We start from the raw sequence: 228,682 nt of genomic DNA on the forward strand, positions 1-228,682 counted from the left end.
GGCGCGGGCGCGCGCGTGGACAACACGGTCGCGGATTCCGCGGAGATCGGGGAGTCGGCGTCGGTCGGTCCGTACGCCTATCTCCGTCCGGGTACGAGGCTGGGCCTGAAGGCCAAGGCCGGTACATACGTGGAGATGAAGAACGCGACGATCGGCGAGGGCACGAAGGTGCCGCATCTGTCGTACGTCGGCGACGCGACGATCGGCGAGTACACGAACATCGGCGCGGCGAGCGTCTTCGTGAACTACGACGGCGAGGCGAAGCACCACACCACGATCGGCTCGCACTGCAAGACCGGTTCGGACAACATGTTTGTGGCTCCCGTCACGGTCGGGGACGGCGCGTACACCGCGGCCGGCTCGGTCATCACCAAGGACGTGCCCGCGGGTTCGCTGGCTGTCGCCCGCGGCCAGCAGCGGAATATCGAGGGCTGGGTCGCTCGTAAGCGCCCGGGAAGCGCTGCCGCCCAGGCAGCCGTGGTGGCAACGGAACAGGTCGCCGAAGGGAACTGACCGGAAACAGGTGCGTCGGACTCGGCGTACCGTGATACGTGCACACAAATTCGGCTGGTTCGCGTTGAGTGCTGCCGCGGCCAGAGAAACCCTCTGAGGAGACAGTGCTGTGACCGGGATCAAGACGACCGGCGAGAAGAAGCTGATGCTCTTCTCCGGCCGCGCCCACCCCGAGCTGGCCGAGGAGGTCGCGCACCAGTTGGGTGTCGGCCTGGTGCCGACGAAGGCCTTCGACTTCGCGAACGGCGAGATCTACGTCCGTTTCCAGGAGTCGGCCCGTGGCGCGGACTGCTTCCTGATGCAGAGCCACACCGCCCCCATCAACAAGTGGATCATGGAGCAGCTGATCATGATCGATGCTCTGAAGCGGGCTTCCGCCCGGAGCATCACCGTGATCGTCCCGTCGTACGGCTATGCCCGTCAGGACAAGAAGCACCGCGGCCGTGAGCCGATCTCGGCCCGGCTGATCGCGGATCTGCTGAAGACCGCGGGCGCGGACCGCATCCTCACGGTCGACCTGCACACGGACCAGATCCAGGGTTTCTTCGACGGCCCCGTCGATCATCTGTCCGCGCTGCCGGTGCTCGCCGACTATGTCGGCGCGAAGGTGGACAGCGCGAAGCTGACGGTGGTCTCGCCGGACGCCGGCCGTGTCCGGGTCGCGGACCGCTGGTGCGACCGGCTGGACGCGCCGCTGGCGATCGTCCACAAGCGCCGTGACAAGGACGTCGCGAACCAGGTGACGGTGCACGAGGTCGTCGGTGAGGTCGAGGGCCGGGTGTGTGTCCTGGTCGACGACATGATCGACACCGGCGGCACGATCTGCGCCGCGGCGGACGCGCTCTTCGCGCACGGTGCGGAGGATGTCATCGTGACGGCCACGCACGGCATCCTGTCCGGCCCGGCGGCCGACCGTCTGAAGAACTCGAAGGTCAGTGAGTTCGTCTTCACGAACACGCTGCCGGACCCGTCGGATCTGGAGCTGGACAAGATCACGGTGCTGTCGATCGCGCCGACGATCGCGCGGGCGGTGCGTGAGGTGTTCGAGGACGGCTCGGTGACGAGCCTCTTCGAGGAGTCGGCGTAGGGATCACGGTGGCCGACGGCCGCTGGTGATCGATTTCTGAGGCGGCCTCCCCGCCGGGTAGACTCATCGAGTTGCTCGGCGAGGGAGGCCGCACTTCTGTGCGGCGGTCCGTTATCGACGCGCTCTTCGTAGCAGGCCTGTCGTGGCCGGGTGACCGCCACCAGAGTTCTTTCTGCAATACGAGGAGTGCACATGTCCGAGGTGAAGCTCGCCACCGAGATCCGTTCCGAGTTCGGCAAGGGCGCTGCCCGTCGCGTCCGCCGCAACAACCGGGTCCCCGGTGTTCTGTACGGTCACGGTGCCGACCCGGTCCACATCACGCTTCCGGGTCACGAGCTGCTGCTCGCCCTGCGTACCTCTAACGTCCTGATCTCCCTGGACATCGAGGGCAAGACCGAGCTGGCGATCCCGAAGGCCGTGCAGCGCGACGCCATCAAGGGCTACATCGAGCACGTCGACCTGCTGATCGTGAAGCGCGGCGAGAAGGTCAACGTCGAGATCCCGGTCCACACCGAGGGCGAGCTGGCCCCGGGTGCGTACCTGGTCGAGCACGTGCTGAACGCGCTGCCGGTCGAGGCCGAGGCCACGCACATCCCGGAGTCCGTGACGGTTTCCATCGCGGGCCTGGCGGCCGGCGACTCGATCCTGGCGAAGAATGTCCCGCTGCCGTCCGGCACGACGCTGGCCGTCGAGGACGACACCGTGGTCCTGCAGGTTCTGGCCGCGCAGGCGGAGGAGCCGGCGGCCGAGGGTGAGGGCGCCGAGGGCGAGGAGCCCGCGGAGGCCTGAGCCGTAAGCTCTGCCTGAGCTTGGCTTGACGGGGTGGCGGGCTGCGGCCCGCCACCCCGTTTCCCTGTCTGTACGCACCCGCACGCGAGGAGACGCAGTCCAGATGTCCGACGACGCGAACGCCCCATGGCTCGTCGTGGGTCTCGGCAACCCCGGGCCCGAGTACGCCGCGAACCGGCACAACGTCGGGTTCATGGTCGCCGACCTGCTCGCGGAGCGCATCGGCGGGAAGTTCAAGCGTGCGCAGAAGGCGCAGGCGCAGGTCGTCGAGGGCCGGATCGGGTCTCCCGGTCCGTCGAACCGGCGCGTGATCCTCGCCAAGCCCATGTCGTACATGAATCTGTCCGGCGGTCCGGTGACGTCGCTGCGGGACTTCTACAAGGTGCCGACGGCGAACATCGTCGCCATCCACGACGAGCTGGACATCGACTACGGCATGCTGCGGCTCAAGCTCGGCGGCGGCGACAACGGCCACAACGGCCTGAAGTCCATGACCAAGGCGATGGGCCCCGACTACCACCGGCTGCGCTTCGGGATCGGCCGCCCGCCGGGCCGGATGCAGGTCGCGGACTTCGTCCTGAAGGACTTCTCGTCGGCCGAGCGCAAGGAGCTGGACTACATGGTGGACCGCTCGGCGGACGCGGTGGAGTGTCTGGTGACGGAGGGCCTGGAGCGGGCCCAAAGTGCGTATAACTCCTGATAAGGCCAGGCCATAGGTTGACCGAGCGCGGTCGTATGGCCAAGGATCGCGCACCATGCAGCTGAACCGGACCCGGATGCTCCTCAACGGCCAGCGGGCCGCGATGGCGCTTGTCGCCCTCGTACTGCTCGCGGCCGGATTCTGGTCGTCGTGGGAGACGGCGCAGCACGTACTGCTCTCCAAGGGCCGGGAACACGGCACGATCGCGGTCACCGGCTGCGGCACGGACACCTGCACGGGCCCCTTCGACCCCGAGGGCACACCCGCGCCGCGCACCGGAATGAAGATCGAGAAGTCGGTCGCGGTGAAGAAGGGCGCGACGCTCGCGGTGGTCGTGAAGCCGGGCACGAAGGAGGTCGTCCGAACGGGCCCGGCGGGCGCGCTGCACGCCTGGCTGCCCATGGGCGGCGCACTGATCCTCGCCTCGCTGGTCATCGGCGGCGGGCTGCGGCTGACGCGTACGGCGTGGGCGATCGGAGCGGCGGGCGGGGCACTGCTGCTCGGAGCGTTCTTCGCGCTCTGAGCAGAGCTGCCGGCACCTCCGGCCAGTACTTCCGAGGCTCAATCGCCTTACCGGAAGGGCGTATTCACCTGATCGTTATACGGGACTATTGGGGCAATCATCGACTCTTGGTGCGGATGCGACATCAAGTGTCTTGACCGGCGCTCTAGTTCACAGGACGCTGAGCCGCCCCCCATGGCCACCGTCCTCACTCTCACGTTGGATTGCCCATGCGCACGCTCACTTCCACCGGCGTACTGATGACTGCGGCGGCGCTCTCGCTGCTGGCCGCACCCGCCGCGTATGCCACCCCGCCCGGCGACAACGGCACCGTGAAGATTCACGACGCCAAGACCGGCGAGGAACTCCGCAAGAACGAGCCGCACGTCTGCTCCTTCTACCTCGACGCCTTCGGGTTCGACGGCGAGCAGAAGGTCGACTGGAAGATCGTCGAGATGCCGCCCACCGGCACCAAGGGCGAGCTGGCGGACAGTGGTTCGCTGACGCTGGACGGCGAGGGTCACGGCCGTACGGACGACAAGACCCTGCCCGACGGGCACTACAAGCTCATCTGGAACTTCGACGGCGAGCACGGCGAGGCCAAGCACAAGGTCTTCTGGACCGACTGCGAGGACGACGACAAGCCGAGCGAGAAGCCTTCGGACAAGCCGTCCGACAAGCCCTCGGACAAGCCGACGGACGAGCCCAGCCCCTCGACGTCCGACTCCACGGCGCCGACGTCCGCGCCGTCCCCGTCGCCGAACGGCGACGGTGACCTCGCGGAGACCGGCAACGGCGCGCCCGTCGGCGTGCTGGCGGCCGTCGCGGCCGCGCTGGTCGCCGGTGGCGGCTACCTGGTGGCCCGCCGCCGCACGGCACGCCAGCACTGAGGCGTGTAAAGACACAAAGAGAAGCGGCCCCCTCCCCGGACGGGAAGGGGGCCGCTTCTCGTATGTCCTGGCGGAGTGCCGTCAGCCCGTGTTCCGCAGGCCCGCCGCGACGCCGTTCACCGTCAGCAGCAGCGCCCGCGACAGCAGCGGGTCCGCGTCCTCGCCGCGTTCCGCCGCCTGTCGCTGCCGCGCGAGCAGCGAGACCTGCAGATAGGAGATCGGGTCCAGGTACGCGTCCCGGATCGCGAACGTCTGCTGGAGCACCGGGTTCGAGTCGAGCAGCCGCTCGCCGCCGGTGACCTTCAGGACCTCGCTGACCGTCAGCGCGTGCTCGGCCTCGATCACCGCGTAGACATGCTTGAGGTCCTCGGGCACGAGCGTGTCGACATAGTGACGGGCGATCCGCAGATCCGTCTTCGCCAGCGTCATCTCGACGTTGGCGACGAAGTTGCGGAAGAAGTGCCACTGCTCGTGCATCTCGTCCAGGACCGTGTCCAGGCCCGATTCACGCAGCGCCTTCAGGCCCGAGCCGACGCCGAACCAGCCCGGCACGATCTGCCGTGACTGCGTCCAGCCGAACACCCACGGGATCGCCCGCAGTCCGTCGAGGCCGGCCCCGCTGTCCGGCCGGCGGGACGGCCGCGAGCCGAGGTGCAGGTCCGCCAGCTGGTCGACCGGCGTGGAGGCGAAGAAGTACGCGGGCAGGTCCGGGTCCTCGACCAGCCGGCGGTAGGCCGCGTGGGCCGCGTCGGAGACCGTGTCCATGGCCGCGTCCCAGCGGGCCAGCGCCTCGTCGGACTGGCGGGGCGCGGTGTGCAGGGCGGACGCCTGGAGCGTGGCGGCGACCGTGAGCTCCAGGTTCTCCCTGGCCAGGGAGGGGATCAGATACTTGTCGGAGATGACCTCGCCCTGCTCGGTCACCTTGATCTCGCCTTCGAGCGTGCCCCACGGCTGCGCGAGGATCGCGTCGTGCGAGGGGCCGCCGCCGCGGCCGACGGTGCCGCCACGGCCGTGGAAGAGCCGCAGCCGTACGCCATGGCGATGGGCGACGTCACGGAGCCTGCGCTGGGCCCGGTGGATCTCCCACTGCGAGGTGGTGATGCCGCCAAACTTCGACGAGTCCGAGTAGCCGAGCATGACCTCCTGGACGTCGCCGCGGAGCGAGACGAGCCGGCGGTACGAGGGGTCGGCGAGCATCCCCTCGAGGATCACGTCCGCGGCCTTCAGCTCGTCCGTGGTCTCCAGCAGCGGCACGATGCCGATCTTCGCCCAGCCGCCGTGCAGATCGATCAGACCGGCCTCGCGCGCCAGCACAGCCGCCGCGAAGACGTCGTCCGCGCCCTGGCACATGGAGATGATGTACGACTCGATGACCTCGGGCCCGAAGCGCTCGAAGGCTTCCTTGACGGTGTGGAACACACCGAGGGTCTTCTCCCCGGCGGCGTCGAGCGGCGCGGGCGTCGGGGCGAGCGGCCTGCGCGACCTGAGTTCCTTGGCGAGCAGCTTCTGCCGGTAGTCGCGCGGCATGTCCGCGTACCGCCAGGACTCCTCGCCGAGCCGGTCGAAGAGCTGCCCGAGCGCATGGTGGTGCGCGTCGGCGTGCTCGCGTACGTCCATCGTCGCCAGCTGGAGGCCGAAGGCGGCGAGCGTGCGGATCGTACGGTCCAGGCGGCCGTCGGCGAAGAGCCCGCCGCGGTGTGCGCGCAGCGAGGTCTGGATCAAGGTGAGGTCGTGCACCAGCTGCGCGGTGCCGAGGTAGTCGCGGCCGGGGTCGTGCGGAGTGCCCTTGGCGAGGCGCTCGCGGGTGTTGGCGAGCTTCTGCCGGATGCAGGTGGCCTTGAGGCGGTACGGCTCTTCGGCGTTGAGCCGCTTGTAGCGGGGGCTGATCTCGGGCAGCCGCTCCAGGTCGGTCTGGAGCGAGGTGAGCAGCTCTTCGGTCGCGCCGGTGTAGCGGATGGAGTTGGAGAGCAGTCCGCGCAGGCCGTCGATGGCCTCGAGCGCGTCGGTGATGCCGTGCTCGTGCTGGAGGATCAGGACTTCCCAGGTCACGGCGGGGGTGACATTCGGGTTGCCGTCGCGGTCGCCGCCGATCCAGGTGCCGAAGGTCAACGGGCGGGTGCCGGCGGGCAGTTCGACTCCGACGCGCTCCAGTTCGGCGGCCAGGTCCTCCAGGACGTCGCCGACGGCGCCGGCGTGGAGTTCGTCGAGGTAGTAGATCGCGTTGCGGGCCTCGTCGGCGGGCTCGGGCCGGACGACCCGCAGTTCGTCGGTCTGCCAGATGAGGTCGATGCTCTCGGCGAGCCGCAGATCGTGCCGGCGCCGGTCGGCGGGGCTGACCGGCGACTCCAGCAGTGCGGCGATGCGGCGCAGCTTGTTCAGTACGGAACGGCGCGCGGCCTCGGTCGGGTGCGCGGTGAACACGGGCCGTACGTTCAGGTTCTTGACGGTCTCGCGCAGATGCTCGGGGTCGGCGTCCTTGAGCCGGTCCGCCGTGCGGGCAAGCAGCCCGCCCTCGGCGGCCCGCCGCTCGCGCATCTCGTGGCCGCGGTGCACCTGCTCGGTGACGTTCGCCAGATGGAAGTAGGTGGAGAACGCGCGTACCAACTTGGCGGCGGTCTCCAGGTCGGTGTCGCCGAGCAGCTCGGCTGCGGCCTCACCGTCGCTGCGCGTCAGGCGGCGGACCCGCTCGACGAGGTCCAGAAGCTCGGGGCCTTCCTGGCGGACGAGCGTCTCGCCCAGCAGGTCGCCCAGTCGGCGGATGTCGGCCCGCAATTCGGCGCTGGCGGTGGAGGTCTGGTCGGCACTGCTCACAGGTGCGGCTCCTTGCAGTGTTTGAGCACGTCTGGAGGGGTACTGGAGGCTTGCGGACCGCGCTGTCCGACGACACCCAGGATAGGTGTCCATTTCCCTGACGTTATCCACAGGTCTCTTGCCGCGAGGCCAGGCACTGCCATACTTACGATGCCGTAGGTTACGCATGCGTAACGCGGTCACCGGTATCTCTCACCCCACAGGGGACCCCCAATGACGACAAGCCCCGATCTGCTCGACGACGCCCCCGAGACGCCCTCGGCCGAGCTCCCCTATGCCACTCTCAGCGGGGACAGCAAGCGGTCGGTCGAGCAGATCGCCCTGCTGCTGTTCATCACGGTGCCCTTCGTCGCCCTGCTCGCGGCCGTGCCGCTGGCCTGGGGCTGGGGGGTGAGCTGGCTCGATCTGGGCCTGCTCGTGGCGATGTACTACATCGGCTGCCACGGCATCACGATCGGCTTCCACCGCCACTTCACGCACGGCTCCTTCAAGGCGAAGCGCCCGCTGAAGATCGCGCTCGCCGTCGCGGGCTCGCTCGCGGTCGAGGGCCCGCTGGTGCGCTGGGTGGCCGACCACCGCAAGCACCACAAGTTCTCCGACGCCGAGGGCGACCCGCACTCGCCGTGGCGCTTCGGCGAGAGTGTGCCCGCGCTGATGAAGGGCCTGTGGTGGGCGCACATCGGCTGGATGTTCGACGAGGAGCGCACGCCGCAGCACAAGTACGCACCGGATCTGATCAAGGACCCGGCGCTGCGCCGGATCTCCCGCGACTTCATCTACTGGACGATGCTCTCGCTCGCCATTCCGCCGCTGGTCGGCGGCCTGGTCACGATGTCGTGGTGGGGCGCGTTCACCGCCTTCTTCTGGGGCTCGCTGGTCCGTGTGGCGCTGCTGCACCATGTCACCTGGTCGATCAACTCGATCTGCCACGCGGTGGGCAAGCGGCCGTTCAAGTCGCGTGACCGCTCGGGCAACGTGTGGTGGCTCGCGGTGCTCTCCTGCGGCGAGTCCTGGCACAACCTCCACCACGCCGACCCGACGAGCGCCCGGCACGGCGTGCTGCGCGGCCAGGTCGACTCCAGCGCCCGGATCATCCGCTGGTTCGAGATGCTCGGCTGGGCCCATGACGTGCGCTGGCCCGACTCCGAGCGGATCGAAGCCCGGCGCAAGAGCGAGGCCGCCGAAGCGGCATGATTGATGACGTGGCGATCGACGGCAGTACCAGCAGCGACAAGCCCAGGCGCGGGCGCAGAGTCCGGATGACCGGGGCGGAACGCCGCCAGCAACTGCTCGACATCGGTCGCACGCTCTTCGCGGAGAAGGGTTTCGAAGGGACGTCGGTCGAGGAGATCGCGGCCAAGGCCGGGGTCTCCAAGCCGGTGGTGTACGAGCACTTCGGCGGCAAGGAGGGGCTCTACGCCGTCGTGGTGGACCGCGAGATGCGCCAGCTGCTCGACATGGTGACCAGCGCGCTGACCGCCGGACATCCGCGTGAGCTGCTGGAGCAGGCGGCTTTCGCGCTGCTCGACTACATCGAGACCTACCGCGACGGTTTCCGCATTCTCGTCCGGGACTCCCCCGTGGCCCAGTCGACGGGTACGTTCGCCTCGCTGATCAGCGACATCGCCACGCAGGTCGAGGACATCCTCGGCATGGAGTTCAAGAACCGCGGCTTCGACCCGAAGCTGGCGCCGCTGTACGCGCAGGCGCTGGTCGGCATGGTCGCGCTGACGGGCCAGTGGTGGCTGGACGCCCGCCGCCCGAAGAAGGCCGAGGTCGCCGCGCATCTGGTGAATCTGGCGTGGCACGGCCTGGACGGTCTCGAGCAGAAGCCGCGGCTGATAGGGCACCGGAAAAACTGACCGCTGCACTCTGCATTTAGTCTCTTCCGGCTCCGAATCGACGGCTGTAGAGTTCTGCCTATTCCGGGGATCGGTTCGCACTCAGATCGACTCAGATCGAGCAACTGCGAACGTCTTCAACCCGGTTCCACCATTTTCCCCAGGGGGGGACCTTTGTCTTCAGTGGAACCCGGCCGCTTCAGCGCGCCCTTCAGACGTGCGCGCAGAATTGCGGCCTGCACGGCGCTGGCCGTCTCGGCCGGCATGCTGCTCGCCGTCCCGGCCGCGGCGGACGACACCCCGCCGGCGCCGGTCGAGCAGACCAAGCCGGTCTTTCAGCACCCGACTCTGACGCTGCCCAAGTCCGCGCCGAAGGCCACCGGGACCGGCGACAGCCGGGTCACGGTGGAGGCGCAGGACGACGTACCGGTCGCGAAGCCGCGCGCGGACATCGACGGCGACGGCTACAGCGAGCTCATCTACCGCGGGATCGACAACCAGATCTGGGTGACGCCGTCCAACGGCGATCCGGACTACGTGTACAACTTCGCGTCCAGCGAGGCGGAGAACGAGCGCTACAAGGACGTCTTCACGGTCGCAGGGCTCGAGGCCACCGGCCCCGTCCACTTCACCCTGCTGTCGAGCGGCCGCCTCGCCGCGCACCGCAACGGCTCCGGCGGCCTGAACATCTGGTTCGGCACCGGCTGGCAGATCTACAACAAGGTGTTCTCGCCCGGCGATCTGACCGGTGACGGCAGCGGCGACATCCTGGCGCGTACGCCGACGGGCGATCTGTACCTCTACCCGACGACGCCCGGTGCAGCCGCGCCCATGGGTCCGCGGATCAAGATCGGCTCCGGCTGGCAGGGCTACGACCAGCTCATCGGCGTGAACGACGTCAACGGCGACGCCATCGCCGACCTGTTCGCCCGCAACCCTGCGGGTGAGCTGTACTTCTACTCCGGCAACCCCGACGTCAGCAGCCCGTTCAAGGGCCGCGTCAAGGTCGGCAACGGCTGGAACGGCTACAACCAGATCTTCGGCATCGACGATCTGAACGGCGACGGGTACGCGGAGGTCCTCGCGCGTACGCCGGCCGGCGTGCTCTACAGCTACATCTCCACCGGAACGGGCGCGTTCGAGGCCCGTCAGCAGGGCGGCTCGGGCTGGAACGCGGCGTCCCAGTTCGTCGGGGCGGGCAACAACCCGCACTTCGGGAAGAACGAGCTCGTCGGCATCGACACCAAGGGCACGCTCTGGGCGTACTACGCCATGAACAACGGCCTGCTGAGCGCGCGCAATCAGGCCAGCGACATCGGCGGGTTCCAGGGAGCGAAGATCACCTTCAGCTCCGCGCTGGACGCCGACGGCTTCGGCGAGCTGCTCGAGCTCTACAACGGCTCGCTGTACAACCTGAGCCACTACACCCAGTCGGCCTGGCACATCGGCAGCGGCTGGGGCATCTACACCCACCTCGTCGGCGTCGGCGACCTGAGCGGCGACGGCAAGGGCGACCTGCTGGCGCGCGACAGTTCCGGTGTGCTGTGGCTGTACCGCGGCGACGGCTCCGGCACGACGTTCTCGCCCCGCATCAGGCTCGGCTCCGGCTGGAACGCGTTCAACAAGCTGCTCGGCGCCGGTGATGTCAACGGCGACGGCCGCGCGGATCTGATCGCCCGCGGCACCGACGGCAAGCTCTACCTGTACGCCGGTACGGGCTCGGCCACCGCGCCCTTCAAGGCGCGCACGCTGATCGGCTCCGGCTGGAACACCTACAACAAGCTGGCGGCCCCCGGCGATCTGACCGGCGACGGTCTCGCGGACATCGTCGGCGTCAACGCCGCCGGCGAGCTGTACCGCTACGACGCCAACGGTTTCGGCGCCTTCAAGGCGAAGGCCAAGGTCGGCAACGGCTGGAACACGTACGCCACCCTGCACTGAGCAACGGCCTACGGACAGCGCCCCGTCACCGGTCACCCGGCGGCGGGGCGCTGCCGTTGCTCACGGCGCCAGCCCTTCAATCCGCCGGTTCCAGGAACTCCAGCCGGTTGCCCACCGGGTCCTGCGAGTAGAAGCGCCGATGGCCGGGAAGTTCGCCGTCCCATGTCACCTTCGCGCCGCGGGCCGCGAGGGCCGGGGGCTTGGGGATCTCCGTCATGCCCAGGACGTCCGTGTAATAGGCGCGCAGCGCGTCCTCCGATCCGGGAGGCGCGGCAAGCTGGACGTGGTGGACGGCTAAGAGCATCAGAACGCCTTTCGGGCGACGGCAAATATTCGGCGGAAGGGAAACACCGTGCCGTGCGGGCCCGGTGGATATGCCTTGCGGAGCAGATCGCGGTACTGGGCCAAAAATTCGTGCGCGACGTCCGGATCGTCGGCGAGTTCGGTGAGGACCGGGCGCAGTGCCGTGCCCTTCACCCAGTCCAGTACCGGGTCTTCGCCGGTGAGGAGTTGGAGATATGTGGTCTCCCATGCGTCCGTCTCGCAGCCGAGGTCCGCGAGCCGGATGAGATAGTCCGCCGGTTCCAGGATGTGGATGAACCGGCGTCCTTGGTCGCCGAGGCGGGTGCGCCACTGCGGGGTGTCGCAGAGTTCGCCGAGGAGCGCGTGGCTGGGCGAGGTGAAATTGCCGGGGACCTGGAAAGCCAGGGTGCCGCCGGGGTTGAGGCCGTCGACCCAGTGCGGGAACGACTCGGGATGGTTGGGCACCCACTGCAGCGCGGCGTTGGAGACGATCAGGTCGTACGGTTCGTCGGGTGTCCAGTGCGCGGCGTCGCCCGGCCTGAAGTCCAGCCAGCCGCCGCCCGATGTGGTCCCGGCGTAGTCCTTCTCGGCGAGCGTGAGCATCTCGGGCGAGAGATCGAAACCGGTGATATGTGCGTCGGGCCATCGGTCGGCGAGCAGTTTGGTGACATTGCCGGGACCACAGCCGATGTCCGCGATCCGGGCGGGCCTGCCGCCTCGCCCGGGCAGTTCCGGAATGCGCGCGAGAAGATCGAGAAACGGGCGGGTGCGATGCCCGGCGTGGCGCAGATACTGGTGTGGATCCCAGGTTGGCGCGGAATGCATGTTCGAGCCCCCTTTGCTGGAACGGTGTGCCGAAACGGAACGAGGTTCCGGCCCGACCATGCCCAATCGTCCGGCAGAATATATCTCGACGTCAAGAGACTTCATGTCGAGGGATCATCTAGACTGATCGACATGGAGGACGAGGTCGATCGACTGGTCGCAGCATGGCGCCGGGAGCGCCCTGACCTCGACGTGGAACCGCTCGAGGTGCTCAGCCGCGTCTCTCGGCTCGCCCGGCATCTCGACCGGGCACGCCGGATCGCGTTCTCCGAGCACAATCTTGAGCCGTGGGAATTCGACGTACTGACGTCGCTGCGGCGCGCCGGCGCCCCGTATCAGCTCTCACCGGGCCAGTTGCTCACCCAGACCCTGGTCACGTCCGGCACGATGACCAACCGCATCGACAGGCTCGCCAAGAAGGACCTGGTCGAGCGGCTGCCCGACCCCAGCGACCGGCGCGGCGTGCTGGTGCGGCTGACCCCGGAGGGCCGAGACCGCGCGGACCAGGCGCTGGCCGGACTGCTCGCTCAGGAGCGCGCGATCCTCGCCGAGCTGTCGCGGGCCCAGCGGGGGGAACTGGCGGCGCTGCTACGCCAGTTGACCGCCCCGTTCGACAACATCCCCGGCTAGGTCGACCGGGCCGACGCCGGCCCGGCGGGCGAGAGCGACCGCGGCGAGCGTGGAGTGCACTCCAAGTTTTCCCAGCACATTCTGCATATGCGTACGGACGGTGTGCGGTGAAAGGAACAGGCGCTCGGCCACGGCTTTGCGCCCCAGGCCCGCGACCATGCAGCGCAGTACCTCCCGCTCGCGCGGCGTGAGCGACTCCACGAGCCGCTCGCTTTCGGTGCGGTGCTTGCGGGCCGCGGTCAACTCGCGCAGGACGCCGGTGAGCAGCGCCGGCGGCAGATGGGTCTCGTCCCTGAGCACTCCGCGGATCACCGCGAGCAGCCGCTGCAACGAGCAGTCCTTGGCGACCCAGCCGGACGCGCCGGCCTGGAGGGCGAGGGCCGCGCGGCGCGGGTCGTCCTTCTCGGCGAGCACGACCGTACGGACCGACGGCTGGCCGGTGCGGACGCCGACGACCAGCGAAATACCGTCGACGAGGCCGTCCTCGCCGTCGTCCGGGACCGCTCTGGCGACCATCGCGCGGGCGCCGTTCGCCACGCCGTTCGCGCCGGGCACCACGCATGTGCCGAGGTCGGCGTCGACGAGCATGACATCGAATCTGCGCCCCTCGGCCGCCGCCCGCTCCAGGCAGCGCAGCGCTGCGGGGCCGCTGCCGGCCGCGGCGACATCGACATCGGGCTCGGCCGCGAGGGCGGCAGCGAGTGACTCGGCGAAGATTCGGTGGTCGTCCACCACCAGGACCCGGATACGAACCACAGACACCCCCACAGTGTCGGAGGACGGGCCGTCGCGGGTACGGCGCCCGGAGAGAAGGGAGTTCAGCGGTCGCTACGGCCGCCGCCGTGCTGTGACTGATACCCCACCCCGGGCGTCGTACCCGACTGTCTCGCCCCCTGATCGACACCGGCCCCCACCGGTGCTGAGCATCAGCGTACGGCTGGGGGACGGCAGCGGAAGGCTATTTGCAGAACTGATTGTCCAGGCTGTGCACGGTGTGCCAGAAGTTTCGTATTGAGGCGGAAGTCGACAAAGATACGCGCCGGTTGTGCTCAGGAGAGCCGGGTCGCGCCGGGTGCCGGAGTCGCCGAGAAGATCCGCGGGACGCGGTAGGACGCGGCGGCAAAGGCTTCCAGGACGGACTTCGTCACCGTCGGTTTCGTCGACACGTCGGTGAGGACGATCGCCGATCCGCCGAAGCCGCCGCCGGTCATCCGCGCTCCCAGCGCGCCCGCCGCCAGCGAGGAGTCCACCACCAGGTCCAGTTCGGGGCAGGAGATACGGAAGTCGTCCCGCAGGGAGGCGTGGCCCTCGTTGAGGATCGGGCCGATCGCGTGGACCTCGCCCGACTCCAGGTGGGACACCACGCGTTCGACCCGGTGGTTCTCCGTCACGATGTGCTTGGCCAGGGCCCGGATCTCCGGGTCGGTGAGGCGCCCGAGTGCTTGTGGCAGTGCCTCGTACGAGATGTCCCGCAGCGCTGCGACGCCGAGTTGTGCCGCCGCGGCCTCGCAGCCCGCGCGGCGCTTGCCGTACTCGCCGTCGCTGTGGGCGTGTTTGACGCGGGTGTCGACCACCAGCAGTTCGAGGCCGAGTGCCGCCAGGTCGAACGGGATCTGGCGCTGGGACAGGTCCCGGGTGTCCAGGTGCAGCGCGTGGCCCGCGGTGCAGCAGGCCGAGGCCGTCTGGTCCATGATCCCGGTGGGCGCGCCGACGTAGACGTTCTCGGCGCGCTGGCACAGCCGGGCCATCCGCCATCGCTCCAGGCCCAGTTCGTACAGGTCGTTCAGGGCCAGCGCGGTGACGACCTCCAGCGCGGCGGAGGACGAGAGCCCCGCGCCCGTCGGCACGGTCGACTCGAAGTGGAAGTCCGCGCCGCCCACTTCGTGGCCCGCGTCCCGCAGCGCCCAGACCACCCCGGCGGGATAGTCGGTCCAGCTGCGCGTGCCGTGGCCCGGCGTCAGGTCGGCGACGCGCAGTTCGACGGCGCCGCCCCCGACGCTCGCCGAGTGCAGCCGCAGCAGGCCGTCGTCCCGGCGGGCCGCGGTGGCGACCGTGGTGTGCGGCAGCGCGAAAGGCATCACGAAACCGTCGTTGTAGTCGGTGTGTTCACCGATCAGATTCACCCTGCCGGGCGCCGCCCACACGCCTTCGCTCATGCCTCGGTCTCCCTCATGCCGTGTTCTCCCTCGCCCGGGCGAAAGCCCAGGCGTCCGCCACGATTCCCGCCAGGTCGGCACGGCTCGGCCGCCAGCCGAGCCGGTCCCGCGCCGCCTCGGCCGAGGCCACCAGCACCGCCGGGTCGCCGCCGCGGCGCGCGGCCACGATCTCCGGCACCGGATGTCCGGTGACCTGGCGCACGGTCTCGATGACCTCGCGCACCGAAAAGCCGTTGCCGTTGCCGAGGTTGCAGATCAGATGCTCGCCGGCGCTCGCCGCGTCCAGCGCGAGCAGATGCGCCTCGGCGAGGTCGGCGACATGGATGTAGTCGCGTACGCAGGTGCCGTCGGGCGTCGGGTAGTCGTCGCCGAACACCGAGATCGACTCGCGCCTGCCGAGCGCGACCTGGAGCACCAGCGGGATGAGATGGGACTCGGGTTCGTGGCGCTCGCCGCAGGATCCGTACGCCCCGGCCACGTTGAAGTAGCGGAGGGAGACGGCCGCGAGCCCGTGCGCCGCGGCCTCGCCGGTGATCATGTGGTCGACGGCCAGCTTGGACGCACCGTACGGACTGGTCGGCGCGGTCGGGTCGGACTCGGTGATCGGCGTCGAGACGGGCTCGCCGTACGTCGCCGCGGTCGACGAGAACACGAGCTTACGGACGCGGGCGGCGCGCATGGCGGCGAGCAGTTCCATCGTCCCGCCGACGTTGTTGGCCCAGTACTTCTCGGGCTTCACCACGGATTCGCCGACCTGCGAGAAGGCGGCGAAATGCAGCACCGCGTCGTAGGAAGGGTCCAGCCACTTGGCGGCGTCGCGGATGTCGCCCTCGATGAAGGCCGCGCCCGCGGGCACGCCTTCGCGGAAGCCGGTGGAGAGGTTGTCGAGGACGGTCACCTCGTACCCGGCCTCCAGCAGGTGCTGCGCCACCACGCTGCCGACGTATCCGGCTCCGCCCGTCACCAGGTACTTGTTCACTGGGTCGCTACCTCTCGCAGTCGCTCGGCCGCGGTTTCCGGCGGCACATCGTTGATGAACACGCTCATACCGGACTCGGAACCCGCGAGGAACTTCAGCTTGCCGGAAGTGCGGCGGATGGTGAAAAGCTCGAGATGGAGCCCGAAGTCACTTTGGACCGCACGGAACGGCGCCTGGTGCCAGGCCGCGATGTACGGCGTGGGCGGTTCGCCGTCGCCGAAGATCCGGTCGAAGCGTCTCAAGAGTTCCAGATAGATCTGTGGGAACTCTGTGCGCGCCGCGTCGCCGAGCGCCCGCAGGTCCGCCACGCGCCGCCGCGGATAGAGGTGCACCTCGTACGGCCAGTGCGCGGCGTACGGCACAAAGGCGACCCAGTGCTCGCCGGAGAGGACCACGCGCTCGCCGTCGGACAGCTCGCGCTCGACAAGATCGTCGAAGAGGTTGCGGCCGGTGCGCTCCCGGTGCTCGGCGGCGGAGCGCAGCATCAGCTCGGTGCGCGGGGTGACGAAGGGATACGCGTAGATCTGGCCGTGCGGATGCCCGAGCGTCACACCGATCTCGGCACCCCGGTTCTCGAAGCAGAAGACCTGCTCCACCTGCGGCAGTTCGGCGAGCTCGGCGGTCCTGTCGGTCCAGGCGTCCAGCACCAGAGCGGCCCGCTCCTCGCCGAGGCCGGCGAAGGAGGCGTCGTGGTCGGAGGTGAAGCAGACGACCTCGCAGCGGCCAGAGTCACCGGCCAGGGAGGGAAAACGGTTCTCGAAGACGACGACGTCGTAGTCCGCGGCAGGGATCTCGCTGAGGCGGCCGTCGCGGGACGGGCAGAGCGGGCATTCGTCGGCCGGCGGGTGGTAGGTACGGCCCTGGCGGTGCGAGGCGATGGCAACCGAGTCGCCGAGCAGCACATCGCGGCGAACCTCGGAGGTCGTGGAGATGGGATCGAGCGGGCGCCGGTCGACAGCGTCGCGTACGGCGTCGTCGCGGGAGTCGTAGTAGAGCAGTTCACGACCGTCGGCGAGCCGGGTCGACGTCTTCTTCACTATGGGGCTCCTCAGCCTCCCAACAAACAGAACCGAACACAACAAACCACAAGCCAACAGTCCAGTCAATGGATGCGCACGGGCGCGGACACCTTCAGATGAATGAGCACATCGGAGACCGTGCCGACCGCCAGGAACATGGAGCACCGCAGGCGTCGCGGGCACACGGAAGATGCCGATCACAACGCATCAGGCGGGATCGGGCGGCATCGGGAGCAAGATCCCGGCACAAGATCCGGGCGCGAGACCGGGCTCGAGTCCTCGGAGGACTGAGCTACTGCCGAGGACTGAACTACTGCCCGGGCACCGGGCCGGGTATCAGCGGCGACTGCGGCAGCGGCGAGACGGTCGCCGCCCGGTCCAGCAATCCGGTGCGCGCCGCCAGCGCGGCCGCCTCCAGCCGCGACCCCACGCCCAGCTTCATCAGCACCCGCTGCACATGCGTACGCGCCGTGCTCGGCGCGATGCCCATGCCGGCGGCGATCAGCCGGGTGTCCTCGCCCTCCGCGACCCTGACCAGCACCTCGACCTCGCGCGGAGTGAGCAGCTGAAGCAGCCGCTGTCCCTCGTCGTCCGGCTGCGCGGCCGGATTGAGCAGCTCGGCGAACGCGCCCTGCAGCAACTGCGGCGCCACCACGGCCTCGCCGGCCCGGGCCTTGATCATGGCGCGCTCGACGCCCTCGATGCGCTCGTCGTGACGTACGTATCCGGACGCGCCGGCCGCGAAGGCCGCGGCGATCCCGCGCGGCGAAGGCACCGGCCCGAGCACCACCACGGCGACCTGGGGCCGCTCCCGCTTGATCTTCACGATCGGGTCGAACGCGCCGGGTTCGGCAGGCGTCGCCGTGCCCAGCAGACACACCTCCGGCGCCCTGCTGACCACCAGCTCGGCCGCACCGGCAGCAGGCGCCGCCGCGGCGAGCACCCGATGCCCCCGCAGTTTCAAGGCCGAGGCGAGTGCCTCGGCGAGCAGTCGGTGATCGTCGACCACCATGAGCCGCACGCTCATCGAGCAACCCCCATCCCCCGCTGCCGCCGGCCCCCCGGCCTCTGACCCGGCAAGCTACACGCTTGTTCGACTTTGCGCGCCCCTAACTCTGCAGAAGCCCCACAGAGTGCCGAATTCTTCGCCAAACAGGGCTACTTATGACCGTGGCCCGGCACATCGCTTCTGCGATGTGCCGGGCCCGTGAACGAGTCGGTGATTCAGATGAGTCGGGCCAATCAGTCGCCCGTGCTGAAGGCGATGGCCAGATACTTCTTTCCGAAAGACGACGAGGTCGAAGACGGCTTGCTCAACAGCACCGCGCCGATATACAGCCGCCCGTTCGTGTAGCGGAACTCGGCGTAGTCCGAGGTGAAGCTGCCCTCCGCGTCACGCACCGCCTTGTCGGCCGGATTCTCCATCAGCACCGTGGGCTTGAAAGTGGCGCCGTCGATGCTGACGACCTGACCGCCCTTGTCGTACGGCGGCGACTTGTACGCGATGAGGTTTCCGCCGTCCATGCGCACCGGGAACATCGAGTACTTGTCGCCCGCGTCGGCCCGGTCGCTGGTGGGCTTTCCGGTGGCGAGGTCGAAGGAGACGATCTCGTTGGTGTCGCCGTACTCCCCGGTGCCCTCGTGGTCCTCGGTCGGCAGATAGATCTTGCCGTTGCCGACGACGACCTTCTGGCAGCTCTCGACCTCGGTCGAACCGCAGCGCGCCTGGAACTTGTCGACCGCCGGGATCTTGGCCTTCAGCGTGCCCTTCTCGTCGAGCGAGAAGAAGTCCGAGATGCCGAACGTGCCGGTGTCACCGACGTCGGCGGCCACGACCAGCGGCTTGCTGGAGACGATGCTCGAATACTCGACGCCGGCCGGCATCTTGTACGTGAACAGGGGCGCGCCGCTGGCCGGGTTGACGGCCTGGATGAGGACCTGCGGGTTGTCGTACGTACCGCACTTGCGGACCGCGACGAGCGCCGGTCCGCCGCCGTAGCCCATGTCGTAGCAGCCCTCGGCGTTGGTCGTCGGCTTCCAGCGGACCGCGCCGCTGTTGAGGTCGAAGGCCGCGCCGCCGTCGGTGCCGCCCGCGGCGACCGTGGTGCCGCTCTGGGTGACCTCGGTGAACTTGGCCTTGCCGTCACCGCTGGTGCCACCCGTGATGGACTTGCTCCACAGCAGCTTGCCGGAGTTGAGGTCGACGACGCCGACCTCGGTGCACGGCTGGTAGTTCTTCGGCGGAACGCGCTTGGCCGCCTCGAAGACGATCGCGGCCTTGTTGTCCTCCGACACATGGCGCGACGCGGCGCAGACCTGGCCCGGCAGCGGCAGCGTCCACAGCGGGCTGCCCTTGGACGCGTCGTAGCCGACCACCGAGTTGATGCCCGGCTTGACGTACGCCTTGTCGGTGACCCAGGAGCCCTTGACGCTCGTCACGTCGGTGCGCGTGGGCTCCGGGAGCTGGAAGGCGACCTTGGAGTTGACGTCGGACGGCGCCTTCTCCTTGCCGGGGCCGTCGGCGGCGTTGCCGCCCGTGCCGCCGCCGTCGGAGCCCTTGGACGTGCCGCCCGAGCTGTTCTTGGCCTCTTCCTTCTTGCCTCCGTCGTCACCCTTCGACGAGGAGTACCAGATGCCGCCGCCGACGATCAGCACCACGGCGAGGGACGCCGCGATGATGATCTGCATCTGGGTGCTGAGCTTCTTGCCGCTGCCGCCGGGCTGCGGCGGCTGCGGCATGTACTGCTGCGTCGGGGGCTGTCCCGGGTAGCCGTAGCCGGGCTGGGCCGGCGGCTGTCCCGGGTAGCCGTAACCGGGCTGGGCCGGCTGCTGCTGCTGCTGCGGATAGCCGTAGCCGGGCGGGGCCTGCGGCGGCTGCGCGGGCGGCGGGGTCCCCGGGGCGGTTCCCGGAGCCTGCGGATAGCCGTACGACGGGTCCTGCGGGGGCGGCGTCGGTGCTCCGAAGCCTCCCGGTGGAGGGTCCTGGGGCGCGCCGAAACCGCCCCCCTGCGGGGGCTGGTTCGGCGGCGGCGGAGGCGGCTGCGTCATGGCGTACTTACCTCGGTTGAGAAAAGAGTTGGGTTCGAAGGACTCAGAGGCGATCGGGACGCGGTCACTTGCCGAAGGCCATCATCGTCTTCGTCTCCTTCTCCTCGGTGTCGTTCGAGGCGCTCACACGGCCGCTGGCGATGAAGAACCGCCCGTCCGCGTAGACCGTCTCCGCCGAGTAGAAGGAGTTCTCGATCTCCGCGGTGGAGGCCGGGTGCTGGAGCAGCACCTTCGGCGCGCCACCGGTCGGCGCGATCGTGGCGACCGAACCGCCCGCGTCGTATCGCGCGGCCGTGTAGACGAGGACGTTGCCGCCCTCCATGCGCAGCGGCGTCATCTTGCCCTCGCCACCCGCCTTGGAACGCCACTTCTCCTTGCCGGTGTCGAGGCTGAAGGCCACGACCTCGTTGGGAGTTCCGTACGCCGTCTCGGTCGACATGTAGAACGTGGACGCGTCGGCGGCCATGCCGGTGCAGCCCTCGAGGTTCTCACCGAAGACCACGAAGGCGCCGCCGCAGCGCGGCGCGTACTTGTCCTTGCCGCCGTCGATCGTCGAACGCGGCGTGCCGTTGTCCCTGAGCGCGATGATCGACCACTTCTTCGGCTCGCGCTGTGTCACGGAAATGACCAGCGGGCTGGCGGAGTAGACCTTGTCGATCTCCCAGCCGACGGGCGCGCTGTACGTCCACTTCGCCTTGCCGGTGGCCGGGTCGACCTCGCTCAGCTGCTGCTTCGGCTTGTTGTAGTCCGAGACCGGGCAGCTGGAGGCGGCGAGGAGCTTGGGGCCGCCGGCGTACGCGAACGGCTTGCAGCCGCTGGACGGGCCCTTGAAGAGCTGGCTGCCGTCGGCCATCGAGAAGCCGTACGAGGATCCGGTGCCGGCGACCGCGAGCGTGTTGCCGCTGATGGCCAGCGTGAAGTCGGAGAGCGCGAAGAAGCCCGTGGACTTCGGGATCGGCTTCTTCCAGCCGGCCTTGCCGGTCTTGAGGTCGATCTGCTGGAGCTCCATGCACTTGGCCTTCTCGGTGAGGCCGTCCTTGACGCCGATGACGATCTTGCCGTCGGCCGACGTCTGCGCCGGGGCCGAGCACACCTCGGTGTTGAGCGGCAGGGTCCACTTCTTCGAGCCGTCGGCGACCGAGTAGCCCACGACCGACTTGTACATGGCCTTGACGATGGTGTCGCCCGCGACCCACGGGCCGAAGACCTCGGCGCCGTTGCGCGGCAGGTCGACGTCGTTCTTCGTCAGGAACAGGACCTTGGCCTCGCCGTCCTTGCGCCCGGCGTTGAGGTCGTCGCCGTCCTCACGGCCGGTGCCGCTGCCGTCGCCCTGGTCGACGGACTCGGAGCCGGTCGGCGTCGGCTCCTTGCTCTTGCTGATGTTCTTGCCGTCCTTCTTGTCCTCGCCACCGCTCAGGGCGAGGTAGGTGCCGCCGCCGATCACCAGCAGCGCGGCGACGGCCGCCCCGATGATGACTCCGGGCTTGCCCTTGAAGAAGTTGCCACCACCGCCACCGGGCGGCGTCGGCGCGCCCGGGTACTGCGGCTGGGTCGGGTAGCCGGTGTAGGGCCCCGGCTGCTGGCCGTACGGACCGGGCTGCTGGCCGTAGGGGCCCGCCGGCTGGCTGTACGGGCCGGGCTGGCCGGGCGGCTGCTGCGGATAGCCGTAACCGGGCTGGGCCGGGGGCTGCTGCGGATAGCCGTAGCCAGGCGCGCCGGCAGGCGGCGTGGGCGGCATCTGCGGCGGCTGCGCGGGCGGTTGGGGAGGCGACTGAGGGACCCCCTGGGCCCCCTGCTGCGGGTCCTGAGGAGCCCCGAAGCCTCCCGGCGGTTGCTGGCTGGGCGGCTGACTCATCAGCGCTTCCCCCTTCATACGGTCCGATGCCCGACCGGCCTCCCCCGCTTTTCCGCCGCGCGTACGGACAGCTACGCGCGGCGGAAAGGAGCGTTTCGGACATGGATCCCGCGGTTTTGCGACAGTCGAGCGGGGCTTCTTTCTATCACCCGGGCACGCTCAAACTAGGGTCCGGTGCACCCCTGTTCCCAAGGGAGGACCACGCCGTGATGCCCTCGTTACGAGACCTGCACGCGCTCTCTACGCGTACCAGCCGGCGACCGGCCGGGAGGCCGTGCGAAGGGTAGGAACTACGCCTCTTCGGCGAGCTCGAGCCAGCGCAGCTCCAACTCGTCGCGCTCGCCGATCAGTTCCCGCAGCTCCACGTCCAGTTTCGCCACCTTCCCGAAGTCCGTGGCGTTTTCGGCGATTTCGGCGTGCAGATTGCGCTCCCGGTCGGAGATCTTGTCGAGCCGCCGCTCGATCCGCTGCAACTCCTTCTTCGTGGCACGGGAGTCACCCGCCGTCTTCTCCTTGCCGACCGGCGCCGGCGGCGCGACCGGAGCGGCCGCCTCGATCATCCGCGCCCGCCGCTCCAGGTATTCGTCGATGCCGCGCGGCAACATTCGCAGCGTCGCGTCGCCGAGCAGCGCGAACGTCCGGTCCGTCGTCCGCTCGATGAAGAACCGGTCGTGCGAGATGACGACCATCGAGCCGGGCCAGCCGTCGAGCAGGTCCTCCAGCTGGGTCAGCGTCTCGATGTCGAGGTCGTTGGTGGGCTCGTCGAGGAAGAGAACGTTCGGCTCGTCCATCAGCAGCCGCAGGATCTGGAGCCGGCGGCGCTCACCGCCGGACAGGTCGCCGACGGGCGTCCACTGCTTCTCCTTGGAGAAGCCGAACTGCTCGCACAGCTGGCCCGCGGTCATCTCCCGGCCCTTGCCGAGGTCGACCCGGTCCCGTACCTGCTGCACGGCCTCCAACACCCGCAGGGCGGGGTTGAGTTCGCCGACCTCCTGGGAGAGGTACGCCAGCTTCACCGTCCGGCCGACGACGATCTTCCCGGCCGCGGGCTGCTGCTCGCCCTGCGTACGGGCGGCCTCGGAGAGTGCCCTCAGCAGCGAGGTCTTGCCCGCGCCGTTCACCCCGACCAGGCCGATCCGGTCGCCGGGGCCGAGCTGCCAGGTCAGATGCTTCAGCAGCACCTTGGGCCCGGCCTGCACGGTCACGTCCTCCAGCTCGAAGACGGTCTTGCCGAGCCGGGCGTTGGCGAACTTCATCAGCTCGCTGGTGTCACGCGGCGGCGGCACATCGGCGATGAGCTCGTTGGCGGCCTCGATGCGGTAACGCGGCTTGGACGTACGGGCGGGTGCTCCGCGCCGCAGCCAGGCCAGCTCCTTGCGCATCAGGTTCTGCCGCTTGGTCTCCTCGGTGGCGGCGATCCGCTCCCGCTCGGCCCGGGCGAACACATAGTCGCTGTAGCCGCCCTCGTACTCGTACACCGAACCGCGCTGCACGTCCCACATGCGGGTGCAGACCTGGTCGAGGAACCAGCGGTCGTGCGTGACGCAGACGAGCGCCGAACGGCGCGCCTGAAGATGCTTCGCCAGCCAGGCGATGCCCTCGACGTCGAGGTGGTTGGTGGGCTCGTCGAGAACGATCAGGTCCTGCTCGGCGATGAGCAGTTTGGCGAGCGCGATCCGCCGCCGCTCACCGCCGGAGAGCGGCCCGATGACGGTGTCGAGGCCCTGCTCGAACCCCGGCAGATGCAGATCCCCGAAAAGTCCGGTGAGAATGTCCCGGACCCGTGCGTCCCCGGCCCACTCGTGGTCGGCCATGTCGCCGATGACCTCGTGCCGCACGGTCGCGGCGGGATCGAGCGAGTCGTGCTGCGTGAGCACCCCGAGCCGCAGCCCACCGCTCTGGGTGACGCGCCCGGTGTCAGGGTCCTCCAGCTTGGCGAGGAGGCGGATGAGGGTGGTCTTTCCATCGCCGTTCCGCCCGACGACACCGATGCGGTCCCCCTCGGAAACGCCGAGGGAGACTCCGTCGAGCAGGGCACGTGTTCCGTACACCTTGCTGACTGCCTCGACATTGACCAGGTTGACGGCCATTAACACTCCAGATGAGGGGATCGATCGGCTTACCAGCCTAGTCGGCCCGGGGGGTGCGATAGCTTCCGGTGATCGATCAGGCGACGGGGGCGGAGCATGGCGGGCTCGGTGTGGGCGCGGTTCGCACGGCATCGGTGGCTGCCGCAGGTGACCGGCACCGCGCTGGCCGTGGCACTGTTCGCGGGATTCATCCTCGTATGGAACGAATGGCGCGACGACGACAATGCCGAGGTGCTGACGAGTGCGTGCGGCGGTGCGCTGCCCGCGGGCGCGGTACGGAGCGTGCTGCCCGAGAACGAGTGGTGGCAGCTGACCGCCGATTTCGACACCATCGGCCGGCCGGGCGCACGGCCGCTCGTGTCCTGCGCGATCGGCTGGGACGACGAGGACCACGTCGGCTTCGAACTGACCGCTGTGCCGGTGCTGGACGCGCCGCTCAAGGGCGTTCAGCTCGGCGACGTTCTGGCCGGCGACCCGTATGAGGATGCCCCGGAGTGGGCCGCCGATCACGAAGAGGCCGACACACAGGTCCTGGTCCCGTGTCCCGAAGGGCTGCCCGGCTATCCGAGGCCGGTGACCGGCTTCCGCGTCCACGCCTCGCTGCACAGCGGTGACGACGATGCCGAGGGTCCGCTCGGGGAGGCAGTGGCGGCGGTCGCGAACCGGATTCGGGAGAAGAGCGGCTGCGGCGGGCCGGACGTGAAGCCCGCGGACGCCGAGCGGGTGCCCGAGCGCGAGGACGATGAGAGCTCCGACGAGGACTCGGACGAGGTCCCCGCGGCCTGCCGGTGGTTCCGCCCGTCGGACCTCGGCAAGGGCTGGCGCCCGGCCGGGAACGGCATGTCGAGCGGCAGCGTGCCGTGGGCCCGTGCGTGCTCCGTCCGCCTCCAGCAGCCCGATCCGGCCGGCGAACAGGACCGGTCCGCGGCCGTCACGGCAGCCGGCTGGTGGGGTGTGGTGCTGCCCGAGCTGCGGATCGAGTACGGGGCCGAGCTCGCCGCGCTGACCGGCGACGGCGGACAGCCGCCGAAGAATCCGTACAGCCGCGTGGCAGCGGACAGTTACACGATGGCCGTCTGGGCCGAGGGGATCTGCGCGGACGGGAAGGCGATGCACCGTCTTTCGGTGAGCACCCCGTCGCGCGAGCTGACCGAGAGCCGCCTCGACAAGCTGCTCGACAACTACCTCGACTCCGCCGGGTGCAAGGACGCCCAGGTCCTCGGGAAGGTGTGGCTGTGAGCGCGGTCGGCGCCCTCAAGGGCTTCTGGCGTCGGCGCAAGGTGCGCCTGACCGTCATCTGGACAGCGGCGGCCGTCATAGTCGCGGGCGGGTTCTTCTGGCTGTCCGGTGGCTACGACGCCTGGCGCAACGACATGGCGCTGGACACCGTCTGCGACGGTGATCTGGCCGCGGACCGCGTTCGGGCCCTGTTCCCGGACATCGAGCTGGAGTCCTCCGACAGTGCGCAGGAGGACCGCACGTACTGCTATGTCGATGCCGCCGACGAGGACGGGACCGCCGAACTCACGCTGAGCTTCCGGCCCGTGACCGACTCCGCCACTGTCTTCGGTCCCGGCGAGTGGTCGGCCCCGTTCGGCGGCGGCTGGACCGGGTCGTTCAGCTTCGATCCGGACTCAAGAGGAAATGACCGCGAAGAGGCCAGGGCGAGCCTGCTGCTGGACTGCGGCAAACAGCCGGACGACGGGCTGATGGCGACAGTCAACGCCCGGCTCGGGCGGGGCACCTTCGAAGACCCGGCGGCCCGGACCCGGCTCACCGCCGTGCTCACGGAGACGGCGACGGCGTACGCGCGGCGCACCGGTTGCGAGACGTGGCCGGGCAAGCCGGTGAAGGACGTCGGAGTCTCGACGACCACCTGGGACTACAAGCCGGTGTCCGCGGCGTCCGGGACGTGCGCGGGAGTCCTCGACCCGACTGCCGCACGCCGGTGGGGAGTTCGTACGGCGGTCGAGACGGCGGCCGCGCCCGCGCCGATCGAAAGCTGCACGCTCGGCGGCTACCAGGCGGTGCCGCTGTATGAATTCAGCGCGCGCTACGGCCCGTTCGGGATCCGGGCGAGCAGGGAGTCCGACTACGACGAGCGTGGGAACGGCGACTCTCCCAGCGGCGCGTACTCGCTGATCGCGGAGTGCCCCGGCGGGCAGAGCACCGGGGCGTATCAGGTGCGGACGCTCCCGAAGGGAGACCGGAGCCGCTTCGGCGCGATGACGCTGGACCACAAGGGTCTGCGGGCGGCGCTCCAGCGGTTCGCGGACCGTTCGGCCGCGCGGCACGGCTGCGAGAAGCCGCAGGCCTGACCCCAGGCCTAGGCGCGGCGGCCCGCGCGTTCGACCAGGAGCCAGCCCGCCAGGGCCATCGCCACCGCGGCCGGGGCGGTGACGCGGATCGCGATCAGCATCGCGGAACGACCCTCCAGTAGCCCGCCGAAGCCGACCATCGACAACCCGAGGACGCCGAGCAGGCAGAGCGTGATCCCGAGCGCCGCGGCCGGTCCTCCCGTGCCGGAGCCGGGGGCAGCGGGTGCGGGGCGTTCGAAGGTGCGGAAGGCGGCGACCAGGAGCGCCGTGAGGACGAGGGCGGCCGCGACGCGGAGCGGGACCTGGGTCCACCAGGCGGCGGTGGCGGGAGCCGGCAGGCGTACGTCGAGGGCGAGCAGCGCGCCGTAGACGCCGAGCATGGCGGTGAGGTGCCAGAGGAAGGCGGTCATCGCGATGCCGTTGGCGGCGACGACGCCGCGCCACACACGCTCGCGCCGGACGAAGCGGGTGCCCGCGGTCCTGAGCAGTTCCACCGCTCCCACCAGCCACAGCCCGTGGCAGAGGAGGGCGAGCGTGGGCGGGGCCATGTTGGAGACCTTCTCGCCGGGCATGCCGACCATGGAGAGGGGATACGGGCCGTACGCGACGAGGGCGACGGCGCCCGCGAGGCCGGCGGCGGCGAGCACCGCGGGGCGAGGTATGCGGCCGTCGGCGCGCAGGAAGCCGAGCTGGTGCACGGCGAGCCAGACGAACGCGAAGTTGAGGAACTCGACGAACGGCACGCCGAACGCGAACCGTGCCACATCCACGGCGACCGCCGCGGCCACGAGTCCGCCGAACGCGCCCCAGCCGTACCGCTCGTGCAGCTTCAGCAGCGGCGGCGTGAACGCGACCATCGCCAGATAGATCCCGATGAACCACAGCGGCTGCGCCACCAGCCTGAGCGCGACGCCGGTCAATCCGCCGCCTCCGCCCAGCAGTTGCACGATGAGCGCGGCGACGCCCCAGACCAGGATGAACACCATGGTCGGCCGCAGCAGCCGTTGCAGACGGGCCCGCAGGAAGGCGGAGTAGACGGAGCCTTCGGGGTGCTTGCGGCGCAGGGAGCGGTAGGAGAGCGCGTGCGAGAAGCCGCCGACGAAGAAGAACACCGGCATGATCTGCAGTACCCAGGTGAGCAGTTGCAGCTCGGGCACGACGGCGAGCAGATTGCCGACGCCGTCGGCGGTGACGACGGCCATCAGCCAGTGCCCGAGGACGACGGTCCCGAGCGAGGCGACCCTGAGGAGGTCGACATACCGGTCCCGCGTCCCCGGAGTGGCGGCGACGAGCTCACGAACGCTTGATCCCATAGGAGTACGGTGCCGTCGCGGCCGGCCCCGGGGTGAGCGCGTTCGTACTCAACTCGGTCTGAGTACGTCCTCCACCCAAGGGCCCGCCTCAGCCCGCCTTCAGTATCTGCGCGACCACCGGCCCGGCCGCGTCGCCGCCGTGGCCGCCGGACTGGACGACCGCCGCTGCCGCCAGGTCGTCGGCGAAGCCGGTGAACCAGCTGTTGGACTTGCCCTGGCCGTCGACCTCCGCCGAACCCGTCTTCGCGCCCTTGTCGCCGCCGACGCCGGACATCGCGGACTGGCCGGTTCCGTAAGCGGCGGTCGCGCGCATCATCTCGCGAAGCGCCTGCGCGATGGAGCCCGGCAGCCGCTGTGCGGTGGCCAGTTCGCGGTCGTCGAGGCCTTGCGGGACGATCACCGGCTGCTTGAAGCCGCCGCTCTTGGCGGTGGCGGTGATGGACGCCATGTTGAGCACGTTCATCGTGATCTTGCCCTGGCCGATGTACGAGGCGGCGGTCTCCGCGCCCGACGACTCGGGCACACTGCCGTCGACGCTGACGATGCCGGTCTGCCAGTCGAGGCCTATGCCGAAGTACTTGCGGGCCGTCTCGCCGAGCGCCGTGCCGGCGGTCTTCTTCTTGTTCAACGGCGTGATCGCCTTGATGAAGGCCGTGTTGCAGGAGCGGCGGAAGCTGTCCTTGAACGTGCCGTTCTTGATCTCGAACTTCTCGAGGTTCTGGAACGGGACGCCGTCCCACATCACCGTCGACGGGCACTCCACCTTCGCGCCGGGCCCGTGCACGACACCGTTGTCCATCATCATCGCGGCGGTCACGATCTTCATCGTGGAGCCGGGCGCCTGGGCGCCCATCATCGCCGTGTTGTAGCCGTCGGCCGGGCTGTTGGCGACGGCCCGGATCTCGCCCGTACTGGGCTTGATCGCCACCACCGACGCCTGCCCGTACTTCTTCACGGCCGTCTCGGCCGCGGCCTGGACGTCGGCGTCCAGCGTGGTGTCCAGCCGGCCCTCCTCGCCCTTGCTCAGGGTCAGCAGGGTCTGGTCGGCGGCGGCCTGGTCGCCGGCCTGGTCGGTGGCGGCGACGACGAGTTCGACACCGGCCGTGCCGCCCGCGTCCTCGCCGTACTTCTTGCGCAGCGAATCCAGGATGGGCCCGAGTGAGGGGTACTTCTCCTTCGTCAGCTCGCGCCCCTTGCGGTCCACCGCCTTGATCGGCGGCGCGGACGCCTGGTCGGTCTTGAGCATGGTGTTCTTCGTCAGCTTCGGGTGCACGACGGCGGGCATCCAGTCCACCAGCGCCCGGCCGGTGGAAAGCCCGCGTACGACGGTCAGTTCGGAGGTGTACGACCAGGGCTTGGCCTGTCCCTCGTACGACACGGTCGCCTTGACGGTGAACGGCACCTTCGCGCCTACGGCGGTGCCGGGCGTGATCACGGCCTCGGAGACATGCGCCTGGTCGCGGTACCCGGCGAGCAACGGCTCGGCCTCCGCGGCGTTGTTGGTGAGCTGCGCGGCTTCCGCGGCCTTGCCGTTCGCCCAGGCGGCGAGGAAGTCCTTGGCGGCCTGGTCGATCTCGTCGGCGCTCGGCGGCCCGGACTTCTTGGTCGCGGCACCGGACTTGGTGCCGGTGCCGGTGCCGCTGCCGGTCAGCCCGTTGTACAAGTTGTATCCGCCGTAGCCCACGCCACTGGCGACCACGACAAAGACGCCGCCGACGATGGCGACCTTTGCTCCACTGCGCATCGGTGCAGTCCCCTCCCCAGGAGCACTACTCCTTGAACGTGTTCAAGGAGATGCATCGCGTGCACTCTACGGGACAGCAGTGACGGAAGGGTTGGTCGTTATCGGACCGCGACGATCAGGCACCATCAGGCACACCACCAGAATCGCTCACGACCGCACACGCAGCCTGCGCGGTTCGATGCGTTCCTCGACCGCAGTGTCGCCCTCGCGCACGACCGCATACGCGCCCTTCCCCGGCACCTCCGCCACCGCCTCCACCAGCTCCGTACCGCGGTAGACCAGGCCCACCCCGTCGTCCGTGCAGTGCGTCTGCGGCAACGTGCCGTCCGCGACGAGCCGGTGGACCAGTGGGCGCCGGCCGGCGTCGGAGTCGTAGTGCACTCCGTTGCCGTACGGGAGGAAGCCGAGCGCATTGGTCAGCGGCCGCAGCTCGGGGCCGAAGGAGTCGGTGGTGCCTCCCCGGAACCAGCAGATCGATCCGGCGCTGACCCCGCTGAGCACGACACCCGCCTCCCAGGCCCGGCGGAAGACGCCGTCGAGCCCGTGGACCCGCCACACGGCCAGCAGATTGGCGACCGAGCCGCCCATCACCCACACGACGTCCTGCTCGAGAACGGTGCCCTCCACGTCGTCGAGGTTGGGCATGGGAAAGAGATGGAGCGGAGTGAGGTCGAAGCCGGCCACCCGGGCGGCCTCGGTCATGCGCGCGGTGAAGTGCTCGGCATCGCCTATCGCCGTGCCGACGTACATGATCCGTGGCCTGCGGCCCTGCACCCCTGACAGCTCGACCGCGTGATGCACCAGGGCGTCGAACGCCACCATGGTGCGGCCGCCCACCCGGTGTCCGCCGGAAGTGGCGAGGATGGTGGGCTCCGAGGCGGTCATGGCACAGGACCCTAGTGCAGGGCTCCACCGGCTCAGCAGGGCCCGGCGTCAACGGGTGTTCGCCAGAAGGCTTTCGGAGAGGGTCCACAGGCGCTGCGCACCCTCCGGGTCGAACGCGAAGGGGGCGACTCCACGGAAATAGGTGAGGCGGTCGACGGTCTCCGCCTCCTTGCAGTCGTCGAAGTAGCGGCCGCCGATTCCGTCGAGCAGCGGTGAGGTGGCGAGCAGTACGGAGTTCGCCGCTCCCTGTTCCACCGACTTGATCACTTCGGCGGGGACCGTGTCCATGCTGCCGTCGTCCAGGTGGCGCTGGAGGTTGGTCTGGATGACGCCAGGCGTGAGGGCGTTGGCGGTGATGTTGTCGTCCGCCCAGCGGCGGGTCGCTTCGACCGCGAAGAGCACGTTCGCCGTCTTGGACTGGCCGTAGGCGAGCCACGGGTCGTACGCGCGGAAGGCGAAGTTGACGTCGTCGAAGACGACGGGCGAGAGCTGGTGGCCGGTGGAGCTGACGACCACGATCCGGGCGGCTCCGTCGGCGGCCAGCGCGTCGTGCAGGCCGTTGGCGAGAGCGAAGTGGCCGAGGTGGTTGGTGGCGAACTGCAGCTCCCAGCCCTGTGCGGTGTACTGCTCGGGACAGGCCATCACTCCGGCGTTGTTCACCAGCACGTGCAGCGGACCCTGCCAGCCGGCCGCGAAGTCCGCGACGGACGCCGGGTCCGTCAGGTCCAGGTGGACGACGTGCAGCGCCTGGTTGCCGGTGGTCGCGGCGATGTCCTTGGCGGTGCGCTCGCCCGCGGCGATGTCGCGTACCGCCAGGGTGACTTCGGCGCCGGTTCCTGCCAGGGCCCGTGCGGTCTCCACGCCGATGCCGGAGGAGGCGCCGGTGACGACGGCACGGCGGCCGGTGAGGTCGATGCCCGAGGCCACTTCGGCGGCGGTGCTGGCGAAGCCGAAGTCGGTCGTGATGGCAGTCATGCGGAACTCCTTGCTGAGGTGGTCAGGGGGTGAGCAGCTGGTCCTGCTCGGTGGGCGGCGTTCCGTCGTGCCAGGGCAGGACCTTGCCGAAGCGGACGAGTTCGCCGTACTGGGCCGGGTCGACGCCCTCGGACAGGACCAGGTCGATGACCGGCCGGGCCGCGTCGGAAGGTGACCGGGCGTGGCTGTAGTCGCTGAACCAGGGGCGGGAGGTCGCGGTGTCGACCATGCCGGGGCAGACGGAGGCAATCAGCGTGCCGGTGGCGAGGTCGCGGTCGCGGCGTTCCGCGGCGACCGCGCGCACGGCCGCGACCTGGGCCACCTTGGAGGGCACATTGAGCCAGCGCGGCCAGCCCGACTCCTCCGCCGTCCTGGAATGGATGGCGCTGCGCCAGGACTCGACGGCGTACTCGACCTGGTCCAGCGTCGCGCCGTCGAAGAGAGGGTGCAGCCGCGGGTCGAGGTGGCCGAGGGTGCCCAGAGTGCTGGCGACGACGATCAGCCGGCCGCCGGGATTCAGCACCGGGCCGAAGGAGCGCAGGACCGAGTGCGTGGCCACGTTGGAAACGTCGATGGCCTCGTCCGCCTGCTCGGACTGCGGCAGGTCCGGGCTGAGCCGGGCGACGGCGTTGGAGATCACGATGTCCACCCCGCCGTGGCGCTGGGCGAGTTCACGGGCCAGCGCGGCCACGGCGTCGGCGTCGGCGACATCGAGGACCCGGCCTTCCACCCGGCTGCGGGTGCCGGGCGCCTGTGCCGTCCGGGCGGCGGCGCCCATGACCCGCCGGGCGTTGCGGCCGGTGAGCAGAACCAGGTCGTCCGGGCCCATCCGGGCCGCCAGGCCCTCGACGAGCGCCCGCCCGAGTCCCTGGTTCGCCCCGGTGACGAGGGCGATGCGCGGGGCGGCACGTGAACCACTGTGCGGTGTGTTCATGCCTGCCACGCTAGGAACACAACGAGCATGCGTCCAACGAAAGTTACGCACACCTGGTATGCGTAATCCTCATGGACTTCACCGATGTCTCGCTCACCGCGCTGCGGGTCTTCCGTACGGTCGCCGAGCAGCGCACCTTCACCGCCGCCGCGACCGCGCTGGGCTACACGCAGTCGGCGGTGTCACGGCAGATCGCCTCCATCGAGCGGGCGGCGGGTGCGGAGCTGCTGGAGCGGCGTCGCGACGGCGTACGGCTGACGGCCGCCGGCCGGGTCGTGCTGCGCCGGGCCACCGTCGTGCTCGACCAGATCGACGCCACCGCACGGGAGTTGTCCGGCCTGCCCGCCCAGGGCGCGACGGTACGGGTGGGCTGGGTCCCCAGCGCGGGCCCCGTGCTGCTGCCGCGGGCGCTTGCCGCACTGGCCCGCACGGACCCCGCCATCACGGTCGTCACACGCGAAGGCGGCACTCCGTCTCTGGTCCGGGCCCTGCGGGCGGGCAGCGTGGACCTGGCGCTCCTGGGGTCGGCGCCGCCGTTCCGGTCGCCGGACGACGAGTCGCCGCCGCTGGCCGTGCAGACGCTCACCGAACGCGCTCTGCGCCTCGCGGTGCCCGCCGCCCATCCGCTCGCCCGCGGTGATTTCGTCGACGTCGCCGATCTGCGCGGCCGGCGCTGGATCGCCGGTCCCATGTCCGGTGAGGACCGGCTGATGGGCGTGTGGCCCGGCCTGGACGAGCGGCCCGAGATCGCGCACACCGCGCGCGACTGGCTGGCCAAACTCCATCTCGTCGCCGCGGGCTGCGGCATCACCACCGTGGCCGCCTCACTCGCCCCCGCCGCACCTCCCGGCGTACGCATCCTGCCGGTGCGCGGCGGCCCGCAGGAGCAGCGGCGGCTGCTCCTCGCCCGGCTCCCGGCCCCGCCGACCGAGCCCGTCGCCCGGGTCGCCGACGCCCTGCGGGTCGCGGCGATCGACACGGACACACCGCTGTAGGGCCTTTCGCCTGATCCAGACGAAAGGCTCTAGACCCAGGTGTCCAGCCACATCCTGTTCCGCCAGTCGTCCAGCGGGATCACCGCTCCCGTGTACAGCGGATAGAAGTAGATGAAGTTCCAGATGATCAGCAGGACCAGCACACCCGCGCCGATCGCCCCGATCGCTCTCCGCCGTTCGTCCGAGCCCGGTGGCCCCAGGATCGCGCCGATCATCATCGCCACCGCCAGGCACAGGAACGGCACGAACACGACCGCGTAGAACAGGAAGATCGTGCGTTCCTGGTAGAAGAACCACGGCACCCAGCCCGCCGCGATCGCGCAGGCGATCGCGCCCGCGCGCCAGTCGCGGCGGAAGGCCCAGCGCCACAGGATGTAGCAGATCGCGAAGACGGCCGCCCACCAGAGCATCGGGGTGCCCAGCGCCAGCACCTCGCTCGCGCACTTGTCGCCCGCGTCCGCGGGGCAGCCGCCGGTGCCCGCCTTCGGGTCCTCGTAGTAGTACGAGACCGGGCGGCCCAGGACGATCCAGCTCCAGGGGTTGGACTGGTAGGTGTGGCCGGAGGTCAGATTGACGTGGAACTCGTAGACCTCGGTCTCGTAGTGCCAAAGGCTCCGCAGCCAGTCGGGCAGCCAGGTGAAGCTGCCGCCTTCGCCGGCCGTGGTGGCCCAGTTCCTGAAGTAGCCCTTGTCCGTGACGATCCAGCCGGTCCAGGAGGCGATGTAGGTGGCGATCGCGACCGGGACGGTGGAGACGAAGGCCGGTACGACGTCCTTCTTCAAGGCCGCCTTGTACGGCTGGACCGCGCCGGCCGTGCGGCGGGCGCCGACGTCCCAGAGCACGGTCAGCAGACCGAAGGCGACCAACACGTAGAGGCCGTTCCATTTCGTGCCTGCCGCCAGGCCCAGCATCACGCCCGCCGTCAGCCGCCACGGCCGCCAGCCCAGGCGCACCGTTTCCGCGACCGTCGCGTCCGGCCGGAGCACGCCGTCCGCGTCCTCCGGCAGCGCCGCCGCGAGTCTGCGCCTGGCCCAGTCCCGGTCGATGAGCAGCGCGCCGAACGCGGCCAGCACGAAGAACATCAGCACCTGGTCGAGCAGCGCCGTGCGGCTCATCACGAAGTGCAGGCCGTCCACCGCGAGCAGGGCGCCCGCCAGGCAGCCCAGGAACGTCGAGCGGAACAGCCGGCGGCCGATCCGGCAGAGCATCAGCACCGACAGCGTGCCGAGCACAAAGACCATGAAGCGCCAGCCGAACGGCGTGAAGCCGAAGAGCTGCTCGCCGAGGCCGATGACCCACTTGCCGACCGGCGGATGCACCACATAGCCGGGGTCGGTCGGGATCGGGACGGACGACGGATCCTTCAGGATCTGCTTGTCGATGTCCTTGGGCCAGCTGCCCTCGTACCCCTGGTTGATCAGCGCCCAGGCGTCCTTGGCGTAGTACGTCTCGTCGAATATCACCGCATCCGGCTTGCCCAGATTCACGAACCGGAGCACGCCCGCGACCAGCGCGACCAGCAGCGGACCGCCCCAGGAGGCCGCCCGCAGCAGCGGGTTCACGATGGTCGGCGGGATGCCGAACACCGGCCAGATCCGTTCGGACGGCCGGGTGTAGGGCGGCACCAGGCGTTCGCGCAGCCCGATCACGGGCCGGGGCACGTAGCCGAATCTGCGCAGCCGCTGCTGCCAGCCGGGCGGCTGCTGATCGGCGTCCTTGCCCTGCAAGGTCTGAGGCGCGGTACTGGTCACCGCGCCATCGTAGGGAACGCGACTGTGCGAGTCGTGCGTGCGGGTCCTGCGAGGATGGTGTGTGTGACAGGAACGCTGGTACTCGCAGGGACCCCCATCGGCGATACGGCGGACGCGCCGCCCCGGCTCGCCGCCGAACTGGAGGGCGCCGACATCGTGGCCGCCGAGGACACCCGGCGGCTGCGCCGGCTCACCCAGGCGCTCGGTGTGCAGACCCGCGGGCGCGTCGTGTCGTACTTCGAGGGCAACGAGGCGGCCCGTACGCCGGAGCTGGTCGAGGCGCTGGCGGGCGGTGCGCGGGTGCTGCTGGTCACCGACGCCGGGATGCCGTCCGTCTCCGACCCCGGCTACCGCCTCGTCGCCGCGGCCGTCGAGAAGGACATCAAGGTCACGGCCGTGCCGGGGCCGTCCGCCGTGCTCACCGCGCTCGCGCTGTCGGGCCTGCCGGTGGACCGCTTCTGCTTCGAGGGCTTTCTGCCGCGCAAGGCGGGCGAACGGCTCTCCCGGCTCCGCGAGGTCGCGGCCGAGCGCCGCACGCTCGTCTACTTCGAGGCGCCGCACCGGCTCGACGACACCCTCACCGCAATGGCCGAAGTTTTTGGACCGATGCGGCGCGCCGCGGTGTGCCGTGAGCTGACCAAGACATACGAGGAGGTCAAGCGCGGCGGTCTCGGCGAACTGGCGGCCTGGGCCGCCGAGGGCGTACGCGGCGAGATCACCGTCGTCGTGGAGGGAGCGCCGGAGTCCGGTCCCGCCGATCTGGACGCCGCTGAGCTGGTGCGCAGGGTGCAGGTGCGCGAGGAGGCGGGCGAGCGCCGCAAGGAGGCCATCGCCGCGGTGGCCACCGAGGCCGGCCTGCCCAAACGCGAGGTCTTCGATGCCGTGGTGGCGGCAAAGAATGCGGCTCGAACGGTCCCTGCGGACGGTAAAGGTCTATCGTGAAAAGCAAAGCGCAGACCGTGTCCTGGCCGTTTGTGCATGGGTAGGCCAAAGACCGAACCAATACTCGACAGGCGCTGATGCGCTCCCGCCGGAATGGGCGTCCACTGGGTCAGTGGAAAGGAGCTGGCATGAGTGAGATCACAGGCACCGCCAAGGTCCACGAGGCATACGCCTTCGCCTGCATGCGCTGCGGACACGGCTGGGAGCAGTCGTACGACATCGAGCACCACCACGACGCTTCGGGGCAGGAATTCATCGTCTACAAGACCGACGGCGTGCGGGTGCCTTCGCCGCTGTCGAGCCCGACGTGTCAGAACTGCGAAAGCCATGTCGTACGGATCATGCGGGCCGGCCAGGTGTCCTCGGTGCACGAGCACAACCTGATGGAGCCGTATGTGAAGCCGGCGACGGCCGCCGGACTGGTGGAGAGCGGGCCGCCGGAGGGGTCGCCCGCGCAGACCTCGCAGACCTCGCAGACCTCGCAGCCCGAATCGGCCGAGCCGCGGCACTGGCATCTCTCGGACCTCTTCCACCGCAAGTGAGGCCGTGGGCGCGGGCCTCGTAGGATCGCGCCCATGAGTTCGAAGTCCGCGCCGCCGCCACTGCCAGAACCGCTCAGGGTGGCGGTCGCCGATTCGCACACCCACCTGGACATGCAGGAGGGCACCGTCGAGGAGGCCCTGGCCAGGGCGGCCGCGGTGGGTGTGGAAACCGTGGTGCAGGTGGGCTGCGACATCAAGGGTTCGCGCTGGGCGGCGGAGACGGCCGCGGCGCACGGGAGTGTGCACGCCGCCGTGGCGCTGCATCCGAACGAGGCTCCGCGCATCGTGCTCGGCGACCCTGACGGCTGGTCGCGGCAGGGTGCGCGCGAGGCCGGGGGCGACAGCGCTCTCGACGACGCGCTCGGCGAGATCGACCGGCTGGCCGCGCTCGGCCAGGTGAAGGCCGTCGGCGAGACCGGCCTGGACTACTTCCGTACGGGACCGGACGGGATCGCCGCCCAGGAACGCTCCTTCCGCGCCCACATCGAGATCGCCAAGCGGCACGGCAAGGCGCTCGTCATCCACGATCGCGAGGCGCACGCCGATGTGCTGCGGATTCTCGCCGAGGAAGGCGCGCCCGAGCGGACCGTCTTCCACTGCTATTCCGGTGACGCTGAAATGGCTCAAGTGTGCGCGGCCAACGGCTACTTCATGTCCTTCGCGGGCAATGTGACCTTCAAGAACGCGCAGCCGCTGCGCGACGCACTCGCCGTCGCTCCGCGCGAACTGGTGCTCGTCGAGACCGACGCGCCCTTTCTCACGCCCGCGCCGTACCGCGGACGGCCTAATGCGCCGTATCTCATTCCGGTCACGCTGCGGGCGATGGCCCAGGTGCTGGGGCTCGACGAGGACACGCTGGCCGCGGCGATCTCGGCGAACACCGCCGCCGCCTTTGATTACTGAGGGATAACGAGCGGCGACGGCGCGCACGACCGGCGCCACAACTCCGTGTAGCCGAATGGCTTTGGAGAGTGACCGACGCTCCGCTATCGTCCCGGCCCGCAGCGCCATCGCAACGCCATCGGGCGGACCGGAACCGGACCTTACGGAGCGTCGTGAGCAATTCGCAGGGCAGTCACCGAGCCGGACGCAGCGCCCGCCGCGCCGCCACCAGGACACCGGAGCCGCCCGATCCGGCGGCCGACGCCGATTCCTCGTACGACGCATGGCCCACCGCCGCCGCACCCACCGTGCCCGCGCTGCCGCGTCAGGCACCGCCGCCCTCCGCTTCCGTCCCACGCTCCGAGGCACGCCGGGCCGGCCGCCGCCGCAAGAGCGCCGAGAAGCCCGACACACTGCGCCGGCTCGTCCCGCAGGCCCTGGTCGTCGCCTTCCTCGCCGGCGGCACATCGGCGTTCGTCGCCAGCGACAAGGCCGTCCGCCTCACCGTCGACGGAGTGCCGCGCACCATGCACACCTTCGCCGACGACGTGGCGGAGCTGCTGGAGGACGAAGGGCTCGGCGTCGGCGCGCACGACATCATCGCCCCGGCTCCCGGCGCCGCCCTTGCCGACGGGGACGACGTCGTCGTCCGCTACGGCCGGCCCGTGACACTCACGCTCGACGGGCAGCGACGCCGCGTGTGGACCACCGCGCGCACCGTCGACGAAGCGCTGCGCCAGCTCGGCGTGCGGGCCGAGGGCGCGTTCCTGTCCGCGTCCCGCTCGTCGGTGATCTCGCGCACGGGCCTCGCGCTCGACGTGCGGACCGAGCGGACGGTGACCTTCATGGCCGACGGGCGCGCGCGGACCATCCGCACGAACGCGGCGACCGTGCACGAGGCGCTGGCCGAGGCGGGCATCGCGCTCAGCGGCCAGGACACCACGTCGGTGCCGCAGGAGAGCTTTCCGCGCGACGGCCAGACCGTCACCGTCATGCGGATCACCGGCAGCAAGCAGGTCCGCGAGGAGCCGATCGGCTTCGACGTCGTGAGGACCGAGGATCCGTCGCTGTTCGCGGGCACGGAGGTCGTCGTACGGCAGGGGCGGCCGGGCGCGCGCCGGGTCACCTACCAGCTGCGGACGGTTAACGGCGTACGGCAGAAGCCGCGGAAGATCGCCGAGGAGGTGGTGCGCGCGCCGGTCACCCAGCGGGTGAAGGTGGGCACCAAGCCGCTGCCGCACTCCGTGGCGGGTGCGGACGGGCTGGACTGGGGCGCGCTCGCGCACTGCGAGTCCGGCGGCCGGGTGGGCGCGGTCGACCCGTCGGGGACGTACGGCGGTCTCTATCAGTTCGACACCGGGACCTGGCGCGCGCTCGGCGGCAGCGGGCGCCCGCAGGACGCGCCCGCCTCGGAGCAGACGTACCGGGCGAAGAAGCTCTACGTGCAGCGGGGGGCGAGTCCGTGGCCGCACTGCGGCCGTAGGCTGTATCGGTGAGCACCACTGAGCCCGACGCACTCCTCGGCCCCGCCGACATCCGTGAACTGGCCGCAGCGCTGGGCGTACGCCCCACCAAGCAGCGCGGCCAGAACTTCGTCATCGACGCCAACACCGTCCGGCGGATCGTCCGCACCGCCGAAGTGCGCGAGGACGATGTCGTCGTCGAGGTCGGCCCCGGGCTCGGTTCGCTGACCCTCGCGCTGCTGGAGGCCGCCGACCGGGTCGTCGCCGTCGAGATCGACGATGTGCTGGCGGGCGCGTTGCCGTCGACGATCGTGGCGCGGATGCCGAAGCGCGCGATGCGCTTCTCGCTGGTCCACTCCGACGCGATGCTCGTCGACGAGCTGCCGGGCGTGGAGCCGACCGCGCTCGTCGCGAACCTTCCGTACAACGTCGCCGTGCCGGTGCTCCTCCATATGCTGGACCGCTTCCCGACGATCGAGCGGACGCTGGTGATGGTCCAGGCGGAGGTCGCCGACCGGCTCGCGGCCTCGCCGGGCAACAAGGTCTACGGCGTCCCGTCGGTGAAGGCGAACTGGTACGCCGAGGTGAAGCGCGCCGGATCGATCGGCCGCAATGTCTTCTGGCCCGCACCCAACGTGGACAGCGGCCTGGTGTCCCTGGTGCGCCGGTCCAGGCCCGTGGACACCACCGCCACCAAGGCGGAGGTCTTCGCGGTGGTCGACGCGGCCTTCGCGCAACGGCGCAAGACGCTGCGCGCGGCGCTGGCGGGCTGGGCCGGTTCGCCGGCGGCGGCCGAGAAGGCGCTGGTGGCGGCCGGGATTTCGCCGCAGGCCCGCGGAGAGGCTCTGACGGTCGAGGAGTTCGCACGGATCGCGGAGGCGAAGGCGTGAGCGTCACGGTACGAGTCCCCGCCAAGGTCAATGTCCGGCTGGCGGTGGGCGGCGCCCGGCCGGACGGCTTCCACGACCTGGCCAATGTCTTTCTCGCCGTGTCCCTGTACGACGAGGTGACCGTGCGCCCCGCGGCGTCGCTGACGATCACCTGCGAGGGTCCGGACGCGCACCAAGTGCCCCTGGACCGTACGAACCTGGCGGCGCGCGCGGCCGAACTGCTCGCGGCCCGCCATGGACTGTCGCCCGACGTCCATATCCATATCGCCAAGGACATCCCGGTCGCGGGCGGCATGGCCGGCGGCAGCGCGGACGGCGCGGGAGCGCTGCTGGCGTGCGACGCACTGTGGGACCTCGGCTCGTCCCGCTCCGAACTGCTCGCCATCTGCGCGGAGTTGGGCAGCGATGTGCCGTTCAGCCTGGTGGGCGGGGCGGCGCTGGGCACCGGGCGCGGTGAGCGGCTGACCGAGCTGGCGGTCGGCGGCGAGTTCCACTGGGTGTTCGCGGTGGCGGACGGCGGTCTGTCGACGCCGGCGGTGTACGGCGAGTTCGACCGCCTCAACGAAGGCGTCGAGGTCCCGGACCCTGCCGCCTCGCCGGAGCTGCTCGACGCCCTGCGTACGGGCGACGCGACGGCCCTCGCGGGCGCGGTCGCCAACGACCTCCAGCCCGCGGCCCTTTCGCTGCGACCGTCCCTCGCGCAGACGCTCGCGGCGGGCACGGCGGCGGGCGCGCTCGCGGCGCTGGTCTCGGGCTCCGGCCCGACGACGGCCTTCCTGACGAAGGACGCGGACGCGGCGGAGGAGGTCGCCGAGGTGCTGCGGTCCTCGTCGGTGTGCAGGACGGCGAGGGTGGCCACGTCTCCGGCGGCCGGCGCGACGGTTCTGTAACCGGCCAGGCCGTGTGAAAGCCGCTCGCGTGGCCCGTACAGCTACCGCTAGCGTGCCGTGCATGAGCACTCACGACACCGACGCCCATCCCCGCTTCGCGGCGGCGCTGCGTGAACTGGGCCTCGAAGTCCCGGTCCGCCGCTTCCCGGACGCCACCCGTACCGCCGCCGAAGCGGCTGCCGCGATCGGCTGCGACGTCAGCGAGATCGTCAAGTCGCTGATCTTCGAGGCGGACGGGGAGCCGGTGCTCGTGCTGATGGACGGTTCGTCGCGGGTCGACGTGGAGCGCGTACGGCAGGAGCTCGGCGCCGCGTCCGTGAAGCGCGCGAACGCCGATCTGGTCCGGGAGACCACCGGCTACGCGATCGGCGGTGTCCCGCCCTTCGGCCACGCAACCAGGACCCGGGTGCTGGCCGACCGTGCGCTGCTGGACCACGCCGTGGTGTGGGCGGCGGCCGGGACCCCGCACACGGTCTTTCCGCTCGACCCGAAGACGCTGATCGCGCACGCGGGCGGCACGCTGGTGGACGTCCGCGAGCGCACCGCGTGACCGTACTGGTCGCGGCGGCGGTGCTGATCGCCGCGGTCACGCACGCCAGTTGGAACGCGCTCGCACACACCATCAAGGACCAGCTGGTCGCCTTCACCCTGATCGTCGGCGGCGCGGCCGTGATCGGCGCGGTGGCAGCGTGTTTCGCGCCGCTGCCCAAGGCCGGGGCGTGGCCGTATCTGGTCGCGTCCGCGCTGCTGCACGTCGGCTACCAGGCGCTGCTGATGCGGTCCTTCAGCCTCGGCGACTTCGGTCAGATGTATCCGATCGCGCGCGGCACGGCGCCGATGGTGGTGACCGCGCTGGCGGCGGTGTTCGTCGGCGAGACGCTCAACCGCTGGCAGCTGGCGGGCGTCGCGCTGGCCTCGGTGGGTCTCGTCGGCGTGGCGCTGTGGGGCATCAGGGGCTCGGGCTCGGTGCCGCACTGGCCCGCGCTGCTGGCGGCGCTGGCGACCGGACTGTCGATCGCCGCGTACACGGTCGTGGACGGCGTCGGCGTACGCGCCTCCGGCACGCCGGTCGGCTATATCGCCTGGCTGATGGTCCTGGAGGGGATCCTGGTGCCGTGGTACGCGTTCCGTGTGCACCGCGGCGAGCTGCTGCGGAAGCTGCGGCCGTACGCGGCACGGGGCGCGGTCGGCGCGGTGCTGTCGATCTCGGCGTACGGGCTGATCCTGTGGGCGCAGACCCGCGCGCCGCTGGCGCCGGTCGCGGCGCTGCGCGAGTCGTCGATCATCGTGGGCGCGGCGATCGGGGCGCTGTTCTTCAAGGAAAGGTTCGGCGGACCGCGGATCGCGGCGGCGGGACTGATGGTGGTGGGCATCGGGCTGATGCTGCGCGCGAGTTGAGGCGCGGGCCCTTCTGGTCCGGCCTCGTCCCGAACCCTTGATCGAACCGATGGCCGCCTTCTGACGTCCTTCCCGTCATGGTGACGATCACGCACTGGACTCATCAGCTGCTCCGCTTCGGCTGGCTGCAGGCCCGCAGCTGCGCCTTCGCGTTCGCGCTCGTCGGCGGCATCGCGGCCTCGCGTCTGCTGCCCGAGCTGCCGGTCGCGCGCTACGACCTGGTGCTGCTGTACGGGATCGGCCTGGCGGTACTGGCCAGGAGGCTCGGCTGGGACAGTGCGCGGGACACCTGGGTGATCGCCGGATGCCATCTCATCGGGCTGCTCTTCGAGCTGGTCAAGGTGCGGATGGGATCGTGGAGCTATCCCGAGGACGCGCTGACGAAGGTCGCGGGCGTGCCGCTGTACGGCGGCTTTCTCTATGCGGCGGTGGGCAGTTATGTGTGCCGGGCCTGGCACCTCTTCGACCTGCGGGTGTACGGGTACCGGCCGCGGATCATGGCGGTGCTGGCGGCCGGGGTCTATCTGAACTTCTTCACCCACCACTGGCTGCCGGACCTGCGCTGGGTGCTCGCCGCGGCGCTGGTGTGCGCGACCGCCGGCACGTGGGTGCGCTTCCGCGTCGGCGCGCGTGAGCACCGGATGCCGCTCGCGCTGGCCTTTGTGCTCATCGGCTTCTTCCTCTGGGTCGCGGAGAACATCGCGACGTACGCCGGGGCCTGGAGCTATCCCGACCAACTCGGCGGCTGGCAGCCGGTGTCGGTGGCGAAGTTCGGTGCGTGGGCGCTGCTGATCACCGTGACGTTTGTGCTGGCGGCCCGGCAGCGGCCGGACTGTCAGAGGCGGGCGATGGCGTCGACGCCATGACGCCTGGCATCCCTGCGGCGTTCCTCCGCCATGACCGCTTCGAACGCCCCGTTCACCGCCAGCAGTCCTCCGTCCACCCGCAGCGTCGTGCCCGTGATCCAGGCCGCGTCCAACGACGCGAGGAACGCCACCGCCGCCGCGATGTCCGCCGGCTCGCCGACCCGGCCGAGCGGGTAGACGTCGCTCACGGCCTCCAGACTCTTCTCGCGGCCCGACCAGGTGGGCGTGCAGACCGTGCCCGGGTTGATCTGGTTGACACGGACGCCGCGCGGGGCCCCGTCGCCCGCCAGCGTGCGGGTGAGCTAGGGCCTGTCTGTTAGGTCAGGCCCGCCTTGGCCGCGCTGTAGACACCTCAGGCAGTCAACGCGTCAAGCTGCGGCCCTCAGCCCGCTGTGTAGCCTGTCGATCTGTTCGAACGGGATGAGGGTGAGACGTGGAGACGCTGGTGGAGGGGGCCGTCAAGGAGGCGCTTCGCGACGGGCGCGGCGAAGCGGTCCGCCTGTATGTCGCCGCCTGTGCGGAACGCATGGCGCCCCTGTTCGTCGGCCTGCGGGCGGGCGTACCGGGGCGGGAAGCCGACCTGGACCTCTATGTGGAGTCCGTGAGCGGTCTTTGGCTTGCCGACAAGCCACTCGCCGACGCCGCCGAGCGAGTGCGCTGGCTGGAGCGGTTTCCGGAGCTCCAGCCGGACGACGAGGGGGTCACCGGTGTCGCCGACACCTACGCGTTCTTCGCCGCCCTCTGCCTGCGCTATGCCCTGCTGGCCCACAACTCGGGCAACGCTGATGACGCGGTGTCCTGCGGCCATGCGGCACTCACCGCGATGGGCATGCTGGACCAGAATGTGGCAGGTGCCAGCCTTCTGGCCGACGAACAACGGCTCCAGTCCCTCTCGCTGAGCGGTGACGCCGCAGGTCTGTGGGACGCGAGCGTCACGGCAGGGCGAGAGAGGCTCCGTGCCGTGGTGGGTCGCCTGCCCCGATAGGCGTCCTCCTGATCGCTGCACGTGCGATGTGGCCTCTGATTACGCGGCCGCTGTGACCACTTCGTCGGGTGGAGCTGGGAAGGCCAATGCCTCGTCATATCGCTGACTCTGCTGGAGGCAGTGGTAGAGCTGGCCGAGCATGCGGTTGAAGAGGTTGCGCTGTGCGGCGGCGTGCCAGTCGCCGTGGTCGTCGCGGCGACGCCGGTAGTGGGTCTTGGCGCCGGGTGACGCGGTGATGGAGGCGAAGGCCCAGAGGTAGCCGGCGTGGTTGAGCCGGTCGTTCTTCACCCACCGCCGGGTGATGCTGGACTTCTTGCCGGAGGCCCTGGTGATGGGCGAGGCACCGGCGTATGCCTTCAGACCGCGGGCGTCCGCGAAGCGGGCCTTGTCGTCTCCGATCTCGGCGAGCACCCGGGCGCCGAGCTGGACGCCGAGGCCGGGGAAGCTGAGGATGATCTCAGCGTCCGGGTGCTGAGGGAAAGCCTCTTCGACCGCCTCGGCGAGGTCGTCGGCGGCGGTGCAGGCGGCCTCCAACTGGACCAGGAGGGCGAGCATTTGCTTGCCCAGTGCGTCCTCGACCAGCGGCGGCTGGTGAGCGTAGTCGTGGCGGAACATGTCCCGGAGCCGCTCGGCCTCGGCCGCGATGCCCCGCTTGCGGCCGGCCCGCTTGAGCGCGGCCTCCAGCTGCGTACGGGTCAACCGCGCGGCCCGGGTCGGCGTCGGGGCCGCCTTCAGAAGCTCCCTGGCCTCCGGCCGACACAGACCGTTGCGCCAGGGCTCGAAGGCTGCCAAGGCGGCCGGGTAGTACTCCCGCAGCAGCGAACGAAGCTGGTTGGACAGCTGCTGCCGGTTCCAGAGCGAGTCCTGCTGAGCACGGGCCAGGACGGAGACTGCCCGGCCGAGGTCGCTGTCGTTGGGCAGTGGCCGGTGGGCGTGCATGTCGGTGCGCAGGATGTTCGCGAGCACCAGGGCGTCGCCAGGGTCGGACTTCTTGCGCGAGACCGAGTGCCGGTCGCGATAGCGGGCGGCGGCCATCGGGTTGATCGCGAACACCTGCCGCTTGCCCGTCCGCAGCACCGCGACAAGCAGGCCGCGGGAGGTTTCGATTGCGACAGGGATCGGGCTCTCCTCGCTGTCGCCGTGCTCGACGAGCAGATCCAGCAGGATTTTGTAGCCCGCCGCGTCGTCGGTGATGTGCCGTTTGGCCAGTAACTGGCCGCTGCCGTCGACCAGGGCGACGTCATGTGTGCGCTCGGCCCAGTCGATGCCGCAGTAGATCAAGGTGTTCCTCCCCATCGGGCTGTTTGCGCTGGTCACGAGCTCGTGCGGAACCACGCGGCGACCTAATCCCAGGACTCGGCACGAGGGCCGGTCCGCCACCTCAGTAGCCGTTCGTGGCACCAGCTCACCCCACGGGCCTCGGTCTATGCGGGAGCTCAGACGGCTCGGGCTTCACAAGAGGTCACCGTGTAGTGGGCTCGCACCACCAACACCAACGAGTGATCAAGGTGCGAGTGTTGACGCTCGACGGCCCTGGGCAGCGCCGCTCTGCGCTGAGGCACCAGAGCCCGGATCGCAACAGGCATCCGCCCAGTGCCGACGAACATCAACATCGGCATTGTGGTGACGGCTCAGGCGGCGCCGAACGCCGCGCGGTCTACAGCGAGGCGTCGAAGCCCGGCGTGATTCAGGCATCCGCTCGGCACCTGCCAGGCCGTCACCACAAGCAGCAGGACTGTCCGCCGCTCTGTGGAGAGACATCGCGTGTCCGGAAGTCAGAAGGCATGGCGGCCCTGCTGTTCGAACAGTCCGGGGTTCTGCACTGGCCCGTTCCGTCCGTACATGGGGATTAGGCGTGGTTCCCGAAGTCCTGCTCGGCGTTGACGGAGCCGATGTTGACGATCGCGCCCCGGCCCGAGGCTTCCAGGTGCGGCATGGCGGCGCGGGCGCAGCGGAACGCGCCTGTGAGTGTGATGTCCAGGTCACGCAGCCAGGCGTCGTCCGGCAGGTCCTCCACGAGCGGTGTGTCGGGGGTGCACGAGGAGGCGCTGTTGACCAGGACGTCCAGCGCCCCGACGCGTTCGACGGCGTACGCCACTGCCGCATGGACCGACGTGCGGTCGGCCACGTCGCAGCGGAACGAGTCCGCGCCCGGTATGTCCGCCGCGGTCAGCGCGGCTTGCTCGCCGTCCACGTCGGTGATGAGGACGGGAGCGCCTTCCGAGGCGAGCCGTCGCGCGGTCGCCTCGCCGATGCCGCGGGCCGCGCCCGTGATCAGTACGCCGTATCCCTCGAAACGTCCAAGACCGTTTGTCATACGGCCGAACGCACCGCCCTGATCAGCGCCTGGGCGCGGGGATCCGCCGTAACTCCCTTGCGCAGCCCGTTGGTCACATAGCCGAGCGCGATGCCCGACTCGGGATCGGCGAAGCCGAGCGAGCCGCCGCGGCCGGGGTGGCCGAAGGAGCCGGGGCCGAGGAGCGGGGCCGCGGGGCCGTGCAGCATGTAGCCGAGGCCGAAGCGGGTGTTCACGACCAGCACACGGTCCGGGCCCGCCGACTCCTCGGTGCGGGCCAGCGTGACCGTGGCCGGCGCGAACAGCCGGGTGCCGCCGTCGACGTCGCCGATCGTCGCCGCGTAGAAGCGGGCGAGCGCGCGGGCAGTGGAGATGCCGCCGGATGCGGGGAGTTCGGCGGCGCGGTAGGTGGGGTCGTTCTCGTCGGGTGCCGGGTCGATCACGCGGAAGGCGCGGCGGGTGAGGGACTCGGGGTCGTGGTAGGCGTCGGAGACGGCGCGCTTGGGCCGCAGTTTGAGCCCTCCTCCGGCGGCCGTCGCCGGTTCGTCGACGGGCCCGATCCGGCCGACCCGGTGAGCTTCCTCCGGCGGCAGCCCTATCCAGAAGTCCAGGCCGAGCGGGCGGGCGATCTCCTCGGCGACCCAGCGGCCGATGGTCCGGCCGGTGACCCGGCGCACCAGTTCGGCGATCAGCCAGCTGTAGGTCATCGCGTGGTAGCCGTGGTCGGTGCCGGGCTCCCAGGCCGGGCGCTGCGCGGCGAGCGCCGCCGGGCCGCTGATGCCGTCGGCCGCCTGGGCCGGACTGAGGGGCCGGTCGAGCACCGGCAGCCCGGCGCGGTGCGAGAGCAGCTGCCGTACGGCGATCCGGTCCTTGCCCGCCGCCTTGAACTCCGGCCAGTACGTGCCCACCGGCGCGTCCAGGTCGATCTGGCCGCGCTGGTGCAGCAGCAGGACGACGGCCGCGGCGACGCCCTTGGTCACCGAGCGGACGATCTGCGCGGTGTCCACGGCCCACGGCTCGGGTCCGTCGACGTCCCGGGTGCCTGCCCACAGGTCGACGACCTTGCGCCCGTCCCGGTAGACGGCCACGGCCGCGCCCCGCTCGCCACGCTGCTCGAAGTTGCGGACAAAGGCATCGTGGACCGGCTCGAAGCCGTCCGCGACCGTGCCCCTGACGTCCACTGCGCCTGTTCTCCCCGTTCCGCTCATCCCTCCATGGTGCCTGGGGTTCAGAGAGACACGGTCTTCGGGTCGAAGCCGAACGGCAGCTCCAGCCGGTGCGCCCGCATCAGCTCCTCGTCGCCGAGCAGGTCCTGCGTACGTCCGTCCGCCGCGATCACGCCCTCGCTGAGGATCACCGCGCGGGGGCACAGTTCGAGCGCGTACGGCAGGTCGTGCGTGACCATGAGCACGGTGACGTCCAACGACCGCAGGATGTCGGCGAGTTCACGCCGCGAGGCAGGGTCGAGATTGGACGACGGCTCGTCGAGCACCAGGATCTCCGGCTCCATCGCGAGCACGGTGGCGACCGCGACCCGCCGTCGCTGTCCGAAGGAGAGATGGTGCGGCGGCCGGTCCGCGTAGCTCTCCATGCCGACCTGGGTCAGCGCCGCAACGACGCGTGCTTCGAGCTCGGCGCCGCGCAGCCCGGCGGCCGCGGGCCCGAAGGCCACGTCCTCGCGGACGGTGGGCATGAACAGCTGGTCGTCCGGGTCCTGGAAGACGATGCCGACGCGACGGCGGATCTCCGCGAGATGCCGCCTGGCGACCGGCAGGCCCGCGACCGACACGGAGCCCGCGCCGCCGGCGAGGATGCCGTTGAGGTGCAGGACGAGAGTGGTCTTGCCCGCGCCGTTGGGGCCGAGCAGCGCGACCCGTTCGCCGCGTGCCACGGTGAGGTCGACGCCGAAGAGGGCCTGGTGGCCGTCCGGGTAGGCGTAGGCCAGGCCCTTCACCTCGAGAGAAGCAGTCATAGGGTCCATCCCAGCAGACAGACGGCGAGCGCCGTCACCGGGAGGGCAGCGGCGTACGACCACTGGGCCCGGGACGCGGTCACCTCGTCGATCACCGGCATGGAGCCGGTGTAGCCGCGGCTCACCATCGCGAGATGCACCCGCTCACCGCGTTCGTAGGAGCGGATGAAGAGCGCGCCGGCGGACTTGGCGAGCACGCCCCAGTGCCGTACGCCCTTCGCCTCGAAGCCGCGGGAGCGGCGGGCGATCGACATCCGGCGCATCTCGTCGGTGATCACATCGCCGTAGCGGATCATGAAGGAGGCGATCTGCACCAGCAGCGGCGGCAGCCTGAGGCGCTGAAGTCCGAGCAGCAGCGAGCGCAGCTCGGTCGTCGAGGCGAGGATCACGGACGCGGCGACGCCGAGCGTCCCCTTGGCCAGGATGTTCCAAGCGCCCCACAGGCCCGGCACGCTCAGCGAGATGCCGAGGACGGACACCTGCTCACCGGGCACGACGAACGGCATCAGCAGCGCGAAGGCCACGAACGGGATCTCGATGAGGAGCCTGCGCAGCAGAAACGCGGCGGGGATACGGGCCACGGCCGCGACAGCCACAAGCAGCGCCGCGTAGAGGCCGAAGGCCCACACGGCCTCGCGCGGCGTGGAGACCACGACGAGGACGAAGCAGAAGACGGCGACGAGCTTGCAGTGCGGCGGCAGGTCGTGGACGGGCGAGTGACCGTGCCGGTAGAGCTTGTGACTGTGGCCCGCGCCCATGTCAGACGGACTCCGGGACGCGGGTGGCCTCGTCGGCGGCCGGGCGACGGCGGCGGACGACCAGGAAGACCCCGCTGCCCACGACGACGGTCGCGCCGACGCCGATGACGCCCGCGAGGCCGCCGGAGATGCGCGCGTTCGAGACGTCCTTGACGCCGTAGTCGGCGAGCGGGGAGTCGGCGGCGGCGTGCTCCTCGACGTTCTTGTCGATGCCCTTGTCGGCGGCCACCTTCTCCAGGCCGTCCGGGCTGGCGGAGGCGTAGAAGGAGACGACGCCCGCGAGGACGAGCGGGATGGCGAGGCCGGTCAGCCAGACCTTGCGCGGCGAGACGCCGGTCGCCGCGGGGGCCGCGACCGGCTCGGCGTCGACCAGCTCGCCGCCGATGCGCAGCTTGAGCGGCGCGGACAGTCCGCGGGCGCCGTATACGAGGTCGGGCCGGACGGCGAGGACCGCGCCGACCGTGAGCATGGTGATCACGGCCTCGCCGATGCCGATGAGGACATGGACGCCGACCATCGCGGTGAGGACCTTGCCGATCGGCACGTCGGTGGTGCCGCCGACGGAGTAGATCAGCGTGAAGGCACCGGCGGCGGCCGGGACGGAGACCAGCGCGGCGACGAAGGAGGCGGCGGTGACCGAGCGGCGGCCGCGCGGCAGCACGGTGACCAGCAGACGGAAGAGGCCGTACGCCACGACGACCGTGACCACGCCCATGACGGTGATGTTCACGCCGAGCGCGGTGAGGCCGCCGTCCGCGAAGAGGACTCCCTGCATCAGCAGGACGACCGCGATGCACAGCACGCCGGTGTACGGACCGACGAGGATCGCGGCGAGCGCACCGCCCAGCAGATGTCCGCTTGTTCCGGCCGCGACGGGGAAGTTGAGCATCTGTACGGCAAAAATGAAGGCGGCGACGAGTCCGGCGAGCGGCGCGGTGCGCTCCGCGCCGACCAGCCCGACCGGCGAGCCGCCCAGTTCGCGGCGGGCTCCCCGCAGGCTGACGGCCACAGCACCGGCGGCCGCGACTCCGGCGGCCACCGATATCGGTGCGTTGATGAATCCGTCGGGGACGTGCATGGAGGGCTCCGCTTCGGACAGGTGGATAACTGTTCCATGATTGCCTTCTTGCAAACGAGTTGCAAGAGCGCATCTGTCACAGAAGGGAATCGAGCTTTCCGCGCGAAATATGGGACATTAGATGACAAAGAGTGCAAAAAGTGAGGAGCGGCCGATGTCCCCCACCCTGGAAGAGCATGCATGGGCACGGATCGTCACCGATGCTCCTCAGTACCGACCGGTACGCGTAGCCCTCTTCTACGAACCCTCGGATCCGCAGGACGTTCGCTTCGCCTTCCCCAGCGGCCGCGAATGGACCTTCCCGCGCGAGCTGCTGGAGACGGGGCTGCGCGCCCCGGCCCGCAGCGGCGACGTCGAGGTCTGGCCCTGCGGCCGGGTCCAGATGGTGGTGGAGTTCCATACCCAGGACGGCGTGGCGGTGGTGCAGTTCGACTCAAAGGTAGTCATGCGCTTCCTGCGCCACACATACGCAGCGGCCGCACCCGCCACCCAGGGATCCACCCAGAACTGACGAGTACGGCCGCCTTCGGCGCGCGCCCCGATCAGGCGCGCGCCGGGATCAGACGCGTACCAACTTCCGCTCCTCGTCCGGGTCTTCCGGACTGACGCCCTCGGGAGCAGCGGTCAGCTGCTTGTGCAGTTTCTCGCCCTCCACGTCCACATTGGGCAGCAGCCGGTCCAGCCAGCGCGGCAGCCACCACGCCTTGTGGCCGAGCAGCGCGAGCACCGCGGGCACGATCGCCATCCGGACCACGAAGGCGTCGAAGAACACCGCGATCGCGAGACCGAAGCCGATCATTTTGATCATCTGCTCGCTGGAGCCGATGAAGCCCGAGAACACCGCGATCATGATCACCGCCGCGGCCGCGACCACCCGGGCTCCGTGGTTGAAGCCGGTGACGATCGCCGCGCCCGGCCGCTCGCCGTGGACATACGCCTCACGCATCCGCGTGACCAGGAAGACCTCGTAGTCCATCGCCAGGCCGAAGACCACGCCCACCATGAAGATCGGCATCATCGACATGATCGGGCCGGTCTGTTCCACGCCGAACAGCGAGCCCAGCCAGCCCCACTGGAAGACGGCGACGACCGCGCCGAGCGCCGCGACGACGGAGAGCAGGAAGCCGAGCGCCGCCTTCAGCGGCACCAGGATCGAGCGGAAGACGAGCATCAGCAGCAGGAAGGCGAGTCCGACGACCAGCGCGAGATAGGGCAGCAGCGCGTCGTTCATCTTCTGCGAGAAGTCGATGTTCATCGCGGTCGCGCCGGTGACCAGCACGTCGTCGCCGCTGCCGTCCCGGATGGAGTGGACCAGGTTCTCCGTCTCGGCGGACGAGGGCCGGTCCTTCGGGATGACCGTGATCGTCGAGGTGTCGCCCGCCTTGTTGAGGGTCGGCGGGGTCACGGCGGCCACGCCGTCCAGGCCCTTGATGTCCTCGACCGTGCGGTCGGCGGCGCTCTTGTCGCCGTCGACGACCACCAACAGCGGACCGTTGAAGCCGGCGCCGAAGCCGTCGGACAGCAGGTCGTACGCCTTGCGCTGGGTGGTGCTCACCGGCTGCGAACCGTCGTCGGGCAGGCCCATCTCCAGCGACGAGGCCGGGATGGCGATGGCGCCGAGGCCTATGACGCCGGCGAGCAGCACGGTGACCGGGCGGCGCAGCACGAAGCGGGACCAGCGGGTGCCCATGTTCGGCTTGTCGCTCACGTCCTTGCCCTTGCGGACCTTGCGGCCGAGCACGCGATTGCCGGCGAAGCCGAGAAGTGCCGGGATGAGCGTGAGCGCGATGAGGACCGCGATCACGACCGTGCCTGCCGCGGCGAAGCCCATCTTGGTGAGCATCGGGATGTTGACCACGGCGAGGCCGACGAGCGCGATGACCACGGTCAGGCCGGCGAAGACGACCGCGGAGCCCGCGGTGCCGACGGCCCGGCCGGCCGCCTCCTCCTGCTCTCGGCCCTCGGCGAGTTCGGCGCGGTAGCGCGAGACGATGAAGAGGGCGTAGTCGATGCCGACGGCGAGGCCGATCATCATCGCCAGCGTGGAGGTCGTCGAGCCGAGGTCGAGCACGTTCGCGAGCGCGGTGATCGTCGAGATGCCGATGCCGACGCCAATGATCGCGGTGAGCAGCGGAAGTCCGGCGGCGACCAGCGAGCCGAAGGTGATGACCAGCACGACCGCGGCGATCGCGACGCCGATGATCTCCCCGGCCCCGGTCTCCGGGACGGCCTGCAGCGCGTCTCCGCCGATCTCCACCGTCAGCCCGGCGTCCTTGGCCTGGGTGCCGGTCTCCTCCAGCGCCTCACGGGTCTCGTCGGTCAGCTCCATCGAGTTGACCTTGTACGAGACGGACACGTACGCCGTCCCGCCGTCCTTGGACACGGCGTTGGCGGTGTACGGGTCGGAGACGGAGGCGATCTGGTCGGAGCCCTCCTTGAGCGCGGTGACCGCCTTGTTCACCTCGGCCTTGTTGGCCGGCTCGGTCATCTTGCGGCCCTCGGGGGCCTTGAAGACGACCCGGGCGGTCGCGCCGTCGGCGCTGCCGCCGGGGAAGCGCTCCTCGAGCAGGTCGAAGGCCTTCTGGGCCTCGGTGCCGGGGATGGAGAAGGACGACGATGTGGCGGGTGCCGCGGTGGCCGCGCCGAATCCGGCGACGGCCAGGAGCGCCACCCAGAGGAGGGCGACAAGTCGGCGTCGGCGGAAGGCGAACCGCCCGAGTTTGTAGAGATACGTGGCCACGAGGGCGTACTCCCGTAAGTGAGGTGAACAGGGCATGGGGAGCCGGCCCGACGACGAGAGCGGCGCGCGTCAGGTAGTGCAGTACGGCTTCGGGGAGATGGTGCGGGGAGGTCAGACGCCGAGGGCGGGGAGCACCACGGCGTCCAGGTACTGGGTGAGGAAGTCCCGGTCGGGGTCCCGGTCGTCGATCAGCTGGCGGGAGACGAACGCGCCGACCACCATGTGCAGGACGAACTTCAGCGCGGGGTTGTCCGCACTGATCTCACCCCGCTCCACCGCCCGCCGCAGCAGCGTGTTCATCCCGGTCTTCTCGGGCTCGATCAGCAGCTCGCGCAGCGCCTGGTGGAGATCGGGATTGGTATGGATGGCCTGGGCCAGACCCCGCATCAGCGCGGAGTCCCGCTCCATCTGACAGTTGTCGGTGCGCAGCAGCATCGCGTGGAAGTCGCCGCGCAACGTGCCGGTGTCGATGTCTCCGACATCGACCGGCTTGTCGTGCCTGAGCGCTCTGGCCACCAGCTCCGGCTTGCTCCGCCACTGGCGGTAGAGCGTGGCCTTGCTCGATCGGGTCCGGGCGGCGACGGCGTCCATGGTCAGGGCGTCGTAGCCGACTTCGCGCAGCAGATCGAGCACGGCTTCGTACAGCTCTGCCTCACGCTCGGCGGTGAGCCGGCTGCGGGACATGATCGGCCTCCCATCGCCAACCGAACGAAACGGTTTCGTACACATAGACCGTAACCCGGCTCGCAACGAAACGAAACCGTTTCGCTTGTGGTCTGGGTCACGGACGGAATCGCGGACGGAATCACCGCGGCGGCGATCGCGGACGGGGCCACGGTCCGGGGCACGAACACGATTCCCCCTGCCCCACAAGTTGCCGCGCCTCCTGGGCACGGAAAGCATTGGGGGGTGAGCGACGACGTGGCGTATCTCCGTTACCCGCACCTCCACAACGACTTGCTGTGCTTCGCCGCCGAGGACGATCTCTGGATCGCTCCTCTCGTCCCGGCAGGCCACCGGCCCGGCCGGGCCTGGCGGCTCACCGTCGACCGGACGCGGGTCGGTCATCCGCGCTTCTCGCCCGACGGCCACCACATCGCATACACGACCTGGCGCAGCCTCGACCCCGAGATCCATCTTGTGCCGGTCGAGGGCGGACCCGCGCGCCGGCTCAGCTACTGGGGCTCCACCGACACCCGGGTCTGCGGCTGGGCCCCGGACGGCCACATCCTCGCCGTCTCCTCGCACGGCCAGCCGTTCTCGTACTTCTCCTGGGCCTACAAGGTCGGCACCGACGGCTCCCCGGGCCGGCGCCTGCCCTGGGGCCCTGCCTCCGACATCCAGGTCATCGATGTCGAGGACGAGCACCGCACGCTGCTGCTGACCGGCAAGCCACCGCACGAGCCGGCCGCCTGGAAGCGGTACCGGGGCGGGGCGACGGGCCGGCTGTGGCTGCACGGCGAGCGGCTGCTCGCCGATCTGAACGGGCATCTGGAGTGCCCGATGTTCGTCTCCGGACGGATCGCGTTCCTCTCCGACCACGAAGGCATCGGCAATCTCTACTCCTGTCTGCCCGACGGGACAGATCTCCGGCGGCACACCGATCATGACGACTTCTATGCCCGGCACGCCTCGAGCGACGGTCGCAGGGTCGTGTACCAGTGCGCCGGCGATCTGTGGATCGTCGACGACCTCGCCGCCGCGGACGCGCGGGCGCGCAAGCTCGAGGTGCAGCTCGGCGGGCCGCGCGCCGGACGCCGTACGTACCAGGTGCCGGCGGCCAGCCATGTGGACTCCATCTCGGTCGACGCGACCGGCCGGGCCAGCGCCGTCTCCGTACGCGGCAGCCTGTACTGGCTCACGCACCGCGACGGGCCCGCGCGGACGATCGCGGACACCCCGGGTGTACGGGTCCGGCTTCCGGAGATGCTCGGAACCGGCGGCCAGGTCGCCTATGTCACGGACGCGGAGGGCGAGGACGCCGTCGAGATCGCGTATCTGCCGCGCGCGAGCGGCGACCGGGAACCGCGGCGGCTGGCCTCGGGCGAGCTGGGCCGGGTGCTGGAGCTGGTCTCGGACCCGGACGGCGAGCGCCTCGCCATCGCGTCGAACGACGGGCGGCTGCTGCTGATCGATTCGACGGAGGAGTCCAACGGGGCGGTGACGGAGCTGATCCGGTCCATCAACGGGCCCGTGCGCGACCTCTCGTTCTCGCCGGACGGGCACTGGCTGACCTGGTCGCAGCCGGGCATCGGCCGTTCGCTGCGGCAGATCAAGATGGCCCGGATCATGGACCGTACGATCGTCGACGTCACCAACGGCCGTTTCGAGGACGAGAATCCGGTCTTCACCAGCGACGGCCGCTATCTCGCGTTCCTGTCCTGGCGCGGCTTCGACCCGGTGTACGACGTGCACACCGGAGACCTGTCCTTCCCGCTCGGCTGCCGGCCCTATCTCGTGCCGCTCTCCTCCGCGACGCCCTCGCCCTTCGCTCTCCTGCCGGACGGGCGGCCCGCGGCGGGCGGGCTCGACCCGCTGGAGGAGTCCGGCACGGCGCGGGACGAGGCCGCCGGCGCCAGTACGGGTGCGGGCACGGTGACGGTGGAGATCGAGGGTCTGGAGAGCCGGGTGACGCCGTTCCCGGTGTCGGCCTCCAAGTACTCGGCGCTGCATCCCGTCAGCGGCGGCGGACTGGTCTGGCTGCGCTGGCCGATCTCCGGCGCGCTCGGCGAGACCTTCGCCAATCCGTCCGACACCTCCGGCCGGCCCACGCTGGAGCACTTCGACATCACCAAGGCCCGCAAGACCGAACTGGTCGGTCATCTCGACTGGTTCGCGGTCAGCGGCGACGGTACGCGGCTGGTCGTCGTGGACGACGGCGAGCTGCGCGCGGTGCCCGCGACGGAGACCGGCGACAGCGATTCGACGGTCTATCTCGATCTGCGGCGGATCCTGCACGAGGTGGACCCGGCCTCCGAATGGCGCCAGGCGTACGGCGAGGCGGGCCGCCTCACCAGCGCGTACTTCTGGGAGCCGGGCATGTGCGGCATCGACTGGGACGCGGTGCTCGACCAGTACCGTCCGCTGGTCGAACGGGTCGCGTCGCCGGACGAGTTCGCGGACCTGCTGCGGGAGGTGCTCGGGGAGCTGGGCACCTCGCACGCGTATGTCTCGCCCGCGCGGCGCAACGAAGGGCCGCCGCACTACCAGCGGGCGATGGGGCTGCTGGGCGCGAACCTGGTCTGCCGGGACGGGAAGTGGATGGTCAAGCGCATCCTGCCCGGCGACTCCTCGGACTCCAAGGCGCGTTCGCCGCTGGCGGGCACGGGTATCCGGGAGGGCGCGATCCTCACGCACGTCGACGGACGGCCGGTGGATCCGGTGACGGGCCCGTACCCGATGCTGGCGGCGGCGGGCGGCACGACGGTGGAGCTGACGTTCCAGCCGGCGGAGGGTGAGGGGCGCTCGCGCCGGGTGGCGATCGTGCCGCTGGTGGACGAACGGCCGCTGCGGTACCAGGACTGGGTGGCCAAACGCCGCGAGGTCGTACGGGAGTTGAGCGGCGACAAGTGCGGGTACCTGCACATCCCGGACATGGGCGGCTCGGGCTGGGCCCAGTTCAACCGCGATCTGCGGAAGGAGATGGCCCGTCCCGCGCTGATCGTGGACGTACGGGGCAACGCGGGCGGCCACATCAGCGAGCTGGTCGTGGAGAAGCTGACCCGCAAGATCCTCGGCTGGGACCTGACGCGCAACGCCCAGCCGGTCTCGTACGCCTCGAACGCGCCGCGGGGCCCGGTGGTCGCGCTGGCCGACGAAGCGACGTCCTCGGACGGCGACATGATCACGGCGGCGTTCAAACTCCTGGGCCTGGGCCCGGTGGTGGGCAGCCGCACCTGGGGCGGGGTGGTGGGCATGACGGGCCGCCACCGCCTCGGCGACGGCACGGTGATCACGGTCCCGATGAACGCGGCGTGGTTCGACGCGTATCGCTGGGGTATCGAAAACCACGGCGTGGACCCGGACCTGGACGCCCTGCGCACTCCGCTGGACTGGGCGGAGGGCCGCAACGTCCAACTCGACGACGCGGTCCGACTGGCACTCGACCTGCTGGCGAAACACCCGTCGGCGGAACCACCGGGCTACGCCGACGTCCCGGACCGCCGCCGCCCGAAGTTGCCGCCACGGCAGCTCGGTTGAGGCGGTCTCGCCCTCCTCTGGCCCCGCCGCGGGAGCCGGGGGTTTACTCCCCACCCGCGGACGCGCGTTGAGGCGCACCCGGCGTCCCGGGTGCGCCTCATGCAAGGTCGCGCGCTGCGCAAGCCTCAGGCGTCGAAGTCCTGGTTGAGCCTGTCCTCGTCCTGCCTGGACTGGCGCGAGGAGTGCTCCTCAGGACGCTGCTGCGGCTGACGGCGCTCCTGCGGCTGACGGCGCTCCTGGGGCGGGCGGCCGCGCTGCGGCGGCTCTTCCTTCCGCGAGCCGCTCGCTGCCTTCTGCGCCTGCGACTTGAGCTCCTGCGCCTTTTCCTTGAACTGGTCTTGCATGCCCATGAGGGTTCACTCCTAAGAAGGGTGTGAGGGGATCGGGGGCGTGCCGCCCCCTGGGCCTCGACCAGCGTGGCATGCGCGGACACAGCGCGCATTTCGATCAACTACGCTCCGTACGCACCGCCTCGTCAGCCGCTCCCCCGGCCCCCACAAGACCCTTCCTGACCTCACCGAGCCGCGGCTCGAACCGCCGCATCTCGCGCTGCCCGACGATCCCGATCGGCGACGGCAGATATCCCCGCACCGACTGCATCCCCCGCAGCCACCACTGCGCGTACACATGCGCCGACCGCCGTTCGATCCCCGCCACGATGCGGTCGACCGCCGGACCCAGCGGATACGTCCGGTTCATCGGCCACGGCAGCCGCTGCCGAAGTTCCCGCATCACATCGTCCTGGTCCGCCCCGCGCACCAAATCCGTGTCCGTCCAGGACAGATAGCCGACGCCGACCCGCACTCCGCGGTATCCGACCTCCGCCCGCAGACTGTGCGCGAACGCCTCGACGCCCGACTTCGAGGCGCAGTACGCCGTCATCATCGGCGCGGGCGTGATCGCCGCCAGCGACGCGATCTGCAGGAAGTACCCGCGGCTCTCCACCAGCAGCGGCAGAAACGCCCGGCCCGTGACCGCGCTGCCGATCAGGTTGACCTCGATGACCCGCCGCCACGCGACCGGGTCCGAGTCCATGAAGGGACCGCCCGCCGCCACGCCCGCGTTCGCGATGACGATGTCGACCTTGCCGAACCGGTCCTTGACCTCCTGCGCGACCTGCGCCATCGCCTCGTGGTCGGTGACGTCCGCGTACCAGTGCTCGCTCTCGGTGTGCAGGCGCTCCGAGACCTTCTTCAGTTCGTCCGGCTCCAGGCCCACCAGCGCCACCTTCGCGCCGCGCGCCGAGAGCTTGCGGGCCAGCAGCTCGCCGACGCCGCGTGCCGCGCCGGTGACGACCGCGACCTGTCCTTCCAGGCTTGTCCTGCTCATGCGGCCTGCTCCTTCGCGTCGAGATAAGTCGTGGCCAGCTCACGGATCTTGGCGGTGACGGCCTCCGGGGCCTCCACCGGTGTCATATGGCCCGCCCCGGTGAGCTCCACCAGCTCTTGGCACTGGGGCAGTGCGGCGGCGAGTCGTCGCGCATGGGCGACGGGCGTGAGCCGGTCCACCGTGCCCGCCACCACGACCGAGGGCACGCTCAACGCCCGTACACCCGCGTCGAGATCGAGCTCGGCGAGCACCTTCGACCAGGCCACCCGGGAGCGCCGTGGGCAGGCGTGCACGATGCGCGCGCACTCCGCGACCTGCTCCGGCGCCGAAACCGGCCCCATCGTCCCGTACTTGAGGATGCGCCTGGACAGTGGTGTCACCGGCCCGAGCGGCGCGCGCGAGCCGAGTACCAGCCGGGTGAGCCGGGTCCGCAGCCGTCCGGCGCGCATCGGCAGCAAGGTCGACTCGGCGACCAGCCGCGAACTGCCCGTACTGCACAGCAGCACGGCGGCCGCGTGCTCCGCGAAGGCGGCCCGGCCGGACGCGGCCATCAGCGTCATCCCGCCCATGGAGTGCCCGGCGAGCACGGCCTTCTCGCCGGGAGCGAGCGCGGCCCCGAGCACCGCTTCGAGGTCGTCGGCGAGCACATCGACTCCGACCGGGCCTACGGGAGTGCGGCCGTGGCCGCGCTGGTCGTACACGACGACCCGGTGGTCGGTCGCCAACTCCCGCACCTGCGCGGCCCAGAAGTGCGTGGAGCAGGTCCAGCCGTGGGCCAGTACGACGGCGGGCGCGCCGTCCGGCCCGTACACCTCGATGTGGATCCGCGATCCGTCGGCGGAGACTGCGGTGAGCTCCTTCACTTCCTTCACTTCGCGGCCTCCGCTCGTGCGACACCCTTCGCGGGTTCGTTCGCGGCGTCCTTCGCGGGATCGTTCGCGGGCGCCCGTACGACCTCGTACTCCGCGAGGTCCACCTCACGCGTCGCGACCCGGAACTCCCGTGTCGTACCGGGCCAGATCGTGGTGTTGCGGCCGCTCGCGTCCAGATACCAGCTGGTGCAGCCGCCGGTGTTCCACACGGTCCGCTTCATCCGCTCCTGCACGCGCCGGTTCCACGCGGCGACGGCGGACGGCCGGGCCGCCAGCGCCGCACGCCCGCCGAGGACGTTCAGCTGCCGCAGGTAGTCGGCCATGTAGTTCAGCTGGGACTCGATCATCAGGATCATCGAGGAGTTACCGAGCCCGGTGTTCGGGCCGATGATCGTCATCCAGTTGGGGAAGCCGGCGGCGGTGGCGCCGCGCAGCGACTGCATGCCGTCCTTCCATGCCTGCGCGAGCGTGCTGCCGTCCGCGCCGATCACCCGCTCGGCGATCGGCAGGTCGGTGACATGGAATCCCGTGCCGAAGACGATCACGTCGGCCTCGGTCTCGGTGCCGTCGGCCGCGACGAGTGTCGAGCCGCGCACCTCCGCGAGCCCGGAGGCGACCAGATCCACATTGGGCTGCGCGAGCGCCGGGTAGTACTCGCTGGACAGCAGGATGCGCTTGCAGCCGATGCGGTACGAAGGCGTCAGTTTGGCCCGCAGCTCCGTGTCCTTGATGGAACGGGCGATATTCGCCTTGGCGAGCGACTCGATGAGGCCGAGCTCGTTCGGCCGCTTGGTGAAGGCCTGGACCTGCAACTCCCTGATGCCCCACAGCAATCCGCGCCGCGCGGCCCCGGTGAACGGCAGCTGCCGGTGCAGCCAGCGTTCGGCCCCGGTGATCCGCCGGTCCATCCGCTGCATCACCCACGGCGGGGTCCGCTGGAACAGTGTCAGCTGCCCGACCTGGGGCTGGATCGCGGGCACGATCTGGATCGCGGACGCGCCCGTTCCGATCATCGCGACGCGCTTGCCGCGCAGGTCGTGGTCGTGGTCCCAGCGGGCGGAGTGGAAGACCTTGCCGGGGAACTCGGCGAGCCCGGGGATCTCGGGGACCTTCGGGTCGGACAGCGGCCCGGTCGCGGAGACGACGACATCGGCGGTGTAGGTGCCCCGGGAGGTCTCGATCTCCCAGCGCAGCTCGTCGTTGTCCCAGGTCATCAGCTCCACCTCGGTGTCGAGGCGGATATGGGGACGGAGCCGGAAGGTGTCCGTCACATGCTCCAGGTACGCCCGGATGTGTTCCTGACCGGAGAAGGTGCGCGGCCAGTCGGGGTTGGGCGCGAAGGAGAACGAGTAGAGGTGCGAGGGCACGTCGCAGGCGCACCCGGGATAGCTGTTGTCCCGCCAGGTCCCGCCGACCGAGTCCGCGCGCTCCAGGACGACGAAGTCGGTGATGCCTTCCCGGCGCAGCCGGACGGCGGCGCCGAGTCCCCCGAATCCGGATCCGATCACCGCGACCCGTACGTGCCCGTGCCGCACCTGCTCCCGCTGGCCCATGCCGCCGCCTCTCGCTGGACATCATCCCGAACGCCGAACCGCGCCAGTAATCACTGGCACGGTTGGGAGACTAGAGCAGTGTCTTACCGAGCGGTAGGGGTACGACCCGACAAGTTACCGGCGGTACAACATAGGCTTCCCCTGTGGCAGAAGAACGCGAGTACCGCATGGAGGAGCTGGCCGAAGAGGCCGGCATCACGGTGCGCACCCTGCGCTTCTACCGCGAGCGGGGACTGATCCCGCCACCGCGCCGCGAGGGCCGCATCGCCTGGTACGACGAGCACCACCTGGCCCGGCTGCGCACCATCGCCGCACTGCTGGAACGCGGGCACACACTGAACGGCATCGCCGACCTCGCCACCGCCTTCGAGAGCGGACGGGACGTCGGCGAAGTGCTCGGCCTCGGCGAACCCACCGAGGAGACCCCGGTCCGGCTCAGCCCGGAGGAACTCGCCGACTACTTCGAGGGCGAGGTGACCCCGGAGAACCTCGCGACCGCGCTGGAGCTCGGCTATCTCGCGACGGACGGCGACGAGATCGTCCACATCAGCCGACGGCTGCTGGACGTCTCGGCGGCGCTCGTACGCCAGGGCGTGCCGCTCTCGGCGGTCCTGGACACGGGCCGCCGGGTGCGCACCCATGCGGAGGCGCTGGCGGACCTCTTCGTGGAGGTGCTGCGCGAGCACGCGGCGGAGGGCGAGTTGGACAAGCTCCGCCCGCTGGCCAAGAGCGTGGTGGAGGCGGAGCTGTCGATGGCGCTGGACCGCCGACTGCGGAAGGCGCCCGATTCCGGCCCGCATTGATCACTTCTGATCAAAGTCCGTTACTGCAACGGGAGTTCATGACCGGTACGGGCATCCATGGCTAAGGTGCGATGGACCACGCTCGTGCCGAGCAGGATCAGGCCTGCAAGCGCAGGATCAGGCCCTGCAGGACCGGGCCTTGCAGGATGCGGAGGATGCCGCGTGCCACAGGGGGAACCGGTGTCGCGGGAAGAAGCGGTCAGGACGGCGTGGCAGGTGCACGCCGCGCTGGGCGAGTGGACCCGGAGCGTCGACGCCAAGGCGTCGTTCGCGCTGGCGATGGAGTCGGCCGCGCTGGCCGGGGTCGCGGCGCTGTCGGGGTCCGGCCGCAGACTGAGCACGGTGTCCGGGCCGGCGGCCGAGATCTGCCTGTGGGCCGGCGTACTGCTGCTGGGACTCTCCGCGGCGCTCGCGGTACTCGTCGTACTCCCCCGCCACACCCGGGCGGGCCGGTCCGCGCCCGGTCCCGGGCATTTCATCTTCTACGGGCATCTGCGCCACTGGACGCCCGAGCAGCTCACCGAACAGCTCACCCGGCACGACCCCCTGCCCGCACTGACACATCAGCTGGTCGCCATGAGCGAGATCCTGTGGACCAAGCAGCGCAGGGTGCAGCAGTCGCTCGCCTGCGCCCTGTCGGGCGGTGCCCTGGTCGCCGTGGTCGGCGCGTTCGGCTGACACCCGGACCTGGAGGAGCGGCATATGAACCGGCACCGGTCGAACCGGGTTCCGTTCTGGTCCCTGCTCGACGACGCCGCCCGGCTCGAGCTGCGCCGCACCGGCCATCTCGAGACGTTCGCGCCCAAGGAACAACTGCTCCAGGAGAACGAGCTCACCGACCATCTGCTGGTGGTCCGTCGGGGCTGTGTGAAGGTCACCGCGCTGTCCGCCGACGGCTATCAGGCGGTCCTCGCCATACGGAACGCGGGCGATCTGCTCGGCGAACAGGCCGGTCTCGACGGCGGACCGCGCTCCGCCACCCTCACCGCCCTGACCACCGTGGAGGCGCTGATCATGCCCGCGAGCGGCTTCAGACGGGCGGCCGGCGACCATCCGGGCATCGCCGCGGCGATGCAGCAGATGCTCTCCGCGCGGCTGCGGGACGCCGACAGCCAGCGCACCGCGACCGGCGGCGAGGCGATCCAGGCCCGCCTCGCGGCGCTGCTGCTGGAACTCGGCGAGAGATACGGCAGACGCAGCGACTCCGGCGCGCTGCTGATCGCCCTCCCGCTCTCCCAGGACGACTTCGCGGGCCTTGTGCTCGGCTCCCGCCGTACGGTCAGCCGCATCCTCGAACAGTGGCGCGCGAACGGCTGGGTGACGACCGGGCGCAACCGCCTGGTCGTCGAGAACCCGGACGCACTGAAACAGCAGTGCGGCGAGGGGTCCTGAGGTCCGGACCGGACCCCGGCCCGGACGGACCTGGACTCGGACTCGGACTCGGACTCGGACTCGGACTCGGACTCGGACAAGGATCCGGCGCGCGGTCACACCTCGTCCCAGGACAGCGTCTGCAATCCGTACTCCTCGGCCAGTGGGTTCCACGCCCCGACGAAGTCCTGCTTGGCGCGCGTCGCCGCCACATTGGCGCGCTCCGCGTCCGCCCATGCCTGAGAGGACGTCACCCGGCTCGTCGTGCATCCGTCGGCCATGTCGTCGGCCAGCCGCGAGTACGCCCTGTCCGCCTCGGCCGAACTCTCCCAGCCGGCCCGCAGATCCGCGGTCAGTCCGTCCGGCAACTGGTCGAGCTCCGACTCCTCCAAGACCCCGACCAGCCGGTCGCGATTGTCGGCCGCGTCGTCGAAGACCACTTTGGCCGCGCTCAGTTTGCTGCCGCCCGGGCAGCCCATCACGGTCGACACGGACTGCGAGACACTGCCGCGAGTGCCGTGGTTGTCCGTCAGCAGGCTCTCCAGTTTCTGCGCCTGTTCCTCACGCGTCTGCGGGGCCGAGGACGAGGAGCCGGAGTCCTGCGACGTCGCCCATTCCTGGATCGCGGTCATCGCCTCGTCGACCTTGTCGCGGAAGGCGAGGCCCGCGACGATCAGCAGCACGAAGAAGATGACGCAGCCGTAGTTCTTCTTGCGCGGCGGCGGCGCGGGTGACCGGGGCCGCGACGCGGCAGGAGTGCCGGACGAGGTCGCCTTCACGGTGGTCACCGGCGGCGTCACCGGAGTGGTGGTCCGCACGGTCCGCGTCGGCGTGGGACGGTTCACGACCGTCGGAGTCGGAGTCGGCTTCGGAGTCGGTTTCGGAGTCTGCTTCGGAGTCGGTTTCTGGTACGTGATCTTGGTCGGAGTCGCAGTCTGGGTCGTGGTGGTGGACTGGGCCTGCGCGGGCCGGGTCAGCGTCGCCGGAGCCGTGCCGACCGCGCTCGCAAGAGGGCCGAGCCACTCCGAGAGCGCGGGCCGCTGCGCCGGCAGGCCGGCCAGACTCCGTTGCGCCAGCCGCCCGACCGCGGCGTCGGCCGACTTCAGGATCCCCACGTCGGATCCGTGCTGTTCGCCGATGAACAACCGGGCGGCCAGCAGAGCGAACTTGTACGCGTCGCCCTGCGGGGTCGTCGGCTGCTCCGACCCCGGCAGACGCCATCCCGGGGTCTGCACCGGCTTGAGCGCCCACTCGCCGCCCAGCACCATCGCGTCGCAGTCGATGAGAAAGCAACTGGGCGAGCCCTGCAGCGAGAACAGCAGGTTCTTCGGCGACAGGTCCCCCACGACCACACCGAGACGGTGGAGCCGGCTGAGCTTCTCCGCCAGATCCAGCAACAGCTGGAACCGCTGGCGTGGCGTGAACGAGATCCCGACGACATTGCCAATGTAGGTGTCCGTGTTCAGCAGATACTCGAAGCCCGCCGTCCTCTTCTCCGGCGCGGTCTTCAGCACCCGGAAGTACTGGTCCGGGATCTGCCGCATCAGGAACCCGTGGACGTTGTTCCCCTGCGTGACCAACGCGGCCGGCCAGGCCGTGTGCTCGCCGAGCCAGCGGGGAGTCCCGCCCGACTGCGCGGGCAGGAAGGCGACCATCCGCTCCAGTACGCCGGATCGCAGCTCGGCCCTGCTCTTGTTGTCGTACTCCTTGAACGCGACCGGCCATTCGCCGTTGATCAGCCGCTTCTCCACGGCCCAGACAGTGCCCTGGCCGCCCTTGCCGAGCTGAGCTCCCTTGACGACGGAGGTCAGTTGGACGCGGGCGGCGGCGGCGCTCATGGCGTCCCTTCGGCGAGGAGTTGCCGCGGCCAGACGGCGAGCAGCGTGCGGTCGTCGTCGAAGGTCTCCCGGGAGAAGTCCAGCAGATGCGCGAGTGTTCTGGGCTCGCGCGGCGGACGGGCCAGCTCCTGGTTCATCAAGTCGCCGACCAGGCCCGTGCCGTCGCCCAGCGGCACTCCGAAGCCGTCGGTGCCCACCAGCAGCGCGCCCTGCGAAGACAGCCGGTACGACCTGGGACGCAGCGTCGGAGGCAGCCGCGGCAGCGCCAGTACCGCGGACGTGGAGATGTCGTCGTCACCTTCCACATCCAGCAACGGGTAGTAGCGCCCGTCGGCCAGATGCCAGGCCGCCGTGTCCCCGACATGGACCAGGTCGGCCTGGAGGCCGCCGTCGGACAGCGCGAAGACCCGGCCCGCCACCAGGGTGGTCGCGAGCTGGGCAAGGGCCTCCTTGCGGTGCTCGTCGGTGGGCTCGCCGGACCGGGCGATCCGCATCAGCAGCTGATAGGCAGCGGCCTGCACGACACGTGTCCAGTCCGGCTTCGCCCGGTCCTCGTCGAGCTGTCCGAGTACATCGCTGACGGCGGTACGGCAGGCCAGGGCCGCGCCGATGTGCGACAGCGGGGCCGCGGACACCCCGTCCGCCACCGCGAAGACGACGGTGTCGGTGCGCTCGTGCCAGGCGACCGCGATGTCGTCCTGCCGCGGGCGTCCGCTGCACCGGTGCTCGTCGCCGCGTACGGAAGCGAGCCTCACCGTGAGGCTCGGCGTCGACCACCCGTCGAAGACGGTGTCCGGGCGGTACGGGTCCGTGGGCGGCGGCTTCGGTTCCGGCACGGCCGCGGCCCGGCCGAGCACGATCCGGTCCCACCGGTCGGGCCCCGGCCGCCGCGGCCCGGGAGCGCGCTGCGGTACCGGGGCATGCTGAGGCACCAGAGCATGCTGAGGTACCGGAGCGTGCCGCGGTCCGTGGTGCGGTTCCGGAGTGCGCGGCCGTGTCGCGGGCGGTTGCTGCGGCGGGGCCTCCTGCCTGCGCTGCTGCGGAGGCTGCGCGTACCCCTGTCCCGCTTCCCCGTACTGAGGCTGCGCGTACCCCGGCTCCAGATACTGCGGCTGCACATAGCCGCCGCCCGCCTGCCGCGGGCGCGGCGGCGGGGGCGGGGGCGGCGCGGGCGGAGTGGGCCCGGGCGGCGGCACAGACGCCGGAGGTGCCGATGACTCGGAGGGCGCGGACTCCTTCTGGTCCTCCGCGCGCTCCTTCTTTCTGCCGAACACCACCGTCACACCTCGTCGATCGCGAGCCGGAAACCCTCGGGCTTCTCCACGACCAGCTCCGCCTGCCCCGACGCCATCGCATTGCCGGACTCCACGACGCTCTTGGTGAGCGCGGTGAAGAACTTGGCGATGGAGTCCCCGAGTTGCGACCCGGGCAGGGACATGAAGGCGAAATCCGACTGCGTGGCAACATTGAGGATGGCTCCGGCCTCCGCCTCACCGATGCCGAAGGCGATGACATTGGGCGCCGCGCTCGTGATCGAGCGGTCGGTGAGTCTGCGGTGCACCTCCATCCAGTTCTCACCCGGATTGGGCTGTCCGTCGCTGAGGAAGAAGACCGCGGGACGGTGCACCCGGTAGCCCTGGCTCTTCAGGCTGCGCACATCCTGCGGCACCCGCTGGAGCAGTGCGCTGAAGGCCGCCTCGTAGCTGGTCCCGCCGCCTGCCGACAGCCGGGGCAGCTCGCTCTCGCCCCTCAGGTCCGCGAGAATCAGGTGTTCCGTGACCTTGTTGGAGAATCCCAGCACGGAGAACCGCACTTTGGCCGCTGCCATCGGCTCTCCGAGCAAGGCCATGTGCAGTGATTTCATGCCGTCGTTGAGGTCGCCGACATGAGAGGCCATGGAATAGGACTCGTCCGCCAGCACATACACCGGCAGCAGCTGCCCGAGCGTCTCGGCCATGGGTGTTTCCTTTCTACGATGCGTTCTTGACGGGAATCAGGCCCTGCGGACAGTCCAGGCGAAGCTCCATCCCGCCCGCCAGCGCACTCCGTCCGAGATGCAGCACGGTGTTCTGCAGCAGCACGGAGAACTGCACCGCCGACTGCGCGAGATCCGCCCCGGGAACCGCCACGACGCCCAGCTCCGGCCGGCTCGCCAGTCGTTCGACGGTGCGGTCGCCGACCCCGCCGATGCCGCACGCCACCAGGTGCGGGTGGTACTTGTGCTGCATCAGCTCCGCCCGCACATCACCCCATTGGGGCGTGTCCTCGGCGTCCCCCACGGCGAGGAGGAAGACCACCGGCCGCAGCACCCGCGCCACCTGCTGCTTGAGCCGCTCCGTCTCCAGCGGCACCAGGTCCAGCAGCTTCCGGAACGCCGGCGAGTACCGGCAGCCGGGCCCGCCGCGGAGATCCGGGATGCCCGTCTGCCAGGTCACCTCGGTGAGCGGCAGGAGCACCTCGGCGGTGTCCGCGTACGAGAGCACAGAGAGCCGTACGGCGGCGGACACGTCCGGGCTGTTGGCCAGCAGGGTCTGCAACGACCGCAGAGCGTTGCCCAGTTCGGTCGCGCAGCCCGACGCGGCCGCCGAGGCGTCGAGCACCACATAGACCGGGACCAGGCCGGTGGCCGGCGCGGACGGGGCGGGCTGTGCGCCGGGAACGTTCCACATACGGACGGGGGCCTGCCCGGGCTGCGGACTCACCGCCGCCGCCTGATGACCGGGCGCCGGCACCGCATGCCCGGGCCCGATCGCGGGCGCGGGGCCCGCCGCGGCCGCCCGCCCCGACTGCGGCAGCGCACCCGCCATCCCCGGGCCGCTCGCGCCCAGCACTCCGTTGCGTACGCCCGGCAGATCGACGTCCCTGACCACGCCCTTGTCGATCAGGTACTTGACCATCTCCACATGGCGCTGTTCCTGGATCTCCGCCTGGCCGAGCCGGGACTCCTCAAGACGCATCAAAAGACCCATGGCCTCATGGGTGTCGTTCGGGTGCTTGGTCAGGTGTTCTCGGACCAGACCCGCGAAGTCGAGCTGGACGCCGGCCAGCACCTTGCGTTCCCGCTCCTCGCGGGCGAGCCGCGCCTGGTGCTTGATGTCCTCGACCGATTCGGCGCCCCACGCCTGTCCTTCGGCAAGGACGATCGACTGCTCGGCCAGCTTGCGCTGCCGTTCCGCCTCCCGCAGCCGGCGGATGAACTCGCGCGATGCGGTGTCCGGTTCCAGCTGCACGGTGCAGTGGTAGATGGTGATGCCCTCGGCAAGATGAATGTCCTGGGCGAAGGCCTGGTTCATCCTTGTCTGAGCGGCCGGCGCTTCGGTGATGGGGAACCCTGCCGCGATCAGGCGCATCTGGTGGGTCAGATGGCCGTAGACCACGGACTGCGCGTCCTGGACGTTGCCGCGCACCAGCCGCACCGGGTCATGGGCCCGGAATCCGACGTCGATCCTCGCCTCGAAGCGATGCCCACCGTCGTCGCACGTCAGCGGGGTTTCGGAGAGCTTCGCGATACGCCGGTGGTCGCTGAGGTCGACGGCGTAGCAGGACCGGTTCTTGCCCAGCCAGCGCTGCGTGCGCGTACGGATGGTCTCGACCTCCCACGGAGCGCCTTCGACCGGATAGACGATCGCCACACTCGGCGGCAGGTTCGGCAGCTCGCCCACCTGGCTGCGTGGGATCGGGCGTTCATTGAGAATCAGCGAGACGGTCACAACACCTTCTCCACATCGAGCTGGGCATGAACGGTGGCGGCCGCCAGCGGCAGCGGCGTCAGGTTGTCCGGGTGCGTCCACTCGTCCGCACACCGGCGCAGGATCCGGCCCGAGCGCTCGTCCCCGTAAGCGATCGCGCCGATCATCAGACGGAACATCTCGCGCAGCTCCGGGTCGCGCTCGGCGAGCGCCGCCCAGATCCGCATCACCTGCGCCGCCTCCTCGTCGAAGAAGGCCTGGTTCAAGGCCGCGCGCCAGAGCCGGATGAACGGCTCCTGCAACTCGGGCTTCCGGTGGGCCAGATACAGCAGCGCCGGCCGGTCGGGCGACTGCCCGGCCGTGCCGCGTTCCTCGGTGTCGATGACGAGCTGGGCAGCGAGGATCAGGAAGGACAGCAGTGCGGTGGGCCTGGCGCGGTAGTCGTCCGACTGCTGGTGGAGCATGTACAGCACGGACGCCGTGAGGTCGAAGTCGTCCGCCAGCAGGTCGGCCAGGCTGCACCCGACCGCCACCGCGACGGTCACGTTGTCGACGACGGCCAGCCGCCCGATCTCCTCCACCGCACGGTCGGTCACCGCGCCGAGACCGTGCACGCGTGCGGCCGTCGCCTGGCCCAGCGGGCGGCTGCGGTCGCCGAGCCAGGACTCGACCATGGCTTCGGCCTGTTCCCGGATCCATGGGTCGCGGCAGCCGACGGACAGTGCGTACGCCACGGCCGCTCGGCGGTACGCGCTCTCGCTGTGCGCCCAGGGCTGGAGAATCCGCGCCGACACATGGCCGAAAGCGTCGGCGGCGAGAACGCCGAGACCGGCGGCCGCGTACACCCGCACCTCTTCGGACGCGTCCATCACCAACTCGCCCAGCCAGTCGAGCAGTTCCTCCTGGATCTCGTACTGCGTCCAGGCGTGCCGGATCACCATCCGCGGATAGTCCGGGTCCTTGTACTCCAGCGCCTCGCCCGGCTCACCGTCGGACTTGGTCACCACACGGGCCCGCAGCCGGGTGAGCTGTCTGCGTCTCGGCACCGCGAACAGCTCCCGGGGCTGCGGGTACCGGCCGTCGGGCCCCGCAGCCCTGATGTACGGGGAGTCGTCCTCGAGCCGGTCGCGCAGGGCGCGCGCCGCCCGCGCGACGTTCTCCTGCGGCAGGCCGTTCAGCACGGCGAGCGCCAGCGCGAAACTGCGGGCCGCCGTGTCAGGCAGGTTCTCCGCCCAGATCTCGAAGTCCTCGGCCTCCACACGCGCCCGGCGCTCCCTGAGCCGGTCCGCGCTGACCTCCCCCGACTCGTACTCCTCGCAGAGCGCCGCGGCGAGTTCACCGGCCTGCTGGCACGCGGGGTCGCCCGCGAGCAGCTCCGCGAGCAGGTCGTACACATCGGGCCTGGCCAGCAGCCGGTCCCCGACGCGCTCGCCGAGCCGCCAGCGGACATGGGCGCGGACGACGGCGTGCTGGTCGGGTTCCTCGCCCACATCCAGTACGCCGCTGAGCAGTTCACTGTCGGACACTTCGGTGCTGGACACGGTCAGCACCATCCAGGCACCGGCCTGGGACAGCGCCCCCTGGACCTTCTCGAAGACCTCCCGGTCCAGATTGCCGATGTCGGCCGGCTGGTCGAGCAGAAAGCCGACGCCGCGCTCGATCCCGCCGTTGCCGCTCTCCAGCTGGTCCGCGAGCGAGGCGAAGTCCACATCGCTGTCGAGGTGGTACACGCGGCCGCCCGGGCAGGCGCCCATCAGCAGGCGTACGGCCATGGCCGACTTGCCGTACCCGGGAGCGCCGCGCAGGATCAGCAGGTTCTGTTTGCGCAGTGCCTCACCCGCGGCGGTGAAGCACAACGGCTGGTAGTACGCGAACCGCACCCGCTCCTCGATCAGCGGCGACAGCGTGCGCAGCTGCTTCTTCCGGCCACCCAGGAGCAGTACGTACTTGTCGCCGCCGACGATGTCGCCCTCGACGTTCGCGACCGCGTTCTGCAGATGGCCGTGGCGCTGCGAGCCCTGACCCATCCGCCCGGTCGCCTCGAACGACTCCGCTCCGGGGCCCGACTTCGGCGCTTCCTCCTTGGCCGCCGCACCGTCCGGGCCCTGTTCACCGGACGCGGGTCTGCCCGCGGCGTCGCCCCCGTGGACCGGAGCGGGCGGCACGGCGCTGTCCGGCGCCCCGCCCGCTCCCGGCCCCCCTGAACCGGCCGCCGGCGGGCTCCCCCCTGCGGCGCCGGCGGCCGGGGCTCCTGGTGCTGGTACGGTCACGGCCGCACCGGCCCGTCGGTGTTCACATGGACGGTCTTGTTGCCGGCGAACTGATCACCCTTGACGGTCCCGGTGTTGAAGGTGACCGAACCCGCGGGCGCCTGAGGTCCGAGTGACGCCACCCCACCGGCTGCGCCCTGCTCCTTCGCACCGTCCTCCGTGCCGTCCTCCGTGCCGCCGTCCTCACCGGCCGGCGGAAGGCCGGGCGGCGCCGGACAACCGGGCACGGTGATCCAGCTGTGGACGACCTCGCCGTGCTTGGTGGCGAACCGCATCGGCAGATAGGCGGCCGGGTCGATTCCGCGGTGGCCGTGCCTGATCACGCCGCGGTAGGTCTCGTCCGAGACGATGAACACCATGCGGGCGGAGGGAGCGGCGACCAGCACATCGCGCAGCGGCTGCGCGTCCACCAGCCGGCAGGCGGTGTTGACCGCGTCACCGGACCAGCCCTCCGCGTCCCGCGCGACGAGCCCCTGATGCAGCGAAACGCGGAACCGCAGGGCATGCGCCTTGCTGAACATCGCGCCTTTCTGGGCGAGTTCGTCGTCCAGCTCGCGAATGAAGGGCCCGGCGAGCAGCAGCGGCGAAACCGTGCCGGGCACGATCATCAGAACGCCGTCGCCACGGTCCTCGTACACAATGTCGCCGACCGGCAGCCCTGACCGCTCCATCGCGCCTTTGAGGGTCTCGTACATCGCGGCGCGCACCGACCGCTGAACCGGATCGGTCCGCACACTGAAGTTCTCGATGTCCAGGACCACGATCCAGCGATGTGTGGCGTGACCAGCCATGTGACGTACCTCCCGAGGCTGCTGTCGATCAGCTGTCTCAGTAGTACGACATCGCCGCAGCACGGGTATACGCCAGTTGACTCATAGCAGAAATTGACCGAGTGGGATCGGGATTCTTGCGGCAATGAACGCCTGCCGATCACTCAAGTCCACTGGCTATTCGGTTGAGTTGAACAAATGTCCCGGGATCGATTGGCTGCGCCAATATGGTGCCGTGACCGCTACAGCTCGTAGACCGCCGTCACCGGCGCATGGTCGCTCCAGCGCTCCTCGTGCGTCGCCGCCCGCTCCACCCATGCCTTCACCGCGCGGTCCGCCAGACCGGGCGTCGCGATTTGGTAGTCGATGCGCCATCCCGAGTCATTGTCGAAGGCCCGCCCGCGGTACGACCACCAGGTGTACGGCCCCTCCTCGTCCGGGTGCAGCGCCCGCGTCACGTCCACGTACGCCGCCTCGTCCGCGTCGAGGACGCGGGACAGCCACTCGCGCTCCTCCGGCAGAAAGCCGGAGTTCTTCTTGTTGCCCTTCCAGTTCTTGAGGTCCGCCTCGCGGTGCGCGATGTTCCAGTCGCCGCACACCACGACCTCGCGTCCGTCCGCCGCCGCCCGCGTCTTCAGTTCGCGCAGATACTCCAGGAATTCCTTCATGAACCGGGTCTTCTCGTCCTGGCGCTCCGTGCCCACCTCGCCGGACGGCAGGTACAGGCTGGCGACCGTGACACCCGGCAGATCCGCCTCGATGTACCGGCCGCTGAGGTCGAACTCGCTCGATCCGAAGCCGATGCGCACCGCGTCCGGCTCACGCCGCGTGTAGAGGGAGACACCCGCGCGGCCCTTCGCGCCTGCCGGTGCGTGTGCCGTGAACCAGCCGTCGGGCTCGCGCACCTCGTCCGGGAGCTGGTGCGGTTCGGCCCGTACTTCCTGGAGGCAGATCGCGTCGGCGGCGGTACCGGCCAGCCACTCCACGAAACCCTTCTTGGCCGCGGCGCGGAGACCGTTCACATTCACTGTCGTCACGGTGAGCATCCCGGCACCCTACCGACCGCCCACGGGCCGGGTGCCCATGGGCCGGGTGCCGACCGGCCACCGGCCGGATGTATTCGCATGCATGTACCCTCGGCGGCGTGATGTTCCGCGCCGTCGCCTTCGACCACCCCGATGCCGTCAAGCTCAATGACGAGGTTCAGCTCGAATACGCCGAGCGTTATGGGGACGGGGGCGATGTCACGCCCCTCGACACCTCGATGTTCCTGCCGCCGCACGGGCGGTATCTGATCGCGTACGACAAGCAGGGCCGTCCCGTCGCGACCGGCGGCTGGCGTTCGCACGAGCGGAACGACGAGGGTTACGAGGACGGCGACGCCGAGCTCAAGCGCATGTATGTGATCCCGGAGGCCCGGGGTCTGGGGCTCGCTCGCCGGATGCTCGCCGCCCTGGAGGACGACGCCCGGGCCGCGGGCCGTACGCGCATGGTGCTGGAGACCGGCACCGCGCAGCCCGAGGCCATCGAGCTCTACACCTCCAGCGGCTACACGCCGGCTACGAAGAAATTCGGCCACTACCGCGAGTACGAGAACAGCCGCTGCTTCACCAAGCTGTTGTCGCGACCCTGACATTTCTGCGTTTCCCGTGGCACTCTGCCTCACGCACGCCGATCCGCACCGCCTCATCCCCCACCCTGCCCGCGCGACACCACGCGCGGGCACGGCAGAAGGAGACATGCGTGAGACGCCATCGCACCGCCGCCGGGATTCTGCTCGCCGTCGGCACCTTAATCACCGGCGCACTGTCGGCCACCACCGCAAGCGCCGCTCCCTCACCGGCACCCACGACGAACGCCTTCGAGCAGCAGCAGACGAAGGGCTTCTGGACCGCGGAACGGATGCACGGCGCCACCCCGCTCGATCTGCTCCCGCTCGACCGGGCGGGACTGGGAGCCCTCAAGTCCCCCGCCTCCGGCGGCACTCCGACGCTGATACCGCCGACTCTCATACCGGGAACGGCGGCGTCACCGATGGCCTTCCCGCAGGCCGGCGGCCCGTGGACGGGCGGCGGCGCCGTGGTCAACACCTCCGGCCGGGTCTTCTTCAGCTTCCAGGGCCGTACGGCATCGTGCTCCGGCAACTCGGTCACCAGCCAGAACGGCAGCACGGTCATCACCGCGGGCCACTGCGTGAAGTACCAGGGCAGCTGGCACACCAACTGGGTCTTCGTGCCCGCGTACAACAACGGCCAGGCGCCGCACGGCCAGTGGTCGGCCACCAAGACCTTCGCGACCGACCAGTGGGCGGCGAGCGAGAACATCAACTACGACGTCGGCGCGGCCGTCGTCGCGCCGCTGGGCGGCAAGAAGCTCGCCGACACGGTCGGCGCACAGGGCCTGTCCTTCAACGGCGGCTACAACAAGCCGATGTACGCCTTCGGGTTCCCGGCGGCCTCTCCGTACGACGGCACCAAGCTGATCTACTGCAGCGGGAACTCCTCCAAGGACTGGCTCTTCTCGCAGGACCACAGCCTCGGCTGCAACATGACGGGCGGGTCCAGCGGCGGCCCCTGGTTCACCTCGTTCAGCGAGGCCACCGGCACCGGGCTGCAGGCGTCGGTGAACAGCTTCGGCTACACCTTCCTGCCGAACCGGATGTTCGGCCCGTACTTCGGCAATGAGGCGAAGGCGGTGTACGACAAGGCCCAGGTCTCCTGAGCCAACCGGACCGGCAGGGGCGGCGGTTCAGCCCTTGCCGGTCCCGGTCACGGTCCCAGCCTCGCGTTCGCCCTCGGTGTCCACGTGCGGCAGGATCTTGTCCAGCCAACGCGGCAGCCACCAGGCGGACTTGCCGAGCAGCGTCATCACCGCCGGGACCAGCAGCAGCCGCACCACGGTCGCGTCGATCAGCACGCTCACCGCGAGCCCGAGGCCCAGCATCTTCACCACGATGTTGTCGCTGATGATGAAGGCGGCGAAGACGCTCACCATGATCAGCGCGGCACAGGTGATCACACGTGCGGTGATCTCCAGCGCGTGCGCGACGCTCGCCTTCGCGTCGCCGGTGCGCAGCCAGGCCTCGTGCACGCGCGTCAGCAGGAAGATCTCGTAGTCCATGCTCAGGCCGAAGACGATCGCGAACATCATCATCGGCACATAGCTCTCGATGGGCACGTCGCCCGACACTCCGAGTGCCGGGCCGCCCCAGCCCCACTGGAAGACGGCGACGACCACGCCGTACGAGGCCGCGATGGACAGCACGTTGAGCACCGCCGCCTTGACCGCGACCAGCAGTCCGCGGAAGACGATGAGGATGATGAGGAAGGCGAGGGCGACCACCACGAGGATGATCAGCGGCAGTCGGCTGGAGACGATGTCGAGGAAGTCGACCTGTGCGGCGGTCGTGCCGGTCACATAGCCCTTAGCCGCGGTGCCGGAGACGGCCTCGGGCAGCACGTCGTCCACGAGCCGGTTGACCAGTTGGGTCGTGTCCTCGTCTTGCGGCGCCTGGGTCGAATACGCGGTCGCGACGAGGACATCGCCGTCCTGGGTGGGCTGCAGCGGAGTGATCACGGCCGCGCCGGGCACATTGGTGAGCGCCTTCTGCGCCTGGGAGGCGAGCGCCGAGCGGTCGGCGCTCGGTACCGAGGTCTGGTCGACGACCAGCGTCAGCGGCCCGTTGGAGCCGGGCCCGAAGGCGTCCGACATGAGGTCGTATGCGCGCCGGTCGGTGAAGGACGTGGGGTCCGCGCCGTCGCCGATGTGGCCGAGCTGGATGGAGAACAGCGGGATGGCCAGCACCGCGATGACCGCAACGCCGCCGGTCAGGAACTGCCACGGGCGGCGCTCGACGCGCTGCGCATACCGGTGCCAGGTCCCGTGCGCCTCCTCGCCGGGCTCGGCGTCCGTCTCGGCGATCGGCTTGCGCACGTGGTACTTGTCGATCCGCTTGCCGATGAGGCCCAGCAGCGCGGGCAGCAGGGTGAGCGCGCCGAGCACCGCGGAGACGACGGTGACCGCGGCCGCGACGCCGAGTTTGGAGATGAAGCTGACGCCGGAGACCGACAGACCGGCCAGCGCGATGATGACCGTGCATCCGGAGACGAGCACGGCGCGACCGCTGGTGGACACCGCCCGGCCGGCGGCCGCCACGGGATCGTTGCCGTCCATCAGGTTCTGCCGGTGCCGGGTGATCAGGAACAGCGCGTAGTCGATGCCGACGCCGAGACCGATCATGGTGGCGAGCGTCGGTGAGACGGTGGCGAAGGTGGTCGCGGCGGCGAGCAGCGCGAGACAGGCGAGCCCGCAGATCACGCTGATCAGCGCGGTCACCAGCGGCAGACCGGCGGCGATCACGCTGCCGAAGCCGATCAGCAGGACCACGATCGCCACGGCGAAGCCGATCAGCTCGCTGACCCGGTCGTCGGCGGCGGGTCTGGCCAGCTCGCCGAGCGATCCTCCGTACTCCACTTGCGCACCGGCGTCGCGCAGCGGCTCGACGGCGGTGTCCACGCCGTCGAGGTACGAGTCCTCCAGCGTGGAGGGCTGCACATCGAAGCGGACTGTGATGTAGGCGGTTGCGCCGTCCGTGGACAGCGGGCCGACATCCGGCCCCGACGGTGTCGGCGGCGGGGTCCCCGGAGGCGGCAGCGGATTCTGCACGGACAGCACATGCGGCAGCTTCTGGAGGTTGCCGATCACCGTGGACATCTGGGAACTCAGGTCGGTGAGCGGCTTGGCCGTGTCGTGCAGGACGATCTGGCTGCTGTAGCCGCCGGCGGCCGGGTCATGCTCCTCGAGTACGTCCAGTCCCTTCTGCGACTGGGCGTCGGGCAGCGAGAAGTTGTCGGAGTAGTCGCCGCCGTAGGTGCGGTGCAGGACCTGGAGTCCGGCGAGTGCGACCAGCCAGGCGACGATGACGAGGACGGCGTGCCGTGCGCACCATTCGCCGAGCCGGCGCAGCACGCCTTTGCGGGCCGCGGACTCCGGGGTACGGGAGGCCTGAGGCGGCTGAGCCATCGACATGTGTTCTCCCGACGGGACCGGAGCCAGACATTCAGCATTAAAAGCCCCAATCGCTCGGACGGCATGCGCACGCAGGCATCAGAGAGCCCCTGCCGGACCTCCCGGCAGGGGCTCTCTGACGGTCCGACCTCGGATCAGGCGACCGCGCCCTCACCCTGTGCCAGCGGCCACTCCCGGTGCAGCGCGCCCAGCGGGATGCGGTGCTGGAAGACGGGCGTACCGAAGATCGACAGCTGGAGCTGCAGATGGCCCGTCAGATCGACGCCGCCGTAGAGCTTCCAGGCCCCGACGACGGACTCCGGCGTGGCGGTGGCCGAGACTTCGCCTCGCAGGTAAGGAGCGAGATCGGCGGTGACGCCGACCGCGCCGTACAGCCCGACCGTGGCCTCGGCCCCGAGCGCGGCCTTCACCTGACCGGCCGCGGTCACCTTGGCGCGTACCGGCGTGCTGGTCATGTCGGAGGTGCTGACCGGCTGCCAGCCGCCGGCCTTCGTGTAGCTGCCGCCGACGCGGAAGTCGCCCTTGAGGTCCTGCTTGACCTCGACGGTGACGGTGCCGTCGCCCGCGACCTGGACATACGCGGTGAGGTCGAGGTTCACCACGACCGGCACGGGCCCGACCTGGATCACCGGATCGGCATGCAGCTTGGCGAACGGAATCCGCACCGGCTTGCCGCCCGCCGACACCTTGCCCTTCAGCTCCCACTGCGAGGTCCAGTCGCCGCTCAGCCCGAGGAACGCGGAGTCGGGAGTGAGCGCGGAGGACCCGTCGTACGAGAACTCGACCTCGGGCACGAGCTGAACGAAGCCCGCGACCGACGCCGCACCGGACACCGGAGCGCCTTCACCGACCGGCAGCGGGACCGAGGCCCCGACATCGATCCGCAGGCTGCCGAGCGGCAGCTTCGCGCCCTGCGGTCCGACGTGGATGTTCCCGGTCTTCGCCCAGGAGACCTTCACGCCCTGGACCAGCGGCTCGACATCGACGGTCGACGGGTCGACCGGCACGGTCCCCTCGGCCTTGTCGTCGCCGAGCAGCGCCCCGAGCGTCGCGGGCTCGGTCCTGACCTCGGTGCCCTTCTCGGTCTTCCGGGCCACGTCGGTGACCTTGGCGAGCAGCCCGTCGGGAGCACCGGGCGCGGGCCCGCTCGCGATGACGTCGCCGACGGCAGGTGCCTCGGCGGCCGGGGCCTGTGAAGCCGAACCCACCTTCTTCGCCCCGGATATGACGGCACGTCGGCTGGTCCGGTCGTACGAAGCCACCTTCAGCGGCGACTTCTTGGCTTTCCCGTCGTCGCCGGCCCGCGCGACGGCGGTCGGCTCCCCTTTGGGCACTCCCGCGACGGCAAGCTGCCGCCCGGGGCCGGAATCGGGGCTGACGGTACTGGTGGGCAGCGGCGCTTCGGCACCGGCCGCGGCCGGGTTCGGCGCACCGGCCTCGGCCGAACACCCGGCGGTGAGCAGGGAAACGGTGGCCAGAGCCGCTAACAGGGCATGCCTGGCGGGGAGCTTACGCACGTGGGAATCCTCGGAGCGTGTGTTTGGGGGATACGCGCAACAGGAAGGGACTCGCGAATACCAGCGAGTAACAACCGGCCTGACGATCCCACAGGCACCATGAATCCCGTGGAGAATCTGTGGAACCCCGGGGATGACCTACGTCACAAGGGGCGCTGTACTGCGCCGCGTACGTGCTGTGCTTCGCGGCCGCACGTGCTGTACTTCGCCGCCGCAAGAATGCCGAAGAGCCCCTACCGGGTCTCCCCGGTAGGGGCTCTCAGCTGCGGTGAGGTGTTCACGAGTGAGCCTGAGCCGGGTTCGGCGACGTCCGTCGATTTTCTGCCGAGCCAGGCACCGAGGCGGGCAAGGTGGGCCATGGGGTTGCAGCCGGGTCGCGGCGATTCCTCAGTAGCGGGATCTGCGCAAACCGAAGACCCCGACGCCTCGGGAGATGGCGCCCTCGATCCCGGCACGCGTCCATAGCGTTGTCGCCATTTGCCGGTGTCCCACCTCGCCGCCCGCTGAAGGATTTCGTGCTCTGCCCTACGGGAGGAACATGAGGCAGCGGCTGTGCCGGCAGGGTGCAGTTGGCTCGTATCGTGCGCGGTCGCTGTCTCGCGGGGAGACGGGGGGAACGGAGTGCCCCCTGCGACTGTGCGTGGCATCCCAGACGTCACTCCCGGACCATTGCGAACGTGAAGCCGTCGTGGACGGATTGTGAAGGCGCCGCAGCGGCGCCCATTCCCCGGGACGGGGCATGGCCGGGTGAATAGTGGCTCCTGCGGCTACGCTCACAACAGCCCCTCGAATGAGACAACTTGCTGGGGCGAATTTGCGGGAAGTTCATCCACATGGGGGGTATGCGTGACGTTCGACGAGGAGTGGGCCGCCGTGCGGTCCGCCGCGGCGGGGCAGCAGGAGACGCGTATGCGGCTCAACCAGCTCCCGGCGGACGGCGGCGGCGGATCGAGGAAACGCCTCCACGTGGACTCGGACGAACTGCGCGGAAGAGCCGGCAAGGCGGACACCGTTCGCACGGACTTCGTCAAGGCCGACAACGCCGCGAGCAAGGAGACCGGGGAGGTCGGGGCCGGTCTGAAGGGCTTCCGCTCGGCGCCCGCGTTCAAGACCTTTTCCAGGCGCTGGGACGCGCAGATGAAGTACGTCGAGGGGCTGATGCAGAACGCCGTGGCAGGAGGACTCCGGGAATCCGCCGCCGAGTTCGACGCCCGCGAGCGGACCGAGAAGGAACGGCAGCGCAAGGGTGGCGACAAGGCCGGCAACGGCTCCGACCGTAATCTCGCCTGAGCGATCGAGGGGACCCAGGATCCATGCTTGACTACAAGACTGTCCTCGACGCCAATCTCACACCGCTCTCCGAGGCGGTCGCGAAGTGGGCAAAGCTCCCCGAGGAGTTCCGCAAGGTCGGCAAGCTGTACGACAACACAGTCGAGAAGGGCCTTGCCGAGTCCGACTGGAAGGGCGAGGCGGCTGAGGCGGCGATGGACAACGTCTCGCTGGTCGGCAAGCAGATCCGCGCCGCCAATGACGAGGCCGCGGACGTGCACCGCCTGCTGAGCGACGCGTACGACGTCTTCTCCCAGGCGCAGTCGAAGCTGAAGACGATCAGGAGCGACATCGAGAAGGACAAGTACCTCTCGATCAAGCCCGACGGCGAGGTCTGGTTCGACCCGCCGGCGGACACGCCGAACGAGCACCTGGCGTCCCTGAACAAGGGCTACCAGGAGTCGATCCAGGCGTACCGCACCAGCATCAGCAACCAGGTCACGGCGGCCCAGGAGGCCGACGACATCCTGTACTGGGCGCTGACCCAGGACTACAACGGGCACAACAAGGGCTTCGACTCGAACACGTACGACAGCCTCAAGGGTGCGAAGGCGGGCAAGGAGCAGGCCGACAAGGACCGCGACGCCCTCACCGAGCTGGCAGGGGTCAAGCGTCCATACACCCTGGACGAGGTCAAGCGGATCAACAGCCTTCTCTCGAAGCACGAGGGCGATCCGTACTTCGCCGAGCAGTTCGCCACGGGTCTCGGCCCGAAGAAGACCGCCGAGTTCTGGACGAGGATCGCCGACCGTACGCAGTACGGGGACGAGATGACCAAGGAGTCGGCGAAGATCCAGAAGAGCCTCGGCTACACCCTGGCCACTGCCTCGCACTCCACCAGCCCCGCGATGGAGAGCTGGAAGAAGGAGATGATCGAGCTCGGCGGCAAGCGGGTCGACATGGTCGACATGAACATGGGGACGATGACCAAGGGTCCGTACGGATACCAGGTCATGAGCAGCCTCATGCGGTACGGCGACTATGAGAAGGACTTCCTCGACGACTACGGCAAGAGCCTGCTCGCCTTCGAGAAGTCCCACAAGGGAACGGACCCGAAGGAGCTCTGGCAGCCGGACGGCTACGAGACGTACCTGAACTTCGGGGCGGGGACGGACCACGGCCTGGACCCGATGGCGGGGTACATGGAGGCGCTGGGGCACAACCCGGAGGCGGCGAAGGAGCTGTTCCACTCGGGGAGTTGGGCTACGTCAGACAAGGAGACTGCCAACCTGGATCCGGACCTCAAGTACCTGCTTGAGGACCGCAAGTGGCCCGAGATGCCCAACAACACAAAGGGCAGCGAGGACTACGACGAGCTCGGACACGCCATTGAGGCGGCGACGCTGGGGGTCCCGTACGACCAGCCGGAACTGGGGCTCCGCCGGGACAACATGACGGCCAATGTCGCTGAGCAGGTCATGGTGTACGTCGGTGACCAGCCCAAGTACTTGGATGATCACAAGGGGATGGGCGACAGTCTGGCCAAGATGGGCGCGGGCTACATCGACGACCTCAACTGGGCCTCGTCGAACTTCGGCAACGCCTTCACTGGACAGGATCTACGGGACGACGCATTCGGCCACAAGGGGCCTGGCCACGTCGGGCTGTCGCACGGGACAGCAGCATCGTTCCTCGCCGTGGCCGGCGGCGACGAGGACGGCTACAAGATTCTGTCGATGGCCCAGCAGGAGTACACGGCCAGTGGCCTGAGGGCACACCCCGAGCCGAATGGAGAGGTCGCTCAGATCATCGAGACGGGCGCGAAGATGCAGGGCATGTTCGACCAAGCGCGATCCAACGATATCCACGCGCACTTCGGAGAGGCGACCAAGGAGGCGGAGCGGAAGCTCGCCGAGGCCGCCGAGTGGAAGAAGTTCGGTGTCGGAGCCGGCGTGGCGGTGGGAGTCGGTGCCGTGGCGCTTCCCTTCGCGGGTGCCGCCGCCGGTGGCGCCGCGGTGGCGGCCTTCGCGGTTCCCCAGGTGGCGGGTGCGCTCGCCGGCGCTGGCATGACGCAGTTCGGCATCGATCTCAATCGAGAGCTGGAGAAGAACGGCCCGGACTTCTCGGTGCAGGAACACATGAAGCTGGAGGAGTTCACGAGTCAGGGCCAGGCGCGTGCGGTGACGCCTATGGATGCGTATATCGCGGTCAACAACCTCGAGGGCACAGAGTGGGCGAGGAAGACCCACAGTGGCGTAGAGGGCAAGTACAACGATGGCGCCAGTGCGATCACGGGGGTCACCCCGAATCCGAAGGGATGACGATGAGGTGGCAAGCGCGAAGGCGCCGCGGCTCGGTGCTCGCGGGTGGGCTGGTGCTCGGGCTGACGCTCGCGGCATGCGGCGGCGACAAGGACGACACGGACAAGAAAACGGTGCCGGCGACGGAGGTGTGCGGCGGCTTGTCACCCAAGGCCGCGCAGGCGTTGGAGCAGGTCTCGGAGACGAAGCGATTCGAGTATCGCTCCCACACAACGGCGAAGACGCTGAAGGATCTCCTGCACGATCCCGACCGGCGAGGTGGGAGCGAGCTGACCGAATGCGTGATTGAGCCGGACGTGGCCGACCCCGACGAGAGCCCGTCGGAAATGACCGTGATGTTCGAAGAGGTCGAGAAACTTCCGCTGCCTCAGCCCGAGGAAGTCGCACTGGCACGCCTTCCGGTCGGGCTGCGGGCGTACGGCGACACCGGCAGTGCCGAGCTGTGGTTCGCCTGCGAGGTGCCGGGAGTCGGAAAGCCGATCGTCTACGCGCACCTCGTCTATGGGCCCCGTCCACGCGAGAAGAGCCCCAAAGAGGCGAACATCAGGGTCCTCCAGGACCTCTCACGGCGGTACGCCCTCGCCATGGGCTGCCCCAACGCGGGGGGCATCCCGAGTGTCTGACGTGAGTCGGGCCGCCCTGCCATGACCGGCGTCATCGTCACCTTCTTCGTCCTCGCGGCCCTCATGTCCGCCTTCGGCCTCGCCCGCCAGCGCCGCCTCCACCGGTGGCTCACAGCCTGGCGCCACCGCGACCCGGCGGCCAACGAGCCCTCGGACGCGGCTTTCAGGGTCGGTCGTGTCATGGCGTTCGTCATGGCCGGATTTTTCGCCTTCTCGGGGTGCCGGGCGATGGACTTCGCCGACGGGTCGTCCTGGGATCTCCACCAGGTGCGATCGGTTGCCGTGGCGGCAGCCTCCTCCCTGGGAGAGGGGGCGTCCGCGGGCCGCGAGGTGACGCGGTCGGAGCTCGACGAAGCGGTGCAGGAGGCGGCCGAAGGGATCGGCCCCTTCCACGAACTCGAAGTGAAGCCCTCGGGCGACGACAACTTTCAGCTGGCCACCGTCAAGGGCGAGTACCCGTTCTGCCTCGCCGTGACGTCGTCGCGAACCGGCGGCTTCGCGGTACCGGGAGCGGACGGGTCGACCACAATCCTGCCGGAGTACGGCCGATCGGTCACCGTCGAACCCGGGGAGTGCCAGGCCGGCTCGGACGCGTAGGGGGATCGCTGAGTCGCCACCGGCCGGCCGATCGTTTCCCGATTGGCCGACGATCGCTTCCCGTCACTCTTTGTCACCCCGCCCTCAGACGCCTGACATGGGTGCCCCTTGAGCCCTCGTGCTGATGATCGCTCAGTAGCTCGCTGAAGCACGGGGCGGCTTCGACCTGTTCCTCGGGCACTCCCGTCAGGTGCGCCTTGACTGATCCGAGGAGCAGGCAGGGGGCGATCAACAGCATCCCGGACGTGTGACTGAGTCGTTTACTGAACAGGCTCCGGCACAGCCGGATCGCGGTAACCATGAAGGTGTACACCCACATCCCTTCCGAGGCCACGCGCAAGGCGCTTCGGAAGTTGGGCAAGCACCTGGGCGGGGAAGATCAGATGTAGTTGCTGTACTTCGCTGATGTACGACGCCAAAGAGCCCCTGCCGGACTTCTCCGACAGGGGCTCTCAGCTGCGGTGGACCTGTGGGGATTTGAACCCCAGACCCCCTCGATGCGAACGAGGTGCGCTACCAGACTGCGCCACAGGCCCTTGCAACGAGAGAAACTCTAGCATCCCCGTCGGGGTGCTTGGAAATCCGTTCCTTCGCTGGTCACGCGCTGGTCACACGGTCACTCGTTGGCGGCGCGCGGCCGGTCCTCGTCCGCGTACTGGTCGAAGAGCGGGGTCCGGCTGCGGTCGCGGGCGCGGCGCGGCGGAGGTGTCTGCCGGGCCGGTGGCGGGTCGGCGGCCGGGGTCGGTTCCGCCGTCGACGAGCGGGCCGAGCTCCAGGTCTCCGGGTCGTTCATGTCCACGCCACCCGTGGCCCGCGGCGCGACCGGCGCGGTGACATAGGTCGGCAGCGGCACCGGGACCGGCTCCCAGCTGTCGCCGGTCGACGGGCCGCGGTCGCGCTGCTGGTCCACCCACTCCGCGTGGTCGGTCTGCTCGACCAGCGCACGGCGGCCCGCCTCCTGCGGCGAGAGCTTGGCCGGCCCGGGCTCGGGTCGCGCTTCGGGATCTTCGTCCGGGTCGGCCGCGGGGGCCGGGGCCTGGTGCCGGCGCGAGCGACTCTCGCGCAGGCGCTGGGCCGCCACCTCGGCCCGGCGGCGGTCCATGGTGACCACGAAGCGCCGCCGCTCCTGGTTGCGCAGATGCACGATGTATGCGCTGAGAAGGACCGCGGGCACACCCGGCGCCCACAGGAAGCCGAGTCCGCCGACCGCGGCCACGATCGCGCCGAGCGTGAAGGCCAGGAAGAGGACGACGGTGGTACGTCTGCGGCGGGCCAGGACCTTGCTGCGCCGGGCGCGCTCGGCCGCGGCGCCGTTCGGGCGCGGGCGCCGGGCGGCGGGCACGGGCACCCGGGCCGAAGCGGAGGCCGGAGCCGAAACCTTGGCAGGGACCGGCGCCTTGGACTGAGCCTTCGACTGCGCCTTGGGCTGGGCCTTGGCCTGCGGTGGGGCCGGAGGGCTCAGCCGGGCTTCGGTCCTGGGCGCGGCGAAGGCCCGGACGTCCACGGAACTCAGAGGGTCCGTGGCGGCATCCGGGTCCCCGTCGGGCGCGGCCTGCTCCGCGGTGCGTTCCCGCAGCTCCTTGGCGTACCGGCGCTCCATTGCACCCCGTCCGGACAGCAGCCGGATGGCGGTGGAGAAGCGTTCCGTCGGACGGGCTTCATTCAGCTCGTCCTGCCTGCGGAGCCACATCGGCACCAAGTAGGCGGCCCAGGCCCCGACGATGACTGCGTAGATGAGGCCGCTGCTGCTCACGCATCACACCGTAGAGGGATTTCCGCAAGGGCATCCGCCAATTGGCCCGGTGTGTCGCACGATCTGGCTCATAACACTGACTTTTTTTGGGATTGTTCAGATCACCGCATGGTCAACAGCGATCAATTTCGAACGTTTATTTTATTTCTCGTGGCGTTCCCGGTCGTGCCTGGTGCCAGCGGCGGAGCAATCCTTCGGGAACCTCTTCGGCCGTGAGAGCGAAGACCAGATGGTCCCGCCAAGCACCGTCGATGTGGAGATATCGCGGGCGCAGTCCCTCTTCCCGGAATCCGAGTTTCTCCACGACCCGGCGGCTCGGGCCGTTCTCGGGGCGAATACAGACTTCCATCCGGTGCAGTCCGACCGTACGGAAGCAGTGGTCGACGGCGAGCGCGACCGCGGTCGGCATCACCCCGCGGCCCGCCACATCCCGGTCGACCCAGTAGCCGACATGGCCCGAGCACATCGAGCCCCAGGTGATCCCGGCGACCGTCAACTGGCCCACGAGACGGCCCCGGTACTCGATGACGAACGGGAGCATCCGGCCCGAGTTCGCCTCGGCGCGCAGATGGCGGACCATCTGCCGGTACGTGGGCCGCCGCGCGACCGGGCCGCCGGGCGAGGGCGGCGGAATCGTCGCCTCCCACGGCCGCAGCCAGTCCCGGTTGCGCCGGTTGACCTCGCGCCACATCCGCTGGTCGCGCAGCTTTATCGGACGGAGGACGATGTCGCCGTCCGCCAGGACCACCGGCCAGGGGGCGTTCAGCTCGGGCTCCCCGCGGGTCTTGGGTGGTCTCCGCCCCGGATCTGGTCCACGGCGTGCACCAGCATCAGCTCCAGTACGGCCAGGCCGTCGCGCACACCGCCGGTGGAGCCGGGCAGATTGACGATCAGCGTGCGGCCTGCGACTCCGGCGAGCCCGCGGGACAGCGCGGCGGTCGGCACCTTCTCGCGGCCGTACGCGCGGATCGCCTCCGGGATGCCGGGGATCTCGTAGTCGAGTACGGCCCCGGTGACGTCCGGGGTGCGGTCGGTCGGCGAGATGCCCGTGCCGCCGGTGGTGAGGATCACGTCGTACCCGGCGGCCACGCCGTCCCGCAGCGCCTGCCCGACCGGATCGCCGTCCGGGACCACGCGCGGTCCGTCGACCCGGAAGCCCAGCGCGGTCAGGCCCTCGGCGAGCACCGGCCCGCCCTTGTCCTCGTACACACCGGCCGCAGCGCGGTTGGACGCGGTGACGACCAGCGCCCGGCGCGCATCCGCTTCTGGCCCGTGGCTGTGGCTGTAGACCTCACCTGCGCGGGGGCTCATGACCGGCTCCAGTCGCCGGACTTGCCGCCCGTCTTCTCCTCGACCCTGATGTCGGTGATCACGGCCGCCTTGTCGACGGCCTTGACCATGTCCACGACGGTCAGCGCGGCGACCGAGACGGCGGTCAGCGCCTCCATCTCGACGCCCGTGCGGTCGGTGGTCTTCACCGTGGCGAGGATCTCCACCGCGTCGTCCGTGACCGACAGATCGAGCTTCACGCCGGAGACCGCGAGCGGATGGCACAGCGGGATCAGGTCCGGAGTGCGCTTGGCACCCATGATCCCGGCGATGCGGGCCGTCGCGAGAGCGTCGCCCTTGGGTACGCCCTCACCCCGCAGCAGCTCCACGACCTGCGGTGACACCAGGACCCGGCCACTGGCGCGGGCTGTGCGTGCGGTGACGTCCTTCTCCGAGACGTCGACCATGCGGGCCGCCCCGGCCTCGTCGATGTGCGTCAGCCTGCCTTGGCTACTCATTTGCTGTGGCGCTCCCGGTCAGGGCCCTTGGGGCCTGTGTGGGCAGACACGGTACAGCCACGGTAAGCAGGTCAGCCGAGGAGGACCACTTCCACCTCGCTGCCCGGCTCGACGGAGGAGTCCGCCTCCGGGACCACGATCAGGCAGTCCGCCTGTGCGAGGGCCGCGATCAGGTGGGAGCCGGAACCCCCCACGGGAGTGACGGTGCCCGAGCCGGAGTCGTACGCACCGCGCAGGAACTGCCGCTTTCCGGACGGTGACGAGAGCGTCTTGTCGGCCTTGAGCACGGCGCGGGCGGTCGGCCGGTGGACGTCCGGCAGGCCCATCAGCGCCCGGATCGCGGGCCGGACGAACAGCTCGAAGGAGACGTACGACGAGACCGGATTGCCCGGCAGCGCCAGCAGCGGTGTGTGCTCGGGTCCGATCGTGCCGAACCCCTGCGGTTTGCCCGGCTGCATCGCGAGCTTGCGGAAGTCGATCCCGCTGCCCGGCACGTCCTCGTCGCCGACCGAGGACAGCGCCTCCTTCACCACGTCGTACGCGCCGACGCTCACGCCGCCCGTGGTGACCAGCAGATCGGCGCGGATCAGCTGGTCCTCGATGGTGGCGCGCAGCGTCTCGGCGTCGTCGGTGACCGCGCCGACGCGGTAGGAGAGCGCGCCCGCGTCGCGTGCGGCGGCGGCCAGCGCGAAGCTGTTGGAGTCGTAGATCTGGCCCTCGCCCAACTCCTCGCCGGGCTGTACCAGTTCGCTGCCGGTGGAGAGCACGACGACCCGCGGGCGCGGCCGTACGCGCACGGTGCCGCGGCCGATCGCGGCGAGCAGGCCGATCTGCGGCGGGCCGAGCACGGTGCCCCGCGTGAGCGCCAGGTCGCCGGCCTGGACGTCGCTGCCGCGCGAGCGCACATGCGCGCCGGCCTCGGCGGGCCGGTGGACGCGGACCTCGCCGCTCGCGCCCTCCGGTGCCTCGCCCGCAGGCCGCATGGTGGCGGCCGCTCCGCCGCCCGTGCCGCCGTCGGTCCACTCGACCGGGACGACGGCCTCGGCGCCGGGCGGCAGCGGTGCGCCGGTCATGATCCGCGCGGCCTCGCCGGGACCCACGGTCGGCAGTCCGCCGCTGCCCGCGGCCACGTCGCCGATCACCGTGAGGACGGCCGGGAACTCCTCGGTGGCGCCGGCCACATCGGCCGTACGGACCGCGTATCCGTCCATCGAGCTGTTGTCGAACGGCGGCAGCGCGACCGGGACGGTGACGTCCTCGACGAGGACACAGCCCTGGGCGTCCGGCAGTTGCAGTTCGATCGGGTCGAGCGGGCGGATCGCCGCGAGGATGTCCTCCAGGTGGTCGTCCACCGACCAGATCGTGCCCACGGTGCCCACTCCGTCTCGCCTCGTCTCGCTCAGTCCTGCCGGGGTCCGGGGGTTACCCCTCGGAGGAGTGCAGCATCTCCTCGGTCACATAGCTGCGAAGCCAGGTCCGGAACTCCGGGCCCAGGTCTTCACGTTCGCATGCGAGTCTGACAATGGCGCGCAGATAGTCACCGCGGTCTCCGGTGTCGTACCGGCGGCCCTTGAAGACGACGCCGTGCACCGGGCCGCCCACCGTCTCGTCCTCGACGAGCTTCTCGAGGGCGTCGGTGAGCTGGATCTCGTTGCCGCGGCCCGGCTGGGTCTCGCGAAGTATGTCGAAGACGGCGGGGTTGAGGACATAACGGCCGATGATGGCGAGGTTGCTGGGGGCCTCGGACGCGTCGGGCTTCTCGACCAGCTCGGTCACCTTGACGACGTCGGACTCCCCGGTGGCCTCCACGGCGGCGCAGCCGTACAGGTGGATCTGCGCCGGGTCCACCTCCATCAGCGCGATGACGCTGCCGCCCTCACGCTCCTGGATCTCGACCATCCGCGCCAGCAGCGGGTCGCGCGGGTCGATCAGGTCGTCGCCGAGGAGGACCGCGAAGGGCTGGTTGCCCACATGCGGAGCGGCGCACAGCACCGCGTGGCCGAGGCCGCGCGGGTCGCCCTGGCGCACATAGTGCATGGTGGCGAGATCGCTCGACTCCTGGACCTTCTTGAGCCGGCCGGCGTCGCCCTTGCGGGTCAGCGCCTCCTCCAGCTCGTAGTTGCGGTCGAAGTGGTCCTCGAGCGGGCGCTTGTTGCGGCCCGTGATCATGAGCACATCGGAGAGACCGGCCGAGACCGCCTCCTCGACGACGTACTGGATCGCGGGCTTGTCGACGACAGGCAGCATCTCTTTGGGAGTGGCTTTCGTGGCAGGCAGGAAGCGGGTTCCGAGGCCTGCGGCGGGGATGACAGCCTTGCTGATCCTGGGGTGCGACTGAGTCATGCGGGCACCTTAACCGGTGAGTATGGGCTGAAGATGAGGCTCCGGTTAACTTCCGTCTCATAAAGACGTATACGAGAGGTTTGTGAAGTCCTAATGAGCGGTGACTTGTCCGGAAAGAGAGCGGTACGACGCGAACTCCTCGACGCCCGCGGCCTCATGTCCTCTGAGGACGCCGCGCGGGCCGCCGCGGTTCTCGCGCGACAGGCCCTGAATCTGCCGGAATTGACCGAAGCGACCACGGTCGCCGCTTATGTCTCCGTGGGGCGCGAACCGGGCACGCGAGCGCTGCTCGACGCGCTGCACGAGCGGGGTGTACGCGTCCTGCTGCCGGTTCTGCTGGCGGACAACGATCTGGACTGGGGCGTGTACCGGGGTGCGGAACACTTGGCGCCCGCCCCGCGCGGGCTGCTGGAGCCCGATGGGGAGCGGCTCGGCGTGGATGCCGTACTGAACGCTGATGCCGTGCTCCTTCCCGGACTCGCTGTGGACGCCCGCGGCATGCGACTGGGCCGCGGCGGCGGTTCCTACGACCGGGTTCTCGCCCGGCTCGCGGCTGCCGGTGCGGCCCCCGCGCTGGTGGTGCTGTTGTACGCGAACGAAGTGGTCGAGCGCCTCCCGGAGGAGCCGCACGACCGTCCCGTTCACGCCGTGGTCACGCCCGAGACCGTACGCCGCTTCACGGCGTGAGCTTGAGGGTGTCGGAGGTCGTCGCCGACACCGCCTGCTCGCTGAAGGCCCAGTCGAGCAGCTCGCCGTGGGCCCACTTGTCGGTCTGGTCGGTGTAGTGCGCGTTGTACGCGTGCCCGGACGCACCGGTCAGATTGATCCAGCGCGACTTGTCCCAGTCGCCGACGTTCACGACCATCCGCATCGACGGCACCCAGATCACTCCGTAGCCGCCCGCCGCGTTCCAGCCGGTGGCGTTCACCGTGGCCTCGCCGCCGCCCAGTTTCCACGGGCCCCGGTTGAGCACGAACTGCAGGAAGCCGGGTCCCTCGGTACCGAGGGTCTGGTTCTTCAGCGTCAGCTGGTGCAGCCGGCCCCAGCTCCAGGTCGAGACGTCCTTGCCGAGCTCGGCCGTCAGCTCCCAGCGCGCGTCCTCCATGGCACGGGCGAGCAGCTCGTCACGGGTGGTGGTGGCCGGGTCCGTACGGCTGGCCGGGGACTGCCACCACTCGTTGTCCTCGTCCTCGAGTATCCGGCGCACCAACTCGAACCAGCGGTCGCCGCCGTCCGGCTGCGCCGACTCCGTGTCGCGCTGGCCGCACTCGCGCACCCGCTCGCTGAGCTGGTCGTCGGGCGCCGTGCTGTCCGCCGGGCGGACGCTCAGGCACTCGCCCTCGACGCGCAGCTCCTTGGGCAGCTTGTTGCCGAAGGCGAGCTTGAGGACATTGCGCCAGACCCCGTTGAAGTAGGCGGCCGCGCCGGAGTCGGACTCCTGGGTGTAGTCCCAGCCCTCCAGCAGCTTCTGCGCCTCACGGACGTACTTGTCCGAGACGTCGATCTTCAGCAGCTTCGGCGTCAGCAGCTTGGCGATCTCGCTGCTGTTGTCCATCTGCATGGTGCGCATGTCTTCGGTGGAGATCTTGCCGCCGCCCTGGAGCTTCGACTCGATGAGGTCGTTGATCCGCTGGCTGCGGGCTCCGTAGCCGTAGTCGGCGGTCAGCTTGTGCCGGTACTTCGAGGCGTCGATGACGGCCTGGTTGGCGGTGACGATGTAGCCGCGGTCGGGGTTCTCCTCGTACGGCAGCTCGTCGAAGGGGATGTAGCCCTTCCACTTGTACGCCGGGTCCCAGCCGGGGGCCGGAACCGAGCCGTCGCCCTTGGCGCGGACCGGGATCTTGCCGGGGGCCTGGTAGCCGATATTGCCCTGGGCGTCGGCGTAGACCAGGTTCTGGGACGGGACCTCGAAGTCCTTGACCGCCGCCCGGAAGGACTTGAAGTCCTTGGCGCGGTTCAGGTCGAAGATGGCGTCCATGGACTTGCCGGGCTGCAGCGCGGTCCACTGCAGGGCGACGGCGTATCCGGAGGCGCGGTCCGGCGCGGAGTTGGAGACCGTGGCCTTCTGGCCGGCCTTCTCCAGCTCGGTGCTGCGGTCCGAGACCAGCGGGCCGTGGCCGGTGGAGCGGACCGTGATCGTCTTGCTCGCGCCGCCGGCGACCCTGATCACCTCCCTGCGGGTGACCAGCTCCTTCTGCCCGTTGCCCACCTGGTAGCTGTCGCCGGAGAGCTTCTCGAGATAGAGGTCGGTGACGTCCGCGCCGAGGTTGGTGAAGCCCCAGGCGATGTTCTGGTTGTGACCGATGATCACGCCCGGGGTGCCGGAGAAGGTGTATCCGGCGGTGTCGTACTGGCAGGTGGCCGAGACCGTACGGCAGTGCAGGCCCATCTGGTACCAGAGCGAGGGCAGCTGCGGCGCGAGGTGCGGGTCGTTGGCCAGCATCGGCTTGCCGGTCGTGGTGTTCTCGCCGGCGACGACCCAGGAGTTGGATCCGATGCCGTTACCGCTCGGACCGAGCAGCGCGGGCACTGCGTCGAGGGTCTTGGAGAGCGAGGCGAGCTGGGAGTTGAGGCCGGAGACCGCACCTGCAGGGCTGGCACCGCCGCCACTGCCGGAGTCACCGGAATCGCCCGCGTCGCCGGACGGCTCGGCGTCCGGGTCGAACTTCCCGGTGGCCGGATCGATGCCGCCCTTGTCGAGAATCGGCTGGTTCCTGCCGTACGGATACGGCGGGTACAGGTCCTTGATCTTCTTCGCGTCGAGCCTGCTGGTGAGGAGCGAGCGGTCTATCTCTTCCTGCATGTTGCCGCGCAGGTCCCAGGCCATCGCCTTGAGCCAGGCCACCGAGTCGACCGGCGTCCAGGGCTCCGGCTTGTACTCGTTGGCGAAGGAGAGCGCCGCGTACTCGACGGAGAGTTCCTTGCCGTCCTTGCCGTCGAGGTAGGCGTTGACACCGTCCGCGTACGCCTGGAGGTACTTCTTCGTCTCGGGCGACAGGACCTTGTCGTACTCCTGCTGCGCGACCTGACGCCAGCCGAGCGTGCGCAGGAAGGCGTCCGTGTCGACCTGTCCCGAGCCGAACATCTCGGAGAGCCGGCCGGCCGTCATGTGGCGGCGGACGTCCATCTCCCAGAAGCGGTCCTGCGCCTGGACGAAGCCCTGCGCGCGGAACAGGTCCTCGTCACTGTCCGCGTAGATCTGCGGGATGCCGAAGCCGTCGCGCTTGACCTCGACCTGGCCGCGCAGGCCCTCGAGTTGGAGCGTCCCGGTGGTCTGCGGGTAAGAGGCGCGCACCGTGCTGATGCTCCAGTACGCGCCGTATCCGACACCCGCGACAAGCGCCAGCACCAGGACGAACACGAGCAGGCGCAGGCGTCGCCCCTTCTTCTTCTTCGGGGAAGAGGCGGTTGTGTTGGCGGGCATCGCTGTCCTTCGAGGCGCAGGCTGGTCCTGGAGTGCTGGAGCAACCATAGGCGCAGCGTCAGACCGGTCAGGACGCGGTATCCGTAAGCAGGCCATCGGACGCTCCGGCGACCCAAATGATCTACCGCGTCAAGGAAATGTTAAAGATTAGGTAAGGTAACGAAGTGTCGCCTGCCGGAGGAACGATCCGGCATGTACGCGCGACGCGAGGGGAAGGATCGGCCACTGACTGTCCACGAGCTCAACGAACTCCTGCTCATCTGCTCGCTCGTCCTGCTCATCGCCGTCGCGGCGGTCCGCATCTCGTCCCGCAGCGGCCTCCCCAGCCTGCTGCTGTACCTCGGGATCGGCATCGCGATCGGCCAGGACGGCATCTTCGGCGTCACGTTCGACAACGCCGCACTCACGCAGGTGATCGGCTATGCCGCACTGGTGGTGATCCTGGCCGAAGGTGGCCTGGGCACCAAGTGGAAGGAGATCAAACCCGCGTTGCCCGCGGCGGTCATGCTGTCGACCGTCGGCATCGCGGTGAGCGTGGGCATCACGGCGGCCGGAGCGCACTATCTGGTCGGCCTGGAGTGGCGGCAGGCGCTGATCATCGGCGCAGTGGTGTCCTCGACGGACGCCGCGGCGGTCTTCTCCGTACTGCGCAAGGTGCCGCTGCCGTCCCGGGTGACCGGTGTGCTGGAGGCCGAGTCGGGCTTCAACGACGCTCCCGTGGTGATCCTGGTGATCGCCTTCTCGACGGCCGGGCCGATCGACGACTGGTACGTACTGGTCGGGAAGATCACGCTGGAGCTGGCGATCGGCGCGGGCATCGGCCTGGCGGTGGGCTGGCTGGGCGCGTTCGGACTACGGCATGTGGCGCTGCCCGCCTCGGGTCTGTATCCGATCGCCGTGATGGCCATCGCGGTGGTCGCGTACGCGGCCGGCGCCATGGCGCACGGCAGTGGCTTCCTCGCCGTCTATCTGGCCTCGATGGTGCTCGGGAACTCCCGGCTGCCGCACGCGCCCGCCAACCGCGGCTTCGCCGAGGGCCTCGGCTGGATCGCACAGATCGGCATGTTCGTCCTGCTCGGCCTGCTGGTGACCCCGCACGAGCTGGTCGACGACTTCTGGCCCGCGGTGGTCGTGGGCCTGGTTCTGACGATGGTGGCGCGGCCGGTGCAGGTGACGGTCAGCCTGCTGCCGTTCAGCATCCCGTTCCGCGAACAGGTGCTGATGTCCTGGGCCGGGCTGCGCGGCGCCGTGCCCATCATCATCGCCACCATCCCGCTGGTCTCCGACATCGAGGGCAGCGACCGCATCTTCAACGTCGTCTTCGTGCTGGTCGTCGTCTACACCCTGGTGCAGGGGCCGACCCTGCCGTGGCTGGCGAAGGCCCTGCACCTCGGCGACGCTTCGGAGGCCGCCGACCTGGGCATCGAGTCGGCGCCGCTGGAGCGGCTGCGCGGGCATCTGCTGTCGGTGGAGATCCCCGAGGGGTCGAAGATGCACGGCGTGGAGGTCGCGGAGCTGCGGATGCCGGCGGGGGCCGCGGTCACGCTGGTCGTACGCGACGGGAAGAGCTTCGTGCCGCTGCCGACGACGGTGCTGCGGTGGGGCGACGAGCTGCTGGTGGTGGCGACGGATCCGGTGCGGGACGCGGCGGAGCGGCGGCTGCGGGCGGTCGGGCAGGGCGGAAAGCTGGCGGACTGGCTGGGGCCGGAGGGCCGGACGCGGGGCTGAGGGCCGGCCCGGGGTGCGGACGTCGGGTGCGGGCGCCGGGCTGACCGGATGACGTACGTCCGGTTAATCACAGGCGGACATCCGAGTACGTGACCCTTTTCGCAGGCACAACCCCACAATCCCCTGTATCGTGAAGGCACACTTGATCGAACCAACTCTGCCTGACGCAGAGCTGGCGCGACCGTATGGCGGCCGAGACTCTCCTCGCAGCAGAGCACCGGTATCTACCGCAGTTCAGCGCAAGAGGACAGCTCTCGGCAGCTCCCGCACACCCAAGGGAGCGCTACCAGGCAGCAGAAAGGCAAGGACCGTGGCATCCACGGTCACTACCGACAAGCGCCCCGGATACGGGCAGCTGCTGCGCACACCCGGCGCCTGGACCTTCCTGCTCCCGGGCTTCGCCGCCCGGCAGCCCTTCGCGATGCTGACCATCGGCATCGTCCTTCTGGTGCAGCACACCACCGGTTCGTACGGCAGCGCCGGAGTCGTCGCCGCCGTCACCGGTGTATCCATGGCGCTGTTCGCCCCGCAGAGCGGCAAGCTGGCGGACCGCTTCGGACAGCGCGCCGTCCTGCTGCCCGGCGTGCTGGTGCACACCGCGTCCGTCTCCGCGCTCACCGCCCTCGCGCTGGCGGACGCGCCCCTGTGGGCGCTGTTCATCGCCGCCGTGCCGACCGGCGCCTCCGTGCCGCAGATCGGACCGATGGTGCGCGCCCGCTGGGCCGCCAAGCTGGAGGGCTCGCCGCTGATGTCGACCGCGGCGGCCTTCGAATCCGTCACCGACGAGTTCACCTTCGTCGTCGGACCGGTCCTCGCCACCGCTCTGTGCACCGGCGTCCACCCGGCGGCCGGACTGATCGCCGAGGCGGGACTGACGCTGGCGGGCGGTCTGTTCTTCGCCGCCCAGCGCCGTACGCAGCCGGCCGTACGCCGCACCACGGCCGCCGCCGGACCGCACACATCCGCGCTGTCCATTCCTGGCGTCCGCGTGCTGGCCGTCGCCTTCCTCGGCATCGGCTCGGTCTTCGGCGGAATGCAGGTTTCGCTGACCGCCTTCTCAGAGGAGATCGGCAATCCCGGTGCGAACGGTCTGCTGTACGGGATCTTCGCCGCCGGCAACATGCTGGCGGGCATCGCCTGCGGCGCCATCGCCTGGAAGAGCGGGCCGCGACGGCGGCTGGTGCTCGGCTACGCCGGGCTGACGATCGCCGCCTCCTTGCTGTGGTCGGTGCACTCGGTGCCGCTGCTCGCCGGACTCGGCCTGCTGGTCGGCCTCTGCATCGCTCCGGCCCTGATCAGCGGCTACACGCTGGTCGAGTCGCTGGTGCCCGCCGGCGCCCGCACCGAGGCCTTCACCTGGCTGACGGGCGCGGTGGCGCTCGGCCAGGCGGCGGCCGTGACAGTGGCCGGACGGCTGGCCGACGCGAACGGCGCGAGCGCCGGATTCCTGGTCCCTCTGGTGGGCACGGTTCTGGCCCTGGCGACGCTGCTCGCGCTGCGCTCGCGGCTCTCCGCGCGGGCGTCCGGGATGGCGTCCGGGCGGATCGCGGCGCGTGGGATGGGTCACCGAGTGCCGGTGACGGTGGACTGATCCAGCGGAATACGTCACTATGGACCGTCGTTAGCACTCATTGAGTGAGAGTGCCAGGAGGAAGACAAGTGCCGACCTACCAGTACCAGTGCACCGAATGCGGCGAGGGCCTCGAGGCGGTGCAGAAGTTCACCGATGACGCTCTGACCGTGTGCCCGAACTGCGACGGACGCCTCAAGAAGGTGTTCTCCGCGGTTGGCATTGTCTTCAAGGGCTCCGGCTTCTACCGCAACGACAGCCGCGGCTCGTCGTCGAGCAGCGCGCCTGCGTCGACGTCGTCGTCCACGGCGGCGAAGTCCTCGGACTCGAAGTCGTCGGACTCGAAGTCGAAGTCGTCGTCGGACTCCAAGGCTTCCGCGCCGGCGTCCTCGACGAGCAGCTCGAGCGGCAGCTCGGCCGCCTGACAGGCGCTTTTGACAGCTTTCCGGGACCCCGCCGTTTCGCACGGCGGGGTCCTCGGCGTTTTCGCGTACGGATACTGTGACCGCCATGGCGACCAACGCGACGAACGCGCTTGCAGAGATCGGTGTGATCGGCGGCTCGGGCTTCTACTCCTTCCTGGAGGACGTGACCGAGGTACCGGTGGAGACCCCGTACGGCAGCCCCAGCGACTCGCTGTTCCTCGGCGAGATCGCCGGGCGACGGGTCGCCTTCCTGCCACGGCACGGACGCGGTCACCATCTGCCGCCGAACCGCATCAACTACCGCGCCAACCTCTGGGCGCTGCGCTCGGTGGGCGTACGCCAGGTGCTGGGACCGTGCGCGGTCGGCGGACTGCAGCCGCAGTACGGGCCGGGGACGCTGCTCGTGCCGGATCAGTTCGTGGACCGCACGCAGGGACGTGTGCAGACCTTCTACGACGGATATCCGCTGCCGGACGGGTCCGTGCCGAACGTGGTGCATGTGTCGACGGCCGATCCGTACTGCCCCGAGGGACGCAAGGCAGCCCTGGCGGCGGCCCGCGGGCAGGACTGGGAGCCCGTGGACGGCGGGGCGCTGGTCGTGGTCGAGGGGCCGCGCTTCTCCACCCGCGCCGAGTCGGTGTGGTACCGGTCGATGGGCTGGTCGGTGATCGGCATGACCGGTCACCCGGAAGCGGTCCTGGCGCGTGAACTGGCGCTCTGCTACACGTCGATGACGCTGGTGACGGACTTGGACGCGGGCGCGGAGACGGGCGAGGGCGTCTCGCACGAAGAGGTGCTGAAGGTGTTCGCCGCGAATGTGGGCCGGCTGCGGGATGTGCTGTTCGACGCCGTGGCGGGGCTGCAGGCGGACGGCGAGCGGAAGTGCCTGTGCACGCGGGCGCTGGACGGCGTGGATACGGGGATCACGCTGCCGTAATCGCCCACGAGGGTGAGGCAGTTGTCCACAGCGCGGGGGCTGTCCACAGGCTTCAGCGGGATGAGCGCGGAGAGTGGATCGTGAGGAGTGGTTCGGGCCGGACGGTCCGAACCACTCCTCACGATCACGACAGGCGGTACGCGTCATGCCTCTCTCTCCAACTCCCCTTCCCCTGCCTGCTTTGACTCTTCCTCTGCCTGCTCTGCCTCCGCTGCCTCCTTCTCCGGCGCCGGAGCCGCTGGGTGTGCCCGAGTTCGCTCCGCTGCGGGTGCGCGGCGGAGCACATCGGCTGCGGCGGGCGATGCGGCGACGACGGCGCGCGCTGGCGGCCGCTCTCGCCATGGCGGCGGCGGCACTTGCGGCATCGGGCGCCCGTGGGGCGGACGGACCCGAGCTGGTGTCCGCGCCGGTACGTATCGCGGACGCGGCGACGGTTCGGCTGCTGCGCCCAGGAGACCGGGTGGATGTGGTCGCCACCGCCAACTCGGCTGCGCGCGTGGTGGCATCAGGAGTCCGGGTGGCCGAAGTTCCGCGAGGTCCTGCCACGGACGGCGGCGCGCTGGTGGTCCTGGCAGTTCCGCGCGCCACCGCGGCCGATCTGGCCGGGGCTGGTGCGGAGTCCCGATTGGCGGTGACCTTGTGCTGACCGGGACTTGGGGCCGCGCCCGTACTGACGTGCCGTCAAGTCGCCGATTCGCATGGACGGACTGGACAGCGCGGCCGGGCGTTGACGTAGGTTTCGGAACGTTTGGCTCCGTGTCCCGCACATGCGAAGAGAGGCTCAGCGGTGAGCGAGAAGAAGGTCAGCGTCCTGGACGGCTTCAAGGCTTTCCTGATGCGCGGCAATGTCATCGACCTGGCGGTCGCCGTCGTCATCGGCGCGGCGTTCACCCAAGTCGTGAACGCCGTGGTGAAGGGCGTGATCAACCCTGTGGTCGGCGCGTTCGGCACCAAGGAACTCGACTCCTACAGCTCCTGCCTCAAGGGCACCTGCAAGGTGGTGAACGGCGAGGTCGACGGAATCCAGATCCTGTGGGGCTCGGTGCTCGGCGCCACGCTCACCTTCCTGATCACCGCGGCCGTCGTCTACTTCCTGATGGTGCTGCCCATGGCCAAGTACCTGGCTCGGAAGGCGGCCCGGGACGCGGCGAAGGAAGGCGCGAAGGAAGTGGTCGAGCTGACCGAGCTCGAGGTCCTGAAGGAGATCCGCGACGCGGTAGTGGCACAGCGGGGCACGGGACACGACAGGGAGTAGCGGAAGACCGGGCTCAGAGGTGGTGGGGCGGCTTCTCGTCGAGGAAGCGCGCCAGATCGTCGGCGCTGTCCCCGCTGCCGCCCGGAGCCCGCTCGCCCCACCCACGGTCCGTATCGTCCGAGGACTGCTGGTCCAGCGGATCGTCGAAGATGAGCTTCGGCTTCGGGTTCTGCGGCCGGGGCTGCTTCGCATCTCGCGGTCCGGGGGCGGGGGCGGTGCTCATACGTCCAGGGTACGGCGATGTCGGCGCGCTGTGTCCCGCAAGCCGTCGTGCGCGTCCCGGCGCGCTGTGTCCCGCAAGCCGTCGTGCGCGTCCCGGGGCGCACCTGGCGGACCCTCTGGTGTGCTGGGGGCATGACGTCCTCTTCCGCCTCCACCACCGGCGACGGCAGGCCGCCGCTGCGTCCGATGACCGCCCGCAGCCGCGACGAGGCGCACCGTGCGGCCACGCCGCTGGAGCTGTTCTTCGATCTGTGTTTCGTCGTCGCGGTCGCCCAGGCAGGCATGCAGCTGGTGCATGCCGTGGCCGAGGACCACGCGGCGACCGGCGTGGTCGACTTCGCCATGGTGTTCTTCGCCATCTGGTGGGCCTGGATGAACTTCACCTGGTTCGCCTCGGCGTACGACACCGACGACGTGCCGTACCGCGTCGTGACGCTGATCCAGATCGCGGGCGTGCTGATCCTCGCCGCCGGTGTCCCGCGCGCCTTCCAGGACCACGACTTCGGCGTCGTCTTTCTCGGCTATTTCGTGATGCGGGTCGCGCTCGTCACGCAGTGGCTGCGGGCGGCCAGATCGACACAGGGCGCCGAGCGGGCGACGGCCCTGAGGTACGCCGCCGGGGTCGCGATCTGCCAGGTCGGCTGGCTGGGGCTGCTGTTCCTGCCCGAGGACGTGCGCCCGTGGGTCTTCCTGGTGATGGCGATCGCCGAGATGGCCGTGCCGCTGATCGCCGAGCGCTCGATGGCCACCAGCTGGCACGCGCACCACATCGCCGAGCGGTACGGACTGTTCACCATCATCGTGCTCGGCGAGACGATCCTGGCCGCCACGGTCGCCATGCAGTCGGCGATCGACGAGTCCGACGAGCTCACGAAGCTGATCCCGATCGCCGCGGGCGGACTGCTGATCGTCTTCGCCGCCTGGTGGATCTACTTCGCGGTGCCGGCCCACGACCGGCTCGTCGGCAACAGGGAGGCGTTCCTCTGGGGTTACGGCCACTATCTGATCTATGCGTCGGGTGCGGCGATCGGCGCGGGCCTCGAAGTGGCGGTCGAGCAGGCCGTCGACGAGGCGCACATCTCCACCACGGCGGCCTCCGCCGCCGTGACCGTGCCGGCCGCGCTGTTCCTGATGACCGTGTGGCTGCTGCACTCGCGCCACTTCAAGCACGGCATGGCCCAGCAGCTGACGCTGCCGGTATCGGCTCTGGCGATCCTCGGCTGCACGTTCGCCGGTGGGTACGCGGTCCTGCTCGCCGGTCTTGTCGCGGCGGCGACGGTCGCGGTCGGCGTGACGCTCGCGAACCGGCCTCAGAAGCCGCAGCCGGCGTGATACGCAGGTGACATGACCAAGAACGACGCTCTCACGGACGTGACCGGGCTGCGGGTCGGCCATGCTCGGGTGCCCGGCGACCGCGCGCTCAGCGGCACCACCGTCGTCCTCGCACCGGAGGGCGGAGCGATCGCGGCCGTGGATGTACGGGGCGGAGGGCCCGGCACCCGTGAGACCGACGCGCTCGACCCGCGCAATCTCGTCCAGCGGATCGAGGCCGTCGTCCTGACCGGCGGCAGTGCGTACGGCCTGGACTCGGCCGCGGGCGTCATGGCGTGGCTGGAGGAGCAGGGTCGCGGCGTGCCGGTGGGCGGCCCGGGCAGGGTCGTGCCCGTGGTGCCAGCGGCTTGTGTCTTCGACCTGGGCCGGGGCGGCGACTGGACCGCCAGGCCGGATGCGTGCACCGGGCGGGCGGCGGTCGAGGAGGCGGCCGCCGCCGGGCTCGGGGCTCCGGTCGGGGCCGGTGACGTGGGCGCGGGCACCGGCGCGGTGGTCGGCGGCCTCAAGGGCGGCGTCGGCACGGCGAGCAAGGTCCTCGAATCAGGGGTCACCGTGGCCGCGCTGGTGGTGGCGAACGCGGCGGGTTCGGCGGTCGATCCGCTGACGGGCGTGCTGTACGGGAAGTACTTCGAGGGGCCCGTCCAGTACCCGGCCACCGAGGTCCATGCCGCGGCGCTGCAACGGCTGGAGGAGACGCGCAGGGCGAGCGGTCCGCCGCCGCTGAACACCACGCTCGCCGTCGTCGCCACCGACGCCGGACTCACCCGCGCACAGGCGCAGAAGCTCGCGGGCACGGCGCACGACGGGATCGCCCGCGCCGTGCGCCCGGTGCATCTCCTCAACGACGGGGACACCGTCTTCGCGCTCGCCACCGGCGGCGTGCCGCTGGACGCCGCGAATCCGCTCGCGCTCAACGAGGTGCTGGCGGCGGGCGCGGACGTGGTGACACGGGCCATCGTGAAGGCGGTGCTCGCGGCCGGCGGCGTCGACGGGGCGGGCGGGGTGTTCCCGTCGTACCGGGAGCTGTACGACATCGACTGACCTACAGGACAAGACGGTTGGGGAGTACGGAGGGTCGAGTGCGGGGAACTTCACACGGGGCCCCTTCGTTTTTCCGAACCCCGGACACGTTGTCAGACCCAGGGGCTACGTTTAGCAATCACCAAGTGACTTGCGGCGACGGCCTGGAGACCCACCTTGAACGATCCGTACGAGACACCCGAGACGCACCTCGAGCGACTCCTGGGTCGGGCGCTCAACTCTTTCGATCTGCCCGACACCACGGTCGAGAGACTCGAATCGGCGCTGGCTCACGCGAGTTCGCTGCACTCCTCGCACCACAGCGCGGCCCTGGACCGCGCGACGTACCGCCACGCGTATCTGCTCAGTGACGGCAGTTCGCTCGTCCTGTGGGAGCTGGTGCACAGCACCGGCAAGGACGGCGCCAAGCAGCACGAGCTGTACGCCGAGGAGTCGGAGGTCCGGCTCGCCGCCTCCCGGCTGCCCGCAGGTTTCCCGGGCTTCGCCGCGCCCGACCCCGCCGGGCCGGGCGCCGACGTGCTCAGCGAGGCCGACCTGGAGGCGGATCTCGACGCCGATCTGGAGCTCCTCGCGGGCCTGATGGCCGCGCCGCCCGCCCCGCTCCCCCGGATGTACGTGCCGGACAACTCCGCGGACCACGCGCGCCGTGTGCTGCGCCGCGCGGAGAACGGCGACCGGCCGGGCGAGGAGACGGCCCAGCTGCTGCGTGCCGCGTTCGCGCACCACATCACGCAGGTCTTCGGCCGCCAGTACCGGGTGGACGGCAAGGACGCGGGCTTCACGCTGTACGAGCACGCGTTCCTGCTGCTCGACGGCACGGAGACCAGCCTGTGGGAGGTGGAGCACACGGCCACTCCGGACGGCCGCCACATGTGCGAGGTGTACGGCGCGGAGCACACCGCGCGCGAAGCGATGGAGCTCCGCGCGCGGGTGCGCTGACCGCTTCTCTTCGAGTTCTCTTCGAGACGCTTCGAGGCGCTTCTGGGCGCTCGGGCCGCTCAGGCCGCGGCGAGCACCTTCGGCTCCTGCTCGGCGCCGGCCGGGACCTGCTCCGGCTGCGCCTTGCGTGCGCCCTTGAGCAGTACGACCAGCGCGGTGCTGACCAGCGTGCCGGCCACGATCGCGAGGAGATAGAGGAACGGGTTGCCGATCAGCGGCACCACGAAGATGCCGCCGTGCGGGGCGCGCAGCGTGCAGTCGAAGGCCATCGACAGAGCACCGGTGACCGCACCGCCCGCCATCGCCGCCGGAATCACCCGGAGCGGGTCGGCCGCGGCGAACGGGATCGCGCCCTCGGTGATGAACGAGGCGCCGAGAACCCAGGCAGCCTTGCCGTTCTCGCGCTCGGTCTTCGTGAACAGCCGCTTGCGTACAACGGTGGCCAGCGCCATCGCCAGCGGCGGGACCATGCCGGCGGCCATCACCGCGGCCATGACCTTGAGCGAGCCGTCGTTCGGGTTGGCGAGTCCGCCGACCGCGAAGGTGTACGCGACCTTGTTGAGCGGGCCGCCGAGGTCGAAGCACATCATCAGGCCGAGGACGATGCCGAGGATCACCGCGTTGGCTCCGGAGAGGCCGGCCAGCCAGTCGGTGAGTGCCTTCTGGAGCTCGGCGATCGGCTTTCCGACGACCAGGAACATCAGGAAACCGACGACCGCCGATGAGATCAGCGGGATCACGACCACCGGCATGATGCCGCGAAGTGGCTTGGGCACCTTGAGGCGTTGGATCGCCATGACGGTGGCGCCGGCGAGGAGACCGGCGATCAGGCCGCCGAGGAATCCGGCGTTGATCGTGAGCGCGATCGCGCCGCCGACGAAGCCCGGGACGAGACCTGGGCGGTCGGCCATTCCGTAGGCGATGTACCCGGCGAGCACCGGCACCAGGAAGCTGAAGGCCAGCCCGCCGACCTGGAAGAGAAGCGCGGCCCAGCTGGTGTGGTCGGCCCAGACGAAGTGCTCGGCGACGGACTTGGCGTCGGAGATCTCGTAGCCGCCGATGGCGAAGCCGAGGGCGATGAGGAGACCGCCGGCGGCGACGAACGGGACCATGTAACTGACGCCGGACATCAGCCACTTGCGGAGCCGGGTGCCGTAGCCGTCCCCGGGGTCACCGGCCGCGTCGGCGGGCGCGGCGGCCTTGGCCGTCGAAGTGACCTCACCGCGCTCGGCCTTGCCGCGCACCTCGTCGATGAGCGCGGCGGGCCGGTTGATCCCGGCCTTGACGCCGACATCGACGGTCGGCTTCCCGGCGAACCGGGCCTTGTCCCTGACGGGCACGTCATGAGCGAAGATCACGCCGTCGGCGGCGTCGATCTCGGCAGGGTCGAGCCGGGTGAACCCGGCGGAGCCCTGGGTCTCGACGGCGATGTGGATGCCTTGGGCTTCGGCTGCCTTTTCGAGGGACTCGGCGGCCATATAGGTATGGGCGATACCGGTGGGGCAGGAGGTGACGGCCACGATCCTGAAGGGGCCGTCACCTTCAGCACCGGCGGCGGCATCAGCGTCGGCGAGGCCGACGCCCTGCACGCCGTCCGCCGAAGCAGCCGGACCGTTCTCGGACCCGCCCTCGCCGTCAACTGCCGCACGGGACGCGGGCACTGCGCCGGCAGCGGCCCCGGCGTCGACACCGCGCGAAGCCGCCGCGGCCCCTCCGCCTGCGGCCCCCGGCAAGACGCCCGCGCCCGGCGAAGCCGAGGCTTCCGTGTCGGTGGAGCTGACAACCGGCTGCGCCGAGGTCGCCGGGTCCTCGCCCCGCAGCAGGGACGCCGCCGCGCCCGCGTCCTGCGTCGTGCGCAGCGCCGTCGTGAACTCCGTGTCCATCAGGCGGCGCGCAAGGGACGACAGGATGGTCAGGTGGGCGTCGTCCGCGCCCGTGGGCGCGGCTATCAGGAAGATCAGGTCCGCCGGGCCGTCCGGAGCGCCGAAGTCGATGCCCCGGGAGGAGCGGCCGAAGGCGAGCGTCGGCTCCACTACATGTTCGCTGCGGCAGTGCGGGATGCCGATGCCGCCGTCCAGGCCCGTCGGCATCTGGGCCTCGCGGGCCGCCACGTCCGCGAGGAAGCCCTCGATGTCGGTGACGCGGCCGAGGGCCGTCATCCGTTCGGCCAGCGACCTGGCCGCCGCCTCCTTGGTCGTCGCGGCCAGGTCGAGGTCGACCAGGTCCGCGGTGATCATGTCGCTCATCGCGGGCTCCCTTGCTCGGTGAGTGCTCGGTCCAGTGGGATGTCCGTCGTCACGGTGACGGCGGACACGTCGAGGTCCGCGGGTGTCGGCATCACGCTGCCCGGCAGCTGTACCGCCGCCGCGCCGTGTGCGACCGCCGCGGTCAGCGCGTCCGGGCCGTCGCCGCCGGCCGCGAGGAAGCCGGCCAGTGACGCGTCTCCCGCGCCGACGTTGCTGCGGAGGGTGGAAACGGCCGCGGTGCCGAACCAGGTGCCGGTGGACGAGACCAGCAACTGGCCGTCCGCGCCCAGGCTCGCCAGTACCGCATGCGCGCCCAGCTCCCGTACCTCCTCCGCCGCCTTGACCGCGTCGCCGACCGTGGCGAGCGGGCGGCCGACGGCGGCGGCGAGTTCGTCGGCGTTCGGCTTGACGACATCGGGCCCGGAGCGCAGGGCGGCGAGCAGTGACGGGCCCGAGGTGTCGAGGGCGACCCGGGCCCCGGCCTGGTGCGCCCGTGTCACCAACTCGGCGTACCACTCGGGTGCGAGGCCCCTCGGCAGGCTGCCGCAGCAGGCGATCCAGGCCGCGGACGCGGAGTGCTCCCGGACGGTGGACAGCAGCAACTCCGATTCCGCGGCGGTCAGTTCGGGGCCGGGTGCGTTGATCTTCGTCAGCGTGCCGTCGGGCTCGGCGAGCGCGATGTTGGAGCGTGTCGCGCCCGCCACCGGCACTGGCGCGACCTCGATGCCCTGGCCTGCGAGCAGCTGCTCGACCAGCGCGCCGGGCGCGCCGCCGAGCGGCATGACGGCCACGGTGCGGTGACCGGCGGCCGCGACGGCCCGCGAGACGTTGACGCCCTTGCCGCCGGGATCCATCCGTTCGGCCGAGGCGCGCAGAACCTCGCCGCGGTCCAGCGCCGGGACCTCGTACGTACGGTCCAGCGATGGGTTCGGGGTGACGGTGAGGATCATGCGCGTACGACTTCCGTTCCGGCGGACTCGATCGCCGCGGCGTCCTTCGGGGCGAGCCCGCTGTCGGTGATGAGCAGGTCGACTTCGGCGAGGTCGCCGAAGCGGGCGAAGTGCTCCTCGCCGTGCTTGGCGGAGTCGGCGAGCAGCACCACGCGCCGCGCGGCGGAGACGATCGCGCGTTTGACGGCGGCCTCGGCGAGGTCGGGCGTGGTGAGTCCGTGTTCGGCGGAGAAGCCGTTGGCGCCGAGGAAGACGACATCGGCGCGGATCTCTCCGTACGCCCGCAGCGCCCAGGCGTCGACCGCCGCGCGCGTCCGGTGCCGGACCCGTCCGCCCACCAGGTGGAGGTCGATGCCGGGATGGTCGGCGAGGCGGGCCGCGACGGGCAGGGCATGCGTGACGACTGTGAGCGCGCACTCGAGCGGGAACGCCGCGGCGAGACGGGAGACCGTGGACCCGGCGTCGAGGATCACGCTGCCGTCCGCGGGCAGTTCGGCGAGGGCGGCGCGCGCGATGCGGTCCTTCTCGTCGGCCGCGGTGGATTCGCGTTCGGAGAGGTCGGGCTCGAGCCGGCCGGCCGGGATGGCCCCGCCGTGCACCCGGCGGACGAGTCCGGCCCGGTCCAGGGCCTTGAGGTCGCGCCGGATCGTCTCGGCGGTGACCTGGAACTCCTCGGCGAGCGACAGGACATCGACGCGGCCGCCGTCGCGGGCGAGCCGCAGGATCTCCTGCTGGCGTTCCGGTGCGTACATGTGGTTTTACATCCGTTCCATGCCCGAACCTGTGGTTTCGGTTGCAGGCTACGCCCGGATTTCCGGAAAGTAAACACATCCGGGCATGGAACAGACACAAGTGGGCCGGACGCAGAGAGGCCCGGCCCGGGAACACCTCCCGGACCGGGCCCACCTCACCCGTCTCACCCGCATCAGCGCGTGAGCGCGGGCTCCATCTCGTCGTCCGAAGTCGCGAGGACCTCAGCGCCCTCCATGTGCTGCTTCGGCCGCGCCGGCAGCGCGTACATCACCACGAAGATCACGGCCAGCACGGCCACCACCCACCACAGCGAGTTCTGGAACGCGTCCTTGAACGCCTCACCGACCGCGCTCGGCGCGATCCGGTCGCCGCCCAGCTCGTCGATCGAGCTGAAGAAGACCACCGACACCAGCGCGAGCCCCAGCGCATTGCCCATCTGCATCGTCGTGTTGATCAGGCCCGACGCCGAGCCCGCATGCTCCCGCGGCACGTCGGAGAGCACCGCGTCCGTCAGCGGCGCCACGATCAGGCCCATGCCGACGCCCATCACCACCAGCGGCAGCGCCATCTGCCAGGGCGCGATCTGCATGCCGTACCGACCGGCCTCCCAGATGTAGATCAGCAGCCCCGCCGCCATCGTCAGCGCGCCCGCCTGCAGCACCTTCCGCCCGAACCGCGGCACCAGCTTCTGTACGGAGATCCCGGCCGCCGCGGACACCGCGATCGAGAACGGGACGCCGGTCACGCCAGCCCGCAGCGGGCTCCAGCCGAGCCCTATCTGCATGTACAGCGTCCACACCAGGAAGAAGATGCCGCACACGATGCCGAACGTGAGCTGCACGGCGATGCCCGCGGCAAAGCTCTTCACCTTGAACAGCGACAGCTCGACGAGCGGCGAACCGTCCTTGCGCGTCTTGTACTTCTCGTACGCGACCAGCGCGGCGAACACGACCAGGCTGCCGGCCATGCACAGATGACCCCACAGCGGCCAGCCCAGCTCACGCCCGCGCGTCAGCGGGTAGATCAGCATCAGCAGTCCGGTGGTGACGAGCACGACGCCGATCAGGTCGAGCTTGAGCGCCTTCGGCGCGCGGGACTCGGTAATGAACTTCCGGCCCAGGATCAGCCCGGCGATGCCGACGGGCAGATTGATCAGGAAGATCGGCCGCCACCCCAGGCCGAAGAGGTTCCACTGGGTCAGCAGCGCGCCGAGCAGCGGACCGGACACCGCGCCGAGGCCGATGACCGCGCCGAACATTCCGAAGACCTTGCCGCGTTCGTGCGCCGGGAAGGTGGCGTGGATGATCGCCAGGACCTGCGGCACCATCAGCGCCGCGGTCGCGCCCTGGAGCAGGCGGGAGGCGACCAGCATCTCCTCGTTCGCGGCGAATCCGCAGAGCGCGGAGGCGAGCGTGAAGCCGGTGATGCCGATCAGGAAGAGCCGCTTGCGGCCGTAGATGTCGCCGAGACGCCCGCCGGTGATCAGGCCGGCGGCGAAGGCGAGCGCATATCCGGCGGTGATCCACTGGATCGCGCCGAACGACGCCCCCAGGTCCCGCTCGATGCTCGGGATCGCGATGTTGACGATGGTGACGTCGACCAGATCCATGAAGGCCGCGGTCATGACGATGGCGAGCGCGATCCAGCGACGACGGTCCGACGCGGTGTCCAGGGCGGTGTCCGGTGCCGTATCCGTTACGGCGGGCTGTGAACTCATGAGAGGAACCTAGGGGTCATCTAGGTCAGGCCATGTCCTAGATGACAGGCATCCTGGAAAACATGACGGACACTCCGGCACGACTCCTGAATCTGCTCTCCCTTCTCCAGACCCCGCGCGAGTGGCCCGGCAGCGAGCTGGCCGAGCGCCTCGAAGTCAGTCCGCGCACGATCCGCCGTGACATCGACCGGCTCCGCGACCTCGGCTATCCGGTCGAGGCGACGAAGGGCGCGGTCGGCGGCTACCGCCTGGTCGCCGGTGCGGCGATGCCACCGCTGCTCCTGGACGACGAGGAGGCCGTCGCCATCGCGGTGGGCCTGCGCGCCGGGGCGGGCCATGCGATCGAGGGCATCGAGGAGGCGTCCGTACGTGCGCTGGCCAAGTTGGAACAGGTCCTGCCGTCCCGGCTGCGGCACCGGGTCACCACGCTCCAGGCCGCGACGATTCCGCTGACCCGCGGCGACGGCGCGACGATCGACCCGCAGACCCTGACGGTCATCGCCGGTGCGGCGAGCGGGCGGGAGCGGATGCGCTTCGGCTACCGGGCGGGCGACGGGACGGAGACCAAGCGGCAGGTCGAGCCGTACCGGCTGGTCTCGACGGGCCGCCGCTGGTACCTCGTCGCGTACGACCTGGGGCGGGAGGACTGGCGTACGTTCCGGGTCGACCGGGTCTCGGAGCCGTTCGCGACGGGCGCGCGGTTCACCCCGCGGGAACTGCCCACGGACAGCGCGGCGGAGCTGCTGGGCCACTCGATGTCGCGCCAGCCGGAGCACGAGGTGGATGTGAGCTTCGAGGCGCCGGCGTCGTTCGTGACGGCGCGGCTGCCGGACACGCTGGGCGCGCCGGTGGCGACGGGCGAGCACACCTGCCGGCTGCGGTCGAAGTCGATGGACTCGCTGGAGTGGCTGGCGCTGCGACTGGCCCTGGTGGACTGCGAGTTCACGGTTCACGGCCCCAGGCCGCTGGCGGAGTACCTGACGGATCTGGGCGCGCGGCTGACGCGAGCGACAGCCGACTGACCCTGGACGCCGACTGACCGTGGAAAAAGAGGACCCCGGCACCGGGGGGGAGGGTGCCGAGGTCCGTATATGGGGCGGCGGGTTACGCCGCCGCGTCGAAGCCCACGTCGCGGGCCATCTTCTTCAGTTCGAGCAGCGCGTGCTTCTCGATCTGGCGGATCCGTTCACGCGTCAGGCCGTGCTCCTTGCCGACCTCCGTGAGCGTCCGCTCGCGGCCGTCCACAATTCCGTACCGCATCCGGATGATCGATGCCGTGCGGTGGTCGAGCTTGCCGATCAGGTCCTCGAGCTCCTCGCTGCGCAGCAGCGTCATCACCGACTGCTCCGGCGAGACCGCCGAGGTGTCCTCCAGCAGATCGCCGAACTGCGTCTCGCCCGCGTCGTCGACCGCCATGTTCAGACTGACCGGGTCACGCGCCCAGTCGAGCACGTCCGTGACGCGCTCCGGGGTCGAGTCCAGCTCCTTCGCGACCTCCGCGGCCTCCGGCTCACGGCCGTGCTCACGGTTGAACTCCCGCTGCACACGGCGGATTCGGCCGAGCTCCTCCACCAGGTGGACGGGCAGCCGGATCGTGCGGGACTGGTCGGCTATGGAGCGGGTGATCGCCTGGCGGATCCACCACGTCGCATACGTCGAGAACTTGAAGCCCTTCGCGTAGTCGAACTTCTCGACCGCGCGCACCAGACCCGCGTTGCCCTCCTGGATCAGGTCGAGCAGCGGCAGTCCACTGCGCGGATAGCGGCGGGCGACCGCCACCACCAGCCGGAGGTTCGACTTGATGAAAATGTCCTTCGCGCGCTCGCCCTCGGCCACCAGGGCCTCGAGCTCCTCGCGGGTCGCGCCACCGGCGTCGCTGTCGACCTCGGAGTCGAGGATCTGGCGTGCGTACACACCGGCCTCGATCGTCTGGGACAGCTCGACCTCCTTGGCGGCGTCGAGCAGTGGCGTGCGCGCGATCTCGTCGAGGTACATGCCGACCAGGTCGCGGTCGGCGATCTCCCCACCGCCTGCGCGAACGCTGCTTGCCCGGACGGTCCCACCTGAGGCGGACTGACGACGGGCGACGGCACGGGTTGCCATGCGAGCTCCCTTACTGAGTAGGTCGCGACACCCTTCCGGGTGCCCTGCATCCGAAGGAAACAACGACTGGAATCCGGACAGAATTCCCATGCCGCGCTTCGATTTCCGTGATCTTGCAGTACCCTGTCCGGCCACCAAGGGAGAGCGGATGCCCCAAGAACGTACAGAGGTGCAGGTCAGGCCGGGCACAGAGGCCGATCTAGAAGCCCTCACGGAGCTTTACAACCACTTCATCCGTGAGACGGCCATCACATTCGACACGACCCCCTTCACTCCCGAGCAGCGCCGCCCTTGGCTGCACTCTCACCCTGAAGACGGCCCGTACCGCCTTCTGGTTGCTCGGGATGTCCGAAATGTCGAAGGCTCCGCCGACGGCGAAATTCTGGGCTACGCGACGAGCAGCCCCTTCCGCCCCAAGCCCGCGTACTCGACCTCCGTCGAAGTCAGCGTCTACCTGACGCCCGAAGCCGCGGGGCGCGGCATCGGCACGCTCCTCTACAAAACGCTCTTCGAGGCGCTCGCCGACGAGGACCTGCACCGCGCCTACGCGGGAATCGCCCAGCCGAACGAGGCATCGGCCAGGCTGCACGAGCGGTTCGGCTTCCGGCACATCGGCACGTACCGCGAAGTGGGCCGGAAGTTCGGCCGGTACTGGGACGTGGCCTGGTACGAGAAGGACCTCGGCGCCACCTAGCGGACCGGACCGAGGGCTGGGGCAGGGCCTAGCCGAACTGGACCGAGCGCTTGGCCAGGCCCATCCAGAAGCCGTCGATCACACTCCGCCCGCTCTCGAGCTCGTCCTGGGACGCTCCCAGGGTGACGAAGAGCGGAGCGAAGTGCTCGGTGCGCGGATGCGCCAGCCGGCCCGCCGGGGACTTGTGCTCGAAGTCCAGCAGCGCGTCCACATCGGCCTCCGCGAGCGCCCGCCTGCCCCAGTCGTCGAACTCCACCGACCAGCTCGGTGTCCCGCCGCCCCGCAGCGCCGCCAGATTGTGGGTGAAGAACCCGCTGCCGACGATCAGCACGCCCTCGTCCCGCAGCGGCGCGAGCCTGCGGCCGATCTCCATCAGCCGCTGCGGGTCGAGCGTGGGCATGGAGATCTGGAGTACGGGGATGTCCGCGGCCGGGAACATCTCGACCAGCGGGACATACGCGCCGTGATCGAGGCCGCGGTCCGGGATGTCCTGCACGGGCGCACCGGGGGCACGCAGCAACTTGCGTACGGAATCGGCGAGTTCGGGTGCGCCAGGCGCGTCGTACCGCACGCGGTAGTAGTGCTCGGGGAAGCCCCAGAAGTCGTGGACCAGCGGCACGGTCTCGGTCGCGCCGAGCGCGAGCGGGGCCTCCTCCCAGTGGGCGGAGACCATCAGGATCGCCTTGGGGTGCGGCAGATCCGCGGACCAGGCGGCGAGCTGGCCGGTCCAGAGGGGGTCGTCGGCAAGAGGCGGGGCGCCATGGGAAAGATAGAGGGCGGGCATGCGCTCCGCGGCAGAGGTGGCATTCATCGTCGGCTCCCGTCTGCTTGAACTTTCAAGCTACATCCAGAAACCTTAGCTCCAAGTAGTTCAATGTTCAAGAACCAGTCGTAGAGTGGGATACATGAACACGGCATCCAATGGCGGGGGCCCCGGCGGGAGCGCGCCCGCGCCGCGGTGGCTCACCGATGAAGAGCAACGCGTCTGGCGCGCCTATCTGCACGCCACCACTCTCTTCGAGGACCATCTCGACCGCCAGCTGCAACGCGACGCGGGCATGCCGCACATCTACTACGGCCTGCTCGTGCAGCTCTCCCAGGCCCCGCGCCGCCGCAAGCGGATGACCGAGCTGGCCATCGACGCCAAGATCACCCGCTCCCGCCTCTCGCACGCCGTGGCACGTCTGGAGAAGCACGGCTGGGTGCTGCGCGAGGACTGCCCCTCCGACAAGCGCGGGCAGAACGCCGTGCTGACGGACGCCGGATTCAAGGTCCTGGAGCAGGCCGCACCCGGCCATGTCGAGGCCGTGCGCCAGGCGATGTTCGACCGGCTCTCGCCCGAGCAGGTCGCCCAGCTCGGCGAGATCATGAAGATCGTGGCGGAGGGCCTCCAGCCGCAGGACTCCGGCGCGGACCTGCCCTGGCTGAGGTGAACGCGGCGTACGGGAGCGCGAAGCCCCGCCCCTGAGCTTGCTCGACGCAGTGCGAAGGGCCCCGCCCGGGTGCATCACCCGGGCGGGGCCCTTCTCCGTATGACCTCTCAGCGCACGTCATGACCTCTCAGCGCACGTCGGTGCGGGTCAGTGCGCGACGACGGGGATCTTCACCTCGTCCTCGACACCGTCACCCGAGCCCGCGGCGATCGAACCGGTGTCCGGACGCCCGGTGTTGATGAACGTGAACGCGATGGCCGCGGCAGCCGCCAGGATGCCGACCGCCCACCAGATGGCGTTCGCGTAACCGTGCACCATGCCCTGCAGCTGAAGCAGCTGCTGGTTGCTCGCGCCCGCGGCGTGCGAGGCGATGTACGACGTCGTGGCCGAGGCCGCGATCGTGTTCAGCAGCGCCGTGCCGATCGCGCCGCCGACCTGCTGCGAGGTGTTGACCATCGCGGAGGCGACACCGGCGTCCTCGGGCCGGACACCGTGCGTGGCCAGCGACATCGCCGGCATGAACGCGGTACCCATGCCCAGGCCGAGCAGGATCTGCGCCGGCAGGATCAGACCGGCGTACGAGCTGCCGATCTCCAGCTGCGTCAGCATCAGCATGCCGATCGCGGCGACCACGAAGCCCGGGCCCATGAGCAGCCGCGGCGGAACGCGGGTCATCAGCCGCGCGCCGATCTGGGTCGAGCCCGCGATCATGCCCGCGATCATCGGCAGGAAGGCGAAGCCGGTCATGACCGGCGAGTAGTCCTTCACGACCTGGAGGTAGAAGGTCAGGAAGAGGAAGAGCCCGAACATCGCGATGATGGCGAGGCCCAGCGAGAGATAGACACCGCCGCGGTTGCGCTCGGTCAGCACACGCAGGGGCAGCAGCGGGGCCTTGACCTTGGCCTCGGTCACCACGAAGGCGGCGAGCAGCACCGCGGAAGCGATGAACATGCCCACGGTCAGGCTGTCGGACCAGCCGGCCGACTCGGCGCGGGTGAAGCCGTAGACCAGCGCCACCAGACCCAGCGTGGACAGGACCACGCCCGGGACGTCGAGCGAGGAGCGGTTGCGCGACTCGACCGGCTCACGGATCACAAAGTACGCGCCGACGGCGGCGACGATCGCGAACGGGATGTTGACGAAGAAGGTCCAGCGCCAGTTCAGGTACTCGGTGAGCACACCGCCCAGGATCAGGCCGACCGCGCCACCGCCACCGGCGATGGCTCCGTAGATGCCGAACGCCTTGGCGCGCTCCTTGGCATCGGTGAACATCACGGCGAGCAGCGAGAGCGCGGCGGGCGCGAGCAGCGCACCGAACGCACCCTGCAGGGCGCGGGAGCCGAACATCATGGCCCCGGTGGTGGCAGCACCACCGAGTGCGGATGCCGCGGCGAAGCCGATGAGACCGACGACAAAGGTGCGCTTACGGCCCCAGAGGTCGGCGATCCGGCCGCCGAAGAGCAGCAGTCCACCGAAGGCGAGGGCGTAGGCGGTGATGACCCACTGCCGGTTGCCGTCGGAAATGCCGAGGTCCTGCTGGGCGGTGGGCAGCGCGATGTTCACGATCGTCGCGTCGAGCACCACCATCAGCTGGGCCACGGCGATGAACACCAACGCTTTCCAGCGGTTGGGGTCCCCAAGTGAGATGTCGGGTGTTTTTGGCATGGGAGTAGCCACCTAAGGGTGCGAGGAGGTCATAACGGACGTGCTGCACGTCGTCGTTGACGTGATGGCGTCAGTGGTTGGCGTCAGTAGTCGGCGTCAGTGGTTCAGTGGTTCAGGGGTTCATTGCTTCGTCACTGCGTCACGGAGTGGGGCGCAGAGCCTCCAAAGTCGCCGCCTCACCGGGCAGTTCGGAGCGCGCGGGCGCCTCGAAACCGTCCAGGAGCAGCTGCAGATGACGGTGGACGAACCGGTCGGCGTTCAGGCACTGGATGCCCGGCAGCGGTCGGGTGAGCTGGGAGAGCGCGAGCAGCAGATCGAGGACGGTGACGTCGGACCGCATCCGGCCCGCCGACTGCGCCCGCTCCACGAGGTCCAGTACGGCCGCGTCGAGCCGTTCGCGTCCGGCGGTCAGATCGGGATGATCCTTGTCGAAGTCGCCGGAGAGCATCATGCACAGAGCGCCGATCCGCTCGTCGGCCGCCGCGTGCACGAAGCGGCGTACGGCGTCGAAGGAGTCGGCCTCCTCGGCCGCCGCCCGTTCCGCCTGTTCGCAGGTGCGGGCGATGACGGACACGACCACCTCGTGGACGAGTCCGGCACGGTCGGGGAAGTGGCGGTAGAGCGTGGCATTGCCGACGCCTGCGCGGCGGGCGATCTCGTCGAGCGGGACGTCGTTCCCGGACTCCACGAACACCTCGCGCGCGGCCGTCACGATCCGCTCCCGGTTCCGCAGGGCGTCTGCCCGCGGCCGGGCGGCGCGGGGCGCTTCGGTCTCGGCGGCGGTGGTCACACTGCCACTCCCTTTCTGGCCTCTGTCGATCGCTGTCGATCGCTGTCGCTGTCATGTCTTTGCCACAAGCGGGGATCGTTTCCCCGTTTCGCGCGGACACAGGTTCAAACGGGGAAACGATCCCCGGTTATTTCCCGGCCACGATGTGACCTGCGTCACATATTTCCGCCCCAGGAGTCCACGATCGGCCCACCCGACGCGCGACCCACCACCACCCGTCACAGGCTGATCACACTGAGCAGCAAGGACCCGGCCTGCTGCCGCGGACCCGAAGGCGATTGCATGCAGCACCCCCGCCCCCGGATACGCAGGACCGGCAGATCCCGCCGTCTCGGCACCCTCGCCGCACTCGCGGCCCTCGCGCTCGCCGCTCTCACGACGGCGAGCGCCACGCTCCCCGCACCCGCCCCGGCCTCGGCCGGACCGGTGGCCGCCGCTGACGAGACCGGCCTCGGGCCGTGCCGGATCGCCGCCACCACCGGCATCCAGATGTCGGAGGGCATGCCCACTCCGCCCGGCTACTCCCGCTCCACCGGCGAGATCCGCGCGCTCAACCTGATGATCGACTTCGCGGACGCGGTGGGCGAAGGGCGGGCGCAGGACCGGCTCGCGGAGTTCTTCCCGCAGACCTCGGACTGGTTCAGAACCAGTTCGTACGGACGGCTCAGCTACCGGCCGCACGCGCCGGTCACGGACTGGCTGCGGATGCCGATACCGTTCGCGGGTTACGGAATAGAGCGCGGCTCGCCGTACGAACCCGGCTACCGCAAGCTCGTCGAGGACATCGTCTCCGCCGCCGACGCCAAGGTGGACTTCAGCGCCTACGACCTGGTCAACATCCTGGTGACGCCCAATGCCGGGCCGTCCGCGCTGGACACCGTGCTCTCGGTGACCTTCTCGGGCAACACCGACGCCCCGATCGCCGACGGCGTTCCGCTGGCCAACACGTCCTTCGTCTACAGCAGGCAGGACGACGGCTCCGGCTCGTACACCGATACCGGCTACCGCGTGCTGCCCCACGAGAACGGCCATGTCTTCGGCCTGCCCGACCTCTACACCTCCGAGGGCGGCGGCGCGGTCGGCCACTGGGACATCATGTCCGAGGACTGGGGGGCCAACAACGACCTGCTGGGCTGGCACAAGTGGAAGCTGGGCTGGCTGGACGCCGACCAGATCAGCTGCGCGTCCGCACCCGGCACCACCGAGTACGCGCTGACGCCGCTGGCCACCGCCGGCGGCGCAAAGATGGCCATCGTGCCGCTCAGCAAGGACACGGGTTACGCGGTGGAGGTGCGCACGCGGGCCGGGAACGACGAGGCCGTGTGCGAGCCGGGCGTGCTGATCTACCGGGTGAAGTCCGATGTGGACACCGGGCAGGGTCCCGTGACGATCTCGGACAGCAAACGCGACAGCGGCGGCTGCACCCGGCGGCCCAATGTCCACGCGGAGCTCTCGGACGCGACGTACCGTCCCGGCCAGGCCTTCGTCGACAAGCAGAACGGCGTCCGGATCTCGGTGATCCGCGAGGACAAGGGCGGCGGCTACCGGGTGCGCGTCACGCGTTCTTGAACCACAGCGTCTTTGACCTCAGCTCCCGAACAGCTGCTCGTTCACCGGTCCGCGCAGCTCCCGCTTGAGGATCTTCCCCGTCGGATTGCGCGGCATCGGCTCGTCCCGCAGCAGGACATGCGCAGGCACCTTGAACGCGGCGAGCACCTTGCCGACGTGCGTCTTCAGCTCGTCTGCCGTGGCCGTGGCTCCCGGGCGCAGCTGGACGACGGCCGCGACCTCCTCGCCCAGCACGGGATGCGCAACACCGAGCACCGCGGCGTCGGCGACGTCCGGATGGTCGTGCAGGACCGCCTCGACCTCGACGCAGTAGACGTTCTCGCCGCCGCGGATGACGACGTCCTTGAGCCGGTCGACGATCGAGACCCGTCCTTCGTGCACGGTCGCAAGGTCGCCGGTCCTGAACCAGCCGTCCTGGAAGGCGGCCGTGGTCGCCTCGTCGTCGCGCCAGTAACCGCGTACGAGCGACTGACTGCGCAGCCACAGCTCGCCGACCTCGCCGTCGGGCAGCGCCTCGCCAGCCGGACCGGCGATCCGCACCTCGGTGGCGGGCGACGGGCGGCCAACGCTGCCGGGGTGCTGCCGGTACGCCTCGCCGAAGTTCGCCAGTACTCCTCCGCTGGTCTCGGTCAGCCCGTAACCGTTGCGCGGATCGATCCGGCGGCCGTGGCGGGCCGTCAGCCGCGCGACGAGGTCCGGCGGCGCGGCGGCGCCTCCGGTGTTGAGGTTGGTGAGCGTCTCCAGACCGGACCCGGCGGCCTCCGCCGCGTCGAGCAGTTGGAGCGCGGTGGTCGGCACGCCGGAGTAGTGCGTGACGCGGTGCCGCTCGATGAGGACGAGGGCCTGCTCGGCGTTCCACTTCCGCATCAGTACGAGTGTGCCGCCGGCCGCCATCATCGCGTACACCGTGGTGAACGCGGCCACATGGAAGAACGGGAACGTCATCAGCGTCACCGGCGACCGTCCCTGTCCCGGCAGGACTCCGCGCGCCAGAGCGGCGGCGGCAGCGTGGTACCGCGGATGGACCGCGGCGCCCGCCTGGGCGAGCTGGGTGGCCACCGCGCCCTTGGGCCGGCCGGTGGTGCCGGAGGTGTAGATGATGGTGGCGTCGTCCTCGGCGCGCACGTCGACGAGGGGCGGCGCGAGCGCGAAGTCGTGCACCGGCTCGTACGTCTGGAAGCCCGCTTCCGCCGCACCGTGGAAGACGATGCCGGGCACCTGGTGCTTCAGCGCCCAGGCCCGGACCCGCGGCAGCCGCTCCCCGTCCACCAGGAGCAGCTCGGGCATGCAGTCGTCGAGTGCGTACGCGAGCTCGTCCTCGGTCCACCAGGCATTGAGCGGTACGGCGACGAGACCGGCCAACTCGGCCGCCCAGAACGCGACTTGCCACTCGGGGTGATTCCGCATCGCTATCGCGGCCCGGTCGCCGGGGCGCAGGCCGTACGTGTCGACGAACCGGCTCGCGAGCGCGCACGCCTCGGCGAAGAACTCCGCGTACGTCAGGCTCCGGCTCTCGGCGACGAGGAACGGCCGGTCCCCGTACGCCCAGGTGGCTTCGACGAACTCCCGCAGGGTGCGCGGCCCGTCGGCGTACAGCAGCCCGCCGTCCTCGCCCCGTACGACGGCGAAGGGAGCGCCGGGGGCGGTGAGTTGGGCTTCGTAGCGGCTGTACTGATCCTGGTCCGGCATGCCTGCTCCCTTACGCCTGTCCGGTCACGTTTGCCGTCAGCCGCCGCAGCAGCCTCATGGCTTCCTCATGCTCGCCCGGCGTCAGCCCCATCGCGTCGCCGATCGCGGCCGGGACCTTGCGGGCCTGCTCGCGCAGGGCGAGCCCCTCGTCGGTCGGACTGACCAGGACGAGCCGCTCGTCCTCCCGGTGGCGCTCGCGCCGGAGCAGGCCGTTCGCCTCCAGGCGCTTGAGCAGCGGCGTCAGCGTGCCGTAGTCCAGTTGCAGGGACGCGCCCAGATCCTTGACCGGCACCGAGCCGTGCTCCCACAGCACCAGCATCACCAGGTACTGGGGATAGGTGAGTCCGAGCTCTTCGAGCAGCGGGCGGTAGCGGCCGGTGACCGCGCGAGAGGCCGCGTACAGGGCGAAGCAGAGCTGGTCGTCGAGGAGCAGGGAGGGATCGAGCCGGGGCTCGGCGGACGGCGTGGACTGGCTGGACTTCGTGGACTTGGCGGCGCTCATCCGGGTCTCCCTTCTTCGTGGGTGGCAGGGAGATCAGCGTACCTTCCCCTTTCCCCCAAGCAACTTTTGGACACTTAACTTGTGCACGAGGGAATCGTGCACTAGGTTTCTCGCCATCGAAGCTTCTCCACGACCAAGGAGTGCGACATGAGCGAGAACACGGTCCGACCCGTCCGGCCCGTCCGTCCCGTACTCGAACCGGCCGCCGCGGCGTTCGCCGAGGCCACCGCAAAGCCGCCGTTCCTCTTCGACCTCCCGCCCGCCGAGGGCCGCAAGGCCGTCGACGAGGTGCAGTCGGGCGAGATAGCCAAGCCCGCCGTCGACGAGGAGTGGATCACGGTCGACGGCGGCCCGACCGGCTCGGTCCGCGCCCGGATCGTCAAGCCAGCCGGGGCCACTGGCCTCCTGCCCGTGATCGTCTACATCCACGGCGCGGGCTGGGTGTTCGGCAACGCCCGCACCCACGACCGGCTGGTGCGTGAGCTGGCGGTCGGGGCCGGTGCGGCCGTCGTGTTCCCGGAGTACGACCTCTCACCCGAGGCCCGCTACCCGGTCGCGACGGAGCAGAACTACGCCGTCGCCCAGTGGGTCGTTTCCCAGGGAGCCTCGAAGGGACTCGACGGCTCGCGCCTTGCCGTCGCCGGTGACTCGGTGGGCGGGAACATGGCCGCCGCGCTGACGCTGATGGCCAAGGAACGCGGCGATGTGCGCCTGGTCCAGCAGGTGCTGTTCTACCCGGTAACCGACGCGAACTTCGACACCGGCTCGTACCAGCAGTTCGCCGAGGGCTACTTCCTGCGCCGCGACGGCATGCAGTGGTTCTGGGACCAGTACACGACCGATCCCGCGCAGCGCGCCGAGATCACCGCCTCACCGCTGCGGGCCACCACCGAGCAGCTTCGCGACCTGCCGCCGGCGCTGGTGATCACCGCCGAGGCCGACGTCCTGCGTGACGAGGGCGAGGCGTACGCCAACAAGCTGCGTGAGGCGGGCGTTCCCGTCACCTCCGTCCGCTACCAGGGCATCATCCACGACTTCGTGATGCTCAACGCCCTGCGCGAGACCCATGCGGCCGAGGCCGCCATCGCCCAGGCCGTCGCCACGCTGCACACCGCTCTGCACACCACCCTGCACACCACTCGCTGACTCAAGGACATGACTGAGATGACTGACATGACTGACACCGAGCCGAAGCCGACCGTGGTGCTGGTGCACGGCGCGTTCGCGGACGCCTCCAGCTGGAACGGCGTCATCAAGAACCTGAAGCGGCAGGGCTATCCGGTCATCGCGCCCGCCAACCCGCTGCGCGGCCTCGGCAGCGACGCCGACTATGTCGCCGGTGTGCTGAAGACGGTCGAGGGCCCGATCGTGCTCGCCGGCCACTCCTACGGCGGCAGCGTGATCAGCGGGGCGGCGGCCGGAAACCCGAACGTCAAGGCGCTGGTGTACGTGGCGGCGTTCATACCCGACAAGGGAGAGAGCGCGCTGGAGCTGTCGGGCAGGTTCCCCGGCTCGACGCTGGGTGGGGCCACGGTTCCGGCCGAGTACCCCTTGCCCGGTGGCGGCTCCGGCGTCGAACTCACCATCCAGCAGGACAAGTTCCACCAGCAGTTCGCGGCGGACGTCACCCGGCAGACCGCCGAGCTGATGGCCGTGACACAGCGGCCGGTCGCGGTCGCGGCGCTGGAGGAGGGAGCGACCTCGACGGCGTGGCGGACGATTCCGTCGTACGCGCTGATCACGACGGGCGACAAGAACATTCCGGCGGAGGCGCTGCGGTTCATGGCGCAGCGGGCGGGTGCGAAGTCGGTCGAGTCGGACGCGTCGCACGCGGTGACGGTGTCCCGGCCGGAGCAGGTGGCCGACCTCATCACGACGGCGGCACGGCTGACGGCGGGCTGAGGAGTGGGTCTCCCTTCCAAGTAGAGGAGCGGTCCCGCCTGGAGTCCAGGCGGGACCGCTCCGTACAGCGCCGTGCGTCGTTACTCTGCCTTCTCCCCCGTGCTCTTCAAGTCCTGCAACCAGGCGACCAGCGACTGGTCCAGGGCTGCCAGCAGCCCGTCCGGATCGGCGTCGACCGGCGGACCCGCCCAGGATTCCTCGGTGACGACCAGGGTCTCTCCGTCACCGCACCGTTCGAAGGTCCAGTGGTGGACTCCGTCGATGCCGGCGGCCGGGCCGCCCCAGGCGATGTGCTTGTACGGCTCCAGGGCCGCCACCGTGGACGTGATGTCGAGGCCGTGAGTGAGCCAGCGGAAGGACGCGCCGACCTTCAACTCGCCGTCGAGCACGGCCATGTCGATGCCGCTGTTCCAGGTGGGCCAGGCGGCGATGTCGGTGTGCAGCCGCCAGACCGTCTCTACGGGGGCGGCGATCCTGATTTCGTGACGGGTGGTCATCATGCTGCACTCTCCTGGGTGTTGATGCTTCCGTTGCTGATGCCGGTGTCGGTGTCGGTCTCGGACTCGGACTCGGTGTCGGTGTCGGTGTCGGGGATCCAGGAGCCGTGGATGCCGGCCGGCACCCGGCGCGGCAGCTCGACCGTCGCCACGGGCCGCGCGCTCGGCGCGGACGCGTCGAGGATCAGCAGCTGCGAGGCGTCATGGTCCAGATCGCTGATCACGGTGAGCAGATAACCGTCGTCCTCGCGGGTGCCGCCCTCGGCCGGTACGAACACGGCCTCGCCGGGCATCCGGCCACGGCCCATCGGCACCAACTCCCGTGTCCCGGTGCTGTGGTCGTGCTTGGCGATGGCGTACTCACTCAGACCCGGGCCCGGGAAGGCCACCGAGTAGCTGAAGCGGTTCGGCAGCCCGGTCAGGTCCTCGTTGATGGTCGGGAACTCGGTCACCAGGTCGTCGACGGCCTCCTCGCTCGCGGCGCCGGTCGCCGGGTCCAGGATCCAGCGGTGGCCGGTCGCGCCGACCATCGGCTGCGGCGCGTAGCCGGGCGCGCCGATCCACCACTTCCAGGTCTGCTCCCAGGCGCCGCGGTCGTAGCGCGGTCCGGTCAGCACGATCCTGCCGCGCTCGTCCTCGTACGCGTTGGAGACGTGCAGCAACGCGCCCGGCTCGACGTCGAACCACTGCACCTTTGCGGGCCCGGTGCGCGGCATCACGCCGATCCGCGGGGCGTATGAGTCGCTCCAGCGGTACGGGATGCCGGACTGCTCGGCCGGGTTGAAGACCACCGGCAGGTCCAGCCAGATGACATGGCGTGCCGTGATGCCGAAGTCGTGCATCAGCGACGGTCCCGCGCCGTCGACGACCTCCGAGCGCACGATGTCGCCCTTGGCGTCGGCGACGTAGTACGTCAGGTGGGGCGGGAAGGGCCCGTAGCCGAAGAAGTGCAGCTCACCGGTGACCGGGTCGGTCTTGGGGTGGGCGGTCATCGCGGTCTTCAGCCTGCCGCCGAAGTCGAAGGCGCCGACGGTGTCGAGCTCGGGGGACATCTCGTACGGCAGGTTCACCTCCTGGAGCGCCAGGATGCGGCCCGCGTGCTCGATGACATGGGTGGCGGCGTCGCTGGCCCTGAGGTTCGGTATGCCGTCGGCGCCCATGTACGGGACACCCTCCAGCGCCGGGGTGTGCACCCAGCGGTTGCGGTACCACTCGGCACGCCCGCCCTGCAGCCGCAGCCCGTGGATCATGCCGCTGCCCTTGAACCAGTGGCTCGGGGTGTGGCCCGGCTTGGGGTTGTGTCCGTTACGGAAGTAACGGCCGCTCAGCTCGGGCGGGATGGTGCCGGTGACGGTCAGCTCGTGTGCGGTGATCTCGTCGACGACGGGCGTGTAGTGCCCGGAGACATAGGGCTTGGCGGTCATGACTGGTTCCTCCTGGCGAAGGTGAAGGTGAAGGTGGAGGTCAGGGCGGTGCAGGTGGTGAGCGCGGCGAGGACCGCCGCGGTGACGAAGGCTGAGCTGTGGCCGGCCGCGGTCGGGGCGACGGCCGTCATCAGGGCGAGGCCGAGTGCCCCGCCGAGCTGACGGGTGGTGTTGATCAGCCCGCCGGCGAGACCGGAGTCGGCGGGCCGTACGCCTTCGGTGGACAGTGCGGTGAGCCGTACGAAGGCGGCTCCCAGGCCCGCGCCGATCAGGAGCGAGGGGCCGAGCAGATGGACGACGAACGATGCGTCGTCGGGAGCGAGGGCCAGCCATGCCAGCCCGAAGGTGAGTACGGCGAGGGCGGCGGGCGTCCCGGCGCGGGCGGGCAGCCGGGGTGCGAGCACGGATCCGGCGACGACGCTCAGCGCGAGCGGGAGTTGGGTGAGGCCCGCGGCCAACGGCCCGTATCCGAGGATCTGTTGCTGATAGAGCGGCAGGAAGTAGAACAGGCCGACCCAGACCGCGCCGAGCAGCGTCATCGCGATGTTGGCGACGGCGACCTTGCCGGTACGCAGCAGCCGCGGCGGCACGAGGGGGGTCTTCGCTCTGCTTTGCCGCAGAGCGAAGACTCCGAGGAGCAGGAGGCCCGCTGCGCCCGCCACGAGGTTCTTGGCGGTGAGCGCGTAGACGAGGGCGGTGAGCCCGGTGGTCGAGGTGACCGCGCCGAGGATGTCGACCCCGCCGCCGGCCGGTCTGTCGGCCGGGACGAGGAGGAGCGTCGCGACGAGGGACACCGCCGTGACCGGCACGGACACGAGGAACACCGCGGGCCAGCCGTACAACTCGGTGAGCACCCCACTGAGCAGCACCCCGGCCGCCCCGCCCGCACCGGAGACCGCGCCCCACACGCCGAGCGCCCTTCCGCGGCCGGGGCCCGGCGGGAAGACGGTCAGCACGAGAGCGAGCGCGGCGGGCGCGAGGAGAGCGGCTCCCGCGCCCTGGACGGCGCGGGCCGCGATGAGGACGGGCGCCGACGGCGCGAGACCGGAGGCGAGCGAGGCGACCGCGAAGACGACCATGCCCGCGGTGAACACCCGCCGCCGGCCGAGCAGATCGGCGAGCCGTCCGCCGAGCAGCAGCAGGGCGCCGAAAGCGAGGACGTAGGCGTTGACGACCCAGGACAGCTGGGCGGGTGACATGGCGAGCCCGTCCGCGAGGGCCGGGAGCGCGACGTTCACGATCGAGGTGCTGAGCACGACGAGGAATTGCGCGGTGGCGAGAGCGGCGAGAGCGGGGCCCTGTCGTACACCCGGTGGCCGTTCCGTCATCGTTGCCATCTCTCCTCCTCAAGAAAGAGTGGTCGATCACTCACTGTCTACCTCAAAAGAAGGGCCGCGGTTCGCGGCGACGTCTTTCTCGTGCGCTTCAGAGCTTGTTTCAGAACTGACTTCCGAACTGAGTTCAGAACTGAGTTCAGGGCTGGCTTCAGGGCTGGCTTCAGCGCTGAAGTCAGAAGTGCCGGATGCCTGCGAGCAGGGTCCTGGTCCAGGGTGCGTCCACTTCCGTCGCGCCGATCGATACCGCCACATTGCACAGAAAGCCACGGGCGAAGAACTCCTGAACGAGCTCGTCCTGCGCACCCGATGCGGACCGTACGTACTCGACGAGCCGTGCGTACATGGTCTGCACCGCCGCCCGGATCGCCGGCTCGCTCGCAGCGCAATTCGCATGCATCAGCATCCTGAGCAGGTCGTCCCGGTCCGCGATGAGATGCGCGTACGCAACGGCCATCGCATCGAGCACGGCGGCCGGCTCGGCACTGGCCACCTGGACGACGGACTCGGCGAACCGCTCCCGGATCTGCCGCCCGGCGTCCTCGACGACGGCTACGAACAGCGCTTCCTTGTCGGGGAAGAGCCGGTACAGATACGACTGCGAGATCCCGGCACCTTTGGCGACCTCGGTGGTGGAGGTGCCGTAGTAGCCCCGCGCCGAGAAAACCCGGGCCGCGGTGGCCAGGACCTCGCCGCGGCGGGCGTCGGCGGTGGAGAGCTGTCGCGTCTTGGCTGTACTCATGTGAGTAATAGACCACTCACACCTGTGGAGTGTCAACCCCGGACCTCCGTCGGCTCCCGATCAGCCTGAGACATGCCCATGGGGCGACGGTCGCCGGGACGAGGGCGGCGGCAGTCGGCGCAGCCGCCCTCGCACCCGGCGCGCCATCCACGTTCCGCAGGCGTGGAAGAGCCCCTCATGTCACAGAGAGGGCCTCGGCGTGCACGCCTTTGATCATCCATGCGCCGACTCCTGATCACCCCGGCAGTGCCCCATGCCCGTCCGCTACGCTGTCCCAGGTACCTCTCCCTCCCACGTAGGTGGAGGGCCGGGACTACACGTCCGCCTCCGTAGCTCAGGGGATAGAGCACCGCTCTCCTAAAGCGGGTGTCGCAGGTTCGAATCCTGCCGGGGGCACCAGGTCAAAGGCCGAGCACCTACCAATTTTGGTAGGTGCTCGGCCTTTGACGGCACTGGTTGACGGCAGTCGCGTCTCAGGCGGCCGGCAGACGGCGCTTGAGCAGGCGATCCATGTGGCTGATGGCCTCTCGCTGAGTGTCATGCACGACGTGCGTGTACACGTCCATCGTGATGCTGATCTGGCTGTGCCCCAGGATCTCCATGATGACCCGTGGCGCGACGCCAGCCGCCGTCAGCAGCGTGGCGCAACCGTGCCGCGCGTCGTGCAGCCGGACCACCCGCAGCTCCGCGTCAGCCGCAACCCGCGTGAACGACCGGTAGACGTTCCGGGGCTCCACCGGCCGACCATTTCGCGTGGCGAAGACGTAGCCGGACTCGGACCAGGCGACGCCCGTGCGCGCGAACGTCTCCCGCTGCCGCAGCCGGTGCCATCGCAGCGGTGCAATGCACAGCGCGGGCATCGGCACCACGCGGATGCGGCGGCTCTTTGGATCGTCGTCGTACAGCGTTCCCCTGCGGCGCTGCGTCTGTTGACGGACGTGCACGACGCGGTTGTCCAGGTCCACATCCGACCACCGCAGGCCCCCCAGCTCGCCGCGCCGCAACCCCATCGCCACGGCCAGAACAAACGCCGCGTACAGCGGATCGCTGCGCGCGGCTTCAAGGAAGGCCAGCGTCTCCTCCAGCGACCGGGGACGGATCTCCCGCTGTTTGACGCGCGGCGGCTCCACCAGCGACGCCACGTTCCGTGTGATCAATTCCTCGCGCACGGCAGCCGTGAGGGCCGTGCGCAGCACCCGGTGCGCCTCCTTCGCGGTTGCGGCTGTCTGGGCGTTCTGCACTCGGGTGATGAAGCGGCGCACGTCCGCCACGCTCAGCGACTCCAGATGCCTTGTGCCCAGCAGGGGCAGGAGATAGAGCCGCACCTGCACTTCGTACTTGTCGTAGGTGCTGAGCTTGCGGCGCGGTTCGACGTAGTGCGTCAGCCAGTACGGAAGCCACTCGGAGAGTTTGGCGGAGCGAGTGGGGGTCGGAATGCCTTGTCGGTCGCGGAGCACCAGCTCCTGACGCTTGGTGTCGCACTCCTCCCACGTGGTGCCGTACACGGTCTTGCGCTTGCGGGTGCCGTCGGGCTGAGGGACGTAGACGCGCGCTTCGAAGCGGGGCCATTTCGTGCAACGCACCGAGAACATGCTGAGGCTGTTCGCGGTGTTGTCGGCCACCGCCAAGCACGGCATTCGCTTGAGCGCGCCGAGCCGATCGCTCAGCGCGCCTTTCGGACTGGACGGAGGAGGAGTTGCTGCCGCTGTGCAGCCAGCCGACGAGCGGCTGGCTGCACAGCTCGGTAATGGGCAGCCGAGTGATTCCTCGGCGACCTACGGACCAATGGCGCGGCAGACCGGTCTGTACCGTCCAGTCACCATTCCACGGCCGCGAGGGCAGTTGCCCAGCATCTGGTCTTGGCTCAGGCTCCCACTACCAAGGCCAGTAGCCCCAGCCCACCAGCCCGAACAGGAGGGATACACCCGCCGCGATCACCGGCGAGACGTACACGGCCAAGACGGTGCGCCCGCCGATCTGAACGTGCACGCCCTCACGCGGCACGACCGAGTGCGCTCCGGCCGGAACGTACGGGATCAGACCGTTGGCAGCCGGATTCCCGGGGGATGACTCCCCACTGGAAGGTGTGCCATGGTAGGCGGTCACGAGATGTCCCTTCTTCGAAGCGCAGCCACCGGCTCCCCGGCCTAGGAACCTGAAGACGGCGGCGCGCGACACTCGAGTCCCCCCGGATCCGGGGGGACGCAAAAAGGGCCCCACCATTGGCATGGTGGGGCCCTCATTGCTGCGATGACGCTATCGGAGGTGGTGGGCAAGAGCAAGTTCGGCTTCCGCGTATGTCGATCCGTCACATCTCCGCGCTGAACGGCCGGTTGGCCCCAGCAAGGATCATCTGGGGAACCCCTGAACCGTCGCATCGTTCGTGATCAACCTCGGCCCTGGAGCAGAAACGACATCAGCGCGCCGGCCACGTCGGGGCCGAAGCCGTGGCTACGCGCCTCGGGGATGAGAAGAACGTCGATGCCGTTGCGAGCAGTTCTACTCCCGGACCGACCTCGTCGATGGCCGCTGTGCCGAGCACGGCAGCGAGCCTCGGGTCGTCGCCGAGCAGAACTGGTTCTTCCGCTTGTCCCGCTATGCCCACATCCTGCATGAGCTGATCTCCAGCGGAACCCTGCGGATCGAACCGGCTGCCCGTCGCAACGAAGTCCTCAGCCTCATTGCCGGCGGACTGCACGACTTCTGAATCTCCCGCTCCCACACCCGGGCCCGCGGCTGCGGAATCCCCGTCCCGGACGATGCCAGTCAGGTCGTCTACGTCTGGTGGGCCGCGCGGAAACTACGTCACCAGCCTCGGTTACGGCACCAACGATGAGACCTACGATCGCTGGTGGGTGCAGAGCGAGCGCCGCACCCACCTGGTCGGCAAAGGGGTGGTTCGCTTCCACGCCGTCTACTGGCCGGCCATGCTGCTTTCGGCAGGACTGCCTCTGCCCACCGACATCCTGGTTCACGACTACCTCACCGTCGACGGACGCAAGATCAGCAAGTCCAGCGGCACCACGGTCGACCCGGAGGATCTCGTCGCCGAGTTCGGCACTGATGCGGTGCGCTGGCGGCTCCTCCGGGAAGTCCCCCGGGTCGGTGACGCCGACTTCACACGCGGGCGGCTCATCGCTGTGCCAACGCCGACCTGGCAGGCGGCCTGGGCAACCTCGTCAACCGGGTCGTGACCATGGTCCACCGTTACCGGCACGGCACCGTGCCCGTTGCCGGCGCCAGCACGCCGGACACCGAACAGTTGGCCGCGACCTGCCGCAGCGTCTCGGCTCATGTTGATGCGGCACTGTCCGAATTCGACCTCCGCCGAGCCGCCGCTGCGGTGTGGAAGATCGTGGAGGAAGCGAACCGCTGCATCGACTACACCCGTCCCTGGGAACTGGCCAAGGCGGAGCAGGGCGGGGACCTGCAGGCCAGGGAACATATCGATGCAGCCCTGGCTGCGCTTGTTCGGGCATGCCGCACGCTGGCAGACCACTTGCAACCGTTCATCCCGGATGCCACTTCCCGCGTCGCAAATCAGTGCGCGGCGGTCAAGGGGATCCTTCCCCCGGCGAATTCGTTGTTTCCCCGGATCAGCGAGGACCCGCTGCAGGAGCCGACACCTGGGGCAACCCAGGTCAGCGGGAAGCGGATGCGTGTCAGCGCCAGCCGACGCGCATCCGCCGCCGTGAAGTAGCAGGCCTATAGGGCTGACTGCCTTGGGTCAGGGATCATGGAAAGTAGGCGCAGGCCCCAGGAGTAGTTTGTCCGACGTGCCCAGCGGCTATGCGCTCCAGTTGTCGCTCGGGCCGTTGGACTCCCTCGTCGACTCCATGCGGCTGGCCCGCGCCCACAAGTACGCCCTCATTCTCAAGATGGTGCAACGCCTGCACGAGGCCGGCCGCGGGGAGGGCTGGCCGCTTGGTCAGCACTTCCCCGCTCGGCTCATGGTCGGCCCGCACATGCCCACCGACAGGACCGCAATCCTCGACGATGCCGTGAAGGCGTTGGTGCAGGCGTGCTGTCGCTGGAGACCGGAGTCTGGATGCAGGAAGCGGGATACCCCATCCCCGAGGTACAGGAAGAGGTGCATCGGGTCCTGGCCAGGGTCAGTGACGCGCAGCTTCCGGAAGTTCGGCCGTAGCGCGCTTGCGGCGACGGAGAAGTGTCAGGGCTGCTACCGCCGCGAGGGTCATCCACGCCTTGCCGAGGATCTGTCCCGGCAGGTACTCGAAGGAGTCGAACGCGAGCTTGAGGAACAGCAAGCTGTCCGAGAGCAAGCCGACCGCATTTGAGGCGAGCATCGCGATCAGCAGGCCACGTTCCCGCAGAGGCTCATAGACGGCGAAGTCCATGCTCTCGGCGACCGCGAAGGCCGCTGCTGACGCCATCGCGAGCGCGGGGTCGGCAAGGAAGTACGACAAGACGGTGCCGATGGCCATTGCCGCGAGGACCGCCCTGCGGCCAACTGCCTCCCGCGCAAGGTCACGGAGGACGAGGGCGAGTCCGACCATGTAGACCCCGGCTGGGGCCGCGTAGCCGAAGCCCACTGGGACGGCTCCGAAGTGTGTGACAGCAAGGTTGGCTGCGGGGATGGTGGCGACGTAGGCGACGAGCGTCGCGATACCGGCAGGAGCGGGGACGTTCACGGTCTTCTCTCTGTCTGGTGAAGCAGGAGTTGCGCCAGGTCCCATCCGTGAGCGGACGGCGGGGCAGGCGCCCAGACAGTACAGCCCATGCCACTGACAACAGGAGTGAGTCCGGCCCCCAGGACTCTGGCCAGGAATCGCTCCCACGCCGAGGTCGCACACAGACTGTGTAGGCCGCCGGCTCGACCTCCTGCAGAAGACGGTCGGTGGCAAGACTGATGAAACGCTGCAGTTCACCCAGCTCTCGCTATCTCGCTGCGGCGACCGGCCAGAACGGCCGCCGGAATCTGACGACCCCTGCACCTGGCCCACCCGGCTCTATCGCAGGTGTTCTTTCGGCCGTCTTCGATCGCCGCCCACGACTTCAGACAAGATCAGGCGTGCCGCGTTTTGCCCGACATTGTCCCTGTACTTCACGCGAGCGGTAGCTCCGAGGAGCCCCTTCCCGCACCCATTTCGAATGTCTATACGAATGCCGCTATTAGTCCGTTGACCCTGTTGTCAGTGGTTCCCCCTAAGCTCATCGACGTTGGTATACGAGCAGGTGGGGGCGAGAAGAAGGATGTCTTCAGGCTTCGCGATAGGGCACCTCGTCGAATTCACAGCGGCTCCGGGGGTTGGCCGAGTAGGAGCCATAGACGGCGACATGCTGCGCATCGACTTCTTCGAATCAGTAGCGGAGGAGGTCGTCCACTCCCAGCATGTGCCAGCCAAGAGCTGCTGGCGCGCCCAGCTCGAACCCGAGACACGGGTCTACTGGCGCGAACCGAGCACCGGAGACTGGCTGGCGGGCCGGGTGACGGGAGAACACCTCCCGGAATACTTCATCCAAGTTCCCAACAAGATGTGGAACGAGCGGGCGAGCGAGCGCGACCTCCGGGTGCGCTGGGACCGCCCCGTCCGCGACCCCCTCCAAGTCCTTACGGGCGGCGGCAACGAGTCGGGGTACTTTCGCGACGCTCGGCTGCCCTTCCTGCAAGATCTCGTAGCCCAACGAGCCGCCTGCGCGAACATGGCAGCGCTGCTGTCCTCAGCTGCCGAGATTTTTCCGCATCAGGTCCGGGCAGCCACGACCGTGCTCTCCGATCCGGTACAGCGATACCTCATCGCCGATGAGGTCGGCCTGGGGAAGACCATCGAGGCCGGCTTCGTCATCCGCCAGACGCTTCTCGATGATCCGCAGGCACAGGTCACCGTCATCGCCCCTGAACCGCTTCGACGCCAGTGGGACAAGGAACTCCGCAATAAGTTCTTCATCGACGACTTTCCGTCAGCCCGGATCGTAATCACGTCGCACGAGACGCCGGAGAAGTGGTCCGCCTACCACGACAGTGCCCTTGTCGTCGTGGACGAGGCGCATGCGCTGGTCCAGGACAGCGGCGAAAACTTCACGCCCTACCGTGAACTGGCCGCCTTGGCGCACGCTACTCCAAGACTTCTACTGCTGTCCGCGACCCCTGTGACTTCTCGCTACACCACTCACCTCGGGCTGCTGCACTTGCTCGACCCAAACCTCTACAGCTGGGACGATCGCGAAGCCTTCGAACACCGCTACGCCCTGCGCGCCGAGTTGGCGGACAGCGTCTATGCCCTGGACGCCACCTTCACCTTCCTGCTGAGGTCTACGCTTGACGACATCCGACGGCTCCTCCCCCAGGACCCCGGATTCGAGAATCTTGCAGCTCGGGTCGTCGAGTGCCTCACCGAGGACGATGACCTCCGTGACGGAGTGGAAGCCGACGGTCTCTCCCTGCGCGTAGAGGAGCTACGAGGGCACATCAGTGAGACGTACCGCCTGCATCGCCGGGTGATCCGGCACCGGCGCGACCAAGTGGCGCTTCCAGACGACGAAGACGAAGAGAGCGAGCCCTACGCCGTCCGCGGCCGGGAACGCCCGCAAGTTCTCACCCTGCCCCACACCTTCGACGCCGTCGAAACCGCCCTCGTGGAGTGGCGCACCGGCGTGTCGGATCACTTGCTCGATGCCAGCCTCGAAGGCGAGACCACCGCCTACGGACGCATCCTCAGCGTCCTCGCCTCCCGAGCAGGCGGGCCCTTCGATGACTTCGCCGACACTTTGCGCTGGCGTGTAAACGGAGACGCTCAAGCGGCACAACGAGCCGGTCTCAGTCCTCAAGAACGAGCCATGCTCGCCGCCCCCACCCTCATTTCTGCAGAGGGGCAAGCACTCCTCGAACTTGAAAGGCAACTCAACGACACAGAAGGAAACCAGCGGGTGAAGGCGACGGCCAGCGCCCTCATCCCGACGCTGAATCGCGGTGGGCGGATCGTCGTCTTCTGCGGTCCGGGGGCACTGGCGCACCAACTCGCAGCGCGCCTAAGCGGTTTGTCCCGGACCGCGCAGGTTGAGGAGCACACCCGCCGGATCGGCGCAGCAGCTTCCGAGGACGCGGTCACGAAATGGCGCACAGCGGCGGGCACGTCGGTCCTCGTCGTCGACGACACAGCCGAAGACGGACTGAACCTTCAGGTCGCGAATGCCATCGTCCATGTGCGCCTGCCGTGGCACCCAAACCAGCTTGAGCAACGAATCGGACGAGTAGACCGCTATCGCAGCGCCGAGTCCGTCAGCCAGTCTGATGCCGCCAGCCAGTACGTGCTCAGCGCAAGCGCCGAGCACGAAGCTCTCGGCACAGCGTGGCTGGACCTGCTGCTCGACGGCTACGACATCTTCTCGAAGTCGGCGTCGACACTGCAGGACGCCATCGCACAAGGCCTCGACGCCGTCTGGGCCGACGCACTGCAAAACGGCCCTGCCGGGCTCGCATCCGCACAGCAGCGCGTACAGGATCAGCTCCTCGAAGCACGCCAGCAGATCGAGAAGATGGACATGCTCGAGGCCATCTACCTCGACGCCGATGGCCAGGACAACACGGCCAAGGCCATCAGAGACGTGGAAGTGAACTGGAAGGACATCCAACGCGCTGCCTTCCAGTACACGAGCGAAGGATCCGGCGGCATCAACATCCGACGCTCCGATCACAACGTCGGCGAAACCGTCTTCGACCTCGTGGAGTCCCGGCCACATGTGCCACCGCGTCTGTACCTGGCACAGACTGCCGCGCTGACTCCGGCGGTGACGCGGGGGACGTTCAACCGGTCAAAGGCTCTGCGCTCCCCAGGCACTCGGCTGTTCCGTATCGGCAACCCCTTCATCGACATGCTCTCCTCGCTGAGCGCCATCGACGAACGCGGCCAAGCCACAGCCTTCCAGCGCATTGACCCCAGCCACACGGGGGATCCAGAACCCTACTTCGGCTTCGACTTCCTTGTTGAGGCGGATATTTCGGCAGCAGCAGAGACGATGACCAACCCGGAAGAGGTGAGCCGGGCGTTGCAGCGACAGGCTGACCTTCTTCTTCCACCGTTCACTCGCAGAGTGTGGGTGCGGGCAGGGAGCACCGAGGCGTTGACGCTCGCCACGGCGCTCGAGTGGCTGAACAGTCCTTACGACAACCGGAAGTGCCGGAACTTCAACAACCAGCGGGTTCGTGAGCTTGTCGGCATCTTCGGCGGCTGGTCGGAGTTCCAGCAGTCTGCTCAAACCGCCGAGAAGGTCGCGCGCAACGAACTCTTCCGCGTCACCGACCTGGTGGCGCTCTGCACCGAAGCCCAGGAACGGGCTCGCCGGCGACTCGCCGTGACCCGAGCCCAGGCAGAGGCACGGAGGGCTGCTGGGCGACTCTTGCGCGATACCGAGAGCCAACTGGCCGACGTGAACACCGCCAGTCTGCTCAGCGACGGACTCACGCAGCCGAACGTACAGCTCATGTCCGCTACGTGCGTTGTCCGCAGCGGAAAGGGAGCCCAGCGTCATGCGTGACAGTTGGACCGGGGCTCAAGAACTCTTTGACACCTGGCCGTTGGTTCCCCCGATGTCCGAGGACACGGAATACCGCGGAACTCTGCGACGGCTCAAGGACACCCTCGAAGGGCTAATGGAACGCCGGTCGTCATGGCGTGACGTGGCAGCACTGACACGACAGATCCTTCTTGAAGCCCAAGCACACGGAAACAACTCTGGCCTCGAAGTCCCGCTCGGCGCACCGCTGCCCACACGGCTGCAGTGGGAACAACTCCACTGCCACGCCCTCCCAGCTGGTCGTCGCGTCCTGGTGACAGCCCGGCCATGGCACCCCGACGTATCAGGCCAGAAGGCCACCGAGGCCGCTGAGCACGACTTCCAGCAGATTCACCTCGGAGAGAGTCTCCATCAGCATCTTGCGTTGGAGCCCTGCCCAGCCGACCCCTTCTGGATCCAGGCTCTCGGCGAGGACTACGCCGAGTACAAGTCGATCGGCCAGCGCCAGGCAGCACGTGCCGTAGCACTCGCAGAACCCGGCAGCACTCTGATCGCCTGCCTGCCGACCGGACACGGAAAGACTGCACTCGTACAGGCTCCCGCGCTCCTCTCAAGCAAGCGCAGCGGCGTGACCCTGGTCGTCGTGCCCACGGTTGTGCTCGCCCTGGACATGGAACGCCGCGCCCAAGAGCTGCTGAGCGCCCGCGGCCGGCAAAGCCCTACTGGCCGCTACGCCTACATCGGCAACCTGGACGAGAACGTCAAGCAGCAGTTGCGGGAGGACATCCGGTCTGGCAGCCAGCGGCTGGTCTTTACGAATCCTGAATCACTCGTGTCCGGCCTGAAGTCCGCTCTCGAAGACGCTGCCGAGGCAGGCCACCTGCAGTACTTCGTCGTCGACGAGGCGCATCTTGTCGAGCAGTGGGGCGAGGGATTCCGGCCTGAGTTCCAAACCATGTCCGTCCACCGTCGCACCTGGTTGAGCACCGCCCCTGCAGGGCGTGAACCCGTCACCGTCTGTATGAGCGCGACACTGACCGAACAGCAAGTGACCACGCTCGAGAAACTCTTCGCAGGGCCCAAAGCCGCTGAGATCGTTTGGGGCGCCCAATTGCGCCACGAGCCTAGCTACTACATCGACGACTTTGCCGAAGAAGAGGAACGCACGGCGGCAGTCCTTCGTGCCGTCGACCGTCTGCCGAAGCCACTGGCTCTGTACGTGACAGAGCGGAAAGACGCCCGGGCATGGGCAGACCGCCTACGCACTGCTGGCTACCGTCGAGTCGCTGATGTCGCCGGCTATTCGCGCCCCGACGAGCGTCGACAGACCGTAGAAGGATGGGGCGGCCGTTCCGCCTTGGGGCCTATCCCCACCCAGTACGACATCGTCGTGGGAACCTCAGCCTTCGGCTTGGGTGTCGACCTCCCCGACGTCCGCAGCGTGGTGCACGCATGCCTGCCGGAAACCGTCGACCGCTACTACCAAGAGGTGGGACGGACCGGCCGAGACGGATGCCCGTCCGTGGCCTACCTGGCGTCGGCCCCCCGAGACCTGCCCGTCGCCGAGGGCATCAACCGACAGGCGATTATTAGAGCCGACACTGCCTGGTCAAGATGGCGGTGGATGTGGGACGTCCGGGATAAGACGTATGCGCGTCCGAGGCACTACCTGGTCAACCTCGACTCGATCCCGGACAACGTCCATGACATCTCGGAGGCCAACCGGGACTGGAACATTCGCACACTGAACCTCATGCTGCGCGCAGGGCTCATCGAACTCCATGTCCCTGAACCACCCAAGCGGAACGAAGGCGAACCGCGTGCCGTCTTCCAGGAACGTCTCAGCCAGTTCTACGAGTTGGCATCCACGCACGTCGACGTCTCCATCGCGGACACGCAGACTAACGACGAGCAACACTTCCAGGCTCGCTTCGAAGCCGAGCGCCGGCGCTCGGTCACTGCGCAGAGGAACGCACTTACTGATCTCCGAACCTTGCTGCGCGGCGATCGGTGCACAGGCGAGGTACTCAGCACCTACTACCGGGTGCAACGAGGCGCCGCCCCGCTACTGTCGGGTATCAACTGCCGCGGTTGCCCTAGCTGCAGATCTACAGGTCTTCCTACAGATAACGGCTTTTACAGGCTGGCGGGAGACCCTCATCCGCTGGTTCCTGCCCCTCCGAGGGCCAATCGCGATCCCCTCGGGACCTTGCGCGGCACCGCTTCTTGCCTCAGTTTGTGGTGGGGCACCGACACCGAGTGCCAGGTTAATGTGCCCCGGCTTCTGGAGATGTTGGCTCTTCGCGGTATGAACGTGATCGGCGGGCCGGGCATCACCTCCCGCCAAGCCGAGTCTCTCCAGGAGGATGTGGCGCCCCGCCCGATCATCTGTGACACCGACGCGGACCTGCTGCGTTTTTACGATGGCCCCATCGTGTGGGTTCTGGACGAAGATCCGTCGTCCGTGGACAGCGTGCTCAGGTCACGACTTGGTTCACCGGACGTGACGTACCTGATCCACCCACGGGGCATGCCGCATCCAGAGCGGCCCGACCTGCTCTTCACCGCTCGTCATCTTCAAAACTTCCCCGTCCGGAATGCGTTGGAGTCGTTCTGATGGCCCTGATCAACGTGGATGCTTCGCGCCCTGACCCCATGTGGGCAGTCGTCCGTCTACTGGCCCACTCGAAGAAGCCTGTATCGCTCAACAGCGCACGCGCTCTGTTGAGTCCGCCGACGCTAGCTTCCCGGGAGAAGGACGATGCGTCGGAGATGTTCAGCAAGGCCATCAAGACGCTGCGGGAACTCGGGTTGCTTCACCTTCACGACTCCACCAGTGAACTGAAGCTTGTCGGACCCGCCGCACTTCTCGACGGCCGCGACTGGGATGCCTTCTCCGCCGCTCTGCGCACTGCCGTGCTCGCGCCGGAACGCAACAGCGGTTTGGGAGACAACGAGGAGCAGAAGGAATCCCGCGATCTCACTCGGGCCCTGGCCTGGTTTCTCACCCTGGATCCTATGGAGGCTCCGGTGGCTTGGGAGCAAGCGCAGAAGCTCAGGCAGAACGCTTTGAAGCCGGAGGCCGGCCCTGCCATCGTTAACGCTGAGCGTTGGCGGCCGTTTGGAGACTGGGCGCCCGCGTTGGGGCTTGCTGCCCGCCCCCTCCTCTCCGGTGAAGGCAGTAGTCCGTTGACTCCGGACTGCACCGCCGCCGTCAGGTATGTCGTTCAGAGCCTGTGGGAGCCTGGCCAGCAGATTAACGCCGTAGCAGTTGTCCGAAGCATCCGTGAGAACTTGCCAGTGCTGCCGGGCGGCGAATACTCGCGGGCTCTGCAACTCGACAATCCCGGAGACCGTGTGGCGGGCGCTGCCCTCTCCTTTGCACTGCTGCGTGGTAGCGACGAGAAGTGGCTGCGTCTGGAGCTCGATTCCGATGCCCCTCTTGTACTCCAGGTAGCCGACCCAGAGCAGCCTTCGAGCCCGCGCTACGTAAGCGACATCACGATGCAGGAGGTCCCTAGTGCCTGACTTCCGTGGACAGGTCTGTTGGGTCCCCGCGACTGCTGCGAACACCATCGGCGTCGAGGCCATCTCTCCTTCACCTGCCGTCTTCCGGGCCACGCACGCTCCCCTGCGGATCCAGCGAGCGCGGCTCGACGGCCGCCAACTTGTGCTCGAGGGGCAGCCGGTCGATGAGCGGGCGGTCCTTCATGACTTCCTGAATCATGAGTCCAACACCGGCGCGCTGCTCATGCCCATCGTCGGCGAGTCTGGCTCTGGAAAGTCGCACCTCGTCCGGTGGGTGCGCGAGCATCTTGATCTGGTCGACGATCAGCCTGAATCTCGTGAGGTCATCTACCTTGAGAAGCATAGGACGAGCCTCAAGGCAGTAGTTCAAAGCCTGATCGCCCAAGCTGACAGCGATGAACTGAAGCAGTTGAAGGCGGAGATCGACAAGTTCACCGCTGACATCGACGCATCCGTTCTCGCTCGGCGCCTCATCCATTCCCTCAACGAGACCCTTGTAGCCGAGACAGGGCGCGGGGTTTCAGGGCCGGCGCGGCAGCTCTTCGGCCCTCAGGGACTCGGAGCACTCCTTGACGATCCGCACGTCAGTGAATTCATGCTCAGGCCAGAGAAGTTTGTTCCACAACTGGCCACCTATCTCCTGCGGGACCGTACCAAGGGAGAAGGGGATCGCCCTCCGAAGTTCACCGTTCATGACCTCCCGCTGGACATCACAGGCGTCAGTAAGGCATCAGCCCTAGCCAAGAGGTGGGTTCAGGTCCTCAGTTCCAAGGCCGAGCTTCAGGAGATCGCGATCGACCTCCTGAACGAGCACTTGGAGACTGCGATTAACCGGAGCTTCAACCTGGGCATGGGGCGCCTGCTAGAAGCTATGACCCTTGTGCGGGAGGAGTACCACCGCCAGGGCAAAGAGATCATTCTTCTCATCGAGGACTTTGCCCTCATCCAGGGCGTTCAAAAGGATCTACTCGACGCCATCGTCGAAGCGGCCCACCGCGAAGGCTCAACCCGCCTGGCCCCCATCCGCACCCTCATGGCGGTAACCACTGGTTACTTCCGTGACCTGCCGGAAACAGCCCTCACACGCGTACGCGCGAATCTTGGCTACGCCTACGACCTAGACGTGCCGTTCAGCCAGGAAGACACCGGTGAAGAGGCGATCGCCGCATTCGTCGGCCGCTACCTCAACGCCGCGCGTGTCGGCAAGGATCGACTGGAGCAAGAAGGAGACGCAGAGCCGACGAACGCATGCGACGAGTGCCCCCTGCAGGCTCGTTGCCATGATGCGTTCGGGGCATCCGCTGACGGCTACGGGCTGTACCCCTTCAACAGGTCGGCCCTGACCCGCGCGGTCCACTCGACTGCTTCGAAGGACGAGCCGTGGGCGTTCGTTCCTCGAACCGTTCTGGGAAGCGTGGTACGGCCAGTCCTTATTCAGCACGCTAGCTCGCTGCGGAACGGAGAGTTCCCGGACTCTTCCTTCTCCGAGGCTTTCCCCACTGCTGAGATCGATCAGCCCCTCAGCACAGCCGTGCAGCAACTCGTCGAACGCAGCGATCCTGTTGCCGCCGACCGGCGCAAGCGGGTACTTGAGTTCTGGGAAGATGCAGCCGCTCAGGGCATTGAAATCGACCCCACGGTGCTGGAGGCGTTCGCCCTCAGCCCCATGGCGGCCGAGACTTCAATCCTCCCTGAGCAGCCGCGACGTGCTGCAGAGCCCTCCCGGCAGTCCAGCACCTCGTCAAGCTCCGCCAAGACGGAGGACAAGCCCTATCCACCGTCGGTGCAGCGGAGCCTTCAGAACATCGAGGAATGGGTAACCCGCGGCGACGACCTCAAGCAGGATCACGCTCGGACGATCCGCACGGTCGTTGCCACTGCGGTGGCCCAGCGGTACCGGTGGAATGCACCGCTCATGCAGCCGCAAGCCAGTGTGAAGGACAAGGGTTGGCCGAACAATGCCACCGTCGTCAGCGTCGAAGGCTCCGCGGTCGCAGGCATCAGCGGTGCTGACAGCGCCCCCATCCAGTTCAAGCGGAGCGCGACGAACAGTCGGTTCTTCCAAAGCCTGATCCGTGCGCAGTACGGGCTGGATCAGGTCCGTGGGGAGGACGTCCGGAGGCTGGCTACGGTCGCCGAAGAGCACTCCAAAGCGTTGGCAACCAGAGTTCAGCGCCACTTGGAGGTCACAGACGACGACCTCGTGCTCGGCCTGCGCGCCTCCCTTCTGGGGGCAGTTCTTGCGGGTCGCGGCTGGCCTGGCATGAGCATCGAGGAGTTGCTGGCCGCTGCAGTCGACGACGGCGAGAGCTGGAAGAGCGCCGGCACTATGTCGAGGCCTGAGCGTTGGACCGTCGCACTCAACCAGCACCTCGCTGCGCGCAGCGCCCTGGTTAAGCGCATCCGTACCGGGGTCGGCATCTCGCAGGGCAGCAGAGGAGCCGTGGGCATGATCGATGCTGCCCGGGCAGTCCCTCTGCTGGAGCAGGCAGCCGCCAACTGGTCATGGGAAACACCAGTGAGCACCGTCCCAGAATGGATCAAGCCTGCAGTCAAACCGTTCGTGTCATGGCCCGCCCTGATCGACGGACAGATCACAATGCTCAACGAGCTGCTCCGCGACATCCGACTGCGGCAACCGCGCAGTACCCCGGGGAAGAACACTCTCACCAGCATCAAGTCAGCCGTTGACCGGGCCAGGGAGGTCAGCTTGTCGCTGTCTACTCAGCGAGCACGCGATCTTGATTCGCTCCTTGAGCAGGCAAGCGCCGTGGAGTGGTCCACGATCTCCGCGCTGGAGGATGAGCTGGGGCGTTGCCACGACGACGACCGTCCAGAGGCGTCCCTTCTCACTGCACGCATCCGCACAGCCGCCCAGGACCGGGGATCCTCCATCGAGGTCGTTCGGAACCTGCTGTATGTGGCTGATGAGTGGCTCGACGAAGCCCTGAAGGGTGCTGAGATGCGGGCAAGTTCTTCGGCCGCCAAGAGCGCAGCCGATGGCGTACAGGAACTCGTTGCCGAATGGCGCTCTCTGGTAGCCGAAGGGGTTGATGGCCAGTGACCCAGATGTCCGTGTACGAGAAGGCAAAGCTGCTTGAAGATCACGCCTCCCGCATCGCGGATGGCGAAGAGTCCCAGCGTCAGGCCACCCGGGTTTCAACTCGGTTGATGGAACTTCGGTCCCAACTCAACCAACTGCGCTCCCAGTTGGCCGTCACTCGAGCTCTCCAGGCCCGTGACGCGGGCCTCGACATCGACCTGTCCAGCATCGATGACGGGAGAGCGGGCTTTGAGCGCAGCTTGGGGCTCAGCGGTCTGCCCTCCAATCAGGCGTTCAACACCGCGAAGAAGAAAGCACAGGTAGTTGCTGATCGTCTTGGGGAAGCCAATCAAGCCGCTTGGTCCGTATGGACGGGACAGCTACTCGAGGAGCTGCCCGTAGCGCGGATCTCGATGCTTCTGGATCCAGGGGCCGAGAAGCAGGCATCTGCCCGCCATGCCGAGCTTGAGCGCGTGGCAAGGGGCAAGGCGTCCCAAGACTCCATCACTAACTTCGCCGTCACACATGCTGGCTTGGCTGAACTACTTCAGGACGCTCAAGACCCGCCGCAGGCACTAGCCGTTCTGCTGGATCGACTGCGCGAGCAGTCCGGTCTCACGCTACGCGACGTCACCGACGAAGAGATCGCGCTCATCCGTGAATACGGGATGGATGCCCACATCAGCCTGAAGAGGAAGGGCTCGTGAACCAGCGCAGCATGGACCAGGACTTCACCAATGAACTCCTCAACCGCTTGGAAGACCTTGAGCTGCCACTGCTCTCGTGGGGCGTGACGGAGGGTGCGCTCTCTGAAGACGACGTGGTCGAATGTATCGAGTCTGTTCTCAGCGACCATCCGAAAGCCCCGGAGAATGTCTCACCTCATGACGTACTCCAGGAGATGCGCGGCCTCGCCCTGGTCTGGAAGGTGCCCTGGCCGAATGACGGGCCGGCGCGCTATCGCACGCGATTCGCCGAGTCGCTCCGCCTCACAGCCGGACTTCGCCAGCTCTTCCGGCCTCGGGGCGACTGGGCAGAGGAGGCACCAAGTGGATGGTGGCGTCAAGGAAGGCGTCTTGTTGCCGATTACCGGCTGCACACGCGCTATCGGCGCTACCCCAAGCGTGACATCTCTGCCTCAGAGGCGCTCAAGCAGTTGGGGACTTCGCCTAGTTGGGGAGGCCTCCAGGACGGTGTAGCCAAGGCCTATCTGGGCGGAAAGAGCCTGGCGGGCTTCCAGTTGGAAGCGACCCAGGCCGTCTATGAATCACTTGCCCACCAGGACAAGTCCAGCGGAATCATTGTCGGGGCCGGCACCGGTAGCGGCAAGACTCTCTCGTTCTACCTGCCCGCGTTCGCCGCAATGGCGGCACACGCTCCGGGCAGCGTCCACACTCTGGCCCTCTACCCGCGTACTGAGTTGTTGCGCGACCAACTCAAGGACGCCGTCACCGAGGCCAGCAAGGTTGAACAGGCGCTTGCGCAACAAGGGAGACGCTACCTTCGTATCGGCGCTCTCTACGGAAGCACTCCGAACGACTCCAACGATCCGCGGCGGCTAGCTGCCGGTAGAGGATCAGGCCGTTGGAAGCAGTTCCAAGACGGATACATCTGCCCCTTCCTTCCGTGCCCCAACGACGAATGCGAGAACGGTGAGTTGGTGTGGTCCGATCAGGACCGCGCGGCCGACATCGAGCGGCTCGTCTGCTGGCGCTGCCAGCATGAGGTGCCGGACGGGCGGCTTGCCCTCACTCGTAAATCCCTGCGGAGCAGTCCACCCGATCTGCTGTTCACGACGACCGAAATGCTGAACAACTGCAGCGCGGACAGCTTCCTCGAAGGCCTTCTAGGCTGGAGAGGCGGGCAGGTTCCTTCGCTGATGCTCCTCGACGAGGTTCACACCTATTCCGGCGTGCATGGTGCCCAAGTCGCCTACCTGCTTCGCAGGTGGCGTGAGGCAACCCGCAAACCCGTCACGTTCGTTGGCCTGAGTGCGACGCTTCGCGACGCCAAAGAGTTCTTCGCCCAACTCGTCGGCCTACGCGACGCCGACATCGACTCCATCGCTCCGTCCGAGGACAGCATGGTGGAGGAGGGCCGCGAGTACGCGCTGGCCCTGCGCGGCGATCCGGTGGCAGGGGCCAGTCTGCTGTCGACGTCTATCCAGACCGCGATGCTCTTCGGCCGAGTGCTCGATCCAAGTGACGAGACCTTTCTGTACGGATCTACCGGCTTCCTGTTCACCGACGACCTGGACGTCACCAACCGCTTCTACAAGTACCTACGCGACGCAGAAGGCGACCAGGACCACTTCGGTCGCATGGGCCGACGTGGTGAGGTACTTGCCGGACTCCGCTCACGCGCACGGCCTGAGCCCGAGGCCCGGTACAACGAGGGCCAGTCATGGGATCTCGTGGAGAAGATTGGGAACGAACTCGCTCCCGATCTGCGCATGCACCACTTGATCATTGGTCGCACGTCTTCGCAGGACGCCGGCGTTAACCACAACGCCAGGCTGACTATCGCCACCGCCTCCCTGGAGGTGGGGTTCAACGACCCCCGAGTTGGCTTCGTGCTTCAGCACAAGGCACCTCGCAATGCCGCCTCCTTCATCCAGCGCCGCGGGCGTGCTGGTCGTGCTCGGGGGACGCGGCCAGTGACCGTCGTGACCCTCTCTGACTACGGTCGTGATCGCCTCGCCTACCAGGGCTACGAGACGCTCTTCGCACCAGAGGTCGCGGCGATCAAACTGCCTCTGCGGAACCGGTATGTCCTCAAGATCCAAGGAGCCCAGGCCCTTCTCGACTGGGCAGGGCGCCGACTGCGCAGCAAAAGTGTCCGGAATGCAGACCCGCGCAAACTCCTGAAAGCACCGGCGGCGGGAGCCGTGAATCCCCGCTATGAGGCAGAGCACAAGGCCCTCATCCAGGTTTTCGATGAGTTGCTGAACGACAGCCGTGTCCAGGACCAGTTCGCAAAGCACCTCACCAGGGCGCTGCAACTCCCTGCCGACGAAGCGCAGGCCGTGTTGTGGGAACAGCCACGGTCGCTGCTACTAGCCGTGGCGCCCACCGCACTACGACGGCTCAACTCCGGTTGGAAGCCACTGGTGACTGACGCTGGCGCCGTGAACGGCGCCATGCTGCCCGAGTACATCACTCGAGCTCTGTTTGAGCCCTTGAATCTTCCAGAGGTCGATCTGGAACTCCCCTTTGACGACGGAGATGGAGCCGTCGAGCCGATGCCGATTGGGAGAGCCCTGACGGAGGCTGTCCCGGGCCGAGTCAGCCGACGATTCGGGTATTTGAGCGATGACCACCGCACGTGGCTCCCTCTCCCTTCCGAAGGCAGTGACGTTCTGAATCTCACCCAGTTCGTGAGGGATGGGATGCCTGAGGGCCCTTGGCGGCCCCATGAGCACGGCGGGGCGGAATTCGAGGTCGTCAGGCCGAAGCGGATAGGGCTGGTCGAGCCAGAGAGCGACATCATTGACCAGTCGCAGGGCGTCCCTGTGTGGGGTACACAGGTTGTTGTCCCTGACGATGTTCCGTTCGACGAAGGGATGGTTCCGAAACCGTCCCCATGGCAGCGACGGATCGACGCCGTCAGCTTCGCGACACACGCCGCTGGTAACCCCGTCGAGGTGCGGCGCATGACGATCGGTGCCGAGTGCACGGTCCGCCGTGAACGCCAGGACAGCGAGAACCAGTCCGTCCGCTACGAACTCCGGGGTAAGCCAGCTGCCCTCGGTTTCCGCCTCGGCGTCGATGCTGCCTGCTTCAGGTTGCATCCCTTGAACGTCGAAGACCTGGCGGTCAAGCAGTACCTGGCCCAGCCGCAATGGCGGGCCCTTGCGTTCTCACACGCGGTTCAAGAAGATCCAGAACTCGCCGATATCTCGAACTTCTTCCAGCGGGAGCGACTCGCTCAGATCTACCTCACGGCGTTCGCGTTGGCTGGTCTGGCTTCCGAACGCACGAACGAGGAGATCCGCACGCTCCTCGCGAGTGGTGGCTGGAGCAGGGACCTGGCAAGAATCTTCCAGGTGCTCTATCGCGACGCCGACTTGTCCGAGGAGCACATAGACAATGACCGCCTTGTTGCGGAACTGAGCACACTGGTCACCCACGGCACGGTCATCGCGGCTCTTAACCGAGCAGCTAACCTCCTTGTGATCGAGGACGTGTCCGCCAACACGGCTGACTTGGCGCGGCGGGCCTACCGCGACACCATGGCCGCCGGGATCCGGGCTGCCGCCCAGCGTGCTTGCCCGAACGCGCAAGACGGCGACCTCATAGTCGATGTACTGCCAGCCGACGAACCGGACGGGCTGACGACCATCTGGCTCAGCGAGACCTCCGTCGGGGGCCTCGGCGTGATCGAGCAGTTGATCGACTACTACTCGGCGGATCCTCGACGGTTCTGGGGACTTGTGACGAACAGCCTCGCGCCCAGTGAATTTGAGTATGTGGATGCCACCTTGACGCGTCTCCTCGAGCACGTCACTGAGGAACCAGACGGTGCCGCCGCACGTGCCATGGCGACACTTCGCGCTAACGTGCCGGCGCAGCAAGCCCAGGACGCACTCGGTGATCTGCGGGAGGCATGGGCTCGAATGGACGGCCCGCCTCGGCATGCGGCAGTCGCGGCCTTGTCCACACGCTTGCTGCGCCCGGGCTCCGGGCCCGACATCGACGCCGCGGCTCTCGCTCTCGTAAGAGCCTGGGCTGCACTCGAAGAGCGTCTGGGGATTGAAGTCGACGCACGCGTCGTGGCCTACGCCGTGGGATCGAAGCAACTCGAACTGCCCGGAGTCCGTTCGCTCAGCGCCGACCAGGTCTTCAGCCTCCTGTGGCCTCGGGGTCACCAGGCTCGTACCCAGGACTTGAAGCACTACCAGCCGTACGCCAAGGTCCCAGTACTGGAACGGCTTCTGGTCCAGGCCGCCCACGATGACCGGCTGCCCGAGGTCGATGTGACGCAGCCTGCCTGGGTTGAGTCCTACTGCAAGCGTCTCGCAGAGACCTCTGCCGTCGATCTGATCTGCCCGGCTGGCAAGGAGCAGTCAATGGCGCAAGCCTTGAAGCAGATTCCTGTCACCCACATTGACCGGGACGTACTGCGCGTCTACGGAGAGGTTTGCGGAATCCTCCGTCAGCAGCACGAACTCCGGGTCCGCATCGAGTTGCGGGAGGCCTCGCAGTGAAGTCCCAGGAACGCACGATCCGCACCGGGCTACACACCAATGTGCGCGTTGACACCATGCTGACCTCGGCTTTGATCGCGGAGTTTATTGCTCCTAGCGATCACTTGTGGCTGGTGTCGCCGTGGATCACCGATGTCCAGGTCCTCGACAACAGCCACGGTTCGTACGATGCGCTGTTCGGCGATGTTCCACCGCAGAGTTGTCGCCTATCCGATGCCATCGCCCGCATTGCACACGGTGGCGCGAAGGTCCACGTCGTTACCCGCCCTGACGCGCACAACGACGACTTTCTGCGCCGCATCACGAAGGCGGCAGCGCCGGAGCGTGTCCACTTGGCTCAGGATCCGAACATCCACGAGAAGACCTTGTGCGGCAACGACTGGATGCTCAGCGGCTCGATGAACTTCACCATTCGCGGCATGGCGAAGAACGACGAGAGAGTGACCTACACGGCAGGTAGTGACGCCGCTGCCCAGGCACGCCTGGACCTGGCCGAGCGGTGGGGAGATGGCGCATGACTCAGCCCAAACACTGGACGTCGGAACGTATCCAGACCTTCCTCAGCGCATTCTTTGGAGCAGGCAACGACGCCTGGCCCAACATGCGTCCGGACTACGCCCACAAGGAGCGTACCGAGCCCTTCGTCAAGGTTCTGCTGAACGGCGGCGATGCACCTATCGTCCTGCCACGGTGGGACGCCGACAGTCAACAATTCGCCATGTACGCCATCGCACGCGACCAGGCTGACGTGACGAAGACAGCTGAGTTGATCGAAGCCTTCGCAGGGCCGACTTATATCTACTGCGACATGGAGCGTGGCGGGCTGCGCCCAGCCCGGCTCAACCCGGATGACCCGGTAGAACACGCCATCTTGGACTTCGCTGGCGAGCGGGTGACCTTCAGGCTGACAACCGCGCAGCCCTCGCGTTACCGACAGAGCCTCACCGACTCATTGCTCTTGATGCAGAAGACCTACACAAGCCGCCCACCTCGCCTGTGGCGTGCAGTCAAACCCATCGGTCGGCTCATCGCGGAGTTCGATGCTGCTCTCGCGGCAGGCGGTGAAGCAGCTTCCCAAGATCTACTGGAGCAGTTGGCGGCGGCTGGTGGACTCACTGCCACGAACCTGGCGCATCTCAGGCTCAAGCGCCTGGATCGCCTCGGAGTGAGTAACAAGGTTCTCGCATTTCCGAACCTGCCGGACATCGTGCACCAGGATCCACCCGCTGCGGTGAAGGCCGCCATTCTCAACGCTGTTTACACGGTGGCCCTCGAGGAGCCTCTCGCTGCGCGAGACCTCGACGCGGCTAAAGAGGGCCTCATCGCCAACGGGAGGGTGGTCCCTGAACTGCTTGGCGGCGACCCCCGGTCGTATGGTCCTCAGGCGATGAACGTCGTCTTGCTTGCGGCCGTGATTCTCGATGATGTGACAGTTGCTCGCCGGGCATTGGCGGCCGTCGAGGAACTGGATCAGGCGCCCCAGATCGCGGCACTCGTTCTGAGTGAGGCCGAGCGTCTGGCGGCTATGCCGGTTCCTGATGCGGTGGACGAAGCTTCCTCGAAGGTATCCCCTGACGCTGATGCAAGCGTGCCCGTCGAGTCTTGGCCAGAGTTGTTCTCTGCGCTCGCTCATGGAAGTCCGACTGGCAAGCAGGCCGTCGAAGACGAAGTGTGGGCGCTGTGGCCCTCTCCGGCGCAGAACGATGACGTTCTGGCGGAGTTCTTGGACGGGTTGAGCGATGGCGCGGCGGGTGAACTGTGGCGTGCTGTCGGTTCGTTCCTCGATGCCGTGGGTTACGACGAGCCGGCGCCGAAGAGCGCGCATGCCTTCATCCGTAATGCCGTGGCCTTCGGCCGCTACGGTCCGGGTGATCTGGCTGTGCTGCAAGCTCTGATGGACATCGCTCTTCGGGCCTCGCCCGCCGCCGACACCTACGGAGAGATCCTCAAGGACGTTAGCTCGGAGTGCAGTCGGTGGATCGCTCCCGAACGGGCCTCGGCCGCCTTGGACTTCGTTGACCGCCTATTCCTTGCTGCGTGTCCTGACGTAGACGCCCGTGAGAGATTGTGTGTCGATCTCCTCGCGCCGTTGTCCATTCACCGGCACCGCCTTGCGGAAGCTGACCTGGCCTTCGCGCAGCGGCTCACTCATGAACTTGGCCTGGACGGTCTCGATTGGGCCGTCCCCGAAGAGGAAGGTGTGCAGAATGACCCCCTGGCGTCGATGCAGCCTTCGACGCTGCTCCTGTACTCCCTAGACGAGGCGGTACTTACCCGGTGCCGGGAGGAGTTGCAGAAGATCGCTCCTGCTGTGAAGGTCGCGACTGCCTATGACCACGTTGGCACACCGCAGTTGCGAGAGAAGGCGCGCAGGGCGGACGTGGTCGTTCTAGCGACGCGTTGCGCCAAGCACGCCGCCACCGGCTTCATCACTCAGCACACCAGCAATGACGTGCCGATCGAGTACGCGAACGGCAGTGGCTCAGCGTCTCTCCTGCGCGCAGCAGAGCGAGGTCTACGGCGCACGATCGCCGAGAGCATCTGACGCACTGGTGGTCTCCCCGATCTACTCGGGGAGACCACCAGATGATGCCGCAGAGCTTTGACTACTTGCTGACTAGGGCCTGCAGGTGGGTGCTGAGCAGCCGCACGTCGTTGGCCGTGTTCTGGAGACCGTTCCAGCTACGTTCCTGGCCATCCGAGAACTTCCACGTGCCGGAAGTCCAGGCCACGTGCTTCTCGAGTCGGCGCAGGGTGATGCGGGTCTTATCCCAGTTGACCTTGTCGAAGGGGACGTCTGTGGTGAGTCGGTCCATGACATAGCCCATGGCCTGGATGCCCACACCATGGGTCAACCTCGACTCCCTGGGAGGCTTGTTCCACGCATCCTCGAAGAGGTTCTCCACTGCCGTCCAGAAGGACAGAAGGTGCGCCAGCATCGCGTCCTCGTCCCCGGTACCGTCCTCAGCGTTCCGGTACTGGTACAAGGAGCCCTCGTAGATGCTGTGCTCCAGCATCCTCAGAATGCTGTTGTCCTTGATGTTGCCGGTAGGCGACGTGGGGCTGCTGATCCTTCCGCAGAAAGGACCGTCCCCCATATTCAGAAGGACCATGAGCTTCGCGGCGAGTTGACGGCGCGCGTACGAGCGCGGCAACTTGGCGGTGGTCTCCGGCAGGAGTTCATACACGAGCCCCTTGGGCAGTGGCTTGGTCGAGTTGACCAAGATGAATTGCGACCGCTGCTCTTCCTGAGACGCAATGAAGCCCACGGCTGCGACGGGGAACTCTGCGAGGTCAGCGTCTCTGATGGCCGCGCTGCGCTGCTGACCGTCCACGAGCCAGGCCGGCTTCTCTTCATCAGACAGTGATTCGTCGACCGGGATGATCAGTTCGCCGGGGATGGAGTAGCTCACGCCACTGCCGCGGACCGCGGGTTCGAACGTGACACGATCATCGAAACCGAGAACCAAGGCGTTGGGAAGCATCGCCCCCTCAGATTCAAGGTAGCGGCGGATCGAGCGGATGTGGCTTTGGACCTCGGGCCGCTGGTACCCCTGCAGCTTCTTCTGGCTGTCGCGGCGGATGCGCGAGACGGCGGCAAAGTCTTCCAATTTCTTGCCGTCGACAGCGAAGCAGTAGATCTCCTTGTCGCCTTGGAGCACTTTGAGGGCGGGAACCTTCAGTACGTAGCGGTCGGCCACATCATCTCCTGTTTAAGTTGCTTTGTGTGCTATGCGCGTTCTGGACGATTATGTGAGCGGCAGCTTGCGCATCTTGGCTTCGAGTACCGTCATGTTATGGAATCCGCGGCGCTTATTTCGCTCTGTTCCACGAAAGATGACCATGTCGATCTTGTGCTTCCTGCAGAGTTCACATCGACAGTGATCCCAAGGGCGGTCGACAAGAGTTTCCCTGTAGTCGCCAACCTTCTTCAGCTTCTTGGCGTCACCGATGAGAGATTGATAGGCGCGCAAGGCGTCCATGACCTCTAGCACTTCAAAGTTCTCGTCGGCTTCATACTGGCGCAGCAATTTGAGGCATTCACGTTCGGCCTTAATGGCTGCCGACTGCGACACCACGCCTGCCAAAATCAGCTTCTTCAGGGTAGGGTTCCCGTCGACCTGGGGAACTCTGATCGCCAGGTATGAGCGGTCGGCGGTGTGGTAGTTATTTCGCTCATCCATGAACGCTTGCCGGAATGCTGATGTACTGTCGAAGCTGGTGACGTGATATTTAACGAAGCGTTCCATGCTGGCGATACGGGTGATTCCGAGAAGATGGAACCCGACCCCACTCTTGCGAACCTCAGAGATTTCTTCAAGGCAAGCAAGGATTTCCGGCGTTTTCAGCGGAACCATGCCACCTAGGGCGATTCGCTTGTAGCCCATTTTCTGGAGTTGGACGACACTGTCCGCATAGCTGGCCGGACTCCATCCCTGCGCCGCGCCAACCGGTTCCAACTGCTGATTGCTATCAGTGACCAGGCGATTGTGACTCTTGGTAGCTTTGATGAACTTTGCCGCCAAGTCGAGCGAAATCTCACGACGCTTTACCCATGCCGGATCAACGTCCTTGTCAGGGGCATCAGGCCGGTAACCGAAGATCACATGGTCGATACTGATTCCTGAGTTGAATCGGCACTCCGTGTAGTAGTGGAGAACGTCCTCAACTCTGTACGGAGGGTACTCTTCATTGATGTAGTTGAAGGATCCGCAGTCACCGAGGCTTTCCATCGCGTCAGGTAGCCCAAAAAAGGTCTTCACTCCGTCTCGGTAGAGCCGGTCCCTCTGAGGGGCGCTATACTTCCCGGCTCCCTTAACCGACCCATCCACGATGGCCTTGCTGACCAGTATCCCGTCGTAGGGCGCGGGCTTTACTGCCTGATGGGCATACAAGTCGTCCCGCTGCCGAACTCGCTCGTCCGGGTACTCATCGTTGATGAAGTCATACCTGGGATAGATCTGATCTTGACTATCAGGGAAGTAGAACTTCACGAAGCACCCATCCTTGAATCGCGATAAACGCGAATCAGAAAGTTTGACAGGATACTGATATGGCGGGGAGTGTTTTGCAACTCGTTCCAAGGGGTGTTGATTTCAGGCCAGCGCCCCTTGGTCCAATGACAGTGCGGCTTAATGAGCGCCAGTTCAGCCATGACCCTGTCGCTAATATCCGGCGAGTCAATATCGGCATCAAACAGAACTCGCTCCATGACCCGGTCCATGAGACGGCCCAGCGACCTGATTCCGACACCATGCATAAGGCGACTCTTGGCTGGAGGGAGCCCCCAGGCTTCAGGAAAAGTGTCCTTCACTGCGGTCCAGTAGACCACGAGAATCTTCCGAATGGCCGCGGTGTCAGTGGTTCCGTTGGACAGGTTTTTGTACGAGAAGAGGACACCGGAAGGTGACAGTGATTCAGTGATCGCAGTGATGAGGCTGTTGTCCTTGACGACGGTGTCTGACTTCTTATCGGGAGTCGTTGACGCCTGCTTCACGAGCCCCTTGAAAGGCGAGTCACTGTCCTGGTTGAGCGCGTTAACGAGGATCGCGGGAAGCTTTCGGGCGGACAGCCTGGTCGGCAGTTGGGTGTTCACTTCTGGGAGGAGTTCGGATACCAAATTGCTCGGAAGTGGAGACACCGTGTTGACGCGCAGGAACTGATCGCGCTGGATGTCTAGATTTTCGGCCACGAATCCCGCCACTGTGATCGGCAGGGTGGATCGCCGAGTGAGTGCAAGTGCGCGGCTTCGCTGCTGACCATCAACGATCAGAGCCGGACGAGGCGCGTCCCGCGACTCCGGTAGCGGAATCTCGAGGGTTCCGATGGTTGCCAGTCCGTCGCTTGGGTTGGGGCCGCGACTACCTTTAAACCGGACCGTGGTGGGCAGGGCAAGGATGAGCCCATTCGGGAACAGCACATCTTCACCGTCGAGGTATTCCAAAATTTGCTTAACGTGCTGCTTCTTTTCGGGGCGTTGATAGCCGAAGAGCTTGCCCGCCTCATCCCGGGAGATCCGTGCAACATCGGCTACGAGATCGACCTCTCGCGCTTCCAGGGCGAACAGATACAGGGGAATGTTCGGGTTCTGCTCAATGCGCAAGGCTCTGCGCTTGATGAGGTTCTCTGTCACAGTTCCCCCATAGTTCGGATGTACAAGTTGGCGAACCTGCTCTGCTCGCATGCCTGGTTGCCGTCACGCAGAACACGCAGGAGTCGCGACCGCGAGATGCCCGGATGTGACGCGCTCTCTCTCTTGATGAACGCCATGACGTCCTCGTCGGACATCGGCTTCCGGTTGTACCGCTCAGGCTCGGCTACGCCGGAAGCCCACTGCTGCCACGAGTCACTGGTGGCAGTCGAGGTCAGCCTGCCGTCCTCACAGTGCTCAAGCCATGAGGCGGCCATGCGCACGTTCAGGCTCGTCAGAGTGCCGCCGAGCGTGCGACGCAGACCCGCGTTGGAGGCCACTCTCTGGATGCCTGGGATCTCCTCGACGCCTCCAACCAGCAGGACCTCACCCCCAACGCTGGCCAGCGCGTGGATCTCGGCCTTCATGGCGTTTGCGTACACCTCGGACAGGACCATGAGGACCGGGCCCTGTCGGCCCAACTCCTCCAGGGTCTTGTGGCCAGTTCCTTCTTGAAGGTGCCCCCACCACTGGGCGCTGTCATCCGAAGAGGTGGTGACGGAGTCGGCGTGTCGCGTACTGAAGGTCGCCGCGTAGGCAGGCGCCGCCGCCGATACTGACCGGAGGCCGAGGCCGGCCGACGCCACCCACAGTTCCGCTTCAAATCCGACCTTCTCGGCCGCTGCAGTTAGCCGACGGGACTGTGTCCAGTGATCGCCCCGGTAGAGCTCGCTCAGAGGCTTCGTGTTCGAAGCCGCCTCGACGCGTTCTGCCCACGCTGCGGAGCGTTCCTTCACGCTGCCGGTCGGTAGCGATCTTGCATGGAGCGCGGCCTCCGGCACAGCGGCCTTACGGTCCGTGCAAGTGACCACCAACGATAGTTGCCTCACGCAGCTCGACTCCCGACGGCCTTAACTAGTAACTGATCGCGGTTACTCTACCCGTCAGTTATCGCGCTAGGGTGCACCAGTACACGCAGAGCTAACTAGGGAGCAAGGCATGGGACGTCCCGCGATCGTTCTACTGAGCGGCGGCCTGGACTCGACGACAGTTCTGGCCATCGCCAAGGACCAGGGCTACACGCCGTACGCGCTCAGCTTCCGGTACGGCCAGCGGCACAGTGTGGAATTGGAAGCCGCCAAGCGCGTGGCAGAGACTCAGGGCGTAGCCCACCACGTCATCGCAGACATCGACCTGCGAGTTTTCGGTGGCTCCGCCCTTACTGCTGATATCGACGTCCCGAAGCACGACTCGCTCGACGACGCCAGCAACAGTGACGCAGACAGCAGCGTGCCCATCACCTACGTGCCGGCACGTAACACGATCTTCCTGTCATTCGCCCTGGCCTACGCGGAGACCGTTGGCGCGAGCGACATCTTCACCGGCGTGACCGCCGTCGACTACAGCGGCTACCCCGACTGCCGTCCTGAGTACATGGACGCCTACGCCAAGATGGCGAACCTTGCGACCAGGGCTGGCCTTGAGGGAACTCAGGAGCTCAAGCTCCATTCCCCACTCATTGCGATGTCCAAGGCCGACATCGTTCGCGAGGGCCTGCGCCTGGGCGTCGACTACTCCCAGACGTCCAGCTGCTACGACCCGGACGAGCAGGGTCGGGCCTGCGGCCGTTGCGAGACCTGCCTGCTCCGCCTGAAGGGCTTCGCTGAGGCTGGTACCACCGACCCCGTGCAGTACCAGGGCGTCTGAGAATGACCTATCTGGTCAAAGAGATCTTCTACACCTTGCAGGGCGAAGGGAGTCACGCGGGCCGACCCGCTGTCTTCTGCCGCTTCTCGCGGTGCAATCTCTGGACAGGTCTTGAGAAGGATCGGCATCGGGCGATCTGCCAGTTCTGCGATACCGATTTCGTTGGAACTGACGGCGAAGGTGGCGGCCGGTTCGCGTCCCCTGATGACCTCGCCCAAGCAGTCGAGCAGGCGTGGCCTTCAACCTCCGCGGAACACCGCTTTGTGGTGTGCACCGGGGGTGAGCCGCTTCTGCAGCTTGATGAAGCAGCCATCGAAGCTCTGCACGCCAGGGGCTTCGAGGTTGCGGTGGAGACGAACGGCACCCGCGTACCGCCGCAGGGCATCGACTGGCTCTGTGTCAGCCCGAAGATCGGGTCTGACCTGGTCGTCACAAGCGGCGACGAGTTGAAGCTTGTCTATCCGCAGTTGGGCGGAGACCCGGGCCAGTTCGAGCACCTCGACTTCCAATTCTTCCGCCTCCAGCCCATGGACGGACCCGACGCAGAAGCCAACACCCGGGCCACCGTCGACTACTGCATGAAGAACCCGCGCTGGATCCTCTCTCTCCAGACGCACAAGTATCTGGGAATTCAGTAATGGAAATCTTTCGCGAGTTCACGTTCGAAGCAGCGCACCGCCTGCCCAGGGTTCCAGAGGGCCACAAGTGCGCGCGCCTGCACGGCCACTCTTACAAGGTCATCGTCCATGTAGAGGCTCCCGTTGACCCCGAGGCTGGTTGGGTCATGGACTTCGGGGACGTCAAGCGAGCCTTCAAGCCGCTCGAAGCTCAACTGGACCACTACTACCTCAACGAGATCGGGGGCCTCGAGAACCCCACCAGCGAGGTCCTCGCCCGCTGGATCTGGGAGCGGCTGCAACCGAAACTGCCCGCGCTCTCAGCCCTCACTGTCCGCGAGACGTGCACATCCGGTTGCACCTATCGGGGCGAGTGAGCATGCACGACATTCAGAATGAGACTGACTCTCGCGGCATCGAGCTCGATCAGGTCGGCATCAGTGGCCTTCGCTATCCCGTGTACTTCGAGGACGGTTACCTCCGTCAGGACGGCATCGCGGACATCGCAATCACCGTGCGGCTCCAACACGACCGCCGTGGCACGCACATGAGCCGCATGGTCGCCCTCGCGCACGACCACCTTCAGAGATTCGACCCCCGGCAGTTGCCGCAGGTCCTCAAGGCCGGAGCGGATCTGCTGGATGCGCCCGCAGTCACTGTGACGGTGTCCATGCCTATCAGCACGACCGTTGTAGCGCCGGCCAGCGGCCGTGAGTCGAAACAGGTTCACGACGTCCGTATCGAAGGGCACTGGGACAACGGTGACGTGACAGTAGCAACGGCAGTGACCAGTGAGGTCACCAGCCTCTGTCCATGTTCGAAGGCAATCTCCGACTACGGTGCGCACAATCAGCGCAGCCGGATCACACTCAGCGTGACGGGCCAGGGAGACACCCCGTACCCCCTGCCGGTCCAGAGCGCCGTGCGGTTGTTGACGTCCTCCGCTTCGGCGCCTGTAGTGCCTTTGGTCAAGCGCGCAGACGAGCGTGTCCTCACCATGCAGGCGTACGACCACCCTGTATTCGTCGAGGACATGGCTCGCGACGTCAGCATTGCGTGCCGGGATCGAGGCCTTCGCCACTCGGTGCGCATCCGCAACCTCGAAAGCATCCATAGCCACGATGCTGTCGCATACGTCGCTGGATAAGACCGGCAGCAACTTTCGAAGCTTGATCGCTACTCGTGTAACTGGCCCAGCCCAGGACCTCGCGTTCGGGTTGGGCCAGCTTCGGGCCCCTCCTGGTGCGAGCTCAAGCCTCCACGGGGAACTTTGACCGCAGGAAACTGGCAACGTACGACTGCACGTACTGCACCAGGGCCCTTCTGCCGTGGCCGCCGCCGCGCCGCTGGTTTTTGGACGGTGGCCACATCACCGCGCCCAACCCGCTGTGGCTTCGTCGGTGCCGACGCCGGCGGGCCTTCAGACATGGCTTTCCATCCACCACTGCTCGTCGGGAACTGCGAGAGCGGACGGGGAGCGCGGCAGGACTACAAGGGGGAGGTGCCGTTGCGGAGGTAACGTGAGCCCCTACAGCCTCGGCAGTCACCGCGAGGGCCAGAGTGTCAGCGATGCCCGCGGCGAGCTTGGTGATCGTGTTGAACGTTGCCGGTGCGACAACGACCGCGTCTGCCTGCGGTAGGGCCACCGGGTCATCCGGGTCGAAGTCCCAGCGCACCGCCTGCCCAGAGCACTGTTTGACACGGTCAATGTCCAGGAACCGACGCCCTACCGGGCTGGGGACGATGCACGGATCCCATCCAGCCGCCCGCAGCGCGGACGCGAAGTCGGGGAGATCCTCGGTAGGGCGTGTTCCACAACCCACAAGATGCACCACTGGATGCATACGAAACCTCTCCCTGTCGGCGTTGATCTTGCCATCAGGGCCGCTTGCTCAAATTCCGGATCGGGGAGCATTACAGCGGCCTAGGGTGTCTGGCATTTGACGCGTACATGTATCACTGCGATACGAGAAAGGAGGCCTTCGTGCCGGAGACCAACGAGACGCTGCACGACCGTTTCATAGAACTGTCCGGGCCTCCGGAACGGGGCCGGGTGGTTGACCTGCGGTGTGGCGCTGGCCCGGCCTTGACAGCCTTCGCGAGACGCTTTCCGCGGGCGCACCTCATGGGTTTCGACCGCTCTGAGGAGGCGTTGGACACGGCGCGCGAGCGGCTGCAACACCACTCAGGCATTGTGGAGTTGGCCTCTGTGGATCTGCGTGAGCAGCTGCCGCTTGCCGAGGCGAGCGTGGACGCGGTGATCTCGTCCAACCTTCTGGAATGCCTGCCCGACCCGGCGCAGTTGCTGAAAGAAATCTGGCGAGTGCTGCTGCCGGGCGGTGCTGTCCCATTCAGACTTCGACGCGATCGTGATCTCCGGTGTCCCTGTCGACCTGGACCGCCGGGTCGGCCACGCCTTCGCCGACGAGGCTCCACCGTGGATGGATAGCTCTGACGGCAGGATCGCTCGCAAGTTGCCCGGGCAGCCGGACGCCTCGTCTGGGCGTCGGCGGCACTTCCCGGCTCGGCACACGACCTGACTGCTGCGCGAACCCACGGCATCATCGCCGCGTTGACCAACGCTGACGTGATGACCTTCGCGGACAAGGCGTATCAAAGCGCCGGCGGTTCCGTGCGTATCCCGTTCAAGCGGCACCGCTACCGGCCGAAGCTCTCGCGCCGGCAGAAGGCCGTGAACAAGGCCCACGCCCGGATCCGCTGCCGCGGCGAACGCGCCGTCGCCACCCTCAAGACCTGCAAAATCCTGACCAAGCTGCGCTGCAGCCCCTCCCGGACGACCGCAATGGTGCAGGCCAGCCTCGTTCTCCACCACGTCGAAAACCCGACCTACCAAGGATGAGAAACGCTCAGCCGTGCCGACCGACCCTGGTGATGAGTTTTCGCGCCCGCACCCGTCACACCTACGACGGGACACGACGAGGCGGAAGGATGACGTGATGAGTGCGGACACGCGGCTGGAGGAGCTGGGAGTGAGCGGGCTGGGCGAGGTCGACGAGCCGGCGTTCTCGGGGCTGGCGGAGCGGCACCGGCGGGAGCTGCATGTGCACTGCTACCGGATGCTCGGGTCGTTCGAGGACGCCGAGGACACCGTGCAGGAGACGTTCCTCCGTGCCTGGCGGCGGCGGGAGACCTTCGAGGGGCGGTCGACGTTCCGGGCCTGGCTGTACCGGATCGCCACCAACGCCTGCCTTGACCTGCTCGCCAAGCGCCGGCCGGAGCCTGCGACCGGCGGCGAGGTGCTGTGGCTGCAGCCCTATCCGGACCGGCTGCTCGACGAGCTGCCCGCGGGCGACGCGGACGAGCCGGAGACCGTCGCCGTCGCGCGGGAGACGATCGAGCTGGCGTATCTGGTCGCGGTCCAGCACCTCGCGCCGCGCCCGCGGGCCGTGCTGATCCTGCGGGACGTACTCGGCTGGCCGGCGAAGGAAGTCGCGGAGCTCCTCGGGGGCTCCGTCAACTCCGTGAACAGCGCGCTGCAGCGGGCCCGTGCCGGCATGCGGGAGCACCTGCCCGCCGAGCGGCAGGACTGGACCGGCGGCGAGGAGGACGCAGGCACGCGCGAGCTGGTGCGCCGCTTTACCGAGGCGAGCGTGGCGACGGACGTTGACGTGCTCGCTGCCATGCTGCGGGACAACGTCCGCTGCTCGATGCCGCCCACGCCGGGCCTGTACGTCGGCCGCGACGCGGTGGTGAACAGCTGGGTCGAGGATGGATTCGTGGGCATGAAAGGCCTGCGCGGCGTCCTCACCTCCGTGAACCGGCAGCCCGCCGTCGCCTTCTACTTGTGGCAGAAGCACGAGAACGCGTACCTGCCACTGACGATCGACGTCCTGCGCATTACCGGCGGGGCGATCACCGAGATCGTCACGTTCCACGACGACCAGTTCCCGCGGCTCGGGCTGCCGGAGCGCCTGCCGGCGGACGGCGCGGAGTAGTCCCGGTGTGGACGCTCGCGCTGCGCGGTGGCGCGCGTGTCGCGGTGGTCGCGGCGGAGTGGTGCGACGCGTTCGGCGTCGTCACCCGCGGGCGGGTGCAGCTGGAGCTGCGCGACGGCGAGCCCGGGCCGGTCCTCGGACGCGACGCCGGGTTCTGGCTCCGCGGCACCGGCGTCCGCGCCCTGCGGAACCCCGGCCGTCGCACGGCGAGGGTGCGCATCGTCACCCCCAGGGCCAGGACCGTCACATGCCAGTCGAAACACCCCGTACGTCAGTTTCCGAGATGGAGGAACGACATGAACAGCATGAATGACGCCGGGGTCGGCGCAGTCCCGACATCGGGCCGGACCAGCCACACCCACCGACTCCGCGGGCTCGCCGGCACCGGCTTCATTGCCACGCTCGTAGCGATGGTGGCCACCGCCCTCGCCGCTGCGCTTGCCCGGGCCGTTGGCGTCGACTTCGAGGTCCCCGATGGTGGCGAGACGATCCCGTTGTCCGGGTTCGCCGTGGTGACCGGCTTCTTCTCGGTCGTTGGCATCGTCATTGCCGTCGCGCTACTTCGTTGGAGCGCTCGCCCCGCCGAGCGATTCGTGTGGACGGCAGTGTCGCTGACCGCGATCTCGTTGGTCCCGCCCCTCCTCTCCGGGGCAAACACCGCCACCACCACCGCCCTCCTCGGGCTACACCTCGTCGCAGCGTCGGTGATGATCCCCACCCTGGCGCGGAGCCTCCGCGCCCGGACCGATTGACGATCCCGCAACGGGACAACGCGCGCGCAAGGGCGTGCGCATTCCAGGGCACCTTGCGGGATGAAGGCCAAACGCCGTCCGCTTCGGTCGGGGCGCACCGGCTGGAGCGGGGACTCACGGGAAGCGGCGGCTGCCAGCAGGGCTCATGTGCCGCAGCCACCGAACCCAGCGTTAACTCGGGCCGGCCCGGCGTGCTCTCCAGCCGTAGGCGACGTGAGGCCCATCACCGCCGGTTCGTACCGGGTGCCGCGTCCTGAGGGAGTATCTGAGGGAGTAGCGCCACGAGCGTGAGCGCGGACCTTCCTACTTGTCGTGCTGTCGGCGCACCATCTCGGTGATCCAGGTGGGCGCGAACGGAGACGTGCAGCCCGGGGACGTCGGGTAGTCCTTGAGCACCTCCAGGCGCTCACCGATGTCCATTGCACGGGTGCGGTGCTCGGCGTGCTCGATCCCGATCTGAGCCAGGCAGTGGTTCATCGCCCACTGCAGGCGATCCGGGGCGTCTTTCATCTCCGCCTCGATGACGTCGAGCAGTCCCGCGAGGTCGAGGCCCTCGGGCTTCTTCGCCACGCGTTCGGTGGTCAGCGCCCAGCCGGCGCTCGCGACCACTGGATCCGGATCGGCGAACCAGGCCAGGCGCAGTTCCTCGGAGTGCGGGTTCTTCTTCACCACGTAGCTCACGAGCCAGTCGTGCACCTTGGGCGTGCGCGCCTCGCGCAGCATGGCGTCCAACTCGTCACGCTCGAACCCTTTCGGGCGGCAGATCAGGATCGCCAGCAGTCTCGCCGCGGTGTCGTCCGTCTCCCAGAGCCGGCGCGCGAGTTCCTGCTGCGTCTTCAGCCGCTTCGCGAGCGCGCGCAGCTTGCTGAGGTTCACACCGTGATCGTCACCGTGTTTCTCGTTCACCGCGCGCGCTTTCGGGTCCTCCAGTTCGGCCAGCTCGGCCATCACCTCGGCCACCGTCGTCTCGGTCAGCGTCGTCTCGGCCACCTCAGCCTCCCTCCATCACGTGCGGGATTCAGCCTACGACGGAGATCGGCCACCTCTCGTCCACGCGGCTCCCGCACCTGGGCAAGACGCGGCCACACACCCGTACTCAGGGTCCGCGGCCGCTCCCAACGCCGCTCCTCCATCGCGGCCTTGCGCTGGTACAAGCCCGGTGAACGCTCCCGACCGATCTACCGCGCCAAACGGCACACCGGCCACGGACAAGACGGCGCCCGGGCCCCCGCTGCCTGAGGCGAACGAGTGGCACGTGCGCCCGTTCGGCTCGCCCGTGTTGCTGCACCCCGAGGGGGCTTCTGAGATGGGGGTCGGGGCGCTCCTGACGCCCTGTGGACTCGATCCCTTGGAGGTACCAGTGATACTCCGTCGATGGTGTGCCGGTGTGGCCGCGACGGCCGGCCTTGCCGGTTCACTTCTGCTCAGTGCTCCCCCGTCCGCTGCCATGGACGCGGGGACGTCCACCGCACTTCGCCCGCTGACAGGGGAGGATGGCCCCAAGCCGCCGCCGCATAAGCAGGCAGCAGCGGAGGGCGGGCAGCAGCAACAGGGCAGCTGGCCCGGAGCGGACGGCCGGCCCGGAACCGACAGCCGACCCGGAACCGACAGCCGACCCGGAACAGACAGCCCGCCCGGAACCGACAGCCGACCCGGAACAGACAGCCCGCCCGGAACCGACAGCCGACCCGGAACCGACAGCCCGCCCGGAACCGACAGCCGACCCGGAACCGACAGCCCGCCCGGAACAGACAGCCGACCCGGAACAGACAGCCGACCCGGAACCGACAGCCGACCCGGAACAGACAGCCGACCCGGAACAGACGGCAAGAAGCCGGAGTGCCTGGGGCTGGTTCCGTCGCCCTACCCCTACGCGAACACGGAATTCGAGTGCAACGACTGGCGGTTCGGCCCGGCCAAGCTGCCGCGCACCGGGGTCCTCGGCAACATCCTCCGCGGCTACGAGCGGTTCGGCACGCTCACCCCGGTGGAGTTCCTCAACAAATGGTGGAACCCGAACGCCAACTCCCAGCTGGGCGACTGGAGGTACGCCCTGATTCCGGACAACGGCTTCGCCCATGACAGCAATGGGAATGTCATCGCGGCCGAGATCACCCTCAAGCCCGGCCAGCTGCTGGACCGCTTCGGCAACGAGTTCGGCAGGTACCTCGCACCGGCCGGTGCCAAGTACGGTGAACGCTCGATTCCGCCGTCCGGGCTCAACACCCAGGACCCGCGGTACCCCTACGACTACCACCTGTACCGGGTGAAGGAGGAAATCGTCGTGTGCACCGGGCCCGTCGCCCCGGCGTTCGAGCAACCTGGCCTGGGCGTGCAGTACGTCACCTCGGTCGTTGTCAACCAGACTCGGTACTGCCCGAACGTGAAGACCGGCGCGACGGTGTTCGACCTGGTGGACAGCGGCAAGCTGGTACGGGCGAACTGAAGCTGAAGGGCCACGGGCAGGATTGGTACATGGACCGTCACCAGCTGTGCGAGGCACTGAGCGCGGCAGGGGTCCCGGCAGGGCTGTACGAGATCGCCGACTACCCCGGCCCTCCTGGCGTCCCCCGACCTGAGGACCGTCTCTACCTGGAGAAACAAGCGGGTGAGTGGGTGGTGGGCGTTCAGCAGCGAGGCGTGCGCACCGTGCTGGAGCGCTTCCCCGACGAGGACCAGGCGTGCCGCAGCCTCTATGCCAAGCTGACCGACAGGGGCCCACCCATCTCGCCGCTCACGCCCGAGGAGACCGAGGAGTTGCTGCACGACAGCGAGGGCATTCAGCGCCGTGCCCGCGAGCAGTTGGCGCGGGCGCTTGATGCCGCCCGAGAGCCGCCGAAGGGCGATACCGGACAGTAAGCCCGAGGTGATCAAGGCCGCTGACCGCACGACGAGGGCCGCAGCCCGTTCATGGCTGCGGCCCTCGTCACGCGGACCGGCGTCGCGGAGCCACTGCGGTGTCTCGGCCGGCGGCCACGGCCGTCCCGTCAGTGGAACTGGCCCGGCCGGTAGTCGCCGGCCGGCTGCTGGACGATGACGTTTCCGCGGTTGAAGGTGTTGATGAGCGCGATGGTGCACACCAGGGCCGCGAGCTGGTCCTCGTCGTAGTGCTTGGCGGCGTTCGCCCAGGCCTCGTCCGTGACGCCACCGGCCGCGTCGGCGATGCGGGTGCCCTGCTCCGTCAGCTCCAGCGCGGCGCGTTCGGCGTCGGTGAACACCTTGGCCTCCCGCCAGGCCGCGACCAGGTTGAGGCGCAGTGAGGTCTCCCCGGCGTGGGCGGCGTCCTTGGTGTGCATGTCGGTGCAGAAACCGCAGCCGTTGATCTGGCTGGCGCGGAGCTTGACCAGCTCCTGCGTCGTGGCCGGCAGCGTCGAGTCCGCGAGCACCCGGCCCGCAGCGACGAGCTGCTTCCCGAACTTTGCTGCGACCGGGCTGGCCATGAGGTTCAACCGAGCTTCCATGGTGCGCTCCTGTGTCGTTGTTGGTGGATACACCTCTTGGACGGAACAGCTCGTCCCGCTGTGACATGGACGGATGTGACGCCCGTCTCCCTGTCGCCCCGAGGCGCGGTCCACGCGTTGACCGCACAGGTTCGCCGGGACGCCGGGACGCCGGGACGCCCGCGATGCCTTGCCGCTACGGGCCCCGGCGCCTCGGCGCCTTCGCGTCGCCGGCACGGCAACTAGAGTGAAACGGTGACCTCTCCGCCAGAAGACCGGCCATCACGCGTCAGCGAGGACGACCGCGACACGGCCGTGCAACGCCTGCAGGAGGCGTACTCCGAAGGTCACATCTCGTACGAGGAGATGGACGAACACCTCCACCAGGTGCTCACCGCCACGACCCACAGCGAGATCGTGTCGGCTCTGACCTCGCTCCCGGAGGAGAATCCGGGCACCACGTCCACGATCGGCGCCGTCAGCGGACGGATCCTGCGCCGCGGTGCATGGCCGGTACCTCGGTTCCTCAAGGTCGAGTCCGCATTCGGAAGGGTTCACCTGGACCTGTCCCGCGCGGTCATCGAGCATCCGGTGGTCGACATCGAGTTGCAGCTCGGCACCGGCAGGGCCACGATCACGGTGCCTCGCGACGCGGTCGTCGACGTCGACGACCTGCACACCGGGTGGAAGGACTTGCGCTACAAGACCCGGCGGCCCTCCCGACCCGGCGGGCCGAGGATCCGGATCTCCGGGGCCATGGGGTACGGACGGTTGAAGATCCGCCACGCGAGGCGTTGAGGCCCCGTCCGGCACCACGACCGCCTGTCCGGCACGTCGAGCCACCGCCGCCAGCCCCGCCTCGGTCAGCCCGTGCCGCCCTGCCCGCCGTACGTACCGCCCCGCTCGCGGTACGTGGTGACACAGTCGGCTTCCTGCTCCAGCGCGGACACGACGTCCCCGTAGCGAGCGTGGTCGACAACGGCGCGTACCGCCTCGTCGAGGCTCAACAGCCCTGCGGACACTCGGTCGTTGGCGAAGACGCGGCCTGGGCGGACCCGGGCGTACGCGGACCAGGTTCCCGTGTCGGAGAGGATGACGCGGCCGACCGGAAACCCGCCGGGGAGCCCGTCGTCCACGCATACGTACACGACGTCCGCGTCCGCGGCATCGGTCCGGTCCGGGCTGAGGAAGAGCATCCGCTGTTTCAGCAACCTCGTGAGAGACCTGTCGATGACGGCCAAGTTCCTGCTCCTTCCTCCGGAGGGGCGGCGGCCGTTCCCCTCGCAATGGCCGCCGCCCCGCACAGCGCGCCCTCCGGTGCTTCCCCGCGGTTGTCCGCGGGGTTGCGATGGGCACTTGCAAACCATGGCGTCAGGCGCTGCAATGCCAATGAAATTCTGATGATGCGCGGGGCGCGGGGCGGGGCGGAGGCTTCGGGGTGGGCGCAGGATCTCGTCGACGGCTCCGGCTCGCGGTGCTCGGGCCGGTGCGGGCGTGGCGGGGAAGTACGCCGCTGGACCTCGGGCCCGTCCGGCGGCAGGCCGTACTGGCCGCGCTGGCGCTGCGTCCTGGCTTCCTGGTGAGTCACGATCAGTTGCTCGACGGGGTCTGGGGAGCCGAGCCGCCGAACTCCGGCCGCAAGGTACTGCCCAGCTACGTCTACCAGTTACGGGAGATCCTCGACGCGGAGAGCACCGGACCGGCGGATTCGGTGATCCGCGGCGAACGGGGCGGGTACCGCCTCGTCGCCGACGGTGCCCAGCTCGATGTGGCGGATCTGACCGAGCACGTCGAGGCCGCGCAGCGCGCGAAGGCGTCCGGCGATCCGGCCGCCGCGATGGACCGGTTGTCGCAGGCGCTCGCCCTGTTCGTCGGCGAGCCGCTGGCCGGGCTGCCGGGACCGTTCGCCGATGTCGAGCGGCAACGGCTGCTGGAGCGGCTGCGCACGGTTCGAACGGAACGGCTGGAGTGCTTGGTTCTGCTCGGCCGGTACGCCGATGCCCTGGACGACCTCGCCGCCCTGTCGGTGTCCAGTCCGTACGACGAGTCGCTGGCCGCTTTGCGCATGCGCGCCCTGTACGGCAGCGAGCGTCAGGCGGAGGCGCTGAACGTCTACCAGGACATGCGCGAGCGCCTGCGCGACGAACTCGGGGTCGATCCCGGCGACGAACTCCACCGCGTACATGAAGCGGTGCTGCGCCGGGACGACGAACGCATCCTCGGTCCTGCCACGGCGCGCTCCGCCGCTCCTCCTCCGCAGCCCCGGCGCCGCCGCACCGTGAATGAACTGCCGGGCGACGCCGGGCACTTGATCGGGCGGGAGGCCGAGCTGGCCCAGCTGATCTCGCCCTCCGCGCCCGGGTCCGTATCGATCGTGACGGTGGACGGTACGGCCGGGGTCGGCAAGACCGCGCTCGTCGTACGCGCGGCCCGTGAGCTCAGCACCCACTACCCGGACGGCTGCCTGTTCGTGGACCTGCGCGCGCACAGCACACAGCGGCGGCAGTCGCCGGAGCGGGCGCTCCAGCGACTGCTGCGATCGCTCGGTGCGGCCAAGGGCGAGTTGCCGAGCGACCTCGAAGAACTCACCGCCGTGTGGCGCGCGACCACCAGCCCGCTACGGCTGCTCCTCGTGCTGGACGACGCTCTGGACGCCGACCAGATACGGCCGCTGCTGCCCGCGGGAGGCGGAAGCAGGGTGCTGGTGGCCGGCCGACGACGGCTGGCCGAACTGGACGCCGACCGACGGGTCACCCTGGAGCCCCTGGAGAGCGGCGACGCCGTGTCCCTGCTCACGCACATCATCGGAGAGGAGCGCGCGAGCCGGGAGCCGGAGGCGACGCATCAACTGGTCGGGCTCTGCGACGGGCTGCCGCTGGCGCTGCGCATCGCCGGGTCGCGGCTGCAGAACCGCGGCACCTGGACGGTGGAGTATCTGGTGGGCCGCATGGCCGGCGATGAGCACCGGCTCGGTGAACTGAGCGTCGGGGACCGGAGTGTGGAGGCGGCCTTCCGCCTGTCGTACGACCAGCTCGCGCCCGAGCAGCAGCGCGGTTTCCGCGCACTGGGCATGGCGCCGACGGTCGAGTTCGACGTGCTGACGTCTGCGGCCATGCTCGACCGGCCGTCCCGCGACACCGAGCGGATTCTGGAGAGCCTGGTCGACACGAGCCTGCTGCAGGAGCCGCGGCCGGGCCGCTACCGGTTGCACGACCTGGTTCGCGTGCACGCGCGGCGCCTCGCGGAAACCGCGCCCGCCGAAGCCGCCGTGGCGCGCACGGCCGCGCTCCGCCTCTATCTGGACGCCGCCCGGATCACCAGTGACTTCGGCGCTGCCGGTTTCCCCACCGGACCTGAGCCCGCCGACGCACCGTTCACACATTGGCAGGACGCGGAGACCTGGCTGGACGCGGCCGGTGGAGAGCTCGCCGATGTCGTCGGACACGCCGCGGCCCTCGGCGAGGCCGACTATGCCTGCTGGATCGCCGAGGCGTTGGTCGACTACTTCGTACGCCAGGGCCGCTACCACGAGTGCCAGACGGCCCTTGAGATCGCACTCGCGCACGTGGACGAGGCCACCGACCGGCGGATGGCCCTCGCACTGCGGAACTGCTTGGGCTACACCGGCGTATACCAACGCCGGTACCGGCAGGCCCGCACCTGCCTCACCGAGGCACTGGACCTCAGCCGACGCCGCACCGACCCGTTCGAAGAGGCCCGGGCTCTCGCCGCGCTGGGGGCTGTCGACCTGAGTGTGGGCGAGGACGACCGGGCGATTCGCCATCTCACTGCGGCGGTGGACCTGGCCCGGCAGCTGAGCAACGACTGGATCGCCTCGATATCACTCGTCACCCTCGGCCTTGCCCACCAATTCCGGCGACGGAACGAGGAGGCGCTGGCCTGCTTTGCCGACGCCCACACGCACGCCGAGACGGACGGCAGACCGCGCGTACTGGGCAGGACCTTGACCTGCGCCGCCGACGTCCACCTCCGCCTCGGCCACTACGGTGAGGCCAAGAGCCGGTTCCGTCAGGCGGTCGAACTGGGTGAGCAGGTCGGGGACGTCTTCCTCTGCGCGCGCAGTCTGACCCGGCTGGGCACGGCGGAGCGGGGCGAGGGAAACCTGAACGCGGCCGTGGCTCTCCATCACCAGGCCCTTCTCCAGCACCAGTTGCTGTCCCCGATCACCGACCCCAGCTACCACTGGCTGGAGATGGACATCCGCAGCCGTCTGGGCCACGCCTACTTGGCGACAGGCCGCGTCCGCGAGGCGCGCGAGCAGTTCGAGACCGTGCTCCACGTGCACGACGCACGTGCGCGGCGCACCGACCGCGCACGGGCGGGCAAAGGGCTCAAAGACCGCTAGGGGGTGTCTTTTGGATCAGGCCGGATCAGCGAGCGGGGTCTGGGATGGTGCATCGCAAGGCGGAGGAAGGAGCCGACGCGGAGCGTCGGCGACTGACGCAACGCGGCGTGGGGGTACCTCCCGTGCCCGAAGGGCTACGGGGGCGTGCCGTGCCAGGGCACGCGAGCCCGGCAAGATCCGAAAGACACCCCCTAGGCCCGGTAGGCGTTGACCGGTTCTCGTCCCTGCGCCGAGAGTGCGCGGGCCGGTCAGACGCTCAGGGTCTTCGAGGGCGGATGGCCGTACCGCTCCCGGTAGTACGCGGCGAACCGCCCCAGGTTGGAGAACCCCCAGCGGTACGCGACGTCGGAGACCGTGGCCGAGCCGTCCCGTCCGGCGGCGACCAAGTCCTGGTGCGCCCGCTTGAGGCGGACCTCGCGGAGGTAGCCGAGCGGTGTGGTGTCCAGGTGCCGGCGGAACGCCTCCTGGAGGGCGCGTGGGCTGACCCGGGCCGCCGCGGCCAGGTCGGTGAGGGTGTGCGGCTGCTCGGCCCGTTCCTCGACCAGGGCCATCACGCGGCGCACCGCGGCGTGGGAGACGATGCCGGTGCGCTGCGGGTCCACGCCGTTTGTGATCAGCCGCTGGGTCTGGACGAGCAGGGCGGCCGTCGTCTGCGTCAGATGGGTGGAGACAAGCGGGTTGGTGCCGGCGATGCCCTCGCCGAGCACCTCGCGTCGCACGGCCGCGGAGATACCTGCCCAAGTCAGGGCGGCCTGGGGCGAGATGGCCCCGCCCAGCGCGAACCGGGCGCGTACCGGGTCGTCCAGGCCGAGCGCGTCGGCCGCGGCCCGCTCCACAGTCTCGCGGGCGAGCCGTACGGTCATCATCCGCGCGCCGGGCGACCAGTGCACCTGGAAGCTGCGGTACGGGTCCAGGACATAGGTCTCGCCGGGACCGACGCAGCACACCTCCCGGCCCGGGGAGGTCACCGTCACCCGGCCGTGAATGACCTCGCAGACCAGCAGATAGCTGTCGAGCGGCTGCGGCTTGATCAGGGTCTCCGCGTCGAGGCGCGGGGATCCGTACGACAGACCGGAGACAGTGATCCCGGGAAAGCCACTCTCGGCGTACCAGGCGGAGAACTCCCGGGAGTCGCCCAGGCAGTCCAGCTGGTACGGGCTGTATGCGTGGCTGATGATCTCCCGGGTCTCCTCGAGATCGTTGCTGTGCACGAGGGTTGTCAGCTTGCTCAGGTCACCGGGGACGGCGCTGAGCTGTGCCATCAGGAATGTCCCCTCATCTCCGCGTTTTCCGGCCGAGAGCCGCGTTCGGCGAGTAGCCGACCGATGGAACCGTTAGTAGCGTCGTGCATTGTCCGCAGTCAAGGTGCCGCCGATTCCCTGAGCGGTTTCGGGACAGGCGCGTCGGGCGGACACCGTCCTGGAAGCACGGGGGACGTTCAGGGCGGTTTATTGTGAGTGGACCCCGTCGCGCCAGTCGCAGCGGGGTCCCTCTACAGCATGGAAACCACCGTGGCTCAGCCGAAGAACGACGACCGGCGCGAGGCCCTCGAGCCCGCCGTCGAGTCGATGACCCTGCTGGTCGCCGCCGTCATCGTGCACGACAAGGCCGAGAATCGCGTCGTGCTCATTCAGCGGGGCGAGCGGGCCAAGTTCGGGCAGGGGATGTGGGACCTCCCGACCGGCAAGAGCGAACCCGGCGAACCGATCACCGAAACCGCAGTCCGGGAACTCCGCGAAGAGACCGGCCTGATCGTCAAGCCGGAAGCGCTCAAGGTCGCCCACATCGTCCACGGAGCCTGGGGCGTCGAGGCTCCCAACGGCTTCCTCACCGTCGTCTTCGCCGTCCACGAATGGTCCGGCGAACCCGAGAACCGCGAGCCCCGCAAGCACGCCCAGGTCCGCTGGGCCGACGCGGAGGCCGTCCCTGGCGAGTTCGTGGCCGGTACGGCGGGCGCTCTCCGGGAGTACCTGCGCGGCGGGCCCGAGGTGTCCGTCGGCGTCTGGCACTGACCGGCCACGTGGTGCTCATTGCCCCGATCAGCGCATTTCGCCTCCGGGGAAGGTAGGCCACGCAAGGGCCCGCGGACACAACCTCATCGGAACCTGATGCCTTCCTTAGCGCTGTCTGAAGAAGCCTTCTTCGGCCTGCTTGCGGCCACCGAACAGACTTACGCTCACGACACCCCCACAGATCCCGGCGGGCACCCTTCACGCCTGCCGGGATCGTCCACGTTCCATCGCTTCTTCGAGGTGTCGTACGTATGAGTTCCCGTTCCCCCCACACGCAGCGCCACCCGCAGCAGAGCTCGCACGCCCGTCCCAAGCGGCTGTTAAGAACGCGGAATGTCGCTCTCGCCCTGAGCGCGGTCACTGTCACGGCGTGTGTCGGGGTGGGTGCCGCCTCCGCCGGGATCATTCCGGGCGGCTCGAAGGGGCACGCGAAAACGAACACCGCCAAGGTCGTCGCCGGCAAGGCGGACGCCGCGGCCAAGAAGGCCGGTACGCCGCGCAAGGAGTGGGTGAGCTCCACGGCGTTGCCGAAGTCCACCCTCGACGAACTCAAGAAGCTGCGGGAGCTCAAGAGGCTCGAGGACCTCAAAAAGCTCCGGGAGAAGATATCCGCGCCGAAGCCGCCGAAGGCCCGGCCGACCCCCACCAAGACGCCCACCGCCCGGCCGGCTCCCGCGCCTTCCGCACCGGCGAACGGTGGATCCGGCGGTTCGACCGCCGCGCCCGGCGCCCCCGCCGACAGCACCGAGGCGCAGGTGATAGCGCTCGTCAACAAGGAGCGTGCGGCCGCCGGTTGTTCACCTGTCAAGGAGAACCCGAATCTCACCAGGGCCGCCGACCGCTACAGCACGGTCATGGCGAAGAGCGGCGTGATGTCCCACACCGGCCCTGACGGGTCCACGATGGTCACCCGCGTCGAGGCCGCAGGCTACGCCTCGTGGTCCAACGTCGGCGAGAACATAGCCATGGGCCAGCGGGACGCCGGCGCGGTCATGAAGGCCTGGATGAACAGCGCGGGCCACAAGGCGAACATCCTCAACTGCGCCTTCAAGGAGATCGGCGTGGGCGTCGATTTCGGGAGCGGCGGCCCCTGGTGGACCCAGAACTTCGGAACCCGCCGCTGATCAAGTCCCTTCGCCTTTTCGGACGGAGCACGAACCAGCCCTTTGCCCCATCCCCTCACCCCCTCCCCGCGCGTTGTCCCATCGAGCGGCGAGAAGCGAATCGATGCACGGTGAATGGGAGTTGGGCGCAATGCAGTGGACCGTCCACGGCGAACGGCAGATCTACAGCAACCCCTGGGTCAACCTCTGGCTCACCGACGTCCAGCAGCCCGACGGCCACCGCTTCGAGCATCACGTTGTACGCATGCGGCACCTCGCCGTCGCCGCCGTGGTCGACACCCCGGCCGAGTCCCGAGGCGACCGCGGGAAGCGCGTACTCATGATGTGGCGGCACCGGTTCATCACCGACACCTGGGGCTGGGAGCTGCCCATGGGGCTCATCGAGGCCGGCGAGAGCCCCGAACAGACCGCCGTCCGGGAGGTCGAGGAGGAGACCGGCTGGCGGGTGGAGGGGATGAAGGCGCTGGTGTACGCGCAGCCCGCGAACGGGATCACCGACTCCGAGCACCATGTCTTCCGGGCCGACGGGGCGACGTACACCGGTCCGCCGACCGAGGTGAACGAGTCGGACCGGATCGAGTGGATCCCGCTTTCCGCGATCCGCGGGATGGTCGACCGGCGGGAGATCGTGAGCAGCGGGAGTCTCGTCGGGCTGCTGTACCTGCTGCTGGACGAGGCCGGCGGCGGGCCGTCGTGAGCCGCGAACAGACCGTGGCGAACACCCTGCGGTTACCGGGAGTTCGGGCCTAGGGTCTGCGCATGAGTCAGTACGCAACAGCGAAGTACGCCACAGCGATACAGGACGCATCACACGAACAGGACCACTTCGGACCCAGTGGTCACGACATCCGCCAGCCCGTTCGCGTACACGCCGTCACATGGCCCGATCCCGGCGGCAGGGAGTGGGACGAGGCCCGGACGATGTGCGGACAGGCGGCCGCGGGCATGCAGCAGACCGTGCACACCGCGGAGGAGCCCACCACGTGGCATGCGCCGCGGTGGGACCGGCTGGAGTGCGAAGGCTGCGCCGAAGCCGTACGGGTGGCGGCTCAGGCGCCCGGCGAGGACTGAAGGCTCAGGCTCCGCACTCAGGCTCCGCAGTCCGCCCGCATCTGGGCCGCCGCGTGGTGCGCGTCCTCCGAGCCGTCGCTGCCCCAGTCCTGTCCGCGGTCCACCAACTGCACTGTCAGCTGCTGGTTGCGCACCGGGATCTTCTGCACGATCAGACCGCGGCCGCGCAGCTTCGTCTGGTCGATCTCGAAGGTCTTGATCAGGCTGTCGTCGTCATCGGGGTCGGCGAGCACCCTGTACACCGTCGGCTCGCCCGCCACGTCGTCGTCCCGTTCGCCCTCGGGAATGACGACCGCGACCGAGCAGGTCGCATAGCCGCTGCCCACGTACCACGACCACATCGCGCTGCCGCCGCTGTCCTTGGTCCTGCTGCCGGACATCGGGATCGAGGTGAAGCGGCCGTCGCAGCCGTCGCCCACGTGGCCGCCGGAGTCCCTCGTGTACCAGCCGTCGTCGCCGTCGCTGAAGCGGCCGCGTTCCTCGTAGCGGCCGCCGCCGGCGCAACCGGGCCCGGCCCAGGCCGAGTACGCGGGCCGCTTTGCGGCCGGCGGCGGGCCGCCCGGCTGCTTCGCGCCCTGGGTGCCGCTCGGTGACGGGGACGGAGAGAAGGACGGGGACGGCGAGCGGCCGGGCAGGCCCGAGGGCTCGATCCGCTGCGGTGCGCCGCCGAGGTCACCTGGGTCTAAACCGGAGTCACCGGGCCCGGACGCGTCGTTCGACGACGCCTCTCCCGAGGACAGCGTGGTCACCGAGACCACCAGCGCGAGCAGGGTCAGCACAACTCCGCCTGCCAGCAGGACCTTTCCCGTACGGGAGAGCAGCGAGAAACGTCCGGCGAGGGTCTCGCGGGCCACCCACGCACCGCCCCCGCGACGACGGCCCGGGGCAGGCCGGCCGACTGCGCCGTTACCTCCGGATTTACCGCATTTCGGGCAGCTCATCCCTGGCAGTGCGCCCCCACCGTTGCCACCGCATCGTTCGCACGCCATGTCACACCCGAACCAGTAGACCAACCACTCGGTATGTCAAACGTGTCCACTATGCCTCAGCAGGCGAAACGCAGGTAGGTGTTAACGCGGGTAAGGGCCCGACCAAGTTCCTGGCATAGTCACTGTCGACTTTTCAGCGCATTTCCTCGGGGCACGCCGTACCGCGCGGGAGTTGATACGGAGCCGCCAGCCGGTACACACCCGGCCGGGGCGCGAGCAGTTCGGTCCACTCGTCGCCCTCCGCGTCCTCCTCCGCCTTGATCAGGCAGCCGTTCGGATTGGTGAACCGCTTGGGTTCGTAGTCCCGTTCCTTCGAGGCGGCCGTCTCCTCCGGGGCCTTCACCTTGTTGCCGTCCTCGTCCACGATGCTCAGCCACGGCGAGTACGGGATCCGGATCAGCACCCGGCCCGCCGTCTTCACCTGGATCTTGAGCTCGCCCGCGCCCGCGTGGTCCACGGTGGCCGGCGGATCGGCCAGCGGCATCGGGTCCTTCACGGCGAACAGCTGCCAGTTCGCGTCGCCCCAGATCCGGCTCAGATACGGCTGCCCCTCGCGGACCAGCTCCGCCTCCTGCTTCGCGCCGCTCTCGTCGGGCGAGCCCTTCGGCAGCACGACGAAGTGCACCGCCCACCGGTCCAGCCAGGCGCGGTAACCGGCCGACGTGAGCGTCTTGTCGTCGTCGTAGAAGAGCGGGTTGCGCTTCATGTCGGCCTGCCGGTTCCAGCCGCGGGCCAGATTGACGTACGGCGCGAGGGCGGACGCCTCCCGGTGGCTGCTCGCGGGCACCACCTCGACCCGGCCGCGTTCGGCGCGGACCTGCTGGAGCCGGTTGACCAGCGGCGCCAACTCGCGGTTCCAGGACGCGGTCGGGGCCGTACGCACCATGTCGTCGACGGCCTTGTAGCCGATCCAGAAGTTCAGACCGGCGAAGGCGATGACCACCGCGTACCACTTGCGTGAGCGCGGCACGGTGAACGGCAGCGCCGCGAGCAGCACGACGCCCGCGAAGAGCATCGGCAGCCGCGACACGTTGGAGCCGATCTGGGAATCGATCAGCCAGGTCAGCAGCGTGCCCAGCGTGTAGACCGCCGCGGCGGCGCGAACCGTGCGCCACTCCTTCGGCACCAGGACGAAGACGAAGACGCCGTAGATGAACGGCAGCGAGGTCGACCAGAAGGACATCGGCTGAGTGCCGGAGAACGGGAACAGCCAGGCCGACAGCGCGACGACCACGACCGGAGCGAGACCGAGAGCGTACGCACCGGGGCGGCGGCGGTTGAGGAACAGCGCGGCCGCGACGACCCCGAGGAACAGCCCGGCGACCGGGCTCGACGCGGTGGCCAGCCCCGCGAGCGGCGCGGCGACCGCGGCCTTCGCCCAGCGCTGCATCCGCCAGCGGTGCGGCCAGCAGAAGACCGCGGCGACCGCGCCGAGCGCGAACATCATGCCGAGGCCGAAGGTCACCCGGCCCGACAGGGCGTTGCAGAAGAAGGCGAAGACGCCGGCGAGCGCGCAGGCCAGCGGATTGCGGACGGCAGGCACCCGGACCAGGATCAGCGCGGTCAGCGCGGCCGAGACCGTGCCGGCGAACATCATCGTCGAGCGGACGCCGATCAGGGACATCAGATACGGCGATACGACGCTGTACGAGACGGGGTGCATCCCGCCGTACCAGGCGAGGTTGTACGCCGAGTCGGGATGGCGGCCGACGAACTCCGCCCAGGCGTCCTGCGCGGCGATGTCGCCGCCGCTGTTGGCGAGGAAGAAGAACCAGAGAAGGTGGAGCAGGGCCGCGAGGGTGGTCGCGACGAGGACGGGGTGGCGGGTCAGCCGGTCGCGCAGGTCGGCGAGAGGTCCCGGGTCGGTGTCCTGGCCTGAGTCGGAACCTGCGTCCGGACCTGAGTGGCTGCCGGACGCGGGCAGGCGTATTCGCGGCCCTGTCTCGGTGCTGCTGCCGTCCGCATGCGTCGGCTCAGCAGTGGTCACTGCGGCTCTCCCCGTCCTACCGTCCTGCCCGTCCGTCTGCCCGTGTTCGCCCGACGTACGTCCTGTGGTCAGAAGGACGTGTCCCGGCGTCCTTGAGTTGCCCGGGACGCTAGCACGCGGGCATCCCGTGATCCCGGGACGCCCGCGCGACGCCGATCGCCTAGCCGAGCCTGGTCAGCTTGTCGCCGAATCCAGGTTCCGCCAGGTCCTGCTGGAGCGCGACCGGGGCGGTCACCTTGCCGGTGCCGGAGCCGACGGAGACCTGCCCGACGACCGTGCCCGCCTTCGCGGAGTGCGGCAGGGCCTTGCCGCCGTCGTTCATGGCGATCTCGACCTTCAGGCCGCCCCAGCCGACGGCCTTCAGGTCCTTGGTGGCGACGACGGCGGTACGGCCGCCGAGGCCGTCGTCGACATATCCGACGACCTGGCCCTTCTTGACGACGGTGGCGGAGGTGACGCCGTCCTGGGCCGCCTTGATCACCTTGATGCTGTGGTCGATCGCCAGCTCGAGCTTGTCGTTGAGGATGGCGGCGTTCTGGACGCCCATGGTGATGCCGACGATGCGGCGGATCTTGCCGTCGACCTCGACGTTCGCGGACCAGAGCAGATTGCCGCCGGCCGGAGTGGAGGAACCGGTCTTGATGCCGCCGACGCCGGGCTCCAGCAGGGCCGCGTCGTTGTTGTTCCTGATCGTGCCGTTGATGCCGGGAATGGTGGTCAGGGTGGTGTCGACGATCTCGCGGAAGATGTCGTTCTGCATGACCGCCTTGGCCAGCTTGAGCTGGTCCTGCGGGGTGGACACGGTGGTCGCCTTGAGACCGCTCGGGTCCGTGTAGGTGGTGCCGGTCATGCCGAGGTCCTTGGCGGCGTCGTTCATCTTCTTGACGAACTCGGCCTCGGTCGTCGAGTCCCAGCGGGCGAGCAGGCGCGCGGCGTTGTTCCCGGACGGGATCATCAGCAACTGCAGCATCTGCTTCTCGGTGAACTGCTGACCCTTGGAGATCGCGGCGGTCGATTCGTCGTCGTTCTTGGACTCGTCCTCGGCCTGCTGGTCGACGGTGATCTTCGGCCCGACCTGCTCGCCGGAGATCGGGTGCTCCTTGAGGATCACGTACGCGGTCATCGTCTTCGCGACACTCGCGATCGGCGCGGGCTTCTGCGCCCCGTACGTCCCGATGCTCCCGACACCCTCGACCTCGACGGCCCCCTGGCCCTCGCCGGGCCACGGCAGGGTGAGCTGCCCGCCCTTGAAGGCGTACTCGGGCTCGGCGGAGAGGGTGAGCGCGGGGGCGGGGAGTGGCCGCACGGCCTGTACGACCGCAAAGACGATCAAGAGGAGGACGACGAGCGGCGTCCAGATCTTGATCCGCCGGAAGACGGTGCGGACGGCGGTCTGGGGCGGCGGCGGAGTGTTGGTCAGCTCGGCGAGCAGATCTAGCGGAGGCAGCGGCGGCATGGGCTGCTGCTTGGTCCGCTCGCTCTCGGCAAGGCTCGCGGGGGCGGCCTCGCCGACGCGAAGCGGCACGAACTTGCTGCTGCGGTCGGCGGGCTCGGCGGGTTCGGCCGGCTCGACCGGCTCGACCGGCTCGGCCGGCTTGACCTCGGGCCGCGCCGCGGGCGGCAGCTTGAGGGCGGTGGTGGGGTGATCGACGCGGGGCTTCTGCGGCGACTTGAGGGTGGTGGTGGGCTGGTCAACAGGCTTTGCAGTTGCGGATGCGGAAGGCTTCCGAGACTCGCCGGCGTCGTCGGGTGCGTCGTCCGCCTTCGCGGCCCAGGAGGGCTTACGGGCGCGGCCGGAGTCGGCGTCCTTGCCGGGCGCGGCCGACGCAGCCGCCTCAGGGGCCTCAGGGGCCTCGTCAGTGTCGGCGGGCGGGGTGGCGTCGGAGTCCGCGTCTGCGGGCGTACGGGAGCCGCCGCCGTCGGCTTCGTCCGGCGAAGCCGACGTGTCGGTGGGCTTGCGGGACTCGTCCACGTCTGCGTCGCCGTCCGCGGCCGTCTCAGCCGCCTCAGGAGCCGTCTCGGCGTCAGTGCCGGGGGCAGCCTGCGCTGCGGGCTCGCCGGCACCGTCCGCAGACGCCTCCCCGGCGGCCTCAGCAGCGTCGTCGGCGTCGCTGTCGTCGCCGTCCTCCGGCGCTTCCGCAACCGCCGGAGCCGGAGGCTCGGGGGCGAGCTCCGCCGACAGGCGCGACTCGTCGGCCTCGGCAGCCTCGTCGGACGCAGCCGCCTCAGCAGCGTCGTCGGCGTCGCTGTCGTCGCCGTCCTCCGGCGCTTCCGCAACCGCCGGAGCCGGAGGCTCGGGGGCGAGCTCCGCCGACAGGCGCGACTCGTCGGCCTCGGCGTCCTCGTCGGCGTCGCCGTCCGCCTCATCCTCCGCCGGGTCCGCAGAATCGTCGCTCGACTCCGTGTCCTCGCGTGGTGCCACCAGGGCCGACGCGGAGTCCGCAGGTACGTTTTCGCTCTGCTGCGCCGCGGAATCCGCGGAGTCCGGGGCATCTGCGCCCGCGACCCACGCCGCCACCGCCGCCCGCAGCCTCGCGTCGTTCTCCCGCGAGCCCGACTCGGTGCTGGACGTACTCGACGTACTCGGCTCGCTCGACTCACTCGACGCGGCCGGCTCCGTACCGCCCGGCTCGGCCACCGGCTCCGGCAGCTTGAAGACCGTCGTCGGCTGGTCCACGCCCGGTGATGCCTGGCGGAACACGGCAAGCCGCGGGTCACGTTCGCCCGGAGTCGTCTCCCCCGACGACTTCCGCTGCTCCGACTTGTCGGGGGACTCGCCCGCCACCGTGCCTCCTCCATGAGTCATGCGTCATGAGTCATGCGCAATACGCCGTACAGGGCCATACGTACCTGCTGCGAGCGCCGCAGAAACGACAGCCCGTGTTGTCCGAACCATCTATCAGTGTCCTGTGTGAGAGCGCCGCTCCCGTGCCTAGACGAGAACGACATACCTACCGGTTCCCATACGAAGTACCCAGGCGCTCTCGACAGACCAATGTGAGAGGGGTCACCCTGTCATTCATCCACGCGGGGAGGCATGGATGGGCAGGAGCCGCAGAACACTTCCGGAGGAGCTGCTGTTGCTCGCTCTGGACCCGACCACGGGTACCACAGCGCAGCCGCAGTCGCTCGACCTCGGCCTGGCCGGAGCCCAGCTAGTAGAGCTGGCTCTGGCAGGACGGATAGCCCCAGACGGGGATCGTATCGCCGTGGTGATGCCACGGCCGACAGGAGATCCGACATTGGACTCCGCACTGGAGCTGTTGCGCAGACGCGGCAGCCCGGTTCGGGCTGTCCACTGGATCGGCGGGCCCCGGCTGGGGCTGCGCCAGATCTATCTCGCTCATCTGGAGCGGTGCGGCATGGTGCATGCCGTGGCGGGCCAGATGTGCGGGGTGCTGCCGACGACTCGCTACCAGGCGACGGACACGGCAATCAGCCGGGACATCAGGGCCCGGCTGGACAGCGCGATCCGCACCGGCGTACCGCCGGACCCGCGGACCGCGGCGCTCGCCGCGCTGGCCCATGCGGTCGGTCTCGGCAAGCACCTGTACCCCGGGAACGAAGGGCGTTCCTCGAGGTCCCGTCTGCGGGACCTCATCAGGCACGACCCGATGGGCGGACTCGTGGCGCACGCCGTGATGGACGTCCAGAACGGTGTGGCCGCGCAGCCACGCCGTAATCCCACCGCGACAACGGGCGGCAATCGGGCGGCGGCAGCCGTGTCGATGCCACCTCACCGCGGAAGCATGGCCCGCGTCGCCGCGCACTGAAGCAGTAACCGAAGCAGCACCCGCAGAAGAACCGCCGCACCGACGTCCCCACGACCCGGTTCGGGAGCCGCACATGACGCGCGGGGCAGCCACAGCGCTGCCCCGCGCGTCCGCGCGTCCGCCGAGTGCCGCCCCGCGTGCACTGCGTGCCGCGCCGCCTGCCGTGCGTGTTCCCATTTCGCAGCGCAGCCACGACCATTGGTGGCAGTCTGCTGAGCGGTAGATACGCTCAGCTACGCAGCCGGAGGTGCAGTTTCCGTGGCGTCCAGTGTCAATCCCACCGTCAGGCGACGCCGATTGGGTCAGGAGCTGCGCCGGCTCCGCGAGCTGAAGGGCATGACGGCCGAGGAGGTGGCGGAGCGCCTGCTCGTCTCCCAGTCGAAGATCTCCCGCCTGGAGAACGGCCGTCGTTCCATCAGCCAGCGCGATGTCCGCGATCTGTGCGGCGTCTACGAGGTCGAGGACCACCGGATCGTCGACTCGCTGATGCAAATGGCGAAGGACTCCCGCCAGCAAGGCTGGTGGCACGCATTCGGCGACATCCCGTACAGCGTGTACATCGGCCTGGAGACCGACGCCGCCAGCCTGCGGGTCTACGAACCCCAGGTCGTGCCCGGCCTGTTGCAGACCCGGCAGTACGCCGAGGCGCTGATCTCGGGCGCACTCCCGGAGAGCGGCACGACCGACATCGAGAAACGGGTCAGCGTCCGGGTGCGCCGCCAGGAGCGGATCAAGGAGGCGGATCATCCGCTGCGGCTGTGGGTGGTGATCGACGAGGCCGCGCTGCGCCGGCTCGTCGGCGGCAAGAACCTGATGCGCGAGCAGCTTGAGCATCTGGTGGAACTGTCCCAGCTGCCGCATGTCACCGTGCAGGTGCTGCCGTTCGAGATGGGCGCGCACCCGGGAATCAACGGGCAGTACGCGATCCTGGAATTCCCGGACGCCTCGGACTCGAGCGTCGTATACATCGAGGGCGTCACCAGCGACCTGTATCTGGAGAAGGCGAACGACGTCCAGAAGTACAGCGTCATGTACGAGCATCTGCGCGCTCAGGCCCTGAATGTGGACCAGACGCGGGCCTTCATCGCGGACATCGCCAAGGACTACGCCCGCTGAAACGCCCGCCCGGCGAGCCGTTGAAATATGACCGAAACGGTTCGCCAATCGGCTTCGGCGCCGCGGGGGACCGTAAAGTACACCCCCGCCACGGCGTGGCGGAAGAGTCGGATGGAATATGCCACCCGGTCGAGTGAATGCCTTCCTCACGCACCGAAAGCGGCGAGTAGCGTCGATCACGCCAGCAAGAACGCTGGCGCACATCGCACCACTTGCCGAAGCGGAGCAGACATGGCAATCATTCAGGGCGCCACGGAGACCTGGACGAAGTCCTCGTACTCCACTGGAAACGGCGCATGCGTCGAGGTCAAATCCCCCGTCGCTCAGGCGATCGCCGTACGGGACTCCAAGGTCCCCGCGGGCCCGTCGATCAGCTTCGTCCCCGAATCGTGGAACGCGTTCGTGAACGAAGTGGGGCATGGCGCGTTCCAACTCGGCTGAGCAGTAGGCCGGGAAGCACGCCGAACAGCACCGCACAGATCCACCTGACAGAGCCCTCTCGACTGGTCCGCCGTCCTGGCCGAGGGGGCTCGGCCATGCCGCGACGGCCATCCCCCACCAGCTTCCGTCTCTAAAGCCCGTCCGTCTCCAAAGCCCGTCCGCCTCAGCGCAGTTGATCGACGTAGCGGTCGGTCCCAGGGACCGTGGGGATGAAGGGAGCCACCAGCTCCACCCGCCCCAGCCCCGATTCGACGACCGCTGCGTCGAGTCCGGCGAACGCAGACTCCCAGCGCTCCCTCGGGTCCTCCTCGAGGAACCACAGCAGCGTCAGCCGGTTGTCCACTCCTTCCACCTGCTTCACATAGGTCATCCGGTCGCCCGGCAGCGGCGTCGGCCGGAAGACGGTCACCATCGCCGCGGGAGAGCCCACCAGCCGCTTCGGCAGATGCCTGGAGCGCAGCCACTCCAGCAACTCGGCACGCTGCTCCGGCCCTTCGGCATCGATCACCTCGACGACCAGGCCGGCGTACGGATGGTCCAGCGCGTGATAGTCCCGCGGACCGGCCGCGCCGTCGCGGTAGACCGTCGCCTCGCGGTCCTGGAAGGCGGTGAAGACGTGCGTGCGGTCCTGGTAGACCCGGCCGTCCCGGTTCAGCCGCTTGTTGATGCCGACGGTCCACTTCATGTGGTCGGCGTAGCGGCCGTCGGTGATCCAGTACGTGGAGATGTAGCAGCCCGCGGTGACCGGCTGCGCCACGGCCGACTTCTCGGGATAGCGCAGCAGTTGCAGCTCCCGGGTGGCGACCCAGCGCCGTCCCGAGTACATCCAGGGCATCGCCATCGCGCCCGCGTAGTAGTGGTCGTCCTCGTACCAGCGGTTGTACGCGTACTCATGGCCGGGATGCGGTTCGACCATGGTGATCAGGGCGTGCCCGGGTCGGACTCCGTAGGGGCCGACGGCCGCAAGTTCCGCGTACACCTCGCTGCGCGTGTCTTCTGTCATCCCTCCGGTGTATCTGATGGTGCGTCAGTTGGGGAGGGGGGCGACAATCAAAGAGGAGCCAAAAGAGGAACCAAGAGGGGAGCCAGAAGGGAGGCCGAAAGGGGAGCCGAAGAGAAGCCGGCTCAAGAGGCAGGACAACCAAAAGGCGGTCCGGACAGTCGACGTTGGCGTGAAGAAGACCGTGAACAAGACGCGACGCGGCTTCGCCGCACTTGCGGGCCTGGTGATGGGCGGCCTGCTGGCCGCCACCGTCCCCGCCCAGAGCGCCCAGGCAGCGACCGGTGCCGACCGCTGCCCCACCGGCTATTTCTGTGGTTTCACCGGCGACCACGGCGACGGCACGATGTTCATGACCAACACGAACATGCCGACGCTCGGCACCTGGGACAACAGGATCCGCTCGTTCACCAACCGCGGGTCGCAGTTCGCCTGCCTCTACACCGAGCCGGACTACTCGCTCTCCGGCGAGAACGCCTCGTACTGGAGCGAGAGGCCCGCCGGCCGCGGCGAGTACCACTGGAGCTCCAGCCTCGACCGGCGGATCAGCTCGATCAAGTGGGTCAGGACCGAGCGCGAGTGCTCGCAGAACGCCTACCCTCGCTGGCATCTGCCGTTCGAGAACCCGGCCCCCAACAAGGCCGGATTCGGCGACCTCGACGGCAACTTCGTCTCCGACATCCTCGTACGGGACGCGGTCGGTCGGCTCTGGTTCCTGCCGGGCGACGACTCGGGCCGGCTGGTCGGCGGCGGCTGGAACGCCATGACCGCGCTGACCCGCCACGGCGATCTGTCGGGCGACGGCCGCGAGGATCTGCTGGCGCGCGACAAGAGCGGCACGCTCTGGCTCTACCCGGGGCGCGGCAACGGCACCTTCGGCGCGCGTACCGCCGTGGGCACCGGCTGGAACGCGATGACGGCCATCAGGGCTGCGGGCGATCTGACCAGTGACGGGCGCAAGGACCTGCTCGCCCGCGATTCCACCGGCAGGCTCTGGCTCTACCCCGGCCGCGGCAACGGCGGCTTCGGCGCACGCACGTCGCTGGGCACCGGCTGGAACGCGATGACCTTCCTGATCGGCCCCGGCGACCTCAATCTCGACGGTCGTCCCGATCTGCTCGCCCGCGACACCTCGGGACAGCTCTTCAACTACCCGGGGCGCGGCAACGGCACCTTCGGCGTCCGCAAGGCGCTCGGCGGTGGCTGGCAGGTCATGCAGACACTGGTCGCCGTGGGCTCGGTCGACAGCGACGAGGGCAACGACCTGCTGGCCGTCAGCAACGCGCAGTACCAGGGCGGCCGTCCGGGCGTGCTGTTCCTCTACCGGGGCGGCTTCACCGGCACCTTCCTGCGCGCCATCGACCTCGACCAGGACTGGTGGGGGCTGAACGGCGTGTACTGACGCCGGTCTCCTGCGCCGGTCTTCCTTCCGCAGCTCCCGGCCCGTACTCTGACGCACCGTCAGGTACGGGCCGGGCCTGTGTCGAAGGAGCACGCCATGCTGCTGCAGGGAAAGACCGTGATCGTCTCCGGTGTCGGCGCCGGGCTCGGCCATCAGGTCGCCGCGACCGTCGTACGGGACGGCGGCAACGCGGTCCTCGGGGCGCGTACGGAGGAGAATCTGGCGAAGTCCGCCGCCGAGATCGACCCCGGCGGCGCCCGGACCGCCTTGCGTGCCACGGACATCACGGACGAGGCGCAGTGCGAAGCGCTGGCCGCGCTCGCGGTCGAGCGGTTCGGCGGGATCGACGCCGTTGTCCATGTCGCCGCCTGGGACAGCTACTTCGGTGGTCTGGCGGACGCGGACTTCAGCACCTGGCAGAAGGTCATCGATGTGAATCTGCTGGGCACCCTGCGGATGACCCGAGCCTGCCTGCCGGCGCTCAAGGAACGCGGCGGTTCGGTCGTCATCATCGGCACGCAGTCGGCGGTGGCCGCGCCCTCACAGGTGTGGCAGGCGGCGTACGCGGCTTCGAAGGGGGCGCTGACCTCGGCGATGTACTCGCTGGCGCGTGAGCTGGGGCCGGACCGGATCCGGGTGAACACCGTGCTGCCGGGCTGGATGTGGGGACCGCCGGTCCAGGCGTACGTGCAGTTCACGGCACACACCGAAGGCGTACCGGAGACCGAGGTGCTCGGGCGGCTCACCGAACGGATGGCGCTGCCCGAGCTGGCCACGGACGGAGACGTCGCGGAGGCCGCGGCCTTCCTCGCCTCCGACCGGGCCCGGGCGATCACGGGTCAGTCGCTGCTGGTCAACGCCGGCGAACTGATGCGGTAGCCGGTGCGTGGACAACCGGCTCATGAATAACGGCAGTTGACCTCATCCTTCCTCGGCCGCACGGGACCCGCATCCCGTGCGGTCTTTCCTTTGTCTGTGCTTCAACTGCGGAGACTGACGAAGTGCCTGCTCATCGTGTGGCCGCCGTCACGTTCACGACAACGCCCGGGGAGGTCAAGAACAAGCAAAATCGTTCGGCTTTCTGATCTGCGTTCACATCCCTGACCGTTGGAGCTCTTGACCCGCCCCCCTACCAGGCGGTTCAATCCCCGAAGTCCCCGCTCCCGCACGGGGGCACCGCTGATCGGACGTACTGACGAAGCGCCAACGACGTTCACAAGGCGGACCCCAGGAGGGGGCACATGAACAGTCTCGACTGGACCGTGCTCATCGGCTATTTCGGTGTGATGGTCGCGATCGGACTCTGGTCGCACAAGCGCGTTGACAACGTCAGCGACTTCTTCACCGCCGGCGGCAAGATGCCGTGGTGGCTCTCCGGCATCTCGCACCACATGTCCGGCTACAGCGCGGTGATGTTCACCGGCTACGCGGCCATCGCGTACACCTACGGCGTCACCTCGTACGTCACCTGGTCCTTCCCCATCGCCATCGGCATCGCGATCGGGTCCAAGGTCTTCGCGCCCCGGCTCAACCGGGTGCGCTCGCGGCTGCATGTGTCCTCGCCGCTCGAATACCTCAAGAACCGCTACAACCTGCCCACCCAGCAGGCGCTCGCCTGGTCCGGCGTACTGCTGAAGATCGTCGACGTCGGCGCCAAGTGGGCCGCCATCGCCACCCTGCTCTCCGTCTTCACCGGCGTCTCGCTCAACACGGGCATCCTCATCACCGGCGCGGTCACCGCCGTCTACTGCACCGTCGGCGGCCTGTGGGCGGACGCGCTCACCGAACTCGGGCAGTTCATCATCCAGTTCATCGCCGGCATCGCGATGCTCGTCGCGGTCATGGCCGAGCTGGGCGGCTTCAGCTCCCTGTGGAACGTCTGGGACGAGCCGGAGCTCAAGGGCCACGCCGAGCCGCTGGCCGGGCCGTACATGATGGTCTTCCTGATCGCGTACCTCTTCATCAAGACCTTCGAGTACAACGGCGGCATGTGGAACCAGGCACAGCGCTACATGGCCACCGACTCCGCGAAGTCCGCGGAGCGGTCGGGCCGGCTGTCCGCCGTACTGTGGCTGATCTGGCCGCTGGTGCTGTTCTTCCCGATGTGGGTCGCGCCGCTGATCATCGACACGAAGGTGCCCGCCGACTCGTACGCGCTGATGGCCGAACAGCTGCTGCCGCACGGTCTGCTGGGCCTGGTCATCGTGGGCTTCTTCTCCCACACGATGGCGATGTGCTCCTCCGACGCCAACGCGATCGCGGCGGTCGTCACCCGCGACATCATGCCCGCCGTGTCCCGCAAGGCCCGCGAATGGGACACCCGCATGGGGCTGCTGGCCGCCCGCTGGGCCACGCTGCTCTTCCTCGGGCTCTCGATGGCCATCGCGACCCAGGTCAACTCGGCCTTCTTCGGCGACATCATCACCGTCGTCATCAAGTGGGTCGCCGGACTCATGGGCCCGATCGCGATTCCGCTGATGCTGGGCCTGCTGCCGTGGTTCCGCAAGAGCGGACCGACGGCCGCGCTGACCAGCTGGGGCCTCGGCCTGCTCACCTTCTGGCTGGTCAACTACCCGATCAGCTGGAACGTCGACGGCGGAGTGCCGTTGCAGTACCAGGTCTCGATCCCGCTGGCCGTCTCGCTCGTCCTCTACATCCTCATCGGCTACATCAAGCCGGAGGACACCCCCGAGCGCGACGACCTCATCGCCAAGATCAACTCGGACGACGGCGGGCCGGGCTCGGCGTACGCGGCCGCGGCCGTGCCGGCGCAGGCCGAGCCGGCCGAGGCGAAGGTGCTCGGCCGCGAGGGCGCGGACGGCTGAGTCCGCCCCTGACGGATGAGGGCCCGGCTCCCCGCACGGGGGCCGGGCCCTCATCCGTACCGCCTCGTCGTCTGCGTCAGGTGCGCGGGTAGCGGGCCAGCCAGCCGGGCGCGTTGAGAGTGGGGCCGTGCAGGGCCGGGCCCTGGGTCATCTCCATCGCGAAGTCGTCGGCGAGTTCCAGGATCGTGGGCCTGCCCTCCAGCTCGCAGAGCCAGGCGGGCGGCAGCGCCGTCTCGCCGTGCAGCACGCCGAGCAGCGCGCCGGTGATGACGCCGGTGGTCTCGGACGGGCCGTCGTGGTTGACGGCGAGACGCAGGCCGTGCCGGATGTCCTCGCCGACGAGCGCGCAGTAGACGGCGATGGCGAGCGCGTCCTCGGCGTTGTCGCCCGCGCCGAGCGAGGCGATGCGGGCGGGGCCGGGGATGCCCTGGCGTACGGCGCCGAGCGCATGCTTGAGCGCGTCCGTGACGGGCTGGTGGCCGGGGCGGGCGGCCAGCAGCGCGAGTGCCCGCTGCACAGAGCCGTCCAGGGTCTCGCCGCGCGCCAGTCCGTGCACGATCACGGCGAACGCGCCCGCCGAGAGATACGCGGTGGGATGGCCGTGGGTCTGGGCCGCGCACTCCACGGCGAGCTGGCAGACCAACTGCGGCTCCCAGCCCACCAGCAGCCCGAACGGCGCGGAACGCGCCAGTGCGCCCGCGTCGCGCGCGGTGGGGTTCTTGGGGGCTTCGAGGGTGCCCATGGTCTCGTCGCCGAGTCCGACGATGCAGGCGTTGGACGGATCGCGTCGGGTGTAGAGCCACTCCTCGCGGGCGAGCCAGCCGTTGTCCTTGCGGCGCTCGTCGGGTCCCCAGTCGCGCTGGGTCGCGGCCCATCTCAGATAGGCGCGGTGCACATCGGTGGGCGGGTGCCAGGCTCCCGTGTCCCGGCGGACCTGCGCGCGTATCAGCCCGTCGACGGTGAACAGGGTCAGCTGGGTGGCGGCGGTGACCGCCCCCCGGCGGCCGTGTGCGGGCACCAGGTCGGCGACGCCGTCCGGGCCGTGGGCCGTGCGTATCTCCTCCAGCGTGAGCGCGGCGACTCCGGCGCCGAGCGCGTCGCCGATGGCGCCGCCGAGCAGGGCGCCGCGCACGCGGGCGCGGAAGTCCTGCTGTTCGGCACGGCCCCAGACGGCCGTGGCTGCTGCGCTCACCGCGCGTCCCTCCCTGGACGTCGAACGTATGCCGCAGCACTTTAATCGACGAGAGTTTCGGGTGACCGCGTCCGTGGGTGCGGGAGCCTGTCCGCACGGGTGCGGCCACCTGGGGGTGCGGCGGCGTCGGCCCGCGGCCTGCCCCACCCCGGAGGGGCTCTGAGGGCGCAGCCCACAGCTTCGGGAAACGGCGCGGGGAAGACTCCCGCGCGCCGGAGCGCCCGCCCGGGCCGCACGCCCGCGCAAGCCCGGCACTCAGGCCCCGGACACCCGCAGCACCGCCTTGCCGCGCACCCGGCGGGACCGCAGCGCGTCCGCCGCCTCGGCCACGTCCTCCCACGGGCCCTGCCAGCCGAGGTCCACCGACAGGCTGCCGTCCGCGACATGTCGTACGAGCTCCGCCAGGTCCGCGCCCGGTGCGGAGAGGTCGTTGATGAACGAGGTCAGCGACTTGGCCGGGCCGATCGTCGAGTACGGCTCGAAGACCGCGGGCTCCCCGGAGGTCCAGCCGACGCTCTGCAGGCTGCCGCCCGGCGCGAGCAGCTGCCACGCCTCGAACAGTTGCGGACCTCCGACGCTGTCGATGATCACGTCCACCGGCCGGTCGATTCCGGCGAGGCCGATCACCACTTCGTCGGCCCCGGCCTTCACCAGGCCCTCGCGGCGGGGCGCCGAGCCCACCGAGGCGATCACGTGTGCGCCCGCGTGCGCCGCCAGCTGGACGGCGAACCGGCCCACACCACCCGAAGCGCCGGTGACCAGCACCCGCTTGCCGGGCCCCAGCCCACCGGACCGCAGGGACCGCAGCGCGGCGATCCCGGCCACCGGCAGCGCCGCCGCCTCCGCCAGACCGACCTGCTCCGGGACTTCGGCCAGCGCGTTCACGTCGACCGCGATGCGTTCGGCGAAGGCGCCGGGCTGGAGCGCCACCACGCGCGTTCCCACCGCGGGCCCCGAGCCGTCGGCCGCGGCCTGCACCACCACACCGGCCGCGTCCGAGCCAAGCACCGCGCCCGGCGGTACCCGGCCGGACTTGGCGTCGTTCAGGTCGCCGTAGTTGAGCGACGCGTAGTGGACGTCCAGCAGCACCTGCCCGGACCCGGCCACCGGGTCGGCCACTTCGCCCGGACGAACCGCGGCGGGCGCGGACGGGTCGACGACAAGGGCCCTGACGGACATGCGTACTCCTAAGGATTGAGTGGAAGCAGTTGGGAGCAGGTTCAGTGGGAGCCCAGCAGCCGTTGCCGCTGCTCCAGGGCCCATGTGTAGTCCGATTTCAGGGCCAGCGCCCGTTCCAGGTCGGCCAGTGCGAGGTCGGGCCGCCCCAGTCCCTCGTACGCCATGGCCCGGCTGCCCAGCGCCCAGTAGTACCCGGGCCGGAGCCGCAGCGCCTCGCCGTACTGCTCCACCGCCTCCGCGTGACGGCCCGCGAGCCGGTACACGTCGCCGCGCTCGCCCGCGATCCCGGCCTTCTCCGGAGCCGCCCGCTCCGCCCTGTCGAGGTCCTCCAGGGCCCCGTTGACGTCGCCGAGGCGGCTGCGAATGTGGGCGCGCCGCATCAGCGCCCATGCGTAGCCGTCCCACAGCTCAACGGCACGGTCCAGGTCCTCCAGCGCCTCCCGCTGCCGACCCAGCCGGAAGAGGGCCTGCCCCCGGCTGCCCAGGACCACCGGGTCGTCCGGGTCGAGCGCGTGCGCCCGGTCGAGCACGGCCACGGCCTCCTCGTAGCGACCGGCCCTGCGGTATGTCTCCCCGCGCTCGCGCACCGCCGACGACCGGTCGGGCGCGATGTCCTCCGCCCGGTCCAGGTCCGCGAGCGCCAGGTCGTACTCCCTCATGGCCCGGTAGGTGACCGCGCGGCCCTGGTACGCGCGTGCGCTGCGCGGGTCCAGGCTCAGCGCACGCCGGTAGTCCGTCAGCGCGTCCTCGTACGCATCGGCGCGGAAGTGCGCCCAGGCGCGGGCGACGTGCGCGGCGAGGCGGCCGTCGGCGTCGAGTTCGGTCCGGGTCAGCAGCAGGCTCAGCAGCCCGATGCCGTACGGCCGTTCGTCGTCCAGCGCGCTCTGGCACCGCCCGGCCCACGCGCGCAGCCATTCGGTGTCGCCGTCCTCGGCCGCGTCGACGAGGGTCCGCACCCAGCGGCCGGCGGCCGGCGGATCCTGGTGGCAGGCGTCCACGCCGTCTCGCAGCACGTCCGGCAGCGCGGCACGCGGCTGCGCGATCAGCAGGTGGTACGTCTCCTCCAGGCGCGGCTCGCGCCACGACTCCAGGGTCCACCGCTCGTCGGCGTCCACACCGTCGCCCGCGGCCGCCCGCCGGCCGCCGAACGCGGCGGCGAGGCGCGCGTGTCCCGCGGTCCAGCGCTGCGGCGACAGGGTGCGCAGCAGCCGCACCATCGGATCCCGTACGACATCGTGGTACTGGACCCGGCCGCCGCGCTCGACGACAAACGGCAGCGCACGCACCCAGCCGAACATCCCGGCCGCGTCGCCCTCGACGGCCGCCCGGAACACGTCCTCGTCGAGCCGACGCGGCAGCGCCCCTTCGAGCGCGGCGGAGCGGCGCACCGGATCACGCTCCCACTTGAGGAAGCGCTCGACGGCCGTCGCGGCGGGGTCGTCGACGCGGCCCGGGTTCTCGGCGAGCGTGGAGACCAGGACGGGCAGCCGGCCGGAGAGCCTGAGGACGTCCTGGACGATCTGCTCGTCCAGGACGCCGTTGGCGGCGAGGAGTTGGCGGGCCTCGGAGTCGGTGAAGGGCGCGAGCGGGAGATCGGTGATGAAGTCGGCGCAGTCGGCCCAGCAGTTGGGGTCGAGCGGCCGCTGGCCGGAGAGCGTGACGACGACCCGGCCGGGCAGCTCGCCGTACCGGTCGGTGGTGATCAGATCGCGCAGCCAGGGGTCGAGGAACGGACCGGTGCGTTCGTAGGTGTCGAAGAAGAGCGTGATCCACGGGACCTGGGCCGCGATCCGGTCCAGTTCCTCGACCAGGACGGGCGTCAGGAACTCGACCGGGTCGAGGACCAGTTGGGCGTCCTCGTGCTTGCCGAAGCGGCCCATCAGCGTGGCTTTCAGATGATCCGCGCCACGGGCGAACCGGTCCGGGTCGACGCCGCCGACGAGCGCGCCGACACCGGGCACCATGCCGAGCCCGATCAGCCCGGCCTGAGCCGCGACGACCGATCCGGCGGACGGGCCCTCCTGTGTCTCGGTCGTCGCCGACTCCGCCTCGTGCCGCCGCTGCCGGTACGTCGCCAGCATCCGGTCCAGGTCCTTCAGCGGGTGGCCCTGGCGCGCGAACTGCGCGGCGAGCGCCGTCATCGCCTCCGGCACGCTGTTCACCGACTCGTCGAGCGTGGCGGTGAGCGCCCGGCGTTCGCGCGCGACGTGCTCCAGCTCGCGCACGAGCGAGGTCTTGCCGACGCCCGCGCTGCCGTGGACATGGAAGACGAAGCGATGCCGCTCGTCCTCCACCGGCACGTCGAAGTTCGCCCGGAAGAGGGCGAGTTCGTCCCGCCTGCCGACGAACCCGGCGCGCCGGCGACGCCTGATCAGCTCCTGCATGGAAGGTGCCGAAGCTGTAGACGATCTCGATGATCCGGCCCGCTGCCCCATGGGCCCCAGTGTCTCAGCCCCAGGGCCTTTCGTCTGGATCTCGCCGGGCTCGCGTGCCCTGCCACCGCGCCTCGCCGCGTTCCACGGCACCAGACCCGCTCACTCATCCGGCCTGATCCAGACGACAGGCCCTAGTCGAGCACCGGCAGCAGCTCCGGCAAATGCCCGTCGGACGCGGCAGCCGCGCGGATCCGCTCCTCGGGCACCTCGCCGTACAGCGTCGTACGCGGCTTCGCCGGACGCCCGGCCGCCTGCGCGATGGCGACGAGGTCCTTAACGGATCGGTACGAGCCGTAACTGGAGCCCGCCATGCGGGAGATGGTCTCCTCCATCAGCGTGCCGCCGAGGTCGTTGGCCCCGGAGCGCAGCATCTCCGCCGCCCCCTCCGTACCCAGCTTCACCCAGCTGGTCTGGATGTTGGTGATGTGCGGGTGGAGCAGGAGCCGTGCCATCGCGGTCACCGCGCGGTTGTCGCGGGTCGTCGGGCCGGGCCGGGCGATCCCGGCGAGATACACGGGCGCGTTGGTGTGGATGAACGGCAGTGTCACGAACTCCGTGAAGCCGCCGGTCTCCTGCTGGATCCCGGCGAGCGTACGGAAGTGGCCGAGCCAGTGGCGGGGCTGGTCCACATGCCCGTACATCATGGTCGACGAGGACCGGATGCCCAGCTCGTGCGCCGTCTTGACGACTTCGATCCAGGTGGCGGTGGGCAGCTTGCCCTTGGTCAGGATCCAGCGGACCTCGTCGTCGAGGATCTCGGCGGCGGTCCCGGGGATGGAGTCGAGCCCGGCCTCCTTCGCGGCCGTCAGCCATTCACGGATCGAAAGTCCGGTCCTGCTGGCCCCGTTGACGACCTCCATGGGCGAGAAGGCATGCACATGCATGCCGGGAACCCTGGTCTTCACGGCCCGGGCGATGTCGAAGTACGCCGTGCCGGGCAGGTCGGGATGGATGCCGCCCTGCATGCACACCTCGACGGCGCCCACGTCCCAGGCCTGCGCGGCGCGGTCGGCGACCTGGTCGAGGGAGAGGGTGTAGGCGTCGGCGTCGGTACGCCGCTGGGCGAAGGCGCAGAAGCGGCAGCCGGTGTAGCAGACGTTGGTGAAGTTGATGTTGCGGGTGACGATGTATGTGACATCGTCGCCGACGACTTGGCGGCGGAGGTCGTCCGCGATCCGGGTGAGGGCGTCGAGGGCCGGCCCGTCGGCGTGCAGCAGCGCCAGCGCTTCTTCGTCGGTGAGCTTCGTCGGATCGTCGGCGGCCTGCTTGAGCGCCGACTTCACATCCGTCTCGATCCGGGAGGGCACCATGCCGGGCGCGGCGGCCTCGCGCAGCTCGTCCCAGTCGCCGTAGACATGGTCGAAGTCGTCGCGTCGGTCGGAGGTGCGCCCGTCGGTGTCGATGGTCCGGTGCAGGTCGGTACGTCCAGTGGCGGTGAAGGCTTCGTCCGGCTCCTGCCAGGCGTGGCCCTCGACGACGGCGTCCTCGCGGGCGAGCCCGGTTTCGGGGTCGACGAGCGCGCGGACGTGCGGAAGCAGCCGGGGATCGAGCCAGGGCTCGCCGCGCTGCACGAACTCCGGGTACACGCAGAGCCGTTCGCGCAGCTCGAACCCGACCTCGGCGGACCGCTCGGTCAGCTCGTCGATCTGCGGCCAGGGCCGCTCCGGATTCACATGGTCGATGGTGACGGGCGAGACCCCGCCCCAGTCGTCGATCCCGGCGCCGATGAGCCGCGCGTACTCCCCCGCCACCAGATTCGGCGGCGCCTGCAGACAGGCGGACGGCCCCATGATGTGCCGCGCGACGGCGACGGTGGCGACCAGCTCGTCCAGCTCGGCGTCGGGCATGCCGCGCATCGCCGTGTCGGGCTTGGCGCGGAAGTTCTGCAGGATCAGCTCCTGAATGCCGTGGTACGCACGGGAGATGCGCCGCAGCGCGAACAGGGAGTCGGCGCGCTCCTCGTACGTCTCACCGATCCCGATGAGCAGCCCGCTGGTGAACGGGACGGAACTGCGCCCGGCGTCCTCCAGCACTCGCAGCCGTACGGCCGGCTCCTTGTCCGGAGACCCGTAGTGCGGCCCGCCGGGCTCGCTCCACAGCCGGGTCGCCGTGGTCTCCAGCATCATCCCCATGGACGGCGCAACGGGCTTGAGCCGCTGGAAGTCGGTCCAGGACAGGACTCCGGGGTTGAGATGGGGCAGCAGCCCGGTCTCCTCCAGGATCCGGATCGACATGGCACGTACGTACGCGATGGTGTCGTCGTACCCGTGCGCGTCGAGCCACTCCCGGGCCTCGGGCCAGCGGTCCTCGGGCTTGTCGCCGAGGGTGATCAGCGCTTCCTTGCAGCCCAGTTCGGCCCCGCGCCGCGCGATGTCGAGGACCTCGTCGGGCGACATGAACATCCCGTGCCCGGCCTTGCGCAGCTTGCCCGGCACGGTGACGAAGGTGCAGTAGTGGCACTTGTCGCGGCAGAGCCGGGTGAGCGGAATGAACACGCTCTTCGAGTAGGTGATGACGCCGGGCCGACCGGCCGCTTCGAGGCCCGCGTCCCGCACGCGGGCGGCGGACGCGGCGAGATCGACCAGATCGTCCCCGCGCGCCTGCAACAGGACGGCGGCCTCGGTGACATCCAGCGCCACACCGTCACGGGCGCGTTTGAGGGCGCGGCGCATGGCGTTCTCGGTGGGCGGTGCGGGACGTTCTACGCGTCCGGGCTGGTCATCTGTCATGAATCGAGCATACGAGCGCGAGGGAAGAGGGCGGAGGATGAGGGCGGGGTGAGGTATCCCTCGGATACGGAGCCCGGTAGGTATGTTCGATACGCCCCGACTCTCCCCTTTTACTCCGTTGCTTTCGAAAAAACGGCCGTGGCAGCATGCGAGGCATGACCAATCAGGGGGATGGCATACCGGAGCCTGCGCAAGCGCTGCGCCTGACGGATCTGACGGACGGGGCGGACGGGGCGGAGACCGCACCGGCCGCGGTTTCGGTGGTTGAGGCTTCGCCGGATGAGCAACTCGCCGCAGCTCGCCGTGAGTTTGCTGTGTTGCTCGGGGAATTCCGGCGTACGGCGGTACTGGTTCCGATCGACCCGCACGGCAGCCTGTGGACCGCGGAACAGGGCGGGGTCCGGTGGATCTGCGCGTTCTCCGACGAGGAGGCGCTGGCCCGGTTTGCACAGGCACAGGGCGACGCCGAACGTGAGTGGACTTACCAGACGATCCTCGGCGCACGGCTGCTGGACGCGATGGTGCCGCTGCTGCCGGGACCGGGCGGCGTGGCGCTGGACGCGGGCAGCGAGGACGGGATGCTGTTCCCGCCGGTGGCGGGGATCGTGCCGGATGAGGCGGTTGTTGATCTCGGGGACGCGGTCGCGGATCGCGGGGACGTTGTGAATCGCGGGGGAGCGGGATGAGCGGGAACAAGCCGGATCTGGCGGCGCCTCCAGGCGCGCTGGAGCAGATCGCGAGCGGCATCAACGGGGCGCATGCGGAGCTGAAGGAGCTCGGCATGATCGGCGAGGCGACGACGGGCCGCGGACTGACCGATCTCGCGCTGTCGGGCCTGGAGTTGGGCCACGCCGGGCTCACCGAACAGTTCAAGACGTTCTGCGAACGCTGGGAGTGGGGCGTGCGCGGCCTGATGCAGCGGGGCAACGCGTTTGCGATGGGCGTGGGCCTGTCGGCGGGCGGATTCGCCGAGCAGGAGCGGTACATCAAGGACTCCGTCAAGATCGGCGTCAACTCGATCAACGGCAACCCGCACTTGAGCGAGGACGAGGTCAAGGGCAAGAGCTGGGACGAGATCAGCAAGCAGACGGCGTTCGACAACCCGGACTACAGCGCGGAGTCGTTCTCGGAGGCCCATGAAGAGGTGAAGCAGACCTGGAAGGACACGGCGTACGACGTCGAGGACGGGCTGCTGGACTCCATGGAGCGTTCGGGCGTGATCGACGGAGCGACGCGTGACGGCGCGGACGAGAAGCTGAAGGACTGGTTGGACCCGTCCGAACAGGCCGTCCAGCAGGCCGAACAGCCGACGTGGGGTGACCGCTGATGGGCGGCCTCGGAGACCTCGCCGGCGACATCGTCGGCGGAGGCTACGACAAGCTCCGCGACGGCGTGGAGTGGGGCAAGGAGAAGGTCGGCGAGGGCGTCGACTGGACCACGGACAAGGTCGGCGCGGGCCTGGAGAAGGTCGGCGCGGAGGACTGGGCGGACTCGGTCGAGGACTGGGGCGACCGCACCGCGTCCTCACTCGGCGCGGAGGTCGGCGAGCAGCAGCTCGGCCAGACCGAGGAAGCCAACGAGCTGATCCACGGCAACACGGGCAAGATCGCCGGCACGGTCAAGAACCTGCGCGACTTCAAGACGGCGTTCAACAACGTCGGCCAGGGCATGAAGAAGCTCGACTCGGGCCACTGGAAGGGCGAGGCGGCGGAGACGTTCCGCGAGAAATTCACGATGCTGCCGACGGACTGGCTGCATGCGTCGGACGCCTTCGAGGACGCGGCCAAGGCTCTGGAGACGTACTCCAAGACGATCACGTGGGCGCAAGGCCAGGCGAAGGAGGCGATCGCGCTCTACAAGAAGGGCAAGGAGTCCTCCGAGAACGCGGTCACCTCGTACAACGAGAAGGTCGACGCCTACAACGCGGCCCGGAACGGCCCGAACCCGCTCCCGAAGCCGGACCCCTTCTCCGACCCGGGCAAGGGCGAGCGGGACCGCGCACACGAGATCCTCAACGAGGCGCGCCGGCAGCGGAACGAGTCCGCGGACACGGCAAAGAAGGCGGTCGCGGCGGCCCTGGCCCACGCGCCGAAGGAGCCGACGGGCCTGGAGCGGGCCAAGCTCGACCTCGCTGACTACGGCGTCGCGCAGGGCGTCGAACTGGCCCACTTCGGCGGCGGCGTGGTCAAGGGAACGGCGGGCCTGGTCAACTTCGTCCGCAGCGTGAACCCGACGGACCCGTACAACCTGACGCACCCGGCGGAGTACTACAAGGGCGTCAGCACGACGCTGGCGGGGCTGGCGTCGACGGTGGCGCATCCGGACAGGGCGCTGAAGAACGCGTGGGATGCGGCGAAGGGGGACCCGAGCGAGTTCCTGGGGCGGCTGGTGCCGGAGTTGATCGGCACGAAGGGCGCGGGCGGTCTCAGGTCGCTGGCTCGGGCGGGCGCGAAGGACCTGGCGGACAGCCCGCCGGGGAAGGGGCGCGCGGGCGTAGAGGATCCGTCCAAGCCGTCTCGGCCGCAGGATGCCGTGGAGAGCAAGGGCACGGACCCGATCGACCTGGCCACCGGCGTGATGTACCTGCCGCAGACGGACATCACCCTGCCCGGTTCGCTCCCGCTGGTCTTCCGCCGCCGTGTGGCCTCCGACTACCGGGCGGGGCATTGGTTCGGCCCGTCCTGGTCGTCAACTGCCGATCAGCGCCTGGAGATCGACTCCGAGGGTGTCGTCTTCGTCTGCGAAGACGGGCTCTTGCTCGCCTACCCACACCCCGCACCGGGCGTTCCGGTCATGCCGAGCCACGGCCCGCGCTGGCCGCTGGACGTCGACACCCACGGGGACTACACAGTCACCGACCCGGACACCGGCCGTGTCTGGCACTTCGCCCCGCGCAGCGCAGACGTCGCCCCACTCGCCCAGATCGACGACCGCAACGGCAACTGGATCACGTTCGAGTACGACGAGACAGGCACGCCGACGTCGATCGTGCACCACGGCGGCTACCACCTGAAGCTCACCACGAGCGAGGGCCGCATCACGGCCCTGCACCTGGCGGGCGCGGCCCCGGACGGCACGGACCAGGAGATCCTGCGGTACGGCTACACCGAGGGGAACCTCACCGAGGTCATCAACTCCTCTGGTCTGCCGCTCCAGTTCGCGTACGACGAGCGGGCTCGGGTCACGTCGTGGACGGATACGAACGGAAGCCGGTACGAGTACGGGTACGACGAGCGGGACCGGTGTATCGCTGAAGGCGGCATCGCCGGTCATATGGCGCTGAGCGTGGACTACGACGGCGTCGATGCCGACACGGGATTGCGCGTCACGACGGCGACCAACAGCAGCGGTGCAGTGCGGCGTTACCTGATCAATGAGGCACATCAAGTCGTCGCGGAGATCCACCCGTTGGGAGCGGTCACACGTTACGAACGGGACCGCTACAACCGGCTGCTGTCCCGGACCGACCCGCTCGGCCGTACGACCCGCTTCGAGTATGACGAAGCTGGACACCTGACATCTGTGATCAGGCCGGACGGGCGGCAACTGTCGGCCGAGTACAACGAGCTGGGCCAGCCGGTACGGGTTACCAACCCGGATCGGACATCGATTCGCCAGGAGTACGACGAGCGGGGGAACCGCGTCGCGGTCATCGACCCGTCCGGCGCGACCACACGCAGCATCTACGACGACCGGGGTCGCCTGACTGCGATTGCCGATGCCCTGGGCAACACCACCCACATCCGTAGCAACGCCGCCGGCCTTCCCGTCGAGATCACTAACCCGCTGGGCGCGGTCACGCGGATCGGCAGGGATCAACTCGGCCGCCCTGTGACTCTTACCGATGCGCTGGGCGCCGCTACTCGCGTCGAATGGACGCCCGAAGGCAAACCTGCCCGTCGCATAGAGGCGGATGGCACTGAGCAGTCGTGGACGTACGACGGCGAAGGCAATTGCATCAGCCACACCAACGCCATGGGTGCGGTCTCCCATTTCGAATACACCCACTTCGACCTGATGACGGCGCGCACGGGTCCCGACGGAGTGCGCTACGAGTTCAGCCACGATGACGAACTGCGCCTGATCCAGGTTCTCAACCCTCAGGGGATGACCTGGAGCTACGAGTACGACGCGGCAGGCCATCTGATATCGGAATCGGATTTCGACGGCCGCACGCTCGCCTATTCCAACGATGCGGCAGGCCGGCTCTCCGCACGTACCGACGCGCTGGGTCAGACCATCCGCCTTGAGTACGACGATCTCGACCGCATCGCCTCCAAGGACGCCGCCGGGCTGGTCACCACTTTCACCTACGACCTCTCGGACCAACTGGCCGAGGCAGTCTCCCCGGACGCGACGATCACCTACCTCCGCGACCGCTTCGGGCGCCTCAAGTCCGAGACGGTGAACGGCCGCACCATCACATACGACCACGACGTGTTGGGGCGACGCATCTCTCGTACGACGCCGTCAGGCGCGTTGAGCACGTGGCAGTACGACCCAACCGGTCGACGTTCCACCCTCACGACTTCAGGCCGCACCCTGACGTTCGAGCGTGACGCAGCAGGCCGAGAGCTCACCCGGCGCGTCGGCGACACCATCGCGTTCGAGTCCTCCTTCGACACTCTGGGCCGTCTCACGGACCAACAAATCACCAGCGCGGGCCAGAGCCTTCAGCGCCGTGGCTACACCTACCGCGCCGACGGCAACCTCATCGGAATCAACGACCAGCTCTCCGGCGCTCGAAGCTTTGACGTGGACGCTGCCGGCCGCGTCACCGCCGTCCACGCCGCAGGCTGGACCGAGCGCTACGCCTACGACGAGGCCGGCAACCAGACCGAAGCCTCCTGGCCGACAGCCCACCCCAGCCAAGAGGCCACGGGCCCGCGCGCCTACACCGGCACCACGATCACCCGAGCCGGCAACGTCCGCTACGAACACGACGTACTCGGCCGCATCACCCTCCGCCAGAAGACCCGCCTTTCCAGGAAGCCGGACACCTGGCACTACGAATGGGACGCCGAGAACCACCTGACGCGGGTCACCACGCCGGATGGCACGGTCTGGCGCTACCAGTACGACCCACTGGGCCGCCGCATCGCGAAGCAACGCCTCGCGGCCGACGGAGAGTCGGTCCTGGAACGGGTCACATTCACCTGGGACGACACCACCCTCTGCGAGCAGACCACCCAGTCCGAAAACATCGCCAACACCGTTACCCTCACCTGGGAGCACAACGGCCTGCGCCCCCTGGCCCAGATCGAGCGGGTCCTCACGGCGGATACGCCGCAAGAGGAGATCGACGAACGCTTCCTCGCCATCGTCACCGACCTCGTCGGCACGCCTACCGAACTCATAGACGAGTCTGGCGCCTTGGCGTGGCACACCCGCAGCACCCTGTGGGGAACGACGACTTGGGCGACGGCAAGCACTGCGTACACGCCGCTCCGTTTCCCTGGCCAGTACTTCGATCCAGAGAGCGGCCTCCACTACAACTTCCACCGCCACTACGACCCGGAAACGGCCCGCTACCTCACCGCCGATCCGCTGGGCATGGCGCCTGGACCCAATCCAGCCGGGTACGTACATAATCCGCTCACCGGAAGCGACCATCTGGGTCTCGCACCTGACTACCATCACTTCCATACCGTGCAAGATCGCGCAAACGCCGAGCGATTGCGCGGCGACGGCACGCCTTGGCCTACCGAGGATATTCGCGGGCAGTATGGTGAGGGAGTCTATTCGTGGGGGTCGGCGGAGGAGGCAATCCGCTATGCTGAACGCTTGAGCAGCCGGGGGGCTGATGTCGAGATTCTGAACTTCAGGGTTTCCGCGAAGGATTTCGATGCCATGCACAAGGCTGACGTCATCAAAATGACACCGGACGAAGCTGAAGCCTTTGTCGATAAGTACAGCCGCCTCTATGGCGATGGGGCACCACACGACTTCGACTACGTCCGCGGCCCGACCGGTATGGGCGATGAGCATTTTTTCAGCAAGGACATATTCCACCTGTTGAAATTCGACTGAGAGTTAGAATGGCCAGAACGTTCAAATATCGATTGCGGAGCCCGGTTGGCGGACTCGCCGCGGACTTGACTGCTCACGCATACTTTCCACCGACACCTCCTCCAGGCAATATTCAGATCCACCGCCGAATTTGGTGCACGCTGCCATCTGAAGGAATGCACTGGAGGGACGTGGCATGGCTTTCTCTCGGAATCTCAGTCCATTCCGAACCGCTCACATCTATGCATCCACTCGGTTTGTGTATCGAAGTGACCTCCCTCCAGTTTCCACTGAGTGACTACAGATCTGAAGTAGCGGCACTCACAATGGATGGATGGCTGAGGGAAGAATTCAAACTGCCCGACGTTGGTGTCGGAGTCGAGTTCACCGGCGCGGACGGTACGTACAAGTTCCAGTGGGGTGAACTCAGGAATCCCATGTCCGACGACTGATTGATACCACCTAGGTTGGCGTGAGTGCTCTTGTCACTCGGTACCCACCCGACCCTGCCGGAGTACTTTTTCAACACCCTCGACGGTGTAGCGGAACTGAACAAGAAATTGATAGCACCGCCACAACGGGATGCAATCATTCAACACATGATGGGCGGCTTTTAGACCCTGTAGGGGATTCGACAAATGGAAGATCGCCTGCATGCGGTGTCTGAAACATCGCTGGTGCGTGAAATTTTTGGCCCACTGGGAGGAATCGTAGAGCTGGGCGCGGTCTCCGTAGCTGGCCCAAAACCGCTCAACGATGTATCCGTCGGAGACTTCGCCGCGAACCACCGAAGCGAACTGGACCACATTCTCGTGGCGATTCGCGAAATCGGCGATTTCCATCCCTCGACCATGGCACTCGTTGATGAGCTGGGATGGCACAGGGATCACGAGGTCACAGCACCGTCCCTGCTGCTCTGGTCTGGCAGTATCGAACCATTTTCACCACATCTGGGATGAACCGACAGCCGTGCAACGCATGGTTCGCATGGGCACGGACCTTCAGTTGACTAATTTCATGCATGCACTGATTGGCACTGCGTCGTCCATGGGACGACCTGTGCCTTCGTCTTCAGAGCTCATCGTTGAAGCCGTTGGCACGTCTGCCGCGTTGTCGGGAATCAGCAAAGAGACGGCCACGTGGGACATCTTTCGCATGTGGCGCGTGGCGTTCCTTCCTAGCGTTCTGCCGCCCTCCTCGAAGTCGCCGGACACCGTTAAGGCACGCTTTAGGGGATACGCCCACACCCTGGAAAACCTACTCTCTCATCAAATGCCATGCCGAAGGAAGGAGTAGAAACATGCGGCCGGTCAGCCCGGTGGGGATTCTGAGTGTGCTTGCAGGACAATCCGCCTACGCACAGCACAAGGCTGAAATGCTGGATCAAGTGAATTGCGTCCCCCTTGACGAAAGGCTCCTCATCGCCTCATACATGCGAAAAGGGAGTGTAGTTCTGGCCATCATGGAGTACACGACTGACATCCTGGGCGCAAAATTTGGCACTTCTGGCGGCAGCGGAATTCTCACCGACGGTGAATTCTACTGGCGTGGCGATGCCGCCGATTACGTCGAAGTCTACGGCGTATCTCCAGGTCCAGAATTCATTCAAAGAGTCCGCGATCAGAATGGCGAACCTCTGGCGTTGACTCAAGATGAGATCGCCGATATCGACGACTTTTTCGTCGCCATGCGCCGTATAAATCCAAGAGGCGATGGGCCCGCAGGAAAGAGCCGCACCCCATGATTAGTGTGCAGTTTTCCGTGCGGCCGGACCAAGGGGATCCCAGCGGATTCGACCTCGGAGACATGGCTCTAACCGGCGGCCTCGGGAGTGCTGGATCCGTTGGGCACACCCCTGATCAGGGAATGATGATCCATCTCTCCGTGACGCTCCTTCTCGACAATCTCGCAGAACTGATGAAAACTGGCGCCAAGCTGTTGGATTTTACCGGCATCGACACGTCTTTCGGAATCTCTTTCCGCGAAGACAGAGCGGGCATAATCACTGTCTCTGCAGAGAACAGGCCGCTGACCAAAGTCACTCAGGGTGAGCTTGCAGGGGCGGTGTTTGCCGCGGCGCAGGAACTTGCGGCCGGTAGCGTGCTCAAGCTCCCTGAGCGGGATTCAGCGCGAGCGGACTACTTCGCTGCTTTGGATGGGTTTCGACCTCTGGTCGAGCGATCTGCTTAGTGATGTATGCGCACACAGGAGAATTCGAATTGGCCGACGTTGGGGTGGGAGTCGAGTTTACTGGCGCGGCAAGTCCGCATCAGTTCCACCGGGCTGGGCTTTCAATGTCAAGCACTGCGTCAGGTGAAGCCCGATGAGCGGATCCAGCAGATTGCAAATATATGAGGTGGAAGACGCGAGTCGGTCTGGAGCGATTTACATCGTGCGATGTGTGGGAGGAGTTGTCCGTGTCGGGCAGATGTTCACGTGCGAGCGCCCATCGCCGAGCACGGCTGCGGATGTGCGGCTGAGCCTGGACCGGATCGAGCGGTACGGGCGGGACGTGGACTTCGTCGACCCGCCTCACAGTGCGAGGGTTCACCTTTCCGGTGACTGGTTGCCGACCCTTGTGCGTGGCGACATCCTCAGCTCCCTACCGGCGGGCGCGCCGATCGACGATCTGGAGACCTGACCGTGCAGGCCATCCCTTTCCTTGTCTCGTTCATCACGACTGGCCGGCTACACGGCCTGGGAATCGGCTCCACCCTCACCCAGGTCGACGAAGCGATTCACTGCACCTTCTTCGATGACAGCGGCGATGAGGGCCTGTACCTGCGCCGGGACTACGGATTCGTCGAGTTCTCCTTCAACCCCGGGCGGGAGTGGGTCATGACCGGTGCCTCGATCGAACTGCACCGACTGGTGTCGGGCCACGAGATGGCAGAGAAGTGGCGCGAGCGCATGAACGTTGACTTTCCCTCACATCTCTCCTGGGACGACCTGCATGACGCACTGTCCCGTGACCCATGGTTTCCGCATCTGACGGTGAAGGACCAAGGAGGGTTTCTCGAATACAGGGCAGCTGCAACAGATGTTTCCGTCATCGTGAACGACGACGATGGAGAGCACGGTTGGCCCCGGCAGGGGGATGTGTGGAGCGTCAGCTTGTGGTCTGCCGAACGGGCGCTGTGAGCCTCAACCGGGAGTTTCGGCTCCGTCGATCATCTGGTGCATCAGTGCGACGGGCAGCGCAGGATTCCTCGCCGCGTCGGCCGCCGTGTCCATGTCCCGCAAGAGGCGTACCAGGACCCGCGCGGGCAGACACGGATGCTGAGCTGCCGCGCGGCGGACGTGCTCGTGCGGATCGTCGAGCAGCCGCACCGCTGCGGCCGCTCCTAGCCGGGGATCGGTCACGGCCCGGTACCGTACCTCCACGTCGGAGTCACGGCTGAGCAGATCGACCAGCTCGGCCGTGGACTCGGGGTCGTCCAGAGCCAGTTGCCGCATCCTCGGGTTCGGGTCGTCGGCGTACCGCAGCAGATCGTGACGCGGGAAGTTTGGGTGAGTGCGAGGCCGGCCGGGGTACGTGAGGCTGCCGGACCACCACTGCGACACTTCCATGAGCATCTCTGCGGGCGCGTCGTCGCAGGACTCGGCGAGGAAAAGACGTACGACGGGATCCTCATCCCGGGCCAGGAGTTCGACCACATCCGGCGGCAGGTGCTTGGCGCGAGCTGCGCTGCTGCGCAGCAGCAGGTGCGACGAGGTAGCGCAGCGGCGCATGGCGTCCGGGTCGTCGTGCAGTGCCGCGACCCACGGGAGAACGCGTCGCATGTCATCCGGGTCGATGTCCACCTGAACGGACGCCCGCTGCTCCTCGGCAAGTTCGGGGCGCACGGACACGAGGAATCGGACATCGTCGTCCGGGTCGTCGGCGAGGACGGCCACCAAGTCTGGGTCCACATGCGGATTCGTGGCGAGGGCTCGGCGCACAACCGGATCGTCATGCACCGAGAGCTGCTCCGCCAGCACCCGATCAAGGCGGCACTTCTCCGCCACGCGACGATCCTGATCCAGTGTGGCAAAGACCGCGCCGGACATCGGCTGGTCCTCGTGATGCCGCAGCAGCGCTGCGACGCGCACCTCATGGTCCGGGTCGGCAAGCAGTACCTGCCGCGCCGAAGCAACCAGATGCGGCCAGGCACGCCTCAGCGCACGCGTCCGCACGCCTGGCTCGGGGTCGGCGGCCAGCGCGATCCGCAGCGGTACGGGCAGGCCGGGCAAGCTCGCGGCGTCCTGGCGGACCTCGGCGGAGGAGTGGGTGGCAAGCCGCTCGTAGGCGGCGGCGCTCAACTCCGCACGTGCGTCCGCCACGGATTCGGCCAGCCGCAGCAGACGCGTCGCGTCCGTCTCGCCGAGCACCAGCCTGCTCCACTGCTCGGTCGTCATGCCCCGCTGGCCCTCCGCCAGGAGCATCCGGACCGGCCACTCCGCGTGGTCGATGGCCGCGTCGACCACGGCAGGCGGGAGTTTGCGCCAGAAGAAACGCGATGTATGGCCCACCAGCCGCACCAACACGTCCTCCTGCGCGGCCTCGTTGAACCCCAGTCCGTCCGCCCAAGCCTGCCGCAGCCGCTCGGTCGGCTTGGGCCCCCGGGACAGCCAACTCCAGGCTGCCTCACGCTCTTCGCCGGTCTCCCGCGCGGCTGCCAGTGCGGCCTCGTCCTGCCGTTCCTTGACCCGGTCCACGGCGATGAGCCAGACCTCGTACTCTTCGGTCGTCGCCCCTAGCAGGGCATTTCCGTCCAGCGAGACAGCGACGAGTTCCGGCTGCCCAGGCCGGTCTCCGAACACTCCGGCGATGTCCCAGACCTCGGTGAGCCGTACCCGGGTCCAGCGTCTCGGCGTCCCGCCGGCGACGTCGATCAGGAAGACGCCATCCTCGCCGAGGATCCCGTATTGGACGGCAAGCCGGTGCCATGCGGCATTCAGCTCGGCGACCAGGTCCGCCGTGTCCAGCCGTACGGCCACGGTCGGCTCCGCGGAACCAGCCACGACCGGCCGCCACGCGGCCCGCGGCGGCAGCACATGCTCGGTCCGCGAAGGCTCGACGACTTCCAGCCCGGCGCGCCGCAGCAACTCCGCGAGCTCATCTCCCCCAACCGTCATGGGGGCCATTCTGTTCTCTGTCACTAGTGGGTAAGCAACTTGCCTACCCTGCCCACCAGTTGCGCGACCACGGTGCTCTGGATGCCCGGCTGCCTGGCCACCCTGCTAGAACGGGAATCGCGGGGATTCACCGATGTCGTTGCGCTCTCACCGGCAGCCGCCTTCGGCTGCTACCCCCGGTTGCCCCTGGATGGACCGCCCGGAGACGGACAATCAGCGCCCTGGAGAAGTTCTGGGCTGTGGCCACGAGGTTCGACAAACGCACATGCATCTTCCACAGCACCGTCATCGTCGCCTCGATCCGACTCTGGCTCCGCTCGTGATCCGCGACTGGCTAGTCGTCCGAGCCGGTAGCCGACGGCGGTACCTCGACGACGAAGAACAGGAAGGTGGTTTTGATCGAGAGGTCATGGAAGTCGTCGGGGAACAGCTCACGGGCAGCCGGGTCGGGCTGCGGCTCGCTGATGACGGCAAGGCGGAAACCGGCGGTGGTGAAGGCATCGGTCATCGCGTGCAATGGCTTGCGCCAGAACCTCATCGGGACGGACTGCCCGTTGAAGGTCCAGTCGAAGGTATAGCTGGTGGTCGCAAAGTAGTCGGGCCGAGGATCCTGGATTGTGTAGGCAACGAAAGGGTGGTCCACCGACGCGATCAGCCGGCCGCCGGGCCTGAGCACTCGCCGCAACTCGGCCAGCGTCGGCCCCCAGTCCTCCAGGTAGTGCAGCACCAGCGACGCGATCACGTCGTCGAACGCACCGTCGGCGAACGGCAGGCGGTCGCTCAGGTCGACCACGTGCAGGGCTACGTCGTCACCGAGCCGCCGCCTTGCCAACGCCAGCATCCCGGCGCTGGCGTCGATGCCGGTGACGACCGCACCGCGGTCGCGTAGTGCAGCGGACAGGGGGCCCGAGCCGCAACCGGCGTCCAGGATCCGACGGCCAGCCACGTCTCCGGCGAGAGCTAACATCGCGGGCCGCTCGTAGTACGCGTTCACGAGGTTGTTCTCGTTCTCCACCGAGTACGCCTCGGCGAAACCGTCGTAGTCATTCACCCGGTCCCGATCTGCAGACTGGGCGCGGCTCTCGGGCAGGTCGGTTACGCGTTCCATCGGCGCAGCCTAGTAGTCACATGATCCGCCGGACAGGCCCTAGCCCCGGCCCCGCCGGGCGGTCGTGTCTGGGACGAACTCCGAGAAGCCGTTCTCATGAAGGCGGCCATCCAGGGTGCAAAGGGTGAGCATCCGTCAGCCCGCCTCTGCCTGCCATGTGATCAATTGTCAGGGCGGTCATCAGAGGCAACAGGCACGGCGGTTGGGACGAACAAGCTCAGCCGGTAGGTGGTCGGTTGAGCCAGCCGTCCGCACAGGGTGTCCATGCGGACCGCCGTCCAGTCGATCTGCCTGTTCTCAGCTCGCAGACGCCGAACCTCATTGCGCCACCCCGACTCATCCTGAGTCTCGAAGAGCACGACCCAGCGTCCCGCCTCAGGGACGAAGCGGGCCGCAGCGCGGCGCCCCTCCCGCTCGTGTCGCTTCCTCTTCATCTGTCCAGCCACGGGTCCAGCATTACGGCAGACCATCACCCCAGCAAGGCCGTTACCCGTTTACGAGGCTCTACGCGCTGCCTGCAGCCGCACGAGCACCAACGGCCATCCATGGCGCCCCGAAACGCGCGACGTAGTGCCACACCTTCTTGACCGCCTGGGGATCGTGGTGACCGGTACGTGCGGCATCTCCGACGATGCGGGGATCGAGTACGCCGTCGACGGCGATCTGCGTGCCTCCTGGGGCACCGACTGCGGGGGTCCTGTGCGCCGCGATGACAGCGGCCTGGAGAGTCTCCGTACAAGCCTGGAGCTCCCAAGCCGATTGCTACTCAGTGTCTTTCGGGTGTCGAGTCGACGCGTAGACCAGGTGCACAGTGCGGCGAAGTTCGTCCACCAGATAGCGCACGCGGCCACCCGCCGTCACTTCGTACTCCCACTGGGGATACTCGCGCCCGCCCAGGTTCCCCGTCGCCAACCGACCGCGCAGCCGGTGTTGCCGATCCGGGTCGGCATGCGAGAGAGGATTGACGCGCAGAGCCTCGAAGCAACGTCTCGTGTTCCCCGGCGCCTCCGCGCCCAACTCGCCCCATCCTTTCGCTGCTTCATTCGTCGCGAACCGTAAACGCCATTCACCGCCGACCGGCGGTGGGGCGACGTCGTCCCCACGCTTGGGGGTCACGGCGCAACCACCTCGCCGTGGTCCTCGTCCGGCAGTCGGCGGGTGAGCTTCGCGGTCAGTTCGGGATCAGCCAAGATCCGCGCCGTCGCGCGCCACTCGACGATGACGCGGTGGAGATTGGCGTGGACATCCAGGTGGACCGCGTCCTGCGTCGCATCGACCAGTTCCCGGACGAACTGACGCACCTCATCGCCCGACAGATGACGCGCCCAAGGGAAGACCGACGGCAGCGCGAGCAGTATGGCCCGTGCCCCGCCGTCGGAGCCGATCAGCGCGGCCAAGAGGCGCGCCGTAATGTCGGCGGTCTCCTCGCGCTCCCGATCGTGCCGAGCCGTCGTCAGATACAGGTCCTCGCCGTCACGCCGAGTGATGTGCAGGCGGTGAGCCTTGTCCAGCTTCTCGGCGACGTGCTTCGAATTCTTGGAGAGCTCGGAGAACGTGACCGTAGGCGTAAGCATGCCTCGACCATACTTCGGAATATATTCCGAAGTCAACGACTCGCGGGCCCACCGCGCTCCCCCGACGACAGATTGAGGCGGCCGCGAGTCGCCGGCCCGCTAGCCCGGGATCCGGGCGCGCAGCGCCTCGGTGAACCAGTCGAGTGTCGGTGTCAGGCTTTCCGGGGCCGGCCAGGCGTTGATCAGTGCGAGCAGGTGGAGGTAGCGCTCCCTGCGAGGGTCGTTCGCCGTCTCCAGGCGGGTCAGCAGGTGGCGTCGGAGGGCGAGGTCGTCGGGGCGGGCGGTGTCGAGCGCGTACTGGGCCGTGACCGCGTCGACCACCGGGTCCGCCTCGGGCAAGGCGGGGTCGATACCGGCCGCCAGCGCCGGGGCGGCCTGGTCGCGGGCCATCGCGGCCGGCTCTCGGCGGAGGCCCAGGTCCCCGTGGGCCTCCGCCATGCGTCGTACGGCGGCGCGGAAGGAAGCGTCCTGGGACAGTTCGGCCAGCTCCACCCAGGCCTCGACCTGTTCGGTCTCGGGGTTGTCGGGCAGTTCCGGGGTCATTGAGCGCCTGATGCCCACGAAGGCGGGTTCGGCGTCCAAGCCGCCGAAGACGGTGTCGAGGAAGTCGTCGATCAGGCAGCGACGTTCGTCCTCGGAGAGCTTCGCCAGCTTGTGCATGAGCTCCAACTCCTCAGGCGTGGAGCCGCGTTTGGCCACCGCCGTCAGTACCGCGCGACGCATACCCAGCACGCGGATCTGGACTCCCAGTGCTTCGGCGTGCGCCGCGGCGACCTCGGGGAGTGAGACCTCCCGGTCCACGACCTTCCGGATCGTGGGCAGGTCCAGTCCCAGGTCACGCAGTGTCCGTACGAGGTCCAGGCGTGCGGCGGCGTCGGTGTCGTAGCGGCGGTAGCCGGCCGGGCTGCGGTCGGTCGGCGGCACGATTCCGGAGTCCGCGTAGAAGCGGATGGCCTTGACCGTCAGGCCGGTTCGCCGCGCCAGTTCGCCGATCGAGTAGAGCGTGTCGCCTTCCATGGCCTCACTCTCGCGCCTCCTCCTACGGGAGACTCAAGCCCGTTCGCCGAGATCCGTCACGCCACTCGTACCGGACGTCGGGCTCCCGCTCTTCGTTCCGGCTGCCGTCGGTGCGCTCCACCGCGACGAAGCCGTGGCTTTCGTAGAACCGTTGCGCCGGGACGTTGACCTGGAACGTCCACAGGACAAGTCCGGTCGGTGACTGCGTCTTCGCCAGTTCTACGAGACGGTTGCCGATGCCGCGGCCCTGCCAAGGCGGATCAACGTAGAGCTGGTCCAGCTCCTCGCCGTCGAGGACCAGCATGCCGACGACGGAGTCGTCGACGATCGCCACCCAGGTCTCCTGGGTCGGCACCACCACGTGCCGGAACCAGGCTCGGACCTCCTGGTCGGTGTGGGCTCGGCGCACGCTGGGCAGCGCCGCCGCGAAGGAGCGCAGCCACACGTCGGCTACCGCGGGTGCGTCGGTGTCGGCGGCGCGGCGAATCACTAGGTTGTTGATCTCCACGGCAGCGGATCCTCGCAGCATCGCGCCTCCGCCGCACACGAGTTCTGAGCCCTCAGGCGAGCAGCAGCTCTGCCCACACCGTCTTGCCGACCGTCCGGTCCTTCGTTCCCCACGACGCCGCGAGCGCCTCGACGAGCAGCAAGCCACGTCCCGTCTCGGAGTCCGCAGCCGGCGGCCTCGGTTCCGGTTCTCGGTCGCCGCGCGCGTCGGAGACCTCGATACGGAGGGTGTCCGCGGCGAGCGTGAGGCGCAGTTCGAAGTCGCGGCCGGGAACGCGGGCGTGGGTGACCGCGTTCGCCGCCAGCTCAGCCACGATGAGCGCGGCCGCGTCGGAGGCGTCGGTGCCGTACGGGACGCCCCAGCCGTCGAGTTGGTGCACCGCGAGGTGGCGGGCCAGTCGGGCTCCTCGGCGCGTGGCGCTGAAGCGTTGCGCGAACTCGACCGTGGGGGTGGTGGTTTCGGCTTTCATGTCACCGAGCGTGTCCGGTCGCCCCTACCCTGACCAGAGACAACTACGCGACGGAGCGTAATCGTACGGTTGCGGCGGGCGCGCCGTACGGACCGTCGGCCGTGACCAAGGGCGGTACGCGCATGACCGATGTGGAACGCGAAGAACGGCCGGAACGACCGTCCGAAGTGGACGGCACAGCCCACCTCTTCAGGACGCTCGGGAAACAGATCAAGGTCCTGCGCGAACAGGCCGGGATGAGCCAGAAGCAACTCGGCAGGGCCGCGCACTGTGGTGAGGACCTGATCTCCGCGATGGAGCGGGCCGTACGGACTCCGCAGCCCGAATTCCTGGAGCGGGCGGATGACTTGCTGTCGGCGGGCGGCGTACTCAAGGCGGCGGTGGAGGATGTACGGGAGGCGCAGGCGAAGGCGCGCACGCGGCATCCGGACTGGTTCCGGGACTATGCGCGGGCTGAGTCGGAGGCCGTCGCGCTGCACGTCTACAGCGCTCAGGCTGTCCATGGCCTGCTCCAGACCGAGGAGTACGCCCGGGCGGTCTTCACTCAACGGCGACCTCTCTTGGACGAGGAGACCGTCGAAAAGCGCGTAACTGACCGGCTCGCCCGCCAGCAGATCTTCGAGCGCTGGCCCCTGCCGACCTTCAGCTACGTGCTGGAGGAAGCCTTGCTCCACCGTCCGATCGGCGGACGGGCCGCCCACGAGCGCCAGCTGCGCCAGTTGCTGCGGTTCGGTCGGCTACGGAACGTAGAGCTCCAGGTGATGCCGATGGACAGGGAGGAACACCCCAGCCTGGGTGGCCCGTTCAATCTCCTGACTCCCAAGGGGCGGCAGCAGGTTGCGTACATTGAGATCCAGGGATACCCGCGGCTGATCACCGACCCGGACGAGGTCCGCATCTTCACCGAACGCTATGGCATCATCCGGGCGCAGGCTCTCACCCCACGGGAGTCTCTGTCCCTGATCGAGAAGATGCTGGGAGAAGAATGAATACAACGGAACTCGGCTGGTTCAAGAGCAGCTACAGCGACGGCGAAGGCGGCGACTGCGTCGAGGTCGCCCCCACCCCCGCCGCCATCCACGTCCGCGACTCCAAGCACCCCACCGGCCCCCAGCTCGCCGTCACCCCCACCACCTGGGCGACGTTCGTCAGGTCCGTGCGTGTCTGAGTGACGTCGGCGTCGGGCGCTCGGCAAGGTCGGGGCATATGAAGTCGCCACGGCTGATCATCCTCGCCGCGCTGTCCGTCGCCGCCCTCGTCCCCGCGTCCGCGTACGGGCAACCCCGGACCGGTGCCCCCACGGTCCAGGCGCCCGGGGCAAGCCCGGGCTACACGTACTGCCCGTACTCGTCCAGCACCCGCAGCACCTCGCCCTCGCCCGCCGGCGGGAGCTGCAGCACGACTTCCTCCACACCCAGTTCCGCGTAGTGCGCGATCTTGCCGGGGCTCGGCAGGACCGCGTACGGGACGATCTCCAGCGCGCCCGGGTCGCGGCCCGCCGACTCCCACACCGAGCGGAGCACGGGGACGGATTCCGTCAGGCCGCGGCCGCCGATCGGCATCCAGCCGTCCGCGTACTCGGCGATGTGGGAGAAGAGCTTCGGGCCGGCCGCGCCGCCGATCAGTGTCCGCGGGGCGTCGCCGCCCGGCCTCGGGACCGGCTTCGGGTAGGCGTACGAGGCGCGTACGGAGCCGTACTCGCCCTTGTACGCCGTCGGTTCCGCCGCCCACAGCGCCCGCATCAGCGCCATCCGGTCCCGGCCGAGTTCCCGGCGGGTCGACCACTCGACGCCGTGGTCCGCCGCCTCCTCCTTGTTCCAGCCGAAGCCGACGCCGAGCGTGAAGCGGCCGCCCGAGAGGAAGTCAAGGGTCGCGATCTGCTTCGCCAGGTCGATCGGGTCGTGCTGGGCGACGAGCGTGATGCCCGTGCCCAGGACGAGGTCTGAGGTGACCGCCGCCGCCTGGCCGAGGGCCACGAACGGGTCGAGTGTGCGGCCGTACTCCGGGGGCAGTTCGCCGCCCGCGGGGTACGGGGTCGTGCGGTCCACCGGGATGTGTGTGTGCTCCGGCAGGTAGAGCCCACCGAATCCGCGTTCCTCCAGCTCGCGCGCGAGCCGTACCGGCGTGATCGTCTCGTCCGTGAGAAAGATCGTGGTCGAGATCCGCATACGGAATCCTCCGTCATCGTCTCTGGTGACGGAGCCAAACGTATGCCGTACGGTGCCACATGCCGAGAGCCCGGCATCAACGGGGAGGATCCACATCATGATGCGACTGCGCGTCGCCACCACCGCAGTTGTGCTGTCAGGAGCGCTGCTCGCCGGAGCGCCCGCCGCTTCTGCCGCGTACGCACCCACCGCGTACGCACCCACCGCGGCCGTCGCCCAGCAGAGCACCACGGCCGCCGCGCCCGGGACCGGGGCGTCCTTCGCTCAGGCCCCGATGGCAGTGAACACCGTCAGCAAGGACCGCAAGAGCAAGAAGAAGAAAAAGAAGAAGGGCGGCCTCTCGTCCGGTCTGGTCTTTGGCCTGATCATCGTCATCGTGGTGATCGTCGTCATCGCGTTGCTGGCGGCCCGGCGCAAGCGCAGCAGCGACTAGGCACTGGCCGGGCCTGCCCGGTAGGTACCGGCGGAGGCGTGCCCGGACGATCCGTTCGGGCACGCCCGCCGCACAGAATCATCACGGTTTGGCCGAATCCTCGCCCGAAAACTGACCAACCGCTTAGCATGTGGCTTTCCTGTACGGGTGACGCCGGCCTCCAAACGTCGGCGGTTGTCTCCGCGCTGTTGGAGGGCCCATGCACACCAGTCCCGTCGCCGGTCTCGTGGACACGTCTCTCGCGGACATGTCCCCTCTCGGCCTCTTCGACCATGCCTGCCGCCGCCTCCTCGAGCGCGGCCAGGAGTTCACCGACACCGTGTTGCACAAGATCCGGACCGAGGTGCCGTACTACGCCGACCCCGTGCTCGCACCCTCCGACCTGCGGCGGTCCGTGGACACCGGGATACGCCACGCGCTGGAGGCCGCCCTGGACCCGGGCCGGATCGTGGACGTCGAGCGGTACACGAGGGAGCTCGGCATACGACGCGCGGAGGAGGGCCGTCCCCTCGACGAGGTGCTGCACGCCTACCGGGTCGCGGGCTCGGAGTGCTGGAGCGGAGTCGTCAGCGCCGTGGAGCGGGACGGGATCGGCGATGCGCGTCAGCTGGTGCACGTGGCCGAGGTGGTGTGGAAACACAACGACCGCGACGCGGTCATGCTCGCCGACGCCTACCGGCAGGTCGCCAAGGGTGTCGCCAGCCGGCACACGGAACGAGTCCGGCTGATCCTCGCCGCACTGCTGGAGACCCAGAACGAACCCGCGTTCACCCGGGACGCGGCCACGATCCTCGATCTGCCGATCGACGGACGCTTCGCGGTGGCGGTGGTGAGGGCCATGCCACCGTACGGTCACGTTCCGGACGGCGTCCCGGACGTGCGCGGTGTCCGGATCCTGCGCCAGACCCGTGGGCCGCGCGATGTGCTCGTCGCCCACCTCGGCGACCTTCCGCTGGACGCGTTCGTCTCCGGGCTGGTCCCGGGCCCGGGCCTTCGTATCGGCATCAGCCCGGTCGTCCAGGGCCTCGACAGCCTGCCCCGGGCGCGGGACATGGCCGACCTCGCCGTCGACACCTGCCGCTTCGACGGTGAGATCGCCCGGCTCGACTCCCGCCTGCCCGACGGGCTGCTGGTCTCGCGGCCCGACCTGTCCGCCGCACTGGCCCACCAGGTGCTGCGGCCCATGTACGACCTGGAACCCGCCGACCGCGACACCCTCTTCGACACCCTCCGTATCTGGATCGAGAACGGCGGCTCCGCCGCCCACGCCGCCCGGCACATGTACTGCCATCGCAATACGGTGCTCAACCGCCTGCGGCGCTTCGAGCAGATCACCGGGATGGTGCTGTCACGGCCCCGCGATCTGGTGCAGCTCACCCTCGCGCTCGACGCGCACCTGCTGCTCGGACCGGCCGTCGCACTCGGCACCGGCGGCGCCGGCTACGAGTGAGTGGGCATCAGCACACTGATCTCGTGGCGCCATTGGGAGTGCACAACGGCGGCTGCACGACGCCTGGCCGAGCACTGTCGCGCGTGTTCTGGTGAGCCCCCGGCTCAGGGAACTGCCCACGCCCGCCAGGAGACCGCCATGGCCCACGAGCACGCCCACCATCTGCATCAGCGTCCCCGGCCACCCCGCCCAGGCAGGTCCTTCGCCCTGGTCAACGGCCTGACCCTCGGCGTACATCTGGTACTCGCCTGCTCCGCCGCCGACTTCATGGGTGAACGTCTCTGGGGAGAGACCAGTGTCGGCATGCTGGCACTCCTCCTCCAGGGATTCCTGCTGCTGTGGACGGCGGCGCGCTACGACCGCCGCAAGGACGAACGCGCGCCGCACGAGCTGGACGTGGAGCAGTACCGATGAACGCCGACATCCTGCCGGCCGCGCCCGGCCTCCTGGACACCGACACTCGTGCGCTGGTCCTCGCGGGCTTCCTCGCGTTCATCGTGCCGATCCTGTTCATCTGCGTTCTCAGCGGCCCCGAGAGAGACCGGGTCAACGACTTCTACACAGCCAGTCGCAGACTGCGTCCCGTGCGGGGAGCTCTCGTACTGTCCGGCGTCTACCTGTCCGCCGCCACCGTGCTCGGCACCACCGGAAGCGTCGCGGTCTTCGGCTACGACGGCCTGTTCATCGCCTTGTGCACGGTGCTGTCGCTCGGCGTACTCCTCCTGCTCGCCACTCCCCTGCGCGAGCGCGCCGGCTACACGCTGGGAGACACCTTCGCGCTGCGGACTCCTGGGCCCGCCGTGAGGATCGCCGCCGCCGTCGTGACCTTGAGCGCCTGCGTGCCCTATCTGGTCGTGCAGCTCTCCGGTGCGGGAGTGACCACCACGGCGCTGCTGGGACTGTCCGGTCCCGGCGCGGAACAGACGGCCGTCGTCATGATCGGCCTCTTGGTCGTCTGCGCCACGGTGTTCGGCGGCATGCGCGGCACGGTCGTGATTCAGGTGATCAAGACGGTGGTGCTGCTCGGCGCCGCTCTCGCTGTGACTGCCGTACTGCTCCATCGCTTTCACTGGAGCACCGACTCCCTGGTCGATGCCGCCGGACGGGGCAGCGGCCGTCCCGCCGGCTATATGCAACCCGGCCTGCGGTTCGCGGGCAGCACCGGAGCGGTGGGCACGCTCGACTTCATCGGCCTGATGATCACCATCGTGCTCGGTGTGGCCTGCCTGCCCCACGTCGCCCTGCAACTCAACACCGCTCCCGACGCGGCCACGGCCCGCCGCACGGTGCGCCACACCATCGGCATCGTCGGCGCTTTCTGCCTCACCACTGCCCTGATGGGCATGGCGGCCGCCGCGTTGATCGGCGCTCCGGCGATCATGGCGGCGGATCCGGGAGGCAACAGCACCCTGCTGCTGCTCACCAGCGAGCTGGCGGGCGGTCCGTCCACCGACGCGGACGGAGCATTTCTCGTCGTGCTGGTCTCCTCAGCCGTGTTCCTCACCACGCTGGCGGTCGTGGCGAGCGTGACGCTGGCGGCCGCCGGGGCGATCGCCCACGACCTGTACACACACGTCCTGCGCCGTGGACGCACCACCGAGGGCCGAGAGGTGGCCGCCGCACGCCTGGCATCCGCCGGCATCGGAGTGCTGAGCATCGGTCTGGCGGTCTGGGTCCAGGGGTGGAACGTGCTGTTCCTGTCGGCTCTCTCCCTCGCCGTGGCGGCCTCCTGCCTGCTTCCTGCGCTGGTGTACTCCCTGTTCTGGAGCGGCTACACGCGAACCGGCCTGCTCTGGACGCTGTACGGAGGCCTGTTCGGCGCCATCGGACTCCAGATCTCCGGCCCGGTCTTCTCCGGAAGCCCCATGGCGCTCTTCCCCGACTGGCACCTCAACTGGTTCCCGCTCCAGACGGTGGTCCTCGTGTCGATGCCCGCGGCCTTCCTTCTGGGCGCGGTGGGCAGCCTCGTGGGAAAGCGGCGGATGCGGGCGGTCGCAGCGCCCGCCGGGGTCTGAGTTCGGACAGAACACCGCCGCAACGGCCGGAAACCCTCCCCGAAAGGCGGTCGCAACCTGCGAACACCCTTCCCTTGCACGGCAGTTCACGGCTCAATACGAGGGTTTGAGTACACCACTCCTGTCCCTCTCACCCACCCGGGGAGCCGACGGCATGTGCAACGACGGACACGTAGACCAGGCGATGGGAAGGCGCGGACTGCTCGTGACGGGAGCAGCCGCGGCCCTTACGTTGGGCACTGTGAGCTTCGTCAACGCGGCGCCCAGCAGCGCCGCCGACAACAGCGGCGATCACACGAAGGTCGTCCGCGGCACGCTGCCGCCCGGCTCCCCGGACTTCGCGTATCTCCCGGTCGAGATCCCCCGCGGGGTGCGCGAGCTCCATGTCTCGTACACGTACGAGAGGCCGGTCGTCCCCGCCGGGACGCAGGGCAACGCGCTCGACATCGGCATCTTCGACGAGCGCGGCACCGAGCTCGGCGGGAAGGGCTTCCGCGGCTGGTCGGGCGGCGCGCGCACGGAGTTCTTCATCCGGACGGACGAAGCCACACCCGGCTACATCCCGGGACCGGTCAGGCACGGGACCTGGAACATCGCGCTCGGTCCGTACACCGTCGCGCCGCAGGGTCTCGCGTACGAGGTGACCATCACGCTCCGGTACGGCGCGCCCGCGCCCGCGCTCAAGCCGGTCTATCCGCCGGAGCGGGCGAAGGGGCGGGGCCGTGCGTGGTACCGGGGCGACTGCCATCTGCACTCCTGGTACTCGGACGGGCGGCGCACGCCCGCCGAGATCGCCGCGCTCGCGCGGGCCGCGGGGCTCGACTTCATCAACTCCTCCGAGCACAACACCCACTCCGCGCATGCCCACTGGGCGGACGTCGCGGGCGACGACCTGCTGATCCTGACGGGTGAGGAGGTCACCACGCGCAACGGGCACGTGGTGGCGCTCGGCACCGATCCGGGGACGTTCGTGGACTGGCGGTACCGGGCCAAGGACAACCGTTTCGGCCACTACGCGCGGGAGATCCGGAAGGCGGGCGGGCTCGTCGTCCCGGCGCATCCGCACGCCACATGCATCGGCTGCAACTGGAAGTTCGGCTTCGGCGAGGCGGACGCGGTGGAGGTGTGGAACGGCGCGTACACGCCGGACGACGAGGTGTCGCTCGCGGCCTGGGACAACACGCTGGTGTCGTCCGCACGCTCCGGACGGCGCTGGACCCCGGCGATGGGCAACAGCGACGCGCACCGCGACCCGGACCCGATCGGCACACCGCAGACCGTCGTACTCGCCGACGATCTGACGCGCGAGGCGATCCTCGAAGGGATCAGGGCGGGCCGCAGCTATGTCGCCGAGTCGAAGGCGATCACGCTCGCGTTCTCGGCGGCGGGCGGCCGCGGAAAGCACGCGGGCATCGGCGAACGGCTCCGCGTCGACGACGACACTCCGGTGACGGTCCGCCTGGAGGTCACGGGCGCGCCGGGCTGCTCGGTCCGCTTCGTCACGGACCAGGGCGTGCTGCACACGGCGGCGCTGCCGGCGTCGGGGGCGGGGACGGTGGAGTGGGGTACGACGCCGGAGTACGCGACGTATGTTCGCGCGGAGGTCCGGCGGGCACCCGTGGTACCGGGGCTGCCGGGGCCGCTGGCGGCGTTCACGAACCCGGTGTTCCTCGGGGAGTGATCTCCTGAACCGGCCTCTTGAGTACGCGTATTGAGTCCGTGCGCTGTGTACGCGTACTCACAGGCCGCGCCTCTTGCACGGTCACACTGAGCGCACCGAAGAGAGAGGCCACCGGTCATGCGGAAGTTCGCGCCTATCCACGCTGCGGCGGGGATGCTCACCGCGCTCCTCGCCACGGGCTGCTCGATGCAGGACGCCGTCTGCGGCGGCGGTGAGTACCCGGTCAAGGCGGTCGGCAACACCACCGGCAGGACGTGCGTGCCGGACGGCGAGGAACCGCCGGACGGGTATGTGCGCTACCCGGAAGGGAAGGTGCCGGAGCACGTGGACGACAAGTGGGACAAGTACTGGAGCGAGGTCGTCGTCGACGAGAACGGCGACATCGTCAAGGACTGACGTCGCCCTGCGGCCGGCGGACCTCGAAGTGGAAGCAGCCGTACTCCACCGCCCGCACATGCACCAACGCCACCTGCGGGTCGGCGAAGGCCTCTGCGAAAGCCGCGTCGAAGCCTTCCGCGGCCGCTTCCGGGATTTCCAGGAGGCGGCCGCCGACGATGTGGCCGTCGGCGTCGTAGCGGCGCAGCGTGCGCAGGGCGCCGGGACGGGCGAAGGGGTAGCCGTCACCGTCTGCCGGGCCCTCGCACTCGTCGGCGTGGATGAAGACGGGACCCTGCTCGTCGTACGCACCGGGCTTGGCCCAGGTCTCGGCGGCCCAGCGGCGCAGCGGCGCGTACGACACGAGCGCGATCCGCTCGCCGACGGCGCTCGGCCGAAGGCAGCAGCGCAGCGGCGCGCCGCCTTCGGTGTCGACGAACGGGACGCAGGGACGGCCCGCGTCGTCGGTGTCGCGGAGTTGCGTGAGCGCGGCGGACTCGATGGGACGTGCGGCCCAGAGTGCGGTGGGTGTGGTGTCTGTCGCGTGTGTCATGGGTCCAGCGTGGTGGGCCCGGCGCTTGGAATCCGGCGGGAATCGGACATCACGTTCGAGGGGCGGGGCCGGTCGGGACCGGACCGAGGATTCCGCGGCCCCCGTGGAGCGCGGATCACTCGGACGAGTGATCAACCCCAACTGGACTGGCGCATATGCCACTTCGCGGTGCAGGCTCGGCCACAACAACCCCAGAAACGCTACGGCCCCCGGCCGGGACGGCAATCCCGATCGAGGGCCTCACCACCCAGGAAGAGAACGCTTCCCGATGGCTGAGCCGCAGCTTAACGCGCCCCCATGTGCGCCACATCCCGTTCCTACGTCCGGCGTACGGGACAACATGACCCCTCCCCAGAGCCAGACTTCCAGCCGCGCAAAGTGTACACTTCTGTACATGAGTGAGACGCTGCCCATGACCGAAGCCCGCGCACGATTCGGCTCCCTGGTCCGCCGGGCCTCTCACGCCCGGGAGCGCATCACCATCACCGACCACGGCCAGCCGGCGGCCATCCTGATCAACCCACAGGAACTGGCCGACCTGGAGGACGCGCTCGCACTCGCGGAGTATCGAGTCGAGCAAATGACCGGAGCCTTCGTCGGCGTCGCTCATGAAGAGGTCCGCTCCCGGCTCGGCCTGGAGCATGGGTGACCTACGAGATCATCTGGCGCCTGCAGGCCACTGACGTCGCGACACGTTTCCTCAAGGACGATCCAGATGGTCTGAGACAAGTCTTCGCGGCCGTCGACCTGCTGGCCGGTGACCCCCGTCCCCCCGGCACAGCCGAGTACGGCTCCCCCGACTTGCGGCGTATGCACGTCGGCATGTACCGCCTGCTGTACGAGATCGCCGATGCGACCATCACCATCGTGATCATCCACATCGGCCGCCTCGGCTGAAACCGGCGGGCGAGAACGCCCGTCCGCTCATCACTCGAGCACGAGGTCCGCGCTCCACGGATCGGTGTATTCGTGCTCGGACCCACCACTCGTGATGTACAGACCCTCCGTGGCCACCGCGTCCCCGGACGAAGCCGATTGCAGTACGGCACAGACGTCGCCCATCGTCGCCACCGGGACATCCTTCATCGTGGTGATCAGGTCTCCACCCTCGAAGTGCGCTCTGTCTGCGGCAGAGTTGGAATCGACGGAGAGCACATACATCCCGTCGATATTCCTGTTCACCAGGTCGTTCTGCATTTCCAGCGCGGCTACCAGATCCGGGAAACTCGCCGGGAACGCAGGGTCCGAGAGAGCCACCAGTTCCCAGCCGGGGTCGTTTCTGCTTTCGCCTGCGGCGAGCCGGTCGAGCATGGATTGCACGCGATTGCCCGAGATCGCATAGAACTGCCGCTCCACGTCATCGGAGTTGCGAAGTGTGTTGATGCCGATCGCCTCGCCCCGGGCATTGAGCAAGGGACCCCCTGAGCCACTCGGGTCGACCTTTGCGGAGTGCCGGATCGTGGCGGGGAAGTTGGGGTACGAGGGGCCCGGAGAGGCCGGTGCCTCAGAGGCCTGGACGACGCCGCTGGTGGACGCCGCGCGGCTGTTGGGGTCGGCGAAGGAGGACGGGTAGCCGAAAGCGTGGACCTCGTCCGCGTTCTTGACCGCGTCGCTGTCGCCGAACTTCAGCTGCTTCAGGTCCGATTGAGGACTCACAAGCCTGACGACTGCCACGTCCTCGCACGGATCGATGCCGAGCACCTGGACCGCGACCGGAGCCCGACCCTCGATTCTGGCCTGGAGCGCGGCCTGCCCCTGGACGACGTGGGCATTGGTCACGATGAGACCTTGCTCGGCGTCATAGATGAATCCCGTGCCGGACGATTCCGGACCGCCCAGGTGGACGGTGGCCGGAGCGGCCAGATCCACGATCTCCTTCGGCGTCACATCAGAGTCGTCCAGTGCGGATTGCGCGGTGGCGCTTCCGGCGGTGCCCCACACGGAAAGCACCGCAAGCAACACCGCGATGACGAAGATGCTGAGTCGCGAAGGCATGAAACGACACCTTTTTCAGCCTAGACCCGCTCGTGATCAGTGTCCTGCCGAGGCAGGCGGCCCCGAGCTCAGTCCGCCACCACCAGCGCCGGCGTCTCCTTCGTCAGCACCTCGCCCCGGAAGAACGCCGGGCTCCGCCGCTCCGTCACGAACATGATGAGCAGGCCCAGCGCCAGCAGCCCCACCCCGATCACGAACACCGAGCCGACGCCGAAGACCGCCGAGCCGCTGCCGTACGCCGGGTCCCACATGTCGTAGAGCGTCTTCGCGAAGACCGCCGCCAGCAGCAGGCCGCCGACGAGCGGGAAGAGGCCCTTGAAAACGAAGTCCCGGGTGGTGCGCAGCAGTTCGTGGCGGAAGTACCAGGCGCAGGCGAAGGCCGTCAGGGCGTAGTAGAAGCAGATCATGAGGCCGAGCGCGTAGATCGTGTCGACCAGGACGTGCTCGCTGACCAGGGTCATCACCGTGTAGAACACGCCGGTCGCGATGCCCGCCACCACCGTCGCGCGGCCCGGCGTCTTGAAGCGCGGGTGCACGCGGGCGTACGACGGCGGGAGGGCCTCGTACGTCGACATCGCGAGCACCGTGCGGGCGACCGGGATGAAGGTCGTCTGGAGGCTGGCCGCCGCCGATGCGAGGACGGCGACGAAGAGCAGGATGCCGAGGCCGGGGCCCATGACCGGTCCTGCGAGCGCGGCGAAGACGTTGTCGGAGGTGTCGGGGTTGGCGAGGCCGAGGCCCGATTCGCCGGAGCCGACCGTCATCTGGGCCGCGACGCCGGTCGCGAGGTAGGAGCCGACCAGGACGACCATCGCGATGAGCGCCGCGCGGCCGGGTGTCTTCTCGCTGCCGGTGGTCTCCTCATTGGCGGTCAGGCACGCGTCCCAGCCCCAGTACATGAAGATCGACAGGGAGAGTCCGGCCGTGAAGGCGGCGAACGACTGGACCGCGAACGGGTTCATCCAGGACCAGGAGAAGTCGACGCCGGTGTCGAAGGCTCCGCCGGAGGCCTTCTGGAAGGCCATCGTCACGAAGATCGCGAGCACCAGCAGTTGCAGGCCCACCAGCGCGTACTGCACGCCCTTCGTCGCCGTCATGCCGCGGTAGCTGATCGCCGTGGCGATGGCGATCAGGATCAGGCAGGTGAGGATGTGGACGGGCTTGCTGTCGTCCAGCGCCGCCACCGATTCGCTGCCGCTGATCTCGCCGGCGAGCAGCCAGAAGTACGAGGTCGCCACGCCCGCCAGGTTCGAGAGCACGATGATCGTCGCGATCACCAGACCCCAGCCGCACATCCAGCCCACGCGCGGACCGAACGCCTTCACCGTCCAGGTGAAGGAGGTGCCGCAGTCCGGCATCACGCGGTTCAGCTCGCGGTACGCGAAGGCGACCAGCAGCATCGGCAGGAATCCGGCCAGGAACACCGCGGGCATCTGAAGTCCGACCTCGCCGGCGGTGGAGCCGAGTGTGGAGGTCAGGCAGTAGACGGGCGCGACGGTCGAGATGCCGATGACGGCGCTGCCCATCAGTCCGACGGAATTGCCGCCGAGTCCCTTGGTTCGTACGCCACCGTCGGCTACGCCCCGAACCGTGTCTCCGGCCTGGGGCCGCGCGTCCAGCTGAGTCATGAACAGGACGTTAAGTGCTGCGGTTTCCATATCCGGAGCGGCCGAGTCAGGCCCACCCTGCTTGAATTCCATGGTCCAGAACCAAGAACGTTCCATGAATGTGCGAGGGATGCGCGTACGCGACATGGCATTCGCAGGGCGCTCCGGCATCCTCCCGGGATGCGAGAACCGCAGCACTGTCCGTATTGCCCGGTTTCAAATTTTCCCGTCCCGGGTTTCCGTCCGGGTTTCCGTCCGGGTTTCCGTCCCGGATTCCGACGGGACCCTCAGCCGGGCCACACCACCGCCTGCATCTCGCTGTACGCATGCAGCGCGTACGAGCCCACGTCCCGGCCCACCCCGCTCTGCTTGAAGCCGCCGAACGGCGCCTCCATGTTCCGGCCGATCGTGTTCACCCCGACCCCGCCCGCGCGCAGTTCGCCCGCCACCCGGAACGCCCGCGCCACATCGCCCGACCACACGTAGTCGATCAGGCCGTAGTCGCTGTCGTTGGCCAGCGCGATGCCCTCCTCCTCCGTGTCGAAGGGGACGACGACCACCACCGGGCCGAAGATCTCCTCCCGCACCACCCGCATCTCGCTCGTGCAGTCGGCGAACAGCGTCGGCGCGACATAGAAGCCACGCTCCGGCCCGTCCGGGCGCTCGCCGCCCGCGACCAGCCGGGCGCCCTCCTTCTTGCCCAGCTCGACGTACGACTCGACCCGGTCGCGGTGGGCCGCGGAGATCACCGGGCCGACCACCGTGCCCGGCTCCGCCGGATCGCCGACCGTCAGCCGGCCGAGATAGCCGGTCAGCGCCTCGACCAGCCGGTCGTGGATGCCGCGCTGCACGATCACCCGGGTCGGCGCCGTACAGATCTGACCGCTGTAGAAGGAGAAGGTCGTGCCGATGCCCATCACCGCGGAGGCCAGATCCGCGTCGTCGAAGACAAGTGCCGCGCCCTTGCCGCCGAGCTCCATCAGCTGCCGCTTCATCCCGCGCCCGCAGACCTCGCCGATGCGCTGCCCGACGAGCGTGGAGCCGGTGAAGCTGACCATGTCGACGTCCGGGGAGAGGACGGCGGCCTCAGCGGCTTCCCTGCCCGACGCGGTGACGACGTTCACCACGCCCGGGGGCGCGCCGGCCTCCTGGAGCGCCTCGGCCATCTTGTAGACGGAGAGCGGGTCCTGCGGAGCGGGCTTCACCACGACCGTGTTGCCCATGGCGAGCGCCGGGGCGACCTTGCCGGCCGGGTTGGCCCAGGGATTGTTGTACGAGGTGATGCAGGTGACGACACCGACCGGCCGGCGTACGGCGATCGCGCCGAGCACGCCCGCCTTGCCCATCGGGCCCGCGGCGCTGATCTGCGGCGGCAGCGCCTGCTCCACCGGCTCAAGCGCGCCTTTCGCATACCGCCGGAAGCGGGCCGCGGCCACCGCGACCTGCATGCCGCGGGCGGTGGCCGTCGTCGCGCCGCTCTCGGCGCGCGCGAGGGCCGCGTACGGTTCGGCCTCACGCTGGATGATGTCGGCGGCCGCGTCCAGGATTCGCGCGCGCTCCTCCGGTCTCGTACGCGACCAGGCGGCGAAGGCGTCGCGGGCGGCGGCGGCAGCGGTGAACACCTGCTCCCGGCTCGCCTCGGGCGCCAGGCCCACCACTTCCTCCGTGGCGGGGTCGATGACGTCGTAGTGGCCGTCGTCCGGCTCGACCCATTCGCCGCCGATGAACAGCCTTTGCGGCGTGCTCACTTGGTGGACACCGTCCTTGTGTCGCGGCCGGACCTGAGCACCGTGCCCGGTACCGCGCCCGTCACCTGGTCGTTCCGTATCGCCTCGACGCCGTTGACGCGCACCGAAACGATGCCGATGGCCTTCGCGTCCAGCCGCGGGCTGTCGCCGGGCAGATCGTGGACGAGCGTCGCCGGGCCGGCCTCGATCCGCTCGGGGTCGAAGAGCACCAGGTCCGCGTGCCAGCCCTCATGGATACGGCCCCGTTCGCGCAGGCCGAAGAGCTGCGCCGGGTCGTCGGTCAGCATCTTCACGGCCTCCTCCAGCGAGACGAGCTTGCGCCCGCGCAGACAGTCGCCGATGAATCGGGTGGTGTACGGCGCTCCGCACATCCGGTCCAGATGCGCGCCCGCGTCGGAGCCGCCGAGCAGGACGTCCTCGTGCTGCCAGGTCTGCTGGCGCAGCTCCCAGGAGGCCGGGTCGTTGTCGGTCGGCATGGGCCAAAGGACCGTACGCAACTGGTCGTTGGCGCAGATCTCGACCAGGCACTGGAAGTCGTCCTGGCCCCGCTCGGCGGCGATGTCCTTCACCACGCGGCCGGACAGGCCCTCGTTCTCCTTCGAGTACGTGTCCCCGATGACGTACCGCCCGAAGTTCGCGAGGCGGCGGAAGACTCCGGCCTCCTTGCTGTCGGCGCGGCGCAGCATTTCGGCGCGTACGGCGGGGTCGCGGAGTTTCGTGATCCGCTCGGGGACGGGGAGAGCGAGGATCTCGCCCCAGCCCGGGATGAGATTGAGCGCGCAGAAAGTGCCGAGCGACATGTTCATCGGCGTGAGGATCGGCATCGTCAGTGCGACGATGCGGCCGCCGGCCTTGCGGGCGCGCTCGCTCGGGACGAGCTGGCGCGGCACGCGCTCGGGCACGGAGGCGTCGATGGTGAGAACGTTCCAGTTCAGCGGGCGTCCGGCGGCCGCGGTCATCTCGACGAAGAGATCGATCTCCTCGTCGGCGAACTGGTCGAGGCAGCCCGCGACGATCGCCTCGAGCTGGGTGCCCTCGTGCTCGGCGACGGCCTGGGAGAGTGCGATCAGCTCTTCCGGCTTCGCGTGGCGCGAGGCGACCGGCTTTCCGTCGCCGTCGGAGTGGGTGGAGGACTGGGTGGTGGACAGGCCCCAGGCGCCGGCGTTCATCGCGTCGTGGAAGAGCCGCAGCATCTCGTCCAGTTGCTCGGGCGTGGGCTGTCCGCCGACCGCGTCCGGGCCCATGACATGGCGGCGCAGCGCGCAATGGCCCACCATGAAGCCCGCGTTGACGGCGATCCGGCCTTCCAGAGCGTCCAGGTACTCGCCGAAGGTGTGCCAGTTCCAGGGCGCGCCCTCTTCGAGCGCGACCAGCGACATGCCCTCGACCTTGGACATCATGCGGCGGGTGTAGTCGGCGTCCTCGGGGCGGGCCGCGTTGAGCGGCGCGAGCGTGAAGCCGCAGTTGCCGCCGGCGACGGTCGTCACGCCGTGGTTCAAGGACGGGGTGGCGTACGGGTCCCAGAACAGCTGGGCGTCGTAGTGCGTGTGCGGGTCGACGAATCCGGGTGCGAGCACCAGACCGGTGGCGTCCTCGCTCGTCCGGGCCTCTTCGTCGACGGTGCCGGGGGCGGCGATGACGGCGATGCGGCCGTCCCGTATCCCGACGTCGGCGAGGTACGCGGGCGCGCCGGTCCCGTCCACGACGGTTGCGCGCGTGATCAGGTGGTCGAGCATGACGGGTCCTTTCGGTGCGGGTCGCTTGGCGGGGTGCGGGTCGCTCGTGGCGCGGGCGGCTCCTGTCCCACCCGCCCACCCGATCACCGCACTTGATGGGTACGGGCCAGCCCTGGCCGGGGGCCCGGCGTGGCTGGCCGCAGCCACGCCCGGGCCTCCGGCCGGGCGGTACGGGACGGCGGTCCGGGAAGACGTCGTCCCGCGTGTTGTGGGCAGTCGTTCCGCCGGGCGGAACGCATGGGCACAACGGCCCACGGTCCGCAGACACCGACGTTCGGGGCGGAGCCCCGACAGGCGCCCAGCCCCGCGGGGCTGGGGGTGCCGGGGTTCCGTTGCCCGCAGGGTCCGGGTCCCGGTCGACCCGGGACCGATCGGGGCGGGCCCCAACGGGGCCCCAGCCCCGCGGAGCTGGGGGTCCGTTGACCCCGGGGTCCGAGTCCCGGTCGGCCCGGGGCCCTCGGGGGCATGGCCCCGGCTTACGCGGCCTGGCGGAAGCGGGTCGTACGGTGGATCGGGTCCGTGTCGATCTTCGGGATCACATGCTCACCGATCAGCCTGATCGTCTGGAGCGTGTCCTCCTTCGAGATCCCGATCGGCAGCCCGAACGACAGCTGGTCCGCCCCCGCCTGCTCCCACCGCTTGCACTGCTGCAGCACCTCGTCCGGATCGCCGCAGATCAACAGCTCCTCGGCGATGAGGAGTTCGATGAGCTCCTCGTTGAACTCCGGCAGCGTCTCCGGCCAGACCGGGAACCCCTCGGGCCGCGGGAACGTGTCGTGGTACCGGAAGACCAGCGACTGGAGGTAGTGCAGCCCGCCGCCCGCCGCGATCCGTACCGCCTCCGCGTGCGTCGGCGCGCAGATCGCCGTCGACGTGACCATGACGTTGTCGTTGACGTAGTCGCCGATCGGCTCGGCCTCGCCGATCGCGCCCTTGTACTGGCTCAGCACCCACTCCATGTCGGAGACCTTCTGGACGCTGAAGCCCAGCACGCCAAGTCCCTTCCTGGCGGCCATGGCGTACGAGGGCGGGGACCCGGCCGCGTACCACATCGCCGGGTGGGACTTCCCGTACGGCTTCGGCAGCACCTTCCGCGGCGGCAGCGACCAGTGCTTCCCCTGGAACCCGACGTACTCGTCCTGGAGCCACATCTTGGGGAACTCGGCGATGGTCTCTTCCCAGATCTCCTTGGTGTAGTTCATATCGGTGACGCCCGGTATGAACCCGAGGATCTCGTGCGAGCCCGCTCCGCGCCCCGAGCCGAACTCATGGCGCCCTTCGGAGAGATGGTCGAGCATGGCCACCTTCTCGGCGACCTTCACGGGGTGGTTGACCTGCGCGAGCGGGTTGAAGATTCCCGAGCCCAGGTGGATGCGGTCGGTCGCGTGCGCGAGATAGCCGAGGAAGACGTCGTTCGCCGAGAGGTGCGAGTACTCCTCCAGGAAGTGGTGCTCGGAGGCCCAGGCGTACTTGAACCCGGACTTGTCCGCCTGGATGACGTACTCGGTCTCCTCCATCAGCGCCTTGTGCTCGGCGAGCGGGTCGGTCTCGGCGCGCTTGCCGACGTATCCCTGTACAAAGAGCCCGAATTCCAAGGGGGTTCACCGCCGTCCTCTGTTTCTGACGTACCGTCAGATTGTGATGTGCTCGACTGTTCCATTGGGTGGGTGGGCCGTCAATAGCCTGTCCTGACGATCAGTCAGAAATGCTCGGACGGAGGCTCGGAACGGAGGCTCAGAACAGGCTGACGCCGGCCAGCCAGCCGCCGTCGATGACAAACGGCTGACCGGTGATGTACGAGGAGTCGTCGCCGGTGAGGAACAGCGCGAGCTTCGCCACCTCGTCCGCCTGCCCGACCCGCCCCAGCGGCACGAGCTTCTTGTACAGCCCGGCGATCGCCTCCGGGTCGCTGCCCTCGGGATTGCTCATCGGGGTGTCGATCGCGCCCGGACAGACCGCGTTGACCCGTATCTTCCGCGCCGCCAGCTCCAGGGCCGCGACTCTGGTCAGGCCGAGGATGGCGTGCTTGGACGCGGCGTACGCGCCGACGCCCGCCATGCCCGTAAGACCGGTGTACGAGGCGGTGTTGACGATCGTGCCGCCGCCGGCCGCCCCGATCTCGGGCGCGACATTGCGGATGCCCAGGAAGGCGCCGACCTGGTTGACCTGCGTGATCAGCTGGAACTCCTCCAGCGGGGTGCCGACCAGCTCGTTGAACCGCAGAATGCCCGCGTTGTTGACGAGGCCGTCGATCTTGCCGAAGGCGTCCTTGGCAGCCACGACGGCGGCGGTCCAGTCCGCCTCCTGGCTCACATCGAGATGCACATACGCCGCGGTCGACTCCCCCAGCTCCTTGGCGAGCGCCTCACCCAGGTCGTCCAGCACATCCGCGAGGACCACCTTCGCGCCCTCGGCGGCGAAGAGCCGCGCCTCCTGCTCGCCCTGCCCGCGCGCCGCGCCCGTAATGAGGACGACGCGTCCGTCGAGCTTTCCCATCCCACTCTCCTCGGTTCAGGTGCGGATCAGTTCAGGTGCGGATCAGTTCAGATGCGGAGCGACATCCGCCGCGAAGGCCGCCATCTGGTCGGTGAGTTCGCTGCGGCTCCGGCTACGGAACCGCACCTGGATCTGGCGCACGCCCATCGCGGCATAGGCGCGCAGCGACTCGGCGATGGCTTCGGGCTTGCCGGTCAGGCTCCGACGGCCGGTGTTCCAGTCCGGTTCGCCGACATAGATGGGCTCGGCGATGGCCCCGATCTCCACCGGCTCGCCGATGCCCGCCTCCTCGCGCAGCCGCCTGAGGCGGTCGATCTGCCCGGCCAGCCGGTCCCGCGGATCACCTTGCGGCAGCCAGCCGTCGCCCTTGAGCGCAGCACGGCGCACGGCCGCCGGCGAGGACCCGCCGACCCAGACCGGGATCCGAGGCTGGGCGGGCCTGGGCCGCTGCCCGAGCCCGCTGAAGGAGTACCGCTCGCCACTGAACTCCGGGAACTCGTCCTCGCCCAGGGCGGCCCTCAGCGCGTCGATGATCTCGTCGAGCACGGGCCCGCGGCGCGCGAAATCGGCGCCGAGTACGTCGAACTCCTCCTGCACATGCCCCGCACCGACTCCGAGAATCAGCCGCCCGCCGGAGAGATGGTCCAGCGTGGCGTACTGCTTGGCGGTCACGAGCGGATGCCGCAGCCCGACGACGGCCACGTGGCTGAGCAGCCGGACGCGTTCGGTGATCCCGGCGAGGAAGGAGAGCGTGGCGACCGGGTCGTACCAGACGGTGGACATGGCGTCGGCGAGCCGCCGCGGGATCGCGACATGATCGCAGCACGCGATGTACGCGAACCCGGTCCGGTCGGCGGTCCTGGCGATCTCGGCGAGATCCTCGGCACCGGCGCCGGCCTCCCAGGGCTCCGCGTAGATGGTGCTCTGCGACTGGACGGGGAGCTGCATCCCGTACGACAGCCGCCCTTCGGGCAGTATCTGCGCACCCATCGAGCCGCCTCCTCCTTGCCTCAGGCCTGATCTGACGAACCGTCAATTACAAGGCCTGCCCATCGTGATAGCTGATGGTCCGTCAGGCAAGGGTTCGGGAGGTGCCGGCTCGGCTCATCGTCAGCTCACCTCGAAGCCCAGCGCGGCGGCTATGACGGCGGCCTGCTCCAGGTCGATCTTCGCCCCAGCGATCTCGGAGGTCAGCGGATGGAGCGCGGACAGATCGCTGCCCCGCAGATCGGCCCGCGAGAAGTTCGCGCCGCGCAGCATCGCCCCGGACAGATCGACGCCGGTGACGGTCGCGCCGTCCAGCCGGGCGGCGGTGAGGTCGGCCTCGCGCATCCGCACGCCGTCGAAAACAGCCTTGCGCAGATCGGCTCCCGGCAGCCCGACGAAGGACCAGTCGCCTCCGGTCACCTCGAAGAGATTGAAGGTGCACTGCTGGAAGAGACTGCCGACGGCCTTGCACTGCTCGAACCGGGTGTCGAAGAAGGTGCACCGCTTGAAGGTGCAGTTGGTGAACGCGGCGCTGGTGTGCCGGGACGCGTTGAACTTCACGCCGGAGAAGGTGCACTCGTCGAAGACACCGCCGTCGTCGACGCACTCGGTCCAGTCGGTGTCGTAGAAGGTGTACCGCGCGAACTTCTGCCCGGACAGATCCCGCCCGTACCAGTCCTCGTCCCGGACGACGGGGTCCTTGCCGGGGTCGCCATGGGCGCGCTCGCGTTTGATGGCCATGCTCCCGATTGAACACCCCGCCACTGACACCGGCCGGTCGCCGGCGCTCAGCCGAGAATGGCGTACACCGTGGACGCCCGCGCCACCACGTCCGGTGACCCGTCGGCGGTCATGGTGACGTCGGCGAACGCCATCCGCTTGCCGAGCTTGGTGATCCGAGCGTCGACCAGCACATCGGCGCCGATGACGGCGCGCTGGAAGCTGCTGGACTGCTGCACGGTGGTCATCGGCCCGTACGCACCACGAGCCGACGAAACGGCGATCACGGTCGCGGTGTCGGCGGCGGCCATGAGCGCCTGCCCGGACATCCCTCCGCCCTCGCGCGCCAGCCGATCGGACCAGGGCAGGCGGAGGACGGCGTGGGCGTCTCCCGTCTCGACGACGGAGAGGCCGAGGTCGAGGACCCAGGGGGCGAAGTTGTCGGCGAGGATCTTCTCGGCTTCGTCGAGAGGCAGCGTCATGTGCTGATGGTGACGGCCCGGGATGCCGCCCACAACACCTCGGTACGCACTCTCTTCGAAGCCGCCGAACAGCCCGCCGGAGGCACGGAACGTCCAGGTCCCGCGCCTGTTGACCCCGGTCCGTCCCGTACGTGTCTCAGGCACGTAACCGGGTGAGGGGCCCCGGCAGCCCGGCCGTACTCCGTGGCGAAGGCTCCGGGAGGCCCGGGGCGAACGAGACGGGGAGAGAACAATGATCAGCAAGCGCTTCGGGATGATCGCCAGCGCCGCCGCCGCCAGTGCCCTGCTGCTCACCGCTTGCAACGGGAGCGACTACGAGACGGGTGCCGCCGCGCCCACCGCCGGTGCGACAGCAGGGCAGGAGGCCGGTCAGGACGGGGCGCGGCAGCTGAACTTCCTGAGCGGGACCGCTCAGCAGAACAAGGCGCAGCCCAAGACCGGAGACTGGGCCAACAGCCCGGGCAAGCCCGCCGAGAAGCCGGCGGCGAAGAAGTGGGTTCAGCTGAGCGCCTCCAAGGCGGGGAACCTCGACCCCGTGGTGGTCAACGGCGCGGGCTTCACGCTCTACCGGTTCGACCCGGACGACGCCAAGCCCTCGAAGTCGAACTGCAACGATGCCTGCGCCGTCACCTGGCCGCCCGTCGTCGTCGCCCCGGGTGGCAAGATCTTCATCGACGGGGTCAAGAAGTCCGACGTCGGCGTGGTCAAGCGGGACGACGGCTCCCTGCAGGTGACGGTCGGCGGCTGGCCCGTCTACCGGTTCAGCAAGGACCTGAAGCCCGGTGACACCAACGGGCAGGGTGTCGGCGGGACTTGGTTCGGCGTGACCCCGGACGGAAAGAAGGCCGGCGCTCCCGAGGCCGGAGCCCCCGCCGGCGGCAAGGCCGCAAGCAGCGTCACCCTCTCCGACGAGAAGAACTTCGGCGACCCCTCCGAGGGCCTCGCCGGCGCGGGCTGCCAGAACGTCGGCCGTGACAACGCCGCCTCGTCCCTCCAGGCCTCCGGCTCCCTGAAGATCTGGTCCGAGAAGGACTGCAAGGGCAAGTCCCAGGTCGTCAACGGCAATGTCGCCGACCTCTCGACCATCGGGTTCGACAACACCGTCTCGTCGGTCTTCCTCGGCTGACCAGGCGGAATGGCACGACCGAGGCCGCGCCCGCACGGGGGGGCGCGGCCTCTTCGTCCTGCCCCTGGGCCGTTGGACGAAGGACCGGGCGCCACCCGTTCGGATGCCCGTCTGTTGCCCGGCACGGACGCGGCCACTGGGATGGCAGTGGGCCCGCCCACGGACGACGGCGCCTGGACATGAGTCGCCGTGCACCAGGAAGGGTCTGCCGATGCCAGCAGCCAGGACCGGTTGGCGAGGCCGTGGTGCCGTGTGCGCCGCGGCGGCCCTTCTGCTCTCCTCCGCCGTGGTGAACGGTTCGAGCGCCGTCGAGCTGCCCCGCGGCGGAGCCCCCGTCGGCGACGGGGGCACAGTGCTGCGCTGGAAGCCCTGCGAAGGCGAAGCGCAGCAGGGATTCGAGTGCGCCGTGGCGGCGGTCCCGCTCGACTACGCCCGCCCCCGGTGGCGCACCATCAACCTGGCGGTGATCAGGCACAAGGCAACCGCTCCCGGACAGCGGACCGGGTCGCTGTTCTTCAACCCCGGAGGGCCCGGCGGCGCGGGGACCGTAGGGCTGCCGGAGCTGTACGAGAAGTTCCCGGAACAGCTGCGGCAGCGGTTCGACATCGTCAGCTGGGACCCGCGCGGCGTCGGAGAGAGCACCCCGGTGCGGTGTTTCGACACCGCGGAAGAAGCCGTCGCATGGCACGAGCCCGTTCCTCCGTTTCCCGTGGGCAAGGCGGAGCGCAGGGCCTACATCGCGGCGTACGCAGACCTCGGTCGGCGCTGTGAGAAGCGCGATCCGGAACTGCTGCGTCACATCTCGACCGCCGACGTCGCCCGGGACCTCGACCGGTTGCGCCAGGCCGTGGGTGAAGAGCGCCTCCGCTACTGGGGCATCTCGTACGGCACTCTCCTGGGCGCGACCTACGCGAACCTGTTCCCCTCCAGAGCCGGCCGCCTGGTGCTGGACGGGAACGTCGATCCGCAGGCCTGGGTGAACAACGGTTCAAGGGACGAGCCCGAGCTGAGCACCTTCCTGCGGCTCGAGTCGGATCTGGGCTCGTCGGACACGCTTGGCCAGTTCCTGGACCTGTGCGGCGGCGCCTCGGCCAGTCGCTGTGCCTTCTCCGCGGGAGACCCGGCCGCGACCCGCGCCAAGTTCACCGAGCTGTTGCGGCGGCTCGAGGCACAGCCCGTGGGGTCCTGGACGTACGCGAGAACCGTCAGCGAGGTCCGAGGTGGCCTGTACACGGTCCACCCGGGCTGGACCGGCCTCGCGGAAACACTGCAGACGCTGTGGGAGGGCCGCGCTCCCGAGGAACCCCCGGCGCCTCCGGGGCCCTTGCGGTATCCCGGCTTCGAACAGCCCCTCGCCGTACTGTGCGCGGAGAGCCCCAACCCCCGTGACCCGCAACGCT

198 protein-coding genes, 2 tRNA genes and 6 pseudogenes (2 of these 206 cut by a window edge) are annotated in these 228,682 nt (G+C 68.7%); 105 read left to right on the plus strand and 101 right to left on the minus strand.

The features are described from left to right. From glmU to ACH4YL_RS20925, 6 genes are all read left to right on the plus strand, one after another. Positions 1–513, plus strand: partial view of a bifunctional UDP-N-acetylglucosamine diphosphorylase/glucosamine-1-phosphate N-acetyltransferase GlmU gene (gene glmU, locus ACH4YL_RS20900; RefSeq protein WP_398508878.1) — the end only. It extends 936 nt beyond the left edge of the window; 513 of the gene's 1,449 nt are visible here — the last part of the coding sequence; its start codon lies beyond the left edge, outside the window; it ends in the stop codon at positions 511–513. A gap of 109 nt (positions 514–622) precedes the next feature. Next, positions 623–1,600, plus strand: coding sequence for a ribose-phosphate diphosphokinase (locus tag ACH4YL_RS20905; RefSeq protein ID WP_398508879.1), 978 nt, complete (start codon positions 623–625; stop codon positions 1,598–1,600). 192 nt (positions 1,601–1,792) lie between these two features. Then, positions 1,793–2,389, plus strand: coding sequence for a 50S ribosomal protein L25/general stress protein Ctc (locus tag ACH4YL_RS20910; RefSeq protein ID WP_398508880.1), 597 nt, complete (start codon positions 1,793–1,795; stop codon positions 2,387–2,389). 103 nt (positions 2,390–2,492) lie between these two features. After that, positions 2,493–3,089: an aminoacyl-tRNA hydrolase gene (pth, locus tag ACH4YL_RS20915; RefSeq protein WP_398508881.1), complete on the plus strand. Its 597-nt coding sequence runs from the start codon at positions 2,493–2,495 to the stop codon at positions 3,087–3,089. 55 nt (positions 3,090–3,144) lie between these two features. Next, positions 3,145–3,612 carry a hypothetical protein gene (locus tag ACH4YL_RS20920; RefSeq protein ID WP_398508882.1) on the plus strand — a complete coding sequence of 156 codons (468 nt, stop codon included), beginning with the start codon at positions 3,145–3,147 and terminating at the stop codon, positions 3,610–3,612. 209 nt (positions 3,613–3,821) lie between these two features. Next, positions 3,822–4,481 (plus strand): LPXTG cell wall anchor domain-containing protein, encoded by a 660-nt coding sequence (locus ACH4YL_RS20925; RefSeq protein ID WP_398508883.1) that lies wholly within the window; start codon positions 3,822–3,824, stop codon positions 4,479–4,481. An 81-nt stretch (positions 4,482–4,562) separates the two neighbouring features. Here ACH4YL_RS20925 and ppc read toward each other — a convergent pair whose 3' ends face one another. Continuing rightward, positions 4,563–7,292, minus strand: coding sequence for a phosphoenolpyruvate carboxylase (ppc, locus tag ACH4YL_RS20930; RefSeq protein ID WP_398508884.1), 2,730 nt, complete (start codon positions 7,290–7,292; stop codon positions 4,563–4,565). A gap of 213 nt (positions 7,293–7,505) precedes the next feature. Between ppc and ACH4YL_RS20935 the strand changes: the two genes are divergently transcribed. From ACH4YL_RS20935 to ACH4YL_RS20945, 3 genes are all read left to right on the plus strand, one after another. Continuing rightward, positions 7,506–8,486 carry an acyl-CoA desaturase gene (locus ACH4YL_RS20935; protein ID WP_398508885.1) on the plus strand — a complete coding sequence of 327 codons (981 nt, stop codon included), beginning with the start codon at positions 7,506–7,508 and terminating at the stop codon, positions 8,484–8,486. Further along, on the plus strand, positions 8,483–9,154 hold the full coding sequence (locus ACH4YL_RS20940; RefSeq protein WP_398508886.1) for a TetR family transcriptional regulator: 672 nt from the start codon (positions 8,483–8,485) through the stop codon (positions 9,152–9,154). The genes ACH4YL_RS20935 and ACH4YL_RS20940 overlap by 4 nt, the downstream gene beginning before the upstream one ends. Before the next feature lie 162 nt (positions 9,155–9,316). Beyond that, positions 9,317–11,074 (plus strand): FG-GAP repeat domain-containing protein, encoded by a 1,758-nt coding sequence (locus ACH4YL_RS20945; RefSeq protein WP_398509093.1) that lies wholly within the window; start codon positions 9,317–9,319, stop codon positions 11,072–11,074. A gap of 76 nt (positions 11,075–11,150) precedes the next feature. On the opposite strand, the gene ACH4YL_RS20950 is transcribed toward ACH4YL_RS20945, so the two are convergent. Together ACH4YL_RS20950 and ACH4YL_RS20955 are read right to left on the minus strand one after the other, a co-directional pair. After that, entirely contained in the window at positions 11,151–11,378 is a 228-nt protein-coding gene (locus ACH4YL_RS20950; protein WP_398508887.1) for a hypothetical protein, read from the minus strand. Beyond that, complete coding sequence (locus ACH4YL_RS20955) at positions 11,378–12,202, minus strand: trans-aconitate 2-methyltransferase (RefSeq protein WP_398508888.1); 825 nt, start codon at positions 12,200–12,202, stop codon at positions 11,378–11,380. The genes ACH4YL_RS20950 and ACH4YL_RS20955 overlap by 1 nt, the downstream gene beginning before the upstream one ends. A 132-nt stretch (positions 12,203–12,334) precedes the next feature. Between ACH4YL_RS20955 and tamR the strand changes: the two genes are divergently transcribed. Continuing rightward, entirely contained in the window at positions 12,335–12,832 is a 498-nt protein-coding gene (gene tamR / locus ACH4YL_RS20960) for a MarR family transcriptional regulator TamR (protein WP_398508889.1), read from the plus strand. Here the strand turns inward: tamR and ACH4YL_RS20965 are convergent. From ACH4YL_RS20965 to ACH4YL_RS21000, 8 genes are all read right to left on the minus strand, one after another. After that, positions 12,791–13,588: a LuxR C-terminal-related transcriptional regulator gene (locus ACH4YL_RS20965; protein WP_398509094.1), complete on the minus strand. Its 798-nt coding sequence runs from the start codon at positions 13,586–13,588 to the stop codon at positions 12,791–12,793. The genes tamR and ACH4YL_RS20965 overlap by 42 nt on opposite strands. 293 nt (positions 13,589–13,881) lie before the next feature. Beyond that, a complete protein-coding gene (galK, locus tag ACH4YL_RS20970) occupies positions 13,882–14,988 on the minus strand; it encodes a galactokinase (RefSeq protein WP_398508890.1) in 1,107 nt (368 codons plus the stop codon). 13 nt (positions 14,989–15,001) lie between these two features. Further along, positions 15,002–15,967: a UDP-glucose 4-epimerase GalE gene (gene galE / locus ACH4YL_RS20975; protein WP_398508891.1), complete on the minus strand. Its 966-nt coding sequence runs from the start codon at positions 15,965–15,967 to the stop codon at positions 15,002–15,004. Further along, on the minus strand, positions 15,964–17,004 hold the full coding sequence (gene galT, locus ACH4YL_RS20980; protein ID WP_398508892.1) for a galactose-1-phosphate uridylyltransferase: 1,041 nt from the start codon (positions 17,002–17,004) through the stop codon (positions 15,964–15,966). The genes galE and galT overlap by 4 nt, the downstream gene beginning before the upstream one ends. A gap of 292 nt (positions 17,005–17,296) precedes the next feature. After that, positions 17,297–18,013 (minus strand): LuxR C-terminal-related transcriptional regulator, encoded by a 717-nt coding sequence (locus ACH4YL_RS20985; RefSeq protein WP_398508893.1) that lies wholly within the window; start codon positions 18,011–18,013, stop codon positions 17,297–17,299. 215 nt (positions 18,014–18,228) lie between these two features. Beyond that, positions 18,229–20,034 carry a PQQ-binding-like beta-propeller repeat protein gene (locus tag ACH4YL_RS20990; protein ID WP_398508894.1) on the minus strand — a complete coding sequence of 602 codons (1,806 nt, stop codon included), beginning with the start codon at positions 20,032–20,034 and terminating at the stop codon, positions 18,229–18,231. A gap of 64 nt (positions 20,035–20,098) precedes the next feature. Continuing rightward, positions 20,099–21,889, minus strand: coding sequence for a PQQ-binding-like beta-propeller repeat protein (locus ACH4YL_RS20995; protein ID WP_398508895.1), 1,791 nt, complete (start codon positions 21,887–21,889; stop codon positions 20,099–20,101). A 290-nt stretch (positions 21,890–22,179) separates the two neighbouring features. Then, entirely contained in the window at positions 22,180–23,979 is a 1,800-nt protein-coding gene (locus tag ACH4YL_RS21000; RefSeq protein ID WP_398508896.1) for an ABC-F family ATP-binding cassette domain-containing protein, read from the minus strand. A 96-nt stretch (positions 23,980–24,075) separates the two neighbouring features. On the opposite strand from ACH4YL_RS21000, the gene ACH4YL_RS21005 reads away from it, so the two are divergent. Continuing rightward, a complete protein-coding gene (locus ACH4YL_RS21005) occupies positions 24,076–25,218 on the plus strand; it encodes a hypothetical protein (protein WP_398508897.1) in 1,143 nt (380 codons plus the stop codon). Further along, a complete protein-coding gene (locus tag ACH4YL_RS21010) occupies positions 25,215–26,297 on the plus strand; it encodes a hypothetical protein (RefSeq protein WP_398508898.1) in 1,083 nt (360 codons plus the stop codon). Before ACH4YL_RS21005 ends, ACH4YL_RS21010 begins: the two co-directional genes overlap by 4 nt. An 8-nt stretch (positions 26,298–26,305) precedes the next feature. On the opposite strand, the gene ACH4YL_RS21015 is transcribed toward ACH4YL_RS21010, so the two are convergent. The 5 genes from ACH4YL_RS21015 to ACH4YL_RS21035 form a co-directional block, all read right to left on the minus strand. After that, positions 26,306–27,610, minus strand: coding sequence for an acyltransferase (locus ACH4YL_RS21015; RefSeq protein WP_398508899.1), 1,305 nt, complete (start codon positions 27,608–27,610; stop codon positions 26,306–26,308). Between the two features lie 88 nt (positions 27,611–27,698). Further along, entirely contained in the window at positions 27,699–29,354 is a 1,656-nt protein-coding gene (locus tag ACH4YL_RS21020; protein WP_398508900.1) for a penicillin-binding transpeptidase domain-containing protein, read from the minus strand. A gap of 147 nt (positions 29,355–29,501) precedes the next feature. Further along, positions 29,502–30,239, minus strand: a complete 738-nt coding sequence (locus ACH4YL_RS21025) for a Type 1 glutamine amidotransferase-like domain-containing protein (RefSeq protein ID WP_398508901.1) — start codon at positions 30,237–30,239, stop codon at positions 29,502–29,504. A gap of 48 nt (positions 30,240–30,287) precedes the next feature. After that, positions 30,288–31,214: an SDR family NAD(P)-dependent oxidoreductase gene (locus ACH4YL_RS21030; RefSeq protein WP_398508902.1), complete on the minus strand. Its 927-nt coding sequence runs from the start codon at positions 31,212–31,214 to the stop codon at positions 30,288–30,290. Positions 31,215–31,236: 22 nt separating this feature from the next. Then, entirely contained in the window at positions 31,237–32,148 is a 912-nt protein-coding gene (locus ACH4YL_RS21035) for an SDR family NAD(P)-dependent oxidoreductase (RefSeq protein WP_398508903.1), read from the minus strand. 71 nt (positions 32,149–32,219) lie between these two features. Here ACH4YL_RS21035 and ACH4YL_RS21040 point away from each other — a divergent pair, with 71 nt between their 5' ends. After that, positions 32,220–33,143, plus strand: a complete 924-nt coding sequence (locus ACH4YL_RS21040) for a LysR family transcriptional regulator (RefSeq protein WP_398508904.1) — start codon at positions 32,220–32,222, stop codon at positions 33,141–33,143. 29 nt (positions 33,144–33,172) lie between these two features. Here ACH4YL_RS21040 and ACH4YL_RS21045 read toward each other — a convergent pair whose 3' ends face one another. Then, complete coding sequence (locus ACH4YL_RS21045; protein WP_398508905.1) at positions 33,173–34,894, minus strand: dolichyl-phosphate-mannose--protein mannosyltransferase; 1,722 nt, start codon at positions 34,892–34,894, stop codon at positions 33,173–33,175. Between the two features lie 54 nt (positions 34,895–34,948). Here ACH4YL_RS21045 and rsmI point away from each other — a divergent pair, with 54 nt between their 5' ends. From rsmI to ACH4YL_RS21090, 9 genes are all read left to right on the plus strand, one after another. Then, entirely contained in the window at positions 34,949–35,836 is an 888-nt protein-coding gene (rsmI, locus tag ACH4YL_RS21050) for a 16S rRNA (cytidine(1402)-2'-O)-methyltransferase (RefSeq protein ID WP_398508906.1), read from the plus strand. A gap of 128 nt (positions 35,837–35,964) precedes the next feature. After that, complete coding sequence (locus tag ACH4YL_RS21055) at positions 35,965–36,378, plus strand: hypothetical protein (RefSeq protein WP_398508907.1); 414 nt, start codon at positions 35,965–35,967, stop codon at positions 36,376–36,378. Between the two features lie 33 nt (positions 36,379–36,411). Continuing rightward, the gene (locus tag ACH4YL_RS21060) at positions 36,412–37,281 is read left to right on the plus strand and encodes a TatD family hydrolase (RefSeq protein ID WP_398508908.1); all 870 of its coding nucleotides are present in this window, start codon (positions 36,412–36,414) and stop codon (positions 37,279–37,281) included. 152 nt (positions 37,282–37,433) lie between these two features. Then, a complete protein-coding gene (locus tag ACH4YL_RS21065; protein ID WP_398508909.1) occupies positions 37,434–38,756 on the plus strand; it encodes a ubiquitin-like domain-containing protein in 1,323 nt (440 codons plus the stop codon). Continuing rightward, on the plus strand, positions 38,753–39,613 hold the full coding sequence (rsmA, locus tag ACH4YL_RS21070) for a 16S rRNA (adenine(1518)-N(6)/adenine(1519)-N(6))-dimethyltransferase RsmA (protein WP_398508910.1): 861 nt from the start codon (positions 38,753–38,755) through the stop codon (positions 39,611–39,613). Before ACH4YL_RS21065 ends, rsmA begins: the two co-directional genes overlap by 4 nt. Then, positions 39,610–40,503, plus strand: a complete 894-nt coding sequence (locus ACH4YL_RS21075; protein WP_398508911.1) for a 4-(cytidine 5'-diphospho)-2-C-methyl-D-erythritol kinase — start codon at positions 39,610–39,612, stop codon at positions 40,501–40,503. Before rsmA ends, ACH4YL_RS21075 begins: the two co-directional genes overlap by 4 nt. A 61-nt stretch (positions 40,504–40,564) precedes the next feature. Further along, a complete protein-coding gene (locus ACH4YL_RS21080) occupies positions 40,565–41,053 on the plus strand; it encodes a YbaK/EbsC family protein (protein WP_398508912.1) in 489 nt (162 codons plus the stop codon). Then, a complete protein-coding gene (locus ACH4YL_RS21085) occupies positions 41,050–41,901 on the plus strand; it encodes an EamA family transporter (RefSeq protein WP_398508913.1) in 852 nt (283 codons plus the stop codon). The genes ACH4YL_RS21080 and ACH4YL_RS21085 overlap by 4 nt, the downstream gene beginning before the upstream one ends. A gap of 77 nt (positions 41,902–41,978) precedes the next feature. Further along, positions 41,979–42,767: a DUF817 domain-containing protein gene (locus ACH4YL_RS21090; RefSeq protein ID WP_398508914.1), complete on the plus strand. Its 789-nt coding sequence runs from the start codon at positions 41,979–41,981 to the stop codon at positions 42,765–42,767. Here the strand turns inward: ACH4YL_RS21090 and ACH4YL_RS21095 are convergent. Continuing rightward, positions 42,737–43,069 (minus strand): annotated as a pseudogene (locus tag ACH4YL_RS21095) (SDR family NAD(P)-dependent oxidoreductase); the annotation flags it as partial. The gene ACH4YL_RS21090 and the pseudogene ACH4YL_RS21095 overlap by 31 nt on opposite strands. 131 nt (positions 43,070–43,200) lie before the next feature. Here ACH4YL_RS21095 and ACH4YL_RS21100 point away from each other — a divergent pair. After that, a complete protein-coding gene (locus ACH4YL_RS21100) occupies positions 43,201–43,752 on the plus strand; it encodes a hypothetical protein (protein WP_398508915.1) in 552 nt (183 codons plus the stop codon). 39 nt (positions 43,753–43,791) lie between these two features. On the opposite strand, the gene ACH4YL_RS21105 is transcribed toward ACH4YL_RS21100, so the two are convergent. The 6 genes and pseudogenes from ACH4YL_RS21105 to ACH4YL_RS21130 form a co-directional block, all read right to left on the minus strand. Beyond that, positions 43,792–45,048 (minus strand): IS110 family transposase, encoded by a 1,257-nt coding sequence (locus tag ACH4YL_RS21105; RefSeq protein ID WP_398509095.1) that lies wholly within the window; start codon positions 45,046–45,048, stop codon positions 43,792–43,794. 556 nt (positions 45,049–45,604) lie between these two features. After that, a pseudogene (locus ACH4YL_RS21110) lies at positions 45,605–46,069 on the minus strand (SDR family NAD(P)-dependent oxidoreductase); the annotation flags it as partial. Continuing rightward, positions 46,066–47,229: a serine hydrolase domain-containing protein gene (locus ACH4YL_RS21115; RefSeq protein WP_398509096.1), complete on the minus strand. Its 1,164-nt coding sequence runs from the start codon at positions 47,227–47,229 to the stop codon at positions 46,066–46,068. The gene ACH4YL_RS21115 and the pseudogene ACH4YL_RS21110, both read right to left, overlap by 4 nt. A 47-nt stretch (positions 47,230–47,276) precedes the next feature. Next, positions 47,277–48,020, minus strand: coding sequence for an energy-coupling factor ABC transporter ATP-binding protein (locus tag ACH4YL_RS21120; protein ID WP_398508916.1), 744 nt, complete (start codon positions 48,018–48,020; stop codon positions 47,277–47,279). Next, positions 48,017–48,778 carry a cobalt ECF transporter T component CbiQ gene (gene cbiQ / locus ACH4YL_RS21125; RefSeq protein ID WP_398508917.1) on the minus strand — a complete coding sequence of 254 codons (762 nt, stop codon included), beginning with the start codon at positions 48,776–48,778 and terminating at the stop codon, positions 48,017–48,019. Before cbiQ ends, ACH4YL_RS21120 begins: the two co-directional genes overlap by 4 nt. A 1-nt stretch (position 48,779) precedes the next feature. Next, positions 48,780–49,856 carry an energy-coupling factor ABC transporter permease gene (locus ACH4YL_RS21130; RefSeq protein ID WP_398508918.1) on the minus strand — a complete coding sequence of 359 codons (1,077 nt, stop codon included), beginning with the start codon at positions 49,854–49,856 and terminating at the stop codon, positions 48,780–48,782. 154 nt (positions 49,857–50,010) lie between these two features. Between ACH4YL_RS21130 and ACH4YL_RS21135 the strand changes: the two genes are divergently transcribed. Further along, positions 50,011–50,367, plus strand: a complete 357-nt coding sequence (locus tag ACH4YL_RS21135) for an SsgA family sporulation/cell division regulator (RefSeq protein WP_398508919.1) — start codon at positions 50,011–50,013, stop codon at positions 50,365–50,367. A 48-nt stretch (positions 50,368–50,415) separates the two neighbouring features. On the opposite strand, the gene ACH4YL_RS21140 is transcribed toward ACH4YL_RS21135, so the two are convergent. Together ACH4YL_RS21140 and ACH4YL_RS21145 are read right to left on the minus strand one after the other, a co-directional pair. After that, positions 50,416–52,596, minus strand: a complete 2,181-nt coding sequence (locus ACH4YL_RS21140; RefSeq protein ID WP_398508920.1) for an MMPL family transporter — start codon at positions 52,594–52,596, stop codon at positions 50,416–50,418. A 111-nt stretch (positions 52,597–52,707) separates the two neighbouring features. Next, on the minus strand, positions 52,708–53,280 hold the full coding sequence (locus ACH4YL_RS21145; protein WP_398508921.1) for a TetR/AcrR family transcriptional regulator: 573 nt from the start codon (positions 53,278–53,280) through the stop codon (positions 52,708–52,710). Positions 53,281–53,505: 225 nt separating this feature from the next. On the opposite strand from ACH4YL_RS21145, the gene ACH4YL_RS21150 reads away from it, so the two are divergent. Continuing rightward, a complete protein-coding gene (locus ACH4YL_RS21150; RefSeq protein WP_398508922.1) occupies positions 53,506–56,796 on the plus strand; it encodes a S41 family peptidase in 3,291 nt (1,096 codons plus the stop codon). A 125-nt stretch (positions 56,797–56,921) separates the two neighbouring features. Here ACH4YL_RS21150 and ACH4YL_RS21155 read toward each other — a convergent pair whose 3' ends face one another. The 4 genes from ACH4YL_RS21155 to ACH4YL_RS21170 all read right to left on the minus strand — a co-directional run bounded on the left by ACH4YL_RS21155 (position 56,922) and on the right by ACH4YL_RS21170 (position 60,550). Beyond that, positions 56,922–57,140: a hypothetical protein gene (locus ACH4YL_RS21155; protein WP_398508923.1), complete on the minus strand. Its 219-nt coding sequence runs from the start codon at positions 57,138–57,140 to the stop codon at positions 56,922–56,924. A 103-nt stretch (positions 57,141–57,243) separates the two neighbouring features. Further along, positions 57,244–58,125, minus strand: a complete 882-nt coding sequence (locus ACH4YL_RS21160) for an SDR family oxidoreductase (RefSeq protein WP_398508924.1) — start codon at positions 58,123–58,125, stop codon at positions 57,244–57,246. Continuing rightward, positions 58,122–58,997: an alpha/beta fold hydrolase gene (locus ACH4YL_RS21165; RefSeq protein ID WP_398508925.1), complete on the minus strand. Its 876-nt coding sequence runs from the start codon at positions 58,995–58,997 to the stop codon at positions 58,122–58,124. The genes ACH4YL_RS21160 and ACH4YL_RS21165 overlap by 4 nt, the downstream gene beginning before the upstream one ends. Beyond that, entirely contained in the window at positions 58,994–60,550 is a 1,557-nt protein-coding gene (locus ACH4YL_RS21170; protein ID WP_398508926.1) for a flavin-containing monooxygenase, read from the minus strand. Before ACH4YL_RS21170 ends, ACH4YL_RS21165 begins: the two co-directional genes overlap by 4 nt. A gap of 167 nt (positions 60,551–60,717) precedes the next feature. On the opposite strand from ACH4YL_RS21170, the gene ACH4YL_RS21175 reads away from it, so the two are divergent. The 3 genes from ACH4YL_RS21175 (at position 60,718) to ACH4YL_RS21185 (ending at position 62,745) form a co-directional block, all read left to right on the plus strand. Next, positions 60,718–61,353, plus strand: a complete 636-nt coding sequence (locus ACH4YL_RS21175; protein WP_398509097.1) for a MerR family transcriptional regulator — start codon at positions 60,718–60,720, stop codon at positions 61,351–61,353. Positions 61,354–61,515: 162 nt separating this feature from the next. Continuing rightward, complete coding sequence (locus ACH4YL_RS21180) at positions 61,516–62,031, plus strand: Pycsar system effector family protein (RefSeq protein ID WP_398508927.1); 516 nt, start codon at positions 61,516–61,518, stop codon at positions 62,029–62,031. Between the two features lie 24 nt (positions 62,032–62,055). Beyond that, positions 62,056–62,745 carry a Crp/Fnr family transcriptional regulator gene (locus ACH4YL_RS21185; RefSeq protein ID WP_398508928.1) on the plus strand — a complete coding sequence of 230 codons (690 nt, stop codon included), beginning with the start codon at positions 62,056–62,058 and terminating at the stop codon, positions 62,743–62,745. A 95-nt stretch (positions 62,746–62,840) separates the two neighbouring features. On the opposite strand, the gene ACH4YL_RS21190 is transcribed toward ACH4YL_RS21185, so the two are convergent. The 7 genes from ACH4YL_RS21190 to ACH4YL_RS21220 form a co-directional block, all read right to left on the minus strand. After that, positions 62,841–64,562, minus strand: a complete 1,722-nt coding sequence (locus ACH4YL_RS21190) for a hypothetical protein (RefSeq protein WP_398508929.1) — start codon at positions 64,560–64,562, stop codon at positions 62,841–62,843. Next, on the minus strand, positions 64,559–65,839 hold the full coding sequence (locus ACH4YL_RS21195; RefSeq protein ID WP_398508930.1) for a protein phosphatase 2C domain-containing protein: 1,281 nt from the start codon (positions 65,837–65,839) through the stop codon (positions 64,559–64,561). Before ACH4YL_RS21195 ends, ACH4YL_RS21190 begins: the two co-directional genes overlap by 4 nt. Before the next feature lie 2 nt (positions 65,840–65,841). Beyond that, complete coding sequence (locus ACH4YL_RS21200; RefSeq protein WP_398508931.1) at positions 65,842–66,519, minus strand: hypothetical protein; 678 nt, start codon at positions 66,517–66,519, stop codon at positions 65,842–65,844. A 13-nt stretch (positions 66,520–66,532) separates the two neighbouring features. Further along, complete coding sequence (locus ACH4YL_RS21205; protein WP_398508932.1) at positions 66,533–68,272, minus strand: hypothetical protein; 1,740 nt, start codon at positions 68,270–68,272, stop codon at positions 66,533–66,535. Next, positions 68,269–70,416 (minus strand): hypothetical protein, encoded by a 2,148-nt coding sequence (locus ACH4YL_RS21210; RefSeq protein ID WP_398508933.1) that lies wholly within the window; start codon positions 70,414–70,416, stop codon positions 68,269–68,271. The genes ACH4YL_RS21205 and ACH4YL_RS21210 overlap by 4 nt, the downstream gene beginning before the upstream one ends. Positions 70,417–70,517: 101 nt before the next feature. After that, positions 70,518–71,312: a hypothetical protein gene (locus ACH4YL_RS21215; protein ID WP_398508934.1), complete on the minus strand. Its 795-nt coding sequence runs from the start codon at positions 71,310–71,312 to the stop codon at positions 70,518–70,520. Positions 71,313–71,533: 221 nt separating this feature from the next. Next, complete coding sequence (locus ACH4YL_RS21220; RefSeq protein WP_398508935.1) at positions 71,534–72,337, minus strand: exodeoxyribonuclease III; 804 nt, start codon at positions 72,335–72,337, stop codon at positions 71,534–71,536. Positions 72,338–72,438: 101 nt separating this feature from the next. Here ACH4YL_RS21220 and ACH4YL_RS21225 point away from each other — a divergent pair, with 101 nt between their 5' ends. Next, complete coding sequence (locus ACH4YL_RS21225) at positions 72,439–72,924, plus strand: GNAT family N-acetyltransferase (RefSeq protein ID WP_398509098.1); 486 nt, start codon at positions 72,439–72,441, stop codon at positions 72,922–72,924. 110 nt (positions 72,925–73,034) lie between these two features. Beyond that, on the plus strand, positions 73,035–74,012 hold the full coding sequence (locus tag ACH4YL_RS21230; RefSeq protein WP_398508936.1) for a trypsin-like serine peptidase: 978 nt from the start codon (positions 73,035–73,037) through the stop codon (positions 74,010–74,012). Between the two features lie 27 nt (positions 74,013–74,039). Here ACH4YL_RS21230 and ACH4YL_RS21235 read toward each other — a convergent pair whose 3' ends face one another. Beyond that, positions 74,040–76,313 carry an MMPL family transporter gene (locus tag ACH4YL_RS21235; RefSeq protein WP_398508937.1) on the minus strand — a complete coding sequence of 758 codons (2,274 nt, stop codon included), beginning with the start codon at positions 76,311–76,313 and terminating at the stop codon, positions 74,040–74,042. A gap of 140 nt (positions 76,314–76,453) precedes the next feature. Continuing rightward, on the minus strand, positions 76,454–77,836 hold the full coding sequence (locus ACH4YL_RS21240; RefSeq protein WP_398508938.1) for a hypothetical protein: 1,383 nt from the start codon (positions 77,834–77,836) through the stop codon (positions 76,454–76,456). Positions 77,837–78,682: 846 nt separating this feature from the next. Between ACH4YL_RS21240 and ACH4YL_RS21245 the strand changes: the two genes are divergently transcribed. The 4 genes from ACH4YL_RS21245 to ACH4YL_RS21260 are packed head-to-tail and all read left to right on the plus strand — an operon-like array spanning position 78,683 to position 82,646. Continuing rightward, the gene (locus ACH4YL_RS21245) at positions 78,683–79,126 is read left to right on the plus strand and encodes a hypothetical protein (RefSeq protein WP_398508939.1); all 444 of its coding nucleotides are present in this window, start codon (positions 78,683–78,685) and stop codon (positions 79,124–79,126) included. A 23-nt stretch (positions 79,127–79,149) separates the two neighbouring features. Continuing rightward, entirely contained in the window at positions 79,150–81,426 is a 2,277-nt protein-coding gene (locus tag ACH4YL_RS21250) for a DUF6571 family protein (RefSeq protein WP_398508940.1), read from the plus strand. 2 nt (positions 81,427–81,428) lie between these two features. Next, positions 81,429–82,049, plus strand: a complete 621-nt coding sequence (locus ACH4YL_RS21255; protein ID WP_398508941.1) for a hypothetical protein — start codon at positions 81,429–81,431, stop codon at positions 82,047–82,049. Positions 82,050–82,070: 21 nt separating this feature from the next. Then, positions 82,071–82,646 (plus strand): hypothetical protein, encoded by a 576-nt coding sequence (locus ACH4YL_RS21260; protein ID WP_398508942.1) that lies wholly within the window; start codon positions 82,071–82,073, stop codon positions 82,644–82,646. Positions 82,647–83,108: 462 nt separating this feature from the next. On the opposite strand, the gene ACH4YL_RS21265 is transcribed toward ACH4YL_RS21260, so the two are convergent. From ACH4YL_RS21265 to galU, 7 genes are all read right to left on the minus strand, one after another. Continuing rightward, positions 83,109–83,182: transfer RNA gene (locus ACH4YL_RS21265), tRNA-Ala, on the minus strand. Positions 83,183–83,262: 80 nt separating this feature from the next. Next, the gene (glpR, locus tag ACH4YL_RS21270) at positions 83,263–84,399 is read right to left on the minus strand and encodes a gephyrin-like molybdotransferase receptor GlpR (protein WP_398508943.1); all 1,137 of its coding nucleotides are present in this window, start codon (positions 84,397–84,399) and stop codon (positions 83,263–83,265) included. A gap of 136 nt (positions 84,400–84,535) precedes the next feature. Then, positions 84,536–85,147, minus strand: a complete 612-nt coding sequence (locus tag ACH4YL_RS21275; RefSeq protein WP_398508944.1) for a GNAT family N-acetyltransferase — start codon at positions 85,145–85,147, stop codon at positions 84,536–84,538. A 14-nt stretch (positions 85,148–85,161) separates the two neighbouring features. Next, positions 85,162–85,710, minus strand: coding sequence for a molybdenum cofactor biosynthesis protein B (locus ACH4YL_RS21280; RefSeq protein WP_398508945.1), 549 nt, complete (start codon positions 85,708–85,710; stop codon positions 85,162–85,164). Next, a complete protein-coding gene (gene moaC, locus ACH4YL_RS21285) occupies positions 85,707–86,186 on the minus strand; it encodes a cyclic pyranopterin monophosphate synthase MoaC (RefSeq protein ID WP_398508946.1) in 480 nt (159 codons plus the stop codon). The genes ACH4YL_RS21280 and moaC overlap by 4 nt, the downstream gene beginning before the upstream one ends. A gap of 71 nt (positions 86,187–86,257) precedes the next feature. Beyond that, positions 86,258–87,565 carry a gephyrin-like molybdotransferase Glp gene (gene glp / locus ACH4YL_RS21290; RefSeq protein WP_398508947.1) on the minus strand — a complete coding sequence of 436 codons (1,308 nt, stop codon included), beginning with the start codon at positions 87,563–87,565 and terminating at the stop codon, positions 86,258–86,260. Between the two features lie 43 nt (positions 87,566–87,608). After that, complete coding sequence (gene galU / locus ACH4YL_RS21295) at positions 87,609–88,529, minus strand: UTP--glucose-1-phosphate uridylyltransferase GalU (protein WP_398508948.1); 921 nt, start codon at positions 88,527–88,529, stop codon at positions 87,609–87,611. Positions 88,530–88,622: 93 nt separating this feature from the next. Between galU and ACH4YL_RS21300 the strand changes: the two genes are divergently transcribed. Further along, positions 88,623–89,216 carry a 5-formyltetrahydrofolate cyclo-ligase gene (locus ACH4YL_RS21300; protein WP_398508949.1) on the plus strand — a complete coding sequence of 198 codons (594 nt, stop codon included), beginning with the start codon at positions 88,623–88,625 and terminating at the stop codon, positions 89,214–89,216. On the opposite strand, the gene ACH4YL_RS21305 is transcribed toward ACH4YL_RS21300, so the two are convergent. Next, a complete protein-coding gene (locus ACH4YL_RS21305) occupies positions 89,206–91,953 on the minus strand; it encodes a penicillin acylase family protein (RefSeq protein WP_398508950.1) in 2,748 nt (915 codons plus the stop codon). The genes ACH4YL_RS21300 and ACH4YL_RS21305 overlap by 11 nt on opposite strands. A 192-nt stretch (positions 91,954–92,145) precedes the next feature. Between ACH4YL_RS21305 and ACH4YL_RS21310 the strand changes: the two genes are divergently transcribed. From ACH4YL_RS21310 to ACH4YL_RS21335, 6 genes are all read left to right on the plus strand, one after another. After that, a complete protein-coding gene (locus tag ACH4YL_RS21310; protein WP_398508951.1) occupies positions 92,146–93,681 on the plus strand; it encodes a potassium/proton antiporter in 1,536 nt (511 codons plus the stop codon). A gap of 310 nt (positions 93,682–93,991) precedes the next feature. Continuing rightward, positions 93,992–95,272 carry an MFS transporter gene (locus tag ACH4YL_RS21315; protein ID WP_398508952.1) on the plus strand — a complete coding sequence of 427 codons (1,281 nt, stop codon included), beginning with the start codon at positions 93,992–93,994 and terminating at the stop codon, positions 95,270–95,272. Positions 95,273–95,340: 68 nt separating this feature from the next. Further along, complete coding sequence (locus tag ACH4YL_RS21320; protein ID WP_398508953.1) at positions 95,341–95,676, plus strand: FmdB family zinc ribbon protein; 336 nt, start codon at positions 95,341–95,343, stop codon at positions 95,674–95,676. Positions 95,677–95,761: 85 nt separating this feature from the next. Next, the gene (locus ACH4YL_RS21325) at positions 95,762–96,613 is read left to right on the plus strand and encodes an S-methyl-5'-thioadenosine phosphorylase (protein ID WP_398508954.1); all 852 of its coding nucleotides are present in this window, start codon (positions 95,762–95,764) and stop codon (positions 96,611–96,613) included. A gap of 145 nt (positions 96,614–96,758) precedes the next feature. Then, complete coding sequence (locus ACH4YL_RS21330) at positions 96,759–97,259, plus strand: hypothetical protein (RefSeq protein WP_398508955.1); 501 nt, start codon at positions 96,759–96,761, stop codon at positions 97,257–97,259. Between the two features lie 141 nt (positions 97,260–97,400). Continuing rightward, positions 97,401–97,868 (plus strand): MscL family protein, encoded by a 468-nt coding sequence (locus ACH4YL_RS21335; protein ID WP_398508956.1) that lies wholly within the window; start codon positions 97,401–97,403, stop codon positions 97,866–97,868. Between the two features lie 13 nt (positions 97,869–97,881). On the opposite strand, the gene ACH4YL_RS21340 is transcribed toward ACH4YL_RS21335, so the two are convergent. Then, positions 97,882–98,091 carry a hypothetical protein gene (locus ACH4YL_RS21340; RefSeq protein ID WP_398508957.1) on the minus strand — a complete coding sequence of 70 codons (210 nt, stop codon included), beginning with the start codon at positions 98,089–98,091 and terminating at the stop codon, positions 97,882–97,884. Positions 98,092–98,222: 131 nt separating this feature from the next. On the opposite strand from ACH4YL_RS21340, the gene ACH4YL_RS21345 reads away from it, so the two are divergent. The 3 genes from ACH4YL_RS21345 to ACH4YL_RS21355 all read left to right on the plus strand — a co-directional run bounded on the left by ACH4YL_RS21345 (position 98,223) and on the right by ACH4YL_RS21355 (position 101,402). Next, entirely contained in the window at positions 98,223–99,422 is a 1,200-nt protein-coding gene (locus tag ACH4YL_RS21345; protein ID WP_398508958.1) for a low temperature requirement protein A, read from the plus strand. 12 nt (positions 99,423–99,434) lie between these two features. Next, on the plus strand, positions 99,435–100,463 hold the full coding sequence (locus ACH4YL_RS21350; RefSeq protein ID WP_398508959.1) for a P1 family peptidase: 1,029 nt from the start codon (positions 99,435–99,437) through the stop codon (positions 100,461–100,463). A gap of 156 nt (positions 100,464–100,619) precedes the next feature. Beyond that, positions 100,620–101,402, plus strand: a complete 783-nt coding sequence (locus ACH4YL_RS21355; protein WP_398508960.1) for a DUF6227 family protein — start codon at positions 100,620–100,622, stop codon at positions 101,400–101,402. A gap of 59 nt (positions 101,403–101,461) precedes the next feature. Here the strand turns inward: ACH4YL_RS21355 and ACH4YL_RS21360 are convergent, their stop codons facing one another. The 4 genes from ACH4YL_RS21360 to ACH4YL_RS21375 form a co-directional block, all read right to left on the minus strand. After that, positions 101,462–103,648: a fructose-specific PTS transporter subunit EIIC gene (locus ACH4YL_RS21360; protein WP_398508961.1), complete on the minus strand. Its 2,187-nt coding sequence runs from the start codon at positions 103,646–103,648 to the stop codon at positions 101,462–101,464. Beyond that, positions 103,645–104,598 (minus strand): 1-phosphofructokinase, encoded by a 954-nt coding sequence (gene pfkB / locus ACH4YL_RS21365; RefSeq protein WP_398508962.1) that lies wholly within the window; start codon positions 104,596–104,598, stop codon positions 103,645–103,647. The genes ACH4YL_RS21360 and pfkB overlap by 4 nt, the downstream gene beginning before the upstream one ends. Further along, the gene (locus ACH4YL_RS21370; RefSeq protein WP_398508963.1) at positions 104,595–105,350 is read right to left on the minus strand and encodes a DeoR/GlpR family DNA-binding transcription regulator; all 756 of its coding nucleotides are present in this window, start codon (positions 105,348–105,350) and stop codon (positions 104,595–104,597) included. The genes pfkB and ACH4YL_RS21370 overlap by 4 nt, the downstream gene beginning before the upstream one ends. Positions 105,351–105,523: 173 nt before the next feature. Beyond that, positions 105,524–107,068 carry an MFS transporter gene (locus ACH4YL_RS21375; protein ID WP_398508964.1) on the minus strand — a complete coding sequence of 515 codons (1,545 nt, stop codon included), beginning with the start codon at positions 107,066–107,068 and terminating at the stop codon, positions 105,524–105,526. Between the two features lie 62 nt (positions 107,069–107,130). Here ACH4YL_RS21375 and ACH4YL_RS21380 point away from each other — a divergent pair, with 62 nt between their 5' ends. Next, on the plus strand, positions 107,131–108,090 hold the full coding sequence (locus ACH4YL_RS21380) for a helix-turn-helix transcriptional regulator (RefSeq protein WP_398508965.1): 960 nt from the start codon (positions 107,131–107,133) through the stop codon (positions 108,088–108,090). An 82-nt stretch (positions 108,091–108,172) separates the two neighbouring features. Here the strand turns inward: ACH4YL_RS21380 and ACH4YL_RS21385 are convergent, their stop codons facing one another. Then, the gene (locus tag ACH4YL_RS21385) at positions 108,173–109,171 is read right to left on the minus strand and encodes an RNA polymerase sigma factor RpoD/SigA (RefSeq protein WP_398508966.1); all 999 of its coding nucleotides are present in this window, start codon (positions 109,169–109,171) and stop codon (positions 108,173–108,175) included. A 148-nt stretch (positions 109,172–109,319) separates the two neighbouring features. Between ACH4YL_RS21385 and ACH4YL_RS21390 the strand changes: the two genes are divergently transcribed. After that, entirely contained in the window at positions 109,320–109,865 is a 546-nt protein-coding gene (locus ACH4YL_RS21390; RefSeq protein WP_398508967.1) for a GNAT family N-acetyltransferase, read from the plus strand. A gap of 28 nt (positions 109,866–109,893) precedes the next feature. Here ACH4YL_RS21390 and ACH4YL_RS21395 read toward each other — a convergent pair whose 3' ends face one another. After that, positions 109,894–110,676: a dioxygenase gene (locus ACH4YL_RS21395; protein ID WP_398508968.1), complete on the minus strand. Its 783-nt coding sequence runs from the start codon at positions 110,674–110,676 to the stop codon at positions 109,894–109,896. 85 nt (positions 110,677–110,761) lie between these two features. Between ACH4YL_RS21395 and ACH4YL_RS21400 the strand changes: the two genes are divergently transcribed. Continuing rightward, positions 110,762–111,298 (plus strand): MarR family winged helix-turn-helix transcriptional regulator, encoded by a 537-nt coding sequence (locus ACH4YL_RS21400; protein WP_398508969.1) that lies wholly within the window; start codon positions 110,762–110,764, stop codon positions 111,296–111,298. A gap of 147 nt (positions 111,299–111,445) precedes the next feature. Here the strand turns inward: ACH4YL_RS21400 and ACH4YL_RS21405 are convergent, their stop codons facing one another. Both ACH4YL_RS21405 and ACH4YL_RS21410 read right to left on the minus strand, forming a co-directional pair. Continuing rightward, entirely contained in the window at positions 111,446–112,963 is a 1,518-nt protein-coding gene (locus ACH4YL_RS21405) for an MFS transporter (protein ID WP_398508970.1), read from the minus strand. Between the two features lie 139 nt (positions 112,964–113,102). Next, the gene (locus tag ACH4YL_RS21410) at positions 113,103–113,753 is read right to left on the minus strand and encodes a TetR/AcrR family transcriptional regulator (RefSeq protein WP_398508971.1); all 651 of its coding nucleotides are present in this window, start codon (positions 113,751–113,753) and stop codon (positions 113,103–113,105) included. Between the two features lie 282 nt (positions 113,754–114,035). On the opposite strand from ACH4YL_RS21410, the gene ACH4YL_RS21415 reads away from it, so the two are divergent. After that, positions 114,036–115,322 (plus strand): M6 family metalloprotease domain-containing protein, encoded by a 1,287-nt coding sequence (locus ACH4YL_RS21415; RefSeq protein WP_398508972.1) that lies wholly within the window; start codon positions 114,036–114,038, stop codon positions 115,320–115,322. Positions 115,323–115,340: 18 nt separating this feature from the next. On the opposite strand, the gene ACH4YL_RS21420 is transcribed toward ACH4YL_RS21415, so the two are convergent. Next, positions 115,341–117,011, minus strand: coding sequence for a class I adenylate-forming enzyme family protein (locus ACH4YL_RS21420; RefSeq protein WP_398508973.1), 1,671 nt, complete (start codon positions 117,009–117,011; stop codon positions 115,341–115,343). A gap of 10 nt (positions 117,012–117,021) precedes the next feature. Continuing rightward, positions 117,022–117,513 carry a MarR family winged helix-turn-helix transcriptional regulator gene (locus tag ACH4YL_RS21425; RefSeq protein ID WP_398508974.1) on the minus strand — a complete coding sequence of 164 codons (492 nt, stop codon included), beginning with the start codon at positions 117,511–117,513 and terminating at the stop codon, positions 117,022–117,024. A 147-nt stretch (positions 117,514–117,660) separates the two neighbouring features. Here ACH4YL_RS21425 and ACH4YL_RS21430 point away from each other — a divergent pair, with 147 nt between their 5' ends. Next, positions 117,661–118,659: an alpha/beta hydrolase gene (locus ACH4YL_RS21430; protein ID WP_398508975.1), complete on the plus strand. Its 999-nt coding sequence runs from the start codon at positions 117,661–117,663 to the stop codon at positions 118,657–118,659. 18 nt (positions 118,660–118,677) lie between these two features. Beyond that, a complete protein-coding gene (locus tag ACH4YL_RS21435) occupies positions 118,678–119,415 on the plus strand; it encodes an alpha/beta fold hydrolase (RefSeq protein ID WP_398508976.1) in 738 nt (245 codons plus the stop codon). A gap of 80 nt (positions 119,416–119,495) precedes the next feature. Here ACH4YL_RS21435 and ACH4YL_RS21440 read toward each other — a convergent pair whose 3' ends face one another. The 4 genes from ACH4YL_RS21440 to ACH4YL_RS21455 all read right to left on the minus strand — a co-directional run bounded on the left by ACH4YL_RS21440 (position 119,496) and on the right by ACH4YL_RS21455 (position 123,412). Next, positions 119,496–119,915, minus strand: coding sequence for an SRPBCC family protein (locus tag ACH4YL_RS21440; RefSeq protein ID WP_398508977.1), 420 nt, complete (start codon positions 119,913–119,915; stop codon positions 119,496–119,498). Further along, a complete protein-coding gene (locus ACH4YL_RS21445) occupies positions 119,912–121,336 on the minus strand; it encodes a carotenoid oxygenase family protein (protein ID WP_398508978.1) in 1,425 nt (474 codons plus the stop codon). Before ACH4YL_RS21445 ends, ACH4YL_RS21440 begins: the two co-directional genes overlap by 4 nt. Then, entirely contained in the window at positions 121,333–122,673 is a 1,341-nt protein-coding gene (locus ACH4YL_RS21450; RefSeq protein WP_398508979.1) for an MFS transporter, read from the minus strand. The genes ACH4YL_RS21445 and ACH4YL_RS21450 overlap by 4 nt, the downstream gene beginning before the upstream one ends. Before the next feature lie 172 nt (positions 122,674–122,845). Next, positions 122,846–123,412: a TetR/AcrR family transcriptional regulator gene (locus tag ACH4YL_RS21455; RefSeq protein WP_398508980.1), complete on the minus strand. Its 567-nt coding sequence runs from the start codon at positions 123,410–123,412 to the stop codon at positions 122,846–122,848. Between the two features lie 323 nt (positions 123,413–123,735). On the opposite strand from ACH4YL_RS21455, the gene ACH4YL_RS21460 reads away from it, so the two are divergent. Continuing rightward, positions 123,736–123,811: transfer RNA gene (locus ACH4YL_RS21460), tRNA-Arg, on the plus strand. A 74-nt stretch (positions 123,812–123,885) separates the two neighbouring features. On the opposite strand, the gene ACH4YL_RS21465 is transcribed toward ACH4YL_RS21460, so the two are convergent. Beyond that, positions 123,886–125,004: a tyrosine-type recombinase/integrase gene (locus ACH4YL_RS21465; protein WP_398509099.1), complete on the minus strand. Its 1,119-nt coding sequence runs from the start codon at positions 125,002–125,004 to the stop codon at positions 123,886–123,888. A 283-nt stretch (positions 125,005–125,287) separates the two neighbouring features. Next, entirely contained in the window at positions 125,288–125,518 is a 231-nt protein-coding gene (locus ACH4YL_RS21470; RefSeq protein WP_398508981.1) for a hypothetical protein, read from the minus strand. Between the two features lie 439 nt (positions 125,519–125,957). Here ACH4YL_RS21470 and ACH4YL_RS21475 point away from each other — a divergent pair. From ACH4YL_RS21475 to ACH4YL_RS21485, 3 genes and pseudogenes are all read left to right on the plus strand, one after another. Continuing rightward, a pseudogene (locus ACH4YL_RS21475) lies at positions 125,958–126,119 on the plus strand (methionine--tRNA ligase); the annotation flags it as partial. A 148-nt stretch (positions 126,120–126,267) separates the two neighbouring features. After that, complete coding sequence (locus ACH4YL_RS21480) at positions 126,268–126,606, plus strand: class I tRNA ligase family protein (RefSeq protein WP_398508982.1); 339 nt, start codon at positions 126,268–126,270, stop codon at positions 126,604–126,606. Between the two features lie 2 nt (positions 126,607–126,608). Next, entirely contained in the window at positions 126,609–127,112 is a 504-nt protein-coding gene (locus ACH4YL_RS21485) for a hypothetical protein (RefSeq protein ID WP_398509100.1), read from the plus strand. Between the two features lie 412 nt (positions 127,113–127,524). Here the strand turns inward: ACH4YL_RS21485 and ACH4YL_RS21490 are convergent, their stop codons facing one another. After that, positions 127,525–128,064: a VUT family protein gene (locus tag ACH4YL_RS21490; protein ID WP_398508983.1), complete on the minus strand. Its 540-nt coding sequence runs from the start codon at positions 128,062–128,064 to the stop codon at positions 127,525–127,527. 562 nt (positions 128,065–128,626) lie between these two features. Here ACH4YL_RS21490 and dpdE point away from each other — a divergent pair. Genes dpdE through dpdD form a run of 8 tightly spaced genes read left to right on the plus strand, consistent with a single transcriptional unit; the run spans position 128,627 to position 146,209 of the window. Beyond that, positions 128,627–131,908 carry a protein DpdE gene (gene dpdE / locus ACH4YL_RS21495; RefSeq protein ID WP_398508984.1) on the plus strand — a complete coding sequence of 1,094 codons (3,282 nt, stop codon included), beginning with the start codon at positions 128,627–128,629 and terminating at the stop codon, positions 131,906–131,908. Beyond that, positions 131,901–134,504: a protein DpdF gene (gene dpdF / locus ACH4YL_RS21500; protein WP_398508985.1), complete on the plus strand. Its 2,604-nt coding sequence runs from the start codon at positions 131,901–131,903 to the stop codon at positions 134,502–134,504. Before dpdE ends, dpdF begins: the two co-directional genes overlap by 8 nt. Further along, the gene (dpdG, locus tag ACH4YL_RS21505) at positions 134,504–135,415 is read left to right on the plus strand and encodes a protein DpdG (RefSeq protein WP_398508986.1); all 912 of its coding nucleotides are present in this window, start codon (positions 134,504–134,506) and stop codon (positions 135,413–135,415) included. Before dpdF ends, dpdG begins: the two co-directional genes overlap by 1 nt. Next, entirely contained in the window at positions 135,408–138,479 is a 3,072-nt protein-coding gene (gene dpdH / locus ACH4YL_RS21510; RefSeq protein ID WP_398508987.1) for a protein DpdH, read from the plus strand. Before dpdG ends, dpdH begins: the two co-directional genes overlap by 8 nt. Then, positions 138,476–139,165: a hypothetical protein gene (locus ACH4YL_RS21515; RefSeq protein WP_398508988.1), complete on the plus strand. Its 690-nt coding sequence runs from the start codon at positions 138,476–138,478 to the stop codon at positions 139,163–139,165. Before dpdH ends, ACH4YL_RS21515 begins: the two co-directional genes overlap by 4 nt. Next, positions 139,162–143,664 carry a protein DpdJ gene (gene dpdJ / locus ACH4YL_RS21520; protein ID WP_398508989.1) on the plus strand — a complete coding sequence of 1,501 codons (4,503 nt, stop codon included), beginning with the start codon at positions 139,162–139,164 and terminating at the stop codon, positions 143,662–143,664. The genes ACH4YL_RS21515 and dpdJ overlap by 4 nt, the downstream gene beginning before the upstream one ends. Then, complete coding sequence (gene dpdK / locus ACH4YL_RS21525) at positions 143,661–144,182, plus strand: phospholipase D-like domain-containing protein DpdK (protein WP_398508990.1); 522 nt, start codon at positions 143,661–143,663, stop codon at positions 144,180–144,182. Before dpdJ ends, dpdK begins: the two co-directional genes overlap by 4 nt. Then, positions 144,179–146,209: a protein DpdD gene (gene dpdD, locus ACH4YL_RS21530; RefSeq protein ID WP_398508991.1), complete on the plus strand. Its 2,031-nt coding sequence runs from the start codon at positions 144,179–144,181 to the stop codon at positions 146,207–146,209. Before dpdK ends, dpdD begins: the two co-directional genes overlap by 4 nt. A gap of 61 nt (positions 146,210–146,270) precedes the next feature. Here the strand turns inward: dpdD and dbpB (ACH4YL_RS21535) are convergent, their stop codons facing one another. Genes dbpB (ACH4YL_RS21535) through ACH4YL_RS21550 form a run of 4 tightly spaced genes read right to left on the minus strand, consistent with a single transcriptional unit; the run spans position 146,271 to position 150,591 of the window. Further along, positions 146,271–147,365 carry a DGQHR domain-containing protein DpdB gene (dbpB, locus tag ACH4YL_RS21535; protein WP_398508992.1) on the minus strand — a complete coding sequence of 365 codons (1,095 nt, stop codon included), beginning with the start codon at positions 147,363–147,365 and terminating at the stop codon, positions 146,271–146,273. Between the two features lie 48 nt (positions 147,366–147,413). After that, positions 147,414–148,658 (minus strand): tRNA-guanine transglycosylase DpdA, encoded by a 1,245-nt coding sequence (gene dpdA, locus ACH4YL_RS21540; protein ID WP_398508993.1) that lies wholly within the window; start codon positions 148,656–148,658, stop codon positions 147,414–147,416. After that, positions 148,655–149,797 (minus strand): DGQHR domain-containing protein DpdB, encoded by a 1,143-nt coding sequence (gene dbpB / locus ACH4YL_RS21545; RefSeq protein ID WP_398508994.1) that lies wholly within the window; start codon positions 149,795–149,797, stop codon positions 148,655–148,657. The genes dpdA and dbpB (ACH4YL_RS21545) overlap by 4 nt, the downstream gene beginning before the upstream one ends. Continuing rightward, positions 149,794–150,591: a hypothetical protein gene (locus ACH4YL_RS21550; RefSeq protein WP_398508995.1), complete on the minus strand. Its 798-nt coding sequence runs from the start codon at positions 150,589–150,591 to the stop codon at positions 149,794–149,796. Before ACH4YL_RS21550 ends, dbpB (ACH4YL_RS21545) begins: the two co-directional genes overlap by 4 nt. A gap of 202 nt (positions 150,592–150,793) precedes the next feature. Here ACH4YL_RS21550 and queC point away from each other — a divergent pair, with 202 nt between their 5' ends. From queC to ACH4YL_RS21570, 4 genes are read left to right on the plus strand one after another with little or no spacing between them, the layout of a single operon-like run. Further along, positions 150,794–151,501: a 7-cyano-7-deazaguanine synthase QueC gene (queC, locus tag ACH4YL_RS21555; protein WP_398508996.1), complete on the plus strand. Its 708-nt coding sequence runs from the start codon at positions 150,794–150,796 to the stop codon at positions 151,499–151,501. A gap of 2 nt (positions 151,502–151,503) precedes the next feature. Continuing rightward, on the plus strand, positions 151,504–152,139 hold the full coding sequence (gene queE / locus ACH4YL_RS21560) for a 7-carboxy-7-deazaguanine synthase (protein ID WP_398508997.1): 636 nt from the start codon (positions 151,504–151,506) through the stop codon (positions 152,137–152,139). Continuing rightward, positions 152,139–152,495 carry a 6-carboxytetrahydropterin synthase QueD gene (gene queD / locus ACH4YL_RS21565; protein WP_398508998.1) on the plus strand — a complete coding sequence of 119 codons (357 nt, stop codon included), beginning with the start codon at positions 152,139–152,141 and terminating at the stop codon, positions 152,493–152,495. The genes queE and queD overlap by 1 nt, the downstream gene beginning before the upstream one ends. A 2-nt stretch (positions 152,496–152,497) precedes the next feature. Beyond that, positions 152,498–153,265 (plus strand): GTP cyclohydrolase I FolE2, encoded by a 768-nt coding sequence (locus tag ACH4YL_RS21570; protein ID WP_398508999.1) that lies wholly within the window; start codon positions 152,498–152,500, stop codon positions 153,263–153,265. Between the two features lie 103 nt (positions 153,266–153,368). Here the strand turns inward: ACH4YL_RS21570 and ACH4YL_RS21575 are convergent, their stop codons facing one another. Continuing rightward, entirely contained in the window at positions 153,369–153,962 is a 594-nt protein-coding gene (locus ACH4YL_RS21575) for a flavoprotein (protein ID WP_398509000.1), read from the minus strand. A gap of 140 nt (positions 153,963–154,102) precedes the next feature. On the opposite strand from ACH4YL_RS21575, the gene ACH4YL_RS21580 reads away from it, so the two are divergent. From ACH4YL_RS21580 to ACH4YL_RS21595, 4 genes and pseudogenes are all read left to right on the plus strand, one after another. Further along, on the plus strand, positions 154,103–154,567 hold the full coding sequence (locus ACH4YL_RS21580; protein ID WP_398509001.1) for a class I SAM-dependent methyltransferase: 465 nt from the start codon (positions 154,103–154,105) through the stop codon (positions 154,565–154,567). A 24-nt stretch (positions 154,568–154,591) separates the two neighbouring features. Beyond that, positions 154,592–154,978 (plus strand): annotated as a pseudogene (locus ACH4YL_RS21585) (transposase family protein); the annotation flags it as partial. A gap of 97 nt (positions 154,979–155,075) precedes the next feature. Continuing rightward, a complete protein-coding gene (locus ACH4YL_RS21590; protein ID WP_398509002.1) occupies positions 155,076–156,074 on the plus strand; it encodes an RNA polymerase subunit sigma-70 in 999 nt (332 codons plus the stop codon). A gap of 5 nt (positions 156,075–156,079) precedes the next feature. Then, positions 156,080–156,826, plus strand: coding sequence for a DUF6069 family protein (locus ACH4YL_RS21595; RefSeq protein WP_398509003.1), 747 nt, complete (start codon positions 156,080–156,082; stop codon positions 156,824–156,826). 303 nt (positions 156,827–157,129) lie between these two features. Here the strand turns inward: ACH4YL_RS21595 and ACH4YL_RS21600 are convergent, their stop codons facing one another. Then, the gene (locus ACH4YL_RS21600; protein ID WP_398509101.1) at positions 157,130–157,774 is read right to left on the minus strand and encodes a DNA alkylation repair protein; all 645 of its coding nucleotides are present in this window, start codon (positions 157,772–157,774) and stop codon (positions 157,130–157,132) included. A 1,039-nt stretch (positions 157,775–158,813) separates the two neighbouring features. On the opposite strand from ACH4YL_RS21600, the gene ACH4YL_RS21605 reads away from it, so the two are divergent. Both ACH4YL_RS21605 and ACH4YL_RS21610 read left to right on the plus strand, forming a co-directional pair. Beyond that, the gene (locus ACH4YL_RS21605; protein ID WP_398509004.1) at positions 158,814–159,272 is read left to right on the plus strand and encodes a TNT domain-containing protein; all 459 of its coding nucleotides are present in this window, start codon (positions 158,814–158,816) and stop codon (positions 159,270–159,272) included. 29 nt (positions 159,273–159,301) lie between these two features. Further along, positions 159,302–159,685 carry a hypothetical protein gene (locus ACH4YL_RS21610; RefSeq protein WP_398509005.1) on the plus strand — a complete coding sequence of 128 codons (384 nt, stop codon included), beginning with the start codon at positions 159,302–159,304 and terminating at the stop codon, positions 159,683–159,685. A gap of 128 nt (positions 159,686–159,813) precedes the next feature. Here the strand turns inward: ACH4YL_RS21610 and ACH4YL_RS21615 are convergent, their stop codons facing one another. After that, a complete protein-coding gene (locus tag ACH4YL_RS21615) occupies positions 159,814–160,287 on the minus strand; it encodes a carboxymuconolactone decarboxylase family protein (protein ID WP_398509006.1) in 474 nt (157 codons plus the stop codon). 234 nt (positions 160,288–160,521) lie between these two features. Between ACH4YL_RS21615 and ACH4YL_RS21620 the strand changes: the two genes are divergently transcribed. Then, the gene (locus ACH4YL_RS21620) at positions 160,522–161,064 is read left to right on the plus strand and encodes a DUF1707 domain-containing protein (RefSeq protein ID WP_398509007.1); all 543 of its coding nucleotides are present in this window, start codon (positions 160,522–160,524) and stop codon (positions 161,062–161,064) included. A 65-nt stretch (positions 161,065–161,129) separates the two neighbouring features. Here the strand turns inward: ACH4YL_RS21620 and ACH4YL_RS21625 are convergent, their stop codons facing one another. Then, positions 161,130–161,507: a hypothetical protein gene (locus ACH4YL_RS21625; RefSeq protein ID WP_398509008.1), complete on the minus strand. Its 378-nt coding sequence runs from the start codon at positions 161,505–161,507 to the stop codon at positions 161,130–161,132. Between the two features lie 197 nt (positions 161,508–161,704). On the opposite strand from ACH4YL_RS21625, the gene ACH4YL_RS21630 reads away from it, so the two are divergent. Further along, complete coding sequence (locus tag ACH4YL_RS21630; protein WP_398509009.1) at positions 161,705–164,632, plus strand: BTAD domain-containing putative transcriptional regulator; 2,928 nt, start codon at positions 161,705–161,707, stop codon at positions 164,630–164,632. A gap of 248 nt (positions 164,633–164,880) precedes the next feature. Here the strand turns inward: ACH4YL_RS21630 and ACH4YL_RS21635 are convergent, their stop codons facing one another. Beyond that, positions 164,881–165,894 (minus strand): AraC family transcriptional regulator, encoded by a 1,014-nt coding sequence (locus ACH4YL_RS21635; RefSeq protein ID WP_398509010.1) that lies wholly within the window; start codon positions 165,892–165,894, stop codon positions 164,881–164,883. Between the two features lie 237 nt (positions 165,895–166,131). Here ACH4YL_RS21635 and ACH4YL_RS21640 point away from each other — a divergent pair, with 237 nt between their 5' ends. The 4 genes from ACH4YL_RS21640 (at position 166,132) to ACH4YL_RS21655 (ending at position 168,839) form a co-directional block, all read left to right on the plus strand. Beyond that, positions 166,132–166,644: an NUDIX domain-containing protein gene (locus ACH4YL_RS21640; RefSeq protein ID WP_398509011.1), complete on the plus strand. Its 513-nt coding sequence runs from the start codon at positions 166,132–166,134 to the stop codon at positions 166,642–166,644. 251 nt (positions 166,645–166,895) lie between these two features. After that, positions 166,896–167,768 (plus strand): CAP domain-containing protein, encoded by an 873-nt coding sequence (locus ACH4YL_RS21645; protein WP_398509012.1) that lies wholly within the window; start codon positions 166,896–166,898, stop codon positions 167,766–167,768. A 130-nt stretch (positions 167,769–167,898) separates the two neighbouring features. After that, entirely contained in the window at positions 167,899–168,465 is a 567-nt protein-coding gene (locus tag ACH4YL_RS21650; protein WP_398509102.1) for an NUDIX hydrolase, read from the plus strand. Positions 168,466–168,527: 62 nt separating this feature from the next. Beyond that, entirely contained in the window at positions 168,528–168,839 is a 312-nt protein-coding gene (locus tag ACH4YL_RS21655) for a hypothetical protein (RefSeq protein WP_398509013.1), read from the plus strand. A 17-nt stretch (positions 168,840–168,856) separates the two neighbouring features. Here ACH4YL_RS21655 and ACH4YL_RS21660 read toward each other — a convergent pair whose 3' ends face one another. The 3 genes from ACH4YL_RS21660 to ACH4YL_RS21670 all read right to left on the minus strand — a co-directional run bounded on the left by ACH4YL_RS21660 (position 168,857) and on the right by ACH4YL_RS21670 (position 174,621). Continuing rightward, positions 168,857–169,693 carry an adhesin gene (locus tag ACH4YL_RS21660; RefSeq protein ID WP_398509014.1) on the minus strand — a complete coding sequence of 279 codons (837 nt, stop codon included), beginning with the start codon at positions 169,691–169,693 and terminating at the stop codon, positions 168,857–168,859. A 268-nt stretch (positions 169,694–169,961) separates the two neighbouring features. After that, positions 169,962–171,815 (minus strand): MFS transporter, encoded by a 1,854-nt coding sequence (locus tag ACH4YL_RS21665; RefSeq protein ID WP_398509015.1) that lies wholly within the window; start codon positions 171,813–171,815, stop codon positions 169,962–169,964. A gap of 160 nt (positions 171,816–171,975) precedes the next feature. Beyond that, a complete protein-coding gene (locus ACH4YL_RS21670; RefSeq protein WP_398509016.1) occupies positions 171,976–174,621 on the minus strand; it encodes a serine hydrolase in 2,646 nt (881 codons plus the stop codon). A 235-nt stretch (positions 174,622–174,856) separates the two neighbouring features. Here ACH4YL_RS21670 and ACH4YL_RS21675 point away from each other — a divergent pair, with 235 nt between their 5' ends. The 3 genes from ACH4YL_RS21675 (at position 174,857) to ACH4YL_RS21685 (ending at position 177,145) form a co-directional block, all read left to right on the plus strand. Then, the gene (locus tag ACH4YL_RS21675) at positions 174,857–175,588 is read left to right on the plus strand and encodes a GPP34 family phosphoprotein (RefSeq protein ID WP_398509017.1); all 732 of its coding nucleotides are present in this window, start codon (positions 174,857–174,859) and stop codon (positions 175,586–175,588) included. 258 nt (positions 175,589–175,846) lie between these two features. Further along, positions 175,847–176,704 carry a helix-turn-helix domain-containing protein gene (locus ACH4YL_RS21680; protein WP_398509018.1) on the plus strand — a complete coding sequence of 286 codons (858 nt, stop codon included), beginning with the start codon at positions 175,847–175,849 and terminating at the stop codon, positions 176,702–176,704. A gap of 231 nt (positions 176,705–176,935) precedes the next feature. Then, positions 176,936–177,145, plus strand: coding sequence for a DUF397 domain-containing protein (locus ACH4YL_RS21685; RefSeq protein ID WP_398509019.1), 210 nt, complete (start codon positions 176,936–176,938; stop codon positions 177,143–177,145). A 163-nt stretch (positions 177,146–177,308) separates the two neighbouring features. Here the strand turns inward: ACH4YL_RS21685 and ACH4YL_RS21690 are convergent, their stop codons facing one another. Then, positions 177,309–178,148: a hypothetical protein gene (locus tag ACH4YL_RS21690; RefSeq protein WP_398509020.1), complete on the minus strand. Its 840-nt coding sequence runs from the start codon at positions 178,146–178,148 to the stop codon at positions 177,309–177,311. A gap of 169 nt (positions 178,149–178,317) precedes the next feature. Here ACH4YL_RS21690 and ACH4YL_RS21695 point away from each other — a divergent pair, with 169 nt between their 5' ends. The 3 genes from ACH4YL_RS21695 (at position 178,318) to ACH4YL_RS21705 (ending at position 182,372) form a co-directional block, all read left to right on the plus strand. Then, positions 178,318–179,547, plus strand: coding sequence for an FG-GAP-like repeat-containing protein (locus ACH4YL_RS21695; RefSeq protein ID WP_398509021.1), 1,230 nt, complete (start codon positions 178,318–178,320; stop codon positions 179,545–179,547). Between the two features lie 96 nt (positions 179,548–179,643). Beyond that, positions 179,644–180,426: an SDR family oxidoreductase gene (locus ACH4YL_RS21700; protein WP_398509022.1), complete on the plus strand. Its 783-nt coding sequence runs from the start codon at positions 179,644–179,646 to the stop codon at positions 180,424–180,426. A gap of 362 nt (positions 180,427–180,788) precedes the next feature. Further along, the gene (locus tag ACH4YL_RS21705) at positions 180,789–182,372 is read left to right on the plus strand and encodes a sodium:solute symporter family protein (RefSeq protein ID WP_398509023.1); all 1,584 of its coding nucleotides are present in this window, start codon (positions 180,789–180,791) and stop codon (positions 182,370–182,372) included. A 76-nt stretch (positions 182,373–182,448) separates the two neighbouring features. On the opposite strand, the gene ACH4YL_RS21710 is transcribed toward ACH4YL_RS21705, so the two are convergent. The 4 genes from ACH4YL_RS21710 to ACH4YL_RS21725 form a co-directional block, all read right to left on the minus strand. Then, on the minus strand, positions 182,449–183,564 hold the full coding sequence (locus tag ACH4YL_RS21710; protein WP_398509024.1) for an ADP-ribosylglycohydrolase family protein: 1,116 nt from the start codon (positions 183,562–183,564) through the stop codon (positions 182,449–182,451). A gap of 255 nt (positions 183,565–183,819) precedes the next feature. Beyond that, positions 183,820–184,743 (minus strand): zinc-binding dehydrogenase, encoded by a 924-nt coding sequence (locus tag ACH4YL_RS21715; protein ID WP_398509025.1) that lies wholly within the window; start codon positions 184,741–184,743, stop codon positions 183,820–183,822. 41 nt (positions 184,744–184,784) lie between these two features. Further along, entirely contained in the window at positions 184,785–187,127 is a 2,343-nt protein-coding gene (locus ACH4YL_RS21720) for a tetratricopeptide repeat protein (protein WP_398509026.1), read from the minus strand. A gap of 182 nt (positions 187,128–187,309) precedes the next feature. After that, the gene (locus ACH4YL_RS21725; RefSeq protein WP_398509027.1) at positions 187,310–189,907 is read right to left on the minus strand and encodes a bifunctional FO biosynthesis protein CofGH; all 2,598 of its coding nucleotides are present in this window, start codon (positions 189,905–189,907) and stop codon (positions 187,310–187,312) included. A gap of 155 nt (positions 189,908–190,062) precedes the next feature. Here ACH4YL_RS21725 and ACH4YL_RS21730 point away from each other — a divergent pair, with 155 nt between their 5' ends. The 8 genes from ACH4YL_RS21730 to ACH4YL_RS21765 all read left to right on the plus strand — a co-directional run bounded on the left by ACH4YL_RS21730 (position 190,063) and on the right by ACH4YL_RS21765 (position 199,057). Beyond that, the gene (locus ACH4YL_RS21730; protein ID WP_398509028.1) at positions 190,063–190,593 is read left to right on the plus strand and encodes an SseB family protein; all 531 of its coding nucleotides are present in this window, start codon (positions 190,063–190,065) and stop codon (positions 190,591–190,593) included. Further along, complete coding sequence (locus tag ACH4YL_RS21735; RefSeq protein WP_398509029.1) at positions 190,590–191,234, plus strand: hypothetical protein; 645 nt, start codon at positions 190,590–190,592, stop codon at positions 191,232–191,234. The genes ACH4YL_RS21730 and ACH4YL_RS21735 overlap by 4 nt, the downstream gene beginning before the upstream one ends. Beyond that, a complete protein-coding gene (locus tag ACH4YL_RS21740) occupies positions 191,234–195,937 on the plus strand; it encodes a putative T7SS-secreted protein (RefSeq protein ID WP_398509030.1) in 4,704 nt (1,567 codons plus the stop codon). Before ACH4YL_RS21735 ends, ACH4YL_RS21740 begins: the two co-directional genes overlap by 1 nt. Before the next feature lie 617 nt (positions 195,938–196,554). Continuing rightward, positions 196,555–196,875 (plus strand): hypothetical protein, encoded by a 321-nt coding sequence (locus tag ACH4YL_RS21745; protein WP_398509031.1) that lies wholly within the window; start codon positions 196,555–196,557, stop codon positions 196,873–196,875. Positions 196,876–197,216: 341 nt separating this feature from the next. Beyond that, positions 197,217–197,660, plus strand: coding sequence for a hypothetical protein (locus ACH4YL_RS21750; RefSeq protein ID WP_398509032.1), 444 nt, complete (start codon positions 197,217–197,219; stop codon positions 197,658–197,660). Next, positions 197,657–198,106, plus strand: coding sequence for a hypothetical protein (locus ACH4YL_RS21755; RefSeq protein WP_398509033.1), 450 nt, complete (start codon positions 197,657–197,659; stop codon positions 198,104–198,106). The genes ACH4YL_RS21750 and ACH4YL_RS21755 overlap by 4 nt, the downstream gene beginning before the upstream one ends. 211 nt (positions 198,107–198,317) lie before the next feature. Further along, on the plus strand, positions 198,318–198,557 hold the full coding sequence (locus ACH4YL_RS21760) for a hypothetical protein (protein ID WP_398509034.1): 240 nt from the start codon (positions 198,318–198,320) through the stop codon (positions 198,555–198,557). 2 nt (positions 198,558–198,559) lie between these two features. Continuing rightward, on the plus strand, positions 198,560–199,057 hold the full coding sequence (locus ACH4YL_RS21765) for a hypothetical protein (protein ID WP_398509035.1): 498 nt from the start codon (positions 198,560–198,562) through the stop codon (positions 199,055–199,057). A gap of 3 nt (positions 199,058–199,060) precedes the next feature. Here ACH4YL_RS21765 and ACH4YL_RS21770 read toward each other — a convergent pair whose 3' ends face one another. Beyond that, a complete protein-coding gene (locus ACH4YL_RS21770) occupies positions 199,061–201,034 on the minus strand; it encodes a PE-PGRS family protein (RefSeq protein WP_398509036.1) in 1,974 nt (657 codons plus the stop codon). A 206-nt stretch (positions 201,035–201,240) separates the two neighbouring features. Between ACH4YL_RS21770 and ACH4YL_RS21775 the strand changes: the two are divergent. Further along, positions 201,241–201,357: pseudogene (locus tag ACH4YL_RS21775) on the plus strand (IS5/IS1182 family transposase); the annotation flags it as partial. 11 nt (positions 201,358–201,368) lie between these two features. Here the strand turns inward: ACH4YL_RS21775 and ACH4YL_RS21780 are convergent. The 7 genes and pseudogenes from ACH4YL_RS21780 to ACH4YL_RS21810 all read right to left on the minus strand — a co-directional run bounded on the left by ACH4YL_RS21780 (position 201,369) and on the right by ACH4YL_RS21810 (position 205,710). Then, positions 201,369–202,142 carry a class I SAM-dependent methyltransferase gene (locus ACH4YL_RS21780; protein WP_398509037.1) on the minus strand — a complete coding sequence of 258 codons (774 nt, stop codon included), beginning with the start codon at positions 202,140–202,142 and terminating at the stop codon, positions 201,369–201,371. Between the two features lie 504 nt (positions 202,143–202,646). After that, positions 202,647–202,814, minus strand: a pseudogene (locus ACH4YL_RS21785) (DUF3626 domain-containing protein); the annotation flags it as partial. A gap of 90 nt (positions 202,815–202,904) precedes the next feature. Then, a complete protein-coding gene (locus ACH4YL_RS21790; protein ID WP_398509038.1) occupies positions 202,905–203,258 on the minus strand; it encodes a hypothetical protein in 354 nt (117 codons plus the stop codon). Next, positions 203,255–203,716, minus strand: a complete 462-nt coding sequence (locus ACH4YL_RS21795; protein ID WP_398509039.1) for a prevent-host-death family protein — start codon at positions 203,714–203,716, stop codon at positions 203,255–203,257. The genes ACH4YL_RS21790 and ACH4YL_RS21795 overlap by 4 nt, the downstream gene beginning before the upstream one ends. Positions 203,717–203,815: 99 nt before the next feature. Continuing rightward, entirely contained in the window at positions 203,816–204,733 is a 918-nt protein-coding gene (locus tag ACH4YL_RS21800; protein ID WP_398509040.1) for a MerR family transcriptional regulator, read from the minus strand. A gap of 22 nt (positions 204,734–204,755) precedes the next feature. Beyond that, complete coding sequence (locus ACH4YL_RS21805; RefSeq protein WP_398509041.1) at positions 204,756–205,241, minus strand: GNAT family N-acetyltransferase; 486 nt, start codon at positions 205,239–205,241, stop codon at positions 204,756–204,758. A 52-nt stretch (positions 205,242–205,293) separates the two neighbouring features. Further along, the gene (locus tag ACH4YL_RS21810; RefSeq protein ID WP_398509042.1) at positions 205,294–205,710 is read right to left on the minus strand and encodes an ATP-binding protein; all 417 of its coding nucleotides are present in this window, start codon (positions 205,708–205,710) and stop codon (positions 205,294–205,296) included. Between the two features lie 122 nt (positions 205,711–205,832). On the opposite strand from ACH4YL_RS21810, the gene ACH4YL_RS21815 reads away from it, so the two are divergent. Together ACH4YL_RS21815 and ACH4YL_RS21820 are read left to right on the plus strand one after the other, a co-directional pair. Then, positions 205,833–206,699, plus strand: coding sequence for a Scr1 family TA system antitoxin-like transcriptional regulator (locus ACH4YL_RS21815; protein ID WP_398509043.1), 867 nt, complete (start codon positions 205,833–205,835; stop codon positions 206,697–206,699). Then, a complete protein-coding gene (locus tag ACH4YL_RS21820; protein WP_398509044.1) occupies positions 206,696–206,878 on the plus strand; it encodes a DUF397 domain-containing protein in 183 nt (60 codons plus the stop codon). Before ACH4YL_RS21815 ends, ACH4YL_RS21820 begins: the two co-directional genes overlap by 4 nt. A 160-nt stretch (positions 206,879–207,038) precedes the next feature. On the opposite strand, the gene ACH4YL_RS21825 is transcribed toward ACH4YL_RS21820, so the two are convergent. Then, complete coding sequence (locus ACH4YL_RS21825; protein ID WP_398509045.1) at positions 207,039–207,878, minus strand: LLM class F420-dependent oxidoreductase; 840 nt, start codon at positions 207,876–207,878, stop codon at positions 207,039–207,041. 97 nt (positions 207,879–207,975) lie between these two features. Here ACH4YL_RS21825 and ACH4YL_RS21830 point away from each other — a divergent pair, with 97 nt between their 5' ends. From ACH4YL_RS21830 to ACH4YL_RS21855, 6 genes are all read left to right on the plus strand, one after another. After that, on the plus strand, positions 207,976–208,311 hold the full coding sequence (locus ACH4YL_RS21830) for a hypothetical protein (protein ID WP_398509046.1): 336 nt from the start codon (positions 207,976–207,978) through the stop codon (positions 208,309–208,311). A 199-nt stretch (positions 208,312–208,510) separates the two neighbouring features. Beyond that, a complete protein-coding gene (locus ACH4YL_RS21835) occupies positions 208,511–209,761 on the plus strand; it encodes a PucR family transcriptional regulator (RefSeq protein ID WP_398509047.1) in 1,251 nt (416 codons plus the stop codon). 138 nt (positions 209,762–209,899) lie between these two features. Then, complete coding sequence (locus ACH4YL_RS21840; protein WP_398509048.1) at positions 209,900–210,175, plus strand: hypothetical protein; 276 nt, start codon at positions 209,900–209,902, stop codon at positions 210,173–210,175. Then, positions 210,172–211,776 carry a cation acetate symporter gene (locus tag ACH4YL_RS21845; protein WP_398509049.1) on the plus strand — a complete coding sequence of 535 codons (1,605 nt, stop codon included), beginning with the start codon at positions 210,172–210,174 and terminating at the stop codon, positions 211,774–211,776. Before ACH4YL_RS21840 ends, ACH4YL_RS21845 begins: the two co-directional genes overlap by 4 nt. Before the next feature lie 154 nt (positions 211,777–211,930). Next, on the plus strand, positions 211,931–213,457 hold the full coding sequence (locus ACH4YL_RS21850) for a CehA/McbA family metallohydrolase (protein ID WP_398509050.1): 1,527 nt from the start codon (positions 211,931–211,933) through the stop codon (positions 213,455–213,457). Positions 213,458–213,574: 117 nt separating this feature from the next. Then, positions 213,575–213,853, plus strand: a complete 279-nt coding sequence (locus ACH4YL_RS21855; RefSeq protein WP_398509051.1) for an SCO0607 family lipoprotein — start codon at positions 213,575–213,577, stop codon at positions 213,851–213,853. Here the strand turns inward: ACH4YL_RS21855 and ACH4YL_RS21860 are convergent. Beyond that, complete coding sequence (locus tag ACH4YL_RS21860) at positions 213,843–214,385, minus strand: DUF1203 domain-containing protein (protein WP_398509052.1); 543 nt, start codon at positions 214,383–214,385, stop codon at positions 213,843–213,845. The genes ACH4YL_RS21855 and ACH4YL_RS21860 overlap by 11 nt on opposite strands. 394 nt (positions 214,386–214,779) lie before the next feature. On the opposite strand from ACH4YL_RS21860, the gene ACH4YL_RS21865 reads away from it, so the two are divergent. Further along, the gene (locus tag ACH4YL_RS21865; RefSeq protein WP_398509053.1) at positions 214,780–215,034 is read left to right on the plus strand and encodes a type II toxin-antitoxin system Phd/YefM family antitoxin; all 255 of its coding nucleotides are present in this window, start codon (positions 214,780–214,782) and stop codon (positions 215,032–215,034) included. Further along, positions 215,031–215,282: a type II toxin-antitoxin system RelE/ParE family toxin gene (locus ACH4YL_RS21870; protein ID WP_398509054.1), complete on the plus strand. Its 252-nt coding sequence runs from the start codon at positions 215,031–215,033 to the stop codon at positions 215,280–215,282. Before ACH4YL_RS21865 ends, ACH4YL_RS21870 begins: the two co-directional genes overlap by 4 nt. Before the next feature lie 30 nt (positions 215,283–215,312). Here ACH4YL_RS21870 and ACH4YL_RS21875 read toward each other — a convergent pair whose 3' ends face one another. The 9 genes from ACH4YL_RS21875 to ACH4YL_RS21915 form a co-directional block, all read right to left on the minus strand. Beyond that, positions 215,313–216,380 (minus strand): S1C family serine protease, encoded by a 1,068-nt coding sequence (locus ACH4YL_RS21875; protein ID WP_398509055.1) that lies wholly within the window; start codon positions 216,378–216,380, stop codon positions 215,313–215,315. Between the two features lie 68 nt (positions 216,381–216,448). After that, on the minus strand, positions 216,449–218,008 hold the full coding sequence (locus ACH4YL_RS21880) for an APC family permease (RefSeq protein ID WP_398509056.1): 1,560 nt from the start codon (positions 218,006–218,008) through the stop codon (positions 216,449–216,451). Between the two features lie 266 nt (positions 218,009–218,274). Continuing rightward, entirely contained in the window at positions 218,275–219,735 is a 1,461-nt protein-coding gene (locus tag ACH4YL_RS21885) for an aldehyde dehydrogenase family protein (protein WP_398509057.1), read from the minus strand. After that, positions 219,732–221,471 carry an amidohydrolase family protein gene (locus ACH4YL_RS21890; RefSeq protein ID WP_398509058.1) on the minus strand — a complete coding sequence of 580 codons (1,740 nt, stop codon included), beginning with the start codon at positions 221,469–221,471 and terminating at the stop codon, positions 219,732–219,734. Before ACH4YL_RS21890 ends, ACH4YL_RS21885 begins: the two co-directional genes overlap by 4 nt. 476 nt (positions 221,472–221,947) lie before the next feature. Beyond that, positions 221,948–223,066: an LLM class flavin-dependent oxidoreductase gene (locus ACH4YL_RS21895; protein WP_398509059.1), complete on the minus strand. Its 1,119-nt coding sequence runs from the start codon at positions 223,064–223,066 to the stop codon at positions 221,948–221,950. A 139-nt stretch (positions 223,067–223,205) separates the two neighbouring features. Then, positions 223,206–223,967: an SDR family NAD(P)-dependent oxidoreductase gene (locus tag ACH4YL_RS21900; RefSeq protein ID WP_398509060.1), complete on the minus strand. Its 762-nt coding sequence runs from the start codon at positions 223,965–223,967 to the stop codon at positions 223,206–223,208. A 42-nt stretch (positions 223,968–224,009) separates the two neighbouring features. After that, positions 224,010–224,957 carry an LLM class F420-dependent oxidoreductase gene (locus ACH4YL_RS21905; protein WP_398509061.1) on the minus strand — a complete coding sequence of 316 codons (948 nt, stop codon included), beginning with the start codon at positions 224,955–224,957 and terminating at the stop codon, positions 224,010–224,012. Positions 224,958–225,077: 120 nt separating this feature from the next. Beyond that, positions 225,078–225,695: a pentapeptide repeat-containing protein gene (locus ACH4YL_RS21910; protein WP_398509062.1), complete on the minus strand. Its 618-nt coding sequence runs from the start codon at positions 225,693–225,695 to the stop codon at positions 225,078–225,080. Positions 225,696–225,742: 47 nt separating this feature from the next. After that, a complete protein-coding gene (locus ACH4YL_RS21915; protein WP_398509063.1) occupies positions 225,743–226,156 on the minus strand; it encodes a PaaI family thioesterase in 414 nt (137 codons plus the stop codon). A gap of 232 nt (positions 226,157–226,388) precedes the next feature. On the opposite strand from ACH4YL_RS21915, the gene ACH4YL_RS21920 reads away from it, so the two are divergent. Beyond that, on the plus strand, positions 226,389–227,282 hold the full coding sequence (locus ACH4YL_RS21920; protein WP_398509064.1) for a hypothetical protein: 894 nt from the start codon (positions 226,389–226,391) through the stop codon (positions 227,280–227,282). A 211-nt stretch (positions 227,283–227,493) separates the two neighbouring features. Then, positions 227,494–228,682, plus strand: the 5' portion of a protein-coding gene (locus ACH4YL_RS21925) for an alpha/beta hydrolase (RefSeq protein WP_398509065.1). 389 nt of this gene lie beyond the right edge of the window; the window shows 1,189 of its 1,578 coding nt (coding positions 1–1,189); the start codon lies at positions 227,494–227,496; the stop codon falls past the right edge of the window.

Source organism: Streptomyces sp. NPDC020681 (genome assembly GCF_044334895.1).
Lineage (GTDB): Bacteria > Actinomycetota > Actinomycetes > Streptomycetales > Streptomycetaceae > Streptomyces.

Coding starts and splice junctions, on each gene's coding strand:
- ACH4YL_RS21235 (WP_398508937.1), bottom strand. CDS start 76,313: ATGGCTCAGCCGCCTCAGGCCTCCCGTACCCCGGAGTCCGCGGCCCGC.
- ACH4YL_RS21040 (WP_398508904.1), top strand. CDS start 32,220: ATGGACTTCACCGATGTCTCGCTCACCGCGCTGCGGGTCTTCCGTACG.
- ACH4YL_RS21600 (WP_398509101.1), bottom strand. CDS start 157,774: ATGGCCGAGCTGGCCGAACTGGAGGACCCGAAAGCGCGCGCGGTGAAC.
- ACH4YL_RS21860 (WP_398509052.1), bottom strand. CDS start 214,385: ATGACACACGCGACAGACACCACACCCACCGCACTCTGGGCCGCACGT.
- ACH4YL_RS20925 (WP_398508883.1), top strand. CDS start 3,822: ATGCGCACGCTCACTTCCACCGGCGTACTGATGACTGCGGCGGCGCTC.
- galK (WP_398508890.1), bottom strand. CDS start 14,988: ATGAGCGAAGGCGTGTGGGCGGCGCCCGGCAGGGTGAATCTGATCGGT.
- ACH4YL_RS21810 (WP_398509042.1), bottom strand. CDS start 205,710: ATGAAAGCCGAAACCACCACCCCCACGGTCGAGTTCGCGCAACGCTTC.
- ACH4YL_RS21450 (WP_398508979.1), bottom strand. CDS start 122,673: ATGGCAACGATGACGGAACGGCCACCGGGTGTACGACAGGGCCCCGCT.
- ACH4YL_RS21675 (WP_398509017.1), top strand. CDS start 174,857: ATGGGCAGGAGCCGCAGAACACTTCCGGAGGAGCTGCTGTTGCTCGCT.
- dpdF (WP_398508985.1), top strand. CDS start 131,901: ATGCGTGACAGTTGGACCGGGGCTCAAGAACTCTTTGACACCTGGCCG.
- cbiQ (WP_398508917.1), bottom strand. CDS start 48,778: ATGGGCGCGGGCCACAGTCACAAGCTCTACCGGCACGGTCACTCGCCC.
- ACH4YL_RS21455 (WP_398508980.1), bottom strand. CDS start 123,412: ATGAGTACAGCCAAGACGCGACAGCTCTCCACCGCCGACGCCCGCCGC.
- ACH4YL_RS21905 (WP_398509061.1), bottom strand. CDS start 224,957: ATGGGTGCGCAGATACTGCCCGAAGGGCGGCTGTCGTACGGGATGCAG.
- ACH4YL_RS21720 (WP_398509026.1), bottom strand. CDS start 187,127: ATGCAGGAGCTGATCAGGCGTCGCCGGCGCGCCGGGTTCGTCGGCAGG.
- ACH4YL_RS21705 (WP_398509023.1), top strand. CDS start 180,789: ATGAACAGTCTCGACTGGACCGTGCTCATCGGCTATTTCGGTGTGATG.
- ACH4YL_RS21020 (WP_398508900.1), bottom strand. CDS start 29,354: ATGCGCAGTGGAGCAAAGGTCGCCATCGTCGGCGGCGTCTTTGTCGTG.
- ACH4YL_RS21780 (WP_398509037.1), bottom strand. CDS start 202,142: ATGGAACGCGTAACCGACCTGCCCGAGAGCCGCGCCCAGTCTGCAGAT.
- ACH4YL_RS21330 (WP_398508955.1), top strand. CDS start 96,759: ATGCCTCTCTCTCCAACTCCCCTTCCCCTGCCTGCTTTGACTCTTCCT.
- ACH4YL_RS21035 (WP_398508903.1), bottom strand. CDS start 32,148: ATGAACACACCGCACAGTGGTTCACGTGCCGCCCCGCGCATCGCCCTC.
- dpdG (WP_398508986.1), top strand. CDS start 134,504: ATGGCCCTGATCAACGTGGATGCTTCGCGCCCTGACCCCATGTGGGCA.
- ACH4YL_RS21575 (WP_398509000.1), bottom strand. CDS start 153,962: ATGCATCCAGTGGTGCATCTTGTGGGTTGTGGAACACGCCCTACCGAG.
- ACH4YL_RS21415 (WP_398508972.1), top strand. CDS start 114,036: ATGCAGCACCCCCGCCCCCGGATACGCAGGACCGGCAGATCCCGCCGT.
- ACH4YL_RS21740 (WP_398509030.1), top strand. CDS start 191,234: ATGGGCGGCCTCGGAGACCTCGCCGGCGACATCGTCGGCGGAGGCTAC.
- ACH4YL_RS21465 (WP_398509099.1), bottom strand. CDS start 125,004: ATGTTCTCGGTGCGTTGCACGAAATGGCCCCGCTTCGAAGCGCGCGTC.
- ACH4YL_RS21310 (WP_398508951.1), top strand. CDS start 92,146: ATGTACGCGCGACGCGAGGGGAAGGATCGGCCACTGACTGTCCACGAG.
- ACH4YL_RS21185 (WP_398508928.1), top strand. CDS start 62,056: ATGAACCGGCACCGGTCGAACCGGGTTCCGTTCTGGTCCCTGCTCGAC.
- dpdE (WP_398508984.1), top strand. CDS start 128,627: ATGTCTTCAGGCTTCGCGATAGGGCACCTCGTCGAATTCACAGCGGCT.
- pfkB (WP_398508962.1), bottom strand. CDS start 104,598: ATGATCCTCACCGTCACCCCGAACCCATCGCTGGACCGTACGTACGAG.
- ACH4YL_RS21640 (WP_398509011.1), top strand. CDS start 166,132: ATGGAAACCACCGTGGCTCAGCCGAAGAACGACGACCGGCGCGAGGCC.
- ACH4YL_RS21570 (WP_398508999.1), top strand. CDS start 152,498: ATGCACGACATTCAGAATGAGACTGACTCTCGCGGCATCGAGCTCGAT.
- ACH4YL_RS21430 (WP_398508975.1), top strand. CDS start 117,661: ATGAGCGAGAACACGGTCCGACCCGTCCGGCCCGTCCGTCCCGTACTC.
- ACH4YL_RS21260 (WP_398508942.1), top strand. CDS start 82,071: ATGACCGGCGTCATCGTCACCTTCTTCGTCCTCGCGGCCCTCATGTCC.
- ACH4YL_RS21000 (WP_398508896.1), bottom strand. CDS start 23,979: ATGGCCGTCAACCTGGTCAATGTCGAGGCAGTCAGCAAGGTGTACGGA.
- ACH4YL_RS21755 (WP_398509033.1), top strand. CDS start 197,657: ATGATTAGTGTGCAGTTTTCCGTGCGGCCGGACCAAGGGGATCCCAGC.
- ACH4YL_RS21820 (WP_398509044.1), top strand. CDS start 206,696: ATGAATACAACGGAACTCGGCTGGTTCAAGAGCAGCTACAGCGACGGC.
- ACH4YL_RS21080 (WP_398508912.1), top strand. CDS start 40,565: ATGAGCACTCACGACACCGACGCCCATCCCCGCTTCGCGGCGGCGCTG.
- ACH4YL_RS20985 (WP_398508893.1), bottom strand. CDS start 18,013: ATGAGCGTGCGGCTCATGGTGGTCGACGATCACCGACTGCTCGCCGAG.
- ACH4YL_RS21060 (WP_398508908.1), top strand. CDS start 36,412: ATGAGTTCGAAGTCCGCGCCGCCGCCACTGCCAGAACCGCTCAGGGTG.
- ACH4YL_RS21105 (WP_398509095.1), bottom strand. CDS start 45,048: ATGGGGAGGAACACCTTGATCTACTGCGGCATCGACTGGGCCGAGCGC.
- ACH4YL_RS21200 (WP_398508931.1), bottom strand. CDS start 66,519: ATGGCCGAGACGCTCGGGCAGCTGCTGCCGGTGTATGTGCTGGCGGAC.
- ACH4YL_RS21005 (WP_398508897.1), top strand. CDS start 24,076: ATGGCGGGCTCGGTGTGGGCGCGGTTCGCACGGCATCGGTGGCTGCCG.
- ACH4YL_RS21830 (WP_398509046.1), top strand. CDS start 207,976: ATGATGCGACTGCGCGTCGCCACCACCGCAGTTGTGCTGTCAGGAGCG.
- ACH4YL_RS21145 (WP_398508921.1), bottom strand. CDS start 53,280: ATGTCCCGCAGCCGGCTCACCGCCGAGCGTGAGGCAGAGCTGTACGAA.
- ACH4YL_RS21280 (WP_398508945.1), bottom strand. CDS start 85,710: ATGAGCCCCCGCGCAGGTGAGGTCTACAGCCACAGCCACGGGCCAGAA.
- ACH4YL_RS20935 (WP_398508885.1), top strand. CDS start 7,506: ATGACGACAAGCCCCGATCTGCTCGACGACGCCCCCGAGACGCCCTCG.
- rsmI (WP_398508906.1), top strand. CDS start 34,949: ATGGTGTGTGTGACAGGAACGCTGGTACTCGCAGGGACCCCCATCGGC.
- ACH4YL_RS21685 (WP_398509019.1), top strand. CDS start 176,936: ATGGCAATCATTCAGGGCGCCACGGAGACCTGGACGAAGTCCTCGTAC.
- ACH4YL_RS21910 (WP_398509062.1), bottom strand. CDS start 225,695: ATGGCCATCAAACGCGAGCGCGCCCATGGCGACCCCGGCAAGGACCCC.
- ACH4YL_RS21750 (WP_398509032.1), top strand. CDS start 197,217: ATGCGGCCGGTCAGCCCGGTGGGGATTCTGAGTGTGCTTGCAGGACAA.
- ACH4YL_RS21390 (WP_398508967.1), top strand. CDS start 109,320: ATGCCCCAAGAACGTACAGAGGTGCAGGTCAGGCCGGGCACAGAGGCC.
- ACH4YL_RS21325 (WP_398508954.1), top strand. CDS start 95,762: ATGGCGACCAACGCGACGAACGCGCTTGCAGAGATCGGTGTGATCGGC.
- ACH4YL_RS20995 (WP_398508895.1), bottom strand. CDS start 21,889: ATGAGTCAGCCGCCCAGCCAGCAACCGCCGGGAGGCTTCGGGGCTCCT.
- ACH4YL_RS21170 (WP_398508926.1), bottom strand. CDS start 60,550: ATGGGCCAGCGGGAGCAGGTGCGGCACGGGCACGTACGGGTCGCGGTG.
- ACH4YL_RS21700 (WP_398509022.1), top strand. CDS start 179,644: ATGCTGCTGCAGGGAAAGACCGTGATCGTCTCCGGTGTCGGCGCCGGG.
- galU (WP_398508948.1), bottom strand. CDS start 88,529: ATGACTCAGTCGCACCCCAGGATCAGCAAGGCTGTCATCCCCGCCGCA.
- ACH4YL_RS21395 (WP_398508968.1), bottom strand. CDS start 110,676: ATGAATGCCACCTCTGCCGCGGAGCGCATGCCCGCCCTCTATCTTTCC.
- queC (WP_398508996.1), top strand. CDS start 150,794: ATGGGACGTCCCGCGATCGTTCTACTGAGCGGCGGCCTGGACTCGACG.
- ACH4YL_RS21745 (WP_398509031.1), top strand. CDS start 196,555: ATGGAAGATCGCCTGCATGCGGTGTCTGAAACATCGCTGGTGCGTGAA.
- ACH4YL_RS21360 (WP_398508961.1), bottom strand. CDS start 103,648: ATGAGCGACATGATCACCGCGGACCTGGTCGACCTCGACCTGGCCGCG.
- ACH4YL_RS21615 (WP_398509006.1), bottom strand. CDS start 160,287: ATGGAAGCTCGGTTGAACCTCATGGCCAGCCCGGTCGCAGCAAAGTTC.
- ACH4YL_RS21655 (WP_398509013.1), top strand. CDS start 168,528: ATGAGTCAGTACGCAACAGCGAAGTACGCCACAGCGATACAGGACGCA.
- ACH4YL_RS21225 (WP_398509098.1), top strand. CDS start 72,439: ATGTTCCGCGCCGTCGCCTTCGACCACCCCGATGCCGTCAAGCTCAAT.
- ACH4YL_RS21900 (WP_398509060.1), bottom strand. CDS start 223,967: ATGGGAAAGCTCGACGGACGCGTCGTCCTCATTACGGGCGCGGCGCGC.
- ACH4YL_RS21305 (WP_398508950.1), bottom strand. CDS start 91,953: ATGCCCGCCAACACAACCGCCTCTTCCCCGAAGAAGAAGAAGGGGCGA.
- tamR (WP_398508889.1), top strand. CDS start 12,335: ATGGAGGACGAGGTCGATCGACTGGTCGCAGCATGGCGCCGGGAGCGC.
- ACH4YL_RS21715 (WP_398509025.1), bottom strand. CDS start 184,743: ATGTCCGTCAGGGCCCTTGTCGTCGACCCGTCCGCGCCCGCCGCGGTT.
- ACH4YL_RS21650 (WP_398509102.1), top strand. CDS start 167,899: ATGCAGTGGACCGTCCACGGCGAACGGCAGATCTACAGCAACCCCTGG.
- ACH4YL_RS21690 (WP_398509020.1), bottom strand. CDS start 178,148: ATGACAGAAGACACGCGCAGCGAGGTGTACGCGGAACTTGCGGCCGTC.
- ACH4YL_RS21385 (WP_398508966.1), bottom strand. CDS start 109,171: ATGGCAACCCGTGCCGTCGCCCGTCGTCAGTCCGCCTCAGGTGGGACC.
- ACH4YL_RS21300 (WP_398508949.1), top strand. CDS start 88,623: ATGAGCGGTGACTTGTCCGGAAAGAGAGCGGTACGACGCGAACTCCTC.
- ACH4YL_RS21380 (WP_398508965.1), top strand. CDS start 107,131: ATGACGGACACTCCGGCACGACTCCTGAATCTGCTCTCCCTTCTCCAG.
- moaC (WP_398508946.1), bottom strand. CDS start 86,186: ATGAGTAGCCAAGGCAGGCTGACGCACATCGACGAGGCCGGGGCGGCC.
- ACH4YL_RS21160 (WP_398508924.1), bottom strand. CDS start 58,125: ATGAGCAGGACAAGCCTGGAAGGACAGGTCGCGGTCGTCACCGGCGCG.
- ACH4YL_RS21670 (WP_398509016.1), bottom strand. CDS start 174,621: ATGACTCATGGAGGAGGCACGGTGGCGGGCGAGTCCCCCGACAAGTCG.
- ACH4YL_RS21030 (WP_398508902.1), bottom strand. CDS start 31,214: ATGACTGCCATCACGACCGACTTCGGCTTCGCCAGCACCGCCGCCGAA.
- ACH4YL_RS21815 (WP_398509043.1), top strand. CDS start 205,833: ATGACCGATGTGGAACGCGAAGAACGGCCGGAACGACCGTCCGAAGTG.
- ACH4YL_RS21880 (WP_398509056.1), bottom strand. CDS start 218,008: ATGACTCAGCTGGACGCGCGGCCCCAGGCCGGAGACACGGTTCGGGGC.
- ACH4YL_RS21250 (WP_398508940.1), top strand. CDS start 79,150: ATGCTTGACTACAAGACTGTCCTCGACGCCAATCTCACACCGCTCTCC.
- ACH4YL_RS21445 (WP_398508978.1), bottom strand. CDS start 121,336: ATGACCGCCAAGCCCTATGTCTCCGGGCACTACACGCCCGTCGTCGAC.
- ACH4YL_RS20910 (WP_398508880.1), top strand. CDS start 1,793: ATGTCCGAGGTGAAGCTCGCCACCGAGATCCGTTCCGAGTTCGGCAAG.
- ACH4YL_RS21635 (WP_398509010.1), bottom strand. CDS start 165,894: ATGGCACAGCTCAGCGCCGTCCCCGGTGACCTGAGCAAGCTGACAACC.
- ACH4YL_RS21425 (WP_398508974.1), bottom strand. CDS start 117,513: ATGAGCGCCGCCAAGTCCACGAAGTCCAGCCAGTCCACGCCGTCCGCC.
- ACH4YL_RS21845 (WP_398509049.1), top strand. CDS start 210,172: ATGAACGCCGACATCCTGCCGGCCGCGCCCGGCCTCCTGGACACCGAC.
- ACH4YL_RS21835 (WP_398509047.1), top strand. CDS start 208,511: ATGCACACCAGTCCCGTCGCCGGTCTCGTGGACACGTCTCTCGCGGAC.
- ACH4YL_RS21420 (WP_398508973.1), bottom strand. CDS start 117,011: ATGCCGGACCAGGATCAGTACAGCCGCTACGAAGCCCAACTCACCGCC.
- ACH4YL_RS21135 (WP_398508919.1), top strand. CDS start 50,011: ATGTCCCCCACCCTGGAAGAGCATGCATGGGCACGGATCGTCACCGAT.
- ACH4YL_RS21255 (WP_398508941.1), top strand. CDS start 81,429: ATGAGGTGGCAAGCGCGAAGGCGCCGCGGCTCGGTGCTCGCGGGTGGG.
- ACH4YL_RS21345 (WP_398508958.1), top strand. CDS start 98,223: ATGACGTCCTCTTCCGCCTCCACCACCGGCGACGGCAGGCCGCCGCTG.
- ACH4YL_RS21435 (WP_398508976.1), top strand. CDS start 118,678: ATGACTGACATGACTGACACCGAGCCGAAGCCGACCGTGGTGCTGGTG.
- pth (WP_398508881.1), top strand. CDS start 2,493: ATGTCCGACGACGCGAACGCCCCATGGCTCGTCGTGGGTCTCGGCAAC.
- ACH4YL_RS21130 (WP_398508918.1), bottom strand. CDS start 49,856: ATGCACGTCCCCGACGGATTCATCAACGCACCGATATCGGTGGCCGCC.
- ACH4YL_RS21855 (WP_398509051.1), top strand. CDS start 213,575: ATGCGGAAGTTCGCGCCTATCCACGCTGCGGCGGGGATGCTCACCGCG.
- queE (WP_398508997.1), top strand. CDS start 151,504: ATGACCTATCTGGTCAAAGAGATCTTCTACACCTTGCAGGGCGAAGGG.
- ACH4YL_RS21590 (WP_398509002.1), top strand. CDS start 155,076: ATGAGTGCGGACACGCGGCTGGAGGAGCTGGGAGTGAGCGGGCTGGGC.
- ACH4YL_RS20955 (WP_398508888.1), bottom strand. CDS start 12,202: ATGCATTCCGCGCCAACCTGGGATCCACACCAGTATCTGCGCCACGCC.
- ACH4YL_RS21920 (WP_398509064.1), top strand. CDS start 226,389: ATGATCAGCAAGCGCTTCGGGATGATCGCCAGCGCCGCCGCCGCCAGT.
- ACH4YL_RS21025 (WP_398508901.1), bottom strand. CDS start 30,239: ATGACCGCCTCGGAGCCCACCATCCTCGCCACTTCCGGCGGACACCGG.
- ACH4YL_RS21055 (WP_398508907.1), top strand. CDS start 35,965: ATGAGTGAGATCACAGGCACCGCCAAGGTCCACGAGGCATACGCCTTC.
- ACH4YL_RS21735 (WP_398509029.1), top strand. CDS start 190,590: ATGAGCGGGAACAAGCCGGATCTGGCGGCGCCTCCAGGCGCGCTGGAG.
- ACH4YL_RS21370 (WP_398508963.1), bottom strand. CDS start 105,350: ATGTACGCACCGGAACGCCAGCAGGAGATCCTGCGGCTCGCCCGCGAC.
- dpdD (WP_398508991.1), top strand. CDS start 144,179: ATGACTCAGCCCAAACACTGGACGTCGGAACGTATCCAGACCTTCCTC.
- ACH4YL_RS21890 (WP_398509058.1), bottom strand. CDS start 221,471: ATGCTCGACCACCTGATCACGCGCGCAACCGTCGTGGACGGGACCGGC.
- ACH4YL_RS21350 (WP_398508959.1), top strand. CDS start 99,435: ATGACCAAGAACGACGCTCTCACGGACGTGACCGGGCTGCGGGTCGGC.
- ACH4YL_RS21405 (WP_398508970.1), bottom strand. CDS start 112,963: ATGCCAAAAACACCCGACATCTCACTTGGGGACCCCAACCGCTGGAAA.
- ACH4YL_RS21155 (WP_398508923.1), bottom strand. CDS start 57,140: ATGCAAGACCAGTTCAAGGAAAAGGCGCAGGAGCTCAAGTCGCAGGCG.
- ACH4YL_RS21730 (WP_398509028.1), top strand. CDS start 190,063: ATGACCAATCAGGGGGATGGCATACCGGAGCCTGCGCAAGCGCTGCGC.
- ACH4YL_RS21795 (WP_398509039.1), bottom strand. CDS start 203,716: ATGCTTACGCCTACGGTCACGTTCTCCGAGCTCTCCAAGAATTCGAAG.
- ACH4YL_RS21645 (WP_398509012.1), top strand. CDS start 166,896: ATGAGTTCCCGTTCCCCCCACACGCAGCGCCACCCGCAGCAGAGCTCG.
- ACH4YL_RS21850 (WP_398509050.1), top strand. CDS start 211,931: ATGTGCAACGACGGACACGTAGACCAGGCGATGGGAAGGCGCGGACTG.
- ACH4YL_RS21875 (WP_398509055.1), bottom strand. CDS start 216,380: ATGCCTTCGCGACTCAGCATCTTCGTCATCGCGGTGTTGCTTGCGGTG.
- ACH4YL_RS21800 (WP_398509040.1), bottom strand. CDS start 204,733: ATGGAAGGCGACACGCTCTACTCGATCGGCGAACTGGCGCGGCGAACC.
- ACH4YL_RS21440 (WP_398508977.1), bottom strand. CDS start 119,915: ATGATGACCACCCGTCACGAAATCAGGATCGCCGCCCCCGTAGAGACG.
- ACH4YL_RS21090 (WP_398508914.1), top strand. CDS start 41,979: ATGGTGACGATCACGCACTGGACTCATCAGCTGCTCCGCTTCGGCTGG.
- ACH4YL_RS21220 (WP_398508935.1), bottom strand. CDS start 72,337: ATGCTCACCGTGACGACAGTGAATGTGAACGGTCTCCGCGCCGCGGCC.
- ACH4YL_RS21190 (WP_398508929.1), bottom strand. CDS start 64,562: ATGAGCGCCGCCGCCGCCCGCGTCCAACTGACCTCCGTCGTCAAGGGA.
- ACH4YL_RS20940 (WP_398508886.1), top strand. CDS start 8,483: ATGATTGATGACGTGGCGATCGACGGCAGTACCAGCAGCGACAAGCCC.
- ACH4YL_RS21725 (WP_398509027.1), bottom strand. CDS start 189,907: ATGACAGATGACCAGCCCGGACGCGTAGAACGTCCCGCACCGCCCACC.
- ACH4YL_RS21340 (WP_398508957.1), bottom strand. CDS start 98,091: ATGAGCACCGCCCCCGCCCCCGGACCGCGAGATGCGAAGCAGCCCCGG.
- ACH4YL_RS20920 (WP_398508882.1), top strand. CDS start 3,145: ATGCAGCTGAACCGGACCCGGATGCTCCTCAACGGCCAGCGGGCCGCG.
- ACH4YL_RS21175 (WP_398509097.1), top strand. CDS start 60,718: ATGGAGGAGCTGGCCGAAGAGGCCGGCATCACGGTGCGCACCCTGCGC.
- ACH4YL_RS21915 (WP_398509063.1), bottom strand. CDS start 226,156: ATGACGCTGCCTCTCGACGAAGCCGAGAAGATCCTCGCCGACAACTTC.
- ACH4YL_RS21610 (WP_398509005.1), top strand. CDS start 159,302: ATGGACCGTCACCAGCTGTGCGAGGCACTGAGCGCGGCAGGGGTCCCG.
- ACH4YL_RS21015 (WP_398508899.1), bottom strand. CDS start 27,610: ATGGGATCAAGCGTTCGTGAGCTCGTCGCCGCCACTCCGGGGACGCGG.
- ACH4YL_RS20950 (WP_398508887.1), bottom strand. CDS start 11,378: ATGCTCTTAGCCGTCCACCACGTCCAGCTTGCCGCGCCTCCCGGATCG.
- ACH4YL_RS21215 (WP_398508934.1), bottom strand. CDS start 71,312: ATGGCTGGTCACGCCACACATCGCTGGATCGTGGTCCTGGACATCGAG.
- ACH4YL_RS21865 (WP_398509053.1), top strand. CDS start 214,780: ATGAGTGAGACGCTGCCCATGACCGAAGCCCGCGCACGATTCGGCTCC.
- ACH4YL_RS21840 (WP_398509048.1), top strand. CDS start 209,900: ATGGCCCACGAGCACGCCCACCATCTGCATCAGCGTCCCCGGCCACCC.
- ACH4YL_RS21770 (WP_398509036.1), bottom strand. CDS start 201,034: ATGACGGTTGGGGGAGATGAGCTCGCGGAGTTGCTGCGGCGCGCCGGG.
- ACH4YL_RS21120 (WP_398508916.1), bottom strand. CDS start 48,020: ATGACTGCTTCTCTCGAGGTGAAGGGCCTGGCCTACGCCTACCCGGAC.
- ACH4YL_RS20990 (WP_398508894.1), bottom strand. CDS start 20,034: ATGACGCAGCCGCCTCCGCCGCCGCCGAACCAGCCCCCGCAGGGGGGC.
- ACH4YL_RS21825 (WP_398509045.1), bottom strand. CDS start 207,878: ATGCGGATCTCGACCACGATCTTTCTCACGGACGAGACGATCACGCCG.
- ACH4YL_RS21485 (WP_398509100.1), top strand. CDS start 126,609: ATGGTCCACCGTTACCGGCACGGCACCGTGCCCGTTGCCGGCGCCAGC.
- queD (WP_398508998.1), top strand. CDS start 152,139: ATGGAAATCTTTCGCGAGTTCACGTTCGAAGCAGCGCACCGCCTGCCC.
- ACH4YL_RS21375 (WP_398508964.1), bottom strand. CDS start 107,068: ATGAGTTCACAGCCCGCCGTAACGGATACGGCACCGGACACCGCCCTG.